The 230,686-nt window shown below is 68.7% G+C and carries 160 protein-coding genes, 1 tRNA gene and 4 pseudogenes (2 of these 165 only partly in view); 57 read left to right on the forward strand and 108 right to left on the reverse strand.

All coding sequences use genetic code 11. From position 1 onward, the window contains the following. From glmM to FEK34_RS01150, 5 genes are all read right to left on the reverse strand, one after another. Positions 1-1,254 carry the 5' portion of a phosphoglucosamine mutase gene (glmM, locus tag FEK34_RS01130; RefSeq protein WP_138446012.1) on the reverse strand. The gene continues 120 nt to the left of window position 1, outside the view, so only the first 1,254 of its 1,374 coding nucleotides appear in the window; its start codon is at positions 1,252-1,254; the stop codon falls past the left edge of the window. 184 nt (positions 1,255-1,438) lie between these two features. Further along, entirely contained in the window at positions 1,439-1,954 is a 516-nt protein-coding gene (gene rpsI / locus FEK34_RS01135) for a 30S ribosomal protein S9 (protein ID WP_014349188.1), read from the reverse strand. Beyond that, complete coding sequence (rplM, locus tag FEK34_RS01140; protein ID WP_036533407.1) at positions 1,951-2,394, reverse strand: 50S ribosomal protein L13; 444 nt, start codon at positions 2,392-2,394, stop codon at positions 1,951-1,953. Before rplM ends, rpsI begins: the two co-directional genes overlap by 4 nt. 167 nt (positions 2,395-2,561) lie before the next feature. After that, a complete protein-coding gene (locus FEK34_RS30340; protein WP_249358734.1) occupies positions 2,562-4,076 on the reverse strand; it encodes a hypothetical protein in 1,515 nt (504 codons plus the stop codon). Positions 4,077-4,149: 73 nt separating this feature from the next. Next, the gene (locus tag FEK34_RS01150) at positions 4,150-6,690 is read right to left on the reverse strand and encodes an FHA domain-containing protein (RefSeq protein WP_138446013.1); all 2,541 of its coding nucleotides are present in this window, start codon (positions 6,688-6,690) and stop codon (positions 4,150-4,152) included. Between the two features lie 108 nt (positions 6,691-6,798). Here FEK34_RS01150 and FEK34_RS01155 point away from each other — a divergent pair, with 108 nt between their 5' ends. Continuing rightward, positions 6,799-8,244 carry a metallopeptidase gene (locus FEK34_RS01155; RefSeq protein ID WP_138446014.1) on the forward strand — a complete coding sequence of 482 codons (1,446 nt, stop codon included), beginning with the start codon at positions 6,799-6,801 and terminating at the stop codon, positions 8,242-8,244. 3 nt (positions 8,245-8,247) lie between these two features. Here the strand turns inward: FEK34_RS01155 and FEK34_RS01160 are convergent, their stop codons facing one another. Next, the gene (locus FEK34_RS01160) at positions 8,248-9,567 is read right to left on the reverse strand and encodes an FHA domain-containing protein (RefSeq protein ID WP_138446015.1); all 1,320 of its coding nucleotides are present in this window, start codon (positions 9,565-9,567) and stop codon (positions 8,248-8,250) included. Between the two features lie 169 nt (positions 9,568-9,736). Here FEK34_RS01160 and FEK34_RS01165 point away from each other — a divergent pair, with 169 nt between their 5' ends. The 9 genes from FEK34_RS01165 (at position 9,737) to FEK34_RS01205 (ending at position 21,841) form a co-directional block, all read left to right on the forward strand. Then, positions 9,737-10,954, forward strand: coding sequence for a DUF7373 family lipoprotein (locus FEK34_RS01165; RefSeq protein WP_138446016.1), 1,218 nt, complete (start codon positions 9,737-9,739; stop codon positions 10,952-10,954). 11 nt (positions 10,955-10,965) lie between these two features. After that, positions 10,966-12,183 (forward strand): DUF7373 family lipoprotein, encoded by a 1,218-nt coding sequence (locus tag FEK34_RS01170; RefSeq protein ID WP_138446017.1) that lies wholly within the window; start codon positions 10,966-10,968, stop codon positions 12,181-12,183. An 89-nt stretch (positions 12,184-12,272) separates the two neighbouring features. Then, positions 12,273-13,487 carry a DUF7373 family lipoprotein gene (locus tag FEK34_RS01175; protein ID WP_138446018.1) on the forward strand — a complete coding sequence of 405 codons (1,215 nt, stop codon included), beginning with the start codon at positions 12,273-12,275 and terminating at the stop codon, positions 13,485-13,487. 27 nt (positions 13,488-13,514) lie between these two features. Next, complete coding sequence (locus tag FEK34_RS01180; protein WP_138446019.1) at positions 13,515-14,717, forward strand: DUF7373 family lipoprotein; 1,203 nt, start codon at positions 13,515-13,517, stop codon at positions 14,715-14,717. A 118-nt stretch (positions 14,718-14,835) separates the two neighbouring features. After that, positions 14,836-16,494 carry a serine/threonine-protein kinase gene (locus tag FEK34_RS01185; protein WP_138446020.1) on the forward strand — a complete coding sequence of 553 codons (1,659 nt, stop codon included), beginning with the start codon at positions 14,836-14,838 and terminating at the stop codon, positions 16,492-16,494. A 35-nt stretch (positions 16,495-16,529) separates the two neighbouring features. Then, complete coding sequence (locus FEK34_RS01190; protein WP_138446021.1) at positions 16,530-17,750, forward strand: DUF7373 family lipoprotein; 1,221 nt, start codon at positions 16,530-16,532, stop codon at positions 17,748-17,750. An 8-nt stretch (positions 17,751-17,758) separates the two neighbouring features. Beyond that, positions 17,759-19,009, forward strand: a complete 1,251-nt coding sequence (locus tag FEK34_RS01195; protein WP_138446022.1) for a DUF7373 family lipoprotein — start codon at positions 17,759-17,761, stop codon at positions 19,007-19,009. Between the two features lie 5 nt (positions 19,010-19,014). Then, entirely contained in the window at positions 19,015-20,223 is a 1,209-nt protein-coding gene (locus FEK34_RS01200; protein WP_432760920.1) for a DUF7373 family lipoprotein, read from the forward strand. 76 nt (positions 20,224-20,299) lie between these two features. Continuing rightward, positions 20,300-21,841 carry a serine/threonine-protein kinase gene (locus tag FEK34_RS01205; protein WP_138446024.1) on the forward strand — a complete coding sequence of 514 codons (1,542 nt, stop codon included), beginning with the start codon at positions 20,300-20,302 and terminating at the stop codon, positions 21,839-21,841. Positions 21,842-22,010: 169 nt separating this feature from the next. Here FEK34_RS01205 and FEK34_RS01210 read toward each other — a convergent pair whose 3' ends face one another. The 4 genes from FEK34_RS01210 to eccCa (FEK34_RS01225) form a co-directional block, all read right to left on the reverse strand. Continuing rightward, positions 22,011-22,298, reverse strand: coding sequence for a WXG100 family type VII secretion target (locus FEK34_RS01210; protein ID WP_138446025.1), 288 nt, complete (start codon positions 22,296-22,298; stop codon positions 22,011-22,013). A gap of 32 nt (positions 22,299-22,330) precedes the next feature. Further along, positions 22,331-22,675: a WXG100 family type VII secretion target gene (locus tag FEK34_RS01215; RefSeq protein WP_138446026.1), complete on the reverse strand. Its 345-nt coding sequence runs from the start codon at positions 22,673-22,675 to the stop codon at positions 22,331-22,333. A 129-nt stretch (positions 22,676-22,804) separates the two neighbouring features. Then, complete coding sequence (locus FEK34_RS01220; RefSeq protein ID WP_212748676.1) at positions 22,805-24,187, reverse strand: type VII secretion-associated protein; 1,383 nt, start codon at positions 24,185-24,187, stop codon at positions 22,805-22,807. 77 nt (positions 24,188-24,264) lie between these two features. Further along, on the reverse strand, positions 24,265-28,302 hold the full coding sequence (gene eccCa / locus FEK34_RS01225) for a type VII secretion protein EccCa (RefSeq protein ID WP_138446028.1): 4,038 nt from the start codon (positions 28,300-28,302) through the stop codon (positions 24,265-24,267). A gap of 173 nt (positions 28,303-28,475) precedes the next feature. Here eccCa (FEK34_RS01225) and eccD (FEK34_RS01230) point away from each other — a divergent pair, with 173 nt between their 5' ends. Further along, positions 28,476-29,942, forward strand: a complete 1,467-nt coding sequence (eccD, locus tag FEK34_RS01230) for a type VII secretion integral membrane protein EccD (RefSeq protein ID WP_138446029.1) — start codon at positions 28,476-28,478, stop codon at positions 29,940-29,942. Then, the gene (mycP, locus tag FEK34_RS01235) at positions 29,939-31,354 is read left to right on the forward strand and encodes a type VII secretion-associated serine protease mycosin (RefSeq protein ID WP_249358735.1); all 1,416 of its coding nucleotides are present in this window, start codon (positions 29,939-29,941) and stop codon (positions 31,352-31,354) included. The genes eccD (FEK34_RS01230) and mycP (FEK34_RS01235) overlap by 4 nt, the downstream gene beginning before the upstream one ends. Positions 31,355-31,579: 225 nt before the next feature. On the opposite strand, the gene eccB (FEK34_RS01240) is transcribed toward mycP (FEK34_RS01235), so the two are convergent. Continuing rightward, on the reverse strand, positions 31,580-33,052 hold the full coding sequence (eccB, locus tag FEK34_RS01240; RefSeq protein WP_138446030.1) for a type VII secretion protein EccB: 1,473 nt from the start codon (positions 33,050-33,052) through the stop codon (positions 31,580-31,582). 112 nt (positions 33,053-33,164) lie between these two features. On the opposite strand from eccB (FEK34_RS01240), the gene eccE (FEK34_RS01245) reads away from it, so the two are divergent. Further along, complete coding sequence (gene eccE / locus FEK34_RS01245; protein ID WP_138446031.1) at positions 33,165-34,808, forward strand: type VII secretion protein EccE; 1,644 nt, start codon at positions 33,165-33,167, stop codon at positions 34,806-34,808. A 22-nt stretch (positions 34,809-34,830) separates the two neighbouring features. On the opposite strand, the gene FEK34_RS01250 is transcribed toward eccE (FEK34_RS01245), so the two are convergent. Further along, positions 34,831-35,397: an NADPH-dependent FMN reductase gene (locus tag FEK34_RS01250; protein WP_138446032.1), complete on the reverse strand. Its 567-nt coding sequence runs from the start codon at positions 35,395-35,397 to the stop codon at positions 34,831-34,833. Between the two features lie 23 nt (positions 35,398-35,420). Next, positions 35,421-36,230, reverse strand: coding sequence for an S-methyl-5'-thioadenosine phosphorylase (locus FEK34_RS01255; protein WP_138446033.1), 810 nt, complete (start codon positions 36,228-36,230; stop codon positions 35,421-35,423). Positions 36,231-36,375: 145 nt separating this feature from the next. On the opposite strand from FEK34_RS01255, the gene FEK34_RS01260 reads away from it, so the two are divergent. Next, positions 36,376-36,708, forward strand: a complete 333-nt coding sequence (locus tag FEK34_RS01260) for a metal-sensitive transcriptional regulator (RefSeq protein WP_138446034.1) — start codon at positions 36,376-36,378, stop codon at positions 36,706-36,708. Between the two features lie 4 nt (positions 36,709-36,712). On the opposite strand, the gene FEK34_RS01265 is transcribed toward FEK34_RS01260, so the two are convergent. The 4 genes from FEK34_RS01265 to FEK34_RS01280 are packed head-to-tail and all read right to left on the reverse strand — an operon-like array spanning position 36,713 to position 41,180. Beyond that, a complete protein-coding gene (locus FEK34_RS01265; RefSeq protein ID WP_138446035.1) occupies positions 36,713-37,636 on the reverse strand; it encodes a TAXI family TRAP transporter solute-binding subunit in 924 nt (307 codons plus the stop codon). Continuing rightward, positions 37,633-39,096: a sensor histidine kinase gene (locus FEK34_RS01270; protein WP_138446036.1), complete on the reverse strand. Its 1,464-nt coding sequence runs from the start codon at positions 39,094-39,096 to the stop codon at positions 37,633-37,635. The genes FEK34_RS01265 and FEK34_RS01270 overlap by 4 nt, the downstream gene beginning before the upstream one ends. A gap of 7 nt (positions 39,097-39,103) precedes the next feature. Further along, positions 39,104-39,763, reverse strand: a complete 660-nt coding sequence (locus FEK34_RS01275) for a response regulator transcription factor (protein WP_138446037.1) — start codon at positions 39,761-39,763, stop codon at positions 39,104-39,106. A gap of 46 nt (positions 39,764-39,809) precedes the next feature. Further along, entirely contained in the window at positions 39,810-41,180 is a 1,371-nt protein-coding gene (locus FEK34_RS01280) for an MFS transporter (protein WP_138446038.1), read from the reverse strand. 221 nt (positions 41,181-41,401) lie between these two features. On the opposite strand from FEK34_RS01280, the gene FEK34_RS01285 reads away from it, so the two are divergent. Further along, complete coding sequence (locus tag FEK34_RS01285; protein ID WP_104361879.1) at positions 41,402-41,845, forward strand: Hsp20/alpha crystallin family protein; 444 nt, start codon at positions 41,402-41,404, stop codon at positions 41,843-41,845. 33 nt (positions 41,846-41,878) lie between these two features. On the opposite strand, the gene FEK34_RS01290 is transcribed toward FEK34_RS01285, so the two are convergent. The 9 genes from FEK34_RS01290 to infA all read right to left on the reverse strand — a co-directional run bounded on the left by FEK34_RS01290 (position 41,879) and on the right by infA (position 47,585). After that, complete coding sequence (locus FEK34_RS01290) at positions 41,879-42,709, reverse strand: LLM class F420-dependent oxidoreductase (protein ID WP_138446039.1); 831 nt, start codon at positions 42,707-42,709, stop codon at positions 41,879-41,881. Positions 42,710-42,766: 57 nt separating this feature from the next. Further along, a complete protein-coding gene (gene truA, locus FEK34_RS01295) occupies positions 42,767-43,624 on the reverse strand; it encodes a tRNA pseudouridine(38-40) synthase TruA (protein ID WP_138446040.1) in 858 nt (285 codons plus the stop codon). A gap of 107 nt (positions 43,625-43,731) precedes the next feature. Next, positions 43,732-44,259 (reverse strand): 50S ribosomal protein L17, encoded by a 528-nt coding sequence (rplQ, locus tag FEK34_RS01300; protein ID WP_138446041.1) that lies wholly within the window; start codon positions 44,257-44,259, stop codon positions 43,732-43,734. A 46-nt stretch (positions 44,260-44,305) separates the two neighbouring features. Beyond that, complete coding sequence (locus FEK34_RS01305; protein WP_138446042.1) at positions 44,306-45,364, reverse strand: DNA-directed RNA polymerase subunit alpha; 1,059 nt, start codon at positions 45,362-45,364, stop codon at positions 44,306-44,308. A gap of 103 nt (positions 45,365-45,467) precedes the next feature. Beyond that, the gene (rpsD, locus tag FEK34_RS01310) at positions 45,468-46,073 is read right to left on the reverse strand and encodes a 30S ribosomal protein S4 (protein ID WP_138446043.1); all 606 of its coding nucleotides are present in this window, start codon (positions 46,071-46,073) and stop codon (positions 45,468-45,470) included. Between the two features lie 22 nt (positions 46,074-46,095). Continuing rightward, positions 46,096-46,509 (reverse strand): 30S ribosomal protein S11, encoded by a 414-nt coding sequence (rpsK, locus tag FEK34_RS01315; protein WP_014349147.1) that lies wholly within the window; start codon positions 46,507-46,509, stop codon positions 46,096-46,098. 9 nt (positions 46,510-46,518) lie between these two features. Beyond that, positions 46,519-46,890, reverse strand: a complete 372-nt coding sequence (gene rpsM, locus FEK34_RS01320; protein WP_014349146.1) for a 30S ribosomal protein S13 — start codon at positions 46,888-46,890, stop codon at positions 46,519-46,521. Positions 46,891-47,105: 215 nt separating this feature from the next. Then, entirely contained in the window at positions 47,106-47,219 is a 114-nt protein-coding gene (rpmJ, locus tag FEK34_RS01325) for a 50S ribosomal protein L36 (protein ID WP_003938068.1), read from the reverse strand. Positions 47,220-47,363: 144 nt separating this feature from the next. Then, a complete protein-coding gene (infA, locus tag FEK34_RS01330) occupies positions 47,364-47,585 on the reverse strand; it encodes a translation initiation factor IF-1 (RefSeq protein WP_003418601.1) in 222 nt (73 codons plus the stop codon). 2,578 nt (positions 47,586-50,163) lie between these two features. Here infA and FEK34_RS31330 point away from each other — a divergent pair. Continuing rightward, positions 50,164-51,494, forward strand: a pseudogene (locus tag FEK34_RS31330) (AAA family ATPase); the annotation flags it as partial. 64 nt (positions 51,495-51,558) lie between these two features. On the opposite strand, the gene FEK34_RS31075 reads toward FEK34_RS31330, so the two are convergent. Continuing rightward, positions 51,559-52,059 (reverse strand): DUF4254 domain-containing protein, encoded by a 501-nt coding sequence (locus FEK34_RS31075; protein ID WP_036533320.1) that lies wholly within the window; start codon positions 52,057-52,059, stop codon positions 51,559-51,561. Positions 52,060-52,230: 171 nt separating this feature from the next. Here FEK34_RS31075 and FEK34_RS30545 point away from each other — a divergent pair. From FEK34_RS30545 to FEK34_RS01350, 3 genes and pseudogenes are all read left to right on the forward strand, one after another. Beyond that, positions 52,231-52,425: pseudogene (locus tag FEK34_RS30545) on the forward strand (winged helix-turn-helix domain-containing protein); the annotation flags it as partial. A 144-nt stretch (positions 52,426-52,569) separates the two neighbouring features. Continuing rightward, positions 52,570-53,034, forward strand: coding sequence for a UTRA domain-containing protein (locus FEK34_RS30550; RefSeq protein ID WP_228800683.1), 465 nt, complete (start codon positions 52,570-52,572; stop codon positions 53,032-53,034). A 2-nt stretch (positions 53,035-53,036) separates the two neighbouring features. Beyond that, positions 53,037-53,609: a GNAT family N-acetyltransferase gene (locus FEK34_RS01350; protein ID WP_138446045.1), complete on the forward strand. Its 573-nt coding sequence runs from the start codon at positions 53,037-53,039 to the stop codon at positions 53,607-53,609. A gap of 104 nt (positions 53,610-53,713) precedes the next feature. On the opposite strand, the gene eccCa (FEK34_RS01355) is transcribed toward FEK34_RS01350, so the two are convergent. The 3 genes from eccCa (FEK34_RS01355) to eccD (FEK34_RS01365) are packed head-to-tail and all read right to left on the reverse strand — an operon-like array spanning position 53,714 to position 60,717. After that, positions 53,714-57,775: a type VII secretion protein EccCa gene (eccCa, locus tag FEK34_RS01355; protein WP_138446046.1), complete on the reverse strand. Its 4,062-nt coding sequence runs from the start codon at positions 57,773-57,775 to the stop codon at positions 53,714-53,716. Positions 57,776-57,784: 9 nt separating this feature from the next. After that, positions 57,785-59,245 (reverse strand): type VII secretion-associated serine protease mycosin, encoded by a 1,461-nt coding sequence (mycP, locus tag FEK34_RS01360; RefSeq protein ID WP_138446047.1) that lies wholly within the window; start codon positions 59,243-59,245, stop codon positions 57,785-57,787. After that, on the reverse strand, positions 59,245-60,717 hold the full coding sequence (eccD, locus tag FEK34_RS01365; RefSeq protein WP_212748677.1) for a type VII secretion integral membrane protein EccD: 1,473 nt from the start codon (positions 60,715-60,717) through the stop codon (positions 59,245-59,247). Before eccD (FEK34_RS01365) ends, mycP (FEK34_RS01360) begins: the two co-directional genes overlap by 1 nt. Before the next feature lie 240 nt (positions 60,718-60,957). On the opposite strand from eccD (FEK34_RS01365), the gene eccA reads away from it, so the two are divergent. After that, positions 60,958-62,781 (forward strand): type VII secretion AAA-ATPase EccA, encoded by a 1,824-nt coding sequence (gene eccA / locus FEK34_RS01370; RefSeq protein WP_138446048.1) that lies wholly within the window; start codon positions 60,958-60,960, stop codon positions 62,779-62,781. A gap of 4 nt (positions 62,782-62,785) precedes the next feature. Here eccA and eccB (FEK34_RS01375) read toward each other — a convergent pair whose 3' ends face one another. Further along, a complete protein-coding gene (gene eccB, locus FEK34_RS01375) occupies positions 62,786-64,282 on the reverse strand; it encodes a type VII secretion protein EccB (protein WP_138446049.1) in 1,497 nt (498 codons plus the stop codon). Between the two features lie 290 nt (positions 64,283-64,572). Here eccB (FEK34_RS01375) and eccE (FEK34_RS01380) point away from each other — a divergent pair, with 290 nt between their 5' ends. Beyond that, the gene (eccE, locus tag FEK34_RS01380) at positions 64,573-66,291 is read left to right on the forward strand and encodes a type VII secretion protein EccE (protein WP_249358737.1); all 1,719 of its coding nucleotides are present in this window, start codon (positions 64,573-64,575) and stop codon (positions 66,289-66,291) included. Positions 66,292-66,395: 104 nt separating this feature from the next. Here eccE (FEK34_RS01380) and FEK34_RS01385 read toward each other — a convergent pair whose 3' ends face one another. The 18 genes from FEK34_RS01385 to FEK34_RS01470 all read right to left on the reverse strand — a co-directional run bounded on the left by FEK34_RS01385 (position 66,396) and on the right by FEK34_RS01470 (position 103,439). Then, positions 66,396-66,683 carry a WXG100 family type VII secretion target gene (locus tag FEK34_RS01385; RefSeq protein ID WP_138446050.1) on the reverse strand — a complete coding sequence of 96 codons (288 nt, stop codon included), beginning with the start codon at positions 66,681-66,683 and terminating at the stop codon, positions 66,396-66,398. A 60-nt stretch (positions 66,684-66,743) separates the two neighbouring features. Further along, positions 66,744-67,034, reverse strand: coding sequence for a WXG100 family type VII secretion target (locus FEK34_RS01390; protein ID WP_014349133.1), 291 nt, complete (start codon positions 67,032-67,034; stop codon positions 66,744-66,746). Between the two features lie 93 nt (positions 67,035-67,127). After that, positions 67,128-67,919, reverse strand: a complete 792-nt coding sequence (locus tag FEK34_RS01395) for an ESX secretion-associated protein EspG (protein ID WP_138446051.1) — start codon at positions 67,917-67,919, stop codon at positions 67,128-67,130. Then, a complete protein-coding gene (locus tag FEK34_RS01400) occupies positions 67,916-68,896 on the reverse strand; it encodes a PPE domain-containing protein (protein ID WP_138446052.1) in 981 nt (326 codons plus the stop codon). The genes FEK34_RS01395 and FEK34_RS01400 overlap by 4 nt, the downstream gene beginning before the upstream one ends. A 29-nt stretch (positions 68,897-68,925) precedes the next feature. Beyond that, positions 68,926-69,264: a PE family protein gene (locus FEK34_RS01405; RefSeq protein ID WP_138446053.1), complete on the reverse strand. Its 339-nt coding sequence runs from the start codon at positions 69,262-69,264 to the stop codon at positions 68,926-68,928. Positions 69,265-69,297: 33 nt separating this feature from the next. Further along, positions 69,298-70,599 (reverse strand): hypothetical protein, encoded by a 1,302-nt coding sequence (locus tag FEK34_RS01410; protein WP_138446054.1) that lies wholly within the window; start codon positions 70,597-70,599, stop codon positions 69,298-69,300. Further along, positions 70,596-70,916, reverse strand: a complete 321-nt coding sequence (locus FEK34_RS01415; RefSeq protein WP_171047994.1) for a hypothetical protein — start codon at positions 70,914-70,916, stop codon at positions 70,596-70,598. Before FEK34_RS01415 ends, FEK34_RS01410 begins: the two co-directional genes overlap by 4 nt. Before the next feature lie 114 nt (positions 70,917-71,030). Further along, positions 71,031-71,330 carry a YbaB/EbfC family nucleoid-associated protein gene (locus tag FEK34_RS01420; protein ID WP_138446055.1) on the reverse strand — a complete coding sequence of 100 codons (300 nt, stop codon included), beginning with the start codon at positions 71,328-71,330 and terminating at the stop codon, positions 71,031-71,033. Positions 71,331-71,381: 51 nt separating this feature from the next. Next, positions 71,382-71,723 (reverse strand): hypothetical protein, encoded by a 342-nt coding sequence (locus tag FEK34_RS01425; RefSeq protein ID WP_138446056.1) that lies wholly within the window; start codon positions 71,721-71,723, stop codon positions 71,382-71,384. Between the two features lie 15 nt (positions 71,724-71,738). Continuing rightward, a complete protein-coding gene (locus FEK34_RS01430; RefSeq protein WP_138446057.1) occupies positions 71,739-72,524 on the reverse strand; it encodes an ESX secretion-associated protein EspG in 786 nt (261 codons plus the stop codon). Next, positions 72,521-74,371, reverse strand: coding sequence for a hypothetical protein (locus FEK34_RS01435; protein WP_138446058.1), 1,851 nt, complete (start codon positions 74,369-74,371; stop codon positions 72,521-72,523). Before FEK34_RS01435 ends, FEK34_RS01430 begins: the two co-directional genes overlap by 4 nt. Positions 74,372-74,485: 114 nt before the next feature. Next, positions 74,486-76,189, reverse strand: a complete 1,704-nt coding sequence (locus FEK34_RS01440) for a hypothetical protein (RefSeq protein WP_138446059.1) — start codon at positions 76,187-76,189, stop codon at positions 74,486-74,488. 115 nt (positions 76,190-76,304) lie between these two features. Then, positions 76,305-76,748 carry a TY-Chap domain-containing protein gene (locus tag FEK34_RS01445; protein ID WP_212748678.1) on the reverse strand — a complete coding sequence of 148 codons (444 nt, stop codon included), beginning with the start codon at positions 76,746-76,748 and terminating at the stop codon, positions 76,305-76,307. Next, positions 76,745-77,236 (reverse strand): DUF6301 family protein, encoded by a 492-nt coding sequence (locus FEK34_RS01450; RefSeq protein WP_249358738.1) that lies wholly within the window; start codon positions 77,234-77,236, stop codon positions 76,745-76,747. The genes FEK34_RS01445 and FEK34_RS01450 overlap by 4 nt, the downstream gene beginning before the upstream one ends. A 20-nt stretch (positions 77,237-77,256) precedes the next feature. Then, positions 77,257-77,541, reverse strand: coding sequence for a hypothetical protein (locus FEK34_RS01455; protein ID WP_138446061.1), 285 nt, complete (start codon positions 77,539-77,541; stop codon positions 77,257-77,259). A gap of 30 nt (positions 77,542-77,571) precedes the next feature. Continuing rightward, positions 77,572-102,576: a toxin glutamine deamidase domain-containing protein gene (locus FEK34_RS01460; protein WP_138446062.1), complete on the reverse strand. Its 25,005-nt coding sequence runs from the start codon at positions 102,574-102,576 to the stop codon at positions 77,572-77,574. A gap of 16 nt (positions 102,577-102,592) precedes the next feature. Continuing rightward, positions 102,593-103,102, reverse strand: coding sequence for a YbaB/EbfC family nucleoid-associated protein (locus FEK34_RS01465; RefSeq protein WP_138446063.1), 510 nt, complete (start codon positions 103,100-103,102; stop codon positions 102,593-102,595). 19 nt (positions 103,103-103,121) lie between these two features. Next, on the reverse strand, positions 103,122-103,439 hold the full coding sequence (locus tag FEK34_RS01470; RefSeq protein WP_138446064.1) for a WXG100 family type VII secretion target: 318 nt from the start codon (positions 103,437-103,439) through the stop codon (positions 103,122-103,124). 162 nt (positions 103,440-103,601) lie between these two features. Here FEK34_RS01470 and dtd point away from each other — a divergent pair, with 162 nt between their 5' ends. Then, a complete protein-coding gene (dtd, locus tag FEK34_RS01475) occupies positions 103,602-104,045 on the forward strand; it encodes a D-aminoacyl-tRNA deacylase (RefSeq protein ID WP_138446065.1) in 444 nt (147 codons plus the stop codon). A 50-nt stretch (positions 104,046-104,095) separates the two neighbouring features. Beyond that, positions 104,096-104,329, forward strand: a complete 234-nt coding sequence (locus FEK34_RS01480) for an SPOR domain-containing protein (RefSeq protein WP_138446066.1) — start codon at positions 104,096-104,098, stop codon at positions 104,327-104,329. On the opposite strand, the gene map is transcribed toward FEK34_RS01480, so the two are convergent. From map to rpsH, 9 genes are all read right to left on the reverse strand, one after another. Then, on the reverse strand, positions 104,330-105,130 hold the full coding sequence (map, locus tag FEK34_RS01485) for a type I methionyl aminopeptidase (RefSeq protein ID WP_138446067.1): 801 nt from the start codon (positions 105,128-105,130) through the stop codon (positions 104,330-104,332). A 32-nt stretch (positions 105,131-105,162) separates the two neighbouring features. After that, positions 105,163-105,708 (reverse strand): adenylate kinase, encoded by a 546-nt coding sequence (locus FEK34_RS01490; protein WP_036533254.1) that lies wholly within the window; start codon positions 105,706-105,708, stop codon positions 105,163-105,165. After that, positions 105,705-107,027 (reverse strand): preprotein translocase subunit SecY, encoded by a 1,323-nt coding sequence (secY, locus tag FEK34_RS01495; RefSeq protein ID WP_036533252.1) that lies wholly within the window; start codon positions 107,025-107,027, stop codon positions 105,705-105,707. Before secY ends, FEK34_RS01490 begins: the two co-directional genes overlap by 4 nt. Before the next feature lie 177 nt (positions 107,028-107,204). Continuing rightward, the gene (gene rplO, locus FEK34_RS01500) at positions 107,205-107,648 is read right to left on the reverse strand and encodes a 50S ribosomal protein L15 (RefSeq protein WP_036533250.1); all 444 of its coding nucleotides are present in this window, start codon (positions 107,646-107,648) and stop codon (positions 107,205-107,207) included. A 1-nt stretch (position 107,649) separates the two neighbouring features. Then, a complete protein-coding gene (rpmD, locus tag FEK34_RS01505; RefSeq protein WP_014349110.1) occupies positions 107,650-107,829 on the reverse strand; it encodes a 50S ribosomal protein L30 in 180 nt (59 codons plus the stop codon). Positions 107,830-107,831: 2 nt separating this feature from the next. Next, a complete protein-coding gene (rpsE, locus tag FEK34_RS01510; RefSeq protein WP_138446068.1) occupies positions 107,832-108,479 on the reverse strand; it encodes a 30S ribosomal protein S5 in 648 nt (215 codons plus the stop codon). A gap of 34 nt (positions 108,480-108,513) precedes the next feature. Then, on the reverse strand, positions 108,514-108,921 hold the full coding sequence (rplR, locus tag FEK34_RS01515) for a 50S ribosomal protein L18 (protein ID WP_138446069.1): 408 nt from the start codon (positions 108,919-108,921) through the stop codon (positions 108,514-108,516). A 2-nt stretch (positions 108,922-108,923) separates the two neighbouring features. Then, complete coding sequence (gene rplF / locus FEK34_RS01520; RefSeq protein ID WP_036533248.1) at positions 108,924-109,463, reverse strand: 50S ribosomal protein L6; 540 nt, start codon at positions 109,461-109,463, stop codon at positions 108,924-108,926. 13 nt (positions 109,464-109,476) lie between these two features. After that, positions 109,477-109,875, reverse strand: a complete 399-nt coding sequence (gene rpsH / locus FEK34_RS01525; RefSeq protein WP_014349106.1) for a 30S ribosomal protein S8 — start codon at positions 109,873-109,875, stop codon at positions 109,477-109,479. Positions 109,876-110,551: 676 nt separating this feature from the next. Here rpsH and FEK34_RS01530 point away from each other — a divergent pair. Both FEK34_RS01530 and FEK34_RS01535 read left to right on the forward strand, forming a co-directional pair. Beyond that, positions 110,552-111,205: a Uma2 family endonuclease gene (locus FEK34_RS01530; protein ID WP_249358739.1), complete on the forward strand. Its 654-nt coding sequence runs from the start codon at positions 110,552-110,554 to the stop codon at positions 111,203-111,205. Positions 111,206-111,374: 169 nt separating this feature from the next. Then, entirely contained in the window at positions 111,375-111,638 is a 264-nt protein-coding gene (locus FEK34_RS01535) for a hypothetical protein (protein WP_138446070.1), read from the forward strand. A gap of 87 nt (positions 111,639-111,725) precedes the next feature. Here the strand turns inward: FEK34_RS01535 and FEK34_RS01540 are convergent, their stop codons facing one another. From FEK34_RS01540 to rplN, 4 genes are read right to left on the reverse strand one after another with little or no spacing between them, the layout of a single operon-like run. After that, positions 111,726-111,911 carry a type Z 30S ribosomal protein S14 gene (locus tag FEK34_RS01540; protein WP_014349101.1) on the reverse strand — a complete coding sequence of 62 codons (186 nt, stop codon included), beginning with the start codon at positions 111,909-111,911 and terminating at the stop codon, positions 111,726-111,728. A 4-nt stretch (positions 111,912-111,915) separates the two neighbouring features. Beyond that, complete coding sequence (gene rplE / locus FEK34_RS01545) at positions 111,916-112,479, reverse strand: 50S ribosomal protein L5 (RefSeq protein ID WP_036533246.1); 564 nt, start codon at positions 112,477-112,479, stop codon at positions 111,916-111,918. A gap of 1 nt (position 112,480) precedes the next feature. Continuing rightward, positions 112,481-112,798 carry a 50S ribosomal protein L24 gene (rplX, locus tag FEK34_RS01550; protein ID WP_014349099.1) on the reverse strand — a complete coding sequence of 106 codons (318 nt, stop codon included), beginning with the start codon at positions 112,796-112,798 and terminating at the stop codon, positions 112,481-112,483. A 1-nt stretch (position 112,799) separates the two neighbouring features. Beyond that, a complete protein-coding gene (rplN, locus tag FEK34_RS01555; RefSeq protein ID WP_014349098.1) occupies positions 112,800-113,168 on the reverse strand; it encodes a 50S ribosomal protein L14 in 369 nt (122 codons plus the stop codon). Positions 113,169-113,533: 365 nt separating this feature from the next. Between rplN and FEK34_RS01560 the strand changes: the two genes are divergently transcribed. Further along, positions 113,534-115,579, forward strand: coding sequence for a M13 family metallopeptidase (locus tag FEK34_RS01560; RefSeq protein ID WP_249358740.1), 2,046 nt, complete (start codon positions 113,534-113,536; stop codon positions 115,577-115,579). Between the two features lie 20 nt (positions 115,580-115,599). Here FEK34_RS01560 and FEK34_RS01565 read toward each other — a convergent pair whose 3' ends face one another. After that, positions 115,600-116,079 carry a hypothetical protein gene (locus FEK34_RS01565; protein ID WP_138446071.1) on the reverse strand — a complete coding sequence of 160 codons (480 nt, stop codon included), beginning with the start codon at positions 116,077-116,079 and terminating at the stop codon, positions 115,600-115,602. Between the two features lie 71 nt (positions 116,080-116,150). Between FEK34_RS01565 and FEK34_RS31335 the strand changes: the two are divergent. The 3 genes and pseudogenes from FEK34_RS31335 to FEK34_RS01575 all read left to right on the forward strand — a co-directional run. Next, a pseudogene (locus FEK34_RS31335) lies at positions 116,151-116,330 on the forward strand (helix-turn-helix domain-containing protein); the annotation flags it as partial. A 396-nt stretch (positions 116,331-116,726) separates the two neighbouring features. Then, positions 116,727-117,374, forward strand: a complete 648-nt coding sequence (locus tag FEK34_RS30555) for a hypothetical protein (protein ID WP_249358741.1) — start codon at positions 116,727-116,729, stop codon at positions 117,372-117,374. 589 nt (positions 117,375-117,963) lie between these two features. Further along, positions 117,964-118,317, forward strand: coding sequence for a hypothetical protein (locus tag FEK34_RS01575; RefSeq protein WP_249358742.1), 354 nt, complete (start codon positions 117,964-117,966; stop codon positions 118,315-118,317). A gap of 89 nt (positions 118,318-118,406) precedes the next feature. Here the strand turns inward: FEK34_RS01575 and FEK34_RS01580 are convergent, their stop codons facing one another. The 3 genes from FEK34_RS01580 to FEK34_RS01595 form a co-directional block, all read right to left on the reverse strand. Then, the gene (locus tag FEK34_RS01580) at positions 118,407-119,114 is read right to left on the reverse strand and encodes a hypothetical protein (protein WP_212748679.1); all 708 of its coding nucleotides are present in this window, start codon (positions 119,112-119,114) and stop codon (positions 118,407-118,409) included. A 7-nt stretch (positions 119,115-119,121) separates the two neighbouring features. Next, positions 119,122-119,307, reverse strand: coding sequence for a hypothetical protein (locus FEK34_RS01585; protein WP_138446074.1), 186 nt, complete (start codon positions 119,305-119,307; stop codon positions 119,122-119,124). A 337-nt stretch (positions 119,308-119,644) separates the two neighbouring features. Next, entirely contained in the window at positions 119,645-120,226 is a 582-nt protein-coding gene (locus FEK34_RS01595) for a Uma2 family endonuclease (RefSeq protein WP_138446075.1), read from the reverse strand. Between the two features lie 93 nt (positions 120,227-120,319). Between FEK34_RS01595 and FEK34_RS31340 the strand changes: the two are divergent. Both FEK34_RS31340 and FEK34_RS01605 read left to right on the forward strand, forming a co-directional pair. Continuing rightward, positions 120,320-120,430, forward strand: a pseudogene (locus FEK34_RS31340) (type II toxin-antitoxin system RelE/ParE family toxin); the annotation flags it as partial. A gap of 12 nt (positions 120,431-120,442) precedes the next feature. Continuing rightward, positions 120,443-120,739, forward strand: coding sequence for a HigA family addiction module antitoxin (locus FEK34_RS01605; protein WP_138446077.1), 297 nt, complete (start codon positions 120,443-120,445; stop codon positions 120,737-120,739). Between the two features lie 96 nt (positions 120,740-120,835). Here FEK34_RS01605 and FEK34_RS01610 read toward each other — a convergent pair whose 3' ends face one another. After that, a complete protein-coding gene (locus tag FEK34_RS01610; protein ID WP_138446078.1) occupies positions 120,836-121,297 on the reverse strand; it encodes a hypothetical protein in 462 nt (153 codons plus the stop codon). 268 nt (positions 121,298-121,565) lie between these two features. On the opposite strand from FEK34_RS01610, the gene FEK34_RS01615 reads away from it, so the two are divergent. From FEK34_RS01615 to FEK34_RS01635, 5 genes are read left to right on the forward strand one after another with little or no spacing between them, the layout of a single operon-like run. After that, positions 121,566-122,321 carry a thioesterase II family protein gene (locus FEK34_RS01615; protein WP_138446079.1) on the forward strand — a complete coding sequence of 252 codons (756 nt, stop codon included), beginning with the start codon at positions 121,566-121,568 and terminating at the stop codon, positions 122,319-122,321. A 26-nt stretch (positions 122,322-122,347) separates the two neighbouring features. Next, positions 122,348-123,700, forward strand: coding sequence for a polyketide synthase (locus tag FEK34_RS01620; RefSeq protein WP_138446080.1), 1,353 nt, complete (start codon positions 122,348-122,350; stop codon positions 123,698-123,700). Beyond that, positions 123,693-126,782 (forward strand): nocobactin polyketide synthase NbtC, encoded by a 3,090-nt coding sequence (gene nbtC, locus FEK34_RS01625; RefSeq protein WP_138446081.1) that lies wholly within the window; start codon positions 123,693-123,695, stop codon positions 126,780-126,782. Before FEK34_RS01620 ends, nbtC begins: the two co-directional genes overlap by 8 nt. A gap of 14 nt (positions 126,783-126,796) precedes the next feature. Continuing rightward, entirely contained in the window at positions 126,797-131,329 is a 4,533-nt protein-coding gene (locus FEK34_RS01630) for a non-ribosomal peptide synthetase (protein ID WP_138446082.1), read from the forward strand. A gap of 41 nt (positions 131,330-131,370) precedes the next feature. Then, complete coding sequence (locus tag FEK34_RS01635; protein ID WP_138446083.1) at positions 131,371-136,404, forward strand: non-ribosomal peptide synthetase; 5,034 nt, start codon at positions 131,371-131,373, stop codon at positions 136,402-136,404. Positions 136,405-136,464: 60 nt separating this feature from the next. On the opposite strand, the gene FEK34_RS01640 is transcribed toward FEK34_RS01635, so the two are convergent. Then, positions 136,465-137,835 carry a SagB family peptide dehydrogenase gene (locus tag FEK34_RS01640; protein ID WP_249358743.1) on the reverse strand — a complete coding sequence of 457 codons (1,371 nt, stop codon included), beginning with the start codon at positions 137,833-137,835 and terminating at the stop codon, positions 136,465-136,467. A gap of 4 nt (positions 137,836-137,839) precedes the next feature. Continuing rightward, on the reverse strand, positions 137,840-141,376 hold the full coding sequence (locus FEK34_RS01645) for a non-ribosomal peptide synthetase (RefSeq protein WP_138446353.1): 3,537 nt from the start codon (positions 141,374-141,376) through the stop codon (positions 137,840-137,842). A 263-nt stretch (positions 141,377-141,639) separates the two neighbouring features. Here FEK34_RS01645 and FEK34_RS01650 point away from each other — a divergent pair, with 263 nt between their 5' ends. After that, on the forward strand, positions 141,640-142,179 hold the full coding sequence (locus tag FEK34_RS01650) for a DUF3558 family protein (protein WP_171047995.1): 540 nt from the start codon (positions 141,640-141,642) through the stop codon (positions 142,177-142,179). A gap of 49 nt (positions 142,180-142,228) precedes the next feature. On the opposite strand, the gene FEK34_RS01655 is transcribed toward FEK34_RS01650, so the two are convergent. The 4 genes from FEK34_RS01655 to FEK34_RS01670 all read right to left on the reverse strand — a co-directional run bounded on the left by FEK34_RS01655 (position 142,229) and on the right by FEK34_RS01670 (position 147,480). Next, the gene (locus tag FEK34_RS01655) at positions 142,229-143,218 is read right to left on the reverse strand and encodes an ABC transporter substrate-binding protein (protein WP_138446086.1); all 990 of its coding nucleotides are present in this window, start codon (positions 143,216-143,218) and stop codon (positions 142,229-142,231) included. 52 nt (positions 143,219-143,270) lie between these two features. After that, positions 143,271-145,124: an AMP-binding protein gene (locus tag FEK34_RS01660; RefSeq protein ID WP_138446087.1), complete on the reverse strand. Its 1,854-nt coding sequence runs from the start codon at positions 145,122-145,124 to the stop codon at positions 143,271-143,273. Between the two features lie 61 nt (positions 145,125-145,185). Further along, complete coding sequence (locus tag FEK34_RS01665) at positions 145,186-146,127, reverse strand: methionyl-tRNA formyltransferase (RefSeq protein WP_138446088.1); 942 nt, start codon at positions 146,125-146,127, stop codon at positions 145,186-145,188. Between the two features lie 60 nt (positions 146,128-146,187). Continuing rightward, on the reverse strand, positions 146,188-147,480 hold the full coding sequence (locus FEK34_RS01670; RefSeq protein WP_138446089.1) for a SidA/IucD/PvdA family monooxygenase: 1,293 nt from the start codon (positions 147,478-147,480) through the stop codon (positions 146,188-146,190). A 378-nt stretch (positions 147,481-147,858) separates the two neighbouring features. Between FEK34_RS01670 and FEK34_RS01675 the strand changes: the two genes are divergently transcribed. From FEK34_RS01675 to FEK34_RS01690, 4 genes are all read left to right on the forward strand, one after another. Continuing rightward, positions 147,859-149,253 carry an alpha/beta hydrolase family protein gene (locus FEK34_RS01675; RefSeq protein WP_138446090.1) on the forward strand — a complete coding sequence of 465 codons (1,395 nt, stop codon included), beginning with the start codon at positions 147,859-147,861 and terminating at the stop codon, positions 149,251-149,253. Positions 149,254-149,357: 104 nt separating this feature from the next. Then, positions 149,358-149,798 (forward strand): TIGR03667 family PPOX class F420-dependent oxidoreductase, encoded by a 441-nt coding sequence (locus tag FEK34_RS01680; RefSeq protein WP_138446091.1) that lies wholly within the window; start codon positions 149,358-149,360, stop codon positions 149,796-149,798. Positions 149,799-149,826: 28 nt separating this feature from the next. Further along, the gene (locus tag FEK34_RS01685; RefSeq protein WP_138446092.1) at positions 149,827-150,771 is read left to right on the forward strand and encodes an RluA family pseudouridine synthase; all 945 of its coding nucleotides are present in this window, start codon (positions 149,827-149,829) and stop codon (positions 150,769-150,771) included. A 53-nt stretch (positions 150,772-150,824) separates the two neighbouring features. Next, complete coding sequence (locus FEK34_RS01690; RefSeq protein ID WP_138446093.1) at positions 150,825-151,571, forward strand: CPBP family intramembrane glutamic endopeptidase; 747 nt, start codon at positions 150,825-150,827, stop codon at positions 151,569-151,571. 67 nt (positions 151,572-151,638) lie between these two features. Here the strand turns inward: FEK34_RS01690 and FEK34_RS01695 are convergent, their stop codons facing one another. From FEK34_RS01695 to rpsJ, 12 genes are all read right to left on the reverse strand, one after another. After that, the gene (locus FEK34_RS01695) at positions 151,639-152,232 is read right to left on the reverse strand and encodes a hypothetical protein (protein ID WP_249358214.1); all 594 of its coding nucleotides are present in this window, start codon (positions 152,230-152,232) and stop codon (positions 151,639-151,641) included. A 154-nt stretch (positions 152,233-152,386) separates the two neighbouring features. After that, positions 152,387-152,659, reverse strand: coding sequence for a 30S ribosomal protein S17 (gene rpsQ / locus FEK34_RS01700; RefSeq protein WP_036533191.1), 273 nt, complete (start codon positions 152,657-152,659; stop codon positions 152,387-152,389). Beyond that, entirely contained in the window at positions 152,656-152,895 is a 240-nt protein-coding gene (gene rpmC / locus FEK34_RS01705) for a 50S ribosomal protein L29 (RefSeq protein ID WP_036533190.1), read from the reverse strand. The genes rpsQ and rpmC overlap by 4 nt, the downstream gene beginning before the upstream one ends. Beyond that, positions 152,895-153,311 carry a 50S ribosomal protein L16 gene (rplP, locus tag FEK34_RS01710; RefSeq protein ID WP_014349059.1) on the reverse strand — a complete coding sequence of 139 codons (417 nt, stop codon included), beginning with the start codon at positions 153,309-153,311 and terminating at the stop codon, positions 152,895-152,897. Before rplP ends, rpmC begins: the two co-directional genes overlap by 1 nt. Before the next feature lie 3 nt (positions 153,312-153,314). After that, positions 153,315-154,112 (reverse strand): 30S ribosomal protein S3, encoded by a 798-nt coding sequence (gene rpsC, locus FEK34_RS01715; RefSeq protein ID WP_014349058.1) that lies wholly within the window; start codon positions 154,110-154,112, stop codon positions 153,315-153,317. Beyond that, positions 154,113-154,514 (reverse strand): 50S ribosomal protein L22, encoded by a 402-nt coding sequence (gene rplV / locus FEK34_RS01720; RefSeq protein ID WP_036533187.1) that lies wholly within the window; start codon positions 154,512-154,514, stop codon positions 154,113-154,115. Then, positions 154,511-154,792 (reverse strand): 30S ribosomal protein S19, encoded by a 282-nt coding sequence (rpsS, locus tag FEK34_RS01725; protein WP_014349056.1) that lies wholly within the window; start codon positions 154,790-154,792, stop codon positions 154,511-154,513. Before rpsS ends, rplV begins: the two co-directional genes overlap by 4 nt. A gap of 15 nt (positions 154,793-154,807) precedes the next feature. Beyond that, positions 154,808-155,644 carry a 50S ribosomal protein L2 gene (rplB, locus tag FEK34_RS01730; protein WP_014349055.1) on the reverse strand — a complete coding sequence of 279 codons (837 nt, stop codon included), beginning with the start codon at positions 155,642-155,644 and terminating at the stop codon, positions 154,808-154,810. A 33-nt stretch (positions 155,645-155,677) separates the two neighbouring features. Further along, positions 155,678-155,983 carry a 50S ribosomal protein L23 gene (gene rplW / locus FEK34_RS01735; protein WP_011207266.1) on the reverse strand — a complete coding sequence of 102 codons (306 nt, stop codon included), beginning with the start codon at positions 155,981-155,983 and terminating at the stop codon, positions 155,678-155,680. Continuing rightward, positions 155,980-156,660 carry a 50S ribosomal protein L4 gene (gene rplD / locus FEK34_RS01740; protein ID WP_036533182.1) on the reverse strand — a complete coding sequence of 227 codons (681 nt, stop codon included), beginning with the start codon at positions 156,658-156,660 and terminating at the stop codon, positions 155,980-155,982. Before rplD ends, rplW begins: the two co-directional genes overlap by 4 nt. Then, entirely contained in the window at positions 156,657-157,322 is a 666-nt protein-coding gene (rplC, locus tag FEK34_RS01745; RefSeq protein WP_138446094.1) for a 50S ribosomal protein L3, read from the reverse strand. Before rplC ends, rplD begins: the two co-directional genes overlap by 4 nt. 14 nt (positions 157,323-157,336) lie before the next feature. Continuing rightward, positions 157,337-157,642, reverse strand: coding sequence for a 30S ribosomal protein S10 (rpsJ, locus tag FEK34_RS01750; protein ID WP_003938093.1), 306 nt, complete (start codon positions 157,640-157,642; stop codon positions 157,337-157,339). 464 nt (positions 157,643-158,106) lie between these two features. Here rpsJ and FEK34_RS01755 point away from each other — a divergent pair, with 464 nt between their 5' ends. Then, the gene (locus FEK34_RS01755; protein WP_138446095.1) at positions 158,107-158,583 is read left to right on the forward strand and encodes a hotdog fold domain-containing protein; all 477 of its coding nucleotides are present in this window, start codon (positions 158,107-158,109) and stop codon (positions 158,581-158,583) included. A 22-nt stretch (positions 158,584-158,605) separates the two neighbouring features. On the opposite strand, the gene FEK34_RS01760 is transcribed toward FEK34_RS01755, so the two are convergent. Together FEK34_RS01760 and FEK34_RS01765 are read right to left on the reverse strand one after the other, a co-directional pair. Next, positions 158,606-159,496: a lipase family alpha/beta hydrolase gene (locus FEK34_RS01760; protein WP_138446096.1), complete on the reverse strand. Its 891-nt coding sequence runs from the start codon at positions 159,494-159,496 to the stop codon at positions 158,606-158,608. A gap of 64 nt (positions 159,497-159,560) precedes the next feature. After that, complete coding sequence (locus FEK34_RS01765) at positions 159,561-160,571, reverse strand: alpha/beta hydrolase (protein WP_138446097.1); 1,011 nt, start codon at positions 160,569-160,571, stop codon at positions 159,561-159,563. A 242-nt stretch (positions 160,572-160,813) separates the two neighbouring features. On the opposite strand from FEK34_RS01765, the gene FEK34_RS01770 reads away from it, so the two are divergent. Next, positions 160,814-162,013, forward strand: a complete 1,200-nt coding sequence (locus FEK34_RS01770) for a lycopene cyclase family protein (RefSeq protein WP_138446098.1) — start codon at positions 160,814-160,816, stop codon at positions 162,011-162,013. Between the two features lies 1 nt (position 162,014). On the opposite strand, the gene FEK34_RS01775 is transcribed toward FEK34_RS01770, so the two are convergent. The 3 genes from FEK34_RS01775 to FEK34_RS01785 are packed head-to-tail and all read right to left on the reverse strand — an operon-like array spanning position 162,015 to position 164,682. After that, entirely contained in the window at positions 162,015-162,887 is an 873-nt protein-coding gene (locus FEK34_RS01775; RefSeq protein ID WP_138446099.1) for an ABC transporter permease, read from the reverse strand. Continuing rightward, entirely contained in the window at positions 162,884-163,663 is a 780-nt protein-coding gene (locus tag FEK34_RS01780) for an ABC transporter permease (RefSeq protein WP_171048019.1), read from the reverse strand. The genes FEK34_RS01775 and FEK34_RS01780 overlap by 4 nt, the downstream gene beginning before the upstream one ends. 35 nt (positions 163,664-163,698) lie before the next feature. Beyond that, positions 163,699-164,682 (reverse strand): ATP-binding cassette domain-containing protein, encoded by a 984-nt coding sequence (locus FEK34_RS01785; RefSeq protein WP_138446101.1) that lies wholly within the window; start codon positions 164,680-164,682, stop codon positions 163,699-163,701. A 273-nt stretch (positions 164,683-164,955) separates the two neighbouring features. On the opposite strand from FEK34_RS01785, the gene FEK34_RS01790 reads away from it, so the two are divergent. Then, the gene (locus tag FEK34_RS01790) at positions 164,956-166,476 is read left to right on the forward strand and encodes an aldehyde dehydrogenase family protein (protein ID WP_171047996.1); all 1,521 of its coding nucleotides are present in this window, start codon (positions 164,956-164,958) and stop codon (positions 166,474-166,476) included. A 121-nt stretch (positions 166,477-166,597) separates the two neighbouring features. Here the strand turns inward: FEK34_RS01790 and FEK34_RS01795 are convergent, their stop codons facing one another. After that, positions 166,598-167,821, reverse strand: a complete 1,224-nt coding sequence (locus FEK34_RS01795) for a TetR/AcrR family transcriptional regulator (protein ID WP_138446102.1) — start codon at positions 167,819-167,821, stop codon at positions 166,598-166,600. 130 nt (positions 167,822-167,951) lie between these two features. Between FEK34_RS01795 and FEK34_RS01800 the strand changes: the two genes are divergently transcribed. Both FEK34_RS01800 and FEK34_RS01805 read left to right on the forward strand, forming a co-directional pair. Beyond that, positions 167,952-168,743: an enoyl-CoA hydratase gene (locus FEK34_RS01800; RefSeq protein WP_138446103.1), complete on the forward strand. Its 792-nt coding sequence runs from the start codon at positions 167,952-167,954 to the stop codon at positions 168,741-168,743. Between the two features lie 49 nt (positions 168,744-168,792). Next, a complete protein-coding gene (locus FEK34_RS01805; RefSeq protein ID WP_138446104.1) occupies positions 168,793-169,854 on the forward strand; it encodes an SDR family oxidoreductase in 1,062 nt (353 codons plus the stop codon). A 75-nt stretch (positions 169,855-169,929) separates the two neighbouring features. On the opposite strand, the gene FEK34_RS01810 is transcribed toward FEK34_RS01805, so the two are convergent. The 6 genes from FEK34_RS01810 to FEK34_RS01835 all read right to left on the reverse strand — a co-directional run bounded on the left by FEK34_RS01810 (position 169,930) and on the right by FEK34_RS01835 (position 210,337). After that, the gene (locus FEK34_RS01810; RefSeq protein WP_138446356.1) at positions 169,930-170,955 is read right to left on the reverse strand and encodes an alpha/beta hydrolase; all 1,026 of its coding nucleotides are present in this window, start codon (positions 170,953-170,955) and stop codon (positions 169,930-169,932) included. A gap of 235 nt (positions 170,956-171,190) precedes the next feature. Continuing rightward, a complete protein-coding gene (locus FEK34_RS01815; protein ID WP_432760921.1) occupies positions 171,191-187,882 on the reverse strand; it encodes a non-ribosomal peptide synthase/polyketide synthase in 16,692 nt (5,563 codons plus the stop codon). Between the two features lie 318 nt (positions 187,883-188,200). After that, positions 188,201-200,485, reverse strand: coding sequence for a non-ribosomal peptide synthetase (locus FEK34_RS01820; protein WP_138446106.1), 12,285 nt, complete (start codon positions 200,483-200,485; stop codon positions 188,201-188,203). Positions 200,486-200,925: 440 nt separating this feature from the next. Further along, entirely contained in the window at positions 200,926-208,305 is a 7,380-nt protein-coding gene (locus FEK34_RS01825) for a non-ribosomal peptide synthetase (RefSeq protein ID WP_138446107.1), read from the reverse strand. 196 nt (positions 208,306-208,501) lie between these two features. Next, on the reverse strand, positions 208,502-209,485 hold the full coding sequence (locus FEK34_RS01830; protein ID WP_138446108.1) for a LuxR C-terminal-related transcriptional regulator: 984 nt from the start codon (positions 209,483-209,485) through the stop codon (positions 208,502-208,504). 87 nt (positions 209,486-209,572) lie between these two features. Further along, complete coding sequence (locus tag FEK34_RS01835) at positions 209,573-210,337, reverse strand: M23 family metallopeptidase (protein WP_432760916.1); 765 nt, start codon at positions 210,335-210,337, stop codon at positions 209,573-209,575. A gap of 341 nt (positions 210,338-210,678) precedes the next feature. Here FEK34_RS01835 and FEK34_RS01840 point away from each other — a divergent pair, with 341 nt between their 5' ends. Further along, positions 210,679-211,725, forward strand: a complete 1,047-nt coding sequence (locus tag FEK34_RS01840; protein ID WP_171047997.1) for an NAD(P)H-dependent flavin oxidoreductase — start codon at positions 210,679-210,681, stop codon at positions 211,723-211,725. Positions 211,726-211,782: 57 nt separating this feature from the next. Then, a complete protein-coding gene (locus FEK34_RS01845; protein ID WP_036533089.1) occupies positions 211,783-212,175 on the forward strand; it encodes an SCO5389 family protein in 393 nt (130 codons plus the stop codon). A 90-nt stretch (positions 212,176-212,265) separates the two neighbouring features. On the opposite strand, the gene FEK34_RS01850 is transcribed toward FEK34_RS01845, so the two are convergent. After that, positions 212,266-213,912: a long-chain fatty acid--CoA ligase gene (locus tag FEK34_RS01850; protein WP_138446110.1), complete on the reverse strand. Its 1,647-nt coding sequence runs from the start codon at positions 213,910-213,912 to the stop codon at positions 212,266-212,268. Positions 213,913-214,278: 366 nt separating this feature from the next. Then, positions 214,279-215,127 (reverse strand): LLM class flavin-dependent oxidoreductase, encoded by an 849-nt coding sequence (locus tag FEK34_RS01855; RefSeq protein ID WP_138446111.1) that lies wholly within the window; start codon positions 215,125-215,127, stop codon positions 214,279-214,281. Between the two features lie 480 nt (positions 215,128-215,607). Here FEK34_RS01855 and FEK34_RS01860 point away from each other — a divergent pair, with 480 nt between their 5' ends. Together FEK34_RS01860 and FEK34_RS01865 are read left to right on the forward strand one after the other, a co-directional pair. Then, a complete protein-coding gene (locus tag FEK34_RS01860) occupies positions 215,608-216,750 on the forward strand; it encodes an acyl-CoA dehydrogenase family protein (RefSeq protein ID WP_138446112.1) in 1,143 nt (380 codons plus the stop codon). Between the two features lie 75 nt (positions 216,751-216,825). Beyond that, on the forward strand, positions 216,826-218,292 hold the full coding sequence (locus FEK34_RS01865; RefSeq protein ID WP_138446113.1) for a flavin-containing monooxygenase: 1,467 nt from the start codon (positions 216,826-216,828) through the stop codon (positions 218,290-218,292). 6 nt (positions 218,293-218,298) lie between these two features. Here the strand turns inward: FEK34_RS01865 and FEK34_RS01870 are convergent, their stop codons facing one another. After that, entirely contained in the window at positions 218,299-218,544 is a 246-nt protein-coding gene (locus FEK34_RS01870; RefSeq protein WP_138446114.1) for a hypothetical protein, read from the reverse strand. A 121-nt stretch (positions 218,545-218,665) separates the two neighbouring features. Between FEK34_RS01870 and FEK34_RS01875 the strand changes: the two genes are divergently transcribed. Beyond that, positions 218,666-218,738: transfer RNA gene (locus FEK34_RS01875), tRNA-Arg, on the forward strand. A gap of 180 nt (positions 218,739-218,918) precedes the next feature. On the opposite strand, the gene FEK34_RS01880 is transcribed toward FEK34_RS01875, so the two are convergent. Next, positions 218,919-219,278, reverse strand: a complete 360-nt coding sequence (locus FEK34_RS01880) for a nuclear transport factor 2 family protein (protein ID WP_138446115.1) — start codon at positions 219,276-219,278, stop codon at positions 218,919-218,921. Between the two features lie 297 nt (positions 219,279-219,575). Here FEK34_RS01880 and FEK34_RS01885 point away from each other — a divergent pair, with 297 nt between their 5' ends. Next, complete coding sequence (locus tag FEK34_RS01885; protein WP_138446116.1) at positions 219,576-220,376, forward strand: alpha/beta fold hydrolase; 801 nt, start codon at positions 219,576-219,578, stop codon at positions 220,374-220,376. Between the two features lie 295 nt (positions 220,377-220,671). On the opposite strand, the gene FEK34_RS01890 is transcribed toward FEK34_RS01885, so the two are convergent. Beyond that, a complete protein-coding gene (locus tag FEK34_RS01890; RefSeq protein ID WP_036542202.1) occupies positions 220,672-220,971 on the reverse strand; it encodes a hypothetical protein in 300 nt (99 codons plus the stop codon). A gap of 172 nt (positions 220,972-221,143) precedes the next feature. Between FEK34_RS01890 and FEK34_RS01895 the strand changes: the two genes are divergently transcribed. Beyond that, complete coding sequence (locus FEK34_RS01895) at positions 221,144-222,367, forward strand: helix-turn-helix domain-containing protein (RefSeq protein ID WP_138446117.1); 1,224 nt, start codon at positions 221,144-221,146, stop codon at positions 222,365-222,367. Positions 222,368-222,474: 107 nt separating this feature from the next. Here FEK34_RS01895 and FEK34_RS01900 read toward each other — a convergent pair whose 3' ends face one another. Then, positions 222,475-223,137 (reverse strand): SGNH/GDSL hydrolase family protein, encoded by a 663-nt coding sequence (locus FEK34_RS01900; RefSeq protein ID WP_138446118.1) that lies wholly within the window; start codon positions 223,135-223,137, stop codon positions 222,475-222,477. 20 nt (positions 223,138-223,157) lie between these two features. Continuing rightward, the gene (locus FEK34_RS01905) at positions 223,158-224,570 is read right to left on the reverse strand and encodes an MFS transporter (protein WP_138446119.1); all 1,413 of its coding nucleotides are present in this window, start codon (positions 224,568-224,570) and stop codon (positions 223,158-223,160) included. A 140-nt stretch (positions 224,571-224,710) separates the two neighbouring features. Here FEK34_RS01905 and FEK34_RS01910 point away from each other — a divergent pair, with 140 nt between their 5' ends. After that, positions 224,711-225,340 carry a TetR/AcrR family transcriptional regulator gene (locus FEK34_RS01910; RefSeq protein WP_138446120.1) on the forward strand — a complete coding sequence of 210 codons (630 nt, stop codon included), beginning with the start codon at positions 224,711-224,713 and terminating at the stop codon, positions 225,338-225,340. Between the two features lie 187 nt (positions 225,341-225,527). Here FEK34_RS01910 and FEK34_RS01915 read toward each other — a convergent pair whose 3' ends face one another. Then, complete coding sequence (locus FEK34_RS01915) at positions 225,528-226,406, reverse strand: TIGR03619 family F420-dependent LLM class oxidoreductase (RefSeq protein WP_138446121.1); 879 nt, start codon at positions 226,404-226,406, stop codon at positions 225,528-225,530. Between the two features lie 222 nt (positions 226,407-226,628). Between FEK34_RS01915 and FEK34_RS01920 the strand changes: the two genes are divergently transcribed. Beyond that, positions 226,629-226,898 carry a hypothetical protein gene (locus tag FEK34_RS01920; RefSeq protein ID WP_138446122.1) on the forward strand — a complete coding sequence of 90 codons (270 nt, stop codon included), beginning with the start codon at positions 226,629-226,631 and terminating at the stop codon, positions 226,896-226,898. A gap of 93 nt (positions 226,899-226,991) precedes the next feature. On the opposite strand, the gene FEK34_RS01925 is transcribed toward FEK34_RS01920, so the two are convergent. The 3 genes from FEK34_RS01925 to FEK34_RS01935 form a co-directional block, all read right to left on the reverse strand. Next, positions 226,992-227,558 (reverse strand): Uma2 family endonuclease, encoded by a 567-nt coding sequence (locus tag FEK34_RS01925; RefSeq protein ID WP_138446123.1) that lies wholly within the window; start codon positions 227,556-227,558, stop codon positions 226,992-226,994. 19 nt (positions 227,559-227,577) lie between these two features. Beyond that, positions 227,578-228,222: a dihydrofolate reductase family protein gene (locus FEK34_RS01930; protein WP_138446124.1), complete on the reverse strand. Its 645-nt coding sequence runs from the start codon at positions 228,220-228,222 to the stop codon at positions 227,578-227,580. A gap of 121 nt (positions 228,223-228,343) precedes the next feature. Next, on the reverse strand, positions 228,344-228,778 hold the full coding sequence (locus FEK34_RS01935) for a winged helix-turn-helix transcriptional regulator (RefSeq protein ID WP_138446125.1): 435 nt from the start codon (positions 228,776-228,778) through the stop codon (positions 228,344-228,346). A gap of 81 nt (positions 228,779-228,859) precedes the next feature. Here FEK34_RS01935 and FEK34_RS01940 point away from each other — a divergent pair, with 81 nt between their 5' ends. Beyond that, positions 228,860-230,230, forward strand: a complete 1,371-nt coding sequence (locus tag FEK34_RS01940) for an MFS transporter (RefSeq protein ID WP_138446126.1) — start codon at positions 228,860-228,862, stop codon at positions 230,228-230,230. Between the two features lie 9 nt (positions 230,231-230,239). Then, positions 230,240-230,686: the 5' portion of a helix-turn-helix domain-containing protein gene (locus FEK34_RS01945; RefSeq protein WP_138446127.1), read on the forward strand. Its footprint extends 264 nt past the window's final position; 447 of the gene's 711 nt are visible here — the first part of the coding sequence; the start codon lies at positions 230,240-230,242; its stop codon lies off the right edge, out of view.

The following is a 230,686-nucleotide window of genomic DNA, read 5'->3' on the forward strand; positions in this document are numbered from 1 at the left end:
CCCGGAGTCGGCGAGGGAACGCTCGGCTTCGGCGACGGCATCGAGGACGTCGGAAGCCGCCATCACGGCCGCCTTGTCGCTGACCGGCACGTTCACCAGAATCTGCGGCACGGTCTGCAACACCGACGCCAGATCCGCCAGGGTGCGCCCGGTGGCGGCCATACGGGCCATGAGCTTGAGACCGGTGAGGATGCCGTCGCCGGTGGTGCCGTGGGCCGGCAGAACCACGTGGCCGGACTGTTCGCCGCCGAGGGTGAAGTGGCCGCGGCGCAACTCTTCCAGCACGTAGCGGTCGCCGACGGCGGTGGTGCGCACGGTGATTCCGGCCTCGCGCATGGCGATGTGCAGGCCGAGGTTGCTCATCACGGTCGCGACCAGGGTGTTCTCGGCGAGCTCGCCGGCATCGCGCATGGCAAGGGCGAGGATCGCGAGGATGGCGTCACCGTCGACTACGTTGCCCGCGGCGTCGACGGCCAGGCAGCGGTCGGCGTCACCGTCATGCGCCAGGCCCAGATCTGCGCCGTGTTCGCGGACCGCGCGCCGCACCTGGTCGAGGTGGGTGGAGCCGCAGCCGTCGTTGATATTGAGACCGTCGGGGTCGGCGTTGATCGCGATGACGTTCGCGCCGGCCTCCCGGTACGCGGCCGGACCCACCTCGGAGGCGGCACCGTGCGCGCAGTCGACCACCACGGTCAGGCCGTTGAGTTCCTGCCCGGTGGCCTCCACCAGATGCTCGACGTAACGCTCATGCGTTCCGGCGACGCTGTACTGGTCGGGGATGGCGAACCCGTGATCGCGCACGCCGGTCGAGCCGAGCACCCGGCCGATCCCGGCGCCGGTCGGCCGCACCGGAGGCTCGTCCATCAGGGCCTCGATGCGGTCCTCGATCGCGTCGTCGAGTTTGCGACCACCGGCGGCGAAGATCTTGATCCCGTTGTCGGGCATGGGATTGTGCGAGGCGGAGATCATCACGCCGAGGCACGCGTCGTAGAGGCCGGTGAGGTAGGCGACGGCGGGCGTCGGCAGCACGCCGACCGACAGCACATCGACCCCGGCGGCGGTGAGCCCCGCGGTGACGGCTGCTTCCAGCATCTCTCCGCTGGCCCGCGGATCACGCCCGACGACGGCCAGCGCGCGCTTCTTGCCGCGACTCAGAATCTGTGCCGCCGCGCCGGATACCCGCAACGCCAATTCCGGAGTCAGCGACTCGTTGGCCAGTCCGCGAACCCCATCGGTGCCGAACAGACGTCCCATACCTCGTCCCTCGATCGATGCATCCTGCCGCGTCCGCGCCCGCCCCACGAACGCCGCACTTCCATACAGCACGAGAGCAGGCGCCCAGCGATGCTGGAAGCCTGCTCTCGTACAGGTGCCGCGCCGACCGTACCGCTTCCGGCACCAGCACGGTGCCGGAAGCGGACAGTCGACGATGCGAAAATCAGCGCTTCGAGTACTGAGGCGCCTTACGGGCCTTCTTCAGACCGTACTTCTTACGCTCGGTGGCACGCGGGTCACGAGTCAGGAAGCCGGCCCGCTTCAGGGCGGGACGATCCTCGGGGGTGACCTCGATCAGCGCACGGGCGATGGCCAGGCGCAGCGCACCGGCCTGACCCGACGGGCCGCCGCCGACCAGGCGAGCGTGCACGTCGAAGCTCTCGGTGCGCTCGACGGTGACCAGCGGGGACTTCACCAGCTGCTGGTGCACCTTGTTCGGGAAGTAGTCCTCGATGGTGCGGCCGTTGAGCACGAAGTTACCGGTGCCCGGCAGCAGCCGGACGCGGACGACGGCTTCCTTGCGGCGGCCGACGGTCTGCACCGGACGGTCGATGACGACCGGGCTGTAGGTCGCCTCGGAGTCGTAACCGGCCTCTTCGTAACCGGCGCCGTCCTCGACCACCTCGACGGTGGTGTCCTCGACGGTGTATTCCTCGTTGAATTCCTCGGGAGCGGTCACTGGGCCACCTGCTTGATCTCGAACGGAACGGGCTGCTGGGCGGCGTGCGGGTGGTTCGGGCCCGCGTAGACCTTCAGCTTGCCCGCGATCGCGTTACCGAGCTTGTTCTTCGGGATCATGCCCTTGACGGCCTTCTCCACGAGACGATCGGGCCGCGACTCCAGCACCTGACCGACAGTGCGCGACTTGAGGCCGCCCGGGTGCCCGGAGTGGTGGTGGATGAGCTTGTCCTGCTTCTTGTTGCCGCTGATGGCAACCTTGTCAGCGTTGATGATGATGACGAAATCGCCACCATCGACGTGCGGAGCGTAGGTCGGCTTGTGCTTGCCACGCAGCAGATTCGCTGCCTGAACGGCAAGACGGCCGAGCACTACGTCAGTGGCGTCGATGACGTACCACTTGCGGGTCACGTCACCAGCCTTCGGGCTGTACGTAGGCACAGTGCTTCCCTGTCTGTCGTCGGTGCTGCCGGCCCGGTGTGTGGTCGAGGTTGTTCCCGGCGGCCGGTTGAGACCCGGGCCTCGGCATGCCACACACCAGCTGGCCACGATACCAGTCGGGTATGGGTGCGGCGAAACCGGAGCGTGCGGGCGGTCGCCGCGGTGGTTCAGATCTCGAGCGGTGGCCCGAAGTCGGCCGCTCCGGGCGGTCCGGGTACCAGGTAGCGCAGGGTGTTGACGCCCGGTTGCTCGCATTCGCCCGGCAGGGTGCCGCGCACCGAGGCGATGCCCGACGGCGGTTCCAGGATCGCTTCCGGGGTGAGTGAGCAGGCCACCGGGGCCGTGCCGGCGCCGGCGGCTGTGGCGAGCTCGGCCGCCCCCGCCTCGGACGACATCGCGAAGGCCACGAGCGCGACCGCACCGGCCGCCGCCTGGGCTCCGAACAGGTTTCCCTTCATTTTGTCCCACACCTTGCCCTTGCGGTCGGGGTGGCCGTCGTGGTCATCGGCGTGACTTCGGCTGTGCGCGGCGCCCGGCCGATCCTGGGCGTGCTGCGCGTAGGAGGCGGACCCGCCGCCGGCCTCCGGCGGACGCGTGAACCGGCTCGCGGCTGCCTCGGGCCCCGGCGAGGCGCTGTGACGACCACCGGTCATCGGTGGCCGATCGCGCATCGAGGAGGTCGGCGGCGTCGTCGGCCCCTGCTGCATCGGCGGACGCTGCGGCGGCTGCTGGCGCACCGGCTGCTGCGGCGGGCGGGCAGCCTGCGGATGCTGCGGCGGCACCGCGCGCGAGGGCGGCGCGGGCTGGGCCTGCCTGGCGGGCTCCGGTTCGTCCCCGTCGCTCTCACTCAGCACCAGATGCGCGGCGCCGAGCACCAACGCGTGCATGGGGTGGTCGGCGCTGTGCAGGCGCTGGCCGAGGTGGTTTTGGAAGGCCAGCCGGATCGGATCGTTGAAACAGACGTTTCCGGCCAGCAGCACCGTCGAGGTGTCGGCGCCGATCGCGCGCGCGGCCGCCATCACCTCGATGACGGCGTCGTCGGCGGAGCGGGCGTCGCGAGTGGCCTCGGGCGGGATGGCGACGTCGACCGATTCGGTGGGCTGTTCGTCGTCGGCGTGCACCGCGACCACCAGCATGGTGCGCCCGTCGGAGTACACGCCGGTGGCGCCGACACCGCGGGGATTCATCCGGTCGGGCGGGCGGACCAGCCCGAGCGCGCGCACATACCCCGACAGCGCGACCGACTCCGGCAGCGGCTCGACCGTGACGTCGAGCTGCTCGACCAGCTCGCAGTAGGTGTCGACCTTCTCGTCCGGCCAGCCGTCCGGGTACGGCAGCGCGATCACGTCGGGTTTTCCGCGCAGATATTTGCCGACCGCGGCCAGCGGGTTGTAGAGCCGCGCCCGGAACACCAGCTCGGCGGGCCAGGTAGCGCCGGCGATGACGATCTGCGGATGCCCGAGGATGTCGCGCACGTCGGCGATGGCCATGCCGAGATCGGGCCGCTGCCGGTCCAACCCTGCCGTATGCAGCCTGCCGGAGGCGTCCGCCAGCAGATATGCGGGAGTGGTGTAGCTTCCCTCGACCTGGACCGGGCGGATCGGGGTGCCCCCACCGCCTGCGGCCACGGACACCACATCCCACCCGAGATGTATTGCCCCTACTCGCACCGTCACAGGCATCAGTGTGCCTGCTGTGCGCGCGACACGCTCGGCGCGGCGGCAGACCGGCCGCTACCGGCGACGACACACCCGCTCATGACGCGGACTTCTTCAGTCGTAGGCGGTGCCAGGTGATCACCGACAGGACCGCGGTCACCACCAGGAGCATGGCGATATCGAGCAACCAGATGCCCGCGCTGTGCTCCCACAGCTTGTCGGGCTGGGCGTTGGCGAACAGCGTCCGGATGTCGACGGTGGACGCCGCGGCCGCGTACCCCCAGCGCGAGGGGAACAGCCAGGAGATCTGCTCGAGCACCACGCGGTCGGTCACCGGGATCATGCCGCCGGCCATCACCAGCTGCACCATGATCGTCACCACCAGCAGCGGCATGACCTGTTCGTTGGATTTGGCCAGCGTCGACAGGGCCAGGCCGACGACCACACACGACACCGCGGTGAACGCGACGCCGATGTACAGCTCGAGGCTGCCGGACGGTATCAACGCTCCCGCACCCGGCGGATTCTTACCCGCCAACGCGATCCCGATGAGCACCGCCGACTGCAACAGTGCGGCGACACTGAAGACCACGATCTTGGCCATGGCGTAGGCCGAGGGCAGCAGCCCGACGGCGCGCTCCCGGAAGAAGATGGTCCGCTCGCCGACGAGGTCACGCACGGTCAGTGTCGAGCCCATGAAGCAGGCGCCGAGCACCAGCACCACCAGCAGCTGCTGGGTTTCGCCGCCGCCCTGGTGGACGAAGATCTGCTCGCCGTTCGGCCCGGGCACCGGCACCTGCGGGCCGGGCGCGAATCCGTTCTCGCCCGGGACGACCAGCGTCAGCACGCCGAGCACGAACGGCAGGATCACCAGGAACGCGAGATAGCCGCGGTCGGCCAGGATCAATCGAACCTGTCGCCGTACCAGGGTGGAGAACTGCCGCCACCCGCTCGATTGCGGCGGACTGCCCATCGCGCCGTGCCGCATCGGCGCGGGCGGAGGCGGCGGCGGTATGAACGCCTGCCGCGACCGGTACGCCGCGAACGCCTGATCCGGGTTGGCCGCGACATTGGCGAAGATCTCGGCCCAGTCGCTGGTCCCGAGCGCGCTGCCGACACCGGCCGGGTTGCCCGCATAGGCGGTCTTACCGCCGGGCGCCAGCAGCACGACCTGATCGCACATGTCCAGGCAGGCCACCGAGTGGGTGACCACGATGACGACGCGGCCGGCGTCGGCCAGCTCGCGCAGCATCACCATGACCTGCCGGTCCAGCGCCGGGTCCAGACCGGAGGTCGGCTCGTCCAGGATCAGCAGCGACGGACCGGTCAGCAGCTCCAGCGCCACCGACGCACGTTTGCGCTGACCACCCGAGAGCCGATCCACCCTGGTATCGGCGTGCTCGGTGAGCGAAAGTTCTTTCAGCACACCGTCGATGACCTGCTGCCGGTCGGCGCTCGAGGTGTCGGGCGGCAGCCGCAGCTCGGCGGCGAAGCCGAGCGCCTGGCGCACGGTGAGCTGACGGTGCAGCACATCGTCCTGCGGGACCATGCCGATACGGGACCGCAGCGCTTCGTATTCGGCGTGCAGATTGCGGCCCTCGAAGGTGACCACACCGCCCGAGGGCTGGGTATTGCCCGCGATCAGCTTCGACAGCGTCGACTTACCCGCACCCGACGGGCCGATCAACGCGGTGAGCGTGCCGCGCCCGGCCTGCAGGTTGACGTCGACGAGCAGCTGCTTGTTGCCCTCGACGGTGAACCCGACCCCGTGCACGTGCAGGCCCTGTTCGGCGACCGGACGCTGCCGGTGCACCAGCGTGCCCTGCTGGACCACGAAGTCGACATTGCCGATGGTGATGATGTCGCGCTCACGCAGCACCGTGCGCTGCTGCCGGACACCGTTGACGAAGGTGCCGTTGGCCGAGCCGAGATCCTCGATGGTCAGGCCCTCGGATCCGGCGACCAGCCGGGCATGTCTGCGCGAGGCCAGCGGATCGTTGACCACGATCTGGTTGTCGGCGGTACGACCGATGGCCAGGCCACCGGCGGGCAGCCGGTCCGCGCGCGCGATCGGCGAGGTCGACGGCCTGGCCCGCACCGGGGGCAGCGACGAGGTGTCGGCCTTGGTCGTCATGTTGATATTGACGTTCGGCGCGGCAGGCTGAGCGGGCGGTGGCGCAGTGTGGAATCCGGCGATCCGGCTCGCCCCGGACTGCGGTCCCGAATGCGGACGCTGCGGCGGCGCGGGCGGCGGACGCAACCCCTGGCGCGGCGGTGGCACCGGATGCTGCGGCTGCGATTGATGCTGCGGCGGCCGCGCTTGCGGCGCGGCGGGCAGCAGATGCAACAGCGGCCCGGTGATCGCGTCACCGAGCCGCACCTGCATGGGCCGATCAATGGACACCGGGCGGCTCAGCCGGGCCGCGTCGACGAACACACCGTTGGTGCTGCCGTTGTCGCGCAGCACCCAGGCACCCCCCTGCCAGGCCAGGATCGCGTGTACCCGTGAGACCAGCGGACTGTCGACGAACAGGGTCACTTCCGGCGCGCGGCCCATCGTGACCTGCTGGCTCGAATCGAAAATTCGTTCGGTTCCATCATGGCGCACGGTGATGGTCTGCGCCCCCGGTGAAGACATGCAGCGGATACTATTCCATCACCCGGACATCGGCGGTGCCCCCGATGCGCCATGCCCCGTTCCGGCCACCGAAACACCGACCGACCGGCCGACGAGGGGGAGGAACCGATGCGGCAACGTCGTGCGACCGCCGTCATCATCGCCGTGCTGTGCGCGGTCACCGTGCTGGTGGGATGCACCCGATCCGTGGACGGGCGGGCCGTCTCGATCTACGACGACCCATTCAAGGTGGCGGGCCTGCCCACCACCAGCGGCCCGAGCGGCCCGCGCCCCGACGTCCCCGACAGCGAGCTCACCGCGCGCAATGGTGACGGCGGCGAGGTCGACACCCTCGCCCTCAATGCCGTCGAGGACATCCAGGCCTACTGGGCCGAGGAGTATCCCAAGGAATTCGAGGGCGAGTTCGAACCGGTCGACAAGCTGGTCTCCTGGAGCGCCAAGGCCGGCCGCAACGATTCGGTCGAGTTCTGCACCGAAACCACCTACCGCCTGGTCAATGCCGCCTACTGCCGGCTCGACAACTCCATCGGCTGGGATCGCGCGCTGCTGCTGCCGACCATGGAGGAAACCTTCGGCAAGATGTCGGTGGTCATGGTGCTGGCGCACGAGTACGGGCACGCCATCCAGACCATGTCCAAGATCGTCGACCGTAAAGACCCGGTCATCGTCAAGGAACAGCAGGCCGACTGCTTCGCCGGCGCGTTCATGCGCCATGTCGCCGAAGGCAAGTCCAAGCACTTCACCATCAACACCTCCGACGGCCTGAATTCGGTGCTCGCCGCGACCGTCGCCATCCGCGACTCCGACCCGGACGATCCGGACAGCGTGCACGGCTCGGCGTTCGAGCGGGTCACCGCCGTGCAGATCGGGTTCACCGACGGCCCCAAGGGCTGCAAGGCCATCGACATGGACGAAATCGAGCGGCGCCGTGGTGATCTGCCGCAGAGCTTCGAAGGCGACGCGGGCCGCGGTGAATACCCGATCACCAAAGAGAACCTGATCGAGCTGAGCAAGGCGCTGGCCGCGATCCTGCCGATCGACACCGACCCCACCTACCGCTACGACGGCGCTCAGGTCGACTGCACCAACGGCGCTACCACCGAACCGGTGAGCTACTGCCCCGCCAGCAACACCATCGCCACCGACATCCCCGGCCTGGCCGAACGCGGCACCTCCGACACCGATCCGGACGATCCGCTGCCGGTGAAGGTGACCGGCGACTACAACGGTTACGTCGTCTTCATCGCCCGCTACGCGCTGGCCGTGCAGCGGGCGCAGGGGCAGCAGCTGGTCGGCGCCAAGACGGGCCTGCGCTCGGCTTGCCTGTCCGGCGTCGTCACCGGCAAGCTCGCCGAACCCGGCAGGCCGCCATCGGAAGGCGATATCACCCTGGCCGCAGGCGATCTGGACGAAGCAGTGTCCGGGCTGCTCACCGACGGGCTCGCCGCCAGTGACATCAAGGGGCAGACGGTGCCGAGTGGTTTCGCCCGGGTCGACGCCTTCCGCGCCGGCGTGCTCAACGGCGAGACCACCTGCATGTCGCGGTACTCCTGACCGTCAGCCGAACGGTGGTGGCGCCGCGGGATCGAAGCGCAGCACCCGGTTGCCGATCATGATCTCGGTACCGGGCAGCAGCACCATCGGCTGGTTCGGTGGCAGCCGCACCCAGTCGCGATAGCCGGCTACCCGGGTGCGGGTGCCGTTGGTCGAGCCACGGTCCACCAGCGTCACATCCCAATTGACCAGCACGATCTCGGCGTGCGCACGCGACATTCCGCCGGAGTTGTCCTCGATCTTGAGCGGGATCAAACCGCGGCGGGCCTGCTCGGAATGCTCCGGATCACGTCCGATGACGGCGTCGGCGGCGAGCATGAACGTCATCCCATCGTCGAGTACCAGCATGCCGAGCGGGGGCCGCACCACCTCGCTCAACGCCTGGGTCTGGTCGACCGGCATGCCGCAGACGGTGCAGAACGCCGAGCGCGGATCGCTGGGATGCGCCCGCGCACATTTGAATCCCATCACCTTGACCGCGAGCGTGGTCGCGCGGGCGGTGGCCTCCAGCCGACGCTGCAACTGCGGGTCCGGCCGTGGTGAGGGGTCGGTGCTGGCGCGCTGTTCGGCCGATTCCGGTGGCTGCTCGCCGTCGCTTATGTCGAGCATCGAGGTCGAGGCCTGCGTGGGCGTCACGTTCGGGTCCACCGGCGCCGGTTGCGCCGCAACGGGTTCCGGCGAACGCTCCTGGTCGATGCGTGCGGTCGGCAGTGGCGGCGGCGCCGATCGCCGATGAGAGCCACCCTCGGTGTGTTCGACGCCGGCCCGGCGCGGTGCGTGGGCGCGCACCTCGTCGGACCAGACGATCACCCCGTCGGCCTGGGCGATACCTTCCACCAGCCAGCCGATTCCGCGTTCGGTGGGCAGCTCGGGTACTCGGCCGCCGTTGTCGTCGACGAACAGCGCGACCGCTTTCGACGGCACCGACGCCACCCGATCGACGGTGAATGCCGCGTCGCTGCCCCGGTACCGTTCGACCTGCTCACCGGCGAGCACCGCGGTGACGGCGCCGTGCAGGAAGATCGCCACCCCACCGTTCTCGGCGGGTGACAAGATGCCGAAGTCGATCGGGCGGCCGGGACTGATCTGCTCGGCGTCCTTCATCAACCAGCGCGTGGCATGGCGGGCCACCAGCGCACCTGGGCCGGAAGGCTGCTGCTCGGCCGCGTCGCTCACCAACTCGGCCAGCGATTCCAGCGCTCGAACCGCAGGCGATTCCTGGGTGGGCCTACCCCGATCCCGGTGCGCCACGACCACCACCGCACCCGCGACCCGGGCCGCCGCGTGATTGCCGGCGACCACCTCGACCTGCCGATCCTTCAACGGTATCGGCCCTCCCCTGGATCGGAATGCTGGATCGTCGCCACCAGACCAGAGTATTGCAATGCGAACAACACCGGTCCTGTTACCCGCGGTTCGAGCACCAGTGGAGCGCTTCGATGTCGGACCGGTGCCGTACTATCCGCCTGACACACTCGAGTGAGGGGGGAGCGTGCGGTTCAACGCAGGATCTCATCGGTTCCGGGCCGTCATCGGCCTGCTGCTGGCATGCGCCGTTGTCGCGACGAGCTGCGGGTCCGACACCGAAGCAGCCGCACCCGCGGTGGACCTGGCGCAGCTCGACGTCGGCGGATACCCGACCCTGCCGCGCCAACTCGGCGCGCCGAAGAACAAAGACGTCCCCCGGCTCGTCGAAGCGCAGCGGCTCGCCAACATCATGCCGCTGCCGGTCGAGATCGATCCGAGGTTCGGATACCAGGGCCCCGGTACCCGGACCTTCCTGCTGCCGGGCGAGGCACATCTGAGCCCGATCCACCGCTGGATCAGCGAGGAGCACTTCGCCGACGACGCGAAGGGGTTCATCTCCGGGTTCTCCGCCACCGCGCAGTCGACCAAGGCTTCGGCCCTGGCGACCACGCTGTCGAGCAACGTCCTCATCTTCGCCGATGCGGCCGCGGCCACCGACGCGGCGGCGAAACTGTCGCGTGCCCGGTTCCTTCGCGATGACAAGGGCCCGGTCGAACCGGTGAAGCTGGACAAGGTCCCCGCAGCTCATGTGCGGTGGCAGCCGAGCCAGCAGACGCTGGCGTCGTGGCTGGCGCAGGACGAGTTCGTGATCATCACCATCGCCTACAACGCCGAGGCACTGATGCTGGGCGAATCCGATCTGCCCGGCCTGTCGGCGCTGGCCGAGAAGGCGATCACCGCCACGAGCGCCAGCCTGGAGGGGTTCGAGCCGACCCCGGCGGACAAGCTGATGGGGAACTCGATCGACCCCGACGGCATGCGGTCGATCTCGCTTGCCCGTCCGATGGGCGATTCCTTCGTCAATGTCCCGGGCACCTACGACCTGCACGGTTCCCTGCATTTCCCGACCGACCCGGTCGAGCGTAAGCAGGAACTCGTCGACGCGGGCGTCGATCGGGTGGCCCATGACGCCGGCGAGCTGTATCGGACCGCCGATGCGGAATCCGCACAAGAGCTCAAAGACAAATCGTCGCAGCTCAATCGGATGTTCCGCAGCGCTCCGGCGCCGAAGGGGCTGCCTCAGGCCACCTGCACGGAGTACAAGGGCCCCGCCCAGGGCGCAATCCGGTTCTACTGCCATGTCGCCTTCGACCGCTATTACGCGTTCATGGCGGCCGAACAATTGCTGGACGCCCAGCAACGGATATCCGCCCAGTACGCCATTCTGGCCAATTCGAAGTAGGGCTGCGGCACATGCGAATTCGATCCATCCTTCGGTCATCGTCGGCCCGCTATGCCGCGCTCGCCATGGCCGTGACCGCCGCACTCGCGGGTTGCTCCTCGGTGCCGGGGACCGCGATACCCGGCGAGCCCGACATCCGCGGTTTCGCCACCGGCAGCTACCCGACCACACCGCTCGACCTGCGCTGGGAGTACAATCCCACCCTGCTCGACGGCATCCAGCTGGCGATCATGCGACTGTCGGACAACGTCGTCAACGGCATCGACATCGACCCGAAGCTGAAGTACAACCGCGGCGCCGCGGGCTTCGACGATTCCGAATCGGCCACCGATCTGCTGGCCGACGTCAACGGGCCGGTGCTGGACCGGCACGGATTCTTGTTCGGCCTCGGCATCACCTCCGCGGACCGTGCGAAGAAACCCGACAAATCGGTAGGGGAAACGGCGGTCACCATCGGTGTCCTGCAATTCCGTGACGACAAAGCTGCCAAGGCCGCCGCCCGCGAGCTCGACCAGACCGATTTCGCAGTGGCCCCCGACCTGAACAAGCCGGTAGAACTGAAGACCTACCGCGATGCCCATTCCCATTGGCGCCCGGGCATTCCCACCCTCGGCTCGACGATGGCCGTCGGCAGCTACGTGATCAACTTGCTGCTCTCGTGGCCGAGCGCCGATCTGGATGCGCTCACCGCGCTCGCCGAGAAGACCTACGCTGCCCAGGTGCCGCTGCTCGAGCAATTGCCCGCGCTGTCCAAGCGTGAGGTGGCCGCTCTCCCCTTCGACCAGGAGTCGATGTTCCAGCGGATTCTGACCTCGGAGGATTTCTTCTTCTCACCTCGCGTCGGCAGCGTCGCCACCCACACCCCGCGCGGCCTGCTGCACTGGGTGGGCGAGCCTACGGATGTGCAGAAGGCCATGGCAGACAGCGGCATCGACAGGGTCGCCATCGCCGACGACACCTACCTGTGGCGTGCGCGCGACGCCGACGGGGCCGCGAAGTTCGCCGACACCCGGCAGAAGTCGAGTCGTTGGAACCCGATCGATGCGCCGCCCGGCGTGCCGGAGGCGCGTTGCGCCGAGGACGCCAGCCCGTCGGACCCCGACCACAAGTACGTCTGCGTCGTCCGATACGGCCGCTACGCCGCCCAGGTCCAGAGCGGCCAGCCGGTCGACGTGAAACAGCGAGCCGCAGCGCAATACGCTCTGCTCGCCACCAGCCAGTACCAATGAGAACAGCCCGGCGACCGGGCAAGATTCCGGTCGTGCGGCGCACCGGTGCAGTACTATCCGGCTGACGCACTCGGAGTAAAGGGGGGAGCGTGCAGCTCACCGCGAGATCTCATCGTTTCCGGGCGGGGGTCGCCCTGCTGTTCGCCTGCGTCCTCGCCGCGACAAGCTGCGGGTCCGACACCGAGGCAGCCGAGCCCGCGGTGGACCTGGCCCAGCTCGATGTCGGCGGCTATGCCACCCTTCCACGCGAGCTCGGCGCGCCGAAGAACAAGGACGTGCCCCGGTTCGTCGAGGCCCAGCGCCTCGGCAACGTCATGCCGCTACCGGTGGAGATCGACCCGAAGCTGGTGTATCAGCCGCCGGGCACGGTGCGCCCGTTCCTGCTCCCCGACGAGTCGCATCCGAGCCCGATCCACCGGTGGATCAAGGAGGACAACTTCGCCAACGACGCGAAAGGTTTCGTTTCCGGTTTCTCGGCCACCGGCCAGTCCAACAAGGTCAATACCCTCGCGTACACGTTGTCGAACAACGTCCTCATCTTCTCCGACGCGAAAGCCGCAACCGAAGCCGCGGCGAACCTGTCCCGCGCGGCCTTCTACGACGAGGGCCCGGTCGAGCCCGCGAAGCTCGACAAGTACCCGGATGCGCATGTGCGCTGGCAGCCGAGCGGGCAGGTGCTCGCCTCCTGGCTGGCCAAAGACCAGTTCGTGCTCGTCACCATCACCAACAACTTCGAGAACATGGTCGTCGGCGAGTCGGACAAGCCGGGTTTGACGGCGCTCGCGGAGAAGTCCATCGCCGCGACCCTCACCGCCCTCGAAACATTCGAGCCGACGCCGCCCGATCAGCTCATGGAGAAGTCGATCGACCCCGACGGCATGCGGTCGATATCGCTGCGCCGCCCCGAGGGTGACTCCTTCCTCAACGTCCCCGGCACCTACGACCTGCACGGTTCCCTGCATTTCCCGATGGATCCGCTCGAACGCAAGCAGCAGCTGGTCGACGCAGGCGTCGATCGGGTCGCCTACGACGCGGGCGAGCTGTACCGAGCGGCAGACGCGGATTCCGCGCGCGAGCTCAAAGAGAAGTCGTCCGAGCTCAATCGCTACTTCCGCAGCGCGGACTCGCCGAAGGGCCTACCGCAGGCCACCTGCACCGAGTACAAAGGCCCGGCCAAGGGCGCGATCCGGTTCTACTGCCACGTCGCCTATGACCGCTACTACGCGTTCATGGGCGCCGAGCAGTTGCTGGACGCCCAGCAACGGATATCCGCCCAGTACGCCATCCTGGCCAACTCGAAGTAGGACTGCGGCATGCGAATTCGAAGCACAATGACCAGGTCAGCCGTTCGGAGCGCGGTACTCGCCGTCGCGGCTGTCGCTGTGCTGGCCGGCTGCTCGACGGTCTCGGGAACCCCGCTGGCGGCCGAGATCGACGTCCGGGAACTCGATACCGGCAGCTACCCGACCATTCCGCTGGATATGCGCATCGAATACGTGAACTCGCTGCGGGCGGGTACCGAGTTCGCGATCATGCGGCTGGCCGACAACGTCATCAGCGGCCTCGACGTCGACCCGAAGATGAAGTACAACCGCGGCATCAAGGGCTTCGACAATCCCCGCGCGGCCACCGAACTGCTCGCCGACGTCAACGGGCCGGTGCTCGAGCGGCACAAGTTCATGTTCGGTCTCGGCCTCACCTCGGCCGACCGCGCCAAGCAGGAGAGCAAGACCGCGGGCGAAGTCTCGCTGACCCTCGCTGTCCTGCAATTCCCGGACGAGCAGACCGCGAAAGCCGCCGCGCGCGACCTGGACCAGGCCGACTTCGACGTGGCGCGCGACCAGAACAAGCCCGTCCAACTCAACGACTACCCCGACGCGCATTCGCATTGGCGGCCGGGCATACCGTCCCTCGGATCGTCGATGGCGGTCGGCAGCTATGTCATGAGCATGCTGGTCACCTGGACCAGCCCCGATCTCGACTCGCTGACCGCGCTCGCCGAGAAGACCTACGCGGCCCAGATCCCGCTGCTCGAGCAGCTCCCGCCGCTGTCCAAACGCGAAGCCCTCGAGCTCCCGTACGACCCGGACCAGATGTTCAAACGGGCGTTGACCCCGGAAGACTACTTCTTCTCCCCCTCACTGGGCAGCACCGCGGTGCACACTCCGCGCGGGATCCTGCACTGGGCCGCCGAACCCGGCCCCAGCAAGAAGGCGATGGAAGAACACGGCGTCGATCGCATCGCGATGACCGAGGACAATCTGCTCTGGCGGACGCGGGACGCGGCTGCCGCGAAGGGTTTCGCCGAGACCCGGTTGACCGAAAGCAAATGGACACCGCTCGACGCACCCGAAGATGTTCCGGGCGTCCGCTGCGCCGAGGACTCGCGCGAATACGACGGCTCCGACACCCGGTACGGCTGCGTGGTCTTCTATGACAAGTACGTCGCCCAGGTCCACAGCGGGCAACCGGTCGACGTCCGGCAGCGAGCGGCCGCGCAGTACGCGCTGCTGGCCAATGCCCAGTACCAGTAGGCCGTCGGGAGTCCGTAGCGCTCGGCCCGAACACGTTCCGCCGGCGCCCACTATGCTCCGGTGGACAGCACCGTAGGCGGCATCCGATGCCGAACCAGCCAAGACAGGAGACCGCGAGATGGCGATGAGCCCCGGCACCATCGTGGGCGGATATCGCATCCAGCGCGTACTCGGCGCGGGTGGGATGGGCACCGTTTACCTGGCCAAACACCCCAGCCTGCCGCGGATGGACGCGCTCAAGGTGCTCAGTGGACACCTCAGCGCGGACAACGAGTTCCGGGCCCGTTTCGAGCGTGAAGCCAACCTGGCCGCCGGGCTGGACCACCCGAACATCGTGTCGGTCTACAACCGCGGCGAGGAAAACGGTCAGCTGTGGATCGCCATGCAGTACGTCGACGGCACCGACGCCGCCGCCGAACTCGAACGCGATCCGCGCGCCATGACCCCGCAGCGCGCCCTGCGCATCGTCACCGAGGTCGGAAAGGGTCTGGACTACGCACACCGTCGCGGGCTGCTGCACCGCGACGTCAAACCGGCGAACTTCCTGCTCTCGGCCGAACAGGACGAAGAAGAGCGCGTCCTGCTGACCGACTTCGGCGTCGCCAAATCCTCCGAAGACACCACCGACCTCACCCAGACCGGCAGCTTCGTCGCCACCATCGCTTACGCGCCGCCCGAGCAACTCGCCGGCGGCCGCCTCGACCACCGCGCCGACATCTACAGCCTGGCCTGCGCCTTCTACAAACTGCTCACCGGCCAGAACCCCTACCCGGCAACCCAGCCCGCGATGGTCATGATGGGCCACCTGCACGAACCGCCCCCACGCGCCACCGCCGTCAACCGCAACCTGCCACCCGCCATCGACCAGGTCTTCGCCCGCGCCCTCGCCAAAAACCCGGCCGAACGCTTCAACACCTGCCGCGAATTCACCGACGCCGCAACCCAGGTCCTCTCCGGCTCCATCCCCCACGCCCCCGGCCCGAACTACACCTCCGGCACGCACCAGTACCCCACCGGCACCCTCGGCTACACCTCCGGCGCCCACGCCCACGCCCAAGAACCCAGCTGGCCCCGGTACGCGGTCAACAACACCGCAGAGCAGACGCGCCCGCCCACCGACCCCCGGGCGCACATGTCGGCACCCAACCAGTCGATCCCCACGTCGTCCACCCCGGCCGCCCCCGGCCGCAAACGGCGCGGCGTGCTCACGGCAGCAGCCGCCGTGGTCGTGGTCGCCCTCGCCGCAGGCATCGGCATCTGGGCGCTCAGCGGGGGCGATACTCCAGCGGGCCCGTCGGAAACCTCGACAACCGCAGCAGCCCCCGGCTCCATCGAGGAAGCGCGCCAGAACAATCCGGCCTTCGAGGGCAAAACCGTCACCGTCGTCGACGTCACCGGCGGCAAAGCCTACGACAACCAGCTCGCCATGTACCTCTCCCCGAGCGACCAGGCGAAATTCCTCCAGGACCTCGGCTTCGCCTTCAACTCCGCATTCACCAAGGCCGGCGACGAGCCATCCCCGAGGCCGGTCACCAAGGACACTCGCTACACAACCTTCTCCAAGATCAACTCCGGTTACCTCATCGCCATCCGCAGCGACGAAGGCGCGGGCGGCGGCGGACTTTCCGGCCTCGACCCGTACATCAACGACGTGAAAGCAACCGTCATCGTCGTCGACGACCCTGCCACGGTGAACGCCTTCCGCAACTGGACCTCGTCCTCCCAACCCCTGCTCTTGGAGAAGCTCGTTCCGATCCTGCGAGCACAAGTGAAGTAGTATCCGTCCGGACCTACGAACACAAGGGGGAGGGCATGATCCATGCTGCGCGATCGACACTGATCAGAACGATCGGCGCCGTGGCAATGTCAGGAGCGCTCGCTGTGACGCTCGGAGCTTGCGGGGGAAGCGGAGTCGAAGGCAAGGCAGCCACCGCGAAGCCAGACCTATCCAACCTCGACGTCGGCAACTACCAGGCGGAGCCGGTGGAGCTCGGGAATGCCAAGAACGACAAGCAAGCTCGAGTCCGGGAATCCCAGCGGCTCGCAGACTACGTGGCTCTACCGTTCGAGATCGATTCTGCATTCGTCGAGCACGACCCTGGGCGCGGGTTCACCTCCAATGTCGTCCTCGACAACGACGCCATGGCGGATCTGGTCATCAACGACACATTCGACGAGGTTGCCGGGGACATCGTTGCCGGGTGGATCAATTCGTGGACAACTGCCGCATCCGGTAACGAGCCGGCGCGTGATCTGCACATTGCGGTGATGATGTTCCCGGATGCGCAGACAGCCGAAGAGGTCGCCTCCACCCTGGAGCATGACGACTTCACCTACAACACGCAGAACGAACCGGTCACTCTCCCTGAATACCCAGCTACCAAATCGCATTGGCGACCTGGAATCTCCTCGATCGGAAGCTGGACGAGCCATGAACAGTTCGTCGTTTTCGTGAAGTATGTGGATGAAACGTCCGCGCCGCACCTGCCGAACTTGACAACACAGGTGGAACGGGTATTGGACTACCAGCTCCCGTTGCTGGAAAAATTCGAACCGACACCGGCCGCCGATCTTGACCGCATTGCGCTAGACCCTGACAAACTCCTGGGAAAGACGCTGCCCACCGACCCGGAAACCACGACGAACCCAACGCCCAGCGGCTCATACAAAGGCCGAGGCGCTTTCCACGCATTGACGTTCTCCAACATGGATTTCATCGAAGAGAATGGCGTAGAGGCGATCGCCGTCGGAGAATCCATCGTTTTTCGCACACGCGAGGTCGAGGGCGCACAGCGGCTCTGGAACACCTGGAAACCATCTACGGACGAGGACCGGCCCGGTCGACCAGCAGAAGCGCCCAAGGGTGTCGAAGGGTCGGTCGAGTGCTACACACACACCAGCGAAGACGGTGCAGATATCGCGTCGTACTGCGTCCTACAGACGGGCCGGTACGTCAGCTACGTGGGCTCCCCTCAGATCCAAGATCTGCACCAACGAGTCGCAGCACAGTACGCGATGTTGGTCAGCGAATAGGGAAGCCGATGTTCACACAGAAGTTCGGAAACATAGCCGGACGGCGTCTCTTCTGCACGTCGGCTGCGGTTTTGACGCTGGCAATGACAGTCACCGGGTGCGGCTCTGCGGTAAATGGAAGGCCCGTACCCGGGATGACGCCGGTCCAGTTGGACCAACTCGATTACGGTGACTTCGTCAAGGTACCGTCTGATTACGAGCCCAAATCTCCCCCTACGCCCGCCGATGTCTTCAATATCGAAGCGCGGCGAATGCTCGACTACCTGATCTCTCCATTTCAGATCGATCCGGTGTTGCAACACCTGGAGCACACCAAATTGCTGGGACAGCGGGGCTCGATCTTCAGCGATTCGGTCACGGGCATTCTCCCGGCGGCCTTCGAGCCCATCGCGAAGCGGAACTCGTTCTTCACCGGCGTTTCCACTCAGCGATCGAACCTCAGCCTGCGCATCCGGGAATCGTTGTCGATCGCTATCATGCGGTTCGGTTCGGACGCGCTGGCGAAGTCCGCCGCGAACGAGTTCGACACCGCTCTCGGTCATATGGTGCCCGAGCGTAAGAAGCTATCCATCCCAGGGCATGACAAGGTGGTTGCCTCCGCCAGAGACGACTCCAAGGGCTGGGCTTTCGCCGTTCATGGCCCGTATGTGGTCGTCAGTTCTGCGGTCTCGTCCGCGGGAAAGCCGAACGCTCTTCCTGACCGGTTTGCCAAACTGTTCGACCTTCAGATGAAGGCATTGGAATCGCTCGATCCCACACCGCCGAACAACATACTGGATCTTCCTCAGAACCCAGAGGGCATCCTGCGACTGCCGGTGAAGCCATCCATGCTCGCGACCGATTCGTTCAGCGCAAGCTCGGATTACGTCGGCGTGTACGGAACGGCTGGATTCTCGCATTTCGCTACTGATGCCAAGGAGCTCGGTAGCGCGGTCACCGACGCCGGCGTCGACCTCATAGCACATGTCGACGGCACGCTCTTCAGAACCCGGGACCTGGAAGCCGCGTTCAAGTTACAGACCGCGCTCGCAGCGTTGGGCAAGGATGATGAGGAGATTCAGCCCCCGCCGGGAATCGCGGATGCCCGATGCGTCAAACGCGACGAGCCTCATCCTGTCTTCAACAGCGAGTTCGAATGCATATTGGTGCACGGTCGGTTCGTTGCCGTATTACGAAGCGGGGGCATGGGAACCAGACTCGATCCCGTGTTGTATCGGCGAACCGCTGCCCAGCTATCGATCCTCGCGCAGGTCAGGTGAACGAGATGCATCATCGAATGGCGCGGACGTGCATGGTGTACACATCCGCCGCATTGCTGGCTTTGCTGCCGGTCACCGCCTGTGGCGACGCGACCGAGGACGTGCCCACCAAGACAGTCGACACCTCTGCACTCCAGCCAGGCAGCTATCCCACCGAACCTCGAAACGTCGCCGACCGGAAACCTGCCAATGCGGCGTCGATCCGTGAAGCGATTCGGCTTGCGGAATCGATGCCGTTGGCAATGGAGGTGGACAAGCAGTACGTCTACAACCAGTCGTCATCGGGAAAGATCTACGCACCGGAACTGCCGCCTCAGCAAGGCGACAGCGTGTGGGTCGAGAACTTCGGCGCAGTCATCCCTGGGCTCGTTGTCGGATGGACCTCGAATGCGCAACAACGCGAGGACTTCGCTCTCGGCCGAAATATCGATCAGACCGTGCTCAGGTTCTCGAATCCCGATCAGGCCAAGCATGCGGCGAAGGTGCTTTCCGAGGACAACCGCAAAGACAGTCCAGCCAAGCGGGATGTCCGCATTCCGGGGCATGACGCTGCGATCAGCTATGTCACCGAACAGGATTCGGTGGTCACCTGGATGCCCCATGACGACCTGCTGATCTACACCTTCGTCACGCCGGGCTTGGAGGTGCCACCAGATGTCGACTATGTGATCGGCATGACCAAAACCGCGTTGGACAAGAACATCGAGATGCTCGCGGGCTACCAGCGGACCCCCACTGATGAGATGCCTGATCTCGCGATAGACACCGACGGACTACTCGGGCGGACGTTGCCAGTCGACGATATGAACAAGAGCGGGGCAACCGAGGGTGTGTACTCGCCCCATGCCGCCCTTCATCTGCGCGGCCGCGCCGACGTGCTGAAGCGCGCTTTCGACGATGCCGGGGTCGATCTGGTGGCTGACGCCGGCGCACGCGTCTACCGAAGCAGCGACTCGGCAGCGGCGTACCGGCTCGTCGCCGCCCTGATCGACCAACTCGACCCTCGATACGAGACGACAGATGCCCCCGCGGGCATGCCTGAGGCCAAGTGCTTCAAGAAGAGCGATCGACGATCGAGCCGCTTCACATCGATCCCACAGTTCCAATGCCTGTTCACCAATGGTCGCTATGTCGCAGTTGTCGATGCGGCACAGATTCAAGATCTGCACCAAAAGGCATCGGCGCAGTATTTGTTGTTGACAGACGAACGCTGATCGCACCGGGATCGACAGAGATCAGCAACCGCTAGTACGTTTCAGCCTCGAGGGGCATCAGACACAGGAGGTACGAATGCCGTTGCGGCCAGGTGCCGTCGTGGGCGGCTACCGAATACTCCAGGTCCTCGGTAGCGGTGGCATGGGCACGGTCTATCTCGCTCAGAACCCGATCCTGCCGAAGCGGGATGCCCTGAAGGTTCTCAGCTCCGACTTGTCGACAGACCCAGAGTTTCGGGCACGGTTCGAACGCGAAGCGAATCTTGCTGCGGGCCTGGATCACCCGAATCTCGTCGCCGTATACAGCCGCGGCGAAGAGGACGGGCAGCTGTGGATCGCGATGCAGTACGTCGACGGCACGGATGCGTCCGAAGAGGTCGCCAAGGGACCGTCAGTCATGACACCGCAGCGGGCGCTTCGTATTATCTCCGAGGTCGGCAAGGGGCTCGACTACGCGCACCGCAAAGGCCTCCTGCATCGCGACGTCAAACCGGCGAACTTCCTACTCTCACGGGTCGAAGGCGACGACGAAGAGCGCGTCTTCCTCACGGACTTCGGCGTGGCGAAGTCCGCTGACGATGGCCAGGATCTGACAGCGACCGGCAACTTCATGGCCACCGTCGCGTATGCGCCGCCAGAGCAGCTGGTCGGCGCACAGCTGGACTATCGAGCCGATATCTACAGCCTGGCTTGCTCATTCTTCAAGCTGCTCACAGGCCAGAACCCGTACCCGTCGACCATGCCGGCTGTCGTCATGATGGGCCACCTGCACGAACCACCACCCAGCGTGAGTGCAGCCCGGCCAGGCCTACCGGCGGCTCTGGATGCGGTCATCGCCAAAGCAATGGCCAAGTCACCCGAAGACCGCTACGGAAGCTGCCGCGAGTTCGTCCAGGCAGCCGAGGCTGCCCTGCTGGGCCAGCCCCAATTCCAAGCGCCACCTTCGGCATACGTCTCGGACCCGAGTCGCTACGCTCCGACGGCACCGCAGACTCAGTTTCAGTATTCCCAGCCGATGCATGCCGGTGACTCGACCGGGCCACGCATCGCTGCGACGGTTCCGAATGTGCGGCCGCGACGGGAACGCCGCATCAGCGGGAAACTTGTAGCTGCCACCCTCGCGGTGGTCGCGCTAATCGCGATTGCTGCGGGCACCTACTTCACCGTCGGGAGCCCGGGCGCAGACGCCGGACCCGGGTTGGCGCAGATCCGTGCAGACCACCCGGAATTCGCGGACAAGACGATTGCCGCGTTCAACATTGGCGAGTCGTCGATATCTGCAGTGCTGGATGGATCAGATCAGGCTAAATTTCTACAGGACATAGGGTTTCGATATAGCAAGGACTACCAGCCACTCGGAGCTGAGAAGTCGCCGCGTGACCTCGCTCCAACCACATTCCAGTTGGCCGGTCAGCTGGACGTGGTAATAGCTGTCCGGACCGACAGCCTTGCAGGTGGTGGCGGTCTTCGTGGATTACCGCCGGGCTTGATGGCAACAAGCGCGAAGATTGTTGTAATTGATGAACCCGCGGCAGTGCAGTCGTTTCAGGTATGGACCGACCAGTCGGCCGACCGCCTGGTAGAAACCATGGTTCCAAAGTTGTCGAAGGTACTCTGAGGGAGATTTTGCCCACCCAATGTCACCCGCCCCGAAACGAGCCCACCAAATTACCCACGCGGCAAAATCTGAACCCAGAACCGCTATCTGACAGGAAATCGAACTCGATCTCGTCCAGACAATGAAGTGCTCCAATGCGCTAATCGCATTGGAGCACTTCAGGGACTAATCACATGCCGAGCCAGGCACCGGCATTCTGCTTGTCAGTGGCACTCATATTGATCGCACCGTCCTCGACGACCTTTGCGATACGCTCCAGAACGCTGATCATCTGATCATGCGCGTTGTCCCAGCGAGCCTGAACCTGGTCGTAGGCTGTCCGGGCCTCATCCGTTTCCCACTCTGCGCGCAGTTGGTTGATGTAGTTGCGAAGCTCGTCACGAGTCTCATTGATGCGCCCCTGCGACGTACGAATGTCACCGGCCAGCATCATCAACTGACCTTCGCTGTACTTCATATTCCGCTCCCTTTGTATTAAGTACTAGTGAGTTAGACCTTCAGATTCAGACTCGAATCCGACCCGAGATCGCCCGAAGCACCCGCCTTCAGGATGTCATCGTGATGCTGCTGCTCGGCCTCGGTGTACCCCACGCCGTTCTTCCGAATCTGCGCGGCAATATCCTGCAAAACGGTGTGCAGATTGTCGGAAGCCCTGTCGTAATCGTCCATAACCCGCTTGAACGATCCGGCAGCCGCGCCTTCCCAGTGCTCCGCAGATCCCTGAACGAGGTTCCGGATCACACCCAACTCGCTTCCGAGCTGATTGTTGACGTTCTCGACGTGCTTGGCCGAGGTCTCCATCGCCGCGGCATCGGCCCTCACATTGCCAGACATGCTTCCTCCTGTTTATGGGTGGGTTCGGTCGTCCTGCTCAGGCAGCACCGAACTGCTTCTACATGAAGATTGGACGCTCTGAAGATCCAATCGGTTCCATCGATCTGGAAGAAATTTCTTGGGCTGGTGTCATGGGATGACTTCCAGCGTGGTTGCGACATCTGCACATAGTTGTGTTGTCGTGTCTTGCCCCCCTGTCTGATATTGGCACCCGATGGCGACTTGGGTGCTGTGTTCGACGATAACATGCCAGTCGACTTGTGAACCGTCGTCTGGATGTTCGGTGTAGGCCAGGCCGGAGCGGCCGCCGAAGACCACGTCACGGCGCAGCGGGCTCATGGTTCCCGCGGGCCGCTGTTTGATCTGTGCCTCGAGGTCGGCCGCCACCTTGTCGTAGCCGACGCCAGGTACGACCTGCTTCTGTGTGAGCGTGATTCGAGCCTTCGTACCATCTTCCGGGACCAGGTAGATCCGGGATCCACCTGCGGCCTCGGTGATCCGCCAGCCGGCCGGGGCCTCGAATCGGATGTTGCCGATGGCCTGAGAGGCCGGTACGGCCTTCGTGGTGGTCGCCTTTGCGGGAGTTGTCGGCGCGGCCGTGGATGACGAAGGTTCGGCAACGGTGGACGTTTGAGCTGCTGCTGCTGCGCTACCCGAATCATCGGGCTGGTTCAGTACGACAGCTGCGCCGGCACCTGCGACCACTATCGCAGCCACTGCGGCAGCAGCGATGTAGATCGGTGTGCGCGACCGAGGTGGTCGGGTGGCGGCTGCACGTTCGCGCAGCGGCTGCAGCCATTCGGTCTGCGGGAGCGGAGGAATCGCCGCCGTGGGGTAGTGCGAGGCCTCCGCCTGCTTGTTACGGGCGAGGTCGGCGTTCGCGACTGTGCGCAGATCGGTGTCCGGACCCGAGACGTCGGCGACCGCTGAACCGATGAGCTCGAGGAAACCGGTGTCGGCGCCACCGACGACCAGCACGCTATCGGTGGGACGTCCGGACAGCAGACGCTCGAGGAGAGCTCGCAACTCGCTGAAACCGGGGCTGCCCGGGGCGATCTCGGCGAAGGCCAGATTCGGTTCGTGCTCACATGCCTCGATCTCGGGGCCTTGGTGGCCGTAGATGATCGATGTGGCCGTTGTCGACAGTGGACCGAATTCGAGCACCACGGTTCGCCGGTCGCGATTGCGGGTATCGGCGGCCACCGCACGCAGGGCGGCCACTTGGAACTCGACCTCGGACGCGACACGCAAGCCGGCAGTTTCGATTGCCGAACGGCGTCTGGTGCCCCATTCGGTCGGGATGACGACGGTGAGACGCTCGCAGGGCGCTGGAACCCGAAGCTCGGTAAGCAATCTGCCGAACACGGCGGTCATGCCGTCGACCGGCGAGGGCAAGCTCGGCAGATAGGCGATGCGGTCAGCGGTCAGCAATTGCACTGCCGAACATGCCATCGACTGCGGCGCCAGTGGCTCACCAACGACGAGGCTGATGCCGTCGCTACCGGGTGCCACCGACGGTGGCATGTCCGCGTGCGTGTTCGAGCTCCGCGCCCAGAGACGCGTTTCGGTGATAGTCAGCTCGACGGCGGTCATGAGATGGGTGGCATCCAGGAAGTCTGGATGAGTTCGTTGCCCGCCCGACTCACCAAGGTGCCGCGACCTGGCGGCATTGCACTCGGGCGAACATTACCGAGCAGATTACCCTCTTCCCGGCTTCCACTCATGATCAGACCTGGTGTAGCCAGGTCTCGCAACCGTGCGATCACCGCCTCGTACATGGCTCGTGAGGCGCCGCCCGAGCGACGCGCGATGATGAGGTGGAACCCCACGTCCTTCGCATGAGGCAGATACTCGACAATCCCCGCAATTGGGTTGCCGCTACCCGTGACAACCAGGTCGTAGTCGTCGACAATCAGATATATATCGGGGCCCGCCCACCAAGACCGTTCGCGAAGCTGCTGGGGCGTGATATCCGGTCCCGGCATCCGCGAAGCCAGCAGTTTGGCTATGTCTTTGACGTTGGTGGTGAGTCCTTGGGCGCCCGTCGCATACGCAGCAAGGTGGTCGCCTTCCACGGCGCCAAGCAAAGTGCGGCGGTAGTCGACCAAGATGATGGCAGCTTCCTGCGGCCGGTTCGACTCCATGATGCCTTGGCATATGCCTCGCAGCAGCGTGGTCTTGCCGCATTCGGTGTCACCAAAGATAAGGAAGTGTGGCTGCTCGTTGAAGTTGAGGAAGACAGGAGCGAGCTCCGACTCGTTGATACCGATGGGGATACTGGCATTCTTCCGGCCAGGAACGACCGTGCCCCAGCCCTCGAGGGCTGCTAGGAGATCATGGCGATCCAATTGATCCGGCAGCATCCGAACCTTCGGCGCATGACGGCCAGGCGTAACAGCCGCGATCTGCAGCACTGCATTCGCCACGCCATTGCTGAGATCCTGCGGATCTGAGCTGCCATCGACCCGTGGTAACGCCGTCAGCATGTGCAGGTTCTCTGGAGTCATACCACGGCCTGGCCGGCCCTGCGGCACCAGCGCCGCGACTTTGCGACCGAAGTCAGAGTCGGCCGGGTCTCCGAGGCGGAGTTCAAGGCGGGTACCGATCTGATCCTTCAGCGCCGGACGCGCTTCCATCCAGCGCGACAGCGCGATCACTACGTGGACACCATAGGACAGGCCCTGAACGGCGAGGTTCATGATCGGTTGTTCGAGGGCTTCATAGTCCTGGCGGATCGAGCCGAAGCCGTCGATGACCAAGAAGGCGTCGCCGAACGGGTCCTCATGGGCGCCGGCCGCGGCGGGGCTACTTGACGGGTCCATCGCACGCAGGCGGCGGAATTCGGCCATCGACTCGATGCCGAGCTGACGGAAACGCAGTTCGCGCTGACGGACGATCGTGGTCATCTCCGCGACGGTGCGGCGGACCTTGTCTTCGTCGAGACGGCCCGCCACCGAACCCACATGCGGCATGCCTTCGAGGCTGGCCAAGGTACCGCCACCGAAGTCGAGGCAGTAGAACTGCACCTGTTCGGCGGTGTGGGTCAGCGACATCGACATGATCAGGGTGCGGAGCATGGTCGACTTGCCGGACTGCGGGCCGCCGACGACGGCGACGTTGCCCCGGGAGCCGGACAGGTCGACGACCAGGGGGTCGCGGCGCTGGTCGTAGGGGCGGTCGACGATGCCGATGGGGGCGCGCAGGGTGGCCACTGCCGCGTATTCGCCGGTGAGGATCGAGCGCGGGACGAGCTGGTCGAGGGTGGGGGCCTCGTCGAGCGGCGGGAGCCAGATCTCGTGTGCGGGACGGCCGTGGCCGCGGATGCGCTGCACGAGCATGCCGATGTTGGACAGCTGTTCGCCGTCTTCGCCGGCCTGGGGTTCCGGATCATCGGTGGGTTCGGGTGGCAGCGGGATGCGGTCGGCGCTGCGGAAATCGACGTGGCCTGCTTCGAACGGCCTTGCGCGCACGTCGATTTCACCGGCCTGGGTCGCGATGGTCATGTCGCGCTGCGAACCACCGCCGACGTAGGGGCCGGAGACGTAGGAGGCCTGGAAGCGGACGATCTCACCGGAGTCGGACTTGAGGTAACCGCCACCGGGACTGTTGGGCAGGTTGTAGGCGTCGGGAACACCGAGCACCTGCCGGGATTCGTTGGCGGAGAAGGTTTTCAGGCCGATGCGGTAGGAGAGGTGGCTCTCCAGGCCCTTGAGCTTGCCTTCTTCCAGTCGCTGCGAGGCGAGCAGCAGGTGCACGTGCAGCGAGCGGCCGAGGCGGCCGATCATGACGAACAGTTCCGCGAAATCCGGGTGCTGGGTGAGCAGTTCGGAGAACTCGTCGAGCACCACGAACAGCGCGGGCAGCGGGTCGAGGTCGGCGCCGGCGGCGCGGGCCTTCTCGTACTCGGAGACGTTGGCGAAGTTACCGGCCTGGCGCAGCACCTCTTGGCGCCGGTTCATCTCACCGGCCAGGGCGTCACGCATACGGTCGACGAGGTCGGCTTCGTCTTCGAGGTTGGTGATGACGGCGGCGACGTGCGGGACGTCTTCGAAGCCGAGGAAGGTGGCACCACCCTTGAAGTCGACCAGGACCAGGTTCAGCTGGTCCGGCGAGTGGGTGGCCAGCAGGCTGAGCACCAGGGTGCGCAGGAACTCCGATTTACCGGAACCGGTCGCACCGATGCACAGGCCGTGCGGGCCCATACCGCTTTCGGCGGCTTCCTTGATGTCGAGCACCACGGGCAGGCCGTCGGCGCCGACGCCGAACGGGACCCGCAGCCGCTCCCGGCCGTAGCGGGGACGCCAGGCGTGCTCGGGGTTGAAGGTACCGATATCGCCGAGGTTCATCAGCTGGGCCCAGCTGGAGATGACCTCGGTGTCGTCGACCTCGACGTCGCTGCTGCGCTGGGTGGCGGCCCGGAACGGCGCCAGCCTGCGGGCCACCTGCTGGGCCTGCTCAGGGCTGATCCGGTCGATCATCGCGAAGCGTTCCTGGTTGCCGGTGGCACCGCGGCCGACGCATTCGCCGTTCTCGACGATCATCTTGATACCGCGCGAAACGGCAAGGCGCGGAGCGTATCCGCACAGGTCGATGATGGTGACGCCTTCGTAGCCGGATTCGCGGAGCTGATCCTCCTCCGACTCCAGCAGGCCGCCGTCGACGACGATGACGATGTGCACCAGGTTCGGGTTGGCCGGCTGGTTACGCGAATAGCGGACCCGATTGGCCAGCAGCGGCTGCAAGCCGGTGGCCGCCTCACGGATGGAGCTGTAGAACATGCGCTGGGTGCCGATGCCGTCCTGGGCGTCGGGATGCTGCGAATGCGGCAGCCACTTCGTCCAGTCCCATTCCGACGCGGTGTCCGGGCCACAGACGACGGCGATCAGTACCTGATCGGGACCGTGAAACATGGCCAGCTGCAACAACATCGCACGTGTCATATCGCGGGCCTGGCCGCGATCACCGTCGAGCGCGATGGTGGCGAAGCCCTTGACCGCGATCGCCGTCGGCAGATCCGGGACCGTGGAATGCGCGCGCACGAAGCGGCGCAGCGAGACCGCGGCGATCGGCTCCAGCTCTTCGACCGGGCCGGTTTCCGGGGCGATCAGCCGGGTGGCCAGGCGCTGGCCGCCGATGCCGATGCGGGCGTGGCAGAAGTCCTTGTCGCCGGCGCGGCGCTCCCACATCCGGCTGGTGCCGGCCAGCATCCAGATCAGACCGGGTTCCGGGTGGCTCCATTCGACGGCGGCGCGCTGCTGGGTGGCCGTCTCGTCGACGTCTTTACGCACCTGGTCGAGGTAGCGCAGATAGTCCTTGCGATCTTCGTTGGCTTCGGCGGCCTTCTGGCCCTTACCGCCACCCTGACCGGCGAACATGCCGACCATGGAGAACAGCATCATGACCGGGAACATCATGGTCATCGGGTTCGACATCATGCCGCCACCCTGAGTGAACATCAGGGCCATCATCCCGACCATGCCGATGACCATCACGACCGGCATCAGCTTCATGAGCAGATTGCCCGGTGTCACCCGAGGGATCTCGGGAGGCGGCTGCAGGGTGACCTCGCCACCCGGCGTCCGCGGCATCTCCCGGCGTGCGCGCCGCTGAAACCGGACTGTGCTCATAAGACGAGAATTCCCCCTCTTGGCCTGCGGTGTTCGGGCCTCAGTGTAGAGGCAACCGCCGACATGTCGTACAGTTCGACCAGCATTCTGCTGCCCGGACCCATGGGTTCGCAAGCTCCGCTCGGGCCGGCGGGGTGCGGAAAACACGAGGTAGCGACCGAGTTGGGGGAGCCTTGACGCACGCGCGACTTGACCACATCGAGGAGGAATCCTCACGCGGCATCGTCCGCGCACCGGACCTGACCAGGGTTACCATTCTGGCCAAACATACCCAGGTGGACATGGCCATCCCGGTGGATGTACCGGTCGCTCTGGTGATTCCGAGCGTGGTCGACATGGTCGCCCAGCACAGCCGCACCAACGATTTCGACAATGAGGGTGAACGCTTCGAGCCGGCCGAATGGGTACTGGCGCGCATCGGTCACCCGCCGTTCTCCAACTCGTTGAGCCTCGGTGAACACGGCGTCCGCGACGGCGAACTGCTGATGCTGGAGAGTGCGGCACACACCGCGCCCACACCGCTGTTCGACGACATCATGTACAACGTCGCGATCGCCGACGCCGACCATTTCAAGGGTTGGACGCCGAAAACCGCGCGCATCACCGGCTCGATCCTCGCCGCGTTCACCATGCTCGCCGGATGTGTCGGCCTGCTGGCCGCTCCCGACGCCATGGCCGGCTGGATCACCGGCTCCATCGCGCTCGGCGTGACAATCCTGCTCGTGGTAGCGGGCATGGTGCTGAGCCGGATGTACGGCGACACCGCCACCGCGCTCGTACTCGGCGGCTGTGCGCTGCCGACGGCGTTCACCTCGGGCATGCTCATCGTCCCCGACCACTACGGCTGGGCGAACTTCCTGCTCGGTTCGGTGCTGCTCGGAGCGACAGCGATCCTGGCCTGGCGCGTCACCGGTGTCGGGCTCGGCCTGTTCATCGGTGCGAGCGCGCTGGCGGTCTACGCCGTGCCCGCCTCGCTCGTCGGTTTGCTGACCGACCAGCCGGTGCGCGCGATCGGGGCCGTCGCCGCTGCCCTTGGTCTCGCCGGATTGTCGCTGGCGCCGCGGGTTTCGATGCTGCTGTCGAAGCTCCCGCTGCCGCCGGTGCCCTCGCCCGGCACCCCGATCGACCCGACCGAGGACGATCCGGACGACCACCGGGCGCTGCCGACGATGGAAGCGCTGCGCGCCAAGTCCGAACGCGCCCGCATGTACCTGAGCGGTCTGGTCTCGGCCACCACCCTGGTCACCGCGATCGGCGCACTGGCCGCCACCGACCCCACCGGCGAGGGCTACTACTGGCAGGGCATCGCGCTGGCGCTGGTCTGCGCCGTGGTGCTGATGTTCCGCAGCCGCACCTACGCCGGCGCCGAGCAGGCCGTCGTGCTGATCGCGGGCGGTGCGGCGATCGTGCTGATCATGCTGATCGGCATGAGCTTCGTCGCCGAACTGCCACTGGCGGTGTTCGGCGCCGCGATGGTCATGCTGATCGCCGCGCTGATCCTGGGCATCATCATCCCGAACCAGTCGGCAACCCCGCCGATGCGCCGCGCGGTCGAACTGCTCGAATACGCGTTCGTCGCGGCCGTGCTGCCTCTGGTGTTCTGGGTGGCCTCGCTCTACTCCCTCGTTCGCGGGCTGTGAACGGGCGCCTTCGCGTCACGGCCGCCGCCCTGACGCTGGGTTTCAGCGCGTCGTTCGGGTTGAGTTTGGGCCAGGGTGTCGCGTATGCGGATCGGCCGCCGCCGATCGATATGGGGAAGTTGCCGCCCGGTGACCCCGCGGTGCCGCCGGAACCGACCGAGCAGAAGTCGAATACGCCGTGTGCGAGTACCCAGCGCGGTGGGGACGGGCCGACCATCCCGGAACCGCAACGGGCGCTTGATCTGCCACACGCGTGGAAATTCTCTCGCGGGGCAGGTCAGACCATTGCGGTCATCGACACCGGTGTCACGCCGCATCCACGGCTGCCTGGGCTGATGCCCGGCGGTGACTATGTCGCCGCCGGCGGTGATGGTCTGCAGGACTGCGATGCCCATGGCACGGTCGTGGCCGGTCTGATCGCCGCCAGTCAAGTGGACGGTCAAGGCTTTTCCGGTGTCGCGCCCGATGCGCGGATCCTGTCGATCCGGCAGACCAGTGGCAAGTTCCAGAAGAAGGGGCGTTCCACCGAGCAGCGTCCGGAGGATCCGCCGGACGGCTACGGCAATATCGACGCACTCGCCTCGGCCGTGCGCCGGGCCGCCGATCGCGGCGTATCGGTGATCAATATTTCGCTGGTTCTCTGTGTACCCGGATCGCACAATCCCGCAGACTCGGCGCTCGGGGCGGCCCTGCGCTATGCGACGGTGGAGAAGAACGTGGTGGTCGTGGCCGCAGCCGGAAACAAGGACCAGACGTCCAAGTGCGGGGCGGGGAATCCGGACGTCGACCCGCTCGATCCGACAGCCGATCTCTGGGAAAACCTGACCACCAACGTCACCCCTGCCCGCTACGACGATTACGTGCTCACAGTCGGCTCGATCGGACCGGACGGTCAACCCTCGGACTTCACTGTGCCCGGCCCGTGGGTCGATATCGCAGCGCCCGGTGAGGGAATCGTCTCCCTGGACCCCCTGAGCGACGGAACCATCGTCGCGAAGGGCGACCCGGACAAGATCACCACCCTGCAGGGCACCAGCTTTGCCGCCCCGTATGTTTCGGGTGTAGTCGCACTGGTTCGGTCCCGTTTCCCGCATCTGAGCGCCCAGGAGGTCATCAAGCGACTGCAGGCCACCGCCCATGCGCCCGCCGAGGGCTGGAACCCCTTTATCGGATACGGCGCGGTGGATCCCGTCGCAGCGCTCACCAACGAGGTGCCCGACACCCCATTGCAGGCCAAGCAGCCGAGCCCGGCCAAGAGCATCCAGCTCCCGGTCCCCACTCCCCCGCCACCGCCGGACAATCTGGCACGCAATGTGGCGCTGATCGGCACCGGAATCATCGGCGGCACACTGGTTCTGGGTTACTTGGCCTCGTTCCCGATCCGTCGCCGGTTCGGGGTGCGGGAGGACTGAGCACCGGCGCGCCCGGCCGACACCTCTTGATCAGACGAATACGGCCCGCCGTGATGGCGGGCCGTATTCGTTTGTTTCTGGAAGCTACCTGCAGCGAACACTCCACCAATAGTGAACCCTCAATGGGGCGCTTAACGCCGAACTGCAGGCACGACAGCGCCCGTTCGACGCCATCCATCAGTGAAATGCGCAGGCGGCCGCCGGAAGTCCGACGGCCGCCTCATCTCACTTCCCAGCCGCGACCGGCTGCTGCGCAGGTGACGGATCCGGCGCGACGCCGTCGTGCGCCACCATCGCCTCTTCGCGGCCGAGGCTCGGGCCGTTGGCGAGGAGGCCGACGATCGGCCAGGGGGCCGGTTCGGCGTTGTCGGGGAGGCCGAGGGCCTTGACGGCTTCGGCGTTCTTGATGCCGTAGCGGACGCCGGTGTCGGCGACGTAGAACAGGGAGTCCTTGCGGCGGCTGTCGGGTTCGATGCCGGTGGTTTGGACGTAGGCGCCCGAACCCGGTGGGATGTAGGCGGAGTCGGCGTTGGGGCCGGAGCCGTCGGCTTGGGCCAGCGGGACCAGTTTGGCCTTCTCCGACATCGGCAGGGTGACGCCGGTAATCACCGAGAGTTCTGCCCGGTTGCCGGAATCCTCGGTGGCGGTGGTGATCGGCTTCCAGGACAGGCAGGTCACCGGCTGGTCCTTGGCTTCCACGATCGACGGTGCGGTGACCGGGTAGTCGTCCACGCGCAGGGCGTTGGAGACGTCGGCCCTGGTGCGCACGGTCTGGTTGATGGTGGTGTCGCCGGTGGGCTGTGGGTTGGAGTTGCGGATGATGTCGGCCGTCAGCGGTGAGATCCGCTGCAGGCCGTCGCGCAGCACCACGTAGTTCTCGGCTTCGTCTGCGGTGGAGACCTGGACGACGGTGCCGATGCGGAAATCGCCGATCGGCTTGTCCGGGATGCCACCCGGGTCGACGATCTGCGGCGGCTTGATCTCCAGCACTTCGGGAATCGCGTTCAGCAGGCCTTCGCTGATCGGGCGCGGGGTCATGCCGGTGATGTTCAGTGCGTCGGTGACGGCGCGGTCGGTCATGTCGACGCGGGCGCGTTTACGGTCGTACACCAGGTAGGTGGCGTCGTCGCCCTGCACGAGCAGCGCCTTGTCGCCGCCCATGACCGAGGCCTTCTCCCCCAGTTCGGGATCGCCTGCCAGCACGGAGGTGGTGAGGTCGCGGCCGCCATCCATTTTCATGGAGTCGCACACCGACCAGGCGCGGCCCTTGCCGTCCTTGTCGAAATTCAGCACGCCGGGCGCACCGGGGATGCCGATCAGCGGCCCGCGTGCCTTCTTACCGAGCTCGGATTCCTTGACGATGACGGCCTTGGGCGCATCACCCGCGGCGAGCCGCGCAGAGGCCAGGTTGAGCGCGGGATGGACGACGTCGTTGAGGACGACGTACACCGCACCCGATTCCTTGCCGATCAGGATCTTGTTGTCGCCGATTTTGTCCTGCGGGCGTAGCAGGGCCAGCACACCGCAACCGGCCAGCACCACGATGCCGAGAATGAGCCCGGCGGCGTAGGCGCGCGACTGGGAGCGCATGGGATCGTGCAGCATTCGCACGTCCCGGCGCACCAGGGCGTGCTCCATCCGGCGCACCAGGAAGCGGTAACCGCTCACCTGCCAGCGCGTAGTGGGTTTTGAAGGCATGATTCCTCCCCCGAACAGTGCTCGCGTCCGCGGAACACAGTACAGTTCCCGGGGACTCTTGTTCAGCTCGGCCACACCGGAGGCGGCCGATACGGGTACTTGGGGGACGACGATGGCCGAACCTGCCGGCGCGGGACCGCGCCCGCTGCTGGGTCGCATCTCGCTGCGCAACCTGATGATCGCGCAATTCGTTGGGCTCGTCGCGGGTGCGATCGCACTGCTGGCCGGGCTCGGCGTCTGGCCCGCGGTCGGTATCGGTGTGGTGGCCGGGTTGATTCCGCTGATCCCGGTCGGGCGGCGGGTGCTGCTGGATTGGATCGGCACCGGCGTCGGCTATCTCATCCAGCGCGACTACGAGATCGGCGACACCGTCGACTTCCGCGGCCCCGATGGGCGTTCGCTCGGCCTGTACTGGGACGGCAGCCGCGTGGTGACGGTCGTCGAGGTGCTCGCTCCCAAGGGCGGGCTGACTCGCATCGCCCGCACCACCGTGCACGCCTCACATCTGCTGCCGCTGCCGGAGCTGGCGCAATGCCTGACCCAGCACGACATCCTGCTCAGCGGCATCGACATCATCAGCCACGGCCACCGCAGCCGCGCCGGCACGCCCGCGGGCAAGATCTACGAATCGCTGCTCGGCCCGCTGCCCGCCACCGCCCACCGCACGGTGTGGCTGGCCATCAGCTTCGACGCGGTGGCCTGCCCCGGCGCGGCCGAACGGCGCGGCGGCGGTAACGAGGGCGCCTCGCGTGCGGTCACCATCGCGACGCAGCGGATCATGCGCGCGCTCGAGGACGCCGACTGCAATGCCCGTATCCTCACCGCCCCGGAAATCCGTAAGGCGGTCTTGCAGATCACCGCCGGCTACGATCCGCGCACCCTGACCCAGCGTTGGCGGTATGCCGAGCTGGGCAACAGCGTGAATATCGGTGGCGCGGTCGACCCGAAGAAGCTCGGCTCGGATCTGCTGGCCCAGTTGTGGGTGGCGCCCTCGCGTGGCACCACGGTGGCGGTGCGGTTGCGTCCCGGTAGCAGTGCCGAGTCGGTGAATATCGGTGCGGCCTGGCGGTTGACGGCGCGTGAGCTGCCCGAACGCACCAAGCACGAGGGCATGGTGTCGATGAATGGCAGGCACCGTGACGGGCTGCTCGCACATCTGCCGATCGGCATCCCCGATGTGGACGACACCGTCCCGATGTCGGAGTACCCGATCGACGTGATCGGCGCGCTGCACCTGCCGTCCTCGGGTTGCGGTCAGCTGATCGGCTCCGACGACGAGGGCAACGGTGTCGCGGTCCGCATCATCGGTGCCGGCATCTCGACGGTGTACGTGGCCGGTGAGCTCTACCTGGCGCAGCAGCTGGTGTTCCGCGCCCTCGCCGTCGGTGAGCGGATCCTGATCCGCACCGATCGCGCGCACGCCTGGGAGAACCTGGTCACCACGATCGGCAACCCGGAGCGGCTGACCATCGCGGTGGAAACCCACCAGTCCGACGCCGGATTCACCGCGACCGTCGTCGACGGTGTGCTCGCTCCCGCCCCGCATGCCGGTGTCACCACCATCTATGTGACCGGTGATCCGATGGGCTGGCCGGCGACCAAGCCGGATCTGTCGATCCAGCAGCCGGGTGCGATCGGCAACCACGTGGTGTTGCGTACCGGCACCGCGCAGGTGGATCTGACGCTGGTGTCCATTCCGCGCGAGGCCACCTACATCGGTCAGCCGCGCGGACGCCGCGCCATGGCGCACCAGTAGCACACCGCTCGGTTCGCGCCGATCACCCCGGATACGGATCCGATACCCGGGCGGCCCGCACAGTCCTACCCCACCAGGCTAATTGGCCGAGCATGCGCTGTGCCGAGTCGATGGCCGCGCCGTCCTGCGTGTGCCCCTGCGCGTCGAACCGTTTCTTGGCCTGATGGAAGCTGACGGTCTCGCGCACCGACACCATGTGGATCTCGGCCACCACTTGACGCAGCTGCTCGACCGCGCGCAGCCCGCCCGACAGACCGCCGTAGGCGACGAATCCGATCGGCTTGGCCCGCCACTCGTGTTTGGCGCTGTCGAGGGCTGTTTTCAATGAGGCCGGGTAGCCGTGGTTGTACTCGGAGGTGACGGCGACGAATGCGTCGGCGGCGGCCAGCCGGGCCCGGAACCGTTGCACCTCGGGTGTTTCGGTGAGGTCGACCGGTAGCGGGGTGTCGATGAGATCGATGACGCCGACCTCGAATTCCGGCCGCTCGCGCGCGGTGCGCAGGAACCAGTCGGCGACCACCGGCGCGAACCGTTCCGGTCGCACACTGGCGACGATGACCTCGAGGCGCAACGGGGTGGTGGTGTCCACGGCGCGAGCCTATACCGGCGCGGTCAGGGCAGTTCGAACGGCAGCGAGACGCCGGCGTGCACCTGACAGCGGTCGCAGGTGCCGGTGCCGTCGACGGCGGCGATCGCGCGCCGGATGAGCGCCTTGAACGGGGTGATGTTCTTTTCGAACTCGGCGAAGACGTCGGTGGCGTGCACACCGTCGCCCTCCTCCAGGCCCGCATCGAGATCGGTCACCAGAGCGACTGCGGCGTAACACATTTCCAGTTCCCGGGCGAGCACGGCTTCGGGATGGCCGGTCATGTTCACCAGTTCCCAGCCCTGGGCGGCGAACCAGCGGCTCTCGGCGCGGGTGGAGAAGCGCGGCCCCTGCACCACGACCATGGTGCCCGAGTCCCGCATCGGCAGGGCGTCGCCTGCCGCGCCGATGGCGGCGGTGCGCAGTTCGTCGCAGTACGGGTCGGCGAAGGAGACGTGCACGCCGCCGGCGTCGAAGAAGGTCTGCGGACGCCCGGAGGTGCGGTCGACCAACTGGTCCGGTACCGCGACCGTGCCCGGCCCCCCGTCGGGGCGCAGACTACCGACCGCGCAGGGCGCGAAGATCCGCCGCACGCCCAGCGACCGCAACGCCCACATATTCGCCTGATAGGGCAGGGTGTGCGGGGAGAACTCGTGCCGCTTCCCGTGGCGCGGCAGGAACGCGACCGGCCTGCCCTCGACTTCTCCGACCGCGACCGGTGCGCTCGGCGCGCCGTAGGGTGTGTCGACCTCGACGGCCACCGCCTCGTGATCGAAGAAGTCGTAGAAGCCGCTGCCGCCGATGACGGCGATCGCGGGCCGGGCATGCGAGCTCATGGCGACGATTGTGCCGCCCGTATCGCGCGCCGGCGCCGAGAGGTGGGCGATTCGGCGCTCACCTGACAATTCCCAGCGCCCGGTGTACCCTAGGGGGGTATTGAGAACCGGACCGCCGACCCGGCGGGCAACGAGGAGGCAGTCGGTGACACCCAGCCCGTCGCAGAACAACGACCACACCGCGCACGACCATTCCGCCCACGGCTACATCACCGCCAAGGACGACTACCTCAAGCGGCTGCGCCGCATCGAGGGCCAGGCGCGCGGACTGCAACGCATGGTCGAAGAAGAAAAATACTGCATCGACATCCTCACACAGGTCTCGGCGATGACCAAGGCCCTGCAGGCGGTGGCCATGGGCCTGCTCGAGGACCACATCAGCCACTGCGTCGTCGACGCGGCGGTGGCGGGCGGCCCGGAGGCCGACGCCAAGATCAAAGAGGCCACCGACGCCATCGCGCGGATGGTGCGTTCTTGACCGTTCAGCCGTGCCAGCGCCGGTAGACCTGCGCGGCGCCGGGATGCAGCGGGACGGTTCCGGTGCCGATGAGGAACCGCCCGTCCAGGAACTGGGTGCCCGCGGCCTCGGCGGGCACCAGCTCATCGGCATGCCAGACCAGCAGCTCGACGATGGCCGCAGCCGCCTCGTCCGGCAGGTTCGCGGCCGCGAGCAGCAGGTTGGCGACGCCGATGGTGTGCACCGCCGGGCTGCCCGGGTAGGCGTCGGCGGGAATGGCGACGAGGTCGTAGACGGGGCCGTACCGTTCCCGCATGGGTTCGGCCAATGCGCCCAGGTCCAGCAATCGCATGGGGTCCGGCACGGTGAGGGCGGCGGTCGGCACCCCACCGGCCCACAGCAGTGCGTCGATGGTGCCGTCGGTGAGTGCCTGGGCGGCCTCGCGCAACGGACGGTGCTCCACGACGACGTCAACCGCGGGATCGAGGCCGGCGCTCGCGAGCAGCCGCGGACCGGTCAGTGCGGCACCGGACCCCTCGGCTCCCAGATTGACCGTCCGCCCCCGGAGATCGGCGACCTCGCGAATCGGGCCGTCGGCGCGCACTGCCAGCTGGAGGTAGTTCTCGTACACCCGGCCCAGCGCGAGCACCCGCCCACCGTTGTCGCCTGCCGAATCCGCCAGCGCCAGCGCGGTGTTCACCTGGCCGTCGGCGAGCATGCGCAGATTCTGTTGTGAGCCGGCGGTTTCCACCGGTTCGATCCGGATCGCATCGGATTCGGTCGCGGCCGCGGCGGCCAGCAAGCGCGCGAACGCGAAGTAGAATCCGCCGTCCTCGCCGGATGCCAGACGGATCGCGATGCGGTCGCTGGTGCCGCAGGCCGCGAGGCTCACGGATGCGAGTGCAGCCAATGCCAGGGCACGGCGCCGGGAGATCAGCGGTCGGTTCATCGGGACACCGCCGGAAGCCGGATGACGACGGCGAGACCGTGCGGCAGGACGGGTTCCACCGTCAATGTGCCGCCCCTGGCCTTGGCCAGCGCATGAGCAATCGACAGTCCGAGACCCGTGCCACCCGCCGCTGCCCCCGAGCCGCGGAAGAACCGCGCGGTGAGTTTGTCGAGTTCGCCGGATGCCACACCGGCGCCGTCGTCTGCGATTCGGATGATCACCCAGTCCGGCTCTGCGTTCACCTCGACGACGGTGCGCGCACCGGAACCCGCGTACCGGCACGAATTGCTCAGTGCCACATCGAGTATCTGCGCCAACGCCGCTGCGCTGATCCTTGCGCCAACCGGGGCATCGCGTCCGCCGGTGTCCCATGCGGTCCGGCTCTCACCGAACGTCATCCCGGCCGCGGAGAACGCCGCCGTCCAGGAGTCGATGCGATCGGCCACCACTTCGACAACGTCGCAGCGCTCCTCGGCCGAGGCGTCCGTACCGAAGGCGGCCGGGGCCTCGGCCACGGCCAACTCGAGCAGCGCGTCCAGCAGAGCGGTCAGGCGGTCGACTTCGGCGCTCGCGCCGCGGAAAGTCGCCGATGCATGCTCGGGTATCGCCGCCTCGAGCGAGTCGAGCCGAATGGTCAATGCCGCCAAGGGGTTACGCATGGCGTGGGCGGTGTCGGCGACCAGTTGACGTTGCGCGTCCGCGGAATCGGCGACCGCGGCGGCCATGGCATCGACCGATTCCGCCAGCGCGCGAACCTCCGGCGGGCCGCCGTATCGCCTGGTGATCGGTGCCGCGCCCGGCTCGGCAGGAGGCTCTTGCGGCTCGTGCAGCACCTCCGGCCGTGGCCGCGGCAAGGTCGCGGTGAGTTCGGCGACCGCGTCCGACATCGCCGCCAACGGCCGCAGCACCCAGCGGCTCACCACCAGGGCCAGCAGCACGAACACCACCATCGCACCCACCGCGCCCACCACGATCACCGCCCACAGCCGCGCGATCGCCGCGCGGGCCTCGGCGGTGGACGCCTCGATCACCACGGCACCGTTCACCTGTACCCCAGACCCGACCGGGCGCGCGATGAGCATGACCGGGTCGCTCCACGGCGTGAGCCGATCCACCTGCTGCGGACGCTGATTGCGGCGCGCGGCCGCCACCGCCGCCATGATCCGCGGATCCCGCACATCGACACCGGCATTGACGATCGGGGCCCCGCGCGCGTCCACCACCAGCACGTTCTCCCCGTACAGCTCGTGGTAGCGGCCGACCTCATCGGCCAGCGCCTGCACACCGCCCGCCGAGCCCGCCGCGTCGGCCAGGGTGGCGAAACGGTCCGCGTCACCGGAGCGGCCGAGCACCAGCTGCTGGGTGCGGCTGGTCGCGGCGGTCAGGGACAGCGGCACCGCGAAGGCCAGCACCGCGATGGCCGCGAAGACGGTGAGGACGATCAGCAGCCGGCGGCGCATACCGGCCTCACTCGCCCCACCGGTACCCGTACCCGCGAATCGTGGTGATGAGTCCCGGCCGGTTCAGCTTCGCCCGCAACCCGGTCATGTGCACATCCAGCGAACGCGAGACCGCGACGAACGCGTCACCCCAGATGCGGTCCATCAACTGCTGCCTACTCACCGCCGAACCCGGCCGTTCCACCAGCACTTCGACCAGCTCGAATTCCTTCTGGGTGAGCGCGATCGGGATGCCGGCCACCTCCACCACCCGCGCGCGCAGATCCACCCGGACGTCACCGGTCACCACCTCGGTGCGCGCCTGCTGCGCCACCGCGGCCGCCCGGCGCATCACCGTTTCCAGCCGCGCCATCAACTCCGCGATCCGGGGCGGTTTGACCACGTAATCGTCGGCGCCACCACGCAACCCGCGCACGATGGAACGCTCATCGCTGCGCGCGGTGAGGATCAGCACCGGCACCGCGCTCACCTCACGCAGCTGGCGCAGCACCTGCAGGCCGTCGGCATCGGGCAGGCCCAGATCGAGCAGGACGGCGTCGTAGTCGCGGTGGGCGGTGAGCAGATCGGCGCCGCGGCGCATGCGATCGGCCCGGTAGCCGCGCGCCGTGAGCGCTTCTACCAGGGCATCGCCTACGCCGTCGTCGTCCTCGACCACCGCAAGCCGCACGCGCCGATCCTCCCATAGCGGCAGGACCGGCGCGGGCACCGGACGGTCAGGCACGAACGGCGGCCGTCTCCCGTTCCGGCTCGGCCGGGCCGGCATCGACGGCGGCTTCGGCGTCGATGGTGGATTCGGCCGAGGTCTCGCGCATGAAGTAGTAGGTGAGCAGCGAGACCGCGATGCATCCGGCGACGTAGAAGAAGTACAGCGACTCCAGGCCCGCCTTCTTCAGTGCGAGCGCGATCATCTCGGCGGTACCGCCGAAGATCGCGACCGTCAGCGCGTACGGCAGGCCGACACCGAGTGCGCGGATCTTGGTCGGGAACAGCTCGGCCTTCACGATCGCGTTGATGGAGGTGTAGCCGGTGATGATGACCAGCGCGGTCATCATCAGGCCGAACGCGGCGAACGCATTGGTGGTGTTGGCGAGCACCATCATGATCGGCACGGTCAGCAGGGTGCCGGTGACGCCGAAGAAGATCAGCAGCTTGCGGCGTCCGATCCGGTCGGACAGCCCTCCGGCCAGCGGTTGCAGCACCACGAAGACCAGCAGTGCGGCGAAGTTGATCCAGGCGACGGTGTCCTTGGAGATGCCCGAGGTGTTGATCATGAACTTCTGCATGTAGGTCGTGTAGGTGTAGAACGCCACGGTTCCGCCCAAGGTCAGCCCCACCACCAGCAGGCATTCGCGCGGATACTGCAGCAGCACCCGCAGCGAACCGCGCGAGCTGCTCGCGGCCGCTTCGCCGGACTCCGGCTTGCCGGCCACGGCCTCGAACGACGCCGATTCGTCCATGCCGCGCCGCAGCAGCATCACCACGATGGCGCCGCATGCTCCGATCAGGAACGGGATCCGCCAGCCCCAGCTGTGCATCTGCTCCGACGACAGGATCTGCTGCAACACGATCTGCACGCCGAGCGCGGTGAGCTGACCGGCCACCAGCGTCACGTACTGGAAGCTCGAGTAGAAGCCGCGACGGCCCGCCGAGGCCACCTCCGACAGGTAGGTCGCGCTGGTGGCGTACTCGCCGCCGACCGAAAGGCCTTGCAGCAGCCGCGCCAGCAGCAACATCACCGGGGCCGCGATGCCGATGGTCTGGTAGCCGGGGGTCAGCGCGATCATCAGCGAACCGGCGGCCATCACCGTCACCGAGAGGGTCAACGCGGAGCGGCGGCCGAAGCGGTCGGCGTAGCGTCCCAGCGCCCAGCCGCCAATGGGGCGCATGATGAACCCGACCGCGAACACCGCGGCGGTCGAGAGCAGCTGTGCGGTGGGATCGCCGTCGGGGAAGAACGCCTTCGCGAAGTAGACGCTGAACGCGGCATAGACGTACCAGTCGTACCACTCGACGAGGTTGCCGATCGATCCGCGCAGCACGTTCGCCACTACTCGCCGTTCACCGCCGGCCTGTGTCGTTGTCACCTGGACCCTCCTCTTTCGGCGCGGCTCTGCGCCGTCGGAGTCCACTGTGTCGGCAGTCACAAGCCGGAGGGAAGTCGCGCGGGCGGTTCCTAACTTTCCCTTAGGACGATCGCGCCGGATCTAGCACTCTCAGACCGAGAGTGCTAACTTTGGTGGTGCACAGCTTCCGGCGCCCGTCGCCGTGGCGGTCGCCGTCGGGAACGAAAACGGAGGTGATTGCTGTGCTGAGGTTCGATCCGTTCCATGACATCGATGCTGTAGCCCGCCAGCTGCTCGGTGAAGCGACCGGCACCAGCCGCGCTCCGCGTTTCATGCCGATGGATCTGTTCAAGGCAGGCGACCACTATGTGCTCAACGCCGACCTGCCCGGTGTCGATCCCGGTTCGGTCGATGTGAGCGTGGACAACGGAACGCTCACCCTGCGCGCCCAGCGCACCGCCCCGAGTGAAGAAGGCGTCCAGTGGATCGCCTCCGAACGCTTCTCGGGTACCTACATGCGGCAGCTTTCCCTCGGCGACAACGTCGATACCGACAACATCAGCGCCACCTACAATAACGGGGTCCTCTCGGTCACCCTGCCGATCGCCGAACGCGCCAAGCCGCGCCGGATCGAGATCACCGGCGGCGGCTCGGGGCAGCGGACGATCGAGGCCGGATCGAGCTGACCTTGCACCGGATTACCTGAGGCGACCGGCGATTCAGGCCGGTGTGATCAGCGCCGGCGCCAGCGCCCGCAGGTCTGCCAGGTAATCGGGGCCGAGCGGCTGGACCGCGAGATGGTCGGCGCCCGCGTCCAGGTGGGCGCGCAGCCGCTCGGCCACCACGGCCGCGGAGCCGTGCACCGCCAGCGCATCGATGAGTTCATCGCTGCCGGGTGCGGTGACGTCGGCTTCGGTGAATCCGAACTTGCGCAGGTTACGCACGTAATTGCCCAGTCCGAGATACATCTGCACGACCGGACGGGCAGTGGCGCGAGCGCGCTCGGCATCCTCGTCGAGCACGAACTTGTGCTCGACGGCGAGACCGGCGGACCCGAGCGTCTCCCGCGCGAAGGCGGTATGCGCAGGCGGGACCAGATACGGCAGTGCGCCGGCGGTGCGTTCGGCAGCCAGCTTCAGCACTCGCGGTCCGAGCGCGGCCAGTGCCCGGCGGCTACGCGGCACACCGGCCTTGTCCAGCTCGTCGAGGTATTCGACCAGTGCGTCGAAGGGCTTGCGGTAGGGGTCGTTGAATTCCGGGTGGCCGACACCGATGCCGAGCAGGAAACGGTTCGGGAAACGCTGCTCGAGCCGGTGGAATGATTCGGCGACCTCCGCGGCGGGCGCGGTCCAAACATTGACGATGCTGGTGGCGACGGTCAGCGTTTCGGTGGCGGCCAGCAGCTCCTCGACCCCGGGCAGGTCCGCCGGTGGCGAACCGCCGAGCCAGAGGGTGCTGAAGCCAAGCCCCTCCAGCTCCGTCGCTTCCTCGGGCGTGACTCCCTTGTAGCCGCGCCATACACCGAATTTTCCGAGCCCGTCGATACTCATAGTCGATGCGAACTGCGGTGCGGGCGAGATTATTTCCACGGGCACATCGGCCGTGCCTCAGCTACCGCAGCAACCACCCTCACCTGGGACCGTGCGCATCTCCCTGGTCTGGGCGTTGCGTGCGGCGAGTTCGGCGTCGGCCGGGTAATCGACGGCGATGAGGCTCAGGCCGTGCGCCGGCGCCACCGTCACCGCGCTGGAGCGGGTGCGCTCGGTCAGCAACTCGGCGGTCCATTCGGGGGCCCGGCGGCCCTCCCCCACCGCGAGCACCGCACCGACGAGACTGCGCACCATCGACCAGCAGAACGCGTCGGCGCTGACGTAGGCCGTCAGCAGATCCCCTTCCCTGGTCCAGTCGAAGCGTTGCAGTTCACGCACCGTCGTCGCGCCTTCGCGGCGGCGGCAGAAGGCGGCGAAATCATGCAGGCCCAGCAGGTTTCGCGAGGCGGCCCGCATCGCGTGCACATCGAGGCCGGGCTTGCACGGCACCACACCGCGCGCTTGCAGCGGTTCGGCGCCGTACGGGGCCATCGTCAACCGGTAGGCGTAATGGCGGCGGATGGCCGAGAAGCGGGCATCGAAATCCGCCGGCGCGACCCGAATGTCTTTGATGCGCACGTCCTTCGGCAGGAACCGCGCCATGCGGTGCACAAGCTTGCCGGGATCGATCGCGGCGGTGGTATCGACATGCGCGACCTGACCTTCGGCGTGCACACCCGCGTCGGTGCGGCCGGCCACCGTCAACTGGACGGTCTCACGCAGCACCTTGCCCAGCGATTCCTCCAGCACGCCCTGCACGGTGCGCAGCCCGGGCTGACGGGCCCAGCCGATGAAATCGGTGCCGTCATAACTGATGTCGAGCCGGTACCGGGTGGTCTCCGGCGCCTCGGTCTCGTTCGCGTCCTGCCCGCTCACCACGGCCTCCTCGGAAAGGGAACGAGCCCGCCCACCCGGAACGGGTAGACGGGCTCGTTCGGCGAATTCAACGCGTCACGCGCATCCCGGAGAACCGGGACCACGACTCACGCCTTGTCGTCGGCCTTCTCGTCCGCGGTGGCCTCGGCCTCAGGAGCCTCGGTCTCGGCAGCCTCGGTCTTCTCCTCGGCGGCTTCCTCGGCAGCCTCGGCGGCGGGCGCCTCGGCCTTCTTGGACGCGGCCACGCGACGGGCGCGATCGGCTTCCCTGGTCACGGTCTCGCCGCGAACCAGTTCGATGATCGCCATCGGAGCGTTGTCACCCTTGCGGGGCAGCGCCTTGATGATGCGGGTGTAGCCACCCTCGCGACCCTCGAACGAGGGGCCGATCTCGGCGAAGAGCGAGTGCACGACGTCCTTGTTGCGGATCACCTTGAGCACCTCGCGGCGGTCGGCAAGAGTGCCGCCCTTCGCCTTGGTGACAAGCTTCTCGGCATACGGGCGCAGCGCCTTGGCCTTGGCCTCGGTGGTCGTGATCCGACCGTGCTCGAAGAGCGCCGTGGCCAGATTGGCGAAGATCGCCTTCTGGTGCGACGCCGACCCGCCGAAGCGGGCACCCTTCTTGGGCTTGGGCATTGTTGGTTCTCCTTGAGTAAGACCCCGGGGCGCCTACCCCAGCGGCCTAGAGCTGTTCGGTTTCGGCGTAGTCCTGCTCGCCGCCGTCGTTGTCGCTGAAGTTGCCGCTGTCGGACCAGGTGCCGGTGGCCGCGTCGTAACCCACCACGCTGGAGGGGTCGAACGAAGCCGGGCTGTCCTTGAGGGAGAGGCCGAGCGCGTGCAGCTTGACCTTGACCTCGTCGATGGACTTCTGGCCGAAGTTACGGATGTCCAGCAGATCCGATTCGGTGCGTGCGACCAGCTCGCCGACGGTGTGCACACCCTCGCGCTTGAGGCAGTTGTAGGACCGGACCGTCAGGTCCAGGTCCTCGATCGGCAGACCGAACGAGGCGATGTGATCCGCCTCGGCCGGCGACGGGCCGATCTCGATGCCTTCGGCTTCGACGTTCAGCTCACGGGCCAGGCCGAAGAGCTCGACCAGGGTCTTGCCCGCCGAGGCGAGCGCGTCCCGGGCGCTGATGGAGTTCTTGGTCTCCACGTCCAGGATGAGCCGGTCGAAGTCGGTGCGCTGCTCGACACGGGTGGCCTCGACCTTGTAGGTCACCTTGAGCACCGGAGAGTAGATCGAGTCCACCGGGATCCGGCCGATTTCCGCACCGGACGCCTTGTTCTGCACCGCCGGGACATAACCGCGACCGCGCTCGACGACGAGCTCGATCTCGAGCTTGCCCTTGTCGTTCAGGGTGGCGATGTGCATGTCCGGGTTGTGCACCACGACGCCGGACGGCGGGACGATGTCATCGGCGGTGACGGTGCCGGGACCCGCTTTACGCAGGTACATGGTGACCGGCTCGTCCTCCTCCGAGGACACGACCAGACCCTTGAGGTTCAGGATGATGTCGGTGACATCTTCCTTCACACCGGGGACGGTGGTGAACTCGTGCAGGACACCGTCGATGCGGATGCTCGTCACCGCGGCCCCCGGAATCGAGGACAGCAGGGTACGGCGCAGCGAGTTGCCGAGGGTGTAACCGAAGCCCGGCTCGAGGGGTTCGATGGTGAACTTCGAGCGGTTCTCCGCCACGACCTCTTCGGTCAGGGTCGGACGCTGGGAAATCAGCATGTGGATCATCCTCCTTTGTGGGCGCCCGCTATTTGACGCCTCGTCTAAGGGTTGTGCGTGATCGCCCGGGGCGGACGATCACGCACCAGCAGCGGATCAGCTGTTACTTCGAGTAGTACTCGACGATCAGCTGTTCCTGCAGCGGCACATCGATCTGGGCGCGCTCGGGCTCCTGGTGGACCAGGATGCGCAGGCGGCCAGGGATGACCTGGAGCCAGCCGGGGACCGGACGGTCGCCGACGGTCTCGCGCGCCACCTGGAAAGGCAGCGTGTTCAGCGACTTCTCCTTGACATCGATGATGTCGTACTGGGTGACGCGGTAGGAGGGAACATCCACCTTCCGGTTGTTCACCAAGAAGTGGCCGTGGCTGACCAGCTGGCGGGCCTGGCGGCGGGTGCGCGCCAGACCGGCGCGGTACACGACGTTGTCCAGACGGGTTTCGAGCAGGCGAAGCAGGTTGTCACCGGTCTTGCCCTTGAGGCGGTTGGCCTCTTCGTAGTACCGGCGGAACTGCTTCTCCATCACGCCGTAGGAGAAGCGAGCCTTCTGCTTCTCCTGCAGCTGGAGCAGGTATTCGCTCTCCTTGATCCGCGCGCGGCCGTGCTGGCCGGGCGGGTAGGGGCGACGTTCGAACGCCTGGTCGCCGCCGACCAGGTCGACGCGGAGGCGACGGCTCTTGCGCGTTGCGGGTCCGGTGTAACGGGCCATTGTGGTCTACCTTCCTTTCCCGTTAGACGCGACGCCGCTTGGGCGGACGGCAGCCGTTGTGCGGCTGCGGGGTGACATCGGAGATCGTGCCCACTTCCAGGCCCGCGGCCTGCAGCGAACGGATCGCGGTCTCGCGGCCCGAACCGGGGCCCTTGACGAACACGTCGACCTTCTTGACGCCGTTCTCCTGCGCCTTGCGGGCCGCGTTCTCGGCGGCCAGCTGCGCGGCGAACGGGGTCGACTTGCGCGAACCCTTGAAACCGACGTGGCCCGAGGACGCCCAGGAGATGACGTTGCCGGACGGGTCGGTGATCGACACGATCGTGTTGTTGAACGTGGACTTGATGTGCGCGTGGCCGTGCGGGACGTTCTTCTTTTCCCGGCGACGCGACTTCTGGGTCTTCTTGGGGCCGGAGGCCCGTGACTTCGGAGGCATCGGTTATCCCTACTTCTTCTTGCCGGCGACGGTCTTCTTCGGACCCTTACGCGTGCGCGCATTGGTCTTGGTGCGCTGGCCGCGCACCGGCAGGTGGCGACGATGACGCAGGCCCTGGTAGCAGCCGATTTCGATCTTGCGACGAATGTCGGCCTGCACCTCGCGGCGCAGGTCACCTTCGACCTTGAACTCCGAGGCTTCGATGTAGTCGCGCAGCTTGGTCAGGTCGTCGTCGGTCAGATCCTTCGACCGCAGATCCGGGCTGACCGAGGTCGCCGCCAGGATTTCCTTGGCGCGGGTACGGCCGATACCGAAAATGTAGGTCAGTGCGATCTCCATGCGCTTTTCGCGCGGGAGATCGACGCCCATGAGACGTGCCATGTGGCAGTTCCTTAATCGTTGCGGAGGTCTGCTCCCTGTCCGTCCCCTCGTCGTGGCGGGGCCCCGGCCTCCGTACCGGGGGTTGGCTCATGCACCTCGGGGGTGAACCCGAATTCCGCAGTGCACGGCTGGAGCTGGGAGTTCTTCTCGGGCGAATGGCGCTCGCCCATTCAATTGGTGTGCCAATCCGAACCGCGTTCGGTGCTTGGCTGGTGTCAGCCCTGACGCTGCTTGTGACGCAGGTTCTCGCAGATCACCATGACCCGGCCGTTACGGCGGATCACCTTGCACTTCTCGCAGATCTTCTTGACGCTCGGCTGAACCTTCACGTCCGTCCAATCTTGTTGTGGTTCACACGGGTGTGAACACAGTTTTTCCCCAGTCTGCCGACTGGGGAATTCCTGTTTCCCTCGGTCCGTGGATCGAGGAAGCTTGTGTGGGCAGCCAGTCGCGAGCAGAGACCGCTCGCCGACTCACTTATAGCGATAAACGATACGGCCGCGGGACAGGTCGTAGGGCGAGAGCTCGACGACCACGCGGTCCTCCGGCAGGATGCGGATGTAGTGCTGCCGCATCTTGCCGCTGATGTGCGCGAGAACCTTGTGCCCGTTCTCGAGCTCGATCCGGAACATCGCATTGGGCAGCGGCTCGACAACTCGACCCTCGACCTCGATGGCCCCGTCTTTCTTCGCCATATCCTCCGCGATCCCGGTTATGCTCAACCTGGTCTGATTGGTGGTACCGCCCGAATGCAACCGGTCGGTGTGGACTACTCGAGTCCGGACCGGTCGCATGCGAACAGTCGGCGCATAGGTGCACCGCCGCTCAAGCTTACCGGCAGGCGCCCGATCGGGCAAAACACGCCCAGAGTCCGCCGTCGCAAGGCTTCCCATCGGCGCACTGCCTCGCCCACGCCGGACACCGGCTGTCGCGTAAACTGACCGCTGTCCGAGGTCCAGCACATCAGAGGGGGATGCGTGAGCCGCAGCAATGACGGCCTCCCCATGCTGCCGCCGTGGCTCTCCGACAGTGAGGTCACCCAGGTCGGGCAGCAGATCGACTACGAAGCCCCACCGGTTCAGAACCTTCCGCACGACGAACTGATCGAGGACACCCCCGCCCCCAAGCGCCGCTTCAAGCGGCCCGCTCCCGAGGGCGACCGTTCCGATGCCCCCGGCCCGCGCAAGGAGAAGCGCCGCAAACCCTGGCGCCGGGACAAGAACGACGACCACCAGGTCGAGGAGCACGCCGACGAGCGCGACGAGGACGGATCTCACACATCGCGTCCCGGAGATCAGTGGTCGAACCCGCCGCAGCAGTTCGACCGCCCGGACGGCGGTTGGCAGAGCGGACCCCGGCCCGAGCAGCGCCCGGCCCCCGCCGACTATCGGCCTTCGGACCGTTCCCCCGACTCCGGTCCCGCAGATCCCTATCAATCCGGTCCCGTCCCCCAGCCCTACCGCCCGGGCCAGGACAACACGTGGCAGCAGGGTCCGGCGCAGACCACCGAGCGCCCGTCCGCACACCTGCCGACCCGGACTCCGAGTGAACCGCCTGCCGAGTTCCAGCCGCTCGGGCCGCGCCCCCCGCAGCCGCCGGTCGACCAGCAGCCGATCTCGACCGAGGCGACGGTGCATCTGGGGCCGCGCTCGAATCGCCCCGCGCCCGTTCCGCCGCAGGCTCCGATCCCGCAGACACCGACGCCCGGACCGCAGGCGGTCGCACCGCAGCCGCATGCTTCCTCGCCGCAGTTTCCGGTCGCACCGCAGCCGCACGCCTCCGCACCACAGATACCGGTCGCACCGCCGCAGCACCAGCCGCAGGCTCACGCATCCGCAGCGCAAACTCCGGTCGCGCCATCGCGGACCCCGGTCCCACCACAACCGGTCGACTCCGATCCTGCGCACTCCCCCGCGCCGCCGACCCGGGCCGTTCCGCCCCAATCCGTAGCAGCCCCACCGCCGCCAGAGCGCCTCGGCCCTATCGAGAGTGCGACCCCGCCGCTCCGCGATGCCGACGGCACCGCACAGACCGGTCCGGCGACGAACCCGGATCGCGGTACCGGCATCGCCTCCGAGCCCGCCCCGACCGCCGACCGCGACGGTTCTGTGCCACCTCGGCCGCACCCGCCGGCGACGCCGGATAGTGCCGCGACCGGCCCGGCCGATCGCCCGACGGCCGCCGAGCAGCCGGGCCCGGCCGATGGCTCGCAGAGTGCGGGCCAAAATCCATCCTCCGTGGACCGTGCCGCCGCGACGCCGACTACCGAGCCGCCCTCATGGCTGGAGGGGCCGAGTTCGGCCGGCGGTGAACGGGCGGGCGACAGCGCTCCGGTCACGGAAGGCAGCAGCCGAGTTTCCGAGGGCGCGGGGTCCGCGTCCACTCAGACCTCTGCCGATGCTTCGGCGGAACGCGCGTCCGATGCGCAAGCATCGGCGTCCGCGGCGGGCACCGGGTCCACCGACGCACCGCCGGCGTGGCTCGCACCGGCGGACTCCGCGAACACCCCGGCGCAGCCGACCACCCAGCGTCCGCTGCCGCGACTGCCGGATCTGCCACCTCCGCCCAGCCGGGACGAAACTTCCACGGACACAGTCGAATCGGCGTCGACAAGCACGGCGAGCGATCCGGCGCCGACTCCCGTCCCGAGCGATCAGGGTGCCGCGACCGATGCGCGGGCGGATTCAGCGTCCAGCGCACCGAACATCCCATCGGCACCGGACGACGTTGCCGCGCACCGTCCTGATGACGCATCCCTCGCGACTCAGGCAAGCACCGTCGACCAGGTCGGCGACCCGCACCGCGCGCCGGTTTCGGAGGGACATCCCGGCCCGGCGGACAGTGCGGTATCGGCCACGCGTGGGCGGCACTGGTTGCCGTCCGAGGGAGCAGACGCGTCGGCCGACCAGATCCGGCCCACCCCGGCCGACGCGGCCGAGTCACGTCCGCAGCAGGCACCACCGGCTGTTGTGGCGGATGGCCCCGTGCCGGCCCAAGCACAGAATCCGCACGTCGCGGCCGCGACCCATTCGTCGGGCTTCCAGCACCCGCTGCCGTCCCAGCCGGTCACCGGCGTCGGCACCGAGCACGCGGCGAACCCACCCGGACAGCCTTGGCAGACCGGGCAATCCGCAGCCGAAGCGGCAGTGCACGCAGCGCCGGTCGCCCCGCCGCCGCGTTCCTTCGAGGCGCCGGTCAGCGAACCGGCTCCCGGACGGGAGCAGCGGCACACCGCGCCCGAGGGCGCGCAGCACGCATCAGGTCAGGCCCCGACCGCAGACTCCCGCGAGGGTGGCCGAGGCGCCGGCCGGCCGTGGCAAGCCGGCCCGGCGGCGGTCGACCATCAGGCGACGGTCGACCAGCAGGGGCGGCCGGGCCCGCACACCCCGCAGTGGCAGAGCCCGGTGGCGCCGAGCGATCAGCTACCCGGTCCGCAGGGTTATGCGCAGGCACCGGGACCGATGGCCCCGAGCCACTCGCCCGTGCCGCCGCATGCGGCACCGCCGCACCAGGGTGCGCCGCAATACCATTCGGCACCACAGCATCCCGTGCAGCCGCAGCACCCGGTTCAGCCGCCCGGCCCGCCGCCGCATTCGGCGCCGCACCAGGCCGTGCCGCCGCAGCAGCCCGCGCAGCAACAGTGGCAGGGCGAGCAGGGCAGGCCGCCGCTGCCTCCGTCGCTGGATAATGTGCCGATCCGGGGTCGCGCGGCCAAGAAGCCCGCAGGGTCGGGCTGGCGCAAGGCGGTGCACCATGTGTCGGGTGGCGCCATCAACCCGGGCATGTCGGCCGAGGAACGCCGGTTGCAGGAGTTGGTGGCACGGATCCGGCAGCCCGTGCGCGGCGATTACCGCATCGCCGTGCTGTCGCTCAAGGGTGGTGTCGGCAAGACCACGACCACCATGGGCCTCGGCTCGACCTTCGCCTCGATCCGTGGCGACCGCGTGATCGCCGTCGACGCCAACCCGGACTTCGGCACGTTGTCCCAGCGGGTGCCGTTGCAGACCCGGTCGACGGTGCGCGATCTGCTGCTCGATACCTCGATCCAGCGCTACTCGGATGTGCGCAGGCATACCTCGCAGGCCACCAGCCGGCTGGAAGTGCTTGCCAGTGAACGTGATCCGGCGGCGTCGGAGGCGTTCAACGAGGACGAATACCGGGCCGTCGCACGGATCTTGCAGCGGTTCTACAACATCATCCTCACCGACTGCGGCACCGGTCTGATGCATTCGGCCATGGCCGGTGTGCTGGAGCTGGCGCATTCGCTGGTGTTGATCTCCTCCCCCGCGATCGATGGCGCGCGCAGTGCCGCCGCGACGCTGGACTGGTTGTCGCTGCACGGGCACGACCATCTGGTGCGAAATGCCGTGGTGGTGATCAACTCTCCGCGTGCCGGTTCGCCGAATGTGGGCATCCAGCAGCTGCGCGAGTACTTCCTGTCGCGTTGCCGCGCGGTGCACATCATCCCGTTCGACCAGCACATGTCCGAGGGCGCGGAGATCGATCTGCACCGGCTGCACAAGCAGACCAAGCGGGCATATGTGGAGCTGGCGGCGACGGTCGCCGACGATTTCGCGACCGATCACCGCCGTTACCGGGGTTGACGAAAGGTCGCGGCCGTTACCCGGCCGCGACCTTCTCAGAACACTGTTGCGCCGCCGCGCCGGCTCACCATTCGGGCAGCCTGCGCCGACCGGCCAGCACGTCGCGCACCAGGTCGTCGTAGGCGTCGGCCAGTTCGGCCAGGTGGTGCCAGGCGCTGTGCAGCAGATCATCGTGTGCGTCGAGGGTCATCAACGCGTGATGGGCTCGCACGGACGCCTCGGCCAGCCGGTCGATCACCGCGCCGATGGTCTCGGTGTGCAGGGTGGCGCCCAGCCGGTGCTGGGGCACATTGCGCACCACCCAGTCGTCGATCGCCATGACCAATTCGCCTCGGCGGCGCTCGATTTCGACGACGGTCGAGGGCCGGGTGTCGATCGATCCACCCCGGCCGACCAACCGTCTCTCATGCAGTATTGCCAGGTCACGGGCATACCAGAGCAGCTGACCGCCGATAACACGGTGCCCTCGGCACGCTCTGACAAGTAGATCCGAGGTCGGCAGCGGCCCGGAAATCTGGGGCTGCGCCACCGGATCGGCACTTCGCTGAGTGCCGGGAAGAGCCATTACGACTGTTGTATCCGAACCTGCCACGGTTGCCTCGCCGTCATCGCCGCACAACACCGGATCAGTACGTTCATTACAATAAACCTCGGAAAACCCCTGTCAAGCGTAATCGGGCCGTAGTGGGCCGAAAAGTGTACACTTCGTTACCTGCACGACCAACCGAGGAGCAAGATGGCGGACGGTCCGACGTATCACCGGATCGCAGACCTCCTCCGCGAGGAGATCCGCGCAGGCAGGTGGAAGCCGGGTGATCGACTGCCCAGTCATGCCGAGCTGGCCGATCAGATGCAGGTTTCTATCACTACCGCGCGCAACGCAATTCAGGTTCTGGTCACCGAGAACCTTGTCTACACAGCTACTTCCCGTGGAACGCTGGTCCGAAACCAGGAAGTACTCGAATCCGTGGTCACAGATCATATCCGACCGAATCGGCCACGGTCGTCACATGACATTTTCGAGGAAATCGCGCGTGCCGCGGATCGCGAACCGAGCAAGGAATTCAGCGCCCGAATGGAGCCCGCCGGTACGGAAGTGGCGCAATGGCTGGGCGTTCCGGCTGATTCCTGGGTGCTCGCCCGCACCGTCGTCCAGTATCTGGATAACGAACCGTGGTCGTGGGAGGTCAGCTTCTATCCGCGTGATCTCGCCGAAGCCACCGGCATCGACTCACCGCACGACATTCCCGAGGGGACGACTCGCCGTCTGGCCGATCGTGGCCACGCCGAGACCGCCCATCGCGATACCGTCGTCGCCCGGCCCGCAACCGCCGAGGAGGCCATTGTGCTCGGAGTCGCCACCGGAACCATCCTGCTCGATCATCTTCGGATCGGCGCCAATCATGAACGCGTCACCCGCGCCACCAGGCATCGTTCGATCGCCACCCGCAATCGGCTGGCCTATGAACTAGGTGATGAGGAGGGCACGGCCGTGATCCGCCGCGCCCTCGGCAGCTCCTATCGGCCCGGCATCGCGTAGCCATGTCCGTGGTCATCCGGCCCGCGGTCCTCGCCGACCTCGGAACCATCTGCCGGCTTCGGGTACAGCGCACCGCATGGCTGAGCGCACGCGGCTCGGACCAGTGGACCGTGGCCGGGCGCGGTCTGCCGATCGAGATCTTCGCACGGTCGGTGGGAAACTGCCTCGACGCCGGGGAAACCTGGATCGCCGAGGTGTGCGGCAGGCCCGCGGGCACGATCACGGTGAACGACCGCGCCGATCAAGGACTCTGGGAGCCGGAGGAGTTGTCGGACGCGGTCATCGTCCATTACATGATCGTCGACCTGCGCTACGCGGGCCGCGGGGTGGGCCGCCGACTACTGGCACACGCAGGCGAGCTGGCCCGCGAGTACGGCCGCGACTGGGTGCGCCTCGACGCCTGGACCACCAACACCGACCTGCACGCCTACTACCGCAGTGCGGGTTTCCGGTTGGCCCGCATCGCCGGTCCGGCGGCGCAGGGTCCCTCCCGCGCACTGTTCGAACGCCGCACCGATTCCTGGGCGCCGGTCCGGGCCGATCACGCGCCGGTGTTCACGCCGGTGCACGGTTGATGGCGTCCCTGACCTCCGCCCACACACCAGGCGGCGATCACCACTGGGTGCTGAGCATTTGCTGACCCGGTCGCCGCGTTCACGCTCGCGACGAACCGGTACCGCTACAGCGGTGGCAGATGGGCGATCTGGATCATCTCCTGCCCTCGGGTGCGGGAGACGAGCATGCCGCGGCCGGGTGGGAGTTTGGTGGGGCGGACGTCGCCGATGAGTTTGCCTTCGTCGCGTGGACCGCTCATGATCAGCGCGTCGACGGACAGGTTCTTCATGCCGCCGAGGACGTGGTCGTAGAGGGCGCGGGAGACGCCGCCGATGCGGCGGGTGACGATCAGGTGCAGGCCGATATCACGGGCTTGGGGCAGGTATTCCAGCAGCGGCAGCAGCGGATTGGCGCCGGCGGTGATCATGTCGTAGTCGTCGACCAGGACATAGATCTCCGGACCCTCCCACCAGCTGCGGTCGCGCAGCTGCTGCGGAGTGATGTCGGAGCCGGGGATCCGTTTGGACAGGTAGCGGGCCAGTTCGGTGATCATCGGGCCGCTGGTCTGCGAGGACGTGGAATAGCCCGCCAGGCGTTCATCGGGGACCACGCCGAGCAGGCTGCGGCGGTAGTCGATCATGATGATCCTGGCCTCGCCGGGCGCGGAGTTCTCCACCACGCCCATGGCGATATTGCGCAGCAGGGTGGTCTTGCCGCATTCGACGTCGGCGAAGGCCATGAAATGCGGCTCGGCGTCGAAATCCAGGACGAACGGGTCCAGTTCGTTCTCCCCGAGCCCGACCACGACCTTGGTCGCGCTCTGTCGCACGCCGTGCGCACGGGCGATGGCGAGGACCTGATCGCGGGAGATTTCCAGCGGCAGCATCCGCACCTCGGGCGCGCGCCTGGCGCCCCACAGCTGCACCAGCTGTTGCTTGGCCGCCGCGACGCCGTCGGTGAGGGTGGCCGGATCCGAGTCGGAGTCCAGCCGCGGCAGGGCGATCAGCATGTGCAGTTCATCGGGGGTGAGGCCGCGACCGGGACGTCCGACCGGCACCAGGGCCGCTGTGCGCCTGCCCATTTCCGAATCCGACGGGTCGCCCAGGCGCAGCTCCAGCCGGGTGCCGATCTGGTCCTTGATCACCGGCCGGATCTCGCCCCAGCGGGAGGCGCCGAGGATGAGGTGGATGCCGTAGGACAGGCCCTGCTGGGCGATGGCGTTGACGGCCGGTTCCAGAGTGTCGAATTCCTCGCGCATGGCGGCCCAGCCGTCGATGACCAGGAAGACGTCACCGAACTGGTCGGCGGCCAGCGGGTCGTCGGGGGCCGGCGGGTTGCCGTTGGCGGCGGCTTCCAGCTGGGCGTATTTGCGGCGGCGGAACTCCACCATGGACTCGATGCCGAGTTCGGTGAAGCGTTCCTCGCGCTGGGTGAGCAGCGAGGTCAGCTCGGCGATGGTGCGGCGCACCCGGTCGCGGTCCAGGCGGCCGGCCACCGAGCCGACGTGCGGGATGCCGGACAGGCCGGTCATGCTGCCACCACCGAAGTCCAGGCAGTAGAACTGCACCTGCTCCGGGGTGTGGGTGGCGGCCGCGGCCATGATGATGGTGCGCAGGGTCGTCGACTTACCCGACTGCGGACCACCCACCACGGCGACATTGCCCTGACCGCCGGCCAGGTTGATGGTGAGCACATCGCGGCGCTGCTCGTAGGGCTTGTCGATGATGCCGATGGGCATCCACAGCTGGCCGTGCCGGTTGACCGGGGAACGCCAGTCCGGGTCGGGCAGCAGCATGTCGACGGTCGGCGATTCGTCCAGCGGTGGCAACCACACCTCGTGCGCGGGCCGTCCGTGCCCGGTCAGCCGTTTGACCACGACCTCGAGCAGCGAATCCGGCAGGCCCTCTTCCTTGTCCTCGGTCTCGGCACCGGGCGGCGGGGGCAGCTCGGGCAGGCCGGGCGGGCCCGCCGGTTCGGCAGCAGGCTCGATCCTCTCCGGCATCTCGACCGGTGCGGCGGTGAACACCGCCGGCGCCTGCCCGCCGCTGACGCTGCCGCCGGATTCGCGGGTGCCGGTCGGTGAGACGTAGGGCCCGGAGACGTAGGTGGCGTTGAAGCGCAACGGATCATCGGCGTCGCTCTTGAGGTAGCCCGAGCCGGGAATGCCTGGCAGGTGGTAGGCATCGGTGATGCCGAGGACGGCGCGGGATTCATTGGCGGAGAAGGTCCGCAGGCCGATCCGGTAGGACAGATGCGAATCCAGGCCGCGCAGCTTGTTCTCCTCGAGGCGCTGCGAGGCCAGCAGCAGATGCACGTGCAGCGACCGGCCCAGGCGGCCGATCATCACGAACAGGTCCGCGAAATCCGGTTTCTGCGACAGCAACTCGGAGAACTCGTCGACGATGACGAACAGCGCCGGCAGCGGATCGAGCTGAGCGCCCGCCGCCCGCGCCTTCTCGTACTCGGTGACGTTGGCGAAATTGCCCGCCGCGCGCAGCAACTCCTGGCGCCGGTTCATCTCACCGGCCAGCGCGTCCTTCATCCGGTCGACCATCGAGAGTTCTTCCTCGAGGTTGGTGATCACCGCCGCGACATGCGGCAGCGGATCGAGCCCGAGGAAGGTGGCGCCGCCCTTGAAGTCGACGAGCACCAGGTTGAGGTAGTCCGGCGAATGCGTGGTGACCAGCGACAACACCAGGGTGCGCAGGAACTCCGATTTACCGGAGCCGGTGGCACCGATGCACAATCCGTGCGGGCCCATACCGTTCTCGGCCGACTCCTTGATGTCGATCTCGACCGGCGTGCCGTCGGGGGTGACGCCGATCGGCACCCGCAGCCGTTCCCGCGCGGTACGCGGACGCCATACCTTCGACGCCTCGATCTGCGCGGCGTCGGGGATCTTGAGCAACGCCATCAGGCCCGGATCGGACCTGGTCTCATCGCCGAGGCTGACGATCTGGGCGGCAGTGGCGATGCGGTAGCGGGCCAGGCCGCGACCGAAGGCGGTGGCTTCGGCAACGCTGACCTCGTCGGCGGTGGCGAACTTCTCGATGCCCGCCGCGCTGCGGGCGCTGACGTCGCCGTCGGCCACCACCAGTTGCAGGCCGCGACGCACCGCGAGCCCGTCCTCGGGTGCGGTGAGGTCGAGCACGGTCACCGAGTCCAGGCCGGATTCGCTGACCAGGCGTTCGGTGCCGTTGACGTAGCCGTCGTCGATGACGACGACCAGGTGCAGCCTGCCCTGCGTCGGCTGCGGGTTGCGCATGAACCGGCCGCGTTCGATCAGCTCCGCCGACAGCGCGGTTTCCAGTTCACCCAGCGAGCCGTACATCATCCGGGCCGAGCCCATGCCGTCGCGCATCGTCGGATGTTGCAGGTGCGGAAGCCATTTCGCCCATTCCCAGTTCGGGCCGTCCGGGTCGGCGCAGACGATGGCGATCGCGACGTGATCGGGGCCGTGGAAGGCGGCCAGTTCCATCAGCATGGCGCGCACCAGGGTGCGGGCCTCCTCGATCTCGCCACCGATATTGATGGCGGGGAAGGCGCGCAGCGAAACCGCCGTCGGCAGCCGGTGCACCACCGAATGGGTGCGCACGAACCGGCGCAGCGCCACCGTCGACACCGGTTCGAGGTCCTCGAGCGGGCCGGTCTCCGGGCGCGCCAGTTTGGTGGCGAGCCGGTGGCTGCCGATGCCGACGCGGACGTGCCCGAAGTCCGGGTCGGCCGGGCGGCGTTCCCACATCCGGCGGGTGCCGATCACCGAGCGCAGATCCATCGGCTCGGGGTGACTCCAGGTCAGCGCCTCGAGCTGCTTACTTCCGGTGCGGCGCACATCTTTTCGCATCTGGTCGAGGTAACGGAAGTAGTCCTTGCGTTCCTCGTTGAGCTCGGCCGCCGACTTCGGCCCGCCGCCGCTGCGCATTCCCATCATCATGCCGACCATCGACATGATCATCATCATCGGGAACATCATCATCATCGGATTGGCGAACAGGTTGCGGCCCATCATCGCCATCATCGCGATCATGCCGACGACGGCGACCAGCATCACCACCGGCATCAGCTTGACCAGCAGCGGCGCGGGCAGCGGCCGCGGGATCTCCGGCGGGGAGTTCAATGCGACTTCACCGCCCGGCGCGCGCGGCGGCGCGATCCTCGGGCGACGCACGAAACCTTCGGTAACCATGGCGGTCCGCTACCCCTCTGTTGCTTCTCGATCGAGGTCGGAGATGCCGGCGTCGTCGTCACCGCGGCGGCGGAACGGGATCCACAGCGCGGTGCCGATTCCCAGCACGGCCAGGCAGGTGATCGCGCCGATGGCGGCGATGCGCCGCGGCAGCGGGTCCGGGCCGGGCGGGCGCCACGGCTGCGCCATCGGGCTCGGGACGTCGGCGCCTTCGCTGATCGGCTGATCGGGCAGTTCCGCGGTCAGCGCGGCCACCGGGTCGATCAGGCCGTGGCCGATGCGGTCGTCGCGGCCGGGTCCCGGTGCGTGGGCGGTGCGTTTGATCCGGTCGATCACCTGGGCGGCGGTCAGTTCCGGGAAACGGGAACGCACGAGTGCGGCCAGGCCGGCGACGTAGGGCGCGGCGAAGCTGGTGCCTTCGATGGGGCTGATGCCTTCGGCGGTCTGCACGCCGTCGACCAGGCCGGCGCCACCGGGTTTGCTGTCCAGGGACACGATGTGGCGGCCGATGGCGGCGACACCGATCCACGGCCCGTTCAGTGACAGTTCGGAGACGACGCCGTTCGGGTCGATGGAGGCGACCGAGAGCACGTACGGGTCGAACCAGGCCGGGCTGGCCACCGTCTGCACTCCCGGCCAGCCGGATCCGGTGTTCTGCGCTTTGCAGGCGCCGTCGGTCTGGAGATTGCCCGCCGCGGCGACTACCACGACATTGCGGTCGTAGGCGTACTTCACGGCCGCGCCGAGCGGTTCGTCGACGGTGTCGACTCCCGCTGCGGCACAGGCGACTTCGGAGATGTTGATCACCGTCGCGCCCATGTCGACGGCGCGCACGACGGCCGCGGCGAGGGTGAGCACATTGCCGTAGCCCGCGCTGGCGATGGCGCCAGGGGTTTCTTGTGAACCGCGGCGATCCTTGGCTTCGAACGCCAGGCTCAGCTGCCGGATGGTGAGGATCTCGGCTTCCGGCGCGACGCCCACGAAGGCGTCGTCGGGGCTCGGCCGGGCCGCGATGATGCCCGCGACCAGGGTGCCGTGCCCGTCGCAGTCGACGGTGCCGTCGGTGCCGGAGACGTAATCACCGCCCGCCTGCAATGCGGGCAGCCGGGGATGGCGGTTGACGCCGGTATCGATCACCGCGACCTTCTGCCCGGCACCGCGGCTGAACTGCCAGGCCGAGGGCAGGTCGAGCACGGCCTGGGACACCGGGACCTCGACCGGCGGGCCACCGTTGAGCACCGGTTCGGCGCAGACCGACCGCTGTTCGGTGGGTTCCAGCGGGGCCGGGCGGCCGCTGAGGGCCTGCGCCGCCCCGAGGGCGCCGGGATCGATCTGCGGCGGACCGACGGCGGCAGCCGGGGCGGGCGGGCCGAACACCGACAGACCGAGAACCACCGCCGCCGCGATCACCGCCGACGCCCGCCGCAGCGGGCCGGAGGAACGGACAGATCGGCTCGCGGATGCGGGCATCAGATATTCCGTGCCATCGCGTACACGCCCATGATCCACAGCACCAGCGGGATCACCGTGCAGATCAGCAGATACTCGAAGATCTCACCGGAACGCCGTGTCACCGGGGTGATTTCGATGTGCGGGCCGATCACGCCGAACACCACCACGGCCACCGCGAGCGCCAGCAGCAGACCACCACTGAGCAGCGGATCCGCGCCGCCGAGAGCGAGCCCGGTGAGCAGGGCGGCGACGATGGTCGCGCCGGCGATGATCAATGTGGCGGCCTGGGCGAGATCGGCGAAGGACCGCCCGCGCAGGCACAGGATGATGGCGGTGATCACCGCGAGCGCGATCCCCTGCCAGCGCGAATCGCCCAGCGGGTCGGCGGCGCCGAGCGCACCGGCCACACCGGCGATCGCACAACCGATGAGCAGACCGGTCTGGTACTGGTTGGCCACGCGCGCCCGGCGACCGAGCCCCGCCGCCGACGGCAAGGCGGTGGCGCCGATCGCGCCGATGCCCTCGATGGTCGGGCGCTGTTCGTGATCGGCCGGGTCGATCGCACCGCCCGCGGTGGGCACCGGCGGCACCGGGAGCCGGGCCAGCACCGCCGACAGCCGCGGCACCGCAGAGATCAGCACGATCGCCGCCACCAGCAGCCCGGCGCCGATCTTCGGCAGCGCCGGATCCCACACCATCCGCACCAGCGCCGCCACTCCCCCGCACACCGCGACCGTGAGCGCGGCGGTGAACAGGGTGGCGCCGGTGCCGGTCGCGCGGTAGACGGCGACCGCGGCGACCAACGTCACCGAAAAGCCGAGCAGCAGATGCGGACTGCCGAGATCACCCGGCACGAACAGGGCCGCGCCGCCGAACAACAGCAGCAGCGCACCGAAGGACAACCAGACCGCGGTGAGTTCGTCGTCGTACTTGCGCGCGGCGATGGCGGCGGCCACCGCGGCGCCGATACCGACACCGGTGGCCAGGAACGGGGCCGCGATCCCGAGCCCGTCGGCGCGGCCCGCGGCGAACAGGGCCAGCGCCAGCACGGCCGCCACCACGGAGGCGACCAGGCCGGTCCAGCGCGCGGCGCTCGGCGACCAGCCTCGAAAGTCGTTGGCGGTCAGGCGCGATACCGCATCGATGACGTCATCGAAGAGCGCGGGCGATTCCTTGGCGCTCACCGAACGCAGCACCAGCAGTTCGCCGTCGAAGACCTCGGCCTCGGTGAGCGTGCGGCTGGGTGGGATGGCGTCGCGGCCGAGCCGGGCCAGCGTCCAGTGCCGGGTCTGCAGCGGGGCGCCGCCGTCCTCGGCGTCGACGGGTGCGGGGTTGCGGGACTCGATGAGGGCCACCAGATCGCCCATGAAGGTCGCGATCGGCACGGTGGCCGGCAGCCCGACATCGAGCTGGGTATTTCCCCCGATGACGGAAACCCGGCACAGTTCTGGCTCAGCGGTACCGGCGCCGCTGCTCAACGTCTCGGTCAATTGTCGAACGACCCCAGTTCTTTCCTGCACGTTTCAGACACTCGCGACCGGATTCCTACCCGTCGAACCACCGGAGAGCGACTCCGCGGCACCGGGTCGATATTGCGACCGGACCACGTTGCAACCTACCGGCAGCGAACAATAATGTATCGGACAGGCCATGCCGACGCGATTTATGTCGCGGCCGGGCCGAACTCGTCCGTGTCCGCCGCAGTTATGAAGATTTCGGGGTTTCATGCAATGACCGGCAACCGTCAAGCACAGCGCGCCTTCGATGCCGGAATCCTGTCCCTCGGGCTCAGCATTGACGGGCAGGAATCGACGCGTGATCTCGAGTACGCGAAATTGGCTTTTCAGCGGGCCACCGAATGGGACCCGACCATGTGCGATGCCTGGCTGGGCCGGGCGGCGGCGGGCGAGGTCACCGATGAGGTCATCCGCAATCTGCATCGCACCAGTACGAGCACGCTCTACCGGGAGCAGCGCAGGCTCGGCCTGCCGCCCCGGGCGCTGGCGGGCCGGTTCGTCTCCGGGCTCTACATCGACTATCCGCTGGCCAGCTACACCGAGATCTGGCTCGCCTACGCCGCGAACCTGATCGGCGGCAAGCAGTACGACGAGGCCGAACGGGTGCTCGACGAGCTGGCCGAGTACCGGGCGGGCATGCTGTCGGATCCCGATCGGGAGATCGACGACCGGATCAGCGCCTATATCCGCGGTGTGCTGCATTTCAACACCCAGCGCTGGCCGGATGTGATGTCGGTGCTGGCCGGATCGGCCGAATGGGAGGACCCGTACCTGGCCACCGGCGCGCACGTCATGGTCGGTTCGGCGTGCGCCCAGCTCGGGCTGTTCGGCGAGGCGATCCGGCGGATGGAGCAGGCCGAGAACGGCCCCATCCCGGCGGCGCGGACCACCGCCATGTTCTGCCGCGGCCTGTGCCTGCGCGAAACCGGCAGCGAGGACGAGGCGCAGGCGCTGTTCGAGCAGGTGTATTCGCAGGCACCGGACTTCACCGCAAACACCGAGGCCATGCGGGACAAGACCTACCGCATCACCATCACCACCAAGGAGTCCATCGACGCCCGCACCGACCGCTGGGATCCGGCCTCGGCGCCGTCGGTGGAGCAGCTGCAAACCGCCGACGCCGAGGACCGGGCCAAGAAGATCCTCACCGAGGCCCGTGCCGAACTCGATCGCCAGATCGGCCTGACGGCGGTGAAGACGCAGGTCGCGAAGCTGCAGGCGACGGCGCAGCTGGCCAAGATCCGCGCCGAGAAGGGCATGGCCAGCGTGCCGCGCGGCAACCACCTGGCCTTCACCGGACCGCCGGGAACGGGCAAGACCACCATCGCGCGGGTGGTCGCCAAGATCTACTGCGGTGTCGGTCTGCTCAAAACCGACAAGGTCGTCGAGGCCAAGCGCATGGATTTCGTCGGCCAGCATCTCGGTAGCACGGCGATCAAGACCGACAAGCTGATCGACACCGCGATGGACGGCGTGCTGTTCATCGACGAGGCCTACACGCTGATCCAGACCGGCCTGTCCGGGGGCGACGCCTTCGGTCGTGAGGCGGTGGACACGCTGCTGGCCCGGATGGAGAACGACCGTGACCGGCTGGTGGTGATCATCGCCGGCTACGACGGCGAGATCGACCGGCTGCTCGCCGCCAACGACGGCCTGGCCTCGCGTTTCGCCAAGCGCTTGCAGTTTCCCTCCTACACCCCGCCCGAGCTGGGGCAGATCGGCAAGCTCATCGCCTCCTCCCGCGATTCGGAGCTGTCCGAGGACGCGGTGCGGCTGCTGGAGCAGGCCTGCGAGCGGCTCTACAACTCCGAGCGCACCGATCAGAGCGGCCAGCCGCGCCGTGGCATCGACCTGGCCGGCAACGGCCGCTTCGTCCGCAATGTGATCGAGGCCGCCGAGGAGGAGCGCGAGTTCCGGCTGGCCAACGACGAATCGCTGGATCTGACCGCGGTCGACGAATCCGTGCTGATGCGGATCGAGGCGCCCGATATGGAGGCCGCGCTGGCCGGGGTGCTGTCCTCGCTCGGGGTGTCGTAGCCGGTCAGTTGTGCTGCGGCAGTATGTCGTGCCTGGTCAGGGCGTCGCTGGGAGCGAGGGTCGGGCCGGGTACGAGCTGGCCGACGATGGCCCACGGCGCGGGCTCCGGTGAATCGCCGAGGCCGAGCACCATAGCGGTGTCGATATCCGGGATGCCGTAGCGGATGCCGTTATCGGCCACGTAGAACAGGCTTCCGCGCCGCGGGCTACCCGGTTCCATGCCGGTGACGTGCACGAACTCCCCCGACGACGGGCGCAGATAGGCCTGATCGATCCGGTCGCCGGAGCCGTCGGCGGTGGCCAGCGCGACCGGTTGCGCGCCCTCGGGCAGCGGCAGCCTGGCACCGACCAGCAGCGCGGCCGAGGCGCGATCGGTGGGTCCGTCGACGGCGTCGGCCTCACCCTGATCGGTCTTCGACCAGGACACACAGGTGACCGGCGCGTCCTCGGCGGACAGGATGGCCGGCACGGCGGCCGGGAAATGATCGACCGGCAGCTGCGACAGCACGGGGATGCCGGTGAGCACGTCCGGCGGCACGGTCTCGATCTGGCTCATGCCCTGCGAGTTCGCGGTGCGGATGAGTTCGGCGGTGAACTCGGAGATGTGTTGCACACCCTCGCTGAGTACCACATACAGCTCGGCCCGCCCCTGCTTACCGGTGGCCGCGACCGAGATGACGCCGCCGACCGGAACATTCGAGAGCGCGCCGGGGCCGGGCTTGCCCGCGTTCGGAATCTGCGGCGGCGCGATCGGCGGCACCGGGGTCGCCGCGCCGAGCAGGCCCGCGCCCACCGGACGCGGGCGTTCCCCGTTGAGGTCGAGCGCCCGCGCGAGCACACTGTCGTCCAGGTCGATTTCGGCGCGTTTGCCCTGGTAGACCAGGTAGGTGCGGTCCGAGCGGCGCACCAGCAGGGCCTCGTCGGGCTGGGCGCGGCGGATGCGTTCGCTCAGCTCGGGACGCGCGGCCAGGACCGTGGTGTCGACCCCGGAGGCCGCGGCCGCGCTGCCGGTGATGGACAGCTCGACGGTGTCGCACAGCGTCCAATCGGACCGGTCGCCCTGCGCCGAACCCGGCAGCGCCGAGGGCGCACCCGGGATGCCGAGCAGCGGCCCGCGCGGCATGGCGGCGAGCTTGTCGTCCTTGACCGAGGTGGGGGATTCGCTGCTTCCGCTGATCAGACGGGCCGAGGCCAGGTTGAGCACCGGATGCAGGGTGGTGCCGCCGTCGCTGCCGGCGACGACGACGTAGAGCGCGCCGCTGTCCTTGCCCATCACGATCTTCGCGTCACCGATCGCGCCCTGCGGGCGGATGAACGCCAGGATCGCCGCGCCAGCGACAACCAGCAGTCCGAGCACCGCCCCGACCAGCAATGAACGCAGCTGTGAGCGCATCGGATCGTGCAGCATCCGCACATCCCGGCGCACCAGCGCGTGGTCGAGCCTGCGCAACAGGAATCGATATCCGTTGACCTGCTGCCGGGTGGTCAGCTGTGCCGGCACATGGCCTCCATAGAACTGGGTTCTCCCCTCACTCGAGCAATTACAGTATCGGCCGAAACGGCGGTGTCAATCGACGCGGTGCGCGGCCGCCCGGGGTCGTTTCCCCGCACCGCGATTTCACTCGCGGCGCGGTATTGTAAAAGTTCTCCAGATCCCCGGAAAACACAAACTCCGGCCACAGGAATTCGAACCCAGGGCTACTAATAGTGAACGTGGTTGTAAACGAACGGGAAACCGGAGCCGACAATTCGGCGGGAAACTCATCCGGGGAAATTCGATCGGACATCGCGGTGAACGCGACGTTACATGATCCCGAATTCTGGTTGTTCCGTCATATTCCGCTGCGGCGCATGGTTCCGCTGGCATTGCTGGCCGCCGCGGCGGCCTGGGTGGCGCTGGTCTTCGACGCGCCGATCGCCGCCGTCGCCGGAATAGGCGCCGCGGTGCTGTTGCTCGGCGCGGTGCCGGTGCGGCGGGCGGATCCGCGCAATCTCGCCGGGATGGTGGCGACGGCCCTGGCGTGGCGGTGGCGTCGTGCCCGGCCGGGTCCGGCCGACGGCGGTGCCGAACCGTTCGACGTCACCCTGCCCGAGGGCGGCAGTTACGGTGTGCGCTGGGACAACGACCTGCTGGTCACCATGCTGCGCATCGATCCGCCACCGGACGCGATGACATTGCTGCGGCGCGGATCGCTGAGCACCGATCAGGTGCTGCCGCTCACCGAGATCGGTAAATGCCTGAGCCAGTTCGACATCACGCTCACCTCGATCGACGTGATCAGTACCGGCGCACGCACCGCGGGCAACGGCGTGGTGGCCCAGCTCTACGACCGCATCCTCGGCCCGCTGCCCGCCATCGCCCATCGCACCGTCTGGCTGGTGCTGCGGCTGGATCCGCTGGCCAACGCGGAGGCGGTCGACAATCGTGGCGGCGGGCGCACGGGCAGCCTGCGCACCGCCATCATCGCGACCCGGCGGGTCGCCAATCGGCTGGCCGCTCAAGACATCTCGGTGTCGGTGCTGACCGCGGGCGAGATGAACGCGGCGGTGCGCCGGATGTGCTGGGGTGTGCCGCTGGATCAGTTCACCGAGACGCAGAACTCGCTGGTCCATGGCGAGCTGCGGCTCACCAGCTACGAGATCGGCCCGGAACTGATCGGTTCGCGCGGCTTCGCCGACATCTGGGCAACGCCCAGCCTCAACACGATGGTGACGGTGCGGCTGCGTCCCGGCGTGCAGCGTCCCGGTGTCGACAAGCGGGCCGAATCGCCGCCGATCACCCTCGGCGCGCTGGTGCGCTTCGACACACTCACCGAGCTCGACGCACCGCCGGTCGCAGGGCTGCGGCCGTTGCGTGGCAGGCAGTTCCGCGCGCTGCTGGACACGCTGCCCGCGCAGACGGTGGTGCACGACAGCGCCGCGGACTATCACGGCCCGCTCAGCGCCCTCACCGGTATCGCGGTGCCCACCGGCGGGTGCGGGCAGCTCATCGGCGCCGATCATCGCGGCCAGGGCATCGCGGTCCCGCTGATCGGTGACGGCACCCGCCACCTCGAGGTGATCGGCAAACTAGACCTGGCCCAGCAGGTGATCCTGCGCGCCATCGCGCTCGGGGCGCATGTGGTGGTGCACACCGGCAGGCCGGAGGCCTGGCAGACGATGGTCGCCAATGTCGGTGCGCCGCATTCGCTGTCACTGGCCACTCGGTTCGGAGCCAGTCAGCAGCACGGCCCGGCCACCACCCAGCCGGGCGCCGGATTCAGCACCGCGACGGTGGTGGTGTTCGACGGTATCGCGCCGACCGCGTTGACCGGCGGGGCGACCATCGTGCGGGTGCGTGGACCGCACGAACCCGACGGCGATTTCGACGCCGACGTCACGCTGATCCAGGATCCCGCCGCCCCCAACCGCATCACCGTGCGCACCTCCACCGCGCAGGCCACGGTCAACATGGTCACCACCCCGGACGAGATGCGCTACATCGGCGAATCGCTGGCCGCCGCACGCTGAGTCGCCCCGCACCGCAGACAGATCGGCCCGCAACGCAGACAGCCGGCCCGGTATTCACCGGACCGGCTGTTCGGCGCTGACGCGTCGTGCTCGCCCGCTGCGTCTTACACGCCCGCGAAGCCGTCGCCGATCTTGCCGTCGGTGCCGAGGGCGCGGTGCAGGGCGCTCTCCACCGCGGCGGCGACGTTGTCCAGGATCACCAGGGTGTCCTCGAACTTGGCGTCCCAGTCCTTGTGCACAGCCTGGAAGCCGTTGTAGGCCTCGTTGCCCTCCCAGGCGACGGCCAGCGCGCTGCCGGCGTCGGCCATGTCACGGGCGTTGTCGGTCAGTGCCTTGCGGAACCCCTGCAAATCGTGGAACAGGGTGGTCATCGCGGTCTTGTCGTATTCCATCAGAACCCTCCGGATCAGTTGTGTAGCTGGTGGTTACGGCCGATGCCCCGGGGGCGGCCGTCAGATCTTGATGTAGTTGAACTCGTCTTCGCCTTCGGCGTCGATCCGCTTGAAGGTGGCGCTACCCTCACCGACCAGCTCGGTCATCCGGTTCAGCACGCCGTTGAGCTCGGTGGCCTCGGTGTTCCACCGGTCGGCGGCGGCGTTGAAGGCGTTGCGGGCGTCGCCCTCCCAGCCGCGGGCCGCGTTGACCTCGTCGGTGATCGCCTTGAGGGTGAACTTCATGCCCTCGACGGCGTTGGCCATGTCGCCCTGGGCCTTGTCGGCGGATGAATGATCGGCGTAAACCATGATCGAACCTTTCGTGTTGTGATTTCTGTACCCGGAAGGTGCCGGTCGGGGCACCGCCGGGGAGAGTGGCGGGCTACTGCACGCCCTGCGGGTCTACTGCGGCAGCCACCTTCCCCCGGGCAGTGCTTCGACCAGGGCCGAGATCGCTTGCGCGATCCGGTGATCAGTGCCCGGTGTCACCGTGGACCAGACCTGCTGATCCGCTGCGAACCCGGGCGCGGCGACGAGGCGACCGTGCCCGGTGTCGTATACCGCGACCGCCGCGGGCGGCCGGGTCGTCACGCCGTCGATGTGGGCGTAGGCCACGATCTCGGCGTAGGCATGGCAGGACGCGAAGGCCAGTCCGTAGCGGGGTGCGTCCCGGTCGGCGACGCCGAGCGCGTAGAGCGCGTCGGCGTATTCGGCCGAGGTCTGCGCGGCTTCGAGGCGTTGGCTCAGTTCGGTGGCCGGCGCGCTGAACACCGCGACGTCGGCGGGGGTGGCGGGGCCGAGTGCGGCAAGCACGGGGCGGGCCAGGGTGGCGCCGGAGCCGTCGGACCAGACGGTGCCGATGTCGTAGTCGTCGCCGGTGCGCACAGCGAGGGCGTGGTGTTCGCCGCGGCGGGCCAGGCAGATGCGGATCGGCGCGGCGCCGGTGAACACGCGGGCGACCAGTTCGCGGTCGGGCTGGGCCAGGGTGAACAGGGCGTCGGCCAGGTTCGGCTCAACCTCGCCGTAGGAGTCGATGACACCTGCGCCGGTGAGTTCGGTGACGGCGCGGCGCTGGGCCTGGGCCCATTCGTCATAGGAATCGTGCTGCGGCGCGACCGACAGCACCTGCGGCAGGGTCTGTACTCCGAGCCGTTCGGCGACGGCGAGCAGGCCGTCGTTGGTCACCAGCGTCATGACGCGCCTCCCGGTGCGGTGCGGCCGGTCTGCGGCGCGGCCGGTTCCGGTGCGCCGAGGACCGCAGGGGCCGAGACGATGCCGAGGTTGTCGCCGAGCACGTCGGTGCCCGCGTCGCCCGCCCTGGACTGGTATTCCTCCTCCTGCGCGCCCGCCGCGGCCGCGAAGGGCGAACCGGGTACCAGCGGCACCGTGCCGTGCGAGGCCGGAACCTGCTGCGGTGCCACGACTTCCACGGTTTCGGTGGTGGCCGACTCGGTGAACGCCGCGGCCTGGTAGGTGGTCTTCGCCCGTGGGATCGGGCCGAGTCCGCCACCCCCGGGAGCGAACATGCCGGGTGTGACCGGCGGCAGCGCGGCGGGCGTGGCAGATTGGGGCGCGGCAGAGGGGACCTGCTCGGCTTCCAGGGCCGCGGCGGGCACGATGACCGGCGGCGGCTGCTGGGCCCACGGCCGGGCGAGTGGTTCACTGGCCGACTCGTAGCCGCGCATCACCCGCGATGCGGCGGCCTTGGCCGCGTCGGCGTCGGCGTCGGTGGTGGCCGCGACGGCCTGAATCGGTGCGCCGAGGGCGGATCCGACCTGTTCCAGCAACCGCTGGATCTCCTGGATGGCCTGGATCTCCGCGCTGTTGGGCATGGCCAGCCGGGCCACTTCATACGCCGCGACCTGGGTTTCGGCCCGCACCGCATTGTTGGCCGCGGCGGCGGCCGCCTCGGTGAGCCAGTCGCGCAACCGCGACACCTTGTCCAGCACCTCACGGCTGGTGCCCGACTGCCAGACCCCGCGCAGCCCGAGCACCACACGCTCGAAATCGACCACCGCCGTGCCGAGTTCGGCCGCCAGCTGCACCCAGGCCGCGGCAGCCTCGGCCATCGGCAGCGATCCGGGCCCGGTGCCGAGTTCACGGGCCAGCCGGTCGGGCTGACGCGCCTCCCAGACCACCCCGGTGAACCCGGGCTGCGGTGGTTCGATCATCACAGAACTCCGTGTGCCGCCCGGTCGAGCTAGGCCGCTCCACGCGCGGGCAGATCGAAGCCCGTGGCGCTGTCGCTTTCGGACCGGCCGAATTCGGTGATCTGGCTGCGCAGCACGGCGGCCAGCTTGCGTAGCTCGTGGATGCCTGCGGCGGTGCTGTCGGCGAAGGACACCGCGACGTCGTTCATCGTCTGCGCGGCCGCCCGCGACACCTCGTCGGCACCGGCCGGTTCGACCTTCAGCGCGGCTTCCCTGCTGGTCAGCGCCTGCTCCAGCCGGTCGGCCAGACCATCGAGTTCGCGCGCGGCCGCGCCCGCGCCCGCGGCATCGAATTGGACCCCATCGAAATCCACACCACTGCGGACCATGACAACCTCCTGGATCGGACCGTGCTGACTGCGTCAGAGGGTGAGTTCTTTGTCGGGTGGTGCTTCGGACTGTGGTTCGGCCGCGCCGACCACCGGCAGCGAGACCCCCTCGATATCGCCGACGACCTCGTCGCCGTGCTGGCCGGACACCAGGTAGTTCGGCATATCGCCGGAGTCGCCCGCCCCGCGGACGCCCGCGGCGGCGCCGGCCGCACCGGCGGCGCCCATCGGCATCATGGCCGGACCGGTGGCGCCGGTTGTCGCTGCCGAGCGTCCACCGGCCAGCGCCGCCTCGCCGGACGATGCGGCACCGAGTCCGCCGACGGCGCCGGGGACGGCGCCCAGACCCGCGGTCCGGGTGCCCGGCCATGGGCTCAGCGGTGCGGCGACCGGGCCGCCGCCGCCTCCGACACCGCCGCCACCGACGCCGCCGCCACCGGCGCCCGCATGACCCTTGCCGGGCTCGCCGTCCTTCTTCTCGGCCGGATCCTTCTCGCCGTCCACCGGTTTCGGCGCCAGCAGCGAGGTGTTGGCGGCGGCCAGCTGTCCGATGGACTGGGCTCCGGTACTGGCCATCGTCATCAGCGGGGTCACCATTTGCAGCAGCTGCATGACCTGCTGCATCGAGTCCACGCCCTTGGGCGCCCCGGTGACGGCGACCTTCTTCCCGGCCTCGGTCATGTTCCCGGAGTGGCCGAGCAGCTCACCGCGGGTCTTGGCCACCACGGCCGTCGCCGAGGCCAGCGCCTCGGTGGTCGCGGCGACCATGAACATCTGCCCGCCGGGGGTGGCGAGCAGCGGGGCCGAGGCCACCATCGTGGTCAGGTATTTGGCGATGATCGCGGTCAATTCGGCGCCGCCGACCGCCACCGAGGTCGCCGCACCGGCGAGCACCGTCTTCTCGTTGGTGCTCTGCGCGGCCAGTTCGGCGCTGTCGGCTTGCGCGTCGGCGGCCTTGCCCGCGGCGCTGCTGGCGCCCATGCCCTGCCAGATCGTCATCACCGCCTGCAACGCCGAGGTCCCGAGCTGCATCGCCGTGGTGAGAGCGGTGTTGACGGCCTGGAAGACCTGCATCGGATCCGGTCCGCCGCCCGGTGGCGGTGCGAGCACGCCGGTGCCGAAGCTGCTGGCCAGATCCGTCAACGGACGGGCCAGCGCGGCGATATCGATCACCGGCATCGGCGGGAACTCCGGCAGCGGCGGGATCGCGGACAGATCCGGCAGCGGCGGCAGACCCATATCCGCGAGGATGTCGTTCACCGGCCGATCGATATGGGGCGCGAGGGCGCTGCCCCGGAGCAGATCGACGACGGTGGGGTCCAGCTCCGGATTCATTGCAGCGGCGCGGTCGCCGCACCGAGTTCGGCGATGGCGGCGGCGTCGGAGGCCTCGTAGGCCGCGGCGCTCTGATGCGCGGTGACCGCCGTCGCGGCGTGCACGCCGGCCAGTTCCATCACCGACGACAGGTGGTTGCCCTGCGCGATGGCGTAGGACACCAGGAATTCCTGCCCGATCAAGCCGAACACGGGGGCCGCGACGGCCATGGTCGCGGCCTGGTCGACGCTGCCCGCGGTGGCCACGCTCGTCGCCATCGCCGCTGCCGCGTCGCCGTAGCGACGGATCGCGTCAGGTGTTGCTACGAGGTCGCTCATCGTACTCCCCGATCCGGTGATGCTGGATGTTTGGCGCGAATCCCCCCACCGAGCGGAAGCTTCGGTGTGAGCTCTTGCGAAAAACTATGACCGGTCAGGGTGAACGTGACGTGTCTACCCGCTGACTTCTTCGTTGAATGACACGACGATTTCGGCGCGCCGGGCAAAGGCCGCCCTGGCCGCCGCTGCGGCGGTACTCACCAGCCGCTGCTCGAACTCGGACGGTGTCAGCTCCGAGATCGCCGTGGTGAACTGGAGATTCACCAGCGCGCCGTTGCCGTCGACCTCTGCGGTGACGGTCCCGTCCGGTGCGGTTTCGCTCGCGCGGACCGCGGCCATGTCGTCGGCGAGATCGCGCATGCGGTACAACCGCCGGCGAACGCTGGCTTCCAGTTCGTCCATAGATTCAAACACGAGGCGAATTCCTCTCCCGCACAGTTATTCCCACTGATGAAAATCAGCAGGTCAGACCGAGCGAAGCCAGCTGCGCGGCTCGGTGTCGTAGTCCTGCTCGTCGGCCATCTCCTGCGCGGCCACCTCCGCCGCGGTCGGCAGCCCCATCAACGCCAGCATGTCCTCGGCCACGCCCGCTTCTTCCAGCTGCGCCCGGCGCGCGAGCCCGGCCCGGCTCGCGGCCTGCTTGCACAGCCGCAGCACCTCCGCCGCGAGCGCGGTCGGATCCCCCCGCAGCTCGTTTCGCTCGATCGAAATGCCCACCGGCAGCCCCTGTTCGGTGGTCCGCACCGCGATCGCGCCGGTACGGGAGGTGGCGGTCCATTCGGCCGGGCCCTGCTCCTGCTCACTCATCGCCGCATCCCTTTCTCACGCGCGCTCGTCCTTGATCGCCCGGATCACCGCGGCGACCCGGGTATTGATCGCGTTGACCAGATGTTTGCGGTCGGCCGGTCTGGCCACCGGCGGTGTCTCGTCACCGATGACGTAGCGGCCGTCGTCTTCGAGATCGCGCCAGCGCAGCCGGTGTTTGGTGATCCCGCGCGGGCCGAAGATCGAAAAGCCCTGCACCACATCGATGGTCCCGTAGCTGGGTGCGGGCGTCGCCAGAAAGGTGGCGCCGCGCTGGCCGACCGAATCGTCGAAGGAGTCGTGCACGGCGGAGGCGCCGTAGGAGTGGTCGAGTTCCTCGCCCGGGTTCTCCGCGGGCAGCACCACATCGCGCTGCTTGCCGGGCTCGGCTTCCGGCATCTTGGCGACCAACTCCTGTGCCAGGCTCACCGCCTCACATTCGGTGACGGTGAAACCACCGCTGTGCCAGTAGGTTTCGCCGGGCAGCTGCTCGATGATGTAGCCGGTGTTCTGCCGGCGGGTGCCGTGCAGCCGCACCAAGCCCTTCGGTTCGCGCGGTGCGCGGCCGTCGCCGCCGTTGATCACGATCTGCAGATCCGGGTCGGCGATCGCTTCCAGCACCGGGTCGAAGGAGGAGCCGAGCCTGCGCTGAACCTCGTCGCGGGCGGCGAGCTTCTCGGCCTTGAACCGTTCGGGATCCTCGGTGCGCCCGGTGTAGAACAACGGGAACGGCAGCCCACCGCGCCCAAGCGACTCCCACAGCACGACGAACTCGATATCGCTGAATTCCCAGGTCCGGTTCATTTCTCCACAACAGGTTTGGCCACCACCGGCGCATCGCCCAGTGCTTCTTCGATGTGTTCGACGGAGTCGAGGTAATCGGCGCGCTTGTGCTCCTTGGCACCCTGCTGACCACCGCCGGCACCGGCGCCGGCCGGGCCCATGCCGCCGGGAGCGCCGGGAGCGCCGGCGATGGGCGCCAGGCCCGCGCCACGCATCGCACCGGCCGCGATACCGGCGGCCGAGGCGCGTGGGAACAGCTTCGACGCCTGGGTCTGCGCGGGTTCTTTCGGGAGTCCGCCGAGGCCACCGGCACCGGCGCCGCCGCCCGCGCCACCACCACCGACGCCCTTGCCGCCGCCGAGCCCGCCCTTGAGGTTCGGCAGGTCCTTGCCCAGTCCGGACAGCGCCTGCGGCAGCCCGGCCAGACCGGCCTGCTGCATCGCCTGCTGGGCGGCCTGCTGAGCTTGCTGCAACCCCTGCTGGGCGGCTTGCTGCGCCTGCTGCAAGCCCTGCTGGAGCGCCTGCTGGGCTTGTTGCGCGGCCTGCTGGGCCGCCTGTTGCTGAGCGCGCTGCTCGGCCTGCTGCTGTGCCTGTTCCTGCTGCTGTCGCAGCTCGGCGGCCTGCCTGCGGGCCTCGGCGTCGGCCTGTTTCTGCGCGGCTTCCATATCGCGTTGCTGCTGGGTCAGCGCCCGCTGATCCTTGGCGAACTGGGCCAGGCTCGCCTGCTGCTGTTGCTGTGCGGCGGAACTACCTCCGCCGCCATTGCCGCCACCGTTGTTGCCGCCGCCATTGTTTCCGCCGTTGTTACCGCCATTGTTGCCGCCCGGGTTCCGGCGGTCGTCGTTCGGCATCTGCACGGCGTCGGTCGGCTTGGGCATGATGGGAATCGCGGACGCGCAGGCGGCGATGCCCGGCTCGTACCAGTTCGCGTAGACCTGCCTGGCCAGTTCGAGCTGGGCGTGCTCCTGGTCGTCGGGGGTGTAGGCCACGCTCTTGTCGGGCATGCCGTAGACGGTGTTGGCGGTCCAGCCGGAGGCATTGACGAGGTTGTCGCTGAGCTGCTGCATCGCGGTGAGCAGCTTGCCGCTGTTGTTGGTGTAGAGCCGGACCGCGCGGGCGGCACCGTCGGCGCCGGTGCCCTTCCAGCGGTCGGAATCCATCAAGCCCTGGATACTCTGGTCGAAGTTGGAGAATCCGGATTGCAGCTGCAACTTCATCCGGTACCAGTCACCGCCGGCCACCGCGATGAAGGCCGGTTTGCCCCGGATCTGATCGCCCAGCCACCACAGCTGGTTGAAGTTCAGGGTCTGGGCCGGCGGCACCGTCACCGAGAATCCTTGGGAGCCTTCGCTTCCGGCGAGGTCGAGCAGACTGTCGGGAAGACCGCCGTACTTCGAATCCTTGTTCTGGTAGTTGCCGAGGTTCGGGATATCGGGCGAGATGTCGACCCAGCGGCCGTCATACATCTGCTCCTGCTCGACGTGCTTGATCAGATCGCCGGCATTGCTGGTGCGCACCATCGAGTCGAAATGGCCCTTGCCGTCCAGATCGGTGCCCTCGTACAGCTTTCCCGCGATGACGAACGACTCACCGAGGTCGGTGGCGATGCGCTTGTGTTCCTTCATCACCTCGTCGCGGAACTCCGCGGCGATCTCGGCGAACTTGTTCGCCAGCCGCACCGCGCCGGGGAAGTGACCGAGGCCATCGATCTTCAGCACATCGTCGAGGCTGCCGGTCACCATATTGAGCACGTCGACCAGATCGGCGCAGTAGGACGCGGCATCGGTGGCGACGTCCTTGGTGAACACCAGCCCGCCGTTGCCGGCTTGGGTGCGGAGGTCGCCCCATGGATTGTTCTCTCCGGCCATCGGCACAGCTCCTTCCCACTCGCTGTCCACACGGTGCGTGATCATCCCGTGGAGAAACTGAACGGCAGGTAGCCGCGCGATGAATCATGCTCGGGCCGAGCGTTTCCGCCCGGGTCAGTAGTCGACCGAGCGGTGCCGCTGCTGGAAGCGCCGCTCGAACTCGGCGATGTAATCCGACGGGGCGACCGAGGAGCTGGACTGTTCCAGGACTCCGTCGTCAGCGAGGTAGAAGATGGTGCGGCCGACGGCGATGTCATCGGTTCCCACCGGCACGAACACCATCCAGCCGACGCTGATCCGCTCGGCGACCAGCTGATGCGGCGGATAGCCCGCGGTGTCGGCGCCGGAGTCGGCAAGATGCGAGCGCACCCGTGCCAGCGCCTGCTCCTGCGGCATCGGTTCGGGCAGCGAGAGCGCGACACCGGCCAGGGTGAGCTGGTAGAAGGCGCTGTCGATATCGAAATCGCCGTCGTCGCCGAAGACTTCGATCAGCGTGTCCCTGGTCGCGACACCGACCTCGGCGGCCGACAGCAGTGCGGCGACCGCACGCCGGTCACGCTCACCCGGCTCGGCGGTGATCAACCGCAGCACCACATCCACCACCGTGTCGGAGGTCCAGAACCCCGGCACCGCCTCGGCGATCCCCTGCGCGCCCGGCGATTCGCCGCAATACCAGTGACCGCTGTCCCACCAGTAGCAGAACGAGAGCAACCCAGTGGACGCGCGCGCGTTGAGCACCGGATTCGCGACCCACTCGGGCGCACCGGCATACAGCTCGGGCAAGGCCGCATTCCCGTTGTAGGCGGCGTCGAGATCGGGGGCGTTCCAGACCCCGCCGGAGAGCACCGCCCGTCCGCCGGGCAAGGCGTAGAGGGTGGCGCCGCTGCGCCGGGAGCCCTCGAACATGCCCAGCGACGGCAGGATTCGCGGACCCCACTGCGAACCCGCCGCGACGAACGCGGCCGACAGCACCGCCCACCGCGCCCACATCAGCGGGAACTCCGGCAGCTCGCGATCGGCGAGTTCACCGCGGATATCGCGGGCACGGTCAGCCCGGGCCTGGGCGGCGGCATCGCCCGGCGAGCGGGACTGGCGGTCGCCATGGGCGAGATGGGCGGCCAGCCACACCGGCAGTGAGCGGCGCGGATAGACCCGCAGATCCTCGGCATACGCCTGCGGCGGGAACAGCTGATCCTGCGGGAACGGTTCGTCGCCGTAGTCGTAGTCGACCTCGAGCTCACCGCCGGCACCGAGCGTCAACAGCAGACGCCACCAGGGACCGTCACCGAGCTGCGCGGATTCGTGGCGCTGACGTCGCACCAGCTCCAGCACCTCCGTCGACGGCTGTGCACCGATCGAATGGTCCTGCTCGTCGATGTAGAAGACCTGGCCGAGTTCGGCAGCCGCCGTCAGGGCGAACAGGGCGGTCAGCCGTTGCCAGCCCGCGGGGGCGGCGGCGGCCAGTGCGCGGGCGATCTGGCGGGTGAGTTCGGTGGCGCGTTCGGCCGGGTCGGCGGCGGGCGGGGTGGGGGTGGGGTCGAGGGTGAAGCCGACGTCGGGGTCGTCGTCGGTGTCGGTGGGGGTGTCGGCGTCGGGGTCGGCGGGATTGTCGGCAGCAGTGGCGCGAGCGGTGTCGTCGGCAGCGGCGTCGGCGGAGGTGGCGGCGGCAGCGGTGGGGGCGTCAGCGAAGGCGGCCGCCGCAGCGGTGCCTTCCGCCGCAGCGTCGGCGGGCCGCGCGCCGGGCTCCGAATTCGCGGAGGGGTGTTCGCCTGCCGGCTGCTCGTGGGCCGGTTCCGGCTGGTCGGCGGGGTTGTTCACTCGCGGCACTCTCCTCGTCTGCGCGCCCGATGACCGGGTAGCTCGAAGCGGTCATACCACCGCAGGTGAAACGGAGCCGGAACAGCCGGTGACGGCGAACCGACCCGGCCGGCATTCAGTTCTGCCGCGCCAAGCCCAGGGCAGGCAGGTCCAACGGACGATTTCCGTCGCTCTCATCCCACGCGACATACGACAGGGCGGCCGGGTTCGCGATCCCGAACGCGTCGCGCAGACCCTCCACGATCATGGCGGCCAGTTCGCGATAGCGAGCCGAAGGCAGCGGCCACGGCCATTCGACCCACCAGTTGTCGGCGTGGTCGGCGTCCGGGGGCTGCCAGCCTGCCGCCGTCAGGATCCGCGCGCCCTCGGCTCCTGCCCTGGCCTCGGGGCTCAGCCAGCGATCGCCGACCAACTCCGCCCAGATGCGGTCGTCGAGTTGACGCAGCTGAGCGAAGCGCGGCGACTCCACTCGGTCCTCGCCGATGCGCAGCACCGAACCGGCGCCGAGCCGCATCATCTCGGCGGCCAGGCCCGTACTCAGCTGCGCCCACTCCGTCACAGCAGTCCCTGTTCCTCGAGCTCGACGTTGCGGTCGTCGCGGGCGAGCCTGGTGTTGTCGACCAGCTTCAGCACCACCGAGACCGCCAACTCGTGCAGCACCAGCGTGTGGCCGGTACCCGCCCATCGCAGCTGCGGGAACTCGCCGGGGATTCGGGCCGTCGGTGCGCCGAGCGCCTGAGCGAGGGCCTCGCCCATCGCCGCGAACGCGTCGCGGATGCGTTCGCGGCCGGCTGCCGACTCTTCGGCGAAATCTGTCACCCGGGCCTCGATGACCTCGGCTTTTCCTTCCTTGCCCCGGATCTCACCGCTGCCGAGACCGAAACCGGTGTCGAGCATGACCCAGTTCGCGTCGCTGTGCAGCACCCGCCAGCCGAACTCGGTGGCGAGCTGCGGGCCGTCGGCCACCTGCCACGACCAATTCAGCGACCGCAACCGTGTGCCGAGCGCGGCGATCTCGGCACCGGACATCGCATGCCATTGCGTCATCGACTCGTTCCCGTCCGCAGTCATCGGGTCTGCCCGCGCCGGTCGAGTTCCTCGATCTTGCGGGCCAGCGCTTCCCTGCGCTCGCGGGCATTGGTGCCGTCGAGCTGGCCGGCGAAAGCTGCGCGGGCGGCGGCGACCAGATCGTCGGGCACCTCCGGGTGGGCGCGGGCGATCGCCCACAAGGCGTCCTCGGTTTTCATATCGAGGCCGGTGGCGGAGCGCAAACCCCCACCGCTGCACACCGAGGCGAGCATCTCCTCGAAGTTCTGCCGTAGCTCGTCATCGGTCGGCGGACTCACCCGCATGGTGCCTCCTTGTCTCTGTCGGTCTCCCGGTCATCCACGGAAGGTCTGCTCCCGGCGCTGTGGGTCGGCGAGGACACTGTGGACCAGCGCACCGAGATCCATCTCGGGTGGCAGCGTCCGGTAGCGCACCTCGAACACGACGACACCGTTCTCGATCACCGCGAACCGTGTGGTGCGGCGTTCGAGCAGAACCCATTCGATGCGGACCGGGCCGCCGAGGTCGATCGTACGACCGTCCACCCGCAACGCCAGGCCCGCACCGTCGCGGTAGAACACCACCCGAGACTCGCCGAGGTCGCCGTACACCCCGCCCCTGGTTCCGTTCGACGCCGGAACCGCCTGCAAAGCGCCGGTACCGGGATCGAACTCGGCCGCCACGCCGAATCCGGCGAACGGTTGCACGAGGATCGGACCGCTCGCGGGGATCTGGCGCTCGCCACGCAGGTTTCGTCCATGTCCGCCGGCACCGTTCGCGCGGCTGCCGCCACCTGCCGGTCCGCTCCCGGGCCCGCCGAACGGAGGTGGCGGAGGGATCGGTCCCCATGGGCCGGGCTGTGCCCCGGACGTGGGCCCCTGGTCAGCGTTGGGCTGGTAGCTCGCGCTACCCGAGCCCCATCCCTGCTGCGCCGGGGGTTGCGTCGGAGCACTCGGGTAGGCGAGGTCGGGCCGGTGGTGCTGCGCGGGCGGCATCGCCGGCTCCGGGTACCGCTCCCCACCGGCCGCAGGCCCGGGCTGCCCAGCGCCCGGCATCGCGCCCGGCGCGGGCGGAGCCGGTTGCGGCAACGACGGAGGCACCATCGGCGGATCCGGGCGTTCCGGCGGAACCGGGAGCCCGGGAGGCATCGGCGGGAGCGGGGAGGCCGGCGGCGCGGGAGACTCCGGCAGCGCAGGCGGAACCGGGGGCACAGGTGGAACCGGTGGGACCGGGAGCTCCGGCGGAACCGAAGACACAGGCGGCTCCGGCGGCTGCGGCGGTCGTTCCGGCCGCACAGGCGGTTCCGGCAGCACAGGAGGAACCGGGAGCTCTGGCGGAACCGGCGGCTGCGGCGGCTGCGCAGGCGGCCACGGAGGCTCGGGGAGCTCTGGCGGCAACGGTGGAACGGGAGGCACAGGCGGCTCGGGCGGTAACGGTGGAACCGGAGGCACGGGCGGACCCGGAGGCAAAGGGGGCCTCGGTGGGACCGGCGGCACCGGAGGTACGGGAGGGACCGGCGGTACGGGAGGGACCGGCGGCTGCGGCGGGGCGGGGGGCTCCGGTGGTGTGGTTGACGGCTCGGGGCGGTTCGGCGGCGGCCAGGGTTCGGGGTCGACCGGGTCTATCGGTTCTACCTCGGGGAACTCGAAGTCCACATCGTGCGGGAGCTTCGGGATGTGCGAACGGTAGATCGGGTCAGGGCGCCGACGGGGGCTATCGCCGTCGCCGGAATCACGATCACCGGACACGGGTGGCTGCTGCGCATCGTCGCCTGCCTGGCCGTCACCGTCGTCGGCGGCTGGACGGCGCGCAGGATCGGACGAATCGCCCTCGCCGTTATCGGGCGCACGCCGCGCCGCACCAGACGAATCGCCATCCCCGCCCTCAGACGAGCGACGTGCGGCACCGGAGGAAGCGTCCTCTCCCCCGTCAGGCTGCTGGCCGGCCTCAGCGGATTCGTCGTCCGTGCCGTCGGACAGGCGACGCGCCGCACCAGACGAATCGTCGCTGCCACTCGCGGGCGAAGGCTGTCCGGCACCAGGCGAATTGGTGTCTCCGCCCCCCGGGATGCGGGGCATGCGGCCAGACGAAGTGCTCTCGCCGCCCTCGGGCGAACGGCGGGCGGCGTCCGAGGAATCCAGCTCGCCACCGTCGACAGATGGCGGGACGACAGGTCCTGAATCAGAGGCTTCGGAGGATCCGTCGCGGTCCGGGAGGTCGTCGGCGTCCGAGGCGCCCTCGGATTCCGGGACACCGTTTCGATCCGAAGCGCTCTCGGATTCCGACGCGCTCTCAGCGTCCGGGCTGGAGACCGGGGGAAGCTGCGCGGGCGATGCGCCGTCCGCCTCCCGCTCGGCGGAGGTGCGCGGGTCGGGTTGGGGTGGGAGTTCCGCGGTGGTGCGCTCGGGGAGGAGTGGGGGTGTGGTGGGGCGGGTGGGGGTGTAGGGGATGCCGGTGCGCCAGCCGGTGAGGGGTGGGCGGTCGGCGTCCCAGTGGTGGCCGAGGCCGATGGCGTAGGCGTTGGCGTCCTGCCAGGTGGCGAGGGGGTTGGCGCGCAGGTAGTCGGATTCGGCGAGGGCGTCGTGCAGCAGGATGAAGTCCTGGGGCAGCGGGGTGCCCTTGCGCAGCCGGTTCCAGGCCTCGGCGATATCGGCGAGTCGGTCCATCGGCTTGCGCACGAAACGGCCGTTGGGGTCGGCGTGGTCACGGACCAGCAGCTCGGCCTCCATGAGGTGGTGCCGGATCCGGGCGAGCTGCTCGGGGGTGAACACCGGGACGTCGTCGCGCATGTGCTCGGCCAGCGCGCCCGCGATCATGTCCGGATCGACGCCGGCCATGAGCAGTTCGCGCACGTCCTCGACGGTGTCACGCACGGCTTCGGGATCATCGGCGGCGAACTGGTCGGCCAGCGCCTCGGCGACGCGGTCGATCTCGGCGTGCACGGCTTCGAGCTGGGCGTCCACATCGCGGGTCGGGTCGATCCCGCTGTGGCCGTCCACCAGATCCCGGCGCACCCGGTCGACCACCTGACGCGCCCGATCCACCTGCTGCTCGCGTCGATGCTGCTCGATGCCCTCGGCGATGCGGGCGAGGTCGTCGGGGTCGGCCAGGAACCGGTCGTATTCGGCGTCGGCCCAGTCCTGCACCCGCTGCCACTGCGCGGCCTCGCGCTCCCACTGCTGCCGCAACGATTCCGGCACGTCATCGAAGCCCGGACGGTGATCGGAGGCGTCCCACGGACGAACCATGGGCTGCACATTGCGTTCCGGCGGCGCGAACCACTCGTACCCGCGGAACACCGTCCCGAACGGTGGGATCCGCTGCAACCACGGCCGCGCCTGCACCCACCGGCCGATCCACGGATGCCGCTGAATCCACGCCTTGACCGCCGGATGCTTGGGCACCTGCGCCGCCATCAGCAACAGCCGCACCACGTTGTAGGAGTCGGCGCCCCAGTGCTGGCCGAAGATCTCGTTCGGGTCGAGACCGGAGGTGTTGTACAGCGTCGGCGCCTGTGGTGCGTTCACCGGCAGGGTGCTCTCGGGGACCTTGCCTGCCGGGACCTCGTCGGTGGGCAAGGTGATGTCGTTGACGACGTCCTCCATGGCCCAGCCGCTGACACCGTCCGGCGGATCCTTGCGCGAGTACTTGCCGTACCGCTCGGCCTTGGGCTTGCTCGTTTCGCTGGTGTCGCGGCCGGTCTGCCAGTCCGGGCGGGTCGGGTCGACCCGGTGCCAGTTCCCCTCGCCGTCGCGCCAGGAGACGATGTCGAGCCGGTCGCCGCCGACCCAGCCGGTGCTCAACCGTTCCACGTCGAGCAGGCCGAGTTCCTCGACCGTGCATACGCCTTCGCGGTCGGCGCGCACGCGGCGCAGTTCGACGGTGGTGTCGCCGTCCATCATCGACTGTGCCACCAGCGAATTCGTGCGCAAAGCGGTGGCGAAGGCGTCGTCGATATCGCTGCGGGGCGGGCGGCCGAGTTGGTCGCGGATGCCGAACACCACGATCCGGGTGGCGTCGCCGTCGACGATGAGGCCGACCCGCGGCGTCACCATCCGGCCGCCTTCGCCCTCGATCATCGCCCGCCATGCGCCCGCGAGACCCGCCATCTCGTCCTGGATCCGGCCGACGAGATTATGCACCCGGTTCACATCGCGGGCGGCGTCGGCGAGGGCGTCGATATCGCGCAGCAGTAGACGCGGGCCGTCGCCCGGTGTGCCGGTGAGGACGTCGAATTGGGCTCGGCCGCGCAGGAACCGGAGGGTTTCCTCCAGGCGGTCGGGGGCGAGGGCGGCTTCGTCGGGACGGCCCTGCGCGTCGACGACGCCGAGCCGGGTGGCGAGATCATCGCGCATGACGCGGCGCGGTTTGATCTGGCGCAGCTGCTCGGCCCGCTCCCTGGCCAGCCGGTCCAGCTCGGCCGCGACCTCGTCGGCGCGTGGCCTGCCCTCGCCGACGCGGGCGCGCTCGAGTTCGGCGAGTTGGCGGTCGACCTGATCGACTTCGGCGTCGAGCCGGTTGACGGTGCTGGCCGCGTCGGCGAGTTTGGCGATGGCGGCGCGCCGTTCGGCCTGGTCGGCGCTGCTGCGTGGGGAACGCGATTGACTGGGACTTTCGTCGATACCACCGGGATGGTCGATGGTGTCCGTGCCCGCCTCGTCGTAGAGGCGCAGGATGGTCGGCTCGAGCCGGTCACCGCGCAGCGCGGCCTCGTCGACACGGCCGTTATCGTCGACCAGGCCGTGCCGCACCGCGCGATCATCGCGTTTGGCGCGCCAGAATTCGCGTTCGCGGGCCAGCTCCTGGCGCTGCTGCACCAGCCGGTCGTATTCGCCGACCGGGGTGACCGAGCGTTCCAGGCGTGCCAGTTCGTCGTCGAGGCGCGCGATGTCGGCGTCGGCGTCGTTGAACTGCTCCGCTGCCCGTTCGAGCGCGTCGAGTTCGGCCAGCCTGCGCGGCATTTCGTCGACCCGCATGGTGCGCCCGCGCAGCTCCTCCATGGTCGCGTCGAGGTTGTCGCGGTTCAGCGCCACGTAGTCGTCGCGGTTGTCGATGGGCTGACGTTCGGCGCGCATATCGCGGATCTCGCGCCATTCCTCGCGCCGCGCCACCGCTTCGGCCCGCTCGGCGGCGAGGCGGTCGTATTCGGCGCGGACCTCGGGCGACATCCGGGTGCGCGGGTCGGCATCCGTGGCGTCGGCCTGCGAATCAGCGGAATCGCCGGTGGTCGGCTCGACGCCGGCGTCGGTTCCGTCGTGTGGAGGTTGCCGATGCGACGACTCACCGTTCGCGCCTTCGCCATGGTCGCCGTCATCAGGTTGGGCAGGTGCCAGCGGAGTGTTCGGCGGTTTCTGCGCTCCTCCACCGGCTGCCGGCGTCGGCTCGGCTTCGGCACCCGCACGCGACGCCTCGCCCGGCTCGGATCCCGGCTCGGCGGAATCGCCCGATCGGCCGGACTCCTGGTCCTGCGTCGACTCCGGCGTACCGTCCGCGACGTCGTCGCGTTCGGCGGGTGCCGCGGACGATTTCTGCGCTTCCCCAATAGATTCCGCGGTACCGGGCAGCGCCCGCGCCTCGCCCGGCGCGGCGGGAGGCCGTGACGGTGGTGTGTCACCGGCGGGCGCCGGGGCGGCACCCGGATCCTCGCCGGGATCGGTGCGCCAGGTTCCGTCCGGGTTGCGTGGCTGGTGCAGGTCCGGCTGCGGGCCCGGGGTGGCGTTGTGGGCGTCGTTGACGAGTCCGGCCAGGCGGCGGATGTCGTCGGCGCGCTGACGGATCTCCTCGCGCAAGGTCGCCTGCACCTCGGCCAGCTCGGCGGGGCTCAGGCGTTCGTGCAGGTCGAGGCGACCGTCGCGGAACTTGGTGTAGGCCTCGTCCCAGGCGTCGTCGCTGGCATCGGTGATATCGACGCCGAGGATGCGCAGGTAGTCGCGGCTCGGCCTGCGGTTGGTGATATCCGGGTTCGGGCCGTCACCGAGCGGGGCGAAAAGCCCGGTATCGCCGAGCAGTTCGAGCAAGAACGCCAGCGACGTAGGGTCGTGGACCGGGATTTCCCCGCCGCCCACCCGCGGATCGGCGTTCGGGTCGCGCCGCAGATCCCGGGTGAAGGGGTCGACTTCGCCGAGTGCGCGCACGAAATCGGTCAATGCGTCGACCACCGCGGGATGATCGGCCATCGAGTACACCATGGCGTTGATCGCGCTGCGCATCCCCTCGGGACCGAGGGTGTCCGGGTCCGGCACCAGATGCCGCATGTCCTTGGTGAAGCTCGACCCGTAGATCACCTCAGGGTCGACGCCGAGCCGCTGGGCCAGCTGCCGCACCGCCGCGTTGACCGCCGCCTTGTCCAGCTTGCGCAGGTTCTCGGCGTACTCGGCGAGATCCTCCAGCTGTTGCAGCCGCCGCGAATCCGGGGTGGCGGGGTCGGCGATGATCTGTGCGACCCGCTCCGGGGTCAGCGCGGCCCGGTCGATCTGGAGCCGGTTGGTCAAATGGCCGAGCACCTTGTCGAGGGCGTTGTAATGATCGATCGCGTCGGCGCTGCGGGTGACGTCGAGCAGGCCTTCGACCTGCGTGGCGCGCAGCATGTTGTCCTGCCACAGCTGGGCGAGGGCGTCGGCCCACTGGCGCGGGGTGAGTGATTCGGGGTCGGCGATGCCGAGTTGCCCGGCCAGGGCATTGCGGTCGGCGCGCAGGGCTTCCGCGCTGCGCGGGCGTTCCGCATCGGAGGTGGTGTCGCTCGCGAACGAGTCCTCCGAGCGGTCCCGGTGCGGCGATTCGGCGGCCCGATCGGCCTCGCCGTCCACCCGGTCGGGACGGACCGAGCCGGTGCGGTCAGGACTCCTGTCCGCCGCCGCGCCGTCACCCGTCCCGGCGGGTCCGTCCGCGGGTACCGGGTCCGGCACGACATGCCAGGCCCCGCTGGGCTCACGCACCATCGTCACCGCGACCGGCCTGCCGTCGATCTCGCCGCGGAAGTGCCGGATCTCCGGAGTGTCCAGCGCGACGATGTGCACCATCCCATCGCGGTCGAGGAACGCGCTGTAGAACTCGACCTCCACCTCACCGCGGTCCACCCGGCCGGCCAGCTCGGGGTCGCGGGCAAGTGCGGCGGCAATGCCGGCCTCGTGCTCGCCCCGCGCATTGACCACGATGACGCGCGGCGGTTCACCCGGCACCTGCACTACGCGGTCGGCGGGATCGGCGGCGAGGAAATCCTCGACCCGGTCGGCGAACTCCCCGACCAGATCCGCGCGGGCTCCCATCTCATCGCGCAGCGCGGCGATGGTCTCATCCAACCGTGACGGCGACAGATCACCGATCGGCACCCCGAGCAGCTGCGCCCACACCCCGCGCTCATCGCGAATCTGCTCGCGCCGCAACGCATCCTGGAAATGCAGGCTGTTGCCTTTGTCGCGTTCCTGCGGGACCTCCGGGCCCCAGTCCAGGCCCGGTTCGCCGCCGTTGTTGACGCCCTCCCAGCGCAGCATGTCGGTGCGTTCGCCGCGGGCCCGCACGCGGTCGATCAGCGATCGGCCGAGCGGGTCCTCGTCGAAGAAGCTGGTGGAATCGGCGTAAGGGACGGCGTCGTGTTCGGCGTTGTAGCGGCGGGCCGCGGCATAGAGGCCTTCGATGGCTCCGGCGCGGCGCATGTGGGTGTAGCGCGCGTCGGCGACGGCTCGGCGCAACGTCTCCGGGTCGACATCGGGCAGGCGCAGCCCGAGCAGGCCGGCGATGCGGCGCAGCTCGGCGGCGTCGGCGGCGCGCATCCGCAGGTTGTCGGCGAGGTCGCGGGCCCACTCCGGCAGCGGTGGCTCGTTGTCGAGGACGCCGGTCGCGGGCGGCTCCTGGTCGCCCGGCGGCAGTTGCGCGCGCGCCGGTGGATCGCCGCCGTCGAGTCCGGCCAGTTCCAGATCGGCCCGGATCTCGCGCAGCAGTTCCGGATCGGCTTCATCGATCCACGGCGCGTACTCCTCGCCGTCGGGGGTGAGGATCGGCGCCGCGTCGCCGGTCTGGGTGGGTAGCCGGTCGGTGAGATGGCGCAGGAACGGAATGTGTTCCCGGCTCTTCCACATCGTCACACCCTCTTTGAGGATGCGAGCCGGGTTGAACTTGGTGGTGAGTTCCTCGATCGGCGAACCACCCGGTGTGGCAGGCGGTTTGGTGCTGGTCAGATCGATCGGCAGGTACTCGTGGCCGAGGACCGATTGGCCCGCCCCATCGACACCGGAACCGGACGGATACTTCGGGCTCGCCCCGCCGTACCCGTTGCGCAACGCATCCCAGATCTTGCGCAGCCAGGAACGCTTCTTCTGGATCGCCTTGGGTTCGGGCGGATCGGTGCGCTCGACGGTCGGGCGCAGCCGCTCCGGCGCCTCGACTCGCCACCCGCCGTTCCCGTCGTCGACCAGCCGGACCGGGACCCGATCGCCGTCGACGGTGATGACGTAGCGGCGGCCACCTGCGTCGCCGGACTGTTCCTGCCGGGTCGCGAGGACGGCGTCGGCCAAGTCATCGATGTCGGTGATGCGGCGCAGCACCTCGGTGCGCAGCCGATCGATGGTCTGATCGGGGCGGTCGGTGAGGTCGGCGAGGTCGACGTCCAGGCGGCCGGCCCACCGGTCCCGTTCGGCCGTGGCGGCGGCAACGGCATCGGGGTCGGTGACGGCGTCGAGGCGGGCGACCGCGTCGGCGAGCGCTTCGACCATCGCGGCTCGCACCAGGTTGCGGTACTGCTCGGCGGCGACAGTGCCGGCCAGGCGCGCGCCCTCGAGGTCGTCCGCGCCGAGCCCGTAGCGGCGGGCCAGCTCGGCGGCGACGTCGGCGATCGGATTCACCTGCGGCATCAGCACATTGCCGCTGCGCGCGGCTCCCTCGGCCGACGGCGTCGGCGAGCGATCCGGACCCGCATGCTCCGGCGGGAACCACAGCCCCGGCTCGTCGGGCGCCGGATGCGTGAAGTCCTGCGGGTACCGCATCGGCCGCAGCGGACCCGCCTCCGGATCCAGCACCGCGTCCAGGAACCCGTGCACGTCGGCCAACTCGGCCAACTCCGCGAGCGCCGCCAACGGATCGGGATGCCTTGTCAGCCGCTCCCCCAACCCGAGCAACTCCGCCAACCGAGCCACATACGCGCGCTCCCGCTCCGACAGCCGCACCGGATCGGCCTGATCCCGCAGTGCGACCTCGCGCAGGAATTCGATCACATCGGCGAAGGGCCGATCGCCCCAGTTCCGTTCGGCGGCCGAGCCTTCGGGATCACCTGCACGGCTCGCCGGATCGGTGCCCGGTGCGCCCGCGTCCGGCTGTCCCTCCGACGCCCGCGCCTGCGGCGGAGTTGTTTCCGACCCCCGCGCCGACGCCGATGGATGAGCCGGAGTGCCCGGAACCGACGGACCTCCCGGGCCGGCAGGTTGCTGCGGCTCCGAGGCGCGCGGAAGCTCCGACGGCATCGGCGGGACCGGGGCCTGTTCGGGCGCCGCGGGTACCGGCGGCTCCGACGGCATCGGCGGGTGCGCCGGCCGCGGCGGGTGCGCGGGCTCCGGGGGTGCGGCAGGTTGCGGCGGCACCGACGGCATCGGTGTCGATGGCCGAGGCGGATGCGACGGCACCGGCGGGTGCGCAGGTTGCGGCGGCACGGGCGGCTGCTGCGGCATCGGAGGTACAGGCGACTCCGACGGGACAGGCGGCTCCGACGGCATCGGAGGATGCGACGGCCGCGGCGGATGCGACGGCTCCGGGGGCACGGGCGGATGCGCGGGCACAGGCGGCTGCTGCGGTATCGGCGCATGTGAAGGCTGCGGGGGCGCGACAGGTCGCGGCGGTTCCGCAGGCATCGGAGGCACGGGCGGATGCGCGGGCATCGGCGGGTGCGGCGGCATCGGAGGCACCGGCGATTCCGACGGGGTGGGCGCCCGCGACGGCGTCGGCGGATGTGAAGGCTGTGGCGGAACCGCTGGACGCGGAGGTGCCGAGGGCATGGGTGGGTGCGCTGGCAGTGGCGGCACGGGAGCCGGGGGCTTCGGCTGCTCGGCGGCACCCGGGGTTTGCGGCGGGCGGGGTGCGCCGGGGCCTGCCGGTGACGAGCCCGGATCCTCGGGGGGCTGTGGGCCTTCCGGGGCGGCGGGGGGCTCGGGGGGTGTGTCGGGATCCTCGGGCAGCGGGTGGATGGCGGTGTCGCGCAACCACTGCACACGGTCCTCGGCCATACGCGCCGACCATTCGGCCTGCTCGGCGCGGAGGCCCGCCCAGCGGTCAGCGGGGTCCGCTTCGGCCAGGGCTCGCAGGAACGCGGCGTGTTCAGCCGCCATCCTGGCTTCCCATTCGGCCTGGATGATCTGCTGCTGCTCGTACCACGCGGATGGCAGGCGCTCGGGGTCGCTTCGGGCGGGATCGTCGGCCCCGCCCGGCTCGCGTGCGGAATCCCCGCCACCGGAATCACCCGCACCGGGCTCGCTCGGCTCGCCTGGCGTCGGCGGAGCCTTCGGCGGGCCGCCGGGGGGCCGGTTGCCGCCGGCTGCTGCTGCGGCGGGCTCGGCGTTCGAATTGTCCACCGGTGCACCAGCGCCCGGCTCCTCGCTCGGCCGGCTGGCGCGCGGGTCCGGCGCGTCGCCTCCCGCCTGGTTCTGCGCCTCGCGCATGGCCTGGTAGAACTCGTCGGCGAGCCGCGCGAGCTCGTGGATACGCTCGGCGCGGTCGCGCACTTCGCGCCGCAGGGCGGCGAGCTCGGCCGCCAGTTTCTCTGGGCTCAGGCCCTCGTGTTTTTCGATGCGGCCGTCGCGGTACGCCTCGTAGACCTTGCGGAAGGTGGCGTCGTCGGCGTCGGTGAGGTCGACGCCGACGATGCGGGCCCAATCCCGGTTGGGTGTGGGGCGACGGGCGGGATCGTCACTGGGCAGCGGGCCGGTGTCGGAGCGGCGGGCGGCGTCGGCGACGGCGCGGGCGAAATCGTCGGCGCCGCGGGCGCGCACGGCGTCGGCGATGATGTCGCGCAGCGCGGTCATCGAATCCCGGTCGTGCATCGGGAATCTGCCGTCGATGACGCGCGGATCACGGCTGTCGTCACCGCGGGCGACCGAGGCGTACGGGTCGACGGCCAGGAGCGCGTCCGCGTATTCGGTGAGCGCGTCGCGCACCAGCTCGCTGTAGCCGCGCGCCTCGAGGTCACGGATCACGGTCTTCAGCTTCGCCGGTGACATCCCGGTGGGGTCGACGGCGAACTTGCGGCCCTGGCCCGGCACATCGACGCGGCCGGGCGGCATCAGCGCGGCGTGCTTCAGCGAAACCCCGGCCCGCTCGGCGAATTCCGCCTTGGTCAACGCGCGGGCCACGGAATCGGAGACGAGGCGTTCGGCCAGCCGGTCGCGTGCGGCGTCGACGGCTCCCGGGTCGATCTCCCGCAACTGCTTGGCGTATCCGGCGAGGTCGGTGAGCTGCTGGGCGCGCAGGCCACGCCGCTGGGAGGTGTCGCTGAGCGCCTCACCCATGGTCTCGCCGGTGAGCTCGGCCTGCGGGATGCCGAGTCTGGTGGCGAGCCGGCTGCGCGCGTCACCGACCTCGTGGAAGGTCTGGATGTCGTTGGCGGAGCGGGTGAAATCGGTGAGGCCTTCGATCTGCGCGGCCCGCACGGCATTGTCGAGCAGGTGGTCGGCGACGGTCTGGTCGATCATGTCGGGATGCACGTCGGCCGGGCCGAGCCCGAGTTCGTGCATCACCCGGACGAGGTCGGCGAGGATGTCCTCGCGCGGCCGGGGCGCGGTTGGCGCCGGGTCGGCGGCCTGCGCCGGATCCGATTCGGGTATCGGCTGCCACGGTCCGTCGCCCTCACGGATCAGGGTCACCGACAGTTCGCGTCCGTCGACGGTCTCCTGCCGGTGCAGCACCTGCGGTGTGTCGACGGGATCGAGATGGGTGCGCCCGGTCCAATCGGTGTGCGCGACGCGGTAATCCACGGTCAGGCCGCCGTCGGCGAGGTCGCGGACGAGCTGCGGGTCGGCGGCGAGCGCGTCGGCGAGCGCCTGGTGCCTGCTGCGCTCGCCGTCGACGACGATCAACCGGTCCGGTCCGTCCGGTTCCGGAATGCGCACGACCTGATCGCCGATCGCCTCGCCGACCGGATCCCCTTCCTCGGTCTCGGGGAACCGCTGCCGCGCGAGATCGGCGAATTCGGCCACCCGGTCCGAGCGCGCGACATTGGCCTCACGCAACTCGTTCAGCAACCCGTCGAGCATGTCCCAGGTGAGTTGCCGCACGTCGAGGTCACGCATGGCAGCCCAGGTCGCCAGCTCGTCGCGCAGCTGATCACGGCGCAGTGCGTGCTCGAAGAACTGGCGCAGGCCCTGGTCGCGGCCGAGTTCGTCGCCTTCACCCCATTCCGGCAGCGGGTCGGCGCCGTTGCCGATCGGCACGGTGTCCAGCAGGCCGAGGTGGTGGCCGAAGGCGGCGATGATCTCGTTGCGGAACCGGCCCATCGGGTTCTGGTCGATGAAGCTGACCGAGCCGATGAAGGGCACGGCACGCCCCGCCGGGTCGGGTTCGGCGAAGCGATTCGGGCGGGGCGCGCCGTCGATCGGCTCGTCGTCGGCGTCGCGGTCGGGGCCATCCAGTTGCTCCGGGTCGCGGCCACGGTCGAGTCCGGTCCGATCCGGCCCGATCACCCCTGATGCGCGGGTCCCGTCCCAGTCGGCGTGCGTGAACGGCAGCGTCTGTTCCTCATGGAAGCGCTGGGCCGCGGCGGCGAGCCCCTCGATCGCGGCGGCGGCCCGCACGACGCGGTACTGGTGCTCGTCGATGAGGTCACGCAGGGTCTGCAAGCTGTCGTCGGGCAGGTCGACGCCGAGCAACCGCTGCGCCGCATCCGCCAGCGATTCCCCTTCCGGTGGCGGACCGGCCGGTTCGGGTGGCCGGGTGCCGGCCGGTGGTTCGTCGGCCAGCCGATCGGCTTCCTCGGCGGTGACGAGGTCGCGTTCGCGCAGCGCGTCGATGATCCGTTGCCGCTGTTCGGCATCCGCGCCAGGGAAAGCGTCGAGCAAGGCCTGCCTGGCGTCCTCCGGCGTGATCCGCTCGACGTCGTAATCCGACACGACCTGCTCACGAACGAGATCCGGGTCGGCGTCGGAGTTCCACGGCCGGTACTCCTCGCCGTCGGCGGTGCGCATCGGCAGATGCTCGCCCGCGGAGCCGCGCATGCGCCCGGACAGCTCGCCGAGGATCGGGATCATCTCGCGGTTCTGGATCCAGATCGGCGCCTGCTGGGCGATGCGCAGCAGCGTGGGATCGGGCGCGCCCGCTTCCGGTGGCGCCTCGACCCGCGGGACGTCGGAGGGCGGCGCGGGCGGCGGTGCGGGCGGTGGCGGTCCGACGAGATCCGGTATGCCTGCGACACCGTCGCGGAGGGCGGCCTGGCCGGCCGAATCACCGACCGGCGACCCGGACGGGTACTTGGGTTGCGCTTCACGCCCCGGCATCATCTCCCGGACCGCGTCCCATTCGCGGCGCAACGGCGAACGAGTGTCGGCGTTTTCGGGTTCGTCCGTTTCGGGCACGACGCGCCACCGGTCGGCGCCGTCTGCGCGGACCGGCACCTCGACCTGCTGACCGTCGACGTCGATGGCGACCTTCGGCGGCGGGTCAACCGAATCCGGTTCGACCGGGCGATCGCCCGAATCCGGCGGTGCCCCTGCCTCATCGGGGTCGCGACGATCCGGCGCCTTGCCCGGTTCATCGCCGGACGGCTGTTCCGGGTCGACCGCCATCCGGTCCGGCGCGGACGGCGCAGGCGTATCGGCCGGCGCCGGGTTACGGGCCGCGTCGACGAGCAGCTGGTACAGAATCCGCACCGGCGTGTTCGCCTGATCCGCCCCGCCGACGAGGTATTCGGCCAACGCCTCGGCCAGGGCCTCCCCCGGCTGCAACATCCCGTCCGCGTCGAGGCTGTAGCCGCTCAGCTGGCCCAGCCACGTCCCGAAATCGCCCTCGGGATCGGCTTTCGCGCGCGCGAGCAGTTCCGATTCGGCGGTGTCGCGGGCGACCAGGTTGCCCGCGTAGTCGAGCGCGTGACCGAACTCGTGCACGGCGACGTAGTAGACCGGACGGCGCAGGATCGTCGAGGTGAACTGCCCGTTGTCCACGCCGTTGCGCGCCGAGTCGAGGAAAGCGTAGGCGCTGCACGCATCGTCGTAGCTGAGCGTGATGGACTTGACATGCCAGGGGTCCGTGGCGCGGTCGCGGATACCTTCGGTCTCCCCCAGCACCCCGAAACCCAGCCGCGAGATGCCGACCGAGCGCACATCGACCTGTGGGAACCGAGCGAACATATCGACCAGTCCGCGGGCGTAGTCGCGTACCACGACCGCGTTGAGCCCCGGAAGATCGAAACCGAAGGTGTCGAATTCCGGGTTGTCGGTCACGGTACGCAGATGGTCGCGCAGATGGTCACCGACCTGCTGCGGGTCGAGTTTCGACCACTCGTCGTCGTCGACGATGCCGAGCAGTTCGGCGTCCTGCGTGTCGAGCGTGTCGTCCTCGCCGGGCGGCCGCAACGGCTGAATCCCGTCGTGTGCCATCCGATCGGATTCGCGGTCGGCCGCAGTGGATTCGGTGTCGCGGTCGCCGAGGCGGTCCGCCGCCCCCCGATCCTCGCGGGCCGACGGGTCGACGTCTATGCCGGTCGTCCGCTCGGCCGCCCCGACGAGCAGGTCGTAGGCCTGGCCCACCGCATCGTTGACGTTGTCGCGCCCGTTCAGCACCACATCGACGAACGCCTCGGCCAGCGCTTCACCCGGGTCGAGCACACCGGCGGTGTCGAAGCCGTAGCCGGTGAGGTGATCGCGCAACCAGTTGTCGTAGCCCTCGACAGTGCCCGTGCCGAGCCGGTTGGTCACGTAGTACTCGATCAGCGTGTCGTCCAGCATCGCCCGCGCGGACTTCTTGCCCGCGTAGTCGAGGGCATGACCGAACTCGTGCGTGACCGCGGCGTACACCGGACGGCTGAGCACCGAGGGATGGAAACGACCGGCAGCGACCCCGTCGGCCATCCACTGCCGCAGCAGTTCCGGGTTGGTCGCGAAGCGGGTGTTGAGCGTCATCGAGTCGGTGACGAGGCCACCGGTGCCGCGGTCCTCGGCCGAGCGGGTCATGCCGACCAGGCCCCGCGCCATGTCCTCGATGCCGATGCGGCGCAGGTCGACCTGGGGGTAACGGGTGGCCAGATCGACCATCGCCCGTGCGTATTCGCGAGCGAACTCAGGATCGATACCGGGCCGGTCGAGGCCGAGCGCCTCGGGATCGGGGTCGAATCCGACCACCTCGAGGTCGGGGTTGTCCAGGATGGCGCGCAGCTCGGCGGCCAGGCGGTCACCGACTTCCGCAGGGGTCAGCGGCGTCCATTCGTCGGCGACCGGCCCGCGCTCATCCCGGGTGTCCTGTGTCGGCTCGGTGCTCTCGGACCGATCATCCGATTCCGGTACCGGGTCGCCGAGGCGGTCGGTGTTCGAATCACCGTCGCGTCCGGACCGGAACGGCAGCCCGTCGATGAATTTGCCGAATCGACTGCGCGGCGGGCTGCGGTCGTACAGGTCGGCCGATCCGTCTTCGAGCACCTTGACGATCCGGGCGAGCAGGCGTTCCCGATCGGAATCGGCCAAACCTTCGAACAGCCGGTTGAGGGCGCCACGGGAACCACCGTCCACCGGTGGCGGCACCACCCAGCCACCACGGCCGTCGGGGGCCAGGTACATGCTGGTGGGCAGTGGTCCGATATCGAAAACCTGCAGCGAGTAATGCGACGGCGTGCTCGGCCGGGGCCCGGTCGGCATCGGAATCTCGCGGCGGACCAGCCGATTCACCACATCGCCCGGATGGGTCGGGTCCACTTCCCCGCCGCGGAACGGCCGTTCGGCGAAACCCTCCCGCAAGAGGGTGGGTCCTCGCCCTCCGGGGCGATTCTTCGGCCGCGGCGTGAAGTCCTCCTGGCCCAGCTGCGCCAGCCATTCACCGAGACCGAGCGAAGTCCGGTTCTCCTCCCGCAGGCGCCGATAGTGGGCCAGGACTTCTTTCATGGCCTCGAGCACATCAGGACGGCGGTAGGGGCCTTCGGCCGTGTAACCGTTGACGTACTGCGCCACTGGCTCGCCATCGGGGCCGAGGGCTGCCGTCTTGTAGTCCAGTATGTGCGTGCCGTTCCACAGCACATCGCTGTATTCCGGATGCCTGATGGCCAGCTCACGCAGCGCATCCATATGGCCGCCCGGTTCGGCGACGATGACCAGTCGCGGCCTGGTTTTCTCCGGGGTGCCGGGATAGCGGGCGACGCCGTCGGTCAGGCGCTGCGGATGCGGTTCGTCGTTGTACTCCAGGTCGAGGACGCGGCGCACGAGATCGGAATCGCCTGTGCGGACCAGCGTCGAATCGTCCGCATCGGCAGCAGCGTCGAGCGATCCGGGATCTTCGGCGGGCTTGCTCGGGAAACCCCAGCTCGCGTCATCGGTCTCGCCCATGGCCCGGATGACGTCGAGCAGGATCTCGGCCTCGTCCGCGCCGGTGCGATCGAGGTAGCGCTTCAGTGCGTCGCGACCCGCCTGCTGGGCTGCCTGTTCCGGTGGCGGACCGGCGGGATTGCGCCGTAAAGCCTTCTCCGCCTTGGCGTAAGCCTTGTCGTGGGCACGGGTGTAGGCGTCCTCCGCAGGCCCGAACGGCACGTAGGTGCCCAGTTCACGCACCAGGCGCAGGTTCTCGATCTCCCCGGCCAAATGGTCGGCCAGACGGTCATGATCGGTCTTCGATGGACGCGGAGTGCTGTCGCTCGCGCTGCCCGGATCGATGCCGTGCACACGATCCCAGATCGCACCGAAATGATCGCTGTGGCGGACGCCGTCGAGCAGCGGTCCGAGGGTGTCCAACCGTGCTCGCACCGCGCGCACGCCTGCCCGGAACGCCGCCGGGTGGTACGCCGAGACCGAGCGGACCACGCCCGATTTCCAATAGGCGTTCTTGGCCAGCTTCAGCGCATCCTGGTACGCGGCGACGAACGCTTGCTCGAGCGCGGTGACGCCGGGGCGCTTCAGGTCGAACCTGCCGGTGAAATCGGCATCGGCGCGGAAGGACAGCGCGAAGGCCTCGGCGGCCCGGTCCAGCATCAGCTTCACGTATTCGTCTCGGCTGAGCGACAGTTGAGGCAGCGGCTCGCCGGCATCGGCGGCGGACAGTTCCGCGAGCCGGGCGCCGCGCACCAGCTCCCGCACCTGTTCGGCCGGATCGGCGGCGCGATCGAGCACCAGGGTGTTCGTGGCCGGGTCGTATCCCGCGACGGGGCCGAGATCCTGCCTGCCGTTCGGCTGCCTGCCCAGGCGGGCCTCCGGTTCGGTGCTGAACCGCACGTCCACCCCGAGGCGGTCGAGGGTGTGCATCGCCCAGTTGATCAACGTCGAGTTCCTGGGGTTGAACACCAGATCACGCAGCTGTGTCGCGGCGTGATCGCTCAGGGACTCGCCGGAGGTGTTGTCGGGATCGGGCTCGAACCGGACAACGGCGGTATCGGGTTCGCCCTCGGACCGCACGGCCGCGGCATCCGGCTCGCCCTCGGACCGCACAACGCCGACATCAGGTTCGGACTCGGCGCGGACGACGGCAGTATCAGTTTCGCCCGCAGGCCGCGCAACCCCGGCGTCAGGTTCGGACTCGCTCCGCACGACCCCGGCATCGGGTTCCGCAGATCGCGGAGGAGGCGTCTCGTCCGGACGAACCGGTGCGTCACCGGCATCCCGCCGCACGTGCAGTACACCCGTCGGGTCGCGGTCCACCCGCACCGCGGGCCGATCTCCGGCAGCCTGCGGGCCGGCCAGATCCCGGCGGACGAAGTCGGTGATCTCATCGACCAGACGCGCTCGTTCGGCAGAGGCTCTGGTGTGCTGCTCGGTCAGTTCCGCGAGGATGCGCACATCGTCGGTCTCGCCCAGCTCGGGGTGACGGGTGAATACGTCGAGGATCTCGGGCCGGGTGTTCGGCAGCTCGTCGCCGGACCGGCCCGCCGTCGCCAGCAGTCTGTCGACCACCCGGTCCCAATCGGCTTCGATCCGCATCACCGCACGCGCGGCCGCGGATTCGGCGCGCAGCAATGCCGCGATCGCGCGCGCGGCCTCCGGCGAGGACGGCACGTATTCGTCCATGCCCTCGGGCGAGCGCGGGCGCTGCTCGGCATCCCATTGCGCGCCAGCGTCTTTGGCCGGTCCGGAATCCGCGTCGGCGGGATCGAACATCGGGTGAGCGAGCAGATGCGCGAGCGCGGCCTCGCGCGCGTGGGCGCGGGCCTGCGGGGAATCGGCGGCGCGCACCGCATCCGCGTAAGCGTCCAGGTACGCCGATTCCAGCTCCGCGCGGACGGCGGCGTCGACGGCATCGCGGATCGGGGCGGCCCCGGTGTCGTAGCCCGCCTGACGCAGTTCGGCGCGGAACTCGGCCACCCGGGCGATCGCGTCCGCCTCGGCCCGGCGGTGAGCGGCGATGTGCTCGCCGCGGTCGAGGCCACGGATGCGGGCCGGAATCGTCTCCACCCGGCCCGCGACCACGGCATCGGTCAGCGCCGCCGCCCGCACCAGCGCCGCCGCCTGCGCGACCAGATCGCGTTCGCGGGTGCCGACGAAGACCTCCATGGTTCGCCCGTCGAAGGCATCGGGCAGGGCGGCCCCCGCGCCGGGCTCCTCGAGGCGGACCAGCACATCGGCCGCCCGCAACGTCGCCAGCGCGGCCCGCCCGGACTCGGTGCGCGCCAGCAATTGCCGCACCTCGGCCAGTGCCGGATCGACCGGACGAATCAGCCAGCCGTCCGGTTGGCCGGCGTCGCGGACGAGGTCGTGGGGATCGGCGGAATCCGGGTCGGTTACAGCTCGAACGTCCCCTGTTCCGGCCAGGTCCCGTCCGGGCGGCGGTGCGCCGTCGCCCACGCCTTCGCCCGCGCGCACACCGGATGGATCGCCGGTGCGTCCGTCCGGCTGCGCAGCGTCTGCTTGTCGATCGTCAGCCGGTGTTCCAGCGTCGGGTCGTCCGTCGACTGCGCCCGCACCAGGTACTCGATCACGTTGCGGTCCTCGTGGATCCGCCGCATCGTCGCCTGCCACCGGGTCGGATGGATCTGCCGCGCCCGGATCGGCTGCCCGGTCTCGATCGCCTGGTCGAACATCTGCCCGATCACCGCCGGCGGCAGGCTCGGATGCTCGGTCACCACGCCCGTCCGGGAGTCCACCACGTAGTTCCCCAGGCCGATCCCCTGCCCCGATGGCAGCGTCGGCCGGCACACCCACCCGTGCCGGGACCGATGGATCCGGAACTGCCGGCCCGGAAAGATCTCGGCCAGATGGTGTTCCACTTGTTGCCTGGTCTGGAGTCGATCCATCGTCGTGCTCCTGCTTCGGTTGCGCCTGGTCCGCCGGTGCGGCGACATCTGCCGGGAGATCGATATAGAACATCGCCGCGCTGTTGTCGACCAGCAGGCGCGGCGGCGTATCGGAGGTCCTGCCGTGCTGCGGATCCCACCACACCGGGCCGTCCGCGCCCAGCGGATACACCACCAGCGTGACATGGCCGTTGTCGTAGACCGGTTTGCCGTCATCGGTGAACAGCTTCTGGCCCGTGTCGGGATCGGTGGCGTGCCAGTTGTTGGCCACCACCGCGGCCGAACCCGGCCCCAGCGAGTCGATGTAGCGGTGCAGCCCGTGGAACTGCACCGGAATCGGCACACTCGAATTCTGCCGCCACTCCCGGCCGAGCCACTCGGCGATGCGCCGGTCGCCGTCGGGTTCACCGCCGATCGTATCGATGGGCGCGTCGGCGAAGTCCTCGCTCAGCCACCGCGGGAAGGCCACCTGCGGATCCCCGAAGAACGACGCCAAAGCCGCCAGCACGCAATCGACACAGTTGGTGGAGCGACCGAGGACCTCGGGGCCGCCATCGTTGATCAACTGCCCGTAGTCGTTGGTGCGCGGGTCGGCACCGATCAGGAACCGATCGCCGTCGCGCAGCGCGTCCTGCACCCGGGCCTGGTGCACCGGATCTTCGAGCACGTCCAGGTAGTTCGGCGCGATCTCCCGAGTCGCGGGAATGGCGTCGAGCCGGGACGGGGTGTTCGCCGCGGCGATGTCGTTGCTCAGCTGCCCGAGATCCGCGTCGCTGAAACCGAGGCCGGTGCCGAGGTTCGGATTGAGCGGGCCGAGCCCGAGATGGCGGCGCAGATCGTTGACGATCACGGCCGGGTCGTCGTCGGCGGTGCGGATGCCGGGGCCGGGCTCCTCGCCCGCCCGGACCCGAACGTGGGCGGCATCGGCGTCGGCCGTCGCGACGATGTCGATGAGCAGGCGGTCGCCGTTGCGCAGTCGCGGGCCGTTGTCGAGCAGGTCATCGACGGTGCGCTGCATGTGGCCGGTCACCGCACGGACACCGGCGGCGTCCAGCGTGCCGTCGCTGTCGACGTGGACGCGCACCGTGGCGACCGTGACGGGCGAGCCGTCGTTGTGGAAGCGGGCCGCGTCGAACACGGGGGTGGTGCGGTCGCCCGGGAGCCCGTTGGGCCCGAGCTCCGGTCGCCGCACCGGAGTGGTCCGGTCACCGTCCGGTGTTTGATGGCGCAGGGCCTCACGCAGGCGGGGGGCGTCGGGGGTTGGGGCGGCTGCCTGGAGGTCGTCGGCGGTGCGGTCGGTGGTTGGAGCGTCGCCGGCCGCGCGATCGGCGGCGGCAGGGCCGGTAAGGGTGCCGTCGTCCGGGCTGCCGTCGTCGGGGCGGTCGCCGATGCGGGCGTCGCCGTCGAGGGCATCGGCCGAATCGTCCGGCGCCAACCTGCTCGCCTCGACACCGCCGATGATGTCCATCGGCACCGGCTGCCCGTCGCGATTCAGGTCGAACCGGCGGATGGTCACCTCACCGTGTTCAGAGGTGTGCGCGAGGTAGTACTCGATCTCCAGGGTGCCGTCGCGATGAGCACGCAGCAGCGCTTTCCGTGCGTCGATCAGTGCCTCGCCCGCGGGATCGCTGTCGAGGGCCCGCAGCTGTTCCGGGGTCGCCCGCAGCAGAGTGGCGAGGTTGGTGTCGATGGCCAGGGTGCGACGCAGGTATTCCGGTGAACCCTGTTGTGCGCTCACGGTTTTCGACCCACCGAGCGTAGAACCGACACCCTTGGCCTCGACCACGACCAGCTTCGGCGGCCTCCCGTCGGTGCCCGGTTGCAGTGCGGCGATATCGACGGTATTGGCCCCGTCGAACGCGCCGGGGAACGGCGTCAGCTGCACCGCGCCGGGTCGCAATGCCGGATCCAGCACGAACGCGGTGGCGCCGAGCTCGCCGAGCAACTTGGAGGTGGCCACCATGTCCTGGCCGAGGTCGTTGTACCGTTCGGCCTCCGCGCGCAGCTCGCCGAGCCGGATCAACTGCGCGATCCGCTCCGCCTCCGGAATGTCCTGGGCGCCGGCGATCCGGTTGATATGCCGCTGGATCTCGGCCTCGAGCTTCTTCGGCGCGAGATCGTGGATATCGGTGATCCCGAACTCGCCCATATGCTGCTTGACCAGGGTGCCGAGCGCGTCACGCTCCGCTTGCAAGGCAATGCGATCCGCCGACGCCTGCGCCAGCCGATCCGCGATCGCCGCATCGGTCACCTGGTAGGGGGTCTCGGGCCCCGGCTGCGCTTCGTACAGGTAGCCGTAGGAGGTGCGCGGGTCGGGGATCCAGCCCCTGGCGTCACGCAGCTGGAAATTCTTGTCCCGCCAGGTGTTCGGCGGGTCGTCACGGTGATGCCAGTTGCCGTCGTTGCCCCGGTACATCCCCTCCGGGACGGCGCGCAGCGGCGCGGACTGGTTGCCCTCCCCGGCGCCCACCCGCCGGTCGGCATCGAGTCCACCGGCCGCGGGCACCGTCTCGCCGAGCGGGTGCAGCGGATTGCCCGCGGCGTCGTAGACGACGCCGTAGGTGCCACGCACGTCGCGTGGCAGCGTGGGCGGAAAACCCTCGACCCGCCCCGCGCCCGGATCGCGCACCATGATGGTGCCGTTCTCGTTGACCAGCACATACGCGTGCGCGCCCACCCGGTACCGGTTGGTCGGCCCCGAGTAGTCGTCCACCACCAGCGCCGCCGAACCGGGCCCGAGCACAAGCAGCTGATCGGCGATGTCCTGATGCCCGTCGAACGGCCGCAGCCGCCCACCCGCGGCCGCCTCGACCTCCCCCGCGGACATGCCCTCCGGCCCGACCGGATGCACCGGTGGCGTGATCGCCCGACTGCCGGTCAGCTCCCGGAGCAGGCGCAGCGCCAGCTCGGCGCGGCGACCCCGCCGTGCGGCGGCACCGTCACGGACATCCTCGGATCGCGTGGTCGGCGTCGTATCCGATGAGTCGGCGACCGGCGCGCCCTCCCGCGAGCCGATCCGGTTGCTGCCGGGGCCGTTGTCCCGGCTGGAGACACCGCCCGCCGACAGGTCCGGCGGTGGGATGACGAACATCGGAGCCGGGAGCGCGGACCCGTCGAAGTCGCCGGTGTCCGGACGCCGAGCAGGATCGGTCGAGCGGACCAGCGGATCGCCCGCGTCTGCTGGCGAGCCGTCGGCGGCGTCGACAAGGCCGGGACGCGCGGTCCGATCGGCTGCGGACAGCTCGTCCCGATTCCGGAGGGGAGTCTGCGCGTCCGAGTCGGAAGGGTCAGCGTCGCGGTCCCGGCCGGGTTGATCGTCGCGTCCAGCAGCCGCGTCGTCACCCCGTTCGCGATCGCCGCCGCGCACCTGGTCACCGCGAACACGATCCGTGCCGCCCAGCTCATCGCCACGCGCGCGATCGGCACCACCCAGTTCATCGCCGCCGCGATCACGATCCGAGATACCCAGCTCATCGTGGGGCGCGCGATCAGCACCAGCCCGCTCAGCATCACCGCGCGCGCGATCCGCATCAGCCAGCGCGTCACCGCGATCACGGTCCGCGCCGCCCAGCTCATCACCGCGCGCGCGATCCGCATCACCCAGCGCGTCACCGCGATCACGGTCCGCGCCACCCGGCTCATCACCGCGATCACGATATGCGCGGCCCAGCTCATCACCGCGCGCGCGATCCCCTTCTGCCAGCGGGGCGTCGCCGAGGACCGGTGCTGCCGGGTCGCCGAGATCTTGCCGCGACCGGTCGCTGTCGCCTGCGCCGGGCAGGTCGTCTCCGGCGCGCGCCCCCGCTTGAATGCCCGGCTGATAATCGCCGCCTATGGGTGCGGCGCGAACGGGGTCGGGGGTGCCGGCGCGGGAATCCGGGGCGGGTGCAACGTCATTCGGGCCAGTAGCGGGGCGGTCGGCTGCCTCCTCGCCCGGTGCGCGCGGACCGGCGACATCGGACACTCCGGTGCGATCCGGCCCGCCACCGGGAGTGTCGCCGACGGGCACCCGTCCGTCCCCACGTGCCGGGCTCGACGCGCCCGCACCGGTCCGGGCTTCGCCACCCGACGCGGCCGGCGAGGCATTCGGTGCCGTGCTCGCGGGCGGCGCACCCGCAGGAGGTGCGCCTGCGGCAACCGGTGGCGGCGGAGCGACCGGGACCCCCGCCCCGGCCTCACCTGCCTCGCCGACGCCGTCCACTCTGGCCTCAGGGCCGAGATTCGTAGGCACGCCGGGCATTCCGTGGTGCCCGCCGATTCCCCCGTCTGCACGGGGTTCGGCTTGCAGGCCGCCGTCACCGCGCACGCCGTCCCCGCCGGCGGCCGCGCCTGCGCGACTGCTATCGCGGTCGCCGGCGTCACCGGCGGAATCGCCTCGGGAGGCATCACCGGCTCGCGAGGCGTCCCCCGCCCGGCTGTCGCCGTCATCGCGCGCCGCGTCCCCTGCCCGGGTGTCGCTGTCACCGCGATCGGCGGCATCTCCGGCCCGGCTCTCACCGGCGCGGCCTTCGCCTTCGCCTCGACCGCTCTCGCCGGCCCTGGTATCGCCGCCGCTGTCACCGCGCTGATCGCCCTGACTCGGCGGCGGTGCGGAACCGTCGTCGGCGCGGCCACCGTCACCCTGGGCCGCGGACGTCCTGCCGCCATCACCCTGATTGCCGGATTGATTGCCGCCGTTGTTGTTCGCGCCCTGGTTGGCGCTGCTGTTACCACCCTGGTTGGCGCCGGTTCCTCCCTGATTCGCGCCCGAACCACCCTGATTGGCGCCGGTATTACCACCGGCCCCCGGCGTGCCTCCGCCGCCCGCTCCGGGCTGACCGCCCGGCGTACCACCACCGGTGCCGGGTGTCCCGGGCCCGCCCGCACCGGAGCCCGGCGCACCACCCGGACCGAAGATCACCGCGTCGAGCCGCGACTGGAAACTCGGCTGGTTGAACAGATCCGGCCGCCGGTTACTCCAGACCTGGTTCGCCCACGCCTTGTTCGCACCACTCGCGGCGCCGTTGAAGACGCCGGCGGTGATCGCGCGCGGGTCGAAATTGTTCAGGGCGTTGCCCAGGTTCTGGGACGCCTTGTCCCAGCCTTCTCGCGCCCAATCGATGCCGAACTGGGTGCCGAGACTCGCCGCGTAACCCGCTGTCGCACCGGCCAAACCAGCCGTGGAACCGCTGATCAGCCCGTTGACGATCGGGTTGACGCGCTGCGGCCGGATCACAGTGCCGTCCGGGAGTCGCTGCGGCCCGAGCCAGTTCCCCATCCGATGCGCCAGCGGACCGGCCACCGCACCACCCACCGCGGAAGACACCGCAGTGACCGCCACCTGATCCCAGTCGATCTCTTTACGGTTGCCCTGCCAGACCTGATACGCCTGGATACCGAGGTCCTGGCCGGTGCCGATGACGGTGTCGATGGCGACGTGGCGCACCATGAACTGGAAGAACTTCTTGCTCGCCAGCGACACGACCATGTTGCGGATGGCGGTGGCGACCCTTTGCGCGCCGAACCGGATCGCGACCCGGGTCAGTGCAATCGCCGCCGCCTGCACCGCGGGAGCGGTCGGCGGAAAGATCCACGCCGCGGCGAGTTCGGCCGCCAATAGCACCAGCGACGAGATCACCATCAGCTTGGCGTATTCGATCTCGTTCGCCATATTGTCGGCGGACTCGCCCATGCTGTTGAGTCCCTCGATCAATTGCTCGAGCGAACCCTTGTCCTGCCCCTCGGTCGCGTAGAGCATCGAGTCGAAGGCCTTGGCGATGTCCTTCGGCGCCTCGCCCTCGGGGTAGGCGTTCAGGGAGACCGTCCTGGCCTCGCGGACGTCGGCGATCACCTCTTGGATGGCTTCGGCCGCCGCACGCCAGTCGTCGGCGAGCGAGCGCATATCGTCCTCGTTGCCGTCCGGCCAGTCGGTGCCGGCCACCCACCCGAGAACGGTGGGAAAATCGATCGCCATAGGAGCCTAGGTCAGCTCACCAGCCGGAATCGGTGACGCCACCGTCCTCATCCGGCTTCGGCACCTCCGCATCGGCGAACTCCGGTGCGGCACTTCCATCCTCGACAGCGGAACGGCTACGAGCGGCAGGTGGTGTGGTCGGGGCACGCTTCGGCGTCGGCAGGTTGCCCGTCAGATCGGGCATGCCTTCGATCAGGTCCGACAGTTTCGGCAGCCGCGCTCGCCGGTCGTCGAGCGGGCTCATCAGCTGCTGGCCTTTGCGCAGCACTTCGGCATTCGCCTTCTGCGCGGCTTCGGTCACTGCGGCGGCGATCTCGGAGTAGCTCAGGTCCTCGATGTTCGGACCGAACTTGGTCTCGATGACGGCGCCATCGGCATTCACCGTGACGGTCACCCTTTTGCGTCGGACCGTGGCGCTGGCAGTGAGCTGCGCGCGTTCTTCCTGGATGCGTGCGATCTCCCGGAACTGTTGCCCGACCTCCTCGATCAGGCCGGCCAGTTCGGCCTTCGCGCGTTCGTTCGCCATAGGTATCAGCGGCTTTCGATCACTCGAAGGTGCCCTCGTTGGCCCGTTCCATCTTCCGCAACGCGACCACCGACTGGGCCTGGCCGCTGCGGAAGTTGTTGAACGAGGTGACCACGTTCTCCATATTGCCGGTGAGGTTTTCGCGCGCGGCGAAGTAGCCTTGCTCGCCGTCGGTGAAGGAGGAGCCGAGTTTGTCGTTGCCCCAAGGGGTTCCGTAGGAGCTGATCGACGACTGGAGCGTGTTGAGGATGCCCTGCACCTTGTCGCGCACCGCGCCGGTCTTCTCGGCGGCTTTCTGGAAATCGTCCGGATCGGCCTTGACCTTGTCGGCGCCCATGCTCGCTCCTCACCACCCGCGCGGTCGCCCGCACTCCGTCAGCTCGTCTGCGACTGTGACAGTCGATCACGAATCCCGAGTTGCGCCGAGTTGAATCGCAGGTGGCGCCGGAGTGGCACGCGAGTACCGCGCGGCGCGAACGGACCTGCCATGATGGCCCGCGTGCGAGTACTGCTGCAACGAGTGACCACGGCCCAAGTGACCGTCGACGGAGAGGTGGTCGGCCGCATCGACCCCGCCGCGCACGGCGCGCCCCACGGCCTGGTGGCGCTGGTCGGCGTCACCCACGACGACACCGAGTCCACCGCCGCCGCGCTGGCGGACAAACTGTGGCGGCTGCGCGTGCTCGACGGCGAACGCAGCGCCGCCGACCTGGACGCGCCGATCCTGGTGGTCAGCCAGTTCACCTTGTACGCCGACACCAAGAAGGGCCGCCGCCCGTCCTGGTCTGCGGCCGCGCCGGGCCCTGTCGCCGAACCGCTGGTGGACCACTTCGCAGAAGCCCTCCGCGCACTCGGCGCCACGGTTGCCACCGGACGATTCGGCGCGCATATGCACATCGAACTGGTCAACGACGGGCCGGTCACCCTCCTGCTGGAAGGCTGAGCCGCGTCATCGATACAGTGACGGCTCACCGGTCAGGGAGGAATCCGAAAATGTCTGAGGGAAAGCAGCTCTGGCAGATCAGAGTCGGCGTGTTCGCCACCCGTGACGAGATGAACGCTCTGATCGATCAGATCGAGCGGCTGCTGTGCCCCGACCCGAACCACGCCCCACCGTGCCCGGTGCCGTGGTCCATCGGGTACGACTCCGAAGACGAGATGGATCGGTCATCGCGCGAGCTGTACGAATCCCTGCGCGAGCAGTACCGCATCGAATCCGGCGAGTGACTACTCCGGTCGCGGGGTGAGGATGCGCGGCCCGTCTTCGGTGACGGCGACGGTGTGCTCCCAGTGCGCGGCGCGGGTTCCGTCCGCCGTCACCACGGTCCAGTCGTCGTCGAGCACCTCGGTGTCGCTGGTGCCGAGGGTCAGCATCGGCTCGATGGCCAGCACCGAACCGACGACCAGCAGCGGGCCCTTGCCGGGCTCGCCTTCATTGGGCAGGAACGGTTCCATGTGCATCTCGCGGCCGATGGCGTGGCCGCCGTAGCCGTCGACGATGCCGTAGCTGCGTCCGTGCGCCTTCTCCGCGGCGCGAGTGCCCAGTTCGATGGCGTGCGAGACGTCGGAGAGGCGGTTGTCGGGCAGCATCGCCTCGATACCGGCCTCCATCGACAGCCGGGTGGCCTCGCTCAGCAGCCGGTCGTCCTCGGAGAGTTCGCCGACGCCGAAGGTCCACGCCGAATCGCCGTGCCAGCCGTCGAGGATGGCGCCGCAGTCGATGGACACCAGGTCGCCCTCGACCAGGATCTCCTCGGCCGACGGGATGCCGTGCACCACTCGATCGTTGACCGAGGCGCAGATCGAGGCCGGGAAACCCTGGTAGCCCTTGAACGACGGCACCGCGCCGGCGTCACGGATGACCTGCTCGGCCACCCGGTCGAGATCGAGCGTCGAGGCGCCCGGCACCGCGGCGGCACGCACGGCGACCAGGGCGCGACCGACGATCGCACCCGCGGCCGCCATCGCGTCCACTTCACCCGCCGTCCGGAACGGCACCACTTTCTTGCGCTTGCGGCCGAAAACCATGGCGCCTCAGTGCTCCATCGTCGAGTGGATGATCAGTGTCCCAGCGCGCGCAGCGCCCGGGCGTTGACCTCGTCGACCTCGCCGACACCGTCGACGGTGACGACCAGGCCGTCGTAGTGCTCGAGCAGCGGCTCGGTCTCCGAGCGGTACACCCGCAGCCGGTTGTCGATGATCTGCTCGTTGTCATCGCCACGACCGCGCGCCAGCATGCGCTCCTTGAGCACTTCCTCGGGCACGACGAAGCAGAGCACCGCGTCCAGCTTCTTGTCCATATCGCCGAGGATCTTCTCCAGGGCGTCGGCCTGGTCGACCGTGCGCGGGTAGCCGTCGAGCACGAAACCGTTGGCCGCGTCCGGCTCGGCCACGCGGGCCTCGACCATCCGGTTGGTCACATCGCTCGGCACCAGATCGCCGGCGTCGATGTACTTCTGCGCCTCGCGACCCAGCGGGGTCTGCTGGCTGATGTTCGCGCGGAACAGGTCCCCCGTGGAGATGTGTGGCACACCGAGCTTTTCCGACAGCAGAACGGCTTGCGTGCCCTTGCCGGCACCCGGCGGTCCGAGCAGTACAACTCTCACTTGAGGAACCCTTCGTAATTTCGATTCATCAGTTGGCTTTCGATCTGCTTCACGGTGTCCAAACCGACGCTCACCATGATCAGCACGGCCGTGCCGCCGAACGGCAGGTTCTGCACCCCACCGGTATTACCGATGTCGAGGAACAGGTTCGGCAGGACGGCTACCGCGCCGAGGTAGATCGAGCCGGGGAGGGTGATGCGACTCAGCACGAAACTGAGATGATCGGCGGTCGGCTTACCGGGGCGGTAGCCGGGAATGAAGCCACCGAACTTCTTCATCTCGTCGGCGCGTTCCTCCGGATTGAAGGTGATCGCGACATAGAAGTAGGTGAAGAACACGATCATGCCGAAGTAGATCGCGATGTAGACCGGGTTGCTCGGATTCACCAGATACTTCTGGATGATCTCCTGCCACCAACTCGGATCAGGATTGTTCTGCGAGCCCGTCAGCTGCGCGATCAGGTTCGGCAGATACAGCAGCGAGGACGCGAAGATCACCGGGATCACACCGGCCTGGTTGACCTTCAACGGCAGATAGGTCGAGGAGCCGCCGTACATCTTGCGGCCGACGACACGCTTGGCGTACTGCACCGGAATCCGGCGCTGACCCTGTTCGACGAAGATCACCGCGACGATGATCGCGAACGCGGCCACACACACCAGGCCGAACACCAGGCCACCGCGGCTGTCCAGGATGGCCTTGCCCTCGGTGGGGATGCGGGCGGCGATACCGGCGAAGATCAGCAGCGACATACCGTTGCCGATACCGCGCTCGGTGATCTGCTCACCGAACCACATGACCAGCGCCGCACCGGCCGTCATGACCAGCACGATGATGATCATGCCGAAGATGCTGGTGTCGGCGAGGATGTCCTGCTGGCAGCCCTGCAACAGCTGGCCACGTGCCGCGAGCGCCACCAGACCGGTGGCCTGGAGCACCGCCAGCGCGATCGACAGATAACGCGTGTACTGCGTCATCTTGGTCTGGCCGGCCTGGCCTTCCTTGCGCAGTTCCTCGAACCGCGGGATGACGACCGTCAGCAGCTGAATGATGATGCTCGCGGTGATGTAGGGCATGATGCCGATCGCGAAGACCGACAACTGCAGCAGCGCACCACCGGAGAACAGGTTGATCAGCTGGTAGATACCGGCGTTCTCACCGCCGGAGACCAGGTCGACGCACTCTTGGACCGCCCGATAATCCACACCGGGCGACGGCAACGCGGCACCGGCACGGTACAGCGCGACCAACCCCAGCGTGAAGAGAATCTTCCGCCGTAAGTCCGGAGTCCGGAAGGCCGATACGAAGGCGGAAAGCACAGATCCTCCTGGCGAACGACATGGTCATGCCATGGAATTTTCAGCGGTGGTCCGGAATCAGAAACCCCGGTCCCTCGACGCCGACCCCATGACGAGTCTTGGCAGACAACACTTGAACTCTAACAGTGGCACCGGACGAGTTCTCACTCGTCCGGTGCCGCTGTGGAATTCCTAACGTCAGCCCAGCTCGGTGACGGTGCCACCGGCCGCGGTGATCTTCTCCTTGGCGGAGCCGGAGAACTTGTCCGCGCTGATCTGGACCGCGACGGAGATCTCTCCCTCGCCGAGAACCTTGACCAACTGGTTCTTGCGGACCGCACCGGCGGCGACGAGCTCGTCCTTGCCGATCTGGCCACCCTGCGGGAACAGCTCGGCGATCGCGCCGACGTTCACGACCTGGTATTCGGTCCGGAACGGGTTGGTGAAGCCCTTGAGCTTGGGCAGCCGCATGTGGATCGGCATCTGCCCGCCCTCGAAGGCGGCCGGGACGTTCTTGCGAGCCTTGGTGCCCTTGGTACCGCGGCCCGCGGTCTTGCCCTTGGAGCCTTCACCGCGACCCACCCGGGTCTTCTCGGTCTTGGCGCCGGGGGCAGGACGCAGGTGATGCAACTTGATGGTCATGTCAGACCTCCTCAACTGTTACGAGGTGGCGCACGACGTTGATCAGCCCACGGTTCTGGGCGTTGTCCTCACGGACCACCGACTTGCGGATGCCCCGCAGACCGAGGGTGCGCAGGCTGTCCCGCTGATTCTGCTTGGCGCCGATCGAACTCTTGATCTGGGTCACCTTGAGATCTGCCATGGTCAGACTCCTTGTCCGGCACGGGCACGCAGCATGCCCGCGGGAGCGACGTCCTCGATGGGCAGACCACGACGGGCCGCGACCTCTTCGGGACGCTGCAGCTGCTTGAGCGCGGCAACGGTCGCGTGCACGACGTTGATCGCGTTGTCGCTACCGAGCGACTTGGCCAGGATGTCGTGGATGCCCGCGCACTCCAGCACGGCGCGCGCGGCGCCACCGGCGATCACACCGGTACCCGGGGAAGCCGGACGCAGCATGACCACACCGGCCGCCGCCTCGCCCTGCACCGGGTGGGTGATGGTGGAGCCGATCATCGGGACGCGGAAGAAGCCCTTGCGCGCTTCCTCGACACCCTTCTGGATGGCCGCGGGAACTTCCTTGGCCTTGCCGTAACCGACACCGACCAGGCCGTTGCCGTCACCGACGATGACCAGGGCGGTGAAGCTGAAGCGACGACCGCCCTTCACGACCTTCGACACGCGGTTGATCGCGACGACGCGCTCGAGCTGGTTCTTCTCGGCGGCCTGGTCGCGACGGTCACCGCCACCGCGACGGTCGCCACCACGGCGGTTGTCGCGGCCGCCCTCGGGGGCGCTTCCGTTCTGTCCGGCGGGTCCGTTTCCGCCGTCACGCCTCTGACGTCCCGGCATCAGACGTTCCTTCCGTTCGCAATCTTGATCATCATCAGAACTTCAACCCACCTTCGCGAGCGGCATCGGCCAGCGCGGCGATGCGGCCGTGGTAGTCGTGACCACCACGGTCGAACACGACGGCCTCGACACCGGCAGCCTTGGCACGCTCGGCGATCAGTTCGCCGACCTTCTTGCCCTTGGCGGTCTTGTCGCCGTCGATCGCGCGCACATCGGCCTCGATGCTGGAGGCCGCGGCGATGGTCTTGCCCTGCGAGTCGTCGACCAGCTGGGCGTGCAGGTGCCGCGAGGAGCGGTGCACGACCAGACGCGGACGCTCGGTGGTGCCGGCGACCTTCTTGCGCAGGCGGAAGTGGCGACGGGTCTTCGACAGCCGACGCCGGGTGGAAACGTCCTTGCCCCGCGGAATGCGCTTGGCCTGCTGATTCTCGGTTTGCGCCATGATCACTTACCCGTCTTTCCGACCTTGCGGCGAACGTTCTCGCCGGCGTAGCGGATGCCCTTGCCCTTGTAGGGCTCCGGCTTCCGGTACTTGCGGATGTTGGCGGCGACCTCGCCGACCAGCTGCTTATCGATACCGGCCACCGAGAACTTGGTGGGCGATTCCACCGCGAAGGTGATGCCCTGCGGGGGCTCGGCAACGACCGGGTGGCTGAAGCCGAGGGCGAATTCGAGGTTCTGGCCCTTGAGCGCGACGCGGTAACCGACGCCTGCGATCTCGAGCTTCTTCTCGTAGCCCTTGGTGACGCCTTCGATCATGTTGGCGACCAGGGTGCGGGTCAGGCCGTGCAGGGCACGGCTGCGGCGCTCGTCGTCGGGACGGGCGACCTGGAGCTGACCGTCGTCACCCTTGGTGACGGTGATCGGCTCGGACACCGTCAGCGACAGCTGGCCCTTGGGGCCCTTCACCGCGACATCCTGGCCGTTGATGGTTACTTCGACGCCGGAGGGGATGGCGATGGGCTGCTTACCAATACGCGACATGTCTCTACCTCCCTTACCAGACGTAGGCGAGGACTTCGCCGCCCACGCCGGCTTTGGCTGCCTGACGGTCGGTCAGGAGGCCGGTGGACGTGGAGATGATCGCCACACCGAGGCCGCCGAGGACCTTGGGCAGGTTGGTGGACTTCGCGTACACACGCAGACCCGGCTTCGAGACGCGGCGCAGACCCTGCAGGCTGCGCTCACGGCTGGGGCCGTACTTCAGATCGACGACGAGGTTCTTGCCAACGGCGGCGTCTTCGGTGCGGTAATCGGCGATGTAACCCTCGCGCTTCAGGATCTCGGCGATGTTCGCCTTGAGCTTGGAGTGCGGAGCCTTCACCTGATCGTGGTACGCCGAGTTGGCGTTGCGCAGACGTGTCAGGAAGTCTGCGATCGGATCAGTCATGGTCATGGTTCGACCTCGACACCTTTCTCGCTGCGGTTCCCATACAGCACCCGCACCCCTTTCGGGACACAGATCGTGGGCCTACAGCAATTCGGCTGGTCCGGTCGACCCTTGCCGACCGGATGAGTTCGCATCGCCCGGACCACCCACACGCAGACCGCATGCGGGCACAGAGGTGCCCAGGCAACCGGTCTAGTGTAGATGGGGGCCTGGTCAGGACCAAATCGGGGGCTGTTGCCGGACACCGCGTACGCGCTATCCGCCACAGGCGCGACCGCGGACCCGCCCCACATGTATAAGTGGGCCTACATCGACGCTTTGGCCAGCCATATATGCATATCCTGCGCATATGGACGCCGATCGGTCGCACAGGCCGAGATCGCATGACGCGCACAGCGCTGACCACGCTCGCCTCTCCGCCATGAGGATACGGCGTCGCGCTGAGCCACTATTGCTGCGCAGATTCGCAAGCGGGGATCCGACTCTGGCCGACCGGGTCGACGAGATTCTGATCGAAGGTGGCGGACATGACACGGCGCAGTAGAGCTGCGCGGCGTCGAAGGTCCTGCACCGAATCACTCGGGCGATGCCTCGTCGCCGAGCAGGTGCCGCAGCCATCCTTCGATGCTTCCGCCCACGTTATCCAGCGGAAACGCACTCCGTGCCGGTTTATCATTGGCCCATGTCGAGTCCGCGGATTCAGCGCCCTGACCTCCCCGAGTACATGACCTGGGAGGAGCTCGAGCAGCTCCCTGAAGAGATCGCCGGGCAGATCGAGCTGTGGGACGGACGCGTAGTGTGGCTACGCCGTGGCCCGGCCGAACACCAGGAATTCACGAACCTGATGTGGAGCAGCCTGCGCCGGTGTGCTCGAGAAGCAATGGGCACTGACCCGGAAAAGTGCTGGAGGGTCCACACGGAGACGAACATTTTCTTCGGTCGATCCGGAAAGTCGGATTTCGTGACGCCAGACTTTCTGGTGCAGCGCTGCCTGCCCGAGCCGTACCAAGATCTCCGCGCAGGCGATGTGCTGCTGGTCGGCGAGGTTCTTTCGCCGTCGAACAGCCAAACCGACATGGAAGCCAAGAAGGCCCGCTACGCGAAGGCCGGCATCCCGTGGTACTGGGAGGTGACACTCGAACGCGAGAAGAGTGCCATCGCCATGGTGCATGCCTACGCGCTCGAATCCACCCACGGAAAACTTCCGGAGGGCGTTCGCCCACTGCATCCGGCGAACTATCTCCTCACCGGGAGTTGGTCGCCGAAGGATTCCGACGCCATCGACGCCGAGCACCCGTTCCCGATCCACATCCCGTGGTCCGAGCTCGAATTCTGAGCACCGCGACGGCACAGCGCAGCGAGGTCCGCGCCACTCGAGGTTTTCCCCGCACCCGCCCGGTCAACAAGTAGGCAGCGGCCGTCGGGCCGGGACGGCGGGCATCCGCATGAGGGCAGACATCTCCCGGACACCAATCGCGCTGAATGGCGCAGGCGAGGAGGAATAGGTGCGATCGATCAAGACCGGCATCGCCGCTGTGGCACTGGCGGCCGCGACCGTGGCCGTGGCGGGGCCGGCGCAGGCGGATGAACCGCTGCCCGGTGCGCCGGAGGAGCGGATCACGATCGATATCAACCTGCTGGGGTGCTCGATCGGTGCCGGGCTCGGGGTGGACCTGCTGCTGGCGCTGACCACCGGGCAGGGGTCGAATACGACCATCGGGTCCGGGCTGGCGACGCGTTTGAAGATGGCGGGCTGCCTGCCCTGGTGACCCTGCAATAACGAGCGAGGGCACGGACTCCAGCGGAGTCCGTGCCCTCGTTCAGTTCTCGCCTAGGCGAATGCGCTCAGCACGAGCTCACCAGGAGCTCTTGTGCACGCCGGGCAGCTCGCCGCGGTGCGCCATTTCGCGCAGGCACACGCGGCACAGGCCGAACTTGCGGTAGACGGCGTGCGGGCGGCCGCAGCGCTGGCAGCGGGTGTAGGCCCGGACGGCGAACTTCGGCTTGCGGTTGGCCTTGTTGACCAGAGCTTTCTTAGCCATGTGCTCAGTTCTCCTTGAACGGGAAGCCGAGGTGCTTGAGCAGGGCACGGCCTTCTTCGTTGTTGGTCGCAGTGGTCACGACGGTGATGTCCATACCGCGCGGACGGTCGATGGAGTCCACATCGATCTCGTGGAACATCGACTGCTCGCTCAGACCGAAGGTGTAGTTGCCGTTGCCGTCGAACTGCTTCGGCGACAGACCACGGAAGTCGCGGATACGCGGCAGCGCGATGGAGACCAGGCGGTCCAGGAACTCCCACATCCGGTCGCCACGCAGGGTGACCTTGGCGCCGATCGGCATGCCCTCACGCAGCTTGAACTGCGCGATGGACTTGGTCGCCTTGCGGATCTCCGGCTTCTGACCGGTGATCAGGGCCAGGTCGTTGACGGCGCCGTTGATGAGCTTGGCGTCGCGCGCGGCGTCACCGACACCCATGTTGACGACGACCTTCACCACGCCCGGGATCTGCATCACGTTGGCGTAGTTGAATTCCTTGTTCAGCGCGTCCTTGATTTCCTCGCGGTAGCGCTGCTTCAGCCGAGGCTGCACGTTTTCAGTCGTGGTCATGTCAGATGTCCTTCCCGTTGTTACGGGAGATCCGAACCCGCTTGCCGGTCTCTTCGTCGGTCCGGTAGCCCACGCGGGTCGGCTTGCCATCGGAGTCGACGACCATCACGTTGGACACGTGGATCGGGGCTTCCTGGGTCACGATGCCGCCCGAGGAGGCGCCGCGCTGGTTGGCGGAGTTCGCGACGTGCTTCTTGATCCGGTTCACGCCCTCGACGAGGACCTTGTTGGTCGCCGGGTAGGCCTGGATGACCTTGCCCTTGGCGCCCTTGTCCTTACCCGAGATGACGAGCACGGTGTCGCCCTTGTGCACCTTCATGTCAGAGCACCTCCGGAGCCAGCGAGACGATCTTCATGAACTTCTTGTCACGCAGCTCGCGGCCGACCGGGCCGAAGATGCGGGTGCCGCGCGGATCGTTGTCCGCCTTGATGAGCACGGCGGCGTTCTCGTCGAAACGGATGTAGGAACCATCCGGACGACGGCGCTCCTTGGTGGTGCGCACGACGACGGCCTTGACGACGTCACCCCGCTTGACGTTGCCGCCGGGGATGGCGTCCTTCACGGTGGCGACGATGACATCGCCGATACCGGCATAGCGACGCGACGAACCACCGAGAACGCGGATGCAAAGGATTTCCTTCGCTCCCGTGTTGTCGGCGACGCGCAGTCGCGACTCCTGCTGAATCACTTCAGCCTCCTTGACCTGGACGTAAAAGCACGCCGGATTTCCGACCCGACGGGCATGGTCGCGTTGCCACCCGAACGCGCGCCTGCCAGCGGTTTCTTCGATCCAGATGGACCAACCACTGGGGGTTCACGGCCGGATTGCGGGCACAGCTGCCGCAGGCAACCGGTCTAGTGTAGGTGAACGCGCAGGTCACCCCCAAATCGGGGGCGGGCAGCGGGCAGCGGGCACGGTTCGGCGCTGCCACATCCTCCCATCCGGCGTCGACCGGGCCAACCGGGCTCGGCGCCGGTAGCCTCGTGCGGGCCGGCTCACATCGGTGACGAGATGAGCCCGCGCGCATTGTCTGATCGGGGAGAGGAAGCTTTGTGACATCGTCGGGTCGTCCGTTTTTGTTGGACCGCCGCGCGTTCTTGGTAGCCCTGGGGGTGGTGCCTGCGGCGGCGCTGCTGGCGTCCTGCTCTGAGGACGAGGCGGCGCAGCCGTTGAAGCAGGTCGATATGACCGGCTCCGATCCGGCGATCCGGCCGCAGGACGATCTGTACCGGCACGTCAACGGCAAGTGGCTGCGCGAATACCAGCTGCCGCCGGACAAGGTCGCCTACGGCGCGATCAGTGAGGCCAACGATCGCACCGAGCAGCAGTTGCGCGAGATCATCGAGTCCATTTCCGATCCGGAGCCGGGTTCGGAGGCGCAGCAGATCCGCGATCTGTACGACGCGCGGATGAACCTCGACGAGATCGAGCAGCTCGGGCTCACCCCACTGGAGCCGATGTTCGCCGAGATCGACGGCGCGAAGACCAAGGCGGAGCTGGCCGCGGTGATGGGTGCGTTGCCGATCGGCGGGCTGATCGGGCTCGGCATCAGCATCGACCGGAAGAACTCCGACGCCTATATCCCCTCGATCGGCCAGTCCGGCCTCGGGTTGAGCGAGCAGTACTACCGCAAGCCGGAGTACGCCGAGCAGCTGGCCGGATACCGGACCTTCAACGAACGGCTCGCCGCGGCGGCCGGCCTGCGCGACCCCGCGGGCCTGGCGCAGCGCAACCTCGACCTGGAAACCAGGATCGCCGCGGGCCACTGGGACAACGTGCGCAACCGCGACACCGACGCCACCTACAACCGGATGAGCTGGGACGCCACCAAGGCTCTCGCCCCGGAATTCGACTGGGATCCGTGGCTGGAGTCGTCCACCCTCGGGCGCCCGAAGGAACACTTCGCCGAGATCGTGGTGAACCAGCCGTCCTTCGTCACCGAGGCGGGCAAGATCTGGGCCGAGACCGATATCGCGATGTGGCGCGATTATCTGAAGCTCACCCTGCTGCGCCAGTACGCGCGGTTCCTGCCCACGCCGTTCGCCGACGCCAATTTCGATTTCAACGGCCGGTTGATGGCGGGATTGCAGCAGCGGCCCGAATTGTGGAAGTCCGCGGTGGGTACGGTGGACTCGAATCTGGGCGAACAGCTCGGAAAGCTGTACGTGGACAAGCATTTCCCGCCCGAGGCCAAAGAGCGCGCCATGGAAATGGTCGACGATCTGTTCGCCGCCTACCGGGAGAACTTCACCAACTCCACCTGGATGTCGCCGGAGACCAGGAAAGCGTCGATCGAGAAGCTGGACAAGATCAAGACCAAGATCGGGTATCCGGACAAGTGGGTGGACTATTCCGGGCTGAAGATCACCAGGGGCAAGCTCATCGAATCCCTGCGTGCGGTCAACGATTTCGAGGTCAAGCGCTCGCTCGACCGGCTGGGCACCAAGGTCGACGATTCCGAATGGGCGATGTCGCCGCAGACGGTGAACGCCTACTACATGGCCTCCACCAATGAGATCGCCTTCCCCGCCGCCTATTTGCAGCCGCCGTTCTTCGACAAGGACGCCGAGGCCGCGGTGAACTACGGCGCTGTCGGCGCGACCATCGGCCACGAAATCGGGCACGGCTTCGACGATCAGGGCTCGAAGTTCGACGGTGACGGCAACCGCCGCGATTGGTGGACCGAAGCCGACCGCGCCGCCTTCGACGCCAAGACCAAGCAGCTGATCGAGCAGTACAACGTGCTCGTCCCCGAGGGCCTCGATCCCGAACAGCACGTCAACGGTGAACTCACCGTCGGCGAAAACCTGGCCGACCTGCGCGGACTGCTGATCGCACTGGCCGCGTACCGGATCGCCGAAAAGCGCCGTGGCGTGGACAATCCGGACTATCGCACGATGTTCCTGTCCTGGGCGCGCGGCTGGCGCGACAAGCAGACCCGCGAGGTGACCGAGCGGCTGCTCGCCACCGACACCCACTCCCCGAACGAGTTCCGCTGCAATCAAGTGGTGCGCAATCTCGAGGAGTTCTACACGACGTTCGGGGTGAAGGAAGGCGACAAGCTGTTCCTGCCGAAGGAGCAGCGCGTCAGCTTGTGAATGCCGGGAGCTCCCAACGATCAGCGTTGAGAGTTCTCCGGCCACATAACAGCAACGTCTCGGCCGATCCGCTTGGCGTAGGCGACTGCGTCAGCGGTGCCACCGCGACCGTCTGGCGGGCTTCCATCCCACACCGCGACGAGGAGGTCACTGCGGTTGATGAGTTCCTTGCTGGCCGCAAAATACGACTCCGGACCGGAGGCGAGGAAGGGGAGTTCGTGTACGGCTCGCGCATTCGCGATGAAGCCGTCGACGCGTCTGCGGTCTGCAGGTTCGCGGATTCCTGAGATGTAATCCGCTGCTGGAATCACCGCCTCGATGGCGCCGCCCAGTTCGAGGACGATCTGGGCAAAGATCTGGTCCGCGCCGCGGGCCAGGCAGGTGATGCCAACGAGTCCGCTGCTCGCGTATGGCCTCAGGACGACACGGAGCTCATCGGCTACAAGCATCTGAGTCGCTGCGGTGAGGTTCGAGTGACCGGTTATCCCGATGGTCGTCATTGCGGCTCTCTCACTGTCGGCGATAGTCTTGCCGCTTACTTTCTACGCTGTCATCGCAAAGGTGGATCATCGTGGAGTTCTCGGGGTTGACTACGGGCGAGCGTATCCGTCGCCGGCGCGAGGCGCGTGGGATGAGTCGTGCCGTGGTGGCGGGGTTGGTCGGGCGCAGCACGGACTGGCTCAAGAAGATCGAGCGAGATGAACGTCAGCTGCGGTCGCTACCTTTGCTGCTCCAACTGGCCTCTGTTCTCGGCGTATCGGATCTATCCGAACTCACTGGTCAGGGTCCGCTACCTGTGTCGGCATGGGCGCGGGTCGGGCACCCCGTGGTCCCAGAGATCCGTCGAGCCATGCACGAGGTCTCCTTCGGTGCTGTGGCCTCGAGTCACCTGACACCGGACGAACTGCATCATCGAGTGCATGCGGCATGGCTGCTCTGGCACTCGTCTCCGCGGCAGCGAACGGAGGTCGGTGCACTTCTTCCGGACCTGATACGGCAAGCACATGCGTGCGTTCGGACGAACGCAGGGCAAGAACGGAGACGTGCGGGTGCTGCAGCCGGAGACCTGTATCGACTCGTCCAGCGGCTTCTCGCTCATATCTGTGAACCTGAGTTGCATGCGCTTGCGGTGGAGCGTGGCCGAGTGATGTCCGAGGAAGCGGATACGCCACTCGCGCGCGCATCTGCGACCTGGTCGTCGGCAGTCAGCCTCTGCGCGTCCGGGCACTACGAGGATGCTGTTCAGCTCGTGAACATGGGCACAGACCTTCTCCAGCCCTTGGTCGAGAACGGTTCGCCGCAGGCCATGGGGATGTACGGCGCGCTTCAGCTCGAAGCTGCGGCAGCGTATGGGCTGGCGGGGCGTGACGGCGACGCATTCCGATACCTCGACGCGGCTGAAGAGACCGCGCGGCGATTGCCGGATGGCTACTGGCACCCGCAGACGGCGTTCGAGCGTGGGAATGTGCAAATTCTTTCCGTCATCGTCAACAGATGTCTTCGCAAGACGGGCACGGCGATCAGTGCCGCTGCCCGGATCGATCTGCCGGCAGTGCCTTCGGCGTTGCGTAGATCGCGCCTGCTGCTCGAGATCGCCGAAGCGCTCGCCGACCGTCGTGAGTTTGCTGCAGCCGTGTCGAATTTAGAAGCAGCGGCAAGGATATCGACCGAAGCTGTAGCCCTCATCCCATGGGCACGCTCCCTTGCCGACGAATTGGAAGCGAACACAACAGGCCTGGAACGGCGTCAGGCGTCCGAACTGGCTGCACGGTTCAAGTCCGTTGACCTGGCCTGAATGAAGGGGGACAATCAGTCCCCGGCGGACTGATCCAGTCGACATAGCGTCGTGGAATGACCACACGAACGACGACCGAAATGGCATCGGCAGCACAATCATTCCCGGTCCGCTCGATTGCGTTCCTCCGCTCACGCTCAGTACTCCCACGACGCTTGCGCCTACATCGCGTGCCGAGCGGATGTGGCGGAGATTTACTAGTCGCCCGCTCGGCGGCGTGCCCATGGTCGAACGATCTGACGACCTTGAAGCGACTTGCGACCGCGCTTCGAGGATGGTCCGGAGAGTCGATCCCGAACACCCCGAGCCAGGGGCACCTGGAGGCGATTACGTCACTCTTGATTGCCGATAGCACGCGGGCGGTGATCCTGGCTCAGTTCGAGCCAGGTGATGAGCTGGGCGTCGAGAAACTGGCAGCGAGGACTGATCTCACTGTGCGTGCAGTCCGCAGCGTCTTGGACGACTTGGCTGCCGCCGACCTTGTGGTGCCGGTACTGGGGAGGCCTCGCTGGAAGCTGACTACCCGGGGTGTCCTGTGGGTAAAGACCTCAGCAGGCCTGTCGGCAGTCGAGTTCGGTCGGAGCTAACGTTGAAGCCGCGTGCGCTTGGCTATCTGCGGGCAGACCGATCGGTGCCCAACCAGCTGCGAGACGAGGTGCAGATCCGAAGTCTGGCAACGCGTTATGGATACTCGCTGTGCAAGACGATCGTGTTCACCGCCTCGACTCCGGACCCGATTCAGCAGCTGATCGAAGCCGTTCGCCGGGCAGACGCCGAAGCGGTGTTCATTCCGAACGTGATGCATTTCGACGGCCTTGTTCCCGTCGAATTGGTTGCGGTTGCGGATGTGGTGACTGTGCGGCCCGAGGAAACGTTCGCCCGATGGGCGACTGGCGAGGTCCACGGGTTGGACGGCGTGTCGATCAAGCGACCGGAACCATAGCTGCCGCTCCTGGTCGGCAAGGGTTTCGGCTCTCCCGGTGCCGGAAACTGACGAAGGCACGGGCCCACCGGGTCCGTGCCCTCGTCATCTCAGCGTGCAGTCATCGTCATGCTGACCATGCGTTGATCTTCTCGCAGCGGTCTCGAGGTGTCCCCATCCGGTGCGATCACGATGTAGCCCAGCCGACACAGAGCGTCAGCCGCGGTTTCTGGTAGGTCGCGGATAGCGGCGCGGAGTTGGTTCCGGCGCCATTCGAGACGGCCGTTCCGAACGGCGGTACGCCAGTTGTTTCGGCTGGCGAATCCGCATTCCAGAACTACGAACTCCACGACGTCCTCGAGGCAGAGCCGGAACCGATCACCGCCGACCGGCAAATGCAGCGATTCCATGCTGTGCGGCGATCCGTGCCCTGTCTGAGAGAGGAGATGCGACAGGGCTCCGCGATGCGCGTGGACTTGGATATGCGCGCCCGGCTTGCTCGCGTGATGTTCTCTGTCGTATTCGAAGCGAATGATCGGAGTCCGGTCCACTTCCGCGACGAGCACGAACTTCGACTCCTCGACAGCGAGATAAGTCTGACGCGAATCTTGACAGAAGCGATACTCGACGCGGAGGCGGGCCAGAACTCTCTCGCAGCCGGACGCGTACAACGGAACATTCGCTTTGGCTACCGAGCGTGCCTCACCGTCCCTGTGTAAGACGGATGTGGTCGGCGCATCATCAAAGACCGCCTGTAGCAGCTTGTCGGTTTGTGCGGCGAAGGATTCGACTTCGGTGTAGAACTCCCCCAGCTCCATACGGGCGCTACGCGCGGTTTCCCAGGAGAAACTCGATGGACTGCAGATCTTCCCAATCGTTCCATTCATTGCCGACCAGTGAGTAGCTACTGGCCTTCTCCCGGAACTGCTCGAGACTCATCCGAACCCGCGCGAGAATTTCATCGCGCTGCTGCTTCAGCTGTTCCACGGTGTAGCTCTTGACCTGAACCATGACCGCCCTCCCCTCTCGGATACCGCTTGCTTCAAGGGTAGTCGACGATCAGTGCGTATGGCTCAGAATTGCTCCTTCCTCAGCTGACGAGGAGCTCCGTGACCCGCCGGTTCAGCAGCCCGTCGACCAGGGCGTTCAGGCCTTCGGTGTAGGTGTCCTCGGCCGCTACCATCAGGAAACGGGGGCCGAGGTCGGTCAAGCGCGGTAAGGCCTGTGGGCCGAGGTCGGCGAAGATCTGTTCGCGGTAGGTAGGGCGGTCTTCGGCGGCTCGGTGATGATTTCCACGATCCAGGGCTGCGCCGACAGCGCGTCGTGCACGGCGGTCGCCGCCGCGCGCCTAACGGGTGAGGTCCTCGAAGCCGATCTCACCGAGAATCACGTGCTCCAACCGCAGGAAGCCGTCGCGGTGCAGGCTGTGCAAACGATATTCGGCCGCGTGCGCGTCGAGGCGGAACTCGCGCACCTCCTCGATCTCGAACTTCGGGTCCAGGCTGATCACCAGGTAGAGCGGGATGCCCGCCCTGGCGTACTGCACCTTCTTGTCCAGCAGATCTTCGGCAGCCGTCGACGGCGAGGACACCTCGACCACGATCAGCGCATCGCCGGCCTCCGGCTTCGCTCCACGCTCGGGCAGGCATCGGTAGACGATCACGTCGGGACGGCGGAAGGTGAACTTCGGAACCCGCCACAGCACCATGTCGATGTAGGTTTCGACGCGCATGCACGGTTCCGTGCTCGGAAGTTGTTCCAAGGCTCCGGCCAACCGGCGCGCGACTCGATTGTGCTCGGGCACCGGCGACTCACAGATGATCACGTGACCGTGGACGACCTCGACTTCGCGAGCGATGTCCGCGGGCAGCAGCCGGTACTGCTCCTCGGTCATCTCATGCGGCAGGTCATACGACGGATTGATCGTCATGCTCGAAGCTTATTGGCTGGTCGCGCCCCGGCTGAGCAGCTAGCCGACCCGTCGGTTCAGCAGCCCGTCGACCATGGCGTTCAGGCCCTCGGCGCAGGTGATCGAGAGGGCCAGTACAGCATCCGAATAAACCAACAATGGCGAATCTGTTTCAGGTGGACCGAAGCAGGGGCACACGACGTCGAGATCGTCGACTATCACTGAGAGGAGGCAACGATGGCAACAGTCATGGACCCAATCCACCCGGGCGAGATTCTCAGCGAGGAGTACATGGAGCCACTGGGCATTTCCCAGAACGGCCTCGGGCTCGCATTGAACGTGCCGCCACGCCGGATCAACGAAATCGTGCTGGGTAAGCGCAGGATCACCCCGGATACCGCACTGCGGCTTTCTCGCTATTTCGGCACCAGCGAACGATTCTGGCTGAACCTCCAGGACCGGTACGACATCGAGGTCGCGCGAATTCGGATCGCCGACGAACTCGCCGCGATCCAGCCACTGAGGTCGGCCTGATCTCGCCCAGCCTCAGCGGCGGTGCCGCAGCCGCGGACGGCGAGGCCGGTCGGCATGCCACATTCCTGATCGTGGCGCGCCGACCGGCCTATCGCATCAGCAGCCGGTGCCGACGAAGTTGCCGATCTCGCAGATGGATTCGCTGCTCAGCTTCCAGGTGCCGTCGATCAGCCGCCACGACATCGGGAAGGTCCAGGGCTCATAGCCTTCGGCGGAGGTGAGCAGGGTCGCGCTGAGGGTGTCGCCGTTCTCGGAGACGGGGCCGATCACGTCCCAGCGGAAGGTCGGCGCCATCGCCATCAGGGCGGCGGCGCGATCGAAGGTGGGCAGGCCGGCCTCGCCGGTCTCGAGCTCGGCGGCACGGGTGGCGCGCGCGGCGTTCACATCGAAAGCCACCGCGAGCTTTGCCCGGAGTTCGCCGGTGCCGAGGGCTGCGGTGCGCGCCGGTGCGGTCAGCGGCGCGGCCTGGGCGATCGAGGTCGTCGCGACGGTACCGAGGGCGCCGGTCAGGCCGGCGGTGGCCAGGGCGAGTGCGCCAAGCTTCAAACGGAGGCTCATGTGTCTATCCAATCTTTCCGTGCCGGGGTCGTCGGGAGTCGGCACGCCGTCACTGTAAGGTAAGCCTATGCGAATTTGAAGTCCGCGCACCCGGCGGCCTCACACATCACAGCGGTTCTTCCCCAGGTCACGGCCGCATCAGGCAAGCATAGGATCGAGTAAGGTTACCCTATGCTAAGGTCGCAGGGCTGGTTTCCGGCTCCACCCGCGATCTGCGCGATGGAGGACGGCGATCGGCACAGCGATTACCGGATGCAGGAGCCGTGTCATGCCGAAACCCCTTGGCTGGATTCGAAAATTCCATAAGCCAGCTGCGGAAAACAGCCCGCTGCTACTGATGTTCCCCCACGCGGGCAGCGGCGCCTCCGCTTATCGCACCTTCTCCAAAGCGCTCAGCCAGCACTTCGAGGTCATTATTTTCCAATACCCCGGACGGCAGGACCGAGCCGGTGAGCCACCCGCCGAGACGATTCCCGAACTGGCCGCCGGAGCTTTGAGCGCGTTCCTCGAATCGGAATACCACCGTGGCGAACCGTTCTCGGTCTTCGGGCACAGCATGGGCGCGGTGACCGGATTCGAATTCGTCCGCCAGGCCGAGGCGGCCGGGCTCCGGGTCGAACTGCTCGGCGCGTCCGGTGCGGTAGCGCCCGTCCATGTCGCGGACATGCCCCCGCACCCGACCGAGGACGAACAACTGCTCGACCACCTCGTTGCCCTCAACGGCACCGGCGCCGACGTGCTGGCCAGCCGCGAGGTCATGCGGATGACGCTGCCCGCGCTCAAGGCCGACTATGCCGCCTTCGACCGCTACCAGTGTGGACCGGAGGTGAAGATCCAGGCCAGGATGCACATCCTGGGCGGATCCGATGACGAACACGTGACCGCCCGCCACCTCCAGGACTGGGCACAGCACAGCGATAGCGACGTCACCGTCAGCCTTTTCGACGGTGGGCATTTCTATCTGAACGACCATGTTGCGGGCATTACCGAACTGCTTGCTTCGGAAATCCTTTCCGCGAGATAGTTCGCGACCCGCACGTAAGGCTTGGTATGGCACGACCGTTTTCCGAGGACGCTGATCCGGTGGTGATCGCCGGTACGGCGATCGAGGCGCCGGGGGGCGTCGACGACCTCGACGATTTCTGGGCCGCACTTGCCGGATCACGCGAATTGCTGGGGCCATTCCCGCGTGACCGCGGCTGGCCGCTGCGCGAGATCTTCTCCCTCGACCGCACCGAGGGCTGGGGCGCAGTTCCCGACTCCGGTGGATTCCTGCACGGTGCAACGGAATTCGATCCGCAATTCTTCGGCATCACGCCGCGTGAGGCGATCGCCATGGATCCGCAGCAGCGCGTCGCCCTACGGGTGGCCTGGCGCGCCATCGAACATGCCGGCATCAACCCGGCCGAGCTGGCCGGATCCGAGGTCGGCGTCTTCGTCGGCGGATCCGTGACCGAATACGGACCGCGCGCCGCCGAGGTCAACGAGTTCTCGGGGCACCGTGTCGTCGGCACCGCGCTCGGTGCGCTGTCGGGCCGGATCTCCCATGTGCTGGGGTTGATGGGGCCTTCGGTCACCGTCGATACCGCATGCGCGTCCTCGCTGACGGCGTTGCACCAGGCAGCGGCCGCGATCCGGGCGGGTGAGTGCGACTGGGCGCTGGCCGGCGGGGTCTGTGTGATGGGTTCACCGGGCGCGTTCTACGAGTTCGCGAAGAACAATGCCCTGGCCACCGACGGTCATCTGCGTGCCTACTCGGCCGCGGCGTCCGGGACGGTGTGGGGTGAGGGCGCGGGCATGGTGGTGCTGGAGCGCGAATCGCGTGCGCGGGCCGAGGGCCATCGCGTCTACGCCAGGGTGCTGGCCACCCGGGTCAACCACAACGGCACCGGCCCCGCCATCGCAGTACCGAGCGCAGCCGCACAGGAAAAGCTGGTGCGCGCGACGATCGCGGCCGCCGGTATCGATCCGAGCCTGATCGGACTGATCGAGGGGCACGGCACCGGCACACCCGTCGGGGATCCGCTGGAGCTGGCCGCGTTACGCGACACCTACGGAACCGATCCTTCCCGCGGGCCGAAGCTCGGATCGGTGAAAACCAATCTGGGCCACGCACAAGCAGCCTCGGGCGCGCTCGGCTTGATCAAGGTCCTGTTGTGCGGGGCCAACGGCCAGATCGCACCCACGCTGCACGCGGACGATCCCACGCCCGCCATCGACTGGGACAGCACCGGTCTGCGCTTGGCCACCACGCTGGAACCGTGGCAGGCCACCGACGGCTACCGCTATGCCGCGGTGTCGTCGTTCGGAGTCGCGGGCACCAACGCGCACATGATCCTGGCCATGCCGCAGCTCGACGACTACCCCCAGCGGGGCGACATGCCGGAGGTCTCCCATGCCTGACTACCGTCTGCCCAACGGCACCACACCGGTACTCGTCGCGTCCGATACCGCAGAGGGTGTGCGCGCCGAAGCCACTGCGCTGCTCGACTACCTGCGACAGCGTCCGCACGTGTCACCGGACGCGGTGGCGGACATGCTGTTCCGCAGCCGTCCCGCGCGACGCAGGCGCGCGCTGGTACAGGCGGGCTCCCGCGACGAGTTACTCGCGGCGCTGGCAGCGATCGCCGCCGACCGGCCGCATCCGGCCGTGGTATCCGGTGCCGCGGCACCACGCCGCATCGGCTTCGTCTTCCCCGGACAGGGCAGCCAGCGTCCCGGGATGGGCAAGCTGTTCTATGACGCGTCGCCGGAATACCGCGCCGAGGTCGACGCCTGTGCCGCGATCCATTTGGAGCGCTACGGGCACAATCAGCCGTTGGCCTATCTGCTCGGCACCGAGGGCGGCTACCAGGACATCGTCTGGGAAGTCCAGCCCGCGCTGATGTTCCACATGGTCGGGCTGGCCGCGATGTGGCAGGCGCACGGTGTGCGTCCGCGCGCCACCATCGGGCACAGCCAGGGCGAGTTGGCCGCCGGCTGGGTCTCGCGGGTGATGACCCGCCGCGATGCCGTACTCGCGGTGACCCACCGGGCGCGCCTGGTCGACGACCTCGTCGAAGAGGGCCGCTACTCGATGGCGGTGCTGGGGATGGGCCGCGAGGAATGCGAGGCGCTGCTGGCGCGTAACTCCGGCTGGGCGGAGCTGTCGGTGGTCAATGCCGCGCACATCCTGGCCATCGCCGGTGACCGCTCCACCATCCTCGAGATGGTGGAAACGGCCTCGGCGCAGGGGAAGTTCGCCAAGGAGATCAAGGTCGCCTACCCGGCCCACACCTCCTATCTGATCGGTGTGCGGGAGGAGATGGAGTCGATGCTCGGCGACGAGATGAGCTCGCCGACCTTCGCCCCCACCGAGATCACCTGCTACGGATCGACTCTCGGCGGCCCGATCACTCCGGATGTCACCCACCAGCAGTACTGGTACTGGAATCTGCGCAACCGGGTGCGCTTCGACCGTGCCGTCATCGCGGCGGCCGCCGAGGTGGACACCTTCATCGAGGTCGCCGAGCATCCGACATTGCAGCTGGCGATTCAGGAGAACCTGGCCGCGGTACCGGGCGGCCCGCACGATTTCCAGGTCCTCGGCACCTCGCACCGCACCGCGACCGGGCTGGACGAGTTCACCAGGAATCTGGCAACGGTCGCGGTCATCGACCTGAACTACGACTGGAAGGTGCTGCGGGTGCCGGATTCACCGGTGCGGCTGCCGCTGCCGAATTTCCCGCACACCCGGATGAACCCGAGGCACCTGTGGGCGCCGTACCGGCCGGACGCGGAGGCGGCCGGCGCCGCCGAGGTCGCACCCGCCCGGCTGATCGAGCAGTGGACCCGGCTGACCCGGCGCACGATGACCCCCGCGCGCTCGCTGACCGTGATCGACCCCACCGGGCGCTGCGCGGATCTGGCCGCGGCGGTGCGAGAGCGCGCCGAGCGGTACGGCGCGACGGTGACGCCGTTCGAGGGCGAACCCGTCGACGGCGCGAACACCGTCGTGGTGCTGTTGCCGCCGAGTGTCGCCGACACCGAGTCGGCCGCCGTCGCGGAGTTCGCCGAGTTCGCGACCGATCAGCGATGGCGCGGCGCACTCGGGCCCGAAGTGAGCGAAGCCTGGCTCGTCACCGCGGGCGCGGAGGCGGTGACCGACGGTGATGTTCCCGGTTTGTCCGCGGCGGCCGCAGCGGCGGCCTTCCGCTGTGTCGCGCTCGAGCACATCGGCGTGACGTTCCGGCATCTCGACCTGCCCGCGGATTACGCGGACAACCCGTTGAAGACCTCCGCCGATCGCGTGCTCGAGGCACTGCACCTGGCGGGTGAACCGGAACTCGCGGTGCGCACCGGCCAGCTGCATGCCAAGCGGATCGTGGTGGCCGACGAGGCCGAGGCACTTGAGCCGGATCTGTCCGAGGTGCTGATCCTCGGCGGCACCGGGCATGTGGGCCTGGAGTTCTGCGCGGAGCTGGCACGCGCCGGCGCCGGGCGCATCACGCTGGTGAGCCGGCGCGGGGAGACGCAGGCCGTCACCGAGAAGCTGCGCGCTGTTCGCGCGCTCGGCGGCACCGACATCGACGTGGTGCCCGGCGATCTCACCGATGCCGACACCATGGCGGAGCTGGCCGCCCGCTACACCGGCAGCCCTGTGACCCTGCTGCTGCATGCCGCGGTCGACTATGTGTATTCGACCGCCGCCGAGACCGACGTGGATTCGGCGACCAGATCGGCCGCGGCCAAGGTGACCGGTTTCGCCGCGGTGCTGCGGGCATTGCCGCTGGCAGCGACTGCCACCGTCGTGCTGTGTTCCTCGTTCGCCGCCTCCTTCGGCGGCTGGGGTCAGGCCCTGTATGCCGGTTCCAACCGGATGCTGGACGCGATGGCGTGCGCGCTGCGTGCCGAAGGCCAGTCCTGCGCTTCGGTGCAGTGGGGCCTGTGGGTGCTTCCCGCCGAGGCCGACGCCGCCGTGCACGCCCGCATCGAAGGTTCGGGTCTGCTCCCGATGGATGCCCGCGCGGCCGTCGCGGCGGGCCTGGCCGAGCCGAACGGCAACAGCCTGGTGCTCGCCGCCGACTGGGCACGGATGCGTGAGGTCGCCGAAACCATCGGATTGGACGGGGTTTTCGCACCCGCCTTCGACGCACTCATCGCCGCCGCACCGCAGCCGGCACCGGCCGCCGCGCAGGCGGCCGCTGCCGCGCGGCCCGCACCGGAGCCGGCGCCGTCGATCACCGCCGAACGGGCACCCGCACCGGTGGAGCAGGATTTCGCCGAGCTCATCCGCCGCGAACTCGACCGGGTGATGATGTCCGACGGCAGCGACCGGATCGACGGTTCGGTTCCGCTTGTTTCGCTGGGCATGGACTCGCTCCAGGCCCTCGACCTGCGCAAACGACTGAAGGCCGAACTGAATCGGGATCTGCCTGTCGCCGCCATCCTCGGCGGTGCCTCGCTGGACGAGGTCGTCTCACTGATGTCCGAGAACGAAGGCTGAGGAGCCCGACTGCCATGCCGGAAACCCAACAGACCCGCCCGCGTATCGAGGACGTGCTGAGCCTGAGTCCGCTCCAGGAGGGCTTGTTCTCGCTGGCGAAGGTCGCCGAGGCGGCCGACCTGTACAACATGCAGTTCGTCATCGAGATCGGCGGCCCGGTCGATCTGCCGCTGCTGCGTCGCAGCGCGGAGGAGCTCCTGCGCCGTCACCCCAATCTGCGTGCGGCGTTCTGGGACCGGGACGTGCCCAAGCCGGTCCAGATCGTGCCCGCCGCGGTGACGCTGCCGTGGTTCGAACGCACCGCGGGCGAGCACGAGCTCGCGGCGATCATCGAAGCCGAGGCGCGGCACAGCTTCGATCTGGCGCGTGGACCCGCGCTGCGCATCGTGGTGGTCAGCCCGCCGAGCGGGCCGCGGCGGATGATCGTCACCGCCCACCACATCCTGATGGATGGCTGGTCACTCGGTGTGTTCTTCCGCGAGCTCTTCGCGATCTACCAGGCGGGCGGATCGTCGGCGGCGTTGCCCACCCCGCGGCCGTACCGGGATTACATCGGCTGGCTGGCCGCCCGGGATGCCGACGCCACGCTGCGTGCCTGGTCGCAGTACCTGGCCGACGCCGAACCGCTGATCGTCGCGGACCGATCCGATACGCCGGTGAACACGATCGTGCCCGCCGTCGAGAAGGTGGCGCTCGATCGCGCCACCACCGAGCGGGTGCAGCTGTGGGCGCGCGCGAACGGGCTGACGATGAACACGGTGGTCCAGTTCGCGTGGGCGGTGGTCCTGGGCCGCCTCACCGATCGGCGCGACATCGTCTTCGGTACCACGGTTTCCGGCAGGCCCGATGAACTGGCGGACGTCGAGACCATGATCGGCCTGTTCATCAACACCATCCCGGTACGGGTGCGGCTCGATCGGCTGACCGGGCCGGCAGGCCCCGCCTGCGCGGTGCTGCAACGTGATTCGGCGGCGATGCGCGAGCAGGGGTACGCGAGCCTGTCCGCCATTCAGCGGGCCGCCGGGCGCGGCGCGTTGTTCGACACGCTGTTCGTCTACGAGAACGCGCCGGTCGCCGATGTGCTCCAGGAGACCGGCACCGCCGACGGCACGACGTTCCGGCCGGTCGCCTCGGAAAGCATGACGCACTATCCGCTGGCCGTGGTGTCGTATCTGCTCGACGGCGAGCTCACGGTGGTGATCGAGGCGGTGGCCGACATGCTCGGTGAGATCTCCCCCGCCGACCTCGGCGCCCGGCTGGTCTCGGTGCTCGGTCAGCTGCCCGATCTCGGCGAGGCCGGCCATGACGCGATCGACGTTCTGCTCCCCCATGAGCGTCCGCGCCCGCCCGCGACCCCGGCCGCCGACGTGCTCGGCGTCACGGTCGCGGAGCTTTTCGCACGTCAGGTTGCGGCGACCCCGGACGCGCTCGCGCTCACCACCGAGCGAGAGCGCTACACCTACCGTGAATTGTCGGAGGCGGCGCTGCGGGTGGCCGGCGGCCTGGCCGCGCGCGGGATCGGGCCGGAGGACGTCGTGGCGCTGGCCATGCCGCGCTCGGCGCGTTCGATCATCGCCATCCTCGGTGCGCTCGCGGCCGGGGCCGCCTATGTTCCAGTCGATGTCGCATTGCCCGCGTCGCGTGTCGAATCCATTCTCCGGCAGTCGAATCCGGTACTGGTACTGACCGACGACGCGGCGGTCGCGTTGCCGGACACAGTGCCGGTGGCCGCGTTCGAGGCGGTCGCCGCCGCCGCGCCGCTGGACGCGCCGCGCGCCGGTCACCCGGATCAGTGCGCCTATCTGATCTTCACCTCCGGTTCCACCGGGGAACCGAAGGGCGTGATGGGCACGCACGCGGCGCTGGCGAGCTATTTCGCCGACCATCGCGACCGTGTCTACCGCCCCGCCACCGCGCGGCTGGGTCGGCCGTTGCGCATCGCGCACGCGTGGTCGCTGAGCTTCGACGCGTCCTGGCAGCCGATGATCGGCCTGCTCGACGGTCATGCGATCCACCTGTTCGGCGCCGCCGACATGCCCGATGCGCACCGGCTGGTCGCGGGTATCGCCGCGCACGGCATCGACATGATCGACACGACGCCGTCGATGTTCGCGCAGCTGGCCGCGGCCGGACTCGGCGAGAACGGAACGGTCCCGGCCGTGCTCGCACTCGGCGGGGAAGCCATCGGCGCGCACCTGTGGCGGCAGCTGTGCGCGCTACCGGATACCGCTGTGCACAACTGCTACGGCCCGACCGAGACGACGGTCGAGGCGGTGGTGGCCGCGGTGGACGATCCGGACGTGACACCGTCGATCGGTGCGCCGACGACGGGAACCGCCGGATACGTACTGGATTCCCGGCTGCGTCAGGTGCCCGACGGCGTCATCGGCGAGCTGTACCTGTCCGGCGCCCAGCTGACCCGCGGCTACGCGGGCCGGCCCGGCATCACCGCCGACCGGTTCGTCGCCGACCCGTACCGCGCCGGTGCGCGCATGTACCGCACCGGCGATCTGGTGCGGCGGCTGCCGTCGGGCGATCTGGCCTACCTCGGCCGCGCCGACGATCAGGTGAAGATCCGCGGCTACCGGATCGAGATCGGCGAGATCGAGGCAGCGCTGCACGCGCTACCGGGTGTCCGGGAGGCGGCGGTGATCGTGCTGCGCCGGCCGAACGGGCCCGTCCTGGTCGGGTTCGCTGTCGGCGCGGACGGTGAATCCGCCACGCTGCGTGGCGCATTGGCGCAGCGGCTGCCGTCCTACATGGTCCCGCACCGGGTGCTCGTCATCGACCACCTGCCGGTGACCGGCAACGGCAAACTCGACGCGCGACGCCTGACCGAACTGGCCGCCGACGCCCTGGACAGCGCGACGGTCACGGTCGCGCCGACCACCGACACCGAGCGGGCGCTGTGCGCGACCGTCGCCGAACTCACCGGCGGCGGCGAACCCGGAATCGATGACGACCTGGTCGATCTCGGGCTCGACAGCATCGTCGCGATGTCGCTGGTGAACGCCTTGCGCCGCAAGGGGTTCAGCGCCACTCCCCGGCTGGTGCTGGCCTCCGGCACGATCCGCGCGCTGGCCGCCGCCATCGACGCGGGCGCGGGCGCCGAGCACACCGTCGCGACCGCCGGGTACGGCCCGGTGGGCGTCACCCCGATTTTGTCGTGGATGCACGAGTACGGCGGCTACCGCAGGCTGGCACTGACCACGCTGCTCGAGCTGCCCGCCGACATCGACCACCCGCGACTGGTCGCGGTGTTGCAGGCGTTGCTGGACGGCCACGACATGCTGCGGGCCCGCTTCCTGGAGACCGGCGGCGGCTACGACGTCCGTACCCGCGAACCGGGTGTCGTCAGCGGGGCCGACATTCTCACCACGGTGCCCGCCGGACCGGTGCTCGCGGCAACGGTGTCCGAGCAGGCGTGCGCGGTCGCCGACCGGATCGATCCGCTCACCGGTGATCTCGTCCGCGCGGTCCGGCTGACCAGGACCGACGCACCGGACCTGCTCCTGCTGCACGTGCACCACCTGGCGATGGACCCGGTGTCCTGGCACATCGTGTGCGCCGACCTCGCGGCCACCTGGGAGCAGCTGAGCACGGGTACCCCGATCGCGGAACTCGACGCGCCGGTCGAATACACCAGCTACCGCGCCTGGGCCGCGCGCACGCGTGAGCGCGCGAGCAGCGCCGAGGTGCAGGCGCAGCGCGACTACTGGCTGCGCCAGGCCGAGGGCACCGATCCGGTGCTCGGGTCGCGCCTGCCGGACCCGTCCCGCGACACCTGGGGCTCCTACCGCGTGCACCCGGTGCTCACCGACGCCGCCACCACCGCCGCCGCGCTCGGCGCCCGCGATGTCGACGTGCGCGCGTTCCTGCTGACGGCGCTCACCCTGACCCTGAGCACCTGGCGCGCCGAACGCGGGCAGGATCCCGCCGCGGGCGCCTACCTCGCCATCGAGGGGCACGGCCGGGAGGACGCGCTGCTCGGCGACGATATCGACACCACGCGGACCGTCGGCTGGTTCACCAGCATCTACCCCGCCCGTTTCGGCGTGGGATCGGACCTGAATACCGGTACCGCCGAACAGGACCCGGCCGCGGCCCGCGCACTGCTCGATGCCGTTACCGCCACATTGGAGCAGGTCCCGGCCAACGGCGCCGACTACGGGGCACTGCGCTACCTGGCCGCCGACTCCGGCCTCGCGGCCATACCGCAACCGCAGATCCTGTTCGACTACATCGGCCGACTGGATCTCGCCGGTGCGGGCACCTCGTGGGCACCCGTCGCGGACCTGGACCTGATCACCGCGTTACCCACCGCACCGGAACCCGATTTCCCACTGCGACACGCGTTGGACGTGATCGCGGGCGTGCAGCCGACCGAGACCGGACCACGGCTGGTCACGCTGCTGCGGTGGAGCGATCGTCTGCTCACCCGGCCGGAGGTCGAGCGACTCGCACAGATATGGGAGGCCGCCGTCGCGGCACTGGCCGGCGCACTCGCGCCGGTAGGTGTCGGCGGGGCGACTGCCGAGGCCGTCTGAGGCCGACAACCAAGCCGTTCACCTCGACTCGAAGGACAGCCATGGCAGACGACATCATCGAGCGCCGTAAGCAGTTGCTCCAGCGCCGATTGCGGGAGCAGAACGTGAAGGCCGCCGCACCGGAGCCGGTGCCGGCGCGCACGCCGGGCACGCCGAGCCCGCTGTCGGACGCGCAGCGCCGCATGTGGTTCCTACAGCGGCTCGACCCCGCCGACACCACGCTCAACGTGGGCGTCGCCTACCGGCTCACCGGGCCGCTGGACGCGGACCGCCTGCACGCCGCGTGCGCCTCGGTGCTGTCGCGGCACGAGATCCTGCGCACCACCTACGGTGTGGACGCCGACGGCGAGCCGTTCCAGGTGTCGAGCGCGGACGCCGAACTGCCCTGGAAGGAACACGATCTCAGCGCCCTCCCCGAGGCCGGGCGGGCCCGGCGGGTCGAGGTACTGGCCCGGCGCGAATTCGCCAAGCCGTTCGACCTGAGCGCCGACCTGCCGGTGCGCGCCACCCTCGTGCGCACCGGCCCGGACGAGCATGTGCTGATCCTGGTCGTGCACCACATCGGCTGGGACGACGAGTCATGGCCGGTGTTCTTCGCCGAGGTCAACGCCGCCTACCGGGGCGAGCAGCTCACCGCGCCGCGCGCGCAGTACATCGATGTCGAGGTCGGCGCCGACCGTACCGACGACGCCGATCTGGCCTACTGGCGCGATGCCCTCACGCCGCTGCCCGAGCGGGTGGCCCTGCCGGCCATCACCGCGGCGGGTACGCCGTCGAAGAATTCCGAAACCCTCACCCGCACGCTGCCGCAGGAGCTGACCGAGCGGGTGGCCGAGCTGGCCCGTGCGCATTCGACCACCCCGTTCACCGTGCTGCTCGCCGGTTTCCAGGCCCTGATCCACCGCTATACCGCGGCCACCGATTTCCTCGTCTCGGTGCCGGTCGTCGATCGCCGCGCGGGCGCGCAGCAGCTCATCGGCTACTTCGGCAATGCCGTGCTGGTGCGCGCCGATCTCGATGGCTCGACCGATTTCGCGACGCTGCTCGACGCTGTGCGCGACACCTGTAGCGGCGCCTTCGCCCACCAGGGTGTCGGCGTGGACCGCGTGGTACGCGAGGTCGGCCCGGAGCGCACCGCCGGACGCGATGCCATGGCGCAGCTGGTGCAGCTCAGCTTCAGCATGCGCGGCGACGCCAACGGCTTCGAGCTGGACGGGGTCACGGCCGAGGAGTTGCCGCTGCATCCGGGTGTCGCCCAGGAGGAACTCGGCCTCATGATCGTCGGCGGTGCCGCCGGCACCCGGGTGGAGGCGACGTACCTGGTCGACGCGCTCGACCCGGCGGTGGTCGCCCAATTCCTCGATCACTATGTGCAGCTGCTCGGCAACGCGCTGGCCGACCCATCACGCAAGCTGCGCGAGCTCGACATCCTCGGCGATACCCGCGGCGCGATCCTCGCCGCCTCGCAGGGCGCGCTGGTGGACGTGCCCGCCACCACCATGGTTGCGCTGTTCCAGGAGCGGGTCGCCGCGGCGCCCGACGCCGAGGCCCTGGTCTCCGACGGGGAGCGGCTCACCTACGCCGAACTCAATCGCCGCGCCAACCGCTTGGCGCACTGGCTGATCCGGCGCGGTCTCGGACCCGAGGACCTCGTCGCGTTGCGCATGGCCACCTCGGTCGAGTTCATCGTAGCCACTCTCGCGGTGCTCAAGTCGGGTGCGGGCTACCTGCCGATCGACCCGGCCTATCCGGCCGAACGCATCGACTACCTGCTCACCGACGCCCGGCCCGCGATCGAGTGGGATGCCGAGGCATTCGCGAGCGCCGAGGCCGAAGCGGCCGCCCTGCCCGACACCGACCCGGTCGACGCCGACCGTGTCGCGCCATTGCGTCCGTCCAACACGGCCTACGTCATCTACACCTCCGGCTCCACCGGAAAACCGAAGGGCGTGCCGGTTCCGCACGACGCCATCGCCGAACACCTGCTCGGCTTCACCGACGAATGGGACCTCACACCACAGGACCGCGTCCTGCAATCCACCTCGGTCAGCTTCGACGCCTCACTGCTCGACATCTACGTCACCCTCACCGCGGGGGCCTGTGTCGTTGTGCCGAAGCCGAACGCCTACCGCGATATCGCCTACGTCGCGGATCTGGTGACGCGCCACGGCGTCACCGTGCTGCACATGGTGCCGTCCATGCTCGCGACCTTCCTGGTACTGCCGGAGGCCAACGACTGGCGCTCGCTGCGGCATGTGCCGGTCGGCGGTGAGGCGCTGGCCGGGGAGATCGCCGACCGCTTCGCCACCCAGTTCGACGCCCAGCTGCGCAACCACTACGGGCCGACCGAGGCCGTCGTGTCCTCGACCCATCTGCCCGTCGAGGGACCGCAGGGCGTCGGTGTGGTGCCGATCGGTATCCCGAACCAGAACGTCTACCTCTACCTGCTCGACGAGGCGCTGCAACTGGTACCCACCGGCGTGGCGGGCGAGATCTACCTCGGCGGCAACCAGCTCGCGCGCGGCTACCTGCACCGGCCCGCACTGACCGCCGAACGTTTCATCGCCGACCCGTTCCGGCCCGGGCAGCGTCTCTACCGCACGGGTGACCTCGCGCGGCGCAATGCCAAGGGCGAGATCGAATTCCTCGGCCGCGCCGACGAACAGGTGAAGGTGCGCGGTTTCCGCATCGAGCTCGGTGAGGTGGAGGCGACCGTCACCGATCACCCCGAGGTGGCGCACTGCGTCGTCACCGTCATCGAGCATCCCGCGCTCGGCCCCATCCTCGCCGCGTACGCCGTGCCGGAGCCCGGTGCCGAACCCGATGTGGAAGCGGTGCGGGCGTTCGTCGCCGCGCGACTGCCCGAACATATGGTGCCCGCCGCGATCACCCTGATCGACGCGGTGCCGCTGACCGCGCACGGCAAACTGGACAAGCGGGCGCTGCCGACCCCGGAGGTCGCGCTCACCCGCGTCTACCGGGAACCGCGGACCTCCACCGAGATCCGCGTCGCCGCGCTGTACGCCACGCTGTTCTCGCGCGAGCGGATCGGCGCGGACGACTCGTTCTTCGAGCTCGGCGGCCATTCGCTGCTCGCGGCCCGGCTGATCACCATGATCCGCGCCGAATTCGGCATCGAGATCGATATGCGCGTCCCGTTCGACAAGCCGACCGTGGCCGGACTCGCCGCCCACCTGGTCGCGGTGTTCCTCGACCAGTTCGGCATCGACCTCGATGAGCTCGACGCCGCGGCCGAGCCGATCGGCGCGGCCGAGACCGACGGACCCGGACCGGTTCCGGTGCCGCGGCCGCGGCCCGAATACATTCCGCTGTCCTACTCGCAGCGCGCCTACTGGATGCAGCGGCGGATGGAGGGCGCGATCGACGGCGAAAACGTCACGTATCCGATCCGCTTCGAGGGGCCGCTCGATCGCGCGGCGTTGTTCGCGGCGGTGGATTCGGTGGTGGCCCGCCACGAGTCGCTGCGCACCTCGTTCCCCGAGCACGAGGGCACGCCGTATCAGCTCATCCATCCGGCCGCCCACGTCGAGGTTCCGGTGGTGGAGCTGCACGGCAGCACCGAGCGGCTGGAGCAGGAGCTGGCCGCGGACGCGGCCTATGTCTTCCAGCTGGCGGGCGAGCCCATGCTGCGCCTGCGGCTGCTGGTGCTCGACGAGCGCGACGCCGTGCTGTCGATCCTGATGCACCACATCATCGCCGACCGCAGCTCGTGCAAGATCTTCGTCGACGATCTCACCCTCGCCTATCGCGCCCACCAGCGCGGCGAGCAGCCCGACTGGCCCGAATTGCCCATCCAGTTCGCCGATTTCGCCATCTGGCAGCGCGAGGTGTTCGATCGCGGCGCCGATCGCGAGATGAGTGCGGTCGGCGCGGCACAGCTGGACTACTGGCGCGACGCGCTGGCCGGGCTGCCCGACGAGATCGCCGTCGGCCACGACCACCCACGCCCACAGGTGCTCGGCCGCAACGGCATCAGCACCGCCCGGCGGCTGCCCGCCGCGGTCTGGGAGCGGGCGCGCGCCACGGCGGAGGCCGTCGGCGCGACCGAATTCATGCTGTGCCAGGCGGTGGGCGCGGTGCTGCTCAACGCGCTCGGCGCCGGCGACGACCTCGCCATCGGTGCCGCGGTGGCGAACCGGCTCGACGAGGCGACCGAACAACTGATCGGCCTGTTCGCCAATGTGGTCGTGCTGCGCAACGACGTGTCCGGCGATCCGACCCCGCGCACGGTGCTCGGCCGGGTCCGCGACAATTCGCTGGAGGCCCTCGGCCGGCAGGGCGTGCCGTTCGAGCGACTCGTCGAGACATTGAATCCGCCGCGCTCGCTGGCCCGCAACCCGCTGTTCCAGGTGATGATGCATATGCGCCACCACCTGGCGCCCACCCCGTTCAGCGCCGACGGCGCGACCACGGTGCGCGATATCGCCAAGTTCTACGACGTGTCGTTCATGGACTTCCATCTCGACTACACCGTGGACGTCACCGGTGATCTCATCGTGCGCGTCGTGGTCAATCCGGATCTGTATCTGGCCGAGACCGGCGAGATCTTCGCCGACACGGTGATCGAGGTGTTCCAGGCCTTCGCCGAGCGCGCCGACCAGCCGCTGTCGGAGCTGGATCTGACACCCGCCGAATGGGATACGGCCCGGTCGGTGGTGCACATGACACCCGCGCCCGTCGCCCGGCCGGTCGGCGGCAGCGATGAACCGCTGACCGAGACCGAGCGCACGCTCATCACGCTGCTGGCGGAACTGCTCGAGATCGACGACGTCGAGGAGATCGGCCGGGAGGACGGGTTCTTCGGCCTCGGCGGCGACAGCGTGATCGCCATTCAGTGGGCGGCGCGCGCGGGCGAGGCCGGGCTGCCACTGACCCCGCAGATGGTGTTCGAGTACTTCACCATCGTCGAACTGGCCGCGGCCGTCGACGAGGCGATCGCCAACCCGCCCGCCGACACCGCCGAGGACGATCATCGGCACGAGGCGATGTCGGTGTCGGGCCTGGACGAGAGCGCGCTGGCCGCGTTGGAAGAATCCTGGGCGGCGCAGAACTGAGAAATCCCGGTCGGCCGGAGAATGTTCTCCGGCCGACCGGGATCTCGTCGGCGAGCGGGCTCAGCGCTTGCGGGCGGGGGTGCCGACGATGACGCTGCCGACCGAGCATTCCTCCAGCTCGTCCACCCCCGCGGCGGTGACGAACGCGCCGGTATCGCTGAAGCCCTGCGCGCAGGCGCCGAGCCCCATCGCGGTGGCGGCCAGGTAGAGCGTCTGCATGAGCACCCCAACGTGCTTGAGGATGCTCGCGTAGGCGACCTGCTCGTAGGTCCACATCACGCGACCGGACCGAGCCGCCAGCAGCAGCACCAGCTGCGGTTCGGCGCCGTCGGTCAGCGTCGCCGACGTCGAGCGCACCAGCTTCCGCACCGCGGGCGAGTCCGCATCGGCCACCGGGCGCAGCGCGTGCTCGAACGAGTCGTAGTGATACATCCCGGGTTTCAGCCCGGCGACATTGCGCACGATCGGGTACAGCTCGAGCTCGTACACGCTGCCACCGGACGGGTACGGCCGCGACACCAGTTCCTCACCCTCGGCCACCTGGCGGACCGAGCGGGTCCGGGCGGTGCGGTACAGAAGCTCCCCCAGCTGGTCGACGGTCATCGGCGCGGCGTCGTCGTAGTCGCGGCAGGACACGCGGTCCTCGAGCACATCGGTCAGGCTCGGGTCCTCGATCCGCAGCGATTCCAGATCGGGCTTCGCCAGCGCAACGGGGGCGCCGGGGTAGGCGGGTTTGCGTGCGGGTGGTTGCGGGAACGACCCCTTGCCCCATTTCGTCGGCCCGAAATGCTCCCAGGTGATGGTGCGCGGCCCCAGCGTGCTGCGTCGGTGGAACCACAGATCGGGTGCGCTCCAGCTGCGGGTGCTGAACTCGCGGTCTTCGGCGGCGGCGTCATCGACGAGGAAACCACCCCAGTACAGGTCCTGCGCCAGCCGATCGAGGACGTCTTGCGCCACACCGGTTTCGGCCGCGCCAGGGCCGTCGAGCGCCGCGAGCAGGCGCGGGTCGTGGATCCGCAGATCGCACCAGGACATCGGGTGTTCGAGCAGGAATCCGTCGCGATCACGGTGCAGCACCGCGAACTTCGACAGTACCCACGACGCGGGCAGCGGTGTCCGCGGTCGCGCGGGCGGCCGGGTGAAAGGCCGGATCGTGTACTGCTCGCGCCCGCCGTCGCGGATGGTCACCGTCAGCCAGCCGGCGTCGGCCAGCTCGCTCATCAGTGCACCGGCGTCCTCGCCGGTCTGCTCGCCGAGGGTCGCCGAACCCTGGCCGAGCTGTTTGAGTGCCTGGAGCTGGGACTCGGTGAGCCCGGTCAGTTTCCGGTTGTCCGGCGGATTCAGCAGCACCGCACCGGACGCGGTGGCGACACAGGTGACGCCGTCGCGCAGGGCGAACCGCGTCTGGTCGGGATAGGTCACGGCGGACACTGCGTCAGACTCCTTGGTCGAGGGCGAGGATCTCGTCATCGGTCATGGCCGACACTTCGAGATAGAGCTGTGCGACGGCTTCGAGCCGATCGGGTGTGCCCAGTTCCGCTTCACGCGACTGCAACCGGTGCGCCACCTCGGCGACCGTCCGGCCGATGAGCAGATCGCCGACCAGCGCGTGGTCCACATCCAGCCATTCCCGCACCCGCGCGATCACGGTGGTCGCGAGCACCGAATCACCACCGGCGCTGAAGAAATCGTCGTGGATACCGATGTCGTGCCCACCGAGCACCTCGGCGACGATGTGGCACAGCGCCTCTTCGAGCCGGTTGCGTGGCCGGGCCTCGACCGCCTCGGAGTCCGGTCGATCCAGCAGCGCGACCACGGCGCGGCGGTCGAGCTTGCCGTTGGCGGTCAGCGGCATCTGCTCGAGCAGCTGGATCCGCGTCGGGATCATGTAGCCGGGCAGCAGATCCGGCAGTGTGGCGAGCAACTCCTCGACGCTGCCGTCGAATCCGGCGACGGCGGCCACGAGCTTGGGTGCGCTCGTGCCGATGACCGCGGCGACCGCGTGGCGCACGCCCGGCGCGGCCCGCAACGCGGTTTCGACCTCGCCCAGCTCGACGCGGTAACCGCGGATCTGGACCTGATGATCGGCGCGGCCGAGGAATTCGATGGTGCCGTCGGGCCAGTACCGCGCCATATCCCCGGTCCGGTACCAGCGCAGGCCGTCATGATCGACGAACCGTTCCGCGGTGCGTTCGGGATCATTGCGGTAGCCGGCGGCGACATTCGCGCCACCGACCCAGAATTCACCGGGAACCCAGTCGGGGCAGTCCCGTCCGGTCGGTGCGACCACACGGCAGCGCACATTGCGCAGCGGAACCCCGAACGGCACGGTCTTCCAGGAGGCCGGCGGATCGCTGACCTCACAGATCGTGTTGTGGATGGAGGTCTCGGTGGCACCGCCCAGGCCGGAGAATCGGCAGCCGGGCACCTGAACGGCCAGCCGGCGCGCGAGATCGGCGCCGACCCAGTCGCCGCCGAGCGTCACCGCGCGCAGCGAATCACCCAGGTTGTTCGCGCCGGTTTCCAGGATCATGTCCAGCATGCTCGGCACGCAGTTGAGGATCGTCACCCGATGCTCCCGCAGCAGCGCCACCCATTCGGTGGCCTCCGCGCGCTGTTCGGCGGTCATCGCCACCACCGAACCGCCGACGGCGAACATCCCGAACATGTCGTACACCGAGGCGTCGAACTCGAGCGCCGACAAGCCGAGTACCCGGTCGTTCCGGTCGACCCCGAACCAGTCGTTGACGGCGTCGATGGTGTTCATCGGACCGCTGTGCGGCACGTCGACGCCCTTCGGGGTTCCGGTGGATCCCGAGGTGAACAGCACATAGGCGATGGCCGACGGATCGGGCAGCACCGGCTCGGCCAGCGGCGACGGGTGGATCCGGGCCTGTGACAGCGGAATACACGTCACGGCCGGGTCGCCCATATCGGCGCCGTCGGCCACCAGCGCCGCCACCACATCACCGGTGCGCAGGATCTCCGCGCGCCGCTTCACCGGCTGGTCGAATCCGATCGGGACATAGGTCGCACCCGCGGCGAGCACACCGGCGACCGCCAGGACCTGATCCGGCCCCTTCGGCAGCTGGACGGCAACCGCGTCGCCCGGCCGGACGCCGTTCGCGTGCAACGCGCCGGCCACCGCGAGGGCCTGATCGGCCAGTTCGCGGTAGGTCCATCCGCCGCGCACCCCGTCACGGGTCCACACCACCGCGGGTGCGTCCGGGGTCGCGGCCGCGTGATCGAACAATCCGGCGTGCAGCACCCGGCCCGACACCGGCCCGTCGGTCGCGTTCACTGTCGCGCGCACCGCGGCCTGCGCGGCGGGCAGCCGGACCGCCGCCTCGGCCTCCCATCCCGACGGGCTGGACAACCGCTGCACCGCCTGGGTGTAGGTGGCGAACATATCGGCGACCATGCCGTCCGGGAACGCCGACTCACGCACGTCCCAGTTCAACAGCAAACCACCGCGGACCTCGGTGACCTGCGCGTCGAGCAACACCTGCGGGCCCTGCGAGATGATCCACACGGCCTCACCGAAGGTCTCGGTCACCGACTCCGCGAACAGCTCACCGAGATTCAGCGCACTGGTGTAGACGACCGGCGCGAGCACCGGTTCGCCGCGGAAGCGGCCGAGGTCGCGCAGCACTTCCAGGCCGGAATAGGAGGCATGCGAGGCGCTTTCGTGCATCGTCGCCTGCAACCTGCGGGCGCGTTCGGCGACGGTCACGTCCGGGCTCACGTCGACGTCGACCATGATCGAGGAGGTGAAGTCACCGATGACGCGGTCGATCCCGGCCGATACCGGTTCGCGCTGGAACAGCGGGACGTTCAGCAGGAACCGCGGCTGCGCCGACCAGCCGCCGATCGTGTCGGCGAAGACCGCGGCCAGCGCGACGGCCGGGGTGATCCCGCGCGCGTGCGCCGCGTCGAGCAGCCGCTGTTTGGCTTCGGGTTCGAGCCAGTGGTTGTAGCGGACCGTGCGGTGGGGTTCCTGCCGCTCGGACAGCGGGATGGTGGGCAGCTCGGGCGCCGAGGGCAGATCGGCGAGCCGGTCACGCCACCACGCCTGATCGCGCTCACGCGCCTGCTGATCGGGGGTGCGTTCGGTGAGGTAACGCCGGTAGGTGTAGTCCTGCGGCGGGAGTTCGGCACCGCCGTAGAGGTCGGCCAGATCGGAGATGAGCACGCGATAGCTCATGGCGTCGCCTGCGATCATGTCGACATCGAGGTGCAGGCGGGTGCGGCCGCCGGCGAGCAGGGTCAGGGTGAGGTCGAGAACCTGTCCCTCTTCGATGGCCAGGCGCTGGTGGGTTTTCTCCTCACGTAGCCGTTCCAGCTCGGCGTCGGCTTCCTCGGCGGTTCGTTCGCGCAGGTCCACCACCTGGAAGACCGGACGGCCGGGTGCGCGCAGCGTCTGCTGGGTGCCATCGGGCAGGAATCGGGTGCGCAGCATGGGGTGCGCCTCGACCAGCGCGGCGGCGGCCCGTTCCAGTCGCACCGGATCGACTACCGCTCCGTCGAACTCGACGTACAGGTGCGCGGCCACGCCGCCCAGCTCCTGTTCCTCGGCCCGGCCGATCCAGTACGCGTGCTGCATGGTCGCCATGGGGAACGGGTCGAACTCCGATTCGGATTCCGGCGCCGAATTCTCCTGGGCGAGCGGCTCGGCCTGGTCGCCGGAATCCGCGGGTGCTGCGCTCGGCGCGTCGGCGGCGCCCTCCGTGGGCGGCGTCCGGCCTTCCAGCAGACTCGACCAGTTCGACACCGTCGGGGTCTCGACGAGTTCGGCGAAGGTGATGTTCACACCGCGCTTGCGCCAGCTCCCGGCGAGCTTCATGGTCCGGATGGAATCCAAGCCGAGCTGGATCAGGTCCGCGTCGTCGGCGATCTCGCCCGGCGCCAGACCGAGCTGCGCGGCGATCGCCTCGCGGATCTGATCAGGACCGATCTGCTGTGTTGGCTCCATGCGCCGCTCGTTCTCCTCGTTCGTCATCCGCTGTTCGTGCCGCGGGCCGGCACTGTCGTGCCGAGACAGGGCCCATAATATAGGGTTGCCTAACCTTCCTTGAAGGCGGTCGGGTTCCGCTGTTCCCACCCAATGCCGGAGAGTCGGTGCGCCGGGCCCGGTTCCGCAGTAGTCTGTGCCCGTCCGGCCCGAGACCGGTCGCCCAGGAAGGGATATCGTTGCTTCGCAAGGCGTTCACTGCATTCGCAGCTGCATCGACCGCGGTGATCGCCATCGGCGCTGCCGCGGGACCAGCATCCACCGCACCATCGCACGCCCAGTCCCCTGCGGTCCCGGCACCAGCGGCCTTCGAGGGCCTGGATCCCTGCGCACTCGTTCCGCCCGACGTGGCCGACCGGATCAGCGGCATCCCCGGCATTCAGCCGATCCGCCAGCCCGGCCTGGCCCCCGGCCAGCACCTCGAGGATTCCGACGGCTGTAGCTGGGTGTCCGGCGAGACCGAGCGCATCGGCGTGATGTTCTGGGTCCGCCACCGGGTGGAACAGTTCCCGCCGAACCCGGACGATCCGACCGCGCGCCGCCTGATGGACCAGCTGGGCCGACCGTTCCAGGTCTTCCTCCCCCACCCAGGGGAAAATGCCGAATATTGCAGCATCACCGCGCCGTACAGCAACAACCGCGAGGTGACGGTGATCCTGCGCTCGCAGGCGCCGGGCCCGGCTCCGGCCACCCCCGCCAACAACCCGTGCTCACGCAATGCCGAATCGCTCGGCACCATCTTCGCCGCGATCCCCTGGGCGTGAACCGGAGCGTTCGCCGCGGCGGCGGTGAACACCCCGGCCGGGTCACGTCCTACTTGCCGACGGCGGCGAAGGTCGGATCCAGCTTGTCGAGCACGTAGGGCACCGACAGGGCGGTCGGGGTGTTGATCGCGCTGATGGTGACGATATCGACGAAGGTCATACCGCCCGACTTCACCGACGGCAGATCGTTGTAGCCCGGCAGTTCCTTGAACTTCTTCTCATAGGCCGGCATCGCGCCGCACATCAGGATGTCGGAGGTCAGATCGTCGAGCCGCTCCGGCGACAGCGCCAGCCGACCACCCTGGGGAGCCTCGGCGACGATGTTCTGCGGAATGCTCAGACCCAGATCGTTGAACAACTTCGCCGAACCATCCTTCGGATCGGCGAGCACCATGAGCTGCGACGGCCCGGTCAGCATGCAGGTGAGGAAGGTCTTACCGGCGAGGTTCGGGTACTTGTCGGAGACGCCGGCCACCTTGGCATCGACGTCGGCGATCACCTTGCTCGCCTGATCCTCTTTGTGCAGCACCTTGCCGAGCGTGGTCACCTGGTCGGTCCACAGATCGACCTGAGCGCCCTCGGTGACGGGACCGATGGTCGGCGCCAGCTTGGAAAGCTTGTCGTACATGGCCTGATCGACCAGGAAGGCCGGAACCAGGATGAGATCGGGCTCGAGCGCCGCGATCTGCTCGGCGAGGTCGGAGCCCTGCTTCAGCGCGGTGGCTTCCAGCAGCGAATCCGGCGCCCACGGCGCCTTCTCCTGGCCGGCCAGGATGGCGACGCTGTCGGCATAGCCGACCGGTGTCACGCCGAGTGCCAGCGTGGCGTCCAGCCACTGGTTGCCCAGTGCGACCACCCGCTCGGGGGTGCCTTCGACCGTGGTCTCACCGAGGCCGTGCTTGACGGTGACGCCGGCACCGTCGCCATTTCCGGAGTCGGCGCCGCAGGCCACCACCGACACCGCCAGCGCCGTCGCTATCGCAGCCAATCCCAACCGGGCGAGCACGCCGCGCCGTGCCGTGGTTCGTGCCAATGTCATTCCGTACTCCTTGCGGTCAACCCCGACCCATGCCGGTCGATCATAGGCAAGCCTAACCTCGGGTGAAGGCCAGGCGTCCGTCGGCGGTCCATCGGGCCGTATCGCCGGAGCGGAACAGGTGGCGGCCGGGTTCGAACGGATCGTCGATGAAGGCGCCGTCCCGGTCCGCGCGGGCCGATTCCGCGGCCAGCGCGATTCCGCCGACGTAGACATCGCCGAGGACACCGGGGGCGACCGGGCGCAGCCGCTGGTCGAGCAGCAAGATCTTCGCGCCCGGCACCGGACGTACCCGGCCGGCCTCGCGCAGCGAACCACGCGCCGCGGCACCCAGATAACCCGGCACGCGGTAGGCGCAGGTGGCCACCGAATCCGGCGCCAGTTCCCACAGCCAGTCGGAAAGCTCAGCGGGCCAACCGATTCCGGCGACGTCCCAGCGTTGCACCGTGGGCAGCCGGACATCGCGGGCGGCCAGACCGGCCAGCAGATGCGGCGGCGCGATCACCTGGGTGACCGCGTGCTCGGCGATCACCTCGGCCAGCGCCGCCGGGTCGGTGCGCTGCACGGCCGTGGCCAGCACGAGGGTGGCGCCGTCGGTCAGCGCGGCGAGCAGATCCACGACCAGCTGCGGATCCTCGGGGTCGAGCGCGAACAAACGCACGTCGGCGCGGCGGCGAGCCGGATCGGTATCGGCGCGGCGGCGATCGGCCGCGACACACCGCCGGTCGGCGATAGCGGCGACCAGCGCGGCCATCGGCACCGTCAACCCGCCGAGGCCGACGGTCGGGGCGGGATCGGCGAGTCGCCGGCCGGTATCGGCGCGGGCCGAGCTGTCGGCCGGTGCGGACACGGCAGCATGCGGCATGAGCGCGACGAGCTGCGCGATCAATCGGTCCACCTCGGATTCACCTGCCGCGCCGGCCGTGGCCGCGCCGAGTCGCTGGAACAGCTCCTCATAGGTGAGTTCGGCCGAACCGTGACGCACGGCCATCCGGAGACCGGGGACCGCCCTGCCGTGCCGAAGGACGTTGGCCAGGCCACGCAGATCGGACGGGTCGACTCCGGTCGACCATTCACCGAGCACACGTTCACGCTCGGCCGAGGTCATCAGCCGCAGTTCGCTCACCCGGCGAGTGGGGGCATCGGCGAACTGCTCCAGCACATTTCGCAGATAGCGGGCGAACATGGCGACGGTGGCGGACTCGTAGCGGCCCGCGTCGGCGCTCACGCTCACCTCGACCGCGCCGTCGGCGTCCGGGGTGAACCCCACGCTCAACGCGCCCGCGGCGGCTTGCCCTGTCGCACGTGCCGCCGGGTATAGGTTGTCGGCGAACCCCGCTCGCCCGAGCCCGTCAGCACCGCGAATCACCACTCGCGGCACTGCTTCAGCAGGCGCATGGCCCGAAACGACCGGCCGGCCCGGTGCGCGGAAAGCTTCCGGTACCGACTCGCCGACCCGATCCAGCACCTCGATCAAGGTCGGATCATCGGCGAGATCGGTGCGCAGCGGCCACGGATCCGCCGTGCGCCCGGCCGGATCCGGATCGACGCTTCCGGCGGCCGGCACCTCGATGATGAGATCGGTGCCGGATCCGAGGGCATGCGCGAGTGCGGCGACGGCCGCCGGATACAGCACGAACTCCGGGAGGCCACGGGCTTCGGTGGTTGCGCCGAGCCGCCGGCGCAGCTCGGCGGCAAGTCCGAAGGTGACGGCATGTTCGTCGGGCAGCGCGGCGAATCCCCGCCGATCGGCGGCCCAGCCTTCGAGGCGGGTGGGCTCCCGATGCGACCGGGCGGTGATGCGGCGCGGTTCGGACGGCGCGCGCCGGCGCAGCAGATCGGTGACCGATCGGTCGACGCCGGATCGATGCGGCCGCGAGCTCCCCGCGTCATTGGTAATGGTCGACATGATTACCTCCGGCCCCGCAGTGGTGCTATGCCATCGAGCCGACTGGCTCGCTTCCGCCCGGCTATTCCGGCGAATCGGTGAGATACCCACCGCGACGGAAGAATTCGGCTCCGTCGTGTTCGACGCCGTCAGCGGTGCGCACCGCGGTGATCACCAGGCCGTGGTTGCCGCCGCGGAAAGCGTCCGGCCCGCAGACCACGGTGCCGCCGTCTTCCTGCACGATGACCCGGCCGGGTGTGCCGCCATAGCGGGCCGAGGACACTCGCGAAGCCAGGATTTCGACCTTCTCGCCGCGGTAGTAGCTGAAAGCGCGGGGGTACGGCGCGGACAGCGCCCGCACGAAACGTTCCAGGTCGACCGCGGACCAGTTCCAGTCGATCCGGCTGTCGCGCTCGGAGCGCTTGTGGAAGTAGGTGCGCTCGTCCTTGTTCTGCGGCCGCCAGACCGCGGTACCGGAGGAGATGGCGTCCAGAGCCTCGTGCACCGCACCGGGAATCAGTTCCATCCCGGCCAGCACCAGCTCGGTGCCGGTGACATCGGGCCCGATGGGAAGGGAGCGCTGGACCAGGATGTCGCCGGTGTCGAGCTGCTCGTCCATCCGGTGCACGGTGAGGCCGAACTCGCTCTCACCGCTGATCAGCGCCCAGAGCACCGGGGAGAAACCGGTGAACTTGGGCAGCAGCGAATCGTGCAGGTTCAAGGTGCCGTGCGGCGGCATGTCGTAGAGCTCGGCGGGCATCCAGGTGTACCAGCTGTTCACCACGATGACGTCCGGTTCGGCCCGCTTGACCAGGTCGATGGTTTCCTCGTCCGCCCGCTCGGTCACGTGCACCGGGATGCCGTGCTCACGCGCCAGCTCCTCGACCGAATCCGACCAGATGCCCTTGTAGGAGTGCTCACTGGCGGGATGGGTGACGGCCAGCACGACCTCGTGCTCCGAATCGATCAGAGCCTGTAGGGTCTTGCGACCCCAGGTCTGGAAGCCGAACGAAACGATACGCATAACCGAAAACCCTCATCCTCGATGCCAAGTAAGGCAAGCCTAGCCTACAGGCAATGGGCGCTACGCCGAGGGCCGGGCAGAACGCACCGACGCACGTTCGGCCGCACCCGCGGCGATCGACGTCGTGGCCAGCACCCGATCCGAAAGCTGGCCGAGGCAGCTGAGATTCGGGAAGCCCGGCCCTTGCGCCAGACCGGCCAGATTCGGCAGGTACAGCTTGGCGTCCAGCCCGTCGACGGACAGGTCGTGGCCGATGGCGGCCTCGATCCGCGCCTGGGTGATCGGCCCGCCGATGGCGAGCTCGACCAGATCGGCGGCGTCGGTGTCGAACAAGTCCAGGAACCACAGCGCCTGACCACCGGTGGCATCGACCACCAGATCGAAGGTGTGCACCTGATCCGGGCGCAGCTCGTTGCGCAGCGTGAGCGCGACGCCGTCACCCTGTTCGGCCACCCGGACCACCCGGCCCTGGAGATGATGCACGCGGTTGTCGGCCATCAGCGATTCCTGCACGCGGACCGAGAACACTCCGCGATCGGCGCGGCGGACCACGTCGCGACGCTCGTCGAGGCTCAGCGCACGCCATTTGGCGGGATCACTGAACAGCGAATTCTCGAAATAGCTCTCACCGCGGGTGTAGATGGTGGCGGCCGGGGAGATGACCGAGACGGTCAGCACATCGTGGCGCACCAGCTCGTCCATGGCCGAGCCCGCCGTCTCGCCGCCGCCGATGACCGCGGCCCGCGAGGACACCGGCAGCTTGCGCTTGCCGGCGAGATCCCAGAAGTCCGCGATGCTCAGCACCTTCGGATGTTCGGTCAACGCGCGCCTGCTGTTGCCGGGTCCGGTGATCATGAGCCGGTCGGCGTCGATTTCGCTGACCTCACCATCGGCGTCGGCCACGGTCACCAGCCAGCCGTCGGCCGCGGCGGAGATCTTGCGCACCCGCGCGGGGACGAGGTCGAGATCGATCTTGCGGGCCACCCATTGCAGGTACTTGGCCCAGACATTGTGCTGCGGACTCGGCCTGCCCCGGTCGATCCATTCGGCGTAGGTGCCGCGTTCGACCAGGAACGAGGTCCAGCTGAACGCCATCATGGCCTGGTTGATCGCCTGATTGTGACCACGCGCCCAGGTGGAGTGGTACGGGAACCCGAGATCCTTCTCCGGGCTGGTCCCGAGCCGATGCCTGCCGTCGGTCCAGCCGCCGCTGGCCAGCCAATTGCCGCCCACCGCATGCGGTTCCACCACGGTCACGTGCGGGGCAGGCAAGCCGAGCGTCCGCAGCACGTGCGCCTTGGCCGCAACGGCCAGCGCCTTCGGTCCGGCACCGACTACGACAAGTCTGTCCACTGGTTCTCCCACTCTCTCGACGGCCGCAGCCTTCGGCGCGGGGCCGAGATTCCAGCCACCGACCAGCGTCCGATACCCGCACCACACAGCGACGACGTCGACACCACGCCTGCTGCCATCACACAGGATGCACTACTCTCCCGCGTTTGCATAGGCTTACCTTACATAGAGAGGAAGGCCTCACTCGCACAGCCCGGGATCGGGACCGATGTCGATCACTCCGCCACCGAGTTCGCGCTCCGCCCTGTCATCCTCGAGGAGGAGACCGCGCACGACCTGCGACCGACGCGCGATATCGCCGCGCTGAGGCACGATGGCAGGCGGATTCGACGCCGGTCGCGTGACCGGAAGCGTCGACGGGGTGGAAAGCGAGCGGACGTGTCCAGCATCGATATGGCGGTTTCGGCGATCGCCGTGCTCTTCGCGGTCCTGGCGCTGGTGGCAAGCGGGTGGGCCCGAACGATCGCGCCGTTCGTCTGGCCGCTGCTTTTTCTCGGCGCCTGTGCCCAGCTACTGCTGGAAGGTTTCTACTGGCAGTTCGCGCCGGTCTATCTGCTGATCCCGCTGTCGCTGCTGCTGGTGCTGCCCGCGCATCGGCCCGAGGGCAGGCGCCGGGTGTTGCTGATCGCCGGTCGGGTCGGCGCGGCGGTGCTCGCCGTCGCGGCCGTGCTCGCCACCGCGCTGCCGCCGGTGCCCGCCCTGCCCGAGCCGACCGGCCCGCACGTCGTGGGCAGCACGATCTTTCGCTGGGTCGATGCCGATCGGCCGGAAACCGCGACCCCCGCGGCCGAGGATCGGCGAAATGTGGTTGTGCAGGCGTGGTATCCGGCGCAGTGGGCCGGTGGACGGCAATACCTGTATCTCGACGGCTACGACCGGCTACCGGATCGGGTGACGCTGATACCGGCGCAGATCATGCGCGGCTACCACCTCATCGATTCCCACGCCTATGCCGATGCCCCGATCAGCACCGCGCGAGAGCGCTGGCCGGTGGTGTTGTTCTCGCCGGGATACGGTGCGCCCCGGGCGTTCTACACCTCGCTGGTGGTCGATCTGGCCAGTCGTGGGTTCGTCGTGCTCGCCGTCGACCATCCCTACGAGTCCGCGGTGACCGAACTCGCCGACGGCACCATCGCCACCAACAACCAGGACGTTCCGGCCGAGGAACCCGAGTCGAACCGGTACATGAGCACCCAACTCGACCTGCGCACCGCCGACCTGCGATTCGTCGTCGATCAGCTCACCCGCCCCGACGCCATGGACCCCGAATTCGCCGCCCACCTCGACACCGAACACATTGCCGCGATCGGCCATTCGTTCGGCGGCGCCGCAGCCGCCGCCGCGCTGGCCCACGACCCCCGCCTCCGCGCCGCCGCCAATATCGACGGCACCCTCTACGGGGACCTGCCCACCCGCTCACTGCCCGGGCCGTTCCTGCTGATCGACAGCGACCGCGCCGAAACCGGCCACTCCCAGCGGTATCTAGACGGCAACGCCACCCTGCTCGCCAACCTCCGAGCCCCCGGCTACCGCTTCGAAATCGCCGACGCCAACCACTACAGCTTCACCGACGTCCCGCTGTTCCTGTCCCATCCGGCCCGATTCGTGGCATCCCGGTTCATCGGCGGTTCGCGCGGCCCGGCCGCGACCCAGCACGCCACCAACGACCTCCTCACCGCCTTCCTGAACGAGCCACTCGGCGGTGAACCGGCCGACGTCACCGCGGCGGCCCGGCAGCACCGAGGCATCGAGGGCGGGGCGGTGGGCGGGTAGCTCGCCGCACCGGGTGCGTATGGACCCGCGACCTGCTAGGGAATGGTGTCGGGAATCACCGCGTTGTCGTTCGACAAGTCGCCGCAACAACCGAGGAGAGCACCATGGCCACCGCTGGATCCGCGCAACTCATCGACCCCACAACGGAATTCGGCGCCAAGGTCGCCCAGCGCCTGGACAGCGAGCAGGTCGTCTGGCTGACCACGGTCGGCCCGAGCGGCACGCCGCAGCCGAACCCGGTGTGGTTCCTGTGGCGCGACGGCGAGTTCCTGCTGTTCAGCCAGCCCGACCGGCCGAAGCTGCGCAATATCGCGCGCAATCCGCGGGTCTCGCTCAACCTCAACAGCACCGACACCGGCGGTGACGTGGCGGTCTTCACCGGGACCGCCCGCGTGGAAGAAGCCACCCCCACTCCCGAGGAGATCGAGGCCTACGTCGCGAAGTACACCGAGGGCCTGGTGAGCATCTCGATGACGCGCGAGCAGTTCTTCGCCGAGTACTCGGTGCCGGTCCGCATCACCCCCGACCGGCTGCGCGGCTTCTGACCAGCCCCGTCCACTACTGTCGTTACCGATGAGAAGAAGGCAGCAGCCGCCGCTGCCGAAGCGGTACGGCTTGGATCCGGCTCGGCTGCGGCTGCCGGAAGACGGCGAATGGGCGACGATCCGCGACCATCTGGTGCATCGTCTGCCCAGGGTGCCCGCCGCCCGCATCGATGAGCTGCTGCGCGAGGGCGGCATCGTCGACCTGGACGGGCCGATCGCCCCCGACGCGCCATACGTGCCGGGTGGTGCGGTGTGGTTCCACCGGGATCTGCCCGCCGAAACCGAGGTGCCGTTCGATATCCCGATCGTGCACCGCGACGAGCACCTGCTGGTGGTGGACAAACCGCATTTCCTGGCGACCATCCCGCGCGGTCAGCACATTCTCCAAACCGCGCTGGTCCGGTTGCGGCGCGAGCTGGACCTACCGGACCTGATCCCGGCCCACCGCCTGGACCGGGCGACAGCGGGCCTGGTGCTGTTCGTGATCGATCCCACCCGCCGCGGCGCCTACCAGACGATGTTCCACGAGCGCACCGTCCGCAAGGAGTACGAGGCCATCGCGCCCTACGATCCGGACCTCGAGCTGCCCCGCACGGTGCGCAGCCGGATCATCAAGGAAAAGCAGGTGCTCGCCGCGCAGGAGGTGCCGGGCGAACCGAATGCCGAGACCCGGATCGAACTGCTGGAGCACCGGGACGGGCTCGGCCGCTACCGGCTGTACCCGCACACCGGACGCACCCACCAGCTGCGGCTGCATCTCAACTCGCTCGGCATCCCGATCCTCGGTGACGACTTCTATCCGGTGATCACCGACAAACCGGTGAGCGATTTCACCCGGCCGTTGCAGCTGCTGGCCTCGGCCATCGAGTTCACCGACCCGGTCAGCGGCGTGCCCCGGCGCTTCGAAACCCGCCGCACGCTGCAAGCCTGGACCGATCCGGAGGGCTGGGCAGCCGGATCGATCACAGGGTGATCAGCGTCTCCCGCCCCAGGGAACGCACAGAATCGCTCCGTACACTATCGGCGATGCTCTCCACCGACCTCGATTCCGCGGCACCGGTCCGCCGCCACAGGATCCACGCTTACCTCGATGTAGCCGTCGTGGTCGCGGTGCTGGCCGGTACCAACCTGATCGCGCATTTCACCACCGCCTGGGCCAATATCGTCACCGTGCCGGTGGCGGCCGTCGTGCTGCTCACCATGATGCGCAGGCGCGGCCTCGGCTGGTCCGAGCTCGGGCTGTCACGACGGCACTGGAAGACCGGCGCACTGTACGCGCTGGCCGCCGTCGCCGTGGTGCTCACCGTGGTCGCCATCGGCGCGGCCCTGCCGATCACCCGGCCGTTCTTCATGGCCGACCGCTACGCCACCATCTCCGGCGCGCTCATCGCGTCGATGATCATCATTCCGCTGCAAACGGTGATCCCGGAGGAGCTGGCCTTCCGCGGCGTCCTGCACGGCACCCTCGGCCGCGTCTACGGCGCCCGCGGGGTGTTCGCGGCCGGTTCCCTGCTGTTCGGCCTGTGGCATATCGCCTCCTCACTCGGCCTCACCTCGGGTAACCGTGGCCTGTCCGAGATCGTCGGCGGCGGCGTGGCCGGCCAGATCGCAGGCATCGCGCTCGCGGTAGCGGCCACCGCGCTCGCCGGTGTGGTGTTCACCTGGCTGCGCCACCGCAGCGGCAGCCTGCTCGCCCCCATAGCGCTGCACTGGTCGGTCAACGGCGCGGGCGCACTGGCCGCGGCGATCGTCTGGCAGACCACGATCGCCTAGCCGAGAGCGAAACGCGAACGCGGCCGCCGGTGGCGACCGCGTTCCATCCTGCCCGAGGACGGCAGGTTCAGCAGTGTTCGCAGATGCCGGTGGCGGGAAGCTGGATGAAGCAGCTGGAACACACCACGGTGCGGCTGTCCGGGTCGGACTTCGCGGCGGTGGTGCGGGCGCTGGTGCTGCCGCTGCGCCGAGCCGTTCCGCCGCGCGGGATGAGCGGCGGAACACCGCCGTCGGCAGGCACATCCGCGCCGTAGGCGGCGTAGCAGGCCCAGCGGGCGTAGGCGGCGTGCGATTCGATATCGGCGGGGATGGGCAGGTCGGCGAGCTCAAGCACGTACTTGTAGCTGTCGCTGACCTTGAGGTTCTGCTTGACGCACAGCGCGGTCAGCGGCGGCTCACCCGCGGTGTGGCAGCGGCGCGCGACCTTGCGCAGGATCGCGTCGATCCAGGTGCGCGTCGGCGCGTCGGTGCGCACCCCTGCCATGGTCTGCACCCGCTCGGCCAATTCCTTGACCGTCACGAAATGCCCGTAGCCGGTGGCGGTTTCGGCGAGCACCTCGTGCGCGGCCAGAGCCCACGCCACGGTTGCGTCCCGGAACATCACCCCCGTGCCGTCGTCGATCCGCCAGGCTCCCGATGTCGTCGTCGCAGCATCCCTCATAGCCCGTCAACGTTAGCCCCCGATACCCGCGACACGCCAAACCGGCAACCGGCGAATCATGTTTCGGCTTCATCACATTCGCCGGCGGAAACGACGAAGGCCCGCTTCCTGTGACGGAAGCGGGCCTTCGAGACTTCGAGCCGAGGAGAAAGGCTTACTTGGCCTTCTCCAGGACCTCGACCAGACGCCAGCGCTTGGTGGCCGACAGCGGACGGGTCTCCATCAGCTGAACGCGGTCGCCGATGCCGGCGATCTCGTTCTCGTCGTGCGCCTTCACCTTGGAGGTGGTGCGAATGATCTTGCCGTAGAGCGGGTGCCGGTTACGGTCTTCCAGCTCGACGACGATCGTCTTGTTCATCTTGTCCGAGACAACGTAGCCGGTACGAACCTTGCGGCTGTTGCGCTGCCCTTCCACTTTTTCGCTCATGCCGCATCTCCCTTACCAGCGGGTCCGGTGGCCAGACCGAGCTCGCGCTCACGCATGACCGTGTAGATACGCGCGATCTCGTGACGCACCACACGCAGACGACGGTTGTTGTCCAACTGTCCCGTCGCCATCTGGAAGCGCAGGTTGAACAGCTCTTCCTTCGACTCGCGCAGGCGGGCGACGAGCTCCTCTTCGGTGAGCTCACGGAGCTCTGCGGCCGGTGTTCCGGTAGCCATCAGAACTGCTCCTCCCTGGTCACGATCCTGCACTTCATGGGGAGCTTGTGCATCGCGCGGCGCAGGGCCTCACGAGCAATCTCCTCGTTGGGGTAAGACATTTCGAACATCACGCGGCCGGGCTTGACGTTCGCGACCCACCACTCCGGCGAACCCTTACCGGAACCCATGCGGGTTTCGGCGGGCTTCTTGGTGAGCGGGCGATCCGGGTAGATGTTGATCCAGATCTTGCCGCCACGCTTGATGTGGCGGGTCATCGCGATACGCGCCGACTCGATCTGCCGGTTGGTGACGTACGCAGGCTCGAGCGCCTGGATACCGAACTCACCGAACGCCACCGAGGTGCCGCCCTTGGCCATACCGGACCGGCTCGGGTGATGCTGCTTGCGGTGCTTGACCTTGCGAGGCATCAGCATGCGTCAGCCCTCCTGTGTCTCTGCCGGTGCCTCCGCCACGGCGGTGGCGGCGCGGCCGGCCTCGGTGCTGGTCGCAGTGGTGCCTGCGGAACCGGAACGACGCGGGCGGCTCGGACGCTCGCGGCGCGGGCGATCGCCGGCCGGAGCGCTCGGGGCGGCCAGCTCACGCTTGCCACCGACGATGTCGCCCTTGTAGATCCAGACCTTCACACCGATGCGACCGAAGGTGGTCTTGGCCTCGTAGAGGCCGTAGTCGATGTCGGCACGCAGCGTGTGCAGCGGCACCCGGCCCTCGCGGTAGAACTCCGAGCGCGACATTTCGGCGCCACCGAGGCGGCCCGAGCACTGCACACGGATGCCCTTGACGTTCGGCGAACGCATGGCCGACTGGATGGCCTTACGCATCGCGCGACGGAACGCCACACGGTTGGACAGCTGCTCGGCCACACCCTGGGCAACCAGCTGGGCATCGGACTCGGGGTTCTTGACCTCGAGGATGTTCAGCTGAACCTGCTTGCCGGTGAGCTTCTCCAGCTCGGCGCGGATGCGGTCGGCCTCGGCGCCACGGCGACCGATGACGATGCCGGGACGCGCGGTGTGGATGTCGACGCGAACCCGGTCACGGGTGCGCTCGATCTCCACCTTCGAGATGCCCGCCCGCTCCATGCCGGTGGACAGCAGCTTACGGATCGCGACGTCTTCCTTGACGTAATCCGCGTACTGCTTGTCGGCGTACCAACGGGACTTCCAATCGGTGGTGATACCGAGGCGGAAGCCATGGGGATTGATCTTCTGTCCCATTTACTTTGCCCCTCCCTTCCGGCGGCTGCGAGTGGCGCCGGCAGTGGGCACGCTCTCGACCTCGATGGTGATGTGGCTGGTGCGCTTGCGGATCCGGAACGCGCGGCCCTGGGCCCGCGGCTGGAAACGCTTCATGGTGGCGCCCTCGTCGACGTAGGCCGTCGAGATCACCAGCGTGTCGGGGTTGAGGCCGAGGTTGTTCTCGGCGTTCGCCGCGGCGCTCGCCACGACCTTGGCAACCGGTTCGCTCGCGGCCTGCGGCGCGAACTTCAGGATCGCCAGAGCGTCTTCGACCCGCTTGCCGCGGACCAGGTCCACGACGCGACGAGCCTTCATCGGGGTGACGCGCACGTGCTTGGCGGTCGCCCGGGCAGTGGGGTTCTGAGTCTCAGTGGTCGTCATCGCCGCTTGCTCTTCCGGTCTTCCTTGACGTGGCTCTTGAACGTCCTGGTCGGCGCGAACTCACCGAGCTTGTGCCCGACCATGTTCTCCGAGACGAACACCGGCACGTGCTTGCGGCCGTCGTGGACGGCGAAGGTGTGACCGATGAAATCCGGGGTGATGGTCGAACGACGCGACCAGGTCTTGATGACCTGCTTGGTGCCCTTGTCGTTCTGCACGTCCACCTTCGCTTGGAGGTGGTCGTCGACGAACGGGCCCTTCTTGAGGCTGCGTGGCATTTCTTACCTCCTCCTTCAGCGCTTCTTGCCGGTCTTACGGCGGCGGACGATGAGCTTGTCGCTCGGGCGGTTGGGCTTGCGGGTGCGGCCTTCCGGCTGACCCCACGGCGAGACCGGGTGGCGACCACCGGAGGTCTTGCCCTCACCACCACCGTGCGGGTGGTCGACCGGGTTCATGACGACACCACGGACCGTGGGACGGCGTCCCTTCCAGCGCATACGGCCGGCCTTGCCCCAGTTGATGTTCGACTGCTCGGCGTTGCCGACCTCGCCGACGGTGGCGCGGCAGCGCACGTCGACGCGGCGGATCTCACCGGAGGGCATACGCAGCGTGGCGTACGGGCCTTCCTTACCAAGCAGCTGGATGCTCATACCGGCCGAACGGGCCAGCTTGGCACCGCCGCCGGGACGCAGCTCCACCGCGTGGATGGTGGTACCGGTGGGGATGTTGCGCAGCGGCAGGTTGTTACCCGGCTTGATGTCGGCGGTGGGGCCGGACTCGATCGGGGTGCCCTGCGTCACGCCCTTGGGGGCGATGATGTAGCGCTTCTCGCCGTCGCGGTAGTGCAGCAGCGCGATGTTCGCGGTCCGGTTGGGGTCGTACTCGATGTGCGCGACCTTGGCCGGGATGCCGTCCTTGTCCAGGCGACGGAAGTCGATCACGCGGTAGGCCCGCTTGTGACCGCCACCGCGGTGCCGGGTGGTGATGCGGCCGTGGGCGTTACGACCACCGCTCTTGGTGAGCGGACGGATCAGCGACTTCTCGGGGGTCGACCGGGTGATCTCGGCGAAGTCCGAGACAGACGACCCGCGGCGGCCCGGGGTTGTCGGCTTGTACTTACGGATTGCCATGAGTTCTTCTCTGCTTTCTGGATTCCCAGGCGCTTACGCGACCGGGCCTCCGAAGATCTCGATGGGCTTGCTGTCGGCCGAGATGGTCACGAGCGCGCGCTTGGTGTTCTTGCGCTTGCCGTAACCGAAGCGGGTCCGCTTGCGCTTGCCCTGACGGTTGGCGGTGTTGACGCTGGTCACCTTGACGCCGAAGACCTTCTCGACGGCGATCTTGATCTGCGTCTTGTTCGAGTCCGGGTGCACCAGGAAGGTGTAGGTACCTTCCTCGATCAGCCCGTAGGACTTCTCCGAGATGACCGGCGCAAGCAGGATGTCGCGGGGGTCGGCGATGGTGGTCACTTGCTCTCCTCCTGTGCCGCCTCAGCCGGCCCGTGCACGAAGGCGTTGAGGGCCTCGACGCTGAACACGACTTCGTCGCTTTCCAGCACGTCGTAGGTGTTGAGCTGATCCGGCGCGATCGGGTGCACGAACTCGAGGTTCTGCACGCTCTTCCAGGCCGCGATGTCCTCGCGACCGAGCACGACCAGGAACTTCTTCCGGTCCGACAGCTCGGACAGGAAGGTCTTCGCGGTCTTGGTCGACGGGGTCTGGCCGGCGACCAGTTCGCTGATCACGTGGATCCGCTCGTTGCGCGCGCGGTCCGACAGCGCTCCGCGCAGCGCGGCGCGGATCATCTTCTTCGGGGTCCGCTGGCTGTAGTCGCGCGGCTTCGGGCCGTGCACGGTGCCACCGCCGGCGAACTGCGGCGCGCGGGTCGAGCCCTGACGGGCGCGGCCGGTGCCCTTCTGCCGGTACGGCTTCTTGCCACCACCGCGGACTTCACCGCGGGTCTTGGTGGAGTGCGTGCCCTGACGCGCGGCGGCGAGCTGGGCAACGACCACCTGGTGCATCAGCGCGATGTTGGCGGTGGTGTCGAAGATCTCCGCGGGGAGTTCGACGGTGCCGTTGGTCTTGCCACCCAGTTCCTTGACCGGCAGGGTCAGGTTGGTCTTCTTCTCAGTGCTCACAGCGCTCATGCGTGCGCACCACCCTTCACGGCGCTCTTGACGATCACGACGCCGCCCTTGCGACCCGGGATCGCACCCTTGATCAGCAGCAGGCCGTTCTCGGCGTCCACCTTGTGAACCGACAGGTTCTGCGTGGTGACGCGGTCGTTACCCATGCGGCCCGACATGCGCATGCCCTTGAACACGCGGCCGGGGGTGGCGCAGCCACCGATGGAACCCGGGCGACGGTGCACGGCCTGCGCACCGTGGGATGCACCCTGGCCACGGAAGCCGTGGCGCTTCATGGTGCCGGCGAAGCCCTTGCCCTTGCTGGTGCCGGTGACGTCGACGTAGGTGCCCTCTTCGAACACGTCGGCGGAGAGCTCCTGGCCGACCTCGAAGGAGGAGGCGTCGGCGACGCGGATCTCCGCGATGTGCCGGCGCGGCGTGACGCCGGCCTTGGCGAACTGGCCGGCGACCGGCTTGTTCACCTTGCGCGGGTCGATCGCGCCGAAGGCGAGCTGCACGGCGCTGTAGCCGTCGCGCTCTTCGGTGCGGATCTGGGTGACGACGTTCGGTCCGGCCTTGATGACGGTCACCGGGACGACGCGGTTCTTCTCGTCGAACACCTGGGTCATGCCGAGCTTGGTGCCCAGGATGCCGGCCGCTGGCCTGTTCTTGTTATCAGTCATGTCTCGAGTCCCCGTCACTGAATGTTGACGTCGACGCTGGCCGGCAGGTCGATACGCATGAGCGCGTCGACCGTCTTCGGCGTCGGGTCGAGGATGTCGATCAGCCGCTTGTGCGTACGCATCTCGAAGTGCTCGCGCGAGTCCTTGTACTTGTGCGGCGAACGGATGACGCAGTACACGTTCTTTTCGGTCGGCAACGGCACCGGCCCGACGACCCGGGCCCCAGTGCGGGTCACCGTCTCGACGATCTTGCGCGCAGACGCGTCGATCGCCTCGTGGTCATAGGCCTTGAGCCTGATGCGGATCTTCTGTCCCGCCACGCTAAGTGTCCTTTTCTCCGCTTTCGTTCGTGATCCGGAAGCTGGGCTTCCGTACCACCCTCATTGGCACAGTCCGAACACACGAAGACGTCTCAGGGAGACCACGACCGGGACGCACCCAGTCTTCGCCGCTGTTCATCTGTCATGGTTCTCCGGTCCACGCGGTCGGGCGTGTCGCCCGCCCGCTCATTCCTCGGCCCCGGAAATCACTCCATGTCAGGCCCGGAACACTGTCCCGGACGTACCCACACCGAAAACGGTGAGGTACACGATTTGGTACTGCCTGCCCCGCCCGACCAACCGTTTCACAGAAACGGGCACGGCCCGGTGCAAGGCAACCCGAACAGTATGCCCGAAGGCTCCAGCCCGATCAAATCGGGGTCGCCGCGCCCGGGAAAACCGGGCTGACGTGCACCGTCACGGCCTACTACCCGGCTATCTTACCGAGGAGTAAGATAGCCCGCATGACCAAAGAGACCGCGACCTACCGCGGCTGGAAGAAGCTGCCGGACAACCGCCTGGGCCACACCCTGTTCTCGCTCGGCATGGTCGCGCGGGTGCCCTACTTCGGCACCGTGCTCCCCAATGTCGTGCGGCTCGAGCCGGGCCTGTGCGAGGTCACCTCGCCGAAATGGTTCGGCATCCACAACCATCTCGGCACCTTCCACGCCATCGCGGCGTGCAATCTGGCCGAGGTCGCCATGGGCATGCTCAGCGAAGCGACCGTGCCCGCCAGCCACCGCTGGATCCCCAAAGCGATGAACGTGCAGTACCTGGCCAAGGCCGAGACCGGGCTGCGGGCGGTGGCGAAACTGCCGGAGATCCCGGATTTCGACACGATCGTCGAGGGCACTGAGATGGTGGTGCCGGTGTCGATCTACGACAAGCACGACCTCGAGGTCGTGCACGCCGACATCACCACCTGGGTCACCCCGAAGTAGGCCGCGGACGGGCCGCCGCTGCTCAGCAGGGCAGCGGGCGGTCCCGGCCGTCGAGGGCATTGACCACAACGGTGATCGCGCGGGCATCGGCGAGCATGGAGCTGTGATCGGCCCGGTCGGACGGGCAGCCGTCCTGCAACCAGATATTGCGGTCGTCGGCGTCGGGGTGGGCGAGCAGGGCGGTGTCGGTCGGTGTGATCACCGTGTCGGCGCGCGAGGCGATGGCGGTGTAGCGGATTCCGGGCAGTGTCTCGCCGCTCGCGTTCAGCCTGACCAGCAGCGGTGAACCCGCGGCCTGCTGGGCACCGGGGGTGCCGAAGACCTGGGTGGCGATCTGCGCGTCGGTCAGCCCGAGCGAGGCGAGATCCGGATACATCTCGCGCAGCCCGTCCCAGGTGGTGCCCCGATACGGCGTGCCGAGCGTGACCACGGTCGCGATCTCGGCGCCGCCGCGTTCGCGCAGGTACTGCCGGATCACGGTGCCGCCGGTGGAATGGCCGACCAGCGCGATGCGCGGGGCGCCGGTGCGTTCGCGCACGGTGCGCACCACGTCGGCGAGTTCATCGGCCATGCTCTCGATCGAGGCCACGCCCCACACCGGGCGACCGGACAGCGCCGCACCCACCGGCCCGACGCCGACCGACGAGCCTGCGTGCCCACTGACCGCGTCCACCAGGGCCGGGCCCTGACCCAGATTCGCGGCGAACACGCAGTGCCCCTCGGCGCGCAGAGCCGGGGCCAGTACCCCGAAGCTGCGGGTGACGTCGGTGCCGGAGCCGTGTACCAGCAGCACCGGCTCCCGGTTCGGGGCGAGGACGCACCCGGAATCGTTGGCGCCGGGCAGCTGCGGAAGGAGCACCTGCGCCGTCCCGGACGGCGCGAGAGTGATCGCCGCGATTGCGACGGTCGTCACTACAACGGCGAGGCGGATCGCCCCGCGGACCCGATCTCCGAGGGCCGGTATTCGAAGGCGCATGTCATATCCCCAGCGCCGGAGCCAGCGTCGGCCAGGAATCCTTCAGCGCGTCCTGCCAGTAACCCCAGGAATGGGTGCCGTCGGGCCGGAAGTTGTAGGTCGCCGGAATTCCGAGATCATTGAGCCGGTCCTGCATATTGTGCGAGCAGTAATTCGTCGCGGCCTCGATGATTCCGCCGAGCACGATTTGATTCGCGAAAAGCCAAGGGCCCTCCAGCGAATACTTGCCGCCGTATTGGTCGTACATACCCGGCAGGCCGCTGCCGCTGGAAATGTAGAGCGCTTTTCCGCGCAGGCCCTCGGCCTGGACATAGGGGTCGTTGGCGGCCCAGGCCGGATCGCTCGGCGGGCCGTACATGTTCTCCTTGTCGGCCAGGCCCCATTCTTCGATGGTCAGCCGCACGAACTCCTGGCCGGCCGGATCGCTGATCTGGGCGCATCCGCTGTAGGCGGCCGCCGCGTCGTACAGGTCGCCGGTGGTGGCCGCCAGCGCCAGGCTGCTGGTGCCGGACATGGAGAAGCCCGCGATGCCGTTGCGCCCGCTGGTGCCGAGGTATTCATCGATCAGCGGCGGCAGCTCACTGGTGAGGAAGGTCTTCCACTTCTGCTTGCCCAGCCGCGGATCGTCGTGGCGCCAGTCGGCGTAGTAGCTGAACATGCCGCCGATCGGCGAGACCGCGTGCACGTTCTTATCGGCGAGGAAGTCCAGCACATCGGTCTTGGTCCCCCAATTGGAGCCGTCCACCCCGCCGCCCGCGCCGAGCAGCAGATACAACACCGGGCGCGGCACGCCGGTATCGGCCGCCTTCATCACCTCGACCGGAATATCGAGATCCATCGCCGCCGAATGCACGGTCAGGGTGACATTGCGGGCGTCGCGCTCGGATACCGAAACAATCGACGATGCCGCGCGGGAATCCGACGGCTCGGCGGACGCCGAGACGGGAAGGATCGCGGCCGCGGTCACGGCGGCGGCCAGCAGCCCGAGCTGGCGGAGGTAACGGCCTCTCATGATGTCCCTTCTGCACAGTGGAACACCTCGATGCTCCGAAAGCAACGCTATGTTGCGGCACAACAACTTTCACGACTGGAATTGCGGGGACACCAGAAATGGGGGCAGCCGCCGGGGACGCGGCGACAGAATTCGGACCGATTCGAATTTCTCTGTAACACCGGCACTTTGCTCGTCGATATATGGCGGCACGCACGCGGCGATGGTTGCGTCGGCGCGTCGGATGCGGTTTGAATGCCTCTATGGCAGTCAGCGCGGTTCACCATGTCGACGTGTGCGTCGTCGGGCTCGGCCCCACCGGCCGGGCGCTGGCACACCGCGCCGAAGCCGCCGGCTTGTCCGTCGCCGCGATCGATCCCCGCCCCGACCGGCTGTGGCCGCCCACCTACTCCTGCTGGGTGGACGAGCTGCCCGAATGGCTACCGCGGAGCGCCATCGCCACCCGGATCGAGGCGCCCACCGTCTGGGCCAGGACCGAACACCGCATCCCCCGGCCGTACTGCGTGCTGTCCAAGCCCGGCCTGCGCGATGCCCTGCCGCTGGACCCGGCAAACGTCCGCGCCGGACGCGCGGTGCGAGTGGAACCGCATGTGGTGGAACTGGCCGACGGCACCGTCATCGCCGCCGACACCGTCGTCGACACCAGAGGCCTGCCCTCCCTCGGCGGGCGGCGGGCCGCCAGCGCACACGGCATCTTCGTCGACGCCGAGACCGCGGCGCCGATGGTGGCCGACGGTGAGGGCCTGCTGCTGGACTGGCGGCCGGAGAACGGCGCGAGCAATGACGAGCCGCCGTCGTTCCTGTATTCGGTACCCCTCGGCGACGGCACGGTGATCTTCGAGGAGACCAGCCTCGGGTTGCGCGGCGGGATGCCGCAGCACGAACTACGCAGGCGCACCCTGAACCGGCTGGCCGCGCACGGCATCCGGCTCACCGGCAGCGAACCGACCGAGGCCGCGCACTATCCGCTGGATCAGCCGCCGCCGAAGAAGGGCACCGGCCGGGTGGTCCCGTTCGGCTCGCGCGGCGGGATGATGCATCCGTGCACCGGCTACAGCGTCGCCGATTCGCTGGCGCTGGTGGATACCGCGGTCGCCGCGATCCAGCAGGGCCGCGATCCGGTCGCCGCGCTGTGGTCACCGCGGGCGCGGCTGGTCTATTGGATGCGGATGCGCGGGCTGTGGGGGCTGGGCAGGCTGACGACCGAGCAGTCCATCGCCATGTTCGAGGCGTTCTTCACCGCCTCACCGCGCGGCCAGCGAGCGCTGCTGTCCTCCCACGACGATTACACCGCGCTCGGCGCCGTGCTGGTCAACACCGTCGCCCACACCTGGCCGTTCCGCTGGCGTTACGACCTGGTCGGCTGGACCAACCGCAACCGCTGGGTGGGCTACGAATACGAGCCAGCGCCGGCCCGCGAAGAACCCCGCCGGATCGGCTGAATCAGGCGCCGGTTTCCGCCGCTCGCCGGTAGCCGCGCACCGCCGGGTAGGCGAACACGACGACGATGCCGACGGTCCACAGCAGCGTCTCGAGCATCGGCTCGGCCACCGGCCCGCCGTAGGACAGTCCGCGCATGGCGTCGATGGCGCAGCTCATCGGCTGATTGGCCACGATGTCCTGCAACCACACCGGGTAGGCGTAGACCGGGACGAAGCCGGAGTTGAAGAACATCAGCAGGGTGTTGATGATGCCGATGACGTTGACCAGCATGACGCCCTCGGTCAGCGTCGCCAGCGCCGTGACGAACACCGCGAACCCGACGCCGAACAGCACCGGGATGCCGATCAGGGCCAGCGCCGCCACCGGTCCCTGATCGAACCGGAACCCGATGCAGAACCCGACCGCGATCACGAACAGCGTGGTGACCAGCACCCGGATGGCCTCGGCGAACAAGCGCCCGGTCAGGCCGGCGGCCCGGTGCACCGGCATGGTCCAGAACCGGCCGAGCAGCCCGGTGGCCTTCTCGGTCTTGAAGCCGAGCGCGCTGACCACCGCGCCCGCCATCGCCGCGACCAGTGTGATCATCGGGACGGTGCCGTAGACGCTGGGTTTGCCGGTGGCCGCGGTGATCGAATCGCCGAGCACGATCCAGAACATCAGCAGCGTCAACGCCGGGTACAGGATGGTCTGGATGGTGGTCGCGGGATCGCGAGCCCACACCAGCAGCAGCCGCTTGGTTTGGATCAGGCTGTGGGTCCACCAGTTACCGAGCGAACCCTCCGAGCGCGCGTGCACGGTCGGCAGCGGGGTGTTCCAGCCCGGCTGCGCCGACGACGGCGCTTCGACGGTCTCGGGTGTCTGCACTGAACTCATGACCGCCTCACGCTCGCCCACACCGCCAGCGGCGCGAAGACCACCGCCGCGCCGATCAACCACACCAGCGGCACCCACAGCACCTGCCAGGTCACGCCGTCGGCGGCCATATCGCGCAGCGCGAACGACAGCTGCGAGATCGGCTGATTGCGCACGAACGGCCGGATCCACTCCGGGAACCCGGACTCCGGCACGAACCCGCAGGAGAGCATGCCGAAGATCAGCGTGGGCAGCGTCAGCGCCTGGCTCAGCGATTCCGGGCTCTTGGTCAGGCTGCCGAGGGCGTCGGCGCCCAGCGACAACACGATGCTGATGGCCAGCGAGAACGCACAGAACAAGATCGCCTGGCCCCAGCCGGCCCCGAACCGGAAGCCGATGATGTGGCCGTAGATCAAGGCCGCGGTCAGCGAGCAGACCGAGCGCACCAGGCCGGCGGAGATCCGTGCCGACAGCGGCACCAGCGTGCCGATCGGCATGGTCTGCAACCGGGTGCTGAGCCCGGTCAGCGCCTCGAACGCCGACAGCTGGGCATTCGACATCATGGTGAACGCCATCGTCTGCAACACGATGATCGGCATGACGAACTGGGCGTAATCGATGCCCTGGAACTTCATCACGTACCGCAGTGGCAGATAGAAGCCGAGGGTGAACACCAGCGGGGTGATGATCGCGACGATCAGCTCACCCTTGGTGGCCATGGTCCAGATGATGCGGCCGGTCAGGGCGCGCCACTGGGCGAAGGACGACAGCTTGGCGACGGGCAGTTCGGCGAACAGCTGGGTGCCGCCCGCCTCGGTGGTGGCAGCAGCGGTCACGCGTGGCCACCCGAATGGCCGGTGATGGACAGGAACACATCATCGAGCGAGGGCCTGCGCAGCGCGATATCGGCCAGGTCGACGCCCGCGGTGTCCAGCCTGCGCAGTGCCTCGGCCAGGGTGGCAGCGCCTTCGGGCGCGGGGATGGACAGCCGGTCGGCGCCGTTCAGTTCGGCCGACACCGCCGACGACACCAGATCGCCGAGCGCGGTGGCCGCCTTCGACAGGTCCGACGGGTCCAGCGGGACGACCTCGCAGTAGCTGCCGCCGGTCTTCTCCTTGAGTTCGTCGGCGGTGCCCTCGGCGATGACGGTGCCCTTGTCGATGACGATGATGTTGTCGCTGAGCACGTCGGCCTCTTCGAGGTACTGCGTGGTCAGCAGGACCGTGATGCCCTGCGCCTTGAGCGCGTTGACCAGATCCCACACGCCCTGGCGGCTGCGCGGATCCAGGCCGGTGGTCGGCTCGTCGAGGAACACCACCTCGGGCCGCACCACCAGGCCGCAGGCGATATCCACCCGCCTGCGCATGCCGCCGGAGTAGTTGCGCACCGCGCGACGGCCCGCGCTGACCAGGTCGAATTCCTCGAGCAGGGTGTCGGCGCGCTTGCGGGCCGCGGATTTGCTCAGGCCCATGAGCCTGCCGAACAGTTCCAGGTTCTCCCGGCCGGACAGGTTCTCGTCCAGCGCGGCGTACTGGCCGGTCATCATGATCGAGCGGCGCACCCCCGCCGGATCCTTCTGCACATCGTGACCGGCGACGATCGCGGTGCCCGAATCCGGGCGCAGCAGCGTGGACAGGATCTTCACGGTGGTGGTCTTGCCGGCGCCGTTGGGGCCGAGCACACCGAGCACACTCGCCTTCTCGGCGGTGAAACTGATGCCTTGCAGCGCGTGCACCTCACCGAACGACTTCCGCACGTCCACAACCTGGACGGCGGGCTCGCTCGCGGGCGACTCGACATGATTCGAACTCGGCATCAACTCTCCACTATCGGCCGGGTATGGGGTGGGTCGCCGGAGCGCACGCAGCGACGTCCCGCATGGTGATCCGTACCGCCGGGCGCGATGTTACCGGCCCGGGTTTCGCATTCGGGCCGGTCCGGGCGCACCGGAGGGCCGGACCGTTCGGTTGTGCGCTTACTCACACTATCCGGCGGGCCTCGAATAGGCGCAGGTACGGCGGGTATTCGGCAGCGGTATGGCAGCGGCGGTGCCTTGTCGCCCGGTCACCTCGCCCATAGTCTTGGACGCATGGCCGAGTCCGCGCAGCCACATGTGGCGGCGCGTTCGGGAGGATCGGGCCGACCGAGCGTGCTTACGTCCTACGACCCACGCACCGGGGAAACGGTCGGCACCTATGCCGTCCAGGGTTCCAGCGAGCTGAAACGTGCCGTTCGCGCGGCCCGTGCGGCCGAAAAGTGGTGGGCGCATTTGAGTTTCGGCGCCCGCAAGCGATGGCTGCTGGATTGGAAACGCAGCATCGCCCGGCGCTCCGGGGAACTGATCGACCTCGTCCGCGAGGAAACCGGCAAACCCGAGGCCGACGCCGCCATCGAAGTGATGCTGGCGATCGAGAACCTGGATTGGGCCGCCCGCAATGCCGGGCGCACCCTCGGCCGCCGTGTCATCGATTCCACCTGGCTCACCCGCAATCAGCGCGCCTCGGTGGGGTTCCTGCCGCTCGGAGTGATCGGCGTGATCGGCGCCTGGCACAACCCGGTTTTCACCCCGATGGGGTCGATCGCCTACGCGATGGCCGCGGGCAACGCGGTGGTGTTCAAACCACACGAACTCACCACCGGCGTCGGGGTGTGGCTGGCCCAGACCTGGGCGGAGCTCGCGCCCGATCAGCCGGTGCTGCAAGCGATCACCGGCGACGCCACCACCACCGCGGCGCTGTGCCGGGCCGGGGTGGACAAGATCGCCTACGCGGGTCCGGAAGCCGAGGGCCGCAAGGTGATCGAGCTGTGCGCGCAGACGCTGACGCCGGTAGTGGTCGAATACAGCGGCAAGGGCGCCATGGTGGTGCAGGTCGACGCGAAACTCGACGAGGCCGCCGAGGCGGCGGTGTTCGGCGCCATGGCCAATGCCGGCCAGAACGCCGCCGGTATCCAGCGCGCCTACGTCGCCGAATCGGTCTACGAGCCCTTCCTCGATCTGGTGATCGAGCACGCCAAGCGGCTGCGGCCCGGCGCGGCCAAACACTCCTGCTACGGGCCGATGATTCTCGAAGAGCAGACCGACGTGGTCCGCAGGCAGGTGCGCGACGCGCTGGCCCGGGGCGGACGCGCGGTGGTCGGCGGGCTCGATTCGATCCGCGAGCCGTATGTCGAGCCGATCGTGCTGGCCGAGGTACCGGAGGAGAGCCTGGTCGTCAGCGGCGAGGCCATCGGGCCGGTGCTGGTGGTGAACAAGGTCGCCGATATGGACGAGGCGGTGCGGCGGGTGAACGCCGTGGGCAGCGGGCTGTCGGTGTCGGTGTTCACCCGGGATGTCGCCAGCGTCGAAGCCTTCGCCGAGCGGCTGCGGGCCGGTGTGGTGACGGTGAATTCCGCGACCGCGTGCACCGGTATCCCGGCCCTGCCGTTCGGCGGGGTCGGCGAATACGGGCAGGGCCACAGTCACGGCGAACTGGGCCTGCTGGAGTTCACCCGGACGCTGGCGATCGCGCGCACCAAATACCGGGCGCCGCTGAAACTCACCACGTTCGAACGCAATTCGCGGCAGCTGCGGATCGCGCGCACGATCTTCCGGCTACGGCACGGACGCTGAGTCGGGTCCGGTCGGCAGGAGAACCGCGTCAGCAAACCGGGCCGGTACATGGACCCACATCGAGAGCCGGCGTCGGCAACGGACTACGTCAGCGAGCCGGGTCGGCCCGGGCCTGATCCCATCAGCGCGACGGACCGAGCAGCACCGCCATCATCAGCGCGTGCACCCGGGCGATGTGTTCCGGCCGCGCGTCGAACCGCACCAGCCTGCCCACGTCGATCACCTGACCGATCGCCGCGTGCACCCGGAAGCGGGCCTCGATCGGATCGCCGTCGAGCAGATTGGCCCATTCCAGGACGTTCTGGCGCTGGATCGCGCGCAGTTTGTGCTGCTCGGCCTGCGGCAGATTGCTGAACTCGGCGTAATAGACCGGCATGATCTCCGGCATCGCGAAGCTGAGCCTGGCGTAGCGGTCGGCGATGCGGTCGACGGCGTCGGCGCGGCTGGTGGCCTCCGCCAGTGCCTCGCTGATCGCGATGGCGAGCCGGTCGCCGGTGCGGTGGAAGGCCGCGGCCAGCAGATCGGATTTGCTGCTGAAGTAGCGGTAGACGCTGGAGGCGTTGATGCCGACGGCCGCGCCGATCTCCTCGATGCTGGCCTCGTGGTAGCCCTGCCTGCCGAAGATGCGGATGGCCTCGGTGAGCAGCTGTTCGCGTTTCGAGGTGACCGGGAGCCCGCGCGGCTGCGGCGCGGGATCGGCCGCGCTCGGTGCGGGTGGCAGCTCGGCGCGCACGATCGCGGTGGACATATCGCGCAGCAGCGGCAGCAGCCGGGCGGTCGACAGCGCGGTTCGATGGGCGGAGATGCTGCCGATGGTGCTGAGCACACCCGCGGCGAGCAGCGCGACGTCCTCGGGCGAGGAGTGCGGGCGCAGCTGCGCGATCGGCGCGGCGAAGGTGGCGTTGAGGCCGTCGTAGAAGGTCTTGATCCGGGTGCGGTCCGCCTTTTCGAGGTAGCGCCGCTCCCAGCGGTAGAGCCCGGCTTCGCGCCGGATATCGATGGTGTGGTCGGCGACGGCGCGGATCAGCGCGTCCAGCCGCGCGTTTGGGTCGAGCGCGGGATCGTCGGCGGCGGTGGCGACGTCGAGCAGCTGGCGCGCGCCCTCTTCCGCGGCCGCGACGAGCAAGGCGTACTTGTTGGCGAAATGGCGGTAGAGCGCGGGGCCGGAGATGCCGACCTCGGCGGCGATCTCGTCGACGCCGACCGGGTAGTACCCGCGTTCGCTGAACGCGCGAGCCGCCGCCCGGATGATCTGGACCTTGCGATCCTTGGGCCTGCGACGCACGGTTCGACCGCCCGCCGGCCGCGTGCGCACGAGGTCGACCTCGCTGCGATCGGCGACCATGTTGCTCTCCATTCTGCGGCGGCGCCACCGGTTGACAGCGCCGGACGAATCATCCTAAGTTAACCACAATTCGCAAAGTTAACCACGATTCACGGCCGGTGTCCGCCGAATCGCAGCACAGGGAGCGGAAATGGTCAGCGACGGTTCATCATCCCCGACGGCCGGGTTCACCGCAGTGCGGGACGGCCGGGTCCTCCGGGTCACCATCAGCAATCCGGGCCGGAAGAACGCCATCTCGTATCAGACGATGGTCGCCCTCGGCGACACCTTCCTGGCGCTGGCCGACGACCCCGCCGTTCGGGTGGTCCTGCTGACCGGCGACGGCGCGGATTTCTGCACCGGCGCTGACCTGGCCGCCGATACCGACGGCATCACGCCCGAGATGACGATGGACGCGGCCAACCGGCTCGTCCGCGCCATCGTCGACGCACCGGTGCCCGTCATCGCCCGGATCCGTGGCGCGGCCGCTGGCATCGGTGTCGGGATCGCGCTGGCCGCCGATCTCGTCTACGCGGCCGACGATTCCTATCTGCTGCTCGCCTTCATCAATATCGGCCTCATGCCCGACGGCGGCGCCGCGGCCCTGGTGGCGGCCGCTGCCGGACGCCCGCTCGCCACCGAGATGGCACTGCTCGGCAAGCGCCTGCCCGCCTCGGCGGCCCAGCAGGCCGGTTTGCTCACCGCCGCGCTGCCGGTCGACGAACTCGACGCCGCCGTGCAGGCAGCGGTGGACAAGATCGCGCACGGTCCGCGCCGCGCACTCGAACTCACCAAGAAGGCGCTCAATATCGCCACGCTGCGCGCCCTGGACGAGGTGCTCGACGCGGAGAAGAACGGTCAGGTCGAGTTGCTGGAATCGGCCGATTTCCGGGAGGGCGCGGCGGCCATGCTCGGTAAGCGCAAGGCCGTTTTCGCCGACTAGCGCACACCGGTCGCCGCGGCTGTGAGACCGGGGACTATGTTGACCGGCTATGACTTACCTGGTTACCGGGGCGACTGGGTTCATTGGTCGGTTCCTCATCCCCGAGCTCCTCAAACGTGCGGATGACATTCATGTGGTGGTGCGGCCGGGGCCGAATTCGGCCGCACGCTTCGACTATTGCGCCAGAGAATGGTCGGCCGGCGACCGGGTGCGCCCGGTGCCCGGTGATCTCGGCGCCCCTGGTCTCGGCCTCGATCCGATATGGCTGGCCGAACATCGCGGACGCATCGACCACGTCTTCCACCTGGCCGCCGGTTACGACGAGCAGCGTTATCGGGACGCGCAGCAGCCGGTCGACACGCCGATGGGCGGCAACGGCACCCGCAATGTGGTCGAGCTGGCGGCCGACCTACGCGCGCAGCACGTGCATCACCTGTCGACGGTCGAAGTCGCCGGACGCTTCGAAGGCCTGTTCGCCGAGGACATGTTCGATGTCGGGCAGCAGGTGTCCACACCCGCCCAGCGGGCCGCCTTCGAGGCCGAACGGATCGTGCGCGAGTCCGGGCTGAACTGGCGGATCTACCGGCCCTCGATCGTGGTCGGGCATTCGGTGACCGGCGTCAACGACCGCGTCGACGGTCCCTACTATTTCTTCCGGCTGCTGCGCATGGCCGCCCAGCTACCACGCCTGCTGCCGGTGCTGGTGCCGAAGCTGGGCGAAACCAATATGGTTCCGGTGGATTTCGCCGCGCAGGCGCTGGCCCATCTCGCCCATCTGCCCGGGCCGAGCGGGCAGACCTTCCACCTGGTCGATCCGCGGCGGCGAGGTGCGGTGGCGGCATTGAATCTGTTCGCCGACGAGGCGGGCGCGCCGCATCTGGTGGAGATCATGCCCAAACGCACGCTGGACATGATGATGCGCTTGCCGGGCACCCGGCGGGTACTCCCCCGGGTCGGGGTGCCACTCGACATTCTCGAGCACAGCGAGTTCAGCTGCTGGTTCGATTGCCGGCACACCACCGCCGCGTTGGCGGACAGCGGGATCGCGGTGCCGCCGCTGGAATCGTATGCGCCGGTGCTGTGGCGGTATTGGATCGAGAACTGGGTCTAGCCGGTCAACCCACCCACTGAAACGGCGACAGCCGCCCCGGTGCGACCGGAGCGGCTGTCGTGCGTTCGGGTGGGATCAGATCCCGAGACCCTTGGCCAGGACCGGCCAGGAGCGCTGGAACTCGTCACGCCAGTAACCCCACGAGTGGGTACCGGAATCCCGGAAGTTGTAGGTGGCCGGGATGCCGAGCGAGTCGAGCTTGTTCTTCAGGTTGTGGGTGCAGAAGTTGGTGCCCGCCTCGATGACGCCACCGATGACGATCTGGTTGGCCAGGCCGTAGGCGCCGGGCAGCGCGTACGGGCCGTTGAGGGTGTCGTACTGGCCGGGCAGGCCGTTGCCGGTGGAGATGTAGAGATCCAGGCCGCGCAGACCTTCGGCGTTGACGTACGGATCGTTCTTGACCCATTCCTCCGAGCCCTGCGGGCCCCACATGTTCATGGTGTCGCCGCCGCCCCAGGTCTCGACGGTCAGCTTCACGAACTCCGAGCCCACCGGGTCGCTGGTCTGGGCGCAACCGCTGTAGGCGGCGGCGGCCTTGTACAGGCCGGGCTTGGCGATCGGCAGGGCGAGCACGGTGGTGCCCGAAGTGGACAGGCCGGCGATCGCGTTGGTGCCATTGGTGCCGAGCGCGCCGTCGATCAACGGGGGCAGCTCTTCGGTGAAGAAGGTCTTCCACTTGTTGCGGCCGAGCACCGGATCGTCGGCGATCCAGTCGGTGTAGTAGCTCCACTTGCCGCCGACCGGCTGCACGACGTTGACGTTCTTGTCCGACAGGAACTCGAGGGCGTCGGTCTTCACCTGCCAGGAGGCGTCATCCTCGCCGCCGCCGGCACCGTTGAGCAGGTACAGGGTGGGGCGCGGGGCCGAGGCGTCGGCCGGGCGCTGCACGTCGATGATGACGTTCTCGTCCATCGCGGTGGAGTGCACGTGCAACCGGATGTTGCGGTCGTCCTTGTACTCGGCCTTGACGATGCGGGAACCGTCGGGCGCGGTGGGGTCGGCCAGCAGGCTCCGGTTGTCGATGATCGGGTCAGCCGCTGCCGCCGGGGATGCGCCGAGTCCGGACATGACGCCCGCGAGAACTGCCGTTGCCGCGATCATCGCCGCGGCACGAGTACCGCGGCGCCGGGTGGGTCGACGTGTCAATTTCGCACCTTCGCTTCTTATCGAGATTTATCGGGCATTCCCATGACGACTTCGGTCGGCGGGCATCCCGGGCCGGGCCGGGACAGACACCGCCGCGTCACGCCCGACCATACGGTCTATGTAGTCGTGACAACAGTGGACATCGTTACCTCACCGTTGCCACCATCATGCCGGAGCCGCTCATATCTGATCATGATCGACCCGCCGTACGGGCGGGATCGAGCCGGTCGGCCAGCAGTGGGCCGATCTCGGCCAGCGCTTCGGGCGAGGTCATCTGATCGTGATCTGCCGCGATCGGGTGGTCGGCGACGGTGCCGTCGACGTAGGCGTCCCAGTTCCGCGCCGCCGTGTCGTGGCCCGCGGCGCTGAAGTAGTCCAGCCTGCCGCGGAATATTCCGGGCCGGTGCTCGGCGATGAGTTCGGCCGAGCGGACCGCGCTGCGGTAGATGCGGCGCACCCGCTCGGGTGTGAGCACCGCCATATCCGGCGGGATGGTGGCGTGCAGGGCGGCAAGGGCCTCGTCGGTGAGGTCGTGGATGTCGCCGTCGGGCAGCTGGGCGTCGCCGATGCCGAGTTCGGCCAGCGCGTCGCGGATGGCGGCGCGGAAGTCGGTGACGTCGATGGCGGGATGGCTGTCCAGCATCGCCAGCAGCGTCACCTCGTGGCCCGCGGCCTGGAGTTCGGTGGCGATCGCGTGCGCGATCACCCCGCCCAGCGACCAGCCGAGCAGCCGGTACGGGCCCTGCGGCTGGACCGCGCGGATCTCGGCGGCGTAGCGGCGAGCCATCTCGGTCAGCGATCGCGGCAGGTAGCCGTCCTCCGACAGCGCGGGCGACTGGAGACCGTAGATGGGGTACCGGGCGGGCAGGTACCTGGCGAATCCGGCGTAGCACCAGGACAGCCCGTACATCGGGTGGATGCAGAACACCGGGTCGTCCGGTGCGGTGTCGTGCGGCACCCGGGTGCGGATGGGCAGCACCACGCCGAGGGCGGCGTTGGAGTCCAGGTCGTAGTCGTGTTCGCCGGACAGCACGGCCAGGATCCTGGCGGCGAGATCGGCCGGGGTGGAGTCGGTGAAGAACCACTGCACCCGGATCTCGGCGCCGGTGCGGGTGCGCAGCCTGCTCACCGCGCGGGTGGCGATGAGCGAGTTGCCGCCGAGGTCGAAGAAGTCGTCGTCCATGCCGACGCGCTCGACGCCGAGCACTTCGGCGAACACCTCGGTGATGGTGCGTTCCAGCGGGGTGGTCGGTGCGCGGAACGGACGGCCCGACAGCTGCGGCACCGGCAGTGCCATCCGGTCGAGTTTGCCGCTGGCGTTCAACGGCATCCGCTCCAGCACCACCACCGCCGAGGGCACCATGTACGACGGCAGCGCGGCCCGCGCGTGGGCGAGCAGTTCGCGGTCGTCGACGGTGTGGCCCGGCGCGGCGACCACATAGGCCACCAGGCGATCGCCCGTGGCGGCGCGCACCAGCGAGACGGCGGCGTGGCGCACGGATTCGTGGCCGAGCAGGATCGTCTCGATCTCACCCAGCTCGACCCGCTGGCCGCGCAGCTTCACCTGGAAGTCGCTGCGGCCCAGGTATTCCAGGGCCGCGTCCGGGCCGGTGCCGGCCCAGCGTACGACGTCGCCGGTGCGGTAGAGGCGGGTGCCGTGCTCGCCCGCGACGAAGCGTTCGGCGGTCAGCGCGGGCCGGTCGTGGTAGCCGCGGGCCAGCTGCACACCGGCGACGTACAGCTCGCCGGCCGCGCCGGGCGGCACCGGCCGCAGCTGCCGATCCAGCACCAGCACCTGGGTATTGGCGACCGGGGTGCCGATCGGGATCGCGGTGACGCCGGTATCGGTGACCGGGTGCGCTGTGACGACCGTGGCTTCGGCGGGTCCGTACCAGTTGATCAACGCCGTGCCGGGCAGCGCGGCGGTGAACGTCGCGGCGGTCTCCCCGGACAATGCCTCACCGGCGGCGAACACCCGGCGCAGCGACGGGTATTCGGCCACGGTGGCACCGCTGGCCACCGGGTCGAGGAACGCGTCCAGCATCGAGGGTACGAAATGCACGGTGGTGACGGCATTCTCGGCGATGGTCCGCGACAGGTAAGCCGGATCGCGGTGCCCGTCGGGTTCGGCGATCACGATCGAGGCGCCGGTGTGCAGCGGCCAGAACAGCTCCCAGGTGGAGATGTCGAAGGTGATCGGCGTCTTGTGCAGCACCACATCGCTCGCATCGTGCGGGTAGGTGCGCTGGGCCCAGCGGAACTGGTTGGCCATCTGCCGGTGCGTGATCATCACACCCTTGGGGCGGCCGGTGGAGCCGGAGGTGTAGATGACGTAGGCGATGTCGTCGGGGTGCACGCGTGGCCCGGCGAAGCCGTCGGCCGCCGCGAGATACAGCGTGTCCACCGCGACCACCGGAACGCCGGTGCCGGTGGTGAAACCGTCGGCGGTGGTGGTGAGCACGCAGATCGGCGCGGCACCGCCGAGCACGTACTCGCTGCGCTCGGCCGGATGGTCCGGGTCGATCGGCACATAGCCGGCCCCGGCGCGCAGCACCGCGTAGATCGAGACCACCAGATCGAGGCCGCGGCGCATGGCGACGCCGACGAGCGTGCCGGGGCCGACGCCGAAGCCGGTGAGCTCGGCGGCCAGCGCACGCGAACGCGCGTCGAGCTCGCGGTAGCTGAGCACGGCGTCGCGGTAGCGGACAGCCGGCGCGTCGGGCGTGCGGGCCACTTGGGCGTCGAACAGCGTCAGCAGGGTGGCGTCGTCGAGCAGTTCCGGGACCTCGGTGGCATTGCGCGCGGCCAGTTCGGCGGCCTCGGCGGGCAGCAGCACGTCGATATCGGCGACCTTGGCCTGCGGCTCGGTGACGAACCGGCCGATCAGCGCTTCCAGCCTGCGGGAGAGCGCGTCGGCGGCCTCGGTGTCGAACAGATCGCGCAGGTACTTCACCGACACCCGCAGCTGGTGGTCGAGCACCACCATCACCGTCACCGGATAGTGGGTGCCGTTGACCGCGCCCACCCCGGTGATGTTCATCCCGTCGATCGCACTGGCCTCGGCCAGCCCCTCGCGGTCCACCGGGAAGGACTCGAACACCACCAGCGAATCGAACAGGCCCTCGACGCCGACGGCGTCCTGGATATCGCTGAGCCCGAGGTAGTGGTAGCCCAGCAGATCGGCCTGTTCGGCCTGCAACTGCCGCAGCAGCCCACCGAGGGTGTCGGTGGCGCCGAGACGCACCCGCACCGGGATGGCGTTGAGGAACAGCCCGACCATGGCCTCCACACCGTCGAGCTGCGGCGGGCGGCCGGACACGGTGGCGCCGAACACGACGTCGTCGCGGTCGACGCTGCGCCCGATCAACAGTCCCCACGCGGCCTGGACCACGGTGTTCACCGTGACGCCGAGGTGGGCGGCCAGCCGGGTCAGCGCGGTCGTATCGGCCTGGGACAGTTCGAATCCCACCTCGCCGACCCCGGCCGAGATCTCCCGGCCCGGATCCACCGGCGCCAGCGGCGTCGGCTCGGTGATGCCGTCCAGCGCCGTGCGCCAGGCCTGCCGCGCGGCCTCCGGGTCCTGCGCGATCAGCCAGGCCAGGTAGTCGCGGTACGGCGGGACCTGCGGCAGGTGCCGTGAGTTGCCGCCGAGGGCATACAGGGTGAGCAGATCCTTCATCAGCAGCGGCATGGACCAGCCGTCGATGAGGATGTGGTGGCTGGTGACCAGCAGCTGGTAGGCGCTTTCGGCGCCGATACCCGCGGCGCTGGTGCGGATCAGGGTGAAGCGCAGCAGCGGCGCGGTCCGCATATCGAAATGGTCGGCCAGGTCGGCGGATTTGATCCGTTCGGCCTCGGCGGCCGCGGCGGACGGGTCCAGGTGCGAGAGGTCGATCATCCGCCACGGAACCTCGATGCCGTCCTGCACGATCTGCACCGGCGCGCCCTCGGCGTCGTCGGCGAAGGCCACCCGCAGGTTGGCGTGCCGGTCCAGCACCGCCTGCGCGGCGGCCTGCATCCGGGCCGGGTCGACGGTGCCGCCGAGCTCGAGCACGAATTGGGTGGTGTAGACGTCGACGGAGGTGTCGGCCAGCAGCGCGTGGAACAGCATGCCCGACTGCAACGGCGTCACCGGCCAGGCATCGGTCAGCTGCGGATAGTCGCGGGCGAACCGGTCGATATCGTCCTGCCGCAACGAGATCAGCGGGAAGTCCGACGGGCTGAATCCGCCGGCATCCGGCCGCAGGCCGTGCTCGGCCAGCCCGCCGAGGGCCCGGATCCAGTGCTCGGCGAAGGTCTTCACCTCGTCGGCGGCGAACACCGCTGCCGCGTAATCGAATCGGGCCAGCAGGCCGTCGTCGGTGGCGTCGACGGTGAGCGCGAGCAGCAGGTCGTCGGCCGGTGCGTCGGTGTGCACCCGGGCCGGGCGCAGATCGCGGTAGCGCAGTGCGAAGCGGCCGCGGCCGAAATCGCGCAGGCCTGCGGCGGCGTCCGGGTTCAGGTAGCAGAGCAGGCCGTAGCCGACGCCGCGTCCGGGCACCGCGCGGTGCAGTTCCTTGATCTGGGTGAGCGCCGCACCCGCGGCCCGGCCACCCACCAGCGCGTCGGGGACGTCGATGCCCTCGAGGCGCAGCGGCAGCGGATAGGCGGTGCGGAAGCCGCCGACGATATTGCTCGCGTCGATCTCGGCGACGGCGCGGCCGTCGGCGTCCAGGCGGATCACCGAACCCACCGCGCGGGTGACGGATTCGCGCTGAGCGGTGTGCAGGGCCAGCGCGACGGCGGTGAGCAGCACCTCGTCGACGCTGGCGTGATAGGCCTCGGCCACCGCGGCCACGGCCTCGGTGCCCTCGGCGGTGATGGTGAGCGAGACCCGGCGCCGGGACCGCAGATCGGCCGCGCCGGTGGGCAGGTCGTCGCGGGTGGCGGCGGCCAGCGTCTGCTGCCACCACTGCGCTTCGGCGGCGATGCCGGGTGAATGGGCCCGCTCGGCCAGCGAGCGGATCAGCGCGCCGAGACCGGATTCCGGTGCGGCGGGGGCGGCGTGCCTGCCGCGGTTCCAGGCGGTGGTGAGCTGGTCGATGATGGTCCGCCAGGACACGTCGTCGACGACCAGCGCGTTGGCCACCACCACCAGCCGGAACGCCTCGGGGGTTCCGGTGGCCACGAAGTGGATGTTGCGGCCCTGTTCCGGGTCGAGGGCGTCGACGGCCGCGCCGACGACGTCATCGATGGGCAGGGTGGTCTCGCCGAGTTCGGGATCGAGCCAGCTGAACTGCCGGTCGACCCGGTCGGCGGCGACGGGGATGCGCAGCATCGGGGCGGCACCGGAGGTGTCGAGCCGCGCCCACAGCATCGGATGCTGATCGAGCACCGCGCCGACCGCGGTCTCCACCGCCTCGGCCGGGCAGCTGGCCGGCACCTCGAGCACGATGGCGCGCGGCTCCACCCAGGAGCCGCCGTGTTCCAGCAGCCGCATCGCGGTGGGGGTGGCGGGCAGCTCGCCCGCTTCGTCGCCGGGCGCTCCGGCGACGGTGGCCGCGGCGGCCAGCGCCTCGACGGTCCTGGCCTGGAACACATCGCGCGGGGTGAAGTCGACGCCCCTGGCCCTGGCCCGCGACACCACCTGGATGGAGACGATGCTGTCGCCGCCGAGGGCGAAGAAATCGTCGTCGAGGCCGACCTGTTCGACGCCGAGCACCTCGCCGATGACCTCGGCGATCACCTGTTCGGCGGTGCTGCGCGGGGCCCGGTAGGCGCGGGTCTCCAGCACCGGTTCCGGCAGGGCGCGCCGGTCCAGCTTGCCGACCGGGGTCAGCGGGATCTCGTCGAGCACCACGATGGCGGTGGGCACCATGTAGTCGGGCAGCACCCGGCTCAGCTGGGCGGTCAGCTCGTCGACGTCGGGGGTGACGCCGCGTTCGGGCAGCACATACGACACCAGAATGGTGGCGCCGGCGGCGGTTTCGCGTCCGATGGTGACGGCGAAGTCGATGCCGGGCTGGGCGGCCAGCGCGCTGTCGATCTCGCCGAGTTCGATGCGGAAGCCGCGCACCTTCACCTGGAAGTCGTTGCGGCCCACGTATTCCACCTCGCGGCCGCGCCAGCGCACCACGTCGCCGGTGCGGTAGAGCCGCTCCCCCGGCGCGCCGTACGGGTCGGCGACGAAGCGCGCGGCGGTGAGCCCGGGCCGCGCGTGGTAGCCGCGGGCCAGCTGGATGCCGCCCAGGTACAGCTCTCCGGCGACGCCCTCGGGCACCGGCCGCAGCCTGGTATCGAGCACCAGCGCGCGCATGCCGCGGATCGGCGCGCCGATGGTCACCGGATCGCCGGGTCGCAGCGGATCGCTGATATTGGTCATGATGGTGGTCTCGGTGGGGCCGTATCCGTTGTGGAAGGCCCGCCCGTCCACCCCGCCCCACTTGGCGACCAGCTCGACCGGGACGGCTTCACCGCCGGCGACGATGCCGCGCATGCCCGACAGCGCCGCCGAATCGAGCGAGGCCAGCACCGACGGGGTGATGAAGGCGTGGGTGACGCCCTCGGCCCGGATCAGCTCGGCCAGTTCGTCGCCGCCGAACGTCAACGGCGGCGCCACCACCAGCGTGCCCGCCGAACCGAGCGCGAGCAGCAGCTCCAGCATCGAGGCGTCGAACGACGGCGAGGCGAAAGCCAGTGCGCGCGTGGACTTGTCGAGGTGGTAGCGCTGCACCTGCTCGGCACTGAAATTGGCCAGGCCCGCGTGGGTGACGACGACGCCCTTGGGCAGGCCGGTGGATCCGGAGGTGTAGATGACGTAGGCGGCGTTGCCGGCGCGGATCGGCCCGCGCCGGTCGGCGGCGGTGATCGGGCGATCCGACCGTCCGGCGACGTCCATGGTGAAGCCGCGATCGTCCATCCGGATCCAGCCGCCGCCGGTCATCGGCGGCAGCTCGTCGAGTTCGGCGTTCATCGTGATGCCGAGCGCGGCACCGGAATCACGCACCATATGCGCAATGCGGTCGGCCGGATAGGTGGGGTCGATCGGGACCAGCGCGGCGCCGGTCTTGGCCACCGCCCACAACGCGAGCACCGATTCCACCGAGCGGCGCAAGGCCACCGCCACCAGCACATCCGGTCCGGCGCCGCGCTCGATCAACGCGCGCGCCAGCTGCGAGGAGGCGGCATCGAGTTCGGCGTAGCGGAACGAACGCTCGCCCACCACGACGGCGATGCCGGTGGGGTTGGCGGCGACGGCGTCGGCCATCAGCTCGGGCAGCGTGCGCACGGGTTCGGCCGGTGCGCCCGCGCGGCTGATCAGGTCGAGGCGTTCGGAATCGTCGAGGATGTCGAGATCGCCGACGGCGCGGCCGCTGTCGCGGGCCACGGCCGCCAGGATGCGGCGGAAGCGACGGCCGAAGTCGACCACCGTGGATTCGTCGAACAGATCACGCGCATAGGTGAATTCGGCGGCGATACCGGCTTCGGCGCCGTGCTCGTCGCGCTGCTCGCGCACGGTGAGCAGCAGATCGAACTTGGCGGCGTCGGCGGCCGGATCGAGGGCGGCGAAGCTCAGGCCGGGCAGTTCGAAGCTGGTGGCGGCCAGGTTCTCGAACGACAGCGCCACCTGGAACAGCGGATGACGGCCCGCCGAGCGTTCCGGATCGAGCGCTTCCACCAGCCGCTCGAACGGGATGTCGGCGTTGGCGAAGGCGCGCAGATCGGTATCGCGGTTGGCGGCGAGCAGCTGATCGAAGCTCAGCTCCGGCGCGACCCTGGTGCGCAGCACCAGCGTGTTGACGAACATGCCGATGAGGTCGTCGAGTTCGGCCTCGCCGCGGCCCGCGATCGGGGTGCCGACGGCGATGTCGTCGCTGCCGGACATGCGCGACAGGAACACCGTCAGCGCGGTGTGCACCACCATGAAGAGGGTGGCGTTGTGGGTGCGGGCGAGGTCGGTGAGCGCGGCGTGCACGCCGGCGTCGATGACGAACTCGGTCTTGCCGCCGGCGAAACTCTGCGCCGGTGGACGCGGCCGGTCCGACGGCAGATTCAGCTCGTCGGGCAGATCGGCCAGTTCCTTGGTCCAGTAGTCGAGCTGGGCGCCCGCCACCGAGTCCGGATCGGTCTCCTCACCGAGCACCTCACGCTGCCACAGCGCGTAGTCGGCGTACTGCACCGGCAGCGGCGTCCAGGACGGTTCGTTGCCGTTGCTGCGGGCGGCGTAGGCCAGCATGAGGTCGCGGGTCAGCGGTCCCATCGACCAGCCGTCGGCGCTGATGTGATGCGCGACGAACACCAGCACGTATTCGCTGCCCGCGAGCTGGAAGAGCTTGGTGCGGAACGGAACTTCGGTGGTGACGTCGAAGCCGGTGCCGACCACCCCGGCCACCTCGTGGCCCACGCGTTCCTCGCCGATCTGGGCGGGGGTGAGGTCGATGGGCACCTCGCGCGGCGCGAGCACCTGCTGGACCGGGCCGTCGGGGGTGTTCGGGTAGATGGTGCGCAGGATTTCGTGGCGGGCGACGATATCGCCGACGGCCTGCTCGAGCGCGCGCACATCCAGCTCACCGGAGAGCCGGATGGCGGCCGGGATGTTGTAGACGGCGGCGGCGGTGTCGAACTGGTTGAGGAACCACATCCGCTGCTGGGCGAACGACAGCGGAATCCGGTCCGGCCGGGGCCGGGCCACCAGCGGCACGCGCGCGGTTTCGGTCGCGGTGTGCTCGACCTTCACCGCGAGGGCCGCGACGGTCGAGGCCTCGAACAGCGCCCGCACCGGCACCCGGGTCTCCAGCGCCGCGCCGATCCGGGCGGCGACCTGGGTGGCCAGCAGCGAGTTGCCGCCGAGGGCGAAGAAGTCGTCGTCGGCGCCGACCTGGTCGACGCCGAGCACCTCGGCGAAGACGCCGGCCACGATCTCCTCGACCGGCGTCGCGGGGGCACGGTATTCGCGCGCCTGGAACTCCGGTTCCGGCAGCGCGTTGCGATCGAGCTTGCCGTTGACGTTCAGTGGCAGTGCATCCAGCACCACGAACGCCGAGGGCACCATGTACGACGGCAGGGCCGAGCCGAGCGCGGCGAGCACCTGCGGCAGGTCGAAGGCCGAACCGTTCTGCCCGGCGGGAACCACGTAGGCGACGAGCCGGTCACCGGTGTGCGGGTCCGACTTGGCCAGCACCGCGGCCTGCGCGACCTCGGGCAGCGCCAGCAGCGCCGCCTCGATCTCGCCGAGCTCGATGCGGAAACCACGGATCTTGACCTGGAAGTCGGTGCGGCCCCGGTACTCCAGTTCGCCGTCGCGGTTCCACACCACCAGGTCGCCGGTGCGGTACATGCGCTCGCCATCGCCGAACGGGTCGGCAACGAAGCGGTCGGCGGTCAGATCGGCACGCCCGAAGTAGCCGCGGGCCAGCTGCGCACCGGCCAGGTACAGCTCACCGGGCACCCCCACCGGCACCGGCCGCAGCCGGGCATCGAGGACGTAGGCGCGGCTGTTCCACTCCGGGCCACCGATCGGCACCGTCGTACGGTCGGCGGTGCTGACGCGGTGGCTGGTGATGGACACCGCGGCCTCGGTCGGCCCGTACAGATTGTACAGCGCCACAGCGGGATTCGCGGCCAGGAAACGCTGGGCCAGCGTGGCGGGCAGTGCCTCACCGATGGCCAGCACCCGGCGCAGCGACGGCGGCGCGGTGTCGGCGGCGACCAGCAGCGCGTCCAGCATGGACGGCACCACGTGCAACGTGCTGACCTGCTCGCGCACCATGAGCTCGTGCAGGTAGGCGGGGTCGCGGTGGCCGTCGGGGGCGGCGATGACGAGCCTGCCGCCGCTGACCGCGGCCGACCAGAACTCCCACACCGACAGGTCGAAGGTGGCCGCCGTCTTCAGCAGCACGGCGTCATCGGGGCCGAGCGCGAATTCGGCGGTCTTCCAGCGCAATTGGTTGACGATCGCGCCGTGCGGCACCGCGACGCCCTTCGGGCGGCCGGTCGAGCCGGAGGTGAAGATGACGTAGGCGGTGTGGCCGGGGCGGATCGGCGCCACCCGTTCGGCGTCGGTGATGGGCAGGGCCGAGGTCAGCGGGTCGATGTCGTCGAGGCGCACCAGCAGCGCCTGATCGGTGTGGAATCCGGTGGCGGCATCGGTCAGCACGCAGACCGGTCGCGCGGTATCGAGGATGTAGCCGGTGCGTTCGGCCGGCTGATCCGGATCCAGCGGGACGTAGGCGCCGCCGGCCCGTGCGACCGCGTACATGGCGATGACCAGCTCGGGCGAGCGGCGCAGCGCCAGCGCGACCCGCGATTCCGGGCCGACGCCGAGGGCGAGCAGGTGCCGGGCCAGCCGGTTGACGCGGGCGTCGAGCTCGGCGTAGGTGAGCCGGCTCGTCGCACCCTCCTGATCGGCGACGAGCGCCACGGCCTCGGGCGCGGCGGCGACCGTGCGGTCCAGCAGCGTGACCAGGGTGGTCCGGTCCGCCTCGGGCAGTTCCCGGCGGGTGTCGTTCCAGCCGGTGAGCACATCGGCGCGTTCGGCGGGCTCGAGCAGGTCGATATCGCCGACCGCCGTGCTCGCATCGGCGACCACGGCGTTCAGCAGCCGGACGAGCCGATCGCCGAAGGCGCGGACGGTGGCGGCGTCGAACAGATCGGTGGCGTAGGTGAAGAAGCCGCCCAGACCCGCGGGCGCTCCGGATTCGTCGTAGACGTCCGAGACGATCAGATGCAGATCGAACTGCGACACATCCAGATCGGCGTCCACCGGGCTGACACTCAGCCCCGGCAATTCCAGTTCCGCCCTGGCGACGTTCTGGAACGACAACCCGACCTGGAACAGCGGGTGACGGGCGGTCGAGCGCGGCGGGTTCAGCACCTCGACCAGCCGCTCGAACGGCACGTCGGCGTGCGCGAAGGCCTGGAGGTCGGCCTCGCGCTGGCGGGCCAGCAGCTGCTCGAAGGATTCGCCGCCGTCGACCCGGGTCCGGAAGACCACGGTGTTGACGAACATGCCGATCACGTCGTCGAGTTCACGCTCACCACGCCCGGCGACCGGGGTGCCGACCGCGATATCGTCCTGTCCGGACAGCCGCGACAGCAGTACCGCGAACGCGGTGTGCACGACCATGAACAGGGTGGCGTTGTGGCTGCGCGCCAGGCTCATCAAGCCGGCGTGGGTGTCCGCGTCGATCGACACCTCCACCCGTCCACCGGCCATGGACGCCACCGCCGGACGCGGCCGGTCGGCGGGCAGTTCCAGCACATCCGGCAGTCCGGCCAGCTGTTCGCGCCAGAACGAGATCTGGCGCGCGGCAACCGATTCCGGGTCGGCTTCGTCGCCGAGCACCGCGCGCTGCCACAGCGCGTAGTCGGCGTACTGCACCTTCAGCGGCGCCCACGACGGCGCCTCGCCCGCAACGCGCGCGGCATAGGCGACCATCACATCGCGCACCAGCGGGCCCATCGACGAGGCATCGCCGGCGATGTGATGCACCACGACCGCGAGCACGTACTCGGGTGCGGAACCGGCCGGGAGATCGGAGATCTCGATCAGCCGCACCCGGACCGGCACTTCCTCGGTCACATCGAACGGCTGCGAGGCCAGCGCGTACACCGCGGCAGCGACGTCGACCTGCGGCAACGGGCGCACCGCCACATCGAGGCCGACCTGCCCGGCGGGCAGCACGACCTGCACCGGGCCCTGCGGCGTCTCGGGGTACACGGTGCGCAGCACCTCGTGCCTGGCGACGACGTCATCCAGGGCGGCGCCGAGCGCGGCTGTGTCCAGCGCACCGGTCAGGCGCAGCGCGAACGGCAGGTTGTAGGCCGCCGACCCGGCCGCGGCGGCAGCGCCGTCGCCCTGGTCGAAGCGGTTGAGGAACCACATGCGCCGCTGCGCCAGCGACAACGGCAGCTGCGGCGGGCGCGGGATGCTGCCGAGCGCGATGCGATTGTCGTCGGTGTGGGTCTGCGAATCCAGGGCGGTGGCCAGGCCCGACACCGTGGAGGTCTCGAACAGGGCGCGCACCGGGACGCGGGTGCCCATGGCGGCTCCGAGGCGCGCGACGACCTGGGTGGCGACCAGCGAGTTGCCGCCGAGGGCGAAGAAATCGTCATCGGCACCGACTCGGCTCAGCCCGAGCACTTCGCCGAACACGCCGGCGACGATCTCCTCCACCGGTGTGGACGGCGCGCGGAAGGCGCGTGTCTCGAACACCGGCTCGGGCAGGGCTTTGCGGTCCAGCTTGCCGCTCGGATTCAGCGGGAAGGCGTCGAGCGCGACGATGGTCGCGGGCACCATGTAGGTGGGCAAGGTCTCGCCGACGGCCGCGAGCAGGGCGCTCTGGTCGATGCGGTGACCGGGCGCGGGAACCGCGTAGGCCACCAGCTGATCGCCCAGCGACGTCGGCACCACCAGCGCCACGGCCTGACTCACCGACGGGTGCGCCAGCAGCGCGGTCTCGATCTCCCCCAGCTCGATGCGCTGACCACGGAACTTCACCTGGAAATCGGTGCGGCCCAGGTAATCCAGGCGATGCGGGGTGGTGCTGGTGGCTTCCCGCCACACGCACAGATCGCCGGTGCGGTACATGCGCTGGCCGTTGCCGAACGGGTTGGCGACGAAACGATCAGCGGTCAGATCCGGGCGACGCACATAGCCGCGCGCCAGCTGGTCACCGGCCAGATACAGCTCACCCGCCACACCGGGCGGGACCGGACGCAACCGCGAATCCAGCACGTACACCCGGGTATTCCACTGCGGCAGCCCGATCGGCACGGTGCGTTCGATGGACCCGGCGGCGGGCCAGAAGGTCACCGAGACCGCGGCCTCGGTGGGGCCGTACAGGTTGTGCACATTCGCGGTGCACACCGCACGCAGCGCCGCGACGGTCTCCGGCGGCAAAGCCTCACCGATGACGAACACCTCCCGCAGTGTCGGCACCGAACCCGGCCTGGTGTGCGCGGCGAACACGGTGAGCATCGAGGGCACGAAGTCGGTGACCGTCACCCCTTGCGCCGCAATGGTTTCCGCGACGTAGGCGGGATCGCGATGCCCGTCCGGAGTGGCCACGACCAACCGCGCGCCGGCGCGCAGCGGCATGAAATAGCCCCACAGCGACACGTCGAAGGTGGTGGCGGTCTTCTGCAAATACACATCGTGGAAGCCGAGTGGGTACTCCGCCAGCATCCAGGTGATCTGGTTGTGGATGGCCGCGTGCGAGATGGCCACGCCCTTGGGGCGGCCGGTGGAGCCGGAGGTGAAGATGACGTAGGCCGGATGCTCGGGCCGCACCGGGCGCAGCAACTCCTGCGGACGCACCGGCGAGGCGTCGAAGCCGGCCAGGTCGGCGGTATCGATGTGCAGCGCCGGGGTGCCCGCGGGCAGCGACCGGCCATCGGTGCTGGTGGTGACCACACAGACCGGTTGCGCGGTATCGAGGATGTGCGCGATGCGTTCGGCCGGATGATCCGGATCCAGCGGCACATACGCACCGCCAGCGGTGACGATGGCGTACATGCCGACCACCAGGTCCAGCGACCGCCGCACCGCCAGACCGACCAGCGATTCCGCACCGACGCCCCGCGCGATCAGCAGGCGCGCGAGCTGGTTGACCCGATCGTCGAACTCGCGGTAGGTGAGCTCCTCGCCCTCGTACACCACGGCCACCGCGTCGGGACGCTGCTCGACCGTGCGCCGGTAGCCGTCGAGCAGCAGTTCCCGCGCGACCGGGAACCGGGTGTCGTTCCACTCCCGCAGGATGCGGTCGCGGTCGGCGTCGGCCAGCAGGTCGATCTCGCCGACCGGAGCCTGCGGATCCGCGGCCACACCGGCCAGCACCCGGGCGAACCGCTGCGCGAACTCGGCCACCGTCGGCTCGTCGAACAGATCGGTGGCATAGGTGAACTGGGCCGACAGACCGGCCGCCGCACCGTCGGCGGTGCGCGGCACGATCGTCAGCTGGAGATCGAATTTTGCGACCGCACCGGCGAATTCGACGCCCTCGGCGGCCAGGCCGGGCAGTTCCAGCCGGGGCGCACTCATGTTCTGGAAGAACAGCGCCACCTGGAACAGCGGATGATGCGCCTGCGAACGCACCGGATCGAGCACCTCGACCAGTCGCTCGAACGGCAGCTCGGCATGCGCGAAGGCCGCCAGGTCGGTGTCTTTGACCTGGTCGAGCAGGGCGGTGAACGAGGAACCGATATCGACATGGGTGCGCAGCACCAGGGTGTTGACGAACATGCCGATGAGCGCGTCGAGTTCGCGTTCGCCGCGACCGGCGACCGGCGTGCCGATGGTGACGTCGTCGGTGGCGGCCAGCCGCGCCAGCAGCACCGCGAAGGCGGCGTGCACGACCATGAACTCCGAGGCCCCGGTCTGCTGGGCGATCTCGGCCAGCCGGGCATGGGTGGCGGCATCGATCTCGAAGTCGTAGACCGCGCCGCGACCGGAGGCGATCGACGGCCGCGGCCGGTCGGCGGGCAGCTCGATGCGATCCGGCACACCGGCCAGCGCGTCGCGCCAGAACCGGATCTGGGTCGCCGCCAGTGACTCCGGATCGTCCTCGGAGCCGAGCACCTCGCGCTGCCACAGCGTGTAATCGGCGTACTGCACCGCCAGCGGCGCCCAGGACGGGCGCGCACCGTTGCGGCGGGACAGGAACGCCGCCAGCAGATCCCGCATGAACGGCGCCACCGAGGCGCCGTCGGCGGCGATATGGTGCACCACCACCGCGATGACGTGCTGCTCCGGCCCCACCTCGGCCAGCGCCATCCGCAACGGCACCTCGGCCGCCACATCGAACCCGGTGAGCGCGAGCCGGCCGAGCCACTCCGGCAGTTCGGCCTCCGACACCGGTTTCGGCGCCAGGTCCGGCACCACCTCGGCGGCGGGGACGACCACCTGGTACCCGGTGCCGTCGATGGCCGGGTACATGGTGCGCAGCGATTCGTGCCGTTCGATGACGTCGGCGACCGCGGCTTGCAGCGCGGCCACATCGAGCTGCCCGTCCAGGCGCACCGCGAACGGGATGTTGTTGGCCGCCGAGGCGGTGTCGAACTGATTGAGGAACCACATGCGCTGCTGGGCCAGCGACAGCGGAATATGTTCGGGGCGCGGCATGGGGGTGAGCGGGCGACGTCCCCCCGCGCCCTTCAACGGTTCGAGCTTGCGCGCCAGCCCGGCCACCGTGGGGGCCTCGAAGATCAGCCGGGCGGGCACCCGAGCGCCGACGGCCTCACCGAGCCGGGCGGCGACGCGGGTGGCGATGAGCGAGTTGCCGCCGAGTTCGAAGAAATCGTCGTCGGCGCCGACGGGTTCGCCGGTGCCGAGCAGCTCGCCGAACACCTCGGCCACGGCCTGCTCCAGCGGACCGCTCGGCGCGCGGAACACCCTGGTCTGCAACTGCGGTTCCGGCAGCGCGCGGCGATCCAGCTTGCCGACCGGCGTCAGCGGGATCTCGTCGAGCACGGTGATCGCGGTGGGCACCATATGCGCGGGCAGGCTGCGTTCGGCGAACGCGTCCAGTTCCGCGACATCGATGACGGCACCGGGCGCGGCGTGCACATAGGAGGCCAGGATGGTGGCGCCGGATTCGAGCTTGTGCCCGACGGTCACCGCGAAATCGACGCTGTCGTGCGCGGCCAGCACCGCGTCGATCTCACCGAGCTCGATCCGGAAACCACGGATCTTGACCTGGAAGTCGTTGCGGCCCAAGTATTCCAGCGAACCATCGGGAGTGATGCGCACCAGGTCGCCGGTGCGGTAGAGGCGGGCGCCGCTCGGATCGAAGGGGTTGGCGACGAAACGGGCCGCTGTCAACGCGGGACGGTCGTGGTAGCCGCGCGCCACCTGCGCACCGGTGATGTAGAGCTCGCCGACGGCGCCGTCGGTCACCGGAGCCAGCCGCTCGTCGAGGACGTATTCGGTGATGGCACGGATCGGCCCGCCGATGGTCACCGGTTCGCCCGGCACCAGCGGCGCGCTGATATTGGTCATGATGGTGGTCTCGGTGGGACCGTAACCATTGAAGAATTCACGGGTGCGGCCCTCGGAAATGGGCAGCACCCAGCGGCGCACCAGCTCCGGCGGACAGGCCTCACCGCCGGCCACGATCACCCGCAACTCGTCCAGGCCCGCCGGATCGACCGAGGCCAGCGCGGCCGGGGTGATGAACGCGTGCGTCACGCCCTCGCGCCGCAGCAGCGCGGCCAGCTCGTCGCCGCCGTACACGGTGGGCGCGACGACCACCATGGTGGCCGGGCCGCCCAGCGCCAGCAGCAGTTCCAGCACCGAGGCGTCGAACGACGGTGACGCGAAATGCAGGGTGCGCGAATCCGGGCCGACCCGGTAGCGTTCGCGCTGTTCATCGCAGAAACTCGACAGGCCCGCCTGAGTGACCACCACGCCCTTGGGCAGGCCGGTGGAACCCGAGGTGTAGATGACGTAGGCCGGATGTTCGGCGCGCAGCGGCCGCACCCGATCGGTGTAGGTCACCGGATCGACCGGGTAGCTCTCCAGCGCCCGCGCCGTCTCCGGGGTGTCGATGAGCAGCCACTGCACCCGATCCGGCAGGTCGTCGCGCACGGTGGCCACGGCAAGGCCGAACACCGCACCGGAATCGGTGACCATGTGCTCGACCCGGTCGGCGGGATAGTTCGGGTCCACCGGGACGAAACCGGCGCCGGTCTTGGCGACCGCCCATACCGCGATCACCGATTCCAGCGACCGCGGAATCCCGACCGCGACCAGATCCTCCGGTCCGATCCCGCGCGCGATGAGCAGATGCGCCAGCCGGGTGGAACGTTCGTCCAGCTCGGCGTAGGTGAGGCTACCGAGCGAGGTGGTGGCATCGGCGTAGGTGACCGCGACACCACCCGGATTCGCTTCGACGGCGGTGGCCAGCAATTGCGGCAGGGTGGTGACCCGCGGGCGCCGGATGCGGGTGGGGCGAACTCGTGCCGGACGCGTCATGCCGGCATCGTCCCCCGGACCTCGTCGCGCCACTGCCCACCCACCGGTTTCATGTAGCTGCCTCACCCTGCCTGTAGTCGTATCCATCGGCCATGCGGGACCGATCGACGGAGCACGCCGTCATCACTCAATCGAGTGGGCATGTGCCGATCGTTACCGTTCGCGGCGGTTCATCGCTGCCACCGACGAACTACCGGGGCCGATTATCCCCCGCCCGCGCAAGCAGCGGGCGGCCACGGCCACGACCGGTCACTCCGCCGGGTCGAGCAGGGCGGCCAGATGCGGGCCGATCACGTCCAGCGCCGCGGGTGAGGTCATCTGATCATGGTTCACCGGAATCGGGTGATCCACCACCGAACCGGAGACGTAGCGCTGCCAATCCGCGGCTCGCGGACCCCCGGTGAGCTGGCGCGGATGCGGGATCGAGGCGCTGAAGTACTCGACCGTGCCGTCGAAGACGCCGGGCCGGTACCCGGAGATCAACTCCGCCGAGCGCACCGCGCCGCGATAGACCCGCCGCAGCCGCTCGGGGGTGAGGGCGAGCAGCTCAGACGGGATCATCGCGTGCAGAGTGGCCAAGGCCTCGTCGGACAGGTCGTAGATATCGTCGCCGTCGCCGAGCACGTCGGTGCCGAGGCCGAGTTCGGACAGCGCCTCGCGCACCGCGGCGCGGAATCCGGCCACATCGGGGTCGGGATGGCTGTCCAGCATGGCCAGCAGGCTCACCTGCTCGCCCGCGGCCTGGAGTTCGGTGGCGATGGCATGGGCCAGCACGCCGCCGAGCGACCAGCCGAGCAACCGGTACGGACCGTGCGGCTGGACGGTGCGGATCTCGGTCAGATAACGCTGCGCCAGTTCGGCCAGTGTCTCGGGCAGTTCGCCCTCGCCGGACAGCGCCGGCGACTGCAAGCCGTACAGCGGCACCCCGTCCGGGATGTGCGCGGCGAGCCCGGCGTAGGACCAGGCCAGCCCGTACATCGGGTGCACGCAGAACAGCGGCTCGGCCGTGCCTTCGGCGCGCAGCGGCAGCAGCACATCGAGGGCGGCGCCCGCATCGAGTTCCGGTGCGGGTGTGCTCAGCCGGGCGGCCAGGCCCGCGACGGTGGCGTCGGTGAACAACCACTGCACCGCCACCGGGACCCCGGTCGCCGCGCGCAGCCGTGCCACCGCGCGCGTGGCCAGCAGTGAATTGCCGCCGAGGGAGAAGAAATCGTCGTCGAGCCCGACGCGGGTGGCGCCGAGCAGGTCGGCGAAGACCTCCGCGACCGTCTGCTCCAGCTCGGTCTCGGGTGCGCGGAAATCGGTGGCGCCGGTGAACTCCGGTTCCGGCAGGGCGCGGCGGTCGAGCTTGCCGTTCGGCGTCAGCGGCAGCGCGTCGAGCACCACGAAGGCGTCCGGGACCATGTAGCCGGTGAGGAATCCGCCGACCTGTCCGCGCAGCTGGGCCGGGTCCAGGGTGGCGTCGGCGGCCGGGACGACGTAGCCGATCAGGCGCTCGCCCGCGACCGCGTCGGTGCGAACCATGGCGACGGCGTGGCCGACACCGGGGCAGCGCAGCAGCGCGGCCTCGATCTCACCGAGTTCGATCCGGAAACCGCGCAGCTGCACCTGCTGATCGCTGCGGCCCGCGTATTCGAGCGAGGCCGGTGCGTCACGCCAGCGGCCGACGTCACCGGTGCGGTACATCCGCGACCCCGGCGCACCGTACGGATCGGCCACGAATCGGGTGGCGGTCAAACCGGGTCGGCCCAGATAGCCGCGGGTGAGCTGAGCACCGGAGACGTGGATCTCGCCCGGCACGCCGACCGGCGCGGGATGCAGCCGGTCGTCGAGCACCTTGGCCTCGAGGCCGGGCAGGGCGTGCCCGATCAGGCCGGGGCGGTCAACGGTGTGCTCGTCCAGCGACAGGAACGACACGTGCACCGTCGTCTCGGTGATGCCGTACATGTTCACCAGGCGCGGTGCGTCCACCGGATGACGTTCGTACCAGCGCGACAACCGGCGCGAATCCAGCGCCTCACCGCCGAAGATCACATACCGCAGCGACAATTCGCCCTCGGCGTCGCGGTCGGCCTCGGCCAGCTGATAGAACGCCGACGGCGTCTGGTTCAGCACCGTCACCTGTTCCCGAATCAGCAACTCGCGCAACTGTTCCGGCGACCGCGAGGTCAGGTAGTCGACGACGACCACGCTGCCGCCGTGGGTGAGCGCGCACCACAGCTCCCACACCGAGAAGTCGAAGGCGTAGGAGTGGAACAGCGTCCACACATCGGCCGTACCGAAACCGAACAGCGGCTGGGTATTGGCGAACAGCTCCACCACATTGCGGTGGGTGACGCCGACGCCCTTGGGCACGCCGGTGGAACCGGAGGTGTAGATGACGTAGGCGAGGTTGTCCGGGCGCAGCGGGGCGAGCCGGTCGGCGTCATCGATGCGGGCATCGGAGTACGCGGCGGCGTCCTCGAGCAGCACCAGCTCGCGCTCCCCCACCGGGACGCGGTCGGCTTCGGCGGCGGTGGTGAGCACGCAGACCGGGGCGGCGTCGTCGAGCATGAACTCGAGCCGCTGCGCCGGATAGGTGGCATCGATCGGCAGGTAGGCCGCGCCGCTGGCCAGCACACCGAGCAGCGCCACCGGCAGATCCTCGGTGCGCTCCACCGCGACCGCCACCAGCGTTTCCGGGCCCGCACCGCGCGCGATGAGGGCGCGGGCGACCTGGTTGGCGCGCCGCTGGAGTTCGGCGAAGGTCAGCGTGGCGGCGCCGGCGCGGATGGCGATCGCGTCCGGGCGGCGCCAGGCCTGCTCGGCGATGAGCGCGGGCAGCGTGGCGCCGGGCACCCAGGCGCCGGGGGCGTTCCAGGCGTGCAGCACGCGCTCGCGTTCGCCGGGGGCGAGCAGGTCGATGTCGCCGATGACGGTGCTCGCGTCGGCGGCGACGGCGGCCAGGATGCGCTGGAAGCGATCGGCGAACGAGCGCACCGTCGCGGCGTCGAACAGGTCGGTGGCATAGGTGAACACCGCGCTCATCCCCGACCCGTCCGGCTGCTCGGCCATGGTGACCTGGAGATCGAACTTGGCGACGGCGACGTCGAGTTCCACCGCCGCCACCGCGAGACCGGGCAGCGTGAACTCGGTGCGGCCGAGGTTCTGGAAGGTCAGCATCACCTGGAACAGCGGATGCCTGGCCGTCGAGCGCACCGGGTCCAGCAATTCCACCAGCCGCTCGAACGGGACGTCGGCATGGCCGAAGGCCGCCACATCGGTGCCACGGACCTCGTGCAGCAGGGCGTCGAAACCGGCGGCCGAGTCGACCTCGGTGCGCAGCACCAGGGTGTTGACGAACATGCCGATCAGCTCGTCGAGCTCGGCCTCACCGCGTCCGGCGACCGGCGTGCCGACCGCGATATCGGTGGTGCCGGACAACCGCGCCAGCAGCACCGCGAGCGCGGCGTGCACGACCATGAACAGCGTCGCATTGTGTTCGGCGGCAACGCGTTCCAGCCCGGCGTGCAGTTCGGCGTCGAGGTCGACGGCGAAGGTCTCGCCACGATAGGACGCCACGGCCGGACGGGGCCGGTCGGCGGGCAGCGGCAGTTCCTCCGGCAGCCCGGCCAGTGCTGTGCGCCAGTATTCGGTCTGGGTGGCGATGAGGCTGTCCGGATCGGCTTCGTCGCCGAGGACATCGCGCTGCCACAGCGTGTAGTCGGCGTACTGCACCGGCAGCGGCGTCCACTGCGGTTCGCTGCCACCGCCGCGAGCGGTGTAGGCCAGCATCAGATCGCGGGTGAGCGGACCCATGGACCAGCCGTCTGCGCTGATGTGGTGGGCGACGAAGACCAGCACATGATCGGTGGGCGTGATCCGCAGCAGCGCGGTGCGGAACGGGAGTTCGCGCGTCACATCGAATCCGGCGGCGGCCACCTCGCGCACCGCATCGGTGATCTCGGATTCGGCGACGGCCCGGATCGGGAGAGCCACCGGGGCAGCCTCGGCCACGACCTGGATCGGGCCGTCGTCGGTCTGCGGGTAGGTGGTGCGCAGGATTTCGTGCCTGGCCACCAGATCGGTGATCGCCGCGGACAGGGCCTCGGTGTTCAGCTCGCCGGTCAGCCGGATCGCGGCCGGGATGTTGTAGACCGGCGAGGACGTATCGAACTGGTTGAGGAACCACATTCGCTGCTGTGCCGGTGACAGCGGAATGTGGTCCGGCCGCGGCATCGGGGTGAGCGCACGGCGGCCCGAACCGGCGTGCTGCTCCAGGTTCGCCGCGAGCCCGGCGACGGTGGACGCTTCGAACAACGCGCGCACCGGGATTCGCGCGTCCAGCGCTGCACCCAACCGTGCCGCCACCTGCGTGGCCAGCAGCGAATTACCGCCGAGGGCGAAGAAATCGTCGTCGGCACCGACCTGCTCTGTGCCGAGCACCTCGGCGAACACACCGGCCACGGCCTCTTCGGTCGGCGTCGACGGCGCACGGAACTCCCGCGCCTCGAACTCCGGCTCCGGCAGGGCCTTCCGGTCGAGCTTGCCGTTGACGGTGAGCGGCAGGGCATCCAGGACGACGAAGGCGGACGGGACCATGTAGGACGGCAAGGCCGCCGCGAGCGCTGATTTCACCGCTGACACGTCAACTGCGGTGGGCGAGGAGCCTTGCGCGCGGTGACGAGAGTTGTCGGCGTCCGAGTCGGGCACCAGGTAGGCGACCAAACGGTCGCCGGTGCGGGCGTCGGCTTTCGCGACCACCGCGGCTTGCGCCACGCCCGGCAGCTCCAGCAGCGCCGCTTCGATCTCGCCCAGTTCGATGCGGAACCCGCGGATCTTCACCTGGAAGTCGGTGCGGCCCCGGTATTCCAGTTCGCCGGAACGGTTCCAGGCGGCCAGGTCGCCGGTGCGGTACATGCGGGCGCCGGGCTCGAAGGGATTGGCGACGAAACGTTCGGCGGTCAGGTCCGGGCGGGCGACGTAAGCGCGGGCGAGTTGGGTGCCCGCGAGGTACAGCTCGCCCGTGACACCGGGCGGCACCGGGCGCAGGCGGGCATCCAGGACGTAGACGCGGCTGTTCCATTCCGCCGCGCCGATCGGCACCGAGGCCTGGTCGGCGAGGGTGACGCGGTGGGCGGTGATGGACACCGCCGCCTCGGTCGGGCCGTAGAGGTTGAACAGCTCGATGGCCGGACGCTCACCAAGCACCCGCTGCGCCAGCGCGGCGGGCAGGGCCTCACCGATGGCGAGCACCCGGCGCAGCGCATCGGGCAGGCCGGCGGTGACCAGGGCATCGAGCATGGACGGCACCGCGTGCAGGGTGCTCACCCGCTGCTCGGCCATGAGTCCGGCCAGGTAGGCGGGGTCGCGGTGACCGTCGGGGGCCGCGATGACCATGCGTCCCGCGCAGGCGGCGGCGGACCAGAACTCCCAGACCGACAGATCGAACGTCGCGGCGGTCTTCAGCAGCACGGCGTCGTCGGCGGTGAGACCGAATTCGGCGGTCTTCCACTGCAATTGGTTGACGATCGCGGCGTGCGAGACGGCCACGCCCTTCGGGCGGCCGGTGGAGCCGGAGGTGAAGATGACGTAGGCGGCGTGTTCGGGGCGCAACGGGGCGATGCGGTCGTCATCGGTGATCGGTACGGCACCGAACGCGTCGAGCTCCACCTCGTCCAGCGAAATCACCGGTGCGGCAGCGGAATCGAAACCCGCCTGGGCGTTCGTGAGCACACACACCGGCTCGGCGGTCGCCAGGATGTAGTTCGTCCGCTCGGCAGGCTGGTCCGGATCGACCGGCACGTACGCGCCACCGGCTCGGGTCACGGCGTACATCGCCACAACCAGATCCACCGACCGCCGCAGCGCAAGCCCCACCCGTGCCTCCGGGCCGACGCCTTGGGCGATGAGGTAGCGGGCGAGCCGGTTCATGCGCTCGTCCAGTTCGCGGTAGGTCAGGGCAGCGATTCCGGAGGCGTGCACGGATGACATGGGCGATCCGTCAGCGACGATCGCGATCCGGTCCGGCTCGGCAGCGACCGCCGCATCCAGGATCGCCGCCAGTGTCGTGGCGTCGGGCAGCGCGCGCTCGGTGCCGTTCCACCAGCGCGTCACCTGCTCCCGCTCCACGGCGTCGAGCAGCTCGATCTCCCCCACCACCGCGTCCGGTCGCGCGACGACGGCGGCGAGCACGCGACCGAGGCGGTCGGCGAAGGTGCGCACGGTCGACTCGTCGAACAGGTCGGTGGCGTAGGTGAAGAAGCCGCCGATCCCGGTGGGCGTGCCGGACTCGTCGTAGCTGTCGCCGACGATGAGGTGCAGATCGAACTGCGACACATCGAGATCGGCGTCCACACCGCTCACGGCCAAGCCGGGCAGTTCGAGCTCAGCGCGGGCGACGTTCTGGAACGACAGGCCGACCTGGAACAGCGGGTGGTGCGCGGTCGAGCGGGGCGGGTTGAGTACCTCGACCAGGCGCTCGAACGGGATGTCGGCGTGGGCGAAGGCTTGCAGGTCGGTATCGCGCTGACGGGTCAGCAGCTCGGCGAAGGATTCGCCGCCGTCGAGGCGGGTGCGGAAGACGACCGTATTGACGAACATGCCGATCAGGTCGTCGAGTTCGCGTTCCCCGCGTCCCGCCACCGGGGTACCGATGGCGATATCGCCGGACCCCGACAGCCGCGACAGCAGCACCGCGAACGCCGTGTGCACCACCATGAACAACGTCGCGTTGTGCTCGCGCGCCAAGGCGACCAGCCCGGCGTGGGTTTCGGCGTCGATCGCGACCGGCACCTTGCCGCCTGCCATCGACGCGATCGCCGGACGCGGGCGGTCGGCGGGCAGATCAAGCACATCAGGGAGACCGGCCAGCTGGTCGCGCCAGAAGGCGATCTGCTGCGCCGCAACAGAATCCGCATCGCCCTCGTCGCCGAGCACCTCGCGCTGCCACAGCGCGTAGTCCGCGTACTGCACCGGCAGCGGCTGCCATTCCGGCGCCACACCCGCCGCGCGCGCGGCGTAGGCGATCATGACGTCACGCACCAGCGGCGCCATCGAGGACGCGTCACCGGCGATGTGGTGGACGACGACGGCCAGCACGTAAGTGCCCGACTCGTCGCCGGTCGACCTGCCGGCGGCCGAATCACCGACTCCGGCGGCCGACGTTTCGGCGCCACGGCCCGCAACCCGGTCGACGGCTGTTCCGCCTTCTTCGCCCGTCTCGCGCACCCGCAACAGCACGGCCCGCAGCGGCACCTCGTCTGTCACGTCGAACGGCGCCGAGGCCAGCGCGTACACCGCGCCGGGCACCTCCGCCTCGTCCACCGAGCGCACCCGCAACACCGGCGCGCCCTCACCGGACGGCAGGATCACCTGCACCGGCCCGTCCGGTGTCTCGGGGTACACCGTTCGCAGCACCTCGTGCCGCGCCACCACATCCGCCAGTGCCGCGCCGAGCGCGTCGACGACGAGCGCACCGGTCAACCGGAGCGCGAAGGGCAGGTTGTAGGCCGAGGAGCCGACGGCGGCGTCCTGATCGAAGCGGTTGAGGAACCACATGCGCCGCTGCGCCAGCGACAACGGCAGCTGCGGCGGGCGCGGGATGGTGCCCAGTTCGACGGTGCGGAGGCCGTGGGTCTGCGATTCCACCGCGGCCGCGAGCGCGCCGACGGTGGGCGTCTCGAACAGCGCCCGCACCGGCACCCGCACGCCGAGCGCGGCGCCGAGCCGGGAGACGGCCTGGGTGGCGATCAGCGAGTTGCCGCCGAGGGCGAAGAAGTCGTCATCGACACCGACGCGGCCGGTACCGAGCACCTCGGCGAACACTCCGGCCACGATTTCCTCGACCGGCGTGGACGGCGCACGGAACTCGCGGGATTCGAACCGCGGTTCCGGCAGGGCTTTGCGGTCCAGCTTGCCGCTCGGATTCAGCGGGAACTCATCCAGCGCGACGATCGTCGCGGGCACCATGTAAGCGGGCAAGGTCTCGCCCACGGCCGCGAGCAGCGCCGCCTGGTCGATGTCGTGCCCGGGCGCGGGAACGACGTACCCCACCAGCTGATCGCCCAGTGCCGTCGGTACGACCAGCGCCACGGCCTGACTCACCGACGGGTGCGCCAGCAGTGCGGTTTCGATCTCCCCCAGCTCGATGCGCTGTCCACGGAACTTCACCTGGAAATCGGTGCGCCCCAGGTAGTCGAGCACCGCGTCCTCGTCGCGGCCGCGCCACACCACGAGGTCACCGGTGCGGTACATGCGTTCGCCGGTGCCGAACGGATTGGCCACGAAGCGATCAGCGGTCAGATCCGGGCGACCCACATAGCCGCGCGCCAGCTGATCACCGGCCAGATACAGCTCACCCGCCACACCCGGCGGCACCGGACGCAACCGCGAATCCAGCACGTACACCCGGGTATTCCACTGCGGCAGCCCGATCGGCACCGACCGCTGTTCGGCGCCATCGGCCTGCCAGTAGGTCACCGAGACCGCAGCTTCGGTGGGGCCGTACAGGTTGTGCACATTCGCGTCACACACTTCACGCACGGCCGCGACGGTTTCCGGCGGCAGCGCCTCACCGATGACGAATACCTCGCGTAGGGTCGGCACCGAACCCGGCGGGGTGTGCGCGGCGAACACCGTCAGCATCGAGGGCACGAAGTCGGTTTCCGTCACCTGTTGCGCCGCAATGGTTTCGGCCACATAGGCCGGGTCCCTGTGCCCGTCCGGTGTCGCAATGACGAGCTTGGCCCCGGTGCGCAACGGCATGAAGAAGCCCCACAGCGACACGTCGAACGTCGTCGCGGTCTTCTGCAAGTACACGTCGTCGGGGCCGAGCGGATACGCGGTCAGCATCCACTCGATCTGATTGTTGATGGCGGCGTGCGTGACTGCCACACCCTTCGGACGTCCGGTGGAGCCCGAGGTGAAGATGACGTAGGCCGGATGTTCGGGCCGCACCGGGCGCAGCAGTTCACTGGACCGGATCGGCGTGGCGGCGTAGCGCTCCAGATCGACGGCATCGATGCGCAACACGGGAATCCCCGCGGGCACCTCGACCGCATCGCGGGTGGTCGTGACGACAGCGACGGGCCGGGCCGTCTCCAGGATGTGCGCGATCCGCTCCACCGGATGATCCGGATCCAACGGCACATACGCACCACCGGCGGCCACGATGGCGTACATGCCGACCATTAGGTCCAGCGACCGCCGCACCGCCAGGCCAACCAGCGACTCCGCGCCCACGCCCTGCGCGATCAGCAGCCGGGCCAGCCGGTTCACCCGCTCGTCGAACTCGCGGTAGGTCAGCTCCTGGCCTTCGTACACCAGCGCCACCGCATCGGCGTGCGCGGCGACCGCGTGCCGGTAGCCGTCCAGCAGCAGTTCCGGGGTCAGCAGATTGCGGGTGTCGTTCCATTCGTGCAGGATTCGATCCCGCTCGACCATCGACAGCAGATCGATATCGCCGACCGGCCGGTGCGGCTCGCCGGCCACCGCGCGCAGGGTGCGACGCAGCCGGGCCGCGAATTCGGCCACCGTCGCCTCGTCGAACAGGTCGGTGGCGTAGGTGAACTGGGCCGACATGCCACCATCGGCCACCGGGGCGATGGTGAGCTGCAAGTCGAATTTCGCTACCGCACCGTCGAATTCGACCGCCTCGACCGACAGGCCGGGCAGGTCGAGCGCGGGCGCGGTCATGTTCTGGAAGAACAACGCCACCTGGAACAGCGGGTGATGCGCCTGCGAACGCACCGGATCCAGCGCCTCCACCAGCCGCTCGAACGGCAGCTCGGTATGCGCGAAGGCGGCGAGATCGGTCTCCTTCACCGCCGCGAGCAGTTCGGTGAAGCTCGCCTGCGGGTCGATCTCGGTGCGCAATACCAGCGTGTTGACGAACATGCCGATCAGCCCGTCGAGTTCGCGCTCACCACGCCCGGCCACCGGGGTGCCGATGGTGATGTCGGCGGAACCGGACAGGCGCGCGAGCAGCGCGGCGAACGCGGCGTGCACCACCATGAACAGCGAGGCGCCCGCGTCGTTCGCGAGGCCGTCCAGCCGGGTCGTGGTCTCGGCGTCGATGGCGAAATTCAGGGTCGCGCCGCGCCCGGAGGAGCGGGTAGGGCGCGGGCGGTCGGCGGGCAGCTCGATCCGGTCCGGGATACCGGCCAGCGCCTGCCGCCAAAACGACAGCTGGCGAGCGGCAAGGGATTCCGGATCGTCCTCGTCGCCGAGCACGTCGCGCTGCCACAGCGTGTAGTCGGCGTACTGCACCGGCAGCGGCTCCCACTGCGGCGCCGTACCGGCGATCCGCGCCAGGTACGCCGTCATCAGGTCGGTGGCCAGCGGCGCCAGCGAGGTGCCGTCGGCAGCGATATGGTGCACCACCACGGCCAGCACGTGCTCATCGGCGCCGAGTTCGGCCACCGCTATCCGCAACGGCACGTCGGCGGCCACATCGAATCCGGCCAGCGCACGGTCGGCCAGCCAGCGCGGCAGCTCGTCCCGCGACACCGCCTCGGCGGCGAGCTCCGGCAACACCCGCTCGACGGGCAGGATCACCTGATGACCGGCCCCATCACTGGCCGGGTACACCGTGCGCAGGCTCTCGTGCCGATCGAGCACATCGGCGATCGCCGCATGCAGGGCGGCGAGGTCGAGCGCACCGGTCAAGCGCAAGGCGAACGGAATGTTGTTCGCCGCGGACGCGGGGTCGAACTGGTTCAGGAACCACATCCGCTGCTGCGCGGGCGACAGCGGGATCCGTTCCGAGCGCGGCATCGGCGCGAGCGCGCGCCGGCCACCGGTGCCGCTCTCGGCATTCAGCCGCTCGGCCAGAGCCGCGACGGTCGGCGCCTCGAAGATCACCCGCGCCGCGATCCTGGCGTCGACGGCGGCGCCGAGCCGTGCGGCGGCCTGGGTGGCGATCAGCGAATTGCCACCGAGTTCGAAGAAATCGTCATCGGCGCCGATCGGCGCCTCGGTGCCGAGCAGCTCGGCGAAGACCTCCGCCACCAGCTGTTCGGCCCACCCGGACGGCTCACGGAAGGCGGTGGTCTGCAACTTCGGTGTCGGCAGCGCGCGCCGGTCCAGCTTGCCGACCGGGGTCAACGGGATCTCGTCGAGCACCGTGACCGAGGTCGGCACCATATGCGCGGGCAGGCTGTTGCTCGCGAAGGCCAGCAGTTCGGCCGTGTCGACGTCGGCGCCGTCGGCCGGGTGCACGTAGGCGGCCAGAATCGTCGCACCGGTGTCGAGCCGGTGCCCGATCGTCACCGCGAAGTCGACCGAATCGTGCCTGCCGAGCACCGCGTCGATCTCACCGAGTTCGATCCGGAAGCCACGGATCTTGACCTGGAAATCGTTGCGGCCCAAGTACTCCAGATCACCGTCGGCAGTCCAGCGCACCAGGTCGCCGGTGCGGTAGAGCCGGGAGCCGTTGTCGGCGAACGGGTTCGCGACGAAACGCTGCGCGGTCAGGCCGGGTTGCTCGTGATAACCGCGCGCCAATTGCGCACCGGTGATGTAGAGCTCGCCCGCGACACCGGTCGGCACCGGCGTGAGCCGTTCGTCGAGCACGTATTCGGTGACCGCCCGGATGGGACCGCCGATGGTGACGGCGTCGCGCGGGCTCAGCGGCGCACTGATATTGGTCATGATGGTGGTCTCGGTGGGACCGTAACCGTTGAAGAATTCCCTGGTCCCGTCCGCCACCGGCCGCACCCACCGCCGCACCAGATCCGGCGGGCAGGCCTCACCACCGGCCACCACCACGCGCAGCTCGTCCAGGCCGGACGGATCCACCGAGGCCAGCGCCGCCGGCGTGATGAACGCGTGCGTGACGCCCTCGCGGCGCAGCAGATTCGCCAGCTCGTCGCCGCCGTAGACGGTCGGCGCGGCCACCACCATCGTCCCCGCGCCACCCAGTGCGAGCAGCAGCTCGAGCACCGAGGCGTCGAAGGACGGCGAGGCGAAATGCAGGGTGCGCGAATCCGGCGTCAGCCGGTACCGTTCGCGCTGTTCATCGCAGAAACTCGACAGTCCGGCCTGGGTCACCACCACACCCTTGGGCAGGCCGGTCGAACCGGAGGTGTAGATGACGTAGGCGGGATGCTCGGCGCGCAGTTGACGCACCCGGTCGGCGAAGGTGATCGGTTCGGCGGAGTACTGCTCACGCTGCCGCGCACCGGCCTCGTCGTCGATGACCAGCCAATCGACGTGTCCGGGCAGCGATTCCACGGCGGCGGCCACGGTCAGGCCGATCACCACGCCGGAATCCTTGACCATGTGCTGGACGCGGTCGGCGGGATAGTTCGGGTCGATCGGCACGAAGCCCGCGCCCGACTTGGCCACCGCCCAGACCGCCACCACCGATTCGATGGAGCGCGGGATGCCGACGGCGACGAGATCCTCCGGCCCCACCCCGCGCTCGATCAGCGCGCGGGCCAGCCTGGTCGACCTGGCATCCAATTCGGCGTAGTCGAGCTGCCCGCGGGTTGCGGAAGCGTCGGCGAAGACGACAGCGCGACCGCCCGGGTTGGCCTCGACAGCGGCCGCCATCAGTTGCGGAAGCGTGGTTACCCTCGGCCGCCGGGTACGGGTCGGCCGTACACGAGCGGGACGAGTCATCCGCGGTGGCTCCTATGGCGTCCGCGGACACCGATCACCGCGGACCGCCGCTCATGAGTCAGTCGCCCCCCGACTGCGCCAATCATGAAAGTCTGCCCACCTAGCTGTCGAAACACGTCTTCGCCAGGCTTCCAGCGCTTCTGCCCATTCGCCAAACCGATATGCTGTGGCACTTATCACAAGCCCTGCCCACCTGCACCGACCCAAAATCTCGGGGCAAGAATTCATGGGGCATTCACCAATCCTGGCAAGGACTGGTCACATGACCAGCTAATTTCCGGCGTATGCCCGCGGGCCGCAGCACCAGCGGACGCCGAACGCAGCAGACCGGTGGGCGAGTCAGGCCCGCCCACCGGTCGCCAGGAGTGTGCTCAGTCGCGGCGCAGGTCCGCGAGCCTCAGCTGAGTCTCGACAGCCGACCACGCCGGGGGCACCGAGCCGGCGGCCCCGTCGATGACGACGGCGCGCAGATCCTCCAGCGGACGCGGGTCGATGACGTCGAGCCCGGCCCGGTCGGTCAGCACGTGGGTGACCCACTCGTCGGCCAGTTCATCGGTCAGCGCGCCCGTCCCCGGCACCAGCACCACCGAGGCGCCCTGCGACCCCGCCGCGACGGCTTCCAGCACGGCCGCAAAGGAATCCGGGCCGCCGTGCTGGAACAACCGCGATTCGAAGGTGAGTTCGGTGGCGGCGACGAACCGGGCGGACGCGGCCGCGAGGTCGTCGTAGCTCACCGACACCGCGCCGGCGTAGGCGAGATCGCCGCCGCGCAACGCCCGGGTGCGGTGGGCGTAGGTGACCGGCCGCGGCGATTCCGCGGCGATCTCCGCGCTCACCGAGGTGTCGTCGAGCACCAGCCAGTCGATACCAGCCACCGCCTGCGCACCGCCGGCGGTCAGGCCGACCTTGACCTCGAGACCGGCCGCGGTCGCCGCGCCGATCCCGTCGAACGGCACCACCGCGGCACCGGCCTTGAGCACCGCCCAGATGGCGACCACCGCGTCCACGCCACGATCCAGCCGCACCGCGACACCCGCGCCCGGGCCGCTGCCACGGGCGATGAGCACCCGGGCCAGCCGGGAGGACTTGGCGTCGAGGTCCTGGTAGGTGAACGCGTCCAAACCGGAGACGACCGCGGGTCCGTCCGGATCGTCCTCGACGGTGGCGGCCAGGGTCTGGCTCAGCGCGGTGCCCGCCGTCGGGGCGACCTCCGCTTGCACCGGCTTGGGGGCCGGAGCCGCCGTCATCCGCTCACGTTCGGCGGCATCGAGAATGTCGATATCGGCGATGCGCACCTGCGGGTCCGCCGCCACCGCGGTGAGGATGCGCTCGAACCGACGGCCGAACGATTGCGCCGTCGACTCGTCGAACAGGTCGGTGGCGTAGGTCAGCACGGTGATCAGCTCACCCGGGGTGCCGTCCGCCTCGTGCCGCGGATCGACATTGACCTGGAGATCGAACTTCGCGGCGATGGCGCCGGCATCCAGCGCGGTCACTGTCAGGCCGGGCAGTTCCAGGCTGGGCTGCTCGTTGTTCTGGAACGACAGCACCGTGCCGAACAGCGGATTGTGCGCGGTCGCCCGGCCGGGTGCGACCACCTCGGCGACGCGTTCGAACGGGATGTCGGAATTCGCGAACGCCGCCAGATCGGTCTCCCTGGCCTGATCGACCAGCGCGGCGAAGCTCTCACCGCCGTCGACCTTGGTGCGCAGCGCGAGCGTATTGACGAACATGCCGACCAGGTCGTCGAGCGCGCGTTCACCACGCCCGGCGATCGGCGTACCGACGGCCACATCCGATTCACCCGACAGCCGCGACAGCAGCACCGCCAGCGCCGCGTGCACCACCATGAACAGCGTCGAATTATGCTCGCGCGCAATACGGGTCAGCGCCTCGTGCACCTGCGGGGTGAGCGCGAAACCGGTGGAGGCACCGCGCATGGACGGGATCGCCGGGCGCGGACGGTCCAGCGGCAGTTCCAGTTCGCCGCTCAGGCCCGCGAGCTGCTCGCGCCAGTACGCCAGTTGCCGTGCGGCGATGGAGTTCTCGTCGTCATCGGTGCCGATCACCGCGCGCTGCCAGATCGCGAAGTCCGCGTACTGCACCTCCAGCGGCGACCAGCGCGGCGAATTACCGCCCCGGCGCGCCAGATAGGCGGTCATCAGGTCGCGGGCCAGCGGCGCCATCGAGGCACCGTCGGCGGCGATATGGTGCACCACCATCGCCAGTAGGTATTCGTCGGCGCCGTTACCGAGCAGCAGCGCGCGCACCGGAACCTGCTCGGTGACATCGAATCCGGTGGACATCAGCTCGGTGATCCGGCTGATCGGATCGGACGTCGTCACCGTCTCCAGCCCGCCCGGCAGCGCCGCGCTGACCGGCAGGATCTCCTGATAGGCCACCTCGTCGCCCGCGGCCGCCGGGTAGCGGGTGCGCAGCGTCTCGTGCCGTTCCAGCACGTCGGCCACCGCATGCCGCAGCGCGGGCACATCGAGCGAGCCGGACAGCCGGATGGCCAGCGGAATGTTGTAGGCGGGTGAGGCCGGATCGAACTGGTTGAGCAACCACATCCGCTGCTGGGCCAGCGACAGCGGTGCCCGGTCGCCGCGCTCGGCCCTGGTCAGCGGCGGGCGTGCCGCACCACCACCGGCGCCCGGTTCGATCCGGGCCGCGAGTTCGGCGACGGTCGGCGCCTCGAACAGCTCACGCACCGCGAGATCGGCGTCGAGCGCCTCGTTGATCCGCGCCACCGCACGGGTCGCCAGCAGCGAGTTGCCGCCCAAGCCGAAGAAATCGTCGTCGAGGCCGACCTCGGCGGCGCCGAGCAGTCCGGCGAACACCTCGGCCACGGCCTGCTCCACCGGCGAACCCGGCGCGCGGAAGGTCGCGCCGGACACGAACTCCGGTGCGGGCAGGGCGCGACGGTCGAGCTTGCCGTTGGGGGTCAGCGGCAGTGCGTCGAGCACCACAATGGCATCGGGAACCATGTAGCCGGTGAGGAATTCGGCGACCTCGGTGCGCAACGCGACCGGGTCGAGTTCGGTCCCCGGCGCCCGATCGGCGGCGGGCACCACATAGCCGATCAGCCGGTCGCCGGTGTGTTCGTCGGAACGCACCAGCGCGACGGTCTGGCCGACGCCGGCACAGCGTTGCAGCGCCGCCTCGATCTCGCCGAGCTCGATGCGGAAGCCGCGCAGCTGCACCTGCTGGTCGCTGCGGCCGGCGTATTCGAGATTGGCGCGGCCGCCGAAGCCGACCCAGCGGCCGATATCGCCGGTGCGGTACATCCGCGAACCCGGTGCGCCGAAGGGGTTGGCCACGAACCTGGTCGCCGCCAAACCCGGCCTGCCGAGGTAGCCGCGCGAGAGTTGCGCGCCCGCCACATAGATCTCGCCCGCGACGCCGACCGGTGCCGGATGCAGGCGGTCATCGAGGACGACGGCGTCCAGCCCGGGCAGCGCCCGTCCGATGACGCTGGCCGGGTTGTCCACCAGCTGTTCGTCCATCGACAGGAACGACACGTGCACCGTGGTCTCGGTGATGCCGTACATGTTCACCAGCCACGGCGAGCTGTTCTCGGCCGAGTCGTGGCCGCCGTGACGCTCGTACCAGCGGCGCAGCTGCCGCAGATCCAGGGCCTCACCGCCGAAGACCACGTAGCGCAGCGCGAACTTGCCCTCGTCGTCGGGATGGACGGCGCGGTCGGCCTCGGCCAGCTGATAGAACGCCGACGGGGTCTGGTTGAGCACCGTCACCTGTTCGCGAATCAGCAACTCGCGGAACTGTTCCGGTGACCGCGAGGTCAGGTAGTCGACCACCACGACCGCACCGCCGTTGGCGAGCGCGCACCACAGCTCCCACACCGAGAAGTCGAAGGCGTAGGAGTGGAACAGCGTCCACACATCGGATTCGTCGAACTCGAACAGCAGCTGGGTGTTCGCGAACAGCTCCACCACATTGCGGTGCGCGACGCCGACGCCCTTGGGCACACCGGTGGAACCGGAGGTGTAGATGACGTAAGCGAGGTTGTCCGGGCGCAGCGGGGCGAGCCGGTCGGCATCGCTGACCGGAGCGTCGGCGAAGCGATCGGTGTCCTCGACCAGCACCACCGGAATATCGCCCGCCGGAATCGCATCCAGCTCGGTGGCGGTGGTGAGGATGCAGGTCGGCCGCGCGTCGCCGAGCATGAACTCGAGCCGCTGCACCGGATAGGTGGTGTCGATCGGCAGGTAACCCGCGCCGGCGGTGAGCACGCCGAGCAGCGCGACCGGCAGCTGCTCGGTGCGCGGCATCGCCACGGCCACCAGGGTTTCCGGACCCGCGCCCTGCGCGATCAGCGCACGAGCCACCCGGTTGGCGCGGCGCTGCAATTCGCCGAAGCCGAGGGTGGTGCCGTTGTAGCGGATGGCGTCGGCGTCCGGGCGCCTGCGCGCCTGCGACTGGATGAGGTCGACCAGCGTGACCTCGGGAACCGCGACGCCGGGGGTGTTCCACTCGTGCAGCACCAGGTCGCGTTCACCAGGTGCGAGCACATCAACATCGCCGACGATCGCGCTCGAATCGGCGGCCGCGGCGGCCAGGATGCGACCGAACCGGTCGGCGAAATCCTGCACGGTGGCGGCATCGAACAGGTCGGTGGCGTAGGTGAACGCGGCCGAGAGTCCCTGCGGCGCTCCGTGCCGGTCGATGTTCTCCACCAGCGCAAGTTGCAGGTCGAACTTGGCCAGCGGCACGGCCAGGTCCACCCCGGCCACCTTCAGCCCCGGCAGTTCGAGCTCGGTCTGCGCGAGGTTCTGGAAGGTCAGCATCACCTGGAACAGCGGATGCCTGGAGGCCGAGCGCACCGGGTCCAGCAGTTCCACCAGCCGTTCGAACGGCACGTCGGCGTGGCCGAAGGCCTGGACGTCGGTCTGGCGGACGGCGGCCAGCAGCTCATCGAAGGTTGCCCCCGGATCGACCTCGGTGCGCAACACGAGCGTGTTGACGAACATGCCGATCAGATCGTCGAGCGCGGCCTCACCACGACCGGCGACGGGCGTGCCGATGGCGATGTCCCTGGTGCCGGACAGGCGGGCCAGCAGCGCGGCGAGCGCGGCGTGCACCACCATGAACAACGTCGAATTGTGCTGGTGCGCAAGGCGAGTCAGCGCGGCGTGCACGTCGGCGTCGATCTCGAAGGCCAGCGTGGCACCCCGGTTGGAGGCCACCGCGGGACGCGGCCGGTCCGCGGGCAGATCCAGCTGCTCGGGCAGCGCGGCCAATTCCCTGCGCCAGTAATCGATCTGCTGGGCCAGCACCGACTCCGGATCGTCCTCGGCGCCGAGCACCTCGCGCTGCCACAGCGCGAAATCGGCGTACTGCACCTGCAACGGCGGCCATTCCGGCGCACCACCGTGGGTGCGATCCACGTAGGCCGCCATCAGGTCACGGGTCAGCGGCCCCATCGAGAAACCGTCACCGGCGATGTGGTGGATGACGCAGATCAGCACATGTTCGGTCTCGCTGAGCACCAGCAGCCGCAGCCGCACCGGCGGCGCGGCGGTGACGTCGAAGCCCGCGGTCACCGCGGCGGCCACCAGTTCGGGCACCTGCGCCTCAGTGGCCGGTTCGACGGTCAGGGCCGGGATCGCGCGCGGATCGCCGATCGGCAGCACCAGCTGGTAGCCCTCGCCGTCGACGTCCGGGTAGCGGGTGCGCAGCACCTCATGCCGTTCGGCCAGATCGCGCACCGCGGCACGCAGGGCGTCCACATCCAGGCGGCCCGACAACCGCACGGCCACCGGGATGTTGTTGACCGCGCTGTCGGGATCGAAGCGGTTGAGGAACCACATCCGCTGCTGGGCATACGACAGCGGAATCCGTTCCGGGCGCTGCACGGCGGTCAGCGCGCGACCGGCGGCCGAACCCGAATGCTGTTCCACCCGTGCGGCCAGCGCGGCGACGGTGGTCGCCTCGAACAGCAGCTGCACCGGCACCCGCACGTCCAGCGCCGCGCCGATGCGGGCGGCGGCCTGGGCGGCCAGCAGCGAGTTGCCGCCGAGCTCGAAGAAGTCGTCATCGGCGCCGACGCGCGTGTCGTCGCCGGAGACCAGCAGCGCCGCGAAGACGTCGGCGACGATCTCCTCCACCGGCGTCGACGGCGCGCGGAAGGCCCGCGCGGCGAAGACCGGTTCGGGCAGCGCGGCCCGGTCCAGCTTGCCGACCGGGGTCAGCGGAATCTCGTCCAGCACCATGATCGAGGCCGGAATCATGTAGCCGGGCAGCGATTCGCCGATGAAGTCGACCAGTTCGCCGGTGTCGACGGTGGTGCCGGCGCGCGGCAGCACATACGACACCAGCGCCGTCGCGCCCGAGGGCAGCGTCTTGCCCAGCGTCGCGGCGTAATCGATGTCCGGGTGCGCGGTGAGGGCGTTGTCGATCTCGCCCAGTTCGATCCGGAAGCCACGGATCTTGACCTGGAAGTCCGAGCGGCCGAGATATTCGATGACGCCGCCGTCGGGCCCGCCGGTCTCGGTGCGGCGCACCAGGTCACCGGTGCGGTACAGGCGCGCGCCCGGGTTCCCGGTGTCGGCGCCGAAGGGGCTGGCCACGAAACGCTCGGCGGTCAGGCCGGGGCGACCCAGATAGCCCTGGGCCAGCGCCGGACCCGACAGGTACAGCTCACCGACCACGCCCGCGGGCACCGGCCGCAGCCGCGAATCCAGCACGAACGCACCGACCCCGGGGATGGCGGTGCCGATGGTGATCGGCCCGTCCGGACTCATCTGCGCGGTGCTGGTGGCGAGGATGGTGGCCTCGGTGGGGCCGTAGCCGTTGAAGAAGGCGTGCTCGCCGGCCCAGCGGCCCACCAGCTCGGGGCCGAACTTGTCGCCGGCCACCACGACGACCTCGAGATCGTCGAGCCCCGCCGGATCCACCGATTCCAGCGCGCCCGGGGTGATCAGCATGTGCGTGACCTGCTCGCGGCGCAGCAGATCCGCCAGCTCGAACCCGCCGAACACCGACGGCGGCGCGATCACCAGCGTCGCACCGGAAGTGAAGGCGAGCAGCAGCTCCAGCACCGAGACGTCGAAGTTCGGCGAGCAGACGTGCAGCACCCGCGAGTCCTCGGTGACCCCGTAGTGCTCGCGTTCGGCGGCGACCAGACCGGCCAGACCGGTGTGGGTGACCACGACGCCCTTGGGGCGTCCGGTGGAACCCGAGGTGTAGATGACGTAGGCGGGATGACGTTCGTCGAGCGGGCGCACCCGGTCGGCATAGGAAATGGGATGGCTGGGCCGCTTGGCGATGCGCTCGGACACCACCGGATCGTCCAGCTCCACCCAGTACACGCCGGTACCGAGCACCGGGCGATGCGCCGAGGTGGTCAGCCCGATGACGGCGCCGGAATCGGAGACGATGTGGTTGATGCGGTCGGCCGGATACCCGGGGTCGACGGGCACGTACGCGGCGCCGGTCTTGGCCACCGCCCACACCGCGAGCACCGATTCCAGGCTGCGCGCGATCCCGATCGCCACCACATCGCCGGGGCCGACGCCACGATCGATCAGCTCCCGCGCGACCTGCGAGGACGCCTGGTCGAGTTCCTGATAGGTGAGGGTGCGCTCGTCGGCGGGCTCACCCGTCGGGTTGTACCGGATCGCGACCGAGGTGGCCGACGATTCCACCGCCGCGGTGAGCAGCTGTCCGAACAGCGGGCTGCCCGAGCGGCGGCGACGGCTACCACGAGCGGAACGACGGGCAGTTTCCATTCGAGTGCATTCACCTCTCGCGTAAAGCCAGAACCCGGCCCTGCCCCAAGAACCAGGGCGTCGTCAGCCCGGGCCGGCGCGGTCCGGGCCATCATATAAGGGCGTGCAGCATTGCCACGCCCGCTGCATCGGTTGCCCCGGGTATATCGGGACGGCCGATCCGATGTTGCAGTACTACCCGTTCTGATGAGCCTCGTCACAGCCAGCCGCGGCGGATGGCCTGCACCCCCGCCTGGAAGCGGGTGCTGGCACCGAGCCGCTCCAGCAACCGCGCGGTCCGGCGCACCACCGTGCGCCGGGACATGCCGAGCCTGCGGGCGATGGTGTCGTCGGTGGCGCCCAGGCCCATCAGGGTGAGGATGGCGCGATCGCGTTCGTCGAGGTCGGTGGCGGCCGGGTGCACCGAGATCGGCGCGGCCAGCGACCACAGCACGTCGAAGGTCTTGACCAGCAGTTCCAGGCCGGGTGAGCGGGTGATGCGCAGGCCCATCGGGTCGGAGCGGCGTTCGTCGGCGTGCAGCACCAGGCTGGCGCGCTCGTCGTCGGCGACGATCAGTTTGAACGGCGGCTCGGGCAGTGTGCGGGCGCTCGCGCCGCGGGCATTGGTGGCGAGCGCGTGCCGCAGCCGCTCGCCGTCCTGATAGATGGTGTCCTGATAGAGGGTGCGGTAGCGGATGCCGTCACCGATGCGGGACTGTTTGAGTTCGAACAGGCGGCGTTCGCGTTCCACATCGCTGAGGAACGGCCCGCGTTCGATCACCTTGACCGTGCGCCGCGCGTTGACCTGGAGTTCTTCGAAATCGGCCAGCATTTCCAGCCGCTCGTACACCGGCACCACCGCGCCCGCCCCGCGTGGTGAGCGGCGCACGGACCGGAAGGTCTGGCTCAGCCGCGCGGCGGCGGCGTGCATGGTGGCGATTTCCTGCTGACGTCGCCTGGCCTCGGCTTCGGACAGCGCTTCGGGTGCGTGCGCGTCCCAGACCGGGGTGCCGTCGTTGTCGGTGAGCCGCACCGCGGCCTGCACGTCACAGAGCCGATCGAGTGCGCACCGGGCCTGCGCCTCGGAAACGTCGAGGTGGTCGGCGATATCAGAGAGCCGGGACCGGGGATGGTGGACCAGCAGTGCGTACAGCCGGCCGTGTAGCGATCCGGGCTCGAATATGTCGGCCAATTCGGTCATCGGGCGCACCTCGCGGTGGGCCGATGGTCCGGAGATCCGGGCGAGCGCCAATGTCTCAATTGTCCAGGAGAAGGGGTCGCGGCCGGATCAGTGCGACGACGGGCCCCACTCCATGGGCACACCCTTGGACGCCAGGTACGGAATCGGGTCGATCTTGGCGCCGCCCTGATCCCAGATCTCCAGGTGCAGGTGCGGGCCGGTGGACTGGCCGCGGTTACCGACGGTGGCGATGACGTCACCGGCGTTCACCCGCTGCCCGGCCTGCACGAACATGTCGTTGACGTGGCCGTACACGGCGGTGGTTCCGTCGTCCTGGAGGATCCGGACCCAGAGCCCGAAGCCGGAGGCCGGGCCGGCCTCGACGACGGTGCCGCTGCTGACGGAGTGGATCGGCGCGCCGAGCGCGTCGGCGAAGTCGATGCCGTAGTGCATCGCACCCCAGCGGCTGCCGTAGGAGGAGCTGATCGCACCGGCGACGGGACGGACGGCGGGGGCCGGAGCCACCTGCTGCTGGAGGTCCTTGAGCACCTGCTCGGCGTGCGCCAGCGGGCCCGCGATCTCCGGCGGAAGACCGCCGAGACCGAACGGGGCGGCGACCGGAGCGGGTGCGGCGACCGGAGCCGCGACCTGGGTGACGGCGTCGGCGATGGGGGCGGGCGCGGCGGGCGCTTCGGCGGCCGGCGCCTCGGCGGCGGGCTCGGCGAAGGAGACGGGGGCGACCTCGTGGTCGGCGTCGTTGTCGTTGTGCGAGCCGGGCAGCAGCGGCGACGCGTAGGCGATGGCCGGAGCGATCTGGGAGGCGGTGCCGATCAGCGCACCGGCGGCGACGGCGGCGGTGGCCGCGGCCTTCACCCGTTCGACACGACCGGCCTCGGCGCGGTGCCGCGTCGGCCGACCCTCGACACCATCGCCGAGAAGGCTGGAGACGGTAACGGAACTGGGGCCTACTCGGTGCTGCGGCAAAGCTTCGTCCTAGCGTCCGATGAACAATGGTCACGGATGCCGATCCCGGTGCCGACCGTTCGAGTAACGATCTGCCGGAACCGAGCGAAATAACGTTTCGGCATCCGTCGTGACGGGAACTCTACCCCGTCGTGACCATTTCGCAACCTTCGGTCCCGTTTCAGTCACGTCTGCGCAGGTAATCGCAGGTCAGCCGCGCCCAGGGAAGGTAACGACGGCAGACTCGAACCGTGATCATCGACGATATCGACGTTCCGATCGTGCTCGCCCCCATGGCGGGCGGACCCTCCACTCCCGAACTCACCGCCGCGGTCGCCGAGGCCGGCGGATTCGGCGTGCTGGCCGCCGGGTACCTCACCGCGACCGCCCTCGCCGAACGCATCGCCGCCACCCGCGCGGCCACCACGAAGCCGTTCGGGGTGAATCTGTTCGTCCCGACTCCGCCCACCCCGCCCGCCGCGTTCGCCGGATACCTGGATCGGCTGCGCTCCCGGTTCCCGGTGGGCGAGCCCGCTCACGACACCGACGACTGGGACGCCAAGCTCGACCTGCTCACCGCCGACCCCGTCGCGGTGGTGACCTTCACCTTCGGCTGCCCGTCCGCGGCGGACGTGGCCCGCCTGCACGAGGCGGGCTCGGAGGTATGGGTGACGGTCACCTCGCCCGCCGAGGCCGCGATCGCGGTCGAGGCCGGTGCCGACGTCCTCATCGCCCAAGGCGCGGAGGCAGGCGGACATCGCGCCACCTACGTCGACCGGGTCGCCGATGACGCCGTCGACCCGCTCGGCCTGCTCGCCCTGCTGCAACTGCTCACCGCCTCGACGGACCGCCCGATCGTCGCGGCAGGCAGCATCGCCACCGGCGCGGGCATCGCAGCCGCACTCGCCGCCGGAGCGAGCGCCGCCCAGTTGGGGACCGCCTTCCTCGCATGCCCGGAGGCCGGCACCAATGACCTCCTGCGCAACGCGATCGGCACCGACACCCCGACCATGCTCACCCGCGCCTTCACCGGACGACGCGCACGCGGCCTGCGCAACCGCTTCCTCACCGAGTTCACCCCCGGCGCTCCCGTCGCCTACCCGGAGATCCACTACGCCACAGGACCATTGCGTGCCGCCGCCCGCACCGCGGGCGATGCCGACGCGGTGAACCTCTGGGCAGGCCAAGCACATTCGCTGACCAGGCAACTTCCGGCCGGAGAGCTGGTCGCGGCGCTGGCCGCCGAAACGAAAACCGCGCTGGAATCGGCACTTTCACGAGCAATCCAGTCTTGTTGACAACGACTTTCGTTTAGAATCGAGTCGCCGAATGCAGCGAACCGACAGGAGAGCGCTATGTCCCTCGATGTCCCCACCGCACTGCTCGAACGCGCCGAACGAGGCGAGGTAGACGACGCCGAATTCGTCGAATGTGTCAAGAACTCCCTGCCCTACGCCTGGGAAGTGGTCAGCCGGGTGGCCGGTGAATTACAAGAGGGCACGGCCGAATTCGCCGACAACGAGGTCCCCCCGCCGGACGAGGTCGCCCGCGGCCAGCTCCTGCGCGCCCTCGCCTCGGACGCGATCCGCGGCGGCCTGGAGCGGCATTTCGGGGTGAAGCTGGCGTTCCAGAACTGCCACCGGGTGGCGGCGTTCCCGCTGTCGGCTGTCGGCGGCGAGACGTATACGCGGTTCATCAGCACCCGCGCTCAGCTGCTCAACCAGAGCCCCGAATTACGCAACTGCTAGACGCTTCACACGTATACGGTGTGCCAGCGCCGTACACAGCGAACGGCCCGCTCGGTTTCGAGCGGGCCGTTCGTCGGTCCAGGGGCCGGATCAGCCGAGGGTGATCACCGACAGGTCGCCGTCGGCGTACTGGGCGCGCAGGCGCTTCTTGTCGAACTTGCCGACGCTGGTCTTGGGCACCTCGTCGATGAAGGTCCAGCGTTCGGGCAGCTGCCATTTCGCGAACTTGGCGGCGAGGAACTCACGCAGTTCCTCGGCCTGCTTCTCGCCGGGCTCGGCGCCTTCGGCGAGCACGATGGCGACCAGGGGGCGTTCGTCCCACTTCTCGTCCGGCACACCGATGACGGCGGCCTCGGCGACCGAGGCGTGGCCCATGACGGCGTTCTCCAGGTCGACCGAGGAGATCCATTCGCCGCCGGACTTGATGACGTCCTTGGAGCGGTCCACCAGGGTGAGGTAGCCGTTCGGGCTGATCTTGCCGACGTCGCCGGTGCGCAGCCAGCCGTTGTCGAACTTGTCGGGGTCGACGGGCGAGCCGTCGGGCGAATAGTAGGAGCCGGTGATCCAGGGGCCGCGGACCTCGAGCTCGCCGAGGGATTCGCCGTCGTTGGGCACCACGCTGCCGTCGTCGGCGACCAGCCGCGCCTGCACGCCGGCGGGGAAGCGGCCCTGGGTGATTCGGTAGGCCCATTCCTCTTCGCCCTCGACACCGGCGGGCGGGTGCGCGACGCTGCCGAGCGGCGAGGTTTCGGTCATGCCCCAGGCGTGGACGACGCGCACGCCGTGCTTTTCCTGGAAGTCGCGCATCATCGACGGCGGCACCGCCGAACCGCCGACCACCACCGAACGCAGATGCGTGATGTCCTGGGGCGCGGCGGCCAGCCCGGCGAGCAGGCCACCCCAGATGGTCGGCACTGCGGCCGCGAAGGTCGGCTTGACCGCGGCCATCATCTCCAGCAGCGGACCCGGCTGCAAGAAGCGGTCCGGCATCAGCAGATTCGCGCCCGCCATCAGCGCCGCGTACGGCAGGCCCCAGGCGTTGGCGTGGAACATCGGCACGATCGCGAGGATGGTGTCGGTGCTGTAGAGGCCCATGCCGTTGGGCGAGGTCGCCTGCATGGCGTGCAGCCAGTTCGAGCGATGCGAGTAGACGACACCCTTGGGATCGCCGGTCGTCCCGGAGGTGTAGCACATGGCGGCGGCCGAGCGTTCGTCGATGACCGGGAAGTCGAAACTGTCGGACTGCGCGTCGAGCAGTTCCCGGTAGGAGTGCACCTGCACGCCCTCCGGCGCGGTGAGGGTGGAGGCGTCACCGTTGGCGACGATGACGTGGCGCACCGTCTTCAACCGCGGCAGATACTGCGCGAACATCGGCACCAGCGTGCCGTCCACGATGACGACCTGGTCCTCGGCGTGATCGGCCACGAACACCAGCTGATCCGGGAACAGCCGGATGTTGAGCGCGTGCAGCACCGCACCCATCGCGGGCACCGCCACGTAGGCGACCAGGTGCTCGTTGTTGTTCCACATGAACGTGCCGACGCGATCGCCCTCACCGATCCCGAGTCCACGCAGCGCGTTGGCCAGCCGCGCCGCGTCGGCGCCGACTTCGCGGTAGGTCATGGTGCGCACGCCCGCACCGGTCCAGGTGGACACGGTGGCGTCGCCGACGAAGGTCGACGCGTACCGCAACAACGTCGCCAGCGACAGCTGCTCGTCCTGCATGGTGCTCAACATCGGAAAAGACCCCTCACTCTCGGGCGAACGGTCATGCCCTGGCGCTTGGACCAGGGCATGAGCCACATCACACCGGGAGCCTACCGAAGGGTAGGCAGGAGTGGGTGGGGTCGGTCACAGGCGGGGGCCGCTGCCGGTCGATGCGGCGGGCCGAGGGAGCGGCCGCCCGGCTCAGCTCCGGCGGCTCGCGATACACCACACGCGTTGCGCACTTGTCGGCGCGGGAGGGTGGGTGTCAGCACAGCGCACGCTCCGGGCAGCGCCGCTCGAACGCCCCCGAACCCGACCCCCCGAGCAATACAGATACCCACTGCGATGACCATCCCGCTGCGGGGCCCGGAATAGGCGGCCCCGCAGCGGTGCCGGTCAGCCGATCACGTAGGCGATGCGGTCGACCTGCTCCGGATCGGTGCCGTAGCAATAGAGCATGACCTCGTCGGCGCCGAGGTCGGCGAATTGTTTGATCACCGCGCGGATCTCGTCGGGCGTGGTGCGCATGCCCGAGACCATGTTGTCGGCCCAGCCGGTGAACTCGTAGTAGTCACCGATGGCCGCGCGGGCCTGGTCGACGACCTGCTGCGGGCCGAGCGCGACGTTGACCTGGGCGACGATGCGCGGTTCGCCGTCGCGGCCGTGCTCGCGCCACGAGGTGCGGACGGTGTCGAACAGGCCTTCGGCCCAGTGCGGCGGGACCGCGGACAGATAGCCGTCGCCCCAGCGCGCGACCCGCTCGAGCGCGACGGGTTTGAAGCCGCCGAACAGCAGTTCGGGACCGCCGGGGCGGGTCGGCGCAGGGCCGATGGGTCCGCAGTCGGCACCGAAGGGCTCGCCGGACCACACCCGGCGCAGCTGCTCGAGCTGTTGGTCCAGCCGCCGCCCACGGGTGCGCAGGTCGGTGCCGGTGGCTAGGTGATCGTCGGCGCGCCCGCCGACGCCGAGGCCGAGCACGAACCGTCCGCCGGACATCCGGTCCAGCGTCGCCACCTGTTTGGCGAGCAGCGCGGTGTCGCGGGTCGGCGCGAGCAACACCTCGGTCTGCACCTTGATGCGGCTGGTGGCGCCGGCGATGACCGACAGCGCGATCAGCGGTTCGGGATTGTCGTAGACGACGCGGTCGAGCAGGCCGAGAGTCGAGAACGGTCCGGCGTCGGCGCGGCGGGCCCAGTCGAGCAGGACGGCGGGGTCGGCGATCGGCAGTCCGAGTCCGATATGCATGGATTCCTCCAGGAAAATGGGTGGGCAAAATCTGCCGCCCACTCCACGCCCGGATCATGAGGCGAGGCGCTCCCACTCTGCGGCTGTACTTCCAGAGAGCGCCAATCGGATTACGGTGACTATAAATTCGGTTGTCCGGCCGCGCAAGCCGGTACGGACGGCAGGTGGCCCGGCGTGCCGGCGGCACCCCCAGCTTGCCGCCGGCACCGGGTTCCGGTGAACCGGACCCGTCACGTGTCTAGCGGCCGAGGCGTGTTGACGCCAACTCCGGCGGCGAAAAATAGACCCGACCGAGACCTGCGCGGGTTGCATCCCGAGTGACTCGCGGGCGCCGATCTCGCCCGACATCGCCCTGAACTGCGGATTCGCTGGATCCGCCGGCTGGATCGACGGCCCGGGATTCACGCACAGATGCACACGCATAACGTGAGCGTCATCGGTATCGAACCGTGGACGATGTGACCAGCGGAGGTTGACACCATGCCAGTGGAGCGAATGCTGCCCACCCCCGAGGCTCGGGACCTGATCGAGCTGACCCGCGATATCGCGGACAAGGTGCTGCAACCGCGGGTCGTCGAATGCGAGAAGACCGAAACCTTCCCCGACGGCGTCTTCCCGGCGCTGGGCGCGGCCGGTCTACTGAGCCTGCCGTATCCGGAGGAGTTCGGCGGTGGCGGCCAGCCCTACGAGGTCTATCTCCAAGTACTCGAGGAGCTGGGCGCGCGGTGGGCCGCGGTCGCGGTGGCGGTGAGCGTGCACAGCCTGTCCTGCTTTCCGCTGTTCACCTTCGGCACCGAGGAACAGAAACAGCGCTGGCTGCCGACCATGCTCTCCGGTGAAACCATCGGCGCCTACAGCCTTTCCGAGCCGCACGCCGGTTCCGACGCCGCCGCGCTGCGCTGCCGCGCCACGGCCACCGACGACGGCTACCGGATCAACGGTTCGAAGGCCTGGATCACCAACGGCGGCCGCGCCGATTTCTACACCCTGTTCGCCCGCACCGGCGAGGGCTCGCGCGGGGTGTCGTGTTTCCTGGTGCCGAAGGACACCGAGGGCCTGAGCTTCGGCAAGCCCGAGGAGAAGATGGGCCTGCGCGCGGTCCCGACCACCACCGCGAGCTACGACGACGCCTTCGTCCCCGCCGAACGGCTGATCGGCGACGAGGGCCAGGGCCTGACCATCGCGTTCAGCGCCCTGGATTCCGGCAGGCTCGGCATCGCGGCGGTCGCGACCGGTCTGGCTCAGCGCGCCCTCGACGACGCCGTCGCCTACGCCAAGGAGCGAGAAGCGTTCGGCAAGCACATCATCGACCATCAGGGCCTCGGTTTCGTGCTCGCCGACATGGCCGCCGCGGTCGATTCCGCCCGCGCCACCTACCTCGACGCCGCCCGCCGCCGCGACGCCGAACTCCCCTATTCCCGCCAGGCCAGTGTGGCCAAGTTGGTGGCCACCGATGCCGCCATGAAGGTCACCACCGACGCGGTGCAGGTGCTCGGCGGTTACGGCTACACCCAGGATTTCCCGGTCGAGCGGTACATGCGCGAGGCGAAGGTCATGCAGATCTTCGAGGGCACCAATCAGATCCAGCGGCTGGTGATCGCCCGCCAGCTCGCCGGCAAGTGAGCCGATGGCCGGAAATGTGGATTTGTTGTCCGTCGATCTCTTCGGACCTGCCCGTTTCCGGCCTACGCTCGAACCATGACTTCGCCGTCGATCATCATCATCGGAGCCGGTTTCGGCGGGCTCGGCATGGCTCTGGAGCTGCGTCGCGCCGGGATCGGTGAGTTCACCATCCTGGAGAAGGCCGCGGACCTCGGCGGCGTATGGCGGGAGAACACCTATCCCGGCGCCGCCTGCGATGTGCCGTCACCGCTGTACTCGTGGTCCTTCGAGCCGAAATCCGATTGGCCGCGGCGGTTTTCCGAGCAGGCCGATATCCACGCCTACATGCGCGGCGTCGCCGACAAGTACGGGCTGACCCGGCACATCCGGTTCGGCGTCGAGGTCACCGACGCGGAGTTCGACGAGACCACCGCGCAGTGGCAGGTCCGGCTCTCCGACGGTTCGACCCTGACCACCGACGTGCTGATTTCCGCCGTCGGCCAGCTCTCCCGTCCGGCCATGCCGAACATCGCGGGCATGGACACCTTCGCCGGGCCCGCGTTCCATTCCGCCGAATGGGACCACGGCGTCGACCTCACCGGTAAGCGGGTGGCGTGCATCGGCACCGGTGCCAGCGCCATCCAGTACATTCCGCAAATCCAGCCGAAGGTCGAGCAGCTGACGCTGTTCCAGCGCTCGGCCGCGTGGATCATTCCGAAACCCGATGTGGAGTATCGGCCGATCCACCACACGCTGTTCAAATACCTTCCGCCGCTAAGGATGGCGGAGCGGTTCGTGGCGTGGTCGTTCTTCGAGCTGATCGCCCTGGCCATCACCGACGTGCCCGGCCTGAAGGGGCCCGTGGTCGCCATCGCGGACCGGCATCGCGAAAAGCAGGTCCCCGATCCGGAACTGCGCGCCAAGCTGACCCCCGACTACGAGGCAGGGTGCAAGCGCGGACTGCTGTCCAACGACTACTTCCCCGCGCTGACCCAGCCGAACGTGCAGGTGGAGACCACCGCGATCACCGAGATCACCCCGAAGGGCGTGCGCACCGCCGACGGGGTGGAGCACGAGGTCGACGTCATCATCTACGGCACCGGCTTCAAGGGCACCGAATTCCTGGCGCCGATGAACATCTACGGCACCGGCGGACGCAAACTCGCCGACGCCTGGGCCGCCGAAGGCGCCCGCGCCTACCTCGGCGTCTCGGTCCCCGACTTCCCGAATCTGTTCCTGATGTACGGCCCGAACACCAATGTCGGCTCCGGCTCGATCATCTACATGCTCGAAGCCCAGGCCCGCTACATCCGACAGATCATCGAGTACCTCACGGAGCACCCCGGCCGCGGCCTCGCCGCCCGCCCCGACACCGAACAGCGCTGGGACGACTGGCTACAGAACCGCCTGAAGGACACCCCCTGGAACTTCTGCTCCAGCTGGTACCGCAACGCCTCCGGCCGCATCACCAACAACTGGCCCGGCGCAACCCTGCTCTACCGCTGGAAAACCCGCCGCTTCGACCCGGCCGACTACCAGGAGTCCCGCGTCCCCGCCAGCTGAGCGTCCTCAGAGCCCCGCCGACCCGGTCCCCGGCAGCAGCGGGTTGATGATCTTCGCCAACGTGCACAACACCGGCGAACCGAACGGCGGACACGGCACCGCCACGACGACCGTGCGCGCCTGCTCCCCCACCCCGGGAGCTGGCGCACCGGTCCCGGCCGCAGCCACCCCGCTCCCCAGCCCGGCAGCCACCCCGCTCCCCAGCCCGGCAACCACCATCGTCCCCGCAACGATCACCGACATCCGCCGCATACCCATCTCCTTCCAAACCTGTCCTCACCCCCCTCATACCCCGTCGCCGCCATCCCACGCACCACGGATGCTGTCCCCACGCCCCACACCCGGTAGACTCCCACCGTCCCCCACCGGACTGGCCCTCGTAGCTCAGGGGATAGAGCACCGCTCTCCTAAAGCGGGTGTCGCAGGTTCGAATCCTGCCGAGGGCACATCATCGGCGCCGGTCAAGGCGCCTTCCCTCGGAGACTAACGCCCTATGCGGAGCATTTCCGCTACCCGCCGCGCGCGTCTGACGCCGGCAGAAAGTCGGGGTCGATGATGACGATCAGCACATCACAATAACCAGATCGGCTGTCCGGCCTCGGGGGCCGGACGCGATGTCGGTGCGGTCAGTCGAAGAAGCCGTACACCGTGGCGAGCCGGCCGTCGGCGATGGTCACCGTGTCCGAGCCGGATCCCACCGGCGATCCACCCGGCGGACCGAAGCTCCAGCCGAAATGCGCCACATCGTGATGGCTGTGTACCGCGCCGATAGTGAAGACCATGCCGGGGAACTGCTCCTGCCAGGTCACGACATGGGCGTCGATCGCCGCAACCCCGCGCGCCGACACCGTGGGGTCGACATAACGGGCGTCGGCGGTGAAGAGCCCGGCGCCGATCCGCTGCCTGGTCAAGGTGTCTCGTTCGTTCCACATCGCGATGTAGGTCGCGAGCAGATCGGCGACCGTGCTGCTGTGCGAAGAAACCATGCCGACATGATGAACGTTGACAGCGGTGTGAAGGTCAAGGAGACACCGCGCACACCGGAGAACCGAGCCGCCGGACCTGGGCCACGACAACGAACATCACCGGTGTTGCTCAGTGGTCAGTAGATCACGCAACGCTCGGCTGGGATCGGGCGCGGGGGAATGACCGCACGATGGCCGGCGGGCGGTCCGGTGCTTACAGCCCGCGCCTTCACCCAGTTCGGCACGACGAATGCCGTGTCAGCGGACGTGTCAGTCCAGTGTCAGAGCCGTATCAGCGCGGGCCGCGACGGTATTCACATGACGAACACAGTGAACAACTCGACCGACAACTCGACCGCCTCGGCGTGGACCGGCATGGTGCCCGTCGACGACACCGCCCTGTATGTGACCGACACCGGCGGTTCCGGGATCCCGGTGGTCTACCTCAATGGCGCCTACGCCGATCACAAGCACTGGCGGAAGGTGATTGCCGAGCTCGGGCCCGGCCTGCGGCACATCACCTTCGATGAGCGGGCTCGCGGTAAGTCGAAGCAGTCCGCCGACTACTCCTTCGAGGCGTGCCTGCGGGATATCGACGCCGTGCTCGACGCACGCGGGGTGGAGCGGGCGATTCTGGTCGGCTGGTCCTATGGCGGGGTGCTGGCCTGGCACTGGACCGACCGGAACCCCGACCGCGTGGCCGGCGTGGTGACCGTCGATTCCGCACCCTATGGTCTCACCGGTCCCGAGGGCGCCGAACGTATCCGGAAACTGTTCCACCGCATGCGGTTCCTGCTGCCGCTGACCCGCCCGTTCGGGATGGCCGCGCGGATGAGCGCCGCCGACCACGCCGAGGTCAATATCGAACTCAACGAGATCGCCGACGCCAGCGGCCCGGTGCTCGAGCGCCTGCGGCGCCCGGTGCGGTTCGTCGTCGCCACCGGCAACAGCCTCGGCAGCGAGGACGGCGAGATGGAAAAGGCGCGGACCTCACTCGAGCCGGTATTCGCCAACAACCCGAATGTGGTTCTCAGCGCGAAGGTTTCCAGCAATCACTCCAAGATCCTGAGCAAGGATTTCCGTGCCATCGCCGACGCGGTGCGCGAGATCGCGGCATGAGTCCTGCTCCCCCGCATCACGCACCGGGGCCGCCGGGCGTCGCCACTCGTGCGCCCGGCGGTCAGCTTTCAAGCCGAGGCCGACCGCTCCCTATCTGCTCACCGCGCGTAGGTATTCACCTCGACGGTCCTGTGCCGAACCTTCGACCCGAGCCAGCGTGCGTAGCGGCGCCGGCCACGCGGCTCCCGGTGCGCCCGCCAGGCTCCCGACGGACTCAGCACTCACCGGCGTGGCCATACTGCCCACACCAGCACCGCAAGCGGGACGCCGACCACCAGCACCCACCCGACTGCGATCACCGCGCCGCCCCGGCCGAGTGCCAACGTGCGAAGGACAGCCGGGGGCGCAACACCTCCACGTCCGCGACGTGCATGACCCGGTTCAACTCGAGCGGGCCGAGATGATCCGGAGCGGGCAGGACCACCGCATCGGCCCCGGCAGCACGCGCCTGATCCGCAACCGGCAACACCGAACGCTCATCCGGCCATACGATCCGATAACCCAGATGCCGCGCAAACCGCGTCAGCTGCGCGACGTCCCACTCCGGTGCGGTGCTCACCTCGTAATCGATCCATCCGAACGCGGTCGGCCTCATCATCTCCCCTGTCGTTCCCCTACTGGTGTGCGCCCACCGCCGGGGAACCGAGCTCGACCCGGCGGCGGGGCGTGGAGGGAAGCTTGAAGCTTCGCGGATCGGAATCGGTCCCGGAGCGGGACACGAAAAGACCGCTAGCATTGGTGTTTTCCACGGTTGTCGAGGGAGCGACATGAGCGACCATTACGAAGACCGGTTCATCGGCCAGCAGGTCCGCGCGATCCGAGCGCGCCGCGGCATCTCCCAACAGGTACTCGCGGACCGTGCCGGACTATCCCGTGGAGCAATCGCCAAGTACGAGAACGGCGAACGGCCGGTTGATTCGCGCCGCACCCTGCTTGCCCTGGCGTCGGCGTTGGGCGTCACCATCGGCGATCTGACCCGGCACGAACAGGACAAGCTCGACCCGTCCACCGCCGGATTCCATGCGGTGGTGCCGGAACTGGAAACAGTGTTGTGGACACGAGGCGACGTCACGGATACCCGGCCGCCGCGCTCGCTGGACCAGCTGGCGGCGCTGAGCCAGAAGGCCACCAAGCTTCGCAACGATTGCGATTACGCTGCGCTCGGCCCGATGCTCGTGCCGATGTTGACCGACGCCTACCGCCATGTGCGTGATGCCGACAGCGCGAACTCCGAGCGAGCCTGGGACGTACTCGGCACCGTCGCCTACGGAGTCGCGTCCGCGTTGCGGGCACGTGGATATCACGCTCTCGCCTGGACGGCCGCGCAAGAGGCGTGGCAGGCCGCGAGCCATGTCGACGGCGTCGCATCACTCGCCGCCGCATCATTCAGTCAGGGACAGATCATGTTGTCGCGCCCCGGTGCGCTACCTGCCGCTCTGACCACAACAACGGCGACGGCCGAGAAGATCGCCGCCGATGTGCGCACCGTGGGCGAGATCGAAACGTACGGAATGCTGCACCTCCAAGGCTCTATGGTTGCCGCCACGCTGGGTGGCGACCCCGAGCCCTACCTGGCCGAGGCGGCCGAACAAGCGAGCAGGCTCGCCGGTGCCCGCCCCGGCGCCTGCCTCGCGCGCAATGATTCCTTCGGACCGGCGAACGTGCAGCTGTGGCGCATGTCGGCCGCCGTCGAGCGCCGCGAGCCCGGCCAGGTACTCGCCCTCGCGCCCACGCTTTCGCCCGGCGATCTGCCGAACGAGGGCCGCAAGGCTCAGTACTTCGTGGAGATCGGCCGCGCGCACGCGATGCAGCGCAACTACCGGGAGTCGCTGTACGCCCTCCTGCGGGCCGAGCACGTCGCGCCGCAGCACGTCCGAACCATGCCCCCGGTCCGCGAACTGGTCGGTCACATGATGCGCACCGCACGGCGCGACCTGACGACCGGCGACCTCGGCAAACTCGCGCAGCGCGTCGGCGTCGTCCCCAGCTGATCCGTCGATTCACCCGTCCGGCTCCGGCAGATCATCGCCGACCTGCCCCCGTCGCGAGGCCGTTTTCACCCAGTTCGGCGCCCCCCATCAGAACGTGCGCCACTCACTCACCGGCTCGTGAGCAGGCCAGCCAGGTGCCGGACGTATTCCGCCCCCAGCACCGCTTGACCCGAGGTCGAGAAGTGGATGCCGTCGGCGCTGAGCAGGTTGACGCGGTCGTTGACGGGGTGGTTCCACATGTCTATGACGAGGGCGTTGTAGTCGTCGGCGATGCGGCGGGTCAGGTCGTTCATTGTTCGGATTCGCTTGTCCCAGTTGGCGAATGCCGGCATGACAAATGCTCTTCCGAGCGTGAAGGTGGTCAGCTGGGCGCCGGTGCGCGAGGCCGCGTCATACATGCGACGCATCGTCTTTTCGATCTCGTCGAAATCGCGGTCACGGCGCATGATGTCGTTGGGGCCACATGGTAGGTGCAGCAGGTCGGGGGCGAATTCGACGATGCGATCGAGCTGGTCGGTGACGGTCCGGGAGGTGGTGGCGCCGATCTGCGCGAGGTTGCGGTATCGCGTGCCGGGGGCGACGAGCCGCAGGACATCCGCGACTCGGTCCGCCCAGCCCTTGTTCACGTAGCCGGGTGTGGGGTCGCCGATGCCGGCGGACAGGCTGTCGCCGATGACGCCGAATCGGCGCCATGGGGCGTCGAACAGTAATGCGGCGGCGGTTGTCTCGGAAAGGCAGAGCGGATCGGAGTGTTCGATGATGTCCTGCATGTGCAGCTTCCTCGTTTCGATTACGCCTTGCGGGTACTGGGAGTGAGGCCGAGGGCCGTGACGGCGGCGATGACCGCGACGGCGGCGATGAACCACCAGCCGTGCTGGAAACCGGCGCGCAGCCGGTCGCTGGTATCCAGCGAGCCGAGGAGGGCGACCACCACGGCGACGCCGAGCACATAGCCGAGTTGCCGGGCGGTGTTCACCACGGCGCTTCCGGTGGCGGACTGATCCGGTGGCAGGTCGACGGCGGCGGAGGCGATCATGCTCGGCAGCGCGAGCCCGATGCCGACACCGGTGAGCACCCAGCCCGGCAACACCGCGGTGAAGTACTGCGACGGAGTGGGATCGCTGATCAGCACCAGCACCACACCGGCCGCGAACAGTAGATTTCCCAGCGCGACAACGTAACTCACCGACACCCGTCGGAGCAGCCGCTGACTCGCGGCAGCGAACACCGGCACCATGAGCGGACCTGGGACGATGGCGAGCCCGGTTTCCATCGCACTGAAGCCGGCCACATTCTCCAGCCACAGTGCGATGCTCAGGAACCACGCGCCGAACGCGGTGCAGAACGCCAGCACGGTGATGTTGGCCCACGCGAACGTCGACACCCGGAACAGGCCGGGCGACACCACCGGATACGGATGCCGCATCATCCGGGCCACGAACAGGATCACGCCGAGCGCCGCGAGGGCCAATGCGGTGAGCGTGGCGGTCGAGGACCATTCGCTGCTCTGCACCAGTCCCAGCGACAAAGCCCCGATCGCGACGATGAGCAGTGCCGCTCCGAACAGGTCGGGCATTCGGGCGGGCAGCCGGTCCGACAGGTTCGGCACCAAACGCAGCGCCGCGAACCCTGCCACCACACCTACCGGCAGATTGATCAGGAAGACCCAGCGCCAGGATGCCTCGACCAGCGCCCCGCCGGCCACGGGGCCGAATGCCGCTGCCGCCGAACTCGTTGTCGCCCAGATCTTCACCGCTCCCGGCACCCGCTGCGGCGGCAGTACCGTGAGCAACAGTCCCAGACTGGCGGGCGTCAGCGCCGCGGCGCCGACCGCCTGCAACACCCGAAATACCACCAGCGCCCACAGCCACGGCGCGACCGCGCAGGCCAGGCTCGCGAGTGTGAAAATGCCGAGCCCGACCAGGAATCCGGCCTTGCGGCCGAAACGATCCGAGAAGCGCCCCGCCGGAATCAGCAGCGCCGCGTAGACGATGGCGTAGGCGTTGAGTACCCAGCTCACGTCGGCCAGCGACGAATCCGGATAGGACGCGACGATTTCGGTGAAGGCGACGTTGACAACGAACACGTCGAGCATTGCCATGAAGGCGGCCGTGCACAGGATCCACACGATTGCCGTGGAATGGTCCCGAGCGGGGGTCTTCGTCTTCGCGGTGAGCGATTGCTCGGCAGTCACGCCGTCCATCAGGTGTTCCCTCCTAGCCCGCACCGGGCCCGGCGACATGTCCGAGCTCGACCGGCGCGACCGAGTAAACAATACGGTCGGCCGTATGTATTTCACAACCCTCTCGACTACGCTCTCTTGAGAGGCATACGATCGACCGTATGGTCAACACAGGGCACAATCCGGCCAAGGAAGCCGTCGACCTGCGGTTACAGCGCGGCGCCCGCTCTCGGCAGGCCGTCACCAGCCGCGCAGTCGACATCGCCTCGCAGGATGGACTCGACGTGCTCAGTTTCGGACGTCTGGCCGCCGACCTCGGCATGAGCAAGGCCGGCATCCAGACGCTGTTCCGAACCAAAGAGGCGCTCCAGCTCGCGACCGTGCAAGTAGCACAGGAGGCCTTCACCGAGGCTGTCGTCCGACCCGCACAGGACTCCCCCGCCGGCCTCGCCCGTCTCCGTACCCTCGTCGACCGCTGGATCGACTACGCCGCGCAACCACTGTTCCCCGGCGGCTGTTTCTGGGGCGCGAACCTGCCGATCTTCGACAGCCGTCCCGGACCGGTCCGGGACGCGCTGCTGGCGCAACAGCGCGCATGGCGCACTACTCTCGCAATGCAATTCGAGCGGGCCGCCGCCGCGGGGGAAGTTGCCTGCATCGATCCCGAGATAGCCGCCTTCCAGGTCAGCGCGGTATTGAACGCGGTCAATCTGGCCCTGCGCCTGGGTGAGGAGGACAGCGTGAACATGGCGCGGCGGGTGATCGACCGGCTGCTCGCGGGCGAAACCTGAGGTGGCAGTGGCCGACTGCGGTCGGGCGCGAGCATCACCCTGTTGACGAGCAGCTCGCCGATGGCGGCGGCAAACCGCGGTCGGCTGAGCCTCCGTCAGGAAATGGGTCCGGCGTGAGATTGTTGAACGACGCCCGCAGCCACCCGCTCTTCGCCGGGCGATTCGAAGAATCCGGGTATCCGCGTGATCACTGCCTGTCAACGTCCGGTATCGTTGTGAGACCGAACCTTTCGGCGAAGGCCGACATCTGGTCGTGCTGTTCGACGGCGGTCACGGCGGTCACATTGACGACGATCCGGGTGACGCCGTGCTCGGCGAGCTGCTCGACGCGCGCGACCGTCGCATCGATCGAACCCCAGCGGGTGTACTCGAGCGCAGCCGGGTCGCGTCCCGCTTCGGCGGCCGCCTTGCGGGCCAGGTCGAGCTGGAGATCGCGCTCGTCCTCGTCGAGCATGCCGCCGGCGAGATAGCCGTCCCCGCGTGCACCGGCGCGCCGGGCGGCGGCACGACTGGATCCGCCGACGTGAATCGGAAGAACCTCTACCCCAGCCGGTTTCGGATAGCTGCACAGCTGCTCGAAATCGAAGAACTCGCCGTGGAAATCGACGCCCTCGGGTCCGCCGGCCCATAGCAGTCGCAGAACGTCGATCGCTTCATCGGCGCGGCGTCCGCGACTACGGAAGTCCACGCCCATGGCCTGCGCCTCGCCCGGCAGCGCACCCAGCCCGACGGTGAGCAACCGCATCCTCCCCTTGGACAGCACGTCGATGGTGGCCAGCCGCTTGGCCAGCACCACCGGATGGCGGTACGGCAGCAGCAGCACGCCGGTGCCGAGCAGCAGCCGCTCGGTGCCGGCGGCGACGAAACCGAGGCAATCGAGCGGATCGAAGTACGGCAACGTCGCAGGCAGTTCCCCCGCCCCATAATCCGCACCCGGGTACAGCGCGATGTGATCCTGCACGTACAACGCCTCGAACCCGCACCGCTCCGCATGCCGCGCGAACGACACCAGCCGATCAGGGTCGGTCCCGTTGAACGGCGTCGGGTAGCTGACAGCGAACTTCATCCGAATCCCTTCGTCACCGCCCCGGCGCTGCGCCGGGCGGATGCTCGATATCAGCGCCGAACGCTAAACCTTGCCGCCGACGTCAAGGCAAGATCGCCTGAACCAGAATCAGCTGGCGAGGCAGGGGCAATGCCTGCATAGTTGTCGGCAGGCTGCCACTCCACGATTGCCTGCTACCCAGACTTGCCGGGCAGTCGTCAGAATCAACTCGAGGTCACTGCGATGAACACCAGAGGCGAAAGATTCGAGATCAGGGCAACGGCCGAAGGATGTCATCAGATCGGGGAAGCGACACGGGCCGTCGGCGAAACCGCGACCGAGTTGATCGGGAATGTGGCTAACCAACTGCCCGACCGCGTCCTGGGGCTGTCCACTCGCACACTCATGTCCTCGGAACAATTCGACGCGATGCTGGAGTCGCTCGATGTCCCCGACGACGCGCCGGAGCTGGCCGCGCTGGCATCGCGCCCCCGGTTTTACGCACGCAAGTGACGCCGTTCTCAGTAGCCCCCACGGCCGAACACGGCCTTACGCAATTCGATTGCGGAGCCCTCACAGTCGGCAGAACTATGGATGGCTCGGCGCTCAGATCTCCGTGAGGTCGATGTCGACTGTGAAGGGCGCCGTCACCTTGACGATTCCGGTGAACATCTCGCCGGTGCGATAGGTCATGGTCGCAGGGTCGAGGACGTAGGTGTAGACGAGCGGGACGCCCGTCGCGGCCTGCTCGACACGCCAGTAGAAGGCGATGCCGGCCTTGGCGTATTGGTCGACCTTCACGACCCGATCGGTCGTTTCCGGTCCAGGTGAGACGACCTCGACCACCATCAGCACGTGCTCCGGGCGCGTGGGCGTGAGGTCGATCGTGTCGGCGCGGTACACGACGACATCCGGTCGCCGGTTGTTGAGCGGAACATCCTGCAACCGCACGTCGAAGTCGGTGTCGGCGTTCCAGTCCGGACGCGCGGCAGCATCCAGCGCGTTCGCCAGGATCCGAGCCAATCGGTTATGGCGTTTGGACGCGCTCGGGCTTGCGACGACCATGCCATCGACGATCTCGATCCCTGCACACTGCTCCTCGGACCAGGAGTCGTATTCCGCTGCTGTGATCTGCTGGCGCATCCATGCGGGGATTCTGGTTTCGACTGTCATGACACCGCCCCAAGCGTTCTCACCGCGAGAATGTCACGTGAATCGTCCCGCTCTCGGCGACCTCACTGTTCACCGTGTACCCGCTCTCCAGCTCGCGCAGGTCGTCCCACAGCCGCTCGCCGCGGCCGAGCAGGATCGGGGCGATCCCGACGTGCAGTTGGTCGACAAGGCCTGCGGCCAGGTAGGTGCGGACGACGGAGATACCGCCGCCGATGCGGACGTCGAGGTCGCCTGCCGCTTTCTGCGCCAGGGCGAGGGCGTCTTCGGGGGTGTCCTGGAGGAAGTGAAAGGTGGTGCCGCCCTCCATCTCCAGCGTCGGCCGCTGTTCGTGGGTGAGCACGTAGACCGGGACACCGAAGGGCGGGTTCGGGCCCCACCAGCCTTTCCAGTCCGGGTCGCCGGGGTGGGCGTGCAGGCCGAACATGCCCGCGCCCATGATCTCGGCGCCGACACCCTCGAAATACGCTGCGGCGTACTTGTCGTCCACGCCCGTGGTGCCCGCGCCGGAGGTGTCGCCGAAAACGCGCTCCCGGAAGGTGCGGGTAGCGGCGTAGGCCGCGACGAGGCGGTTCCAGTCCTGCCCCATCGGGTCGTCCGGGGTTTGATCCGTGGTGGTTGCGTATCCGTCCAGCGAGATATTCAGATCGACGCGAACCCTGCCCATGACCACTCCTCCATCTGATTGCAAAATGCAACCACCAAGTTAGACGGCGCAGCCCCAGGCGTCAACACGGACAGACAAAGCGCGCGCGGCCGACCGGAGATCCGAGGCCCGACCGCAGGCGCTAGTCGACTTTCAGCACCCGGGTGTTATCCGGCCCGAGAGCCACGCCATCTGCGGCGATCGGCGCCAGCGGCGGGACCGGCGTGCCGCGCTCGTCGACGAGGGCGGAGTGGCTTTCGCCAGGCCCGAACGCGTGCCGTTCACCCCACTGCCGCAGCGTCACGATGACGGGGAACAGGTCGCGGCCGGCTTCGGTGAGCATGTATTCCTGGCGGCGGCCGGAGGGGGCGGTGCGCTGGGTGAGCAGGCCGTGGTCGGCGAGCTTGCGGAGGCGGTCGGTGAGGATATTGCGGGCGATGCCGGTGCGGCGCTGGAATTCGGTGAACGATCGGGCGCCGTCCATGGCGTCGCGGATGACGAGCAGGCTCCACCGGTCGCCGACGAGATCGAGGGTGCGGGCGACCGGGCAGTGGGGGTCGGTCCAGCTCGTGGGCATGACACCTTCCAATCAGTTGCAGATTGAAACCATCATGCCTTATCGTCTGATTAGTTGCAATTTGCTACTGATTGGACCGAGATGAGCGTTCGGCAGCGAGCTCTGCTCGCACTGGTGTGTGGTGTCGCAGTCGCGAGTATCTATGCGGCGCAAGCGATTCTGGAGCCGATGGCGCGTGATCTCGGTGTCCCGGCCGAACATGCGGGGTGGTTCGTCGCTGCCGCCCAGCTCGGCTACTTGACCGGCCTGATCCTGCTGGTCCCGCTCGGCGATGTGGTCGCCGACCGGCGCAGGCTCATCGCCGCGCACCTCGCGCTGATCGCCGCTGCCCTCATCGCGATCGCTACGGCACCCGTCGCGTGGGTGGCGTTCACCGCGCTCGCGGCGACCGGAGTGGTCGCGGTCGTCGTGCAGACCACGGTCGCGTACGCCGCGTCGGTCTCGGCGCCTGGCGAACGCGGGCGGAATATCGGGGTGGTGACCGCGGGTGTGGTGGTCGGCATTCTGGGTGCGCGAGTCGTCACCGGGGCGCTCGCCGACCTGTGCGGCTGGCGCAGTGTTTACGGTGTGCTCGCCGGGCTGTCGGTCGCCCTCGCCGCGCTCGTCCTCGTCGCACTGCCGTCGCCCGAAGCACTGCCGTCGCACGAGGTACTGCCGTCGCCCGAAGCGCTGGCGCCGCGCGAAGCACCGCCGCTGCATGAAGCGCCGCCGCCCGCGCTCCCGGCACCCACCGCCTACCGCCGAGCCGTGGCCGCACTCGGCGGACTGTTCAGCGAGCGAAACTTCTTGGCACACGGGCTGATCGGGTTCTTCCTGTTCGCCTCGTTCGGCACGCTGTGGAGCGGATACGCCATGGCGCTGGCAGACCGCCCGTGGCACATGAGCGAAAGCCGGATCGGACTATTCGGCGTAGCCGGGCTCGTCGGCGCGCTCGGCGCAGCACGCGCGGGCCGGTGGGCGGATGCGGGCCGGGCGAAGACGGTGACCGGCGTCGCGCTCGCCCTGCTAATCGTCTCGTGGGCCGCGATCGCGCAACTGCCGCGGTCGCTGTGGCTGCTCGCGGCCGGGGTCGTGATACTCGATTTCGCGGTGCAGGCCGTCCACGTGAGCAATCAGCATGCGCTCACCGCCGAGTATCCGGATCGCGTCAGCAGCGTCATCGGCGGCTACATGGTGTTCTACGCACTCGGCTCCGCCCTCGGCGCGGCCGCCACCACCGCCGTGTTCGGCGCGCACGGCTGGGCGGGCTCGTGCCTGCTCGGCGCGGGATTCTCGGCGTGCGCACTCACCGTCTGGTCCATCGCACGACGGCACCCACACGGACGAGCGATCGACACCGCGCGGTCCGAGCCGCTGACTCCGGATTCGGCGAGCCGGGCGGGCGCCGATGGCCGGCCGCAATCGGTCCGGTATCGCGGCGCGGAGGTCTGCGGCACGTGCAGGCCGACCTAGTATTCCCTTGTGGGACTGCTCTTCGAAACACGCGCCTCGGATTCACCGTGGGTCGAATCCATCTGGACGTGCCGTGCCGACGAGGTCTCCACGATGACATCGGTCGCCAGCGAGACCTGGGGCCTGGCGTTCTGGGAGCAGGACGGGCAGCGGTATGCGGCGGTGACCGGGCCGGAGACCCGCACGGGGACGGCGCCGGTTCCCGAGGGCGCGGTGTTCACCGGTGTTCAGTTCGCGGTCGGAACATCGCTGCGCAGCGTCGCCACACCGACGCTGGTCGACGGCGGGATCGTGCTACCCGATGTGAGCGACCGGAAGTTCTGGCTGGACGGCGCACATCGGGAGATTCCGGGCCCCGATGACGTCGAAGCACTCGTCGAACGGCTCGTCCAGGAGGGCGTGCTGGTGCGCGATCCGCTGGTCGCCGCCACCCTGCGAGGTTCACCGCCGGACGTC

Source organism: Nocardia cyriacigeorgica (assembly GCF_005863245.1).
Classification (GTDB): Bacteria; Actinomycetota; Actinomycetes; order Mycobacteriales; family Mycobacteriaceae; genus Nocardia; species Nocardia cyriacigeorgica_C.

Bases quoted from the DNA above. Each gene is read 5' to 3' on its own strand.
- FEK34_RS01795 (WP_138446102.1), bottom strand. From the start codon at position 167,821: ATGGTCGCCGATCGCAGCGAGGTCGACCTCGTGCGCACGCGGCCGGCG.
- FEK34_RS01605 (WP_138446077.1), top strand. From the start codon at position 120,443: ATGGCAACAGTCATGGACCCAATCCACCCGGGCGAGATTCTCAGCGAG.
- FEK34_RS01595 (WP_138446075.1), bottom strand. From the start codon at position 120,226: ATGACGATCAATCCGTCGTATGACCTGCCGCATGAGATGACCGAGGAG.
- FEK34_RS01655 (WP_138446086.1), bottom strand. From the start codon at position 143,218: ATGACATTGGCACGAACCACGGCACGGCGCGGCGTGCTCGCCCGGTTG.
- FEK34_RS01860 (WP_138446112.1), top strand. From the start codon at position 215,608: ATGCCAGTGGAGCGAATGCTGCCCACCCCCGAGGCTCGGGACCTGATC.
- rplO (WP_036533250.1), bottom strand. From the start codon at position 107,648: ATGACCATCAAGTTGCATCACCTGCGTCCTGCCCCCGGCGCCAAGACC.
- FEK34_RS01630 (WP_138446082.1), top strand. From the start codon at position 126,797: ATGCCGGAAACCCAACAGACCCGCCCGCGTATCGAGGACGTGCTGAGC.
- rplC (WP_138446094.1), bottom strand. From the start codon at position 157,322: ATGACTGATAACAAGAACAGGCCAGCGGCCGGCATCCTGGGCACCAAG.
- FEK34_RS01765 (WP_138446097.1), bottom strand. From the start codon at position 160,571: ATGAGAGGCCGTTACCTCCGCCAGCTCGGGCTGCTGGCCGCCGCCGTG.
- FEK34_RS01825 (WP_138446107.1), bottom strand. From the start codon at position 208,305: ATGGAAACTGCCCGTCGTTCCGCTCGTGGTAGCCGTCGCCGCCGCTCG.
- FEK34_RS01430 (WP_138446057.1), bottom strand. From the start codon at position 72,524: ATGAACCGGACCTGGGAATTCAGCGATATCGAGTTCGTCGTGCTGTGG.
- rplD (WP_036533182.1), bottom strand. From the start codon at position 156,660: ATGAGCGCTGTGAGCACTGAGAAGAAGACCAACCTGACCCTGCCGGTC.
- FEK34_RS01905 (WP_138446119.1), bottom strand. From the start codon at position 224,570: ATGGACGGCGTGACTGCCGAGCAATCGCTCACCGCGAAGACGAAGACC.
- FEK34_RS01935 (WP_138446125.1), bottom strand. From the start codon at position 228,778: ATGCCCACGAGCTGGACCGACCCCCACTGCCCGGTCGCCCGCACCCTC.
- FEK34_RS01410 (WP_138446054.1), bottom strand. From the start codon at position 70,599: ATGAATCCGGAGCTGGACCCCACCGTCGTCGATCTGCTCCGGGGCAGC.
- FEK34_RS01870 (WP_138446114.1), bottom strand. From the start codon at position 218,544: ATGCGGCGGATGTCGGTGATCGTTGCGGGGACGATGGTGGTTGCCGGG.
- FEK34_RS01255 (WP_138446033.1), bottom strand. From the start codon at position 36,230: ATGAGCTCGCATGCCCGGCCCGCGATCGCCGTCATCGGCGGCAGCGGC.
- FEK34_RS01845 (WP_036533089.1), top strand. From the start codon at position 211,783: ATGTCCCTCGATGTCCCCACCGCACTGCTCGAACGCGCCGAACGAGGC.
- FEK34_RS30550 (WP_228800683.1), top strand. From the start codon at position 52,570: ATGGAGCCCGCCGGTACGGAAGTGGCGCAATGGCTGGGCGTTCCGGCT.
- eccE (WP_138446031.1), top strand. From the start codon at position 33,165: ATGGCCGAACCTGCCGGCGCGGGACCGCGCCCGCTGCTGGGTCGCATC.
- rpsC (WP_014349058.1), bottom strand. From the start codon at position 154,112: ATGGGACAGAAGATCAATCCCCATGGCTTCCGCCTCGGTATCACCACC.
- FEK34_RS01215 (WP_138446026.1), bottom strand. From the start codon at position 22,675: ATGTCTGGCAATGTGAGGGCCGATGCCGCGGCGATGGAGACCTCGGCC.
- FEK34_RS01405 (WP_138446053.1), bottom strand. From the start codon at position 69,264: ATGGTCCGCAGTGGTGTGGATTTCGATGGGGTCCAATTCGATGCCGCG.
- nbtC (WP_138446081.1), top strand. From the start codon at position 123,693: ATGCCTGACTACCGTCTGCCCAACGGCACCACACCGGTACTCGTCGCG.
- FEK34_RS01205 (WP_138446024.1), top strand. From the start codon at position 20,300: ATGCCGTTGCGGCCAGGTGCCGTCGTGGGCGGCTACCGAATACTCCAG.
- FEK34_RS01895 (WP_138446117.1), top strand. From the start codon at position 221,144: ATGAGCGACCATTACGAAGACCGGTTCATCGGCCAGCAGGTCCGCGCG.
- FEK34_RS01585 (WP_138446074.1), bottom strand. From the start codon at position 119,307: ATGGTTCAGGTCAAGAGCTACACCGTGGAACAGCTGAAGCAGCAGCGC.
- FEK34_RS01390 (WP_014349133.1), bottom strand. From the start codon at position 67,034: ATGGTTTACGCCGATCATTCATCCGCCGACAAGGCCCAGGGCGACATG.
- FEK34_RS01305 (WP_138446042.1), bottom strand. From the start codon at position 45,364: ATGCTGATTTCCCAGCGTCCGACCCTGACCGAAGAGGTCGTGGCGGAG.
- FEK34_RS01920 (WP_138446122.1), top strand. From the start codon at position 226,629: ATGAACACCAGAGGCGAAAGATTCGAGATCAGGGCAACGGCCGAAGGA.
- rplX (WP_014349099.1), bottom strand. From the start codon at position 112,798: ATGAAGGTGCACAAGGGCGACACCGTGCTCGTCATCTCGGGTAAGGAC.
- FEK34_RS01530 (WP_249358739.1), top strand. From the start codon at position 110,552: ATGTCGAGTCCGCGGATTCAGCGCCCTGACCTCCCCGAGTACATGACC.
- FEK34_RS01425 (WP_138446056.1), bottom strand. From the start codon at position 71,723: ATGAGTGAGCAGGAGCAGGGCCCGGCCGAATGGACCGCCACCTCCCGT.
- FEK34_RS01885 (WP_138446116.1), top strand. From the start codon at position 219,576: ATGACGAACACAGTGAACAACTCGACCGACAACTCGACCGCCTCGGCG.
- FEK34_RS01880 (WP_138446115.1), bottom strand. From the start codon at position 219,278: ATGGTTTCTTCGCACAGCAGCACGGTCGCCGATCTGCTCGCGACCTAC.
- FEK34_RS01800 (WP_138446103.1), top strand. From the start codon at position 167,952: ATGGTCAGCGACGGTTCATCATCCCCGACGGCCGGGTTCACCGCAGTG.
- FEK34_RS01385 (WP_138446050.1), bottom strand. From the start codon at position 66,683: ATGGAATACGACAAGACCGCGATGACCACCCTGTTCCACGATTTGCAG.
- FEK34_RS01465 (WP_138446063.1), bottom strand. From the start codon at position 103,102: ATGGCGAACGAACGCGCGAAGGCCGAACTGGCCGGCCTGATCGAGGAG.
- FEK34_RS01660 (WP_138446087.1), bottom strand. From the start codon at position 145,124: ATGTCGACCATTACCAATGACGCGGGGAGCTCGCGGCCGCATCGATCC.
- FEK34_RS01890 (WP_036542202.1), bottom strand. From the start codon at position 220,971: ATGAGGCCGACCGCGTTCGGATGGATCGATTACGAGGTGAGCACCGCA.
- mycP (WP_138446047.1), bottom strand. From the start codon at position 59,245: ATGCCCGCATCCGCGAGCCGATCTGTCCGTTCCTCCGGCCCGCTGCGG.
- FEK34_RS01615 (WP_138446079.1), top strand. From the start codon at position 121,566: ATGCCGAAACCCCTTGGCTGGATTCGAAAATTCCATAAGCCAGCTGCG.
- rpsH (WP_014349106.1), bottom strand. From the start codon at position 109,875: ATGACCATGACTGATCCGATCGCAGACTTCCTGACACGTCTGCGCAAC.
- FEK34_RS01415 (WP_171047994.1), bottom strand. From the start codon at position 70,916: ATGAGCGACCTCGTAGCAACACCTGACGCGATCCGTCGCTACGGCGAC.
- rpsD (WP_138446043.1), bottom strand. From the start codon at position 46,073: ATGGCCCGTTACACCGGACCCGCAACGCGCAAGAGCCGTCGCCTCCGC.
- FEK34_RS30555 (WP_249358741.1), top strand. From the start codon at position 116,727: ATGTCCGAGGAAGCGGATACGCCACTCGCGCGCGCATCTGCGACCTGG.
- FEK34_RS01470 (WP_138446064.1), bottom strand. From the start codon at position 103,439: ATGGGCGCCGACAAGGTCAAGGCCGATCCGGACGATTTCCAGAAAGCC.
- FEK34_RS01820 (WP_138446106.1), bottom strand. From the start codon at position 200,485: ATGGCGGCCGCTGTCGAGGCCAACCCGGGCGGTCGCGCTGTCGTCTTC.
- FEK34_RS01395 (WP_138446051.1), bottom strand. From the start codon at position 67,919: ATGACGCTGGTGACCAACGACGGCCTGCTCGCCGTCGCCGAACGGCTC.
- FEK34_RS01755 (WP_138446095.1), top strand. From the start codon at position 158,107: ATGACCAAAGAGACCGCGACCTACCGCGGCTGGAAGAAGCTGCCGGAC.
- rpsK (WP_014349147.1), bottom strand. From the start codon at position 46,509: ATGCCTCCGAAGTCACGGGCCTCCGGCCCCAAGAAGACCCAGAAGTCG.
- rplB (WP_014349055.1), bottom strand. From the start codon at position 155,644: ATGGCAATCCGTAAGTACAAGCCGACAACCCCGGGCCGCCGCGGGTCG.
- rpmD (WP_014349110.1), bottom strand. From the start codon at position 107,829: ATGGCAGATCTCAAGGTGACCCAGATCAAGAGTTCGATCGGCGCCAAG.
- FEK34_RS01790 (WP_171047996.1), top strand. From the start codon at position 164,956: ATGGCCGAGTCCGCGCAGCCACATGTGGCGGCGCGTTCGGGAGGATCG.
- FEK34_RS01690 (WP_138446093.1), top strand. From the start codon at position 150,825: ATGCTCTCCACCGACCTCGATTCCGCGGCACCGGTCCGCCGCCACAGG.
- FEK34_RS01195 (WP_138446022.1), top strand. From the start codon at position 17,759: ATGTTCACACAGAAGTTCGGAAACATAGCCGGACGGCGTCTCTTCTGC.
- FEK34_RS01480 (WP_138446066.1), top strand. From the start codon at position 104,096: ATGTCTGAGGGAAAGCAGCTCTGGCAGATCAGAGTCGGCGTGTTCGCC.
- FEK34_RS01150 (WP_138446013.1), bottom strand. From the start codon at position 6,690: ATGTCTTCACCGGGGGCGCAGACCATCACCGTGCGCCATGATGGAACC.
- FEK34_RS01785 (WP_138446101.1), bottom strand. From the start codon at position 164,682: ATGCCGAGTTCGAATCATGTCGAGTCGCCCGCGAGCGAGCCCGCCGTC.
- FEK34_RS01610 (WP_138446078.1), bottom strand. From the start codon at position 121,297: ATGAGCCTCCGTTTGAAGCTTGGCGCACTCGCCCTGGCCACCGCCGGC.
- rpsS (WP_014349056.1), bottom strand. From the start codon at position 154,792: ATGCCACGCAGCCTCAAGAAGGGCCCGTTCGTCGACGACCACCTCCAA.
- eccB (WP_138446030.1), bottom strand. From the start codon at position 33,052: ATGCCTTCAAAACCCACTACGCGCTGGCAGGTGAGCGGTTACCGCTTC.
- FEK34_RS01910 (WP_138446120.1), top strand. From the start codon at position 224,711: ATGGTCAACACAGGGCACAATCCGGCCAAGGAAGCCGTCGACCTGCGG.
- FEK34_RS01435 (WP_138446058.1), bottom strand. From the start codon at position 74,371: ATGGCCGGAGAGAACAATCCATGGGGCGACCTCCGCACCCAAGCCGGC.
- FEK34_RS01270 (WP_138446036.1), bottom strand. From the start codon at position 39,096: ATGCGCCGCCGGCTGCTGATCGTCCTCACCGTCTTCGCGGCCATCGCG.
- rplE (WP_036533246.1), bottom strand. From the start codon at position 112,479: ATGACCACGACTGAAAACGTGCAGCCTCGGCTGAAGCAGCGCTACCGC.
- FEK34_RS01940 (WP_138446126.1), top strand. From the start codon at position 228,860: ATGAGCGTTCGGCAGCGAGCTCTGCTCGCACTGGTGTGTGGTGTCGCA.
- FEK34_RS01805 (WP_138446104.1), top strand. From the start codon at position 168,793: ATGACTTACCTGGTTACCGGGGCGACTGGGTTCATTGGTCGGTTCCTC.
- infA (WP_003418601.1), bottom strand. From the start codon at position 47,585: ATGGCGAAGAAAGACGGGGCCATCGAGGTCGAGGGTCGAGTTGTCGAG.
- rplR (WP_138446069.1), bottom strand. From the start codon at position 108,921: ATGGCGCAAACCGAGAATCAGCAGGCCAAGCGCATTCCGCGGGGCAAG.
- rplF (WP_036533248.1), bottom strand. From the start codon at position 109,463: ATGTCGCGTATTGGTAAGCAGCCCATCGCCATCCCCTCCGGCGTCGAA.
- eccCa (WP_138446046.1), bottom strand. From the start codon at position 57,775: ATGGTTACCGAAGGTTTCGTGCGTCGCCCGAGGATCGCGCCGCCGCGC.
- FEK34_RS01855 (WP_138446111.1), bottom strand. From the start codon at position 215,127: ATGCATATCGGACTCGGACTGCCGATCGCCGACCCCGCCGTCCTGCTC.
- FEK34_RS01350 (WP_138446045.1), top strand. From the start codon at position 53,037: ATGTCCGTGGTCATCCGGCCCGCGGTCCTCGCCGACCTCGGAACCATC.
- rpsM (WP_014349146.1), bottom strand. From the start codon at position 46,890: ATGGCACGTCTCATGGGCGTCGATCTCCCGCGCGAAAAGCGCATGGAG.
- FEK34_RS01635 (WP_138446083.1), top strand. From the start codon at position 131,371: ATGGCAGACGACATCATCGAGCGCCGTAAGCAGTTGCTCCAGCGCCGA.
- FEK34_RS01620 (WP_138446080.1), top strand. From the start codon at position 122,348: ATGGCACGACCGTTTTCCGAGGACGCTGATCCGGTGGTGATCGCCGGT.
- rplV (WP_036533187.1), bottom strand. From the start codon at position 154,514: ATGACGACCACTGAGACTCAGAACCCCACTGCCCGGGCGACCGCCAAG.
- FEK34_RS01265 (WP_138446035.1), bottom strand. From the start codon at position 37,636: ATGAACCGACCGCTGATCTCCCGGCGCCGTGCCCTGGCATTGGCTGCA.
- FEK34_RS01850 (WP_138446110.1), bottom strand. From the start codon at position 213,912: ATGTTGAGCACCATGCAGGACGAGCAGCTGTCGCTGGCGACGTTGTTG.
- eccA (WP_138446048.1), top strand. From the start codon at position 60,958: ATGACCGGCAACCGTCAAGCACAGCGCGCCTTCGATGCCGGAATCCTG.
- FEK34_RS01770 (WP_138446098.1), top strand. From the start codon at position 160,814: ATGGCAGTCAGCGCGGTTCACCATGTCGACGTGTGCGTCGTCGGGCTC.
- FEK34_RS01190 (WP_138446021.1), top strand. From the start codon at position 16,530: ATGATCCATGCTGCGCGATCGACACTGATCAGAACGATCGGCGCCGTG.
- FEK34_RS01775 (WP_138446099.1), bottom strand. From the start codon at position 162,887: ATGAGTTCAGTGCAGACACCCGAGACCGTCGAAGCGCCGTCGTCGGCG.
- FEK34_RS01900 (WP_138446118.1), bottom strand. From the start codon at position 223,137: ATGCAGGACATCATCGAACACTCCGATCCGCTCTGCCTTTCCGAGACA.
- FEK34_RS01400 (WP_138446052.1), bottom strand. From the start codon at position 68,896: ATGATCGAACCACCGCAGCCCGGGTTCACCGGGGTGGTCTGGGAGGCG.
- FEK34_RS01915 (WP_138446121.1), bottom strand. From the start codon at position 226,406: ATGAAGTTCGCTGTCAGCTACCCGACGCCGTTCAACGGGACCGACCCT.
- FEK34_RS01580 (WP_212748679.1), bottom strand. From the start codon at position 119,114: ATGGAGCTGGGGGAGTTCTACACCGAAGTCGAATCCTTCGCCGCACAA.
- FEK34_RS01865 (WP_138446113.1), top strand. From the start codon at position 216,826: ATGACTTCGCCGTCGATCATCATCATCGGAGCCGGTTTCGGCGGGCTC.
- FEK34_RS01200 (WP_432760920.1), top strand. From the start codon at position 19,015: ATGCATCATCGAATGGCGCGGACGTGCATGGTGTACACATCCGCCGCA.
- FEK34_RS31075 (WP_036533320.1), bottom strand. From the start codon at position 52,059: ATGGCTCTTCCCGGCACTCAGCGAAGTGCCGATCCGGTGGCGCAGCCC.
- FEK34_RS01290 (WP_138446039.1), bottom strand. From the start codon at position 42,709: ATGAGTATCGACGGGCTCGGAAAATTCGGTGTATGGCGCGGCTACAAG.
- FEK34_RS01185 (WP_138446020.1), top strand. From the start codon at position 14,836: ATGGCGATGAGCCCCGGCACCATCGTGGGCGGATATCGCATCCAGCGC.
- rpmC (WP_036533190.1), bottom strand. From the start codon at position 152,895: ATGGCTACCGGAACACCGGCCGCAGAGCTCCGTGAGCTCACCGAAGAG.
- rpsQ (WP_036533191.1), bottom strand. From the start codon at position 152,659: ATGAGCGAAAAAGTGGAAGGGCAGCGCAACAGCCGCAAGGTTCGTACC.
- FEK34_RS01170 (WP_138446017.1), top strand. From the start codon at position 10,966: ATGCGAATTCGATCCATCCTTCGGTCATCGTCGGCCCGCTATGCCGCG.
- FEK34_RS01830 (WP_138446108.1), bottom strand. From the start codon at position 209,485: ATGACCGAATTGGCCGACATATTCGAGCCCGGATCGCTACACGGCCGG.
- map (WP_138446067.1), bottom strand. From the start codon at position 105,130: ATGGTTTTCGGCCGCAAGCGCAAGAAAGTGGTGCCGTTCCGGACGGCG.
- FEK34_RS01930 (WP_138446124.1), bottom strand. From the start codon at position 228,222: ATGGGCAGGGTTCGCGTCGATCTGAATATCTCGCTGGACGGATACGCA.
- FEK34_RS01155 (WP_138446014.1), top strand. From the start codon at position 6,799: ATGCGGCAACGTCGTGCGACCGCCGTCATCATCGCCGTGCTGTGCGCG.
- FEK34_RS01810 (WP_138446356.1), bottom strand. From the start codon at position 170,955: ATGATCGCGGCAACGGCAGTTCTCGCGGGCGTCATGTCCGGACTCGGC.
- FEK34_RS01540 (WP_014349101.1), bottom strand. From the start codon at position 111,911: ATGGCTAAGAAAGCTCTGGTCAACAAGGCCAACCGCAAGCCGAAGTTC.
- FEK34_RS01665 (WP_138446088.1), bottom strand. From the start codon at position 146,127: ATGCGTATCGTTTCGTTCGGCTTCCAGACCTGGGGTCGCAAGACCCTA.
- FEK34_RS01695 (WP_249358214.1), bottom strand. From the start codon at position 152,232: ATGAGGGATGCTGCGACGACGACATCGGGAGCCTGGCGGATCGACGAC.
- FEK34_RS01210 (WP_138446025.1), bottom strand. From the start codon at position 22,298: ATGAAGTACAGCGAAGGTCAGTTGATGATGCTGGCCGGTGACATTCGT.
- FEK34_RS01450 (WP_249358738.1), bottom strand. From the start codon at position 77,236: ATGACGCAATGGCATGCGATGTCCGGTGCCGAGATCGCCGCGCTCGGC.
- FEK34_RS01180 (WP_138446019.1), top strand. From the start codon at position 13,515: ATGACCAGGTCAGCCGTTCGGAGCGCGGTACTCGCCGTCGCGGCTGTC.
- rplP (WP_014349059.1), bottom strand. From the start codon at position 153,311: ATGCTGATGCCTCGCAAGGTCAAGCACCGCAAGCAGCATCACCCGAGC.
- FEK34_RS01925 (WP_138446123.1), bottom strand. From the start codon at position 227,558: ATGACAGTCGAAACCAGAATCCCCGCATGGATGCGCCAGCAGATCACA.
- FEK34_RS01645 (WP_138446353.1), bottom strand. From the start codon at position 141,376: ATGGAGCCAACACAGCAGATCGGTCCTGATCAGATCCGCGAGGCGATC.
- FEK34_RS01455 (WP_138446061.1), bottom strand. From the start codon at position 77,541: ATGCGGGTGAGTCCGCCGACCGATGACGAGCTACGGCAGAACTTCGAG.
- rpsE (WP_138446068.1), bottom strand. From the start codon at position 108,479: ATGCCGGGACGTCAGAGGCGTGACGGCGGAAACGGACCCGCCGGACAG.
- FEK34_RS01460 (WP_138446062.1), bottom strand. From the start codon at position 102,576: ATGGCGATCGATTTTCCCACCGTTCTCGGGTGGGTGGCCGGCACCGAC.
- FEK34_RS01680 (WP_138446091.1), top strand. From the start codon at position 149,358: ATGGCCACCGCTGGATCCGCGCAACTCATCGACCCCACAACGGAATTC.
- FEK34_RS30340 (WP_249358734.1), bottom strand. From the start codon at position 4,076: ATGCCTGTGACGGTGCGAGTAGGGGCAATACATCTCGGGTGGGATGTG.
- FEK34_RS01685 (WP_138446092.1), top strand. From the start codon at position 149,827: ATGAGAAGAAGGCAGCAGCCGCCGCTGCCGAAGCGGTACGGCTTGGAT.
- rplQ (WP_138446041.1), bottom strand. From the start codon at position 44,259: ATGCCCAAGCCCAAGAAGGGTGCCCGCTTCGGCGGGTCGGCGTCGCAC.
- FEK34_RS01565 (WP_138446071.1), bottom strand. From the start codon at position 116,079: ATGACGACCATCGGGATAACCGGTCACTCGAACCTCACCGCAGCGACT.
- eccCa (WP_138446028.1), bottom strand. From the start codon at position 28,302: ATGAGCACAGTCCGGTTTCAGCGGCGCGCACGCCGGGAGATGCCGCGG.